This window comes from Chryseobacterium sp. MHB01, assembly GCF_034651565.1.
Lineage (GTDB): Bacteria > Bacteroidota > Bacteroidia > Flavobacteriales > Weeksellaceae > Chryseobacterium > Chryseobacterium nepalense.
Genome location: NZ_JAYEDA010000008.1, coordinates 1 through 224420 on the forward strand (window position 1 = coordinate 1; position 224420 = coordinate 224420).

General features: G+C 37.0%; 222 protein-coding genes and 5 tRNA genes. 112 read left to right on the forward strand and 115 right to left on the reverse strand.

What is annotated here, in order from left to right:
• Positions 1-177: 177 nt before the first annotated feature.
• From U9K52_RS13530 to U9K52_RS13540, 3 genes are all read right to left on the reverse strand, one after another.
• Positions 178-261: transfer RNA gene (locus U9K52_RS13530), tRNA-Leu, on the reverse strand.
• A gap of 5 nt (positions 262-266) precedes the next feature.
• Positions 267-342, reverse strand: a tRNA-Gly gene (locus U9K52_RS13535).
• A 6-nt stretch (positions 343-348) separates the two neighbouring features.
• Positions 349-430, reverse strand: a tRNA-Leu gene (locus tag U9K52_RS13540).
• Between the two features lie 179 nt (positions 431-609).
• On the opposite strand from U9K52_RS13540, the gene U9K52_RS13545 reads away from it, so the two are divergent.
• From U9K52_RS13545 to U9K52_RS13555, 3 genes are all read left to right on the forward strand, one after another.
• Positions 610-987: a DUF3127 domain-containing protein gene (locus U9K52_RS13545; RefSeq protein ID WP_066438267.1), complete on the forward strand. Its 378-nt coding sequence runs from the start codon at positions 610-612 to the stop codon at positions 985-987.
• Positions 988-1050: 63 nt separating this feature from the next.
• Complete coding sequence (gene aat / locus U9K52_RS13550; RefSeq protein WP_263601892.1) at positions 1051-1701, forward strand: leucyl/phenylalanyl-tRNA--protein transferase; 651 nt, start codon at positions 1051-1053, stop codon at positions 1699-1701.
• A complete protein-coding gene (locus U9K52_RS13555; protein ID WP_248389321.1) occupies positions 1691-2581 on the forward strand; it encodes a DMT family transporter in 891 nt (296 codons plus the stop codon). The genes aat and U9K52_RS13555 overlap by 11 nt, the downstream gene beginning before the upstream one ends.
• 46 nt (positions 2582-2627) lie before the next feature.
• Here U9K52_RS13555 and U9K52_RS13560 read toward each other — a convergent pair whose 3' ends face one another.
• From U9K52_RS13560 to U9K52_RS13580, 5 genes are all read right to left on the reverse strand, one after another.
• Positions 2628-4016: a tetratricopeptide repeat protein gene (locus U9K52_RS13560; protein ID WP_248389319.1), complete on the reverse strand. Its 1389-nt coding sequence runs from the start codon at positions 4014-4016 to the stop codon at positions 2628-2630.
• Positions 4017-4139: 123 nt separating this feature from the next.
• On the reverse strand, positions 4140-5522 hold the full coding sequence (gene glmM, locus U9K52_RS13565) for a phosphoglucosamine mutase (RefSeq protein WP_263601893.1): 1383 nt from the start codon (positions 5520-5522) through the stop codon (positions 4140-4142).
• A gap of 234 nt (positions 5523-5756) precedes the next feature.
• Positions 5757-7790: a ferrous iron transport protein B gene (feoB, locus tag U9K52_RS13570; protein ID WP_322927040.1), complete on the reverse strand. Its 2034-nt coding sequence runs from the start codon at positions 7788-7790 to the stop codon at positions 5757-5759.
• Positions 7790-8035 carry a FeoA family protein gene (locus tag U9K52_RS13575; protein ID WP_066438285.1) on the reverse strand — a complete coding sequence of 82 codons (246 nt, stop codon included), beginning with the start codon at positions 8033-8035 and terminating at the stop codon, positions 7790-7792. The genes feoB and U9K52_RS13575 overlap by 1 nt, the downstream gene beginning before the upstream one ends.
• Positions 8036-8173: 138 nt before the next feature.
• A complete protein-coding gene (locus U9K52_RS13580; RefSeq protein WP_248389311.1) occupies positions 8174-9082 on the reverse strand; it encodes a GLPGLI family protein in 909 nt (302 codons plus the stop codon).
• 204 nt (positions 9083-9286) lie between these two features.
• Here U9K52_RS13580 and U9K52_RS13585 point away from each other — a divergent pair, with 204 nt between their 5' ends.
• The 7 genes from U9K52_RS13585 (at position 9287) to U9K52_RS13615 (ending at position 15317) form a co-directional block, all read left to right on the forward strand.
• Positions 9287-9781 (forward strand): hypothetical protein, encoded by a 495-nt coding sequence (locus U9K52_RS13585; protein ID WP_322927041.1) that lies wholly within the window; start codon positions 9287-9289, stop codon positions 9779-9781.
• Positions 9782-9804: 23 nt separating this feature from the next.
• Positions 9805-10644, forward strand: coding sequence for a YoaK family protein (locus U9K52_RS13590; protein WP_248389308.1), 840 nt, complete (start codon positions 9805-9807; stop codon positions 10642-10644).
• Between the two features lie 260 nt (positions 10645-10904).
• A complete protein-coding gene (gene mutL / locus U9K52_RS13595) occupies positions 10905-12692 on the forward strand; it encodes a DNA mismatch repair endonuclease MutL (RefSeq protein WP_263601896.1) in 1788 nt (595 codons plus the stop codon).
• Between the two features lie 3 nt (positions 12693-12695).
• Positions 12696-13424, forward strand: a complete 729-nt coding sequence (locus U9K52_RS13600) for a rhomboid family intramembrane serine protease (RefSeq protein ID WP_263601897.1) — start codon at positions 12696-12698, stop codon at positions 13422-13424.
• 6 nt (positions 13425-13430) lie between these two features.
• Positions 13431-14426 (forward strand): endonuclease/exonuclease/phosphatase family protein, encoded by a 996-nt coding sequence (locus U9K52_RS13605; RefSeq protein WP_322927043.1) that lies wholly within the window; start codon positions 13431-13433, stop codon positions 14424-14426.
• A gap of 111 nt (positions 14427-14537) precedes the next feature.
• Complete coding sequence (locus tag U9K52_RS13610) at positions 14538-14876, forward strand: hypothetical protein (protein WP_322927044.1); 339 nt, start codon at positions 14538-14540, stop codon at positions 14874-14876.
• Between the two features lie 33 nt (positions 14877-14909).
• Positions 14910-15317: a hypothetical protein gene (locus U9K52_RS13615; RefSeq protein ID WP_322927045.1), complete on the forward strand. Its 408-nt coding sequence runs from the start codon at positions 14910-14912 to the stop codon at positions 15315-15317.
• 63 nt (positions 15318-15380) lie between these two features.
• Here U9K52_RS13615 and U9K52_RS13620 read toward each other — a convergent pair whose 3' ends face one another.
• From U9K52_RS13620 to U9K52_RS13630, 3 genes are all read right to left on the reverse strand, one after another.
• Entirely contained in the window at positions 15381-16898 is a 1518-nt protein-coding gene (locus U9K52_RS13620) for a GH3 auxin-responsive promoter family protein (protein WP_263601901.1), read from the reverse strand.
• Positions 16899-17003: 105 nt separating this feature from the next.
• The gene (locus tag U9K52_RS13625; protein WP_248389297.1) at positions 17004-17414 is read right to left on the reverse strand and encodes a BrxA/BrxB family bacilliredoxin; all 411 of its coding nucleotides are present in this window, start codon (positions 17412-17414) and stop codon (positions 17004-17006) included.
• A 125-nt stretch (positions 17415-17539) separates the two neighbouring features.
• Positions 17540-18235: an NUDIX hydrolase gene (locus tag U9K52_RS13630; protein WP_322927046.1), complete on the reverse strand. Its 696-nt coding sequence runs from the start codon at positions 18233-18235 to the stop codon at positions 17540-17542.
• 122 nt (positions 18236-18357) lie between these two features.
• Here U9K52_RS13630 and U9K52_RS13635 point away from each other — a divergent pair, with 122 nt between their 5' ends.
• Together U9K52_RS13635 and U9K52_RS13640 are read left to right on the forward strand one after the other, a co-directional pair.
• Positions 18358-18999: a DUF1579 domain-containing protein gene (locus U9K52_RS13635; RefSeq protein ID WP_322927047.1), complete on the forward strand. Its 642-nt coding sequence runs from the start codon at positions 18358-18360 to the stop codon at positions 18997-18999.
• Positions 19000-19139: 140 nt separating this feature from the next.
• Positions 19140-19349: a hypothetical protein gene (locus U9K52_RS13640; RefSeq protein WP_248389291.1), complete on the forward strand. Its 210-nt coding sequence runs from the start codon at positions 19140-19142 to the stop codon at positions 19347-19349.
• 41 nt (positions 19350-19390) lie between these two features.
• On the opposite strand, the gene lepA is transcribed toward U9K52_RS13640, so the two are convergent.
• The 4 genes from lepA to U9K52_RS13660 all read right to left on the reverse strand — a co-directional run bounded on the left by lepA (position 19391) and on the right by U9K52_RS13660 (position 23353).
• Entirely contained in the window at positions 19391-21187 is a 1797-nt protein-coding gene (gene lepA, locus U9K52_RS13645; protein ID WP_169231635.1) for a translation elongation factor 4, read from the reverse strand.
• 463 nt (positions 21188-21650) lie between these two features.
• Positions 21651-22148: a hypothetical protein gene (locus U9K52_RS13650; RefSeq protein ID WP_248389289.1), complete on the reverse strand. Its 498-nt coding sequence runs from the start codon at positions 22146-22148 to the stop codon at positions 21651-21653.
• A gap of 8 nt (positions 22149-22156) precedes the next feature.
• On the reverse strand, positions 22157-22783 hold the full coding sequence (locus U9K52_RS13655; RefSeq protein ID WP_322927049.1) for a hypothetical protein: 627 nt from the start codon (positions 22781-22783) through the stop codon (positions 22157-22159).
• A gap of 18 nt (positions 22784-22801) precedes the next feature.
• The gene (locus U9K52_RS13660) at positions 22802-23353 is read right to left on the reverse strand and encodes an RNA polymerase sigma factor (protein WP_248389282.1); all 552 of its coding nucleotides are present in this window, start codon (positions 23351-23353) and stop codon (positions 22802-22804) included.
• Between the two features lie 333 nt (positions 23354-23686).
• Between U9K52_RS13660 and U9K52_RS13665 the strand changes: the two genes are divergently transcribed.
• From U9K52_RS13665 to U9K52_RS13680, 4 genes are all read left to right on the forward strand, one after another.
• A complete protein-coding gene (locus tag U9K52_RS13665) occupies positions 23687-24436 on the forward strand; it encodes a Rossmann-like and DUF2520 domain-containing protein (RefSeq protein WP_322927050.1) in 750 nt (249 codons plus the stop codon).
• Positions 24426-24944: a KdsC family phosphatase gene (locus U9K52_RS13670; RefSeq protein ID WP_322927051.1), complete on the forward strand. Its 519-nt coding sequence runs from the start codon at positions 24426-24428 to the stop codon at positions 24942-24944. The genes U9K52_RS13665 and U9K52_RS13670 overlap by 11 nt, the downstream gene beginning before the upstream one ends.
• A 10-nt stretch (positions 24945-24954) precedes the next feature.
• Positions 24955-25509 (forward strand): Maf family protein, encoded by a 555-nt coding sequence (locus U9K52_RS13675; RefSeq protein WP_322927052.1) that lies wholly within the window; start codon positions 24955-24957, stop codon positions 25507-25509.
• A gap of 87 nt (positions 25510-25596) precedes the next feature.
• A complete protein-coding gene (locus tag U9K52_RS13680) occupies positions 25597-28206 on the forward strand; it encodes a tetratricopeptide repeat protein (protein ID WP_322927053.1) in 2610 nt (869 codons plus the stop codon).
• A gap of 13 nt (positions 28207-28219) precedes the next feature.
• On the opposite strand, the gene tsaB is transcribed toward U9K52_RS13680, so the two are convergent.
• The 8 genes from tsaB to rpiB form a co-directional block, all read right to left on the reverse strand.
• Complete coding sequence (gene tsaB / locus U9K52_RS13685) at positions 28220-28903, reverse strand: tRNA (adenosine(37)-N6)-threonylcarbamoyltransferase complex dimerization subunit type 1 TsaB (protein ID WP_263601906.1); 684 nt, start codon at positions 28901-28903, stop codon at positions 28220-28222.
• A 34-nt stretch (positions 28904-28937) separates the two neighbouring features.
• Complete coding sequence (locus U9K52_RS13690) at positions 28938-29375, reverse strand: nuclear transport factor 2 family protein (protein WP_322927054.1); 438 nt, start codon at positions 29373-29375, stop codon at positions 28938-28940.
• Positions 29375-30124 (reverse strand): SDR family NAD(P)-dependent oxidoreductase, encoded by a 750-nt coding sequence (locus tag U9K52_RS13695; RefSeq protein ID WP_322927055.1) that lies wholly within the window; start codon positions 30122-30124, stop codon positions 29375-29377. Before U9K52_RS13695 ends, U9K52_RS13690 begins: the two co-directional genes overlap by 1 nt.
• Before the next feature lie 72 nt (positions 30125-30196).
• The gene (locus U9K52_RS13700) at positions 30197-30568 is read right to left on the reverse strand and encodes a YraN family protein (RefSeq protein WP_248389266.1); all 372 of its coding nucleotides are present in this window, start codon (positions 30566-30568) and stop codon (positions 30197-30199) included.
• A gap of 78 nt (positions 30569-30646) precedes the next feature.
• Complete coding sequence (locus U9K52_RS13705) at positions 30647-31576, reverse strand: LD-carboxypeptidase (protein ID WP_322927056.1); 930 nt, start codon at positions 31574-31576, stop codon at positions 30647-30649.
• The gene (locus U9K52_RS13710) at positions 31573-32259 is read right to left on the reverse strand and encodes a LysE family translocator (RefSeq protein ID WP_248389262.1); all 687 of its coding nucleotides are present in this window, start codon (positions 32257-32259) and stop codon (positions 31573-31575) included. Before U9K52_RS13710 ends, U9K52_RS13705 begins: the two co-directional genes overlap by 4 nt.
• Before the next feature lie 207 nt (positions 32260-32466).
• Entirely contained in the window at positions 32467-34620 is a 2154-nt protein-coding gene (gene rnr / locus U9K52_RS13715) for a ribonuclease R (protein ID WP_322927057.1), read from the reverse strand.
• Positions 34621-34983: 363 nt separating this feature from the next.
• Positions 34984-35418, reverse strand: coding sequence for a ribose 5-phosphate isomerase B (gene rpiB, locus U9K52_RS13720; protein WP_322927058.1), 435 nt, complete (start codon positions 35416-35418; stop codon positions 34984-34986).
• Positions 35419-36056: 638 nt separating this feature from the next.
• On the opposite strand from rpiB, the gene U9K52_RS13725 reads away from it, so the two are divergent.
• Positions 36057-37247 carry a phosphoglycerate kinase gene (locus U9K52_RS13725; protein ID WP_322927059.1) on the forward strand — a complete coding sequence of 397 codons (1191 nt, stop codon included), beginning with the start codon at positions 36057-36059 and terminating at the stop codon, positions 37245-37247.
• Between the two features lie 218 nt (positions 37248-37465).
• Here the strand turns inward: U9K52_RS13725 and U9K52_RS13730 are convergent, their stop codons facing one another.
• From U9K52_RS13730 to U9K52_RS13755, 6 genes are all read right to left on the reverse strand, one after another.
• Positions 37466-38287, reverse strand: a complete 822-nt coding sequence (locus U9K52_RS13730; RefSeq protein ID WP_322927060.1) for a class I SAM-dependent methyltransferase — start codon at positions 38285-38287, stop codon at positions 37466-37468.
• A gap of 114 nt (positions 38288-38401) precedes the next feature.
• The gene (gene mnmG / locus U9K52_RS13735) at positions 38402-40264 is read right to left on the reverse strand and encodes a tRNA uridine-5-carboxymethylaminomethyl(34) synthesis enzyme MnmG (protein WP_322927061.1); all 1863 of its coding nucleotides are present in this window, start codon (positions 40262-40264) and stop codon (positions 38402-38404) included.
• A 239-nt stretch (positions 40265-40503) separates the two neighbouring features.
• Entirely contained in the window at positions 40504-40914 is a 411-nt protein-coding gene (gene ybeY, locus U9K52_RS13740; protein ID WP_322927062.1) for an rRNA maturation RNase YbeY, read from the reverse strand.
• A 4-nt stretch (positions 40915-40918) separates the two neighbouring features.
• The gene (locus U9K52_RS13745; RefSeq protein ID WP_322927063.1) at positions 40919-43078 is read right to left on the reverse strand and encodes a patatin-like phospholipase family protein; all 2160 of its coding nucleotides are present in this window, start codon (positions 43076-43078) and stop codon (positions 40919-40921) included.
• A 3-nt stretch (positions 43079-43081) separates the two neighbouring features.
• A complete protein-coding gene (locus U9K52_RS13750; protein WP_322927064.1) occupies positions 43082-45529 on the reverse strand; it encodes a bifunctional UDP-N-acetylmuramoyl-tripeptide:D-alanyl-D-alanine ligase/alanine racemase in 2448 nt (815 codons plus the stop codon).
• Between the two features lie 91 nt (positions 45530-45620).
• The gene (locus U9K52_RS13755) at positions 45621-46214 is read right to left on the reverse strand and encodes a thymidine kinase (protein WP_248389244.1); all 594 of its coding nucleotides are present in this window, start codon (positions 46212-46214) and stop codon (positions 45621-45623) included.
• 62 nt (positions 46215-46276) lie between these two features.
• On the opposite strand from U9K52_RS13755, the gene U9K52_RS13760 reads away from it, so the two are divergent.
• The 5 genes from U9K52_RS13760 (at position 46277) to U9K52_RS13780 (ending at position 52162) form a co-directional block, all read left to right on the forward strand.
• Positions 46277-47764, forward strand: a complete 1488-nt coding sequence (locus U9K52_RS13760; RefSeq protein WP_322927065.1) for a hypothetical protein — start codon at positions 46277-46279, stop codon at positions 47762-47764.
• Positions 47765-47772: 8 nt separating this feature from the next.
• Positions 47773-48447: a 16S rRNA (cytidine(1402)-2'-O)-methyltransferase gene (gene rsmI, locus U9K52_RS13765; RefSeq protein WP_263601918.1), complete on the forward strand. Its 675-nt coding sequence runs from the start codon at positions 47773-47775 to the stop codon at positions 48445-48447.
• Positions 48448-49923 carry a WG repeat-containing protein gene (locus U9K52_RS13770; protein WP_322927066.1) on the forward strand — a complete coding sequence of 492 codons (1476 nt, stop codon included), beginning with the start codon at positions 48448-48450 and terminating at the stop codon, positions 49921-49923.
• A gap of 171 nt (positions 49924-50094) precedes the next feature.
• Positions 50095-50838 carry a 3-oxoacyl-[acyl-carrier-protein] reductase gene (fabG, locus tag U9K52_RS13775; protein ID WP_248389241.1) on the forward strand — a complete coding sequence of 248 codons (744 nt, stop codon included), beginning with the start codon at positions 50095-50097 and terminating at the stop codon, positions 50836-50838.
• A 4-nt stretch (positions 50839-50842) separates the two neighbouring features.
• Positions 50843-52162 (forward strand): DUF6056 family protein, encoded by a 1320-nt coding sequence (locus tag U9K52_RS13780; protein ID WP_322927067.1) that lies wholly within the window; start codon positions 50843-50845, stop codon positions 52160-52162.
• Between the two features lie 3 nt (positions 52163-52165).
• Here the strand turns inward: U9K52_RS13780 and U9K52_RS13785 are convergent, their stop codons facing one another.
• Together U9K52_RS13785 and U9K52_RS13790 are read right to left on the reverse strand one after the other, a co-directional pair.
• On the reverse strand, positions 52166-52900 hold the full coding sequence (locus U9K52_RS13785; protein ID WP_322927068.1) for a DUF1835 domain-containing protein: 735 nt from the start codon (positions 52898-52900) through the stop codon (positions 52166-52168).
• Between the two features lie 3 nt (positions 52901-52903).
• Positions 52904-53944 carry a GMP reductase gene (locus U9K52_RS13790; protein WP_248389238.1) on the reverse strand — a complete coding sequence of 347 codons (1041 nt, stop codon included), beginning with the start codon at positions 53942-53944 and terminating at the stop codon, positions 52904-52906.
• Between the two features lie 399 nt (positions 53945-54343).
• Between U9K52_RS13790 and U9K52_RS13795 the strand changes: the two genes are divergently transcribed.
• The 3 genes from U9K52_RS13795 to U9K52_RS13805 are packed head-to-tail and all read left to right on the forward strand — an operon-like array spanning position 54344 to position 56746.
• Entirely contained in the window at positions 54344-55090 is a 747-nt protein-coding gene (locus U9K52_RS13795; RefSeq protein ID WP_248389234.1) for a prolipoprotein diacylglyceryl transferase, read from the forward strand.
• Between the two features lie 9 nt (positions 55091-55099).
• Positions 55100-55333, forward strand: a complete 234-nt coding sequence (locus tag U9K52_RS13800; protein ID WP_248389232.1) for a hypothetical protein — start codon at positions 55100-55102, stop codon at positions 55331-55333.
• 9 nt (positions 55334-55342) lie between these two features.
• The gene (locus U9K52_RS13805; RefSeq protein WP_322927069.1) at positions 55343-56746 is read left to right on the forward strand and encodes a radical SAM protein; all 1404 of its coding nucleotides are present in this window, start codon (positions 55343-55345) and stop codon (positions 56744-56746) included.
• A gap of 315 nt (positions 56747-57061) precedes the next feature.
• On the opposite strand, the gene surE is transcribed toward U9K52_RS13805, so the two are convergent.
• On the reverse strand, positions 57062-57832 hold the full coding sequence (gene surE, locus U9K52_RS13810; protein WP_263601923.1) for a 5'/3'-nucleotidase SurE: 771 nt from the start codon (positions 57830-57832) through the stop codon (positions 57062-57064).
• 146 nt (positions 57833-57978) lie between these two features.
• On the opposite strand from surE, the gene U9K52_RS13815 reads away from it, so the two are divergent.
• Positions 57979-60108, forward strand: a complete 2130-nt coding sequence (locus U9K52_RS13815) for a carboxy terminal-processing peptidase (RefSeq protein ID WP_323673803.1) — start codon at positions 57979-57981, stop codon at positions 60106-60108.
• A gap of 92 nt (positions 60109-60200) precedes the next feature.
• On the opposite strand, the gene U9K52_RS13820 is transcribed toward U9K52_RS13815, so the two are convergent.
• Positions 60201-60704 carry a superoxide dismutase family protein gene (locus U9K52_RS13820; protein ID WP_248389224.1) on the reverse strand — a complete coding sequence of 168 codons (504 nt, stop codon included), beginning with the start codon at positions 60702-60704 and terminating at the stop codon, positions 60201-60203.
• A 226-nt stretch (positions 60705-60930) separates the two neighbouring features.
• Between U9K52_RS13820 and U9K52_RS13825 the strand changes: the two genes are divergently transcribed.
• The 9 genes from U9K52_RS13825 (at position 60931) to U9K52_RS13865 (ending at position 68916) form a co-directional block, all read left to right on the forward strand.
• Positions 60931-63171: a TonB-dependent receptor gene (locus U9K52_RS13825; RefSeq protein ID WP_322927071.1), complete on the forward strand. Its 2241-nt coding sequence runs from the start codon at positions 60931-60933 to the stop codon at positions 63169-63171.
• A 48-nt stretch (positions 63172-63219) separates the two neighbouring features.
• Positions 63220-63870 carry a hypothetical protein gene (locus U9K52_RS13830; protein ID WP_263601926.1) on the forward strand — a complete coding sequence of 217 codons (651 nt, stop codon included), beginning with the start codon at positions 63220-63222 and terminating at the stop codon, positions 63868-63870.
• 115 nt (positions 63871-63985) lie between these two features.
• Positions 63986-65308 carry a 2TM domain-containing protein gene (locus U9K52_RS13835; RefSeq protein ID WP_322927072.1) on the forward strand — a complete coding sequence of 441 codons (1323 nt, stop codon included), beginning with the start codon at positions 63986-63988 and terminating at the stop codon, positions 65306-65308.
• 5 nt (positions 65309-65313) lie between these two features.
• On the forward strand, positions 65314-65637 hold the full coding sequence (locus U9K52_RS13840; RefSeq protein WP_263601928.1) for a 2TM domain-containing protein: 324 nt from the start codon (positions 65314-65316) through the stop codon (positions 65635-65637).
• 2 nt (positions 65638-65639) lie between these two features.
• A complete protein-coding gene (locus U9K52_RS13845) occupies positions 65640-66209 on the forward strand; it encodes an isoprenylcysteine carboxylmethyltransferase family protein (protein ID WP_322927073.1) in 570 nt (189 codons plus the stop codon).
• Between the two features lie 387 nt (positions 66210-66596).
• On the forward strand, positions 66597-66890 hold the full coding sequence (locus tag U9K52_RS13850; protein WP_248389212.1) for a 2TM domain-containing protein: 294 nt from the start codon (positions 66597-66599) through the stop codon (positions 66888-66890).
• A 128-nt stretch (positions 66891-67018) separates the two neighbouring features.
• Positions 67019-67228: a hypothetical protein gene (locus U9K52_RS13855; RefSeq protein WP_322927074.1), complete on the forward strand. Its 210-nt coding sequence runs from the start codon at positions 67019-67021 to the stop codon at positions 67226-67228.
• A gap of 66 nt (positions 67229-67294) precedes the next feature.
• Positions 67295-68059 carry a GLPGLI family protein gene (locus U9K52_RS13860; protein WP_263601931.1) on the forward strand — a complete coding sequence of 255 codons (765 nt, stop codon included), beginning with the start codon at positions 67295-67297 and terminating at the stop codon, positions 68057-68059.
• A 113-nt stretch (positions 68060-68172) separates the two neighbouring features.
• Complete coding sequence (locus U9K52_RS13865; RefSeq protein ID WP_322927075.1) at positions 68173-68916, forward strand: LytTR family DNA-binding domain-containing protein; 744 nt, start codon at positions 68173-68175, stop codon at positions 68914-68916.
• 90 nt (positions 68917-69006) lie between these two features.
• Here U9K52_RS13865 and U9K52_RS13870 read toward each other — a convergent pair whose 3' ends face one another.
• Positions 69007-69903, reverse strand: coding sequence for a hypothetical protein (locus tag U9K52_RS13870; RefSeq protein WP_322927076.1), 897 nt, complete (start codon positions 69901-69903; stop codon positions 69007-69009).
• Positions 69904-70014: 111 nt separating this feature from the next.
• Here U9K52_RS13870 and U9K52_RS13875 point away from each other — a divergent pair, with 111 nt between their 5' ends.
• Positions 70015-70779, forward strand: coding sequence for a hypothetical protein (locus U9K52_RS13875; protein WP_322927077.1), 765 nt, complete (start codon positions 70015-70017; stop codon positions 70777-70779).
• Between the two features lie 425 nt (positions 70780-71204).
• Here the strand turns inward: U9K52_RS13875 and U9K52_RS13880 are convergent, their stop codons facing one another.
• Together U9K52_RS13880 and mnmA are read right to left on the reverse strand one after the other, a co-directional pair.
• Complete coding sequence (locus tag U9K52_RS13880; protein ID WP_248389206.1) at positions 71205-71399, reverse strand: hypothetical protein; 195 nt, start codon at positions 71397-71399, stop codon at positions 71205-71207.
• Positions 71400-71468: 69 nt separating this feature from the next.
• A complete protein-coding gene (gene mnmA / locus U9K52_RS13885) occupies positions 71469-72656 on the reverse strand; it encodes a tRNA 2-thiouridine(34) synthase MnmA (protein WP_263601935.1) in 1188 nt (395 codons plus the stop codon).
• 115 nt (positions 72657-72771) lie between these two features.
• Here mnmA and U9K52_RS13890 point away from each other — a divergent pair, with 115 nt between their 5' ends.
• Positions 72772-73299: a hypothetical protein gene (locus tag U9K52_RS13890; protein ID WP_322927078.1), complete on the forward strand. Its 528-nt coding sequence runs from the start codon at positions 72772-72774 to the stop codon at positions 73297-73299.
• 522 nt (positions 73300-73821) lie between these two features.
• Here the strand turns inward: U9K52_RS13890 and U9K52_RS13895 are convergent.
• A complete protein-coding gene (locus U9K52_RS13895) occupies positions 73822-76356 on the reverse strand; it encodes an ATP-dependent Clp protease ATP-binding subunit (RefSeq protein WP_248389203.1) in 2535 nt (844 codons plus the stop codon).
• Between the two features lie 152 nt (positions 76357-76508).
• On the opposite strand from U9K52_RS13895, the gene U9K52_RS13900 reads away from it, so the two are divergent.
• The 5 genes from U9K52_RS13900 to U9K52_RS13920 all read left to right on the forward strand — a co-directional run bounded on the left by U9K52_RS13900 (position 76509) and on the right by U9K52_RS13920 (position 79682).
• Positions 76509-76736 (forward strand): uroporphyrinogen decarboxylase, encoded by a 228-nt coding sequence (locus U9K52_RS13900; protein WP_248389202.1) that lies wholly within the window; start codon positions 76509-76511, stop codon positions 76734-76736.
• Complete coding sequence (locus tag U9K52_RS13905; RefSeq protein WP_322927079.1) at positions 76733-77833, forward strand: glycosyltransferase; 1101 nt, start codon at positions 76733-76735, stop codon at positions 77831-77833. The genes U9K52_RS13900 and U9K52_RS13905 overlap by 4 nt, the downstream gene beginning before the upstream one ends.
• A 226-nt stretch (positions 77834-78059) precedes the next feature.
• Positions 78060-78479 (forward strand): SufE family protein, encoded by a 420-nt coding sequence (locus tag U9K52_RS13910; RefSeq protein ID WP_322927080.1) that lies wholly within the window; start codon positions 78060-78062, stop codon positions 78477-78479.
• A gap of 2 nt (positions 78480-78481) precedes the next feature.
• Positions 78482-79447 (forward strand): glycosyltransferase family 9 protein, encoded by a 966-nt coding sequence (locus U9K52_RS13915; protein WP_322927081.1) that lies wholly within the window; start codon positions 78482-78484, stop codon positions 79445-79447.
• A 70-nt stretch (positions 79448-79517) separates the two neighbouring features.
• Positions 79518-79682 (forward strand): hypothetical protein, encoded by a 165-nt coding sequence (locus tag U9K52_RS13920; protein WP_248389194.1) that lies wholly within the window; start codon positions 79518-79520, stop codon positions 79680-79682.
• Positions 79683-79776: 94 nt separating this feature from the next.
• Here the strand turns inward: U9K52_RS13920 and U9K52_RS13925 are convergent.
• From U9K52_RS13925 to U9K52_RS13935, 3 genes are all read right to left on the reverse strand, one after another.
• Positions 79777-79851: transfer RNA gene (locus U9K52_RS13925), tRNA-Val, on the reverse strand.
• 33 nt (positions 79852-79884) lie between these two features.
• Positions 79885-79959, reverse strand: a tRNA-Val gene (locus U9K52_RS13930).
• Between the two features lie 44 nt (positions 79960-80003).
• A complete protein-coding gene (locus tag U9K52_RS13935; RefSeq protein WP_322927082.1) occupies positions 80004-81248 on the reverse strand; it encodes a folylpolyglutamate synthase/dihydrofolate synthase family protein in 1245 nt (414 codons plus the stop codon).
• A gap of 99 nt (positions 81249-81347) precedes the next feature.
• Between U9K52_RS13935 and U9K52_RS13940 the strand changes: the two genes are divergently transcribed.
• Genes U9K52_RS13940 through U9K52_RS13960 form a run of 5 tightly spaced genes read left to right on the forward strand, consistent with a single transcriptional unit; the run spans position 81348 to position 85579 of the window.
• Positions 81348-82694 carry a TolC family protein gene (locus U9K52_RS13940; RefSeq protein WP_248389183.1) on the forward strand — a complete coding sequence of 449 codons (1347 nt, stop codon included), beginning with the start codon at positions 81348-81350 and terminating at the stop codon, positions 82692-82694.
• Between the two features lies 1 nt (position 82695).
• Positions 82696-83286, forward strand: a complete 591-nt coding sequence (locus tag U9K52_RS13945) for a SprT-like domain-containing protein (protein WP_248389180.1) — start codon at positions 82696-82698, stop codon at positions 83284-83286.
• 2 nt (positions 83287-83288) lie between these two features.
• Positions 83289-84371, forward strand: coding sequence for a mannose-1-phosphate guanylyltransferase (locus U9K52_RS13950; protein WP_248389178.1), 1083 nt, complete (start codon positions 83289-83291; stop codon positions 84369-84371).
• Between the two features lie 31 nt (positions 84372-84402).
• The gene (locus U9K52_RS13955; protein WP_322927083.1) at positions 84403-85077 is read left to right on the forward strand and encodes a hypothetical protein; all 675 of its coding nucleotides are present in this window, start codon (positions 84403-84405) and stop codon (positions 85075-85077) included.
• On the forward strand, positions 85037-85579 hold the full coding sequence (locus U9K52_RS13960) for a GNAT family N-acetyltransferase (RefSeq protein ID WP_322927084.1): 543 nt from the start codon (positions 85037-85039) through the stop codon (positions 85577-85579). The genes U9K52_RS13955 and U9K52_RS13960 overlap by 41 nt, the downstream gene beginning before the upstream one ends.
• Positions 85580-85702: 123 nt before the next feature.
• Here the strand turns inward: U9K52_RS13960 and bcp are convergent, their stop codons facing one another.
• Positions 85703-86152: a thioredoxin-dependent thiol peroxidase gene (bcp, locus tag U9K52_RS13965; RefSeq protein ID WP_248389173.1), complete on the reverse strand. Its 450-nt coding sequence runs from the start codon at positions 86150-86152 to the stop codon at positions 85703-85705.
• A 32-nt stretch (positions 86153-86184) separates the two neighbouring features.
• Between bcp and U9K52_RS13970 the strand changes: the two genes are divergently transcribed.
• Positions 86185-86805 (forward strand): endonuclease III domain-containing protein, encoded by a 621-nt coding sequence (locus U9K52_RS13970; protein WP_248389172.1) that lies wholly within the window; start codon positions 86185-86187, stop codon positions 86803-86805.
• Positions 86806-86878: 73 nt separating this feature from the next.
• Here U9K52_RS13970 and U9K52_RS13975 read toward each other — a convergent pair whose 3' ends face one another.
• The 3 genes from U9K52_RS13975 to U9K52_RS13985 form a co-directional block, all read right to left on the reverse strand.
• Positions 86879-87325 (reverse strand): DinB family protein, encoded by a 447-nt coding sequence (locus U9K52_RS13975; RefSeq protein ID WP_322927085.1) that lies wholly within the window; start codon positions 87323-87325, stop codon positions 86879-86881.
• Between the two features lie 67 nt (positions 87326-87392).
• Complete coding sequence (locus U9K52_RS13980) at positions 87393-87782, reverse strand: DUF1398 domain-containing protein (protein ID WP_322927086.1); 390 nt, start codon at positions 87780-87782, stop codon at positions 87393-87395.
• Positions 87783-87865: 83 nt separating this feature from the next.
• Positions 87866-89662: a DUF885 domain-containing protein gene (locus U9K52_RS13985; RefSeq protein ID WP_322927088.1), complete on the reverse strand. Its 1797-nt coding sequence runs from the start codon at positions 89660-89662 to the stop codon at positions 87866-87868.
• A 292-nt stretch (positions 89663-89954) separates the two neighbouring features.
• Here U9K52_RS13985 and U9K52_RS13990 point away from each other — a divergent pair, with 292 nt between their 5' ends.
• The 4 genes from U9K52_RS13990 (at position 89955) to U9K52_RS14005 (ending at position 92673) form a co-directional block, all read left to right on the forward strand.
• A complete protein-coding gene (locus U9K52_RS13990) occupies positions 89955-90416 on the forward strand; it encodes a hypothetical protein (protein WP_322927089.1) in 462 nt (153 codons plus the stop codon).
• Positions 90417-90594: 178 nt separating this feature from the next.
• Positions 90595-91299, forward strand: coding sequence for a MotA/TolQ/ExbB proton channel family protein (locus tag U9K52_RS13995; protein WP_248389167.1), 705 nt, complete (start codon positions 90595-90597; stop codon positions 91297-91299).
• Between the two features lie 59 nt (positions 91300-91358).
• The gene (locus tag U9K52_RS14000; protein ID WP_263601949.1) at positions 91359-91757 is read left to right on the forward strand and encodes an ExbD/TolR family protein; all 399 of its coding nucleotides are present in this window, start codon (positions 91359-91361) and stop codon (positions 91755-91757) included.
• A 34-nt stretch (positions 91758-91791) separates the two neighbouring features.
• Positions 91792-92673: a hypothetical protein gene (locus tag U9K52_RS14005; protein WP_322927090.1), complete on the forward strand. Its 882-nt coding sequence runs from the start codon at positions 91792-91794 to the stop codon at positions 92671-92673.
• Positions 92674-92687: 14 nt separating this feature from the next.
• Here the strand turns inward: U9K52_RS14005 and U9K52_RS14010 are convergent, their stop codons facing one another.
• The 9 genes from U9K52_RS14010 to U9K52_RS14050 all read right to left on the reverse strand — a co-directional run bounded on the left by U9K52_RS14010 (position 92688) and on the right by U9K52_RS14050 (position 100550).
• Entirely contained in the window at positions 92688-93080 is a 393-nt protein-coding gene (locus U9K52_RS14010) for a hypothetical protein (protein WP_322927091.1), read from the reverse strand.
• Between the two features lie 80 nt (positions 93081-93160).
• Positions 93161-94564 carry a nucleoside recognition domain-containing protein gene (locus tag U9K52_RS14015; protein WP_322927092.1) on the reverse strand — a complete coding sequence of 468 codons (1404 nt, stop codon included), beginning with the start codon at positions 94562-94564 and terminating at the stop codon, positions 93161-93163.
• A 157-nt stretch (positions 94565-94721) separates the two neighbouring features.
• Complete coding sequence (locus tag U9K52_RS14020) at positions 94722-95234, reverse strand: DUF6973 domain-containing protein (protein WP_263601953.1); 513 nt, start codon at positions 95232-95234, stop codon at positions 94722-94724.
• 53 nt (positions 95235-95287) lie between these two features.
• Complete coding sequence (gene accD / locus U9K52_RS14025; protein WP_072885032.1) at positions 95288-96142, reverse strand: acetyl-CoA carboxylase, carboxyltransferase subunit beta; 855 nt, start codon at positions 96140-96142, stop codon at positions 95288-95290.
• Between the two features lie 89 nt (positions 96143-96231).
• Positions 96232-97302 (reverse strand): class II fructose-bisphosphate aldolase, encoded by a 1071-nt coding sequence (gene fbaA / locus U9K52_RS14030; RefSeq protein ID WP_263601954.1) that lies wholly within the window; start codon positions 97300-97302, stop codon positions 96232-96234.
• A gap of 70 nt (positions 97303-97372) precedes the next feature.
• Complete coding sequence (locus U9K52_RS14035; RefSeq protein WP_248389154.1) at positions 97373-98239, reverse strand: NAD kinase; 867 nt, start codon at positions 98237-98239, stop codon at positions 97373-97375.
• Positions 98240-98246: 7 nt separating this feature from the next.
• Complete coding sequence (locus U9K52_RS14040) at positions 98247-98897, reverse strand: CBS domain-containing protein (protein WP_248389152.1); 651 nt, start codon at positions 98895-98897, stop codon at positions 98247-98249.
• A gap of 185 nt (positions 98898-99082) precedes the next feature.
• A complete protein-coding gene (locus U9K52_RS14045) occupies positions 99083-99613 on the reverse strand; it encodes an RNA methyltransferase (protein WP_322927094.1) in 531 nt (176 codons plus the stop codon).
• A 37-nt stretch (positions 99614-99650) separates the two neighbouring features.
• Positions 99651-100550: a bestrophin family protein gene (locus U9K52_RS14050; RefSeq protein WP_322927095.1), complete on the reverse strand. Its 900-nt coding sequence runs from the start codon at positions 100548-100550 to the stop codon at positions 99651-99653.
• Positions 100551-100658: 108 nt separating this feature from the next.
• Here U9K52_RS14050 and U9K52_RS14055 point away from each other — a divergent pair, with 108 nt between their 5' ends.
• The 3 genes from U9K52_RS14055 (at position 100659) to mutS (ending at position 104528) form a co-directional block, all read left to right on the forward strand.
• A complete protein-coding gene (locus U9K52_RS14055) occupies positions 100659-100823 on the forward strand; it encodes a hypothetical protein (RefSeq protein WP_263601957.1) in 165 nt (54 codons plus the stop codon).
• A 92-nt stretch (positions 100824-100915) separates the two neighbouring features.
• Positions 100916-101785 (forward strand): cupin-like domain-containing protein, encoded by an 870-nt coding sequence (locus U9K52_RS14060; protein WP_322927096.1) that lies wholly within the window; start codon positions 100916-100918, stop codon positions 101783-101785.
• 154 nt (positions 101786-101939) lie between these two features.
• Entirely contained in the window at positions 101940-104528 is a 2589-nt protein-coding gene (gene mutS / locus U9K52_RS14065; RefSeq protein WP_322927097.1) for a DNA mismatch repair protein MutS, read from the forward strand.
• Positions 104529-104533: 5 nt separating this feature from the next.
• Here the strand turns inward: mutS and U9K52_RS14070 are convergent, their stop codons facing one another.
• Genes U9K52_RS14070 through U9K52_RS14080 form a run of 3 tightly spaced genes read right to left on the reverse strand, consistent with a single transcriptional unit; the run spans position 104534 to position 105928 of the window.
• The gene (locus U9K52_RS14070; protein WP_248389146.1) at positions 104534-104962 is read right to left on the reverse strand and encodes an energy transducer TonB; all 429 of its coding nucleotides are present in this window, start codon (positions 104960-104962) and stop codon (positions 104534-104536) included.
• A 52-nt stretch (positions 104963-105014) separates the two neighbouring features.
• The gene (locus tag U9K52_RS14075; protein WP_322927098.1) at positions 105015-105461 is read right to left on the reverse strand and encodes an energy transducer TonB; all 447 of its coding nucleotides are present in this window, start codon (positions 105459-105461) and stop codon (positions 105015-105017) included.
• A gap of 38 nt (positions 105462-105499) precedes the next feature.
• A complete protein-coding gene (locus U9K52_RS14080; protein ID WP_248389144.1) occupies positions 105500-105928 on the reverse strand; it encodes an energy transducer TonB in 429 nt (142 codons plus the stop codon).
• Positions 105929-106186: 258 nt separating this feature from the next.
• Between U9K52_RS14080 and U9K52_RS14085 the strand changes: the two genes are divergently transcribed.
• Positions 106187-106561: a DUF2809 domain-containing protein gene (locus U9K52_RS14085; protein WP_248389143.1), complete on the forward strand. Its 375-nt coding sequence runs from the start codon at positions 106187-106189 to the stop codon at positions 106559-106561.
• Between the two features lie 6 nt (positions 106562-106567).
• On the opposite strand, the gene U9K52_RS14090 is transcribed toward U9K52_RS14085, so the two are convergent.
• Genes U9K52_RS14090 through U9K52_RS14105 form a run of 4 tightly spaced genes read right to left on the reverse strand, consistent with a single transcriptional unit; the run spans position 106568 to position 109784 of the window.
• Positions 106568-107485 carry a YARHG domain-containing protein gene (locus U9K52_RS14090; protein WP_322927099.1) on the reverse strand — a complete coding sequence of 306 codons (918 nt, stop codon included), beginning with the start codon at positions 107483-107485 and terminating at the stop codon, positions 106568-106570.
• Positions 107486-107518: 33 nt separating this feature from the next.
• Positions 107519-108157 carry a DUF2306 domain-containing protein gene (locus U9K52_RS14095; RefSeq protein WP_322927100.1) on the reverse strand — a complete coding sequence of 213 codons (639 nt, stop codon included), beginning with the start codon at positions 108155-108157 and terminating at the stop codon, positions 107519-107521.
• 6 nt (positions 108158-108163) lie between these two features.
• Positions 108164-108571 (reverse strand): energy transducer TonB, encoded by a 408-nt coding sequence (locus U9K52_RS14100; protein WP_248389137.1) that lies wholly within the window; start codon positions 108569-108571, stop codon positions 108164-108166.
• Positions 108572-108581: 10 nt separating this feature from the next.
• A complete protein-coding gene (locus tag U9K52_RS14105) occupies positions 108582-109784 on the reverse strand; it encodes an NAD(P)/FAD-dependent oxidoreductase (RefSeq protein ID WP_322927101.1) in 1203 nt (400 codons plus the stop codon).
• A 294-nt stretch (positions 109785-110078) separates the two neighbouring features.
• On the opposite strand from U9K52_RS14105, the gene U9K52_RS14110 reads away from it, so the two are divergent.
• Both U9K52_RS14110 and thiL read left to right on the forward strand, forming a co-directional pair.
• A complete protein-coding gene (locus tag U9K52_RS14110; RefSeq protein WP_263601966.1) occupies positions 110079-110573 on the forward strand; it encodes an acyl-CoA thioesterase in 495 nt (164 codons plus the stop codon).
• A gap of 61 nt (positions 110574-110634) precedes the next feature.
• Positions 110635-111690 (forward strand): thiamine-phosphate kinase, encoded by a 1056-nt coding sequence (gene thiL / locus U9K52_RS14115; protein ID WP_322927102.1) that lies wholly within the window; start codon positions 110635-110637, stop codon positions 111688-111690.
• Positions 111691-111954: 264 nt separating this feature from the next.
• Here thiL and pepT read toward each other — a convergent pair whose 3' ends face one another.
• Positions 111955-113202, reverse strand: a complete 1248-nt coding sequence (gene pepT, locus U9K52_RS14120; RefSeq protein ID WP_322927103.1) for a peptidase T — start codon at positions 113200-113202, stop codon at positions 111955-111957.
• A gap of 188 nt (positions 113203-113390) precedes the next feature.
• Here pepT and U9K52_RS14125 point away from each other — a divergent pair, with 188 nt between their 5' ends.
• Both U9K52_RS14125 and U9K52_RS14130 read left to right on the forward strand, forming a co-directional pair.
• Positions 113391-114239, forward strand: coding sequence for a hydroxymethylglutaryl-CoA lyase (locus tag U9K52_RS14125; RefSeq protein ID WP_263601969.1), 849 nt, complete (start codon positions 113391-113393; stop codon positions 114237-114239).
• 145 nt (positions 114240-114384) lie between these two features.
• Positions 114385-115221: a sulfurtransferase gene (locus U9K52_RS14130; RefSeq protein WP_263601970.1), complete on the forward strand. Its 837-nt coding sequence runs from the start codon at positions 114385-114387 to the stop codon at positions 115219-115221.
• A gap of 56 nt (positions 115222-115277) precedes the next feature.
• Here U9K52_RS14130 and U9K52_RS14135 read toward each other — a convergent pair whose 3' ends face one another.
• From U9K52_RS14135 to U9K52_RS14155, 5 genes are all read right to left on the reverse strand, one after another.
• On the reverse strand, positions 115278-116579 hold the full coding sequence (locus U9K52_RS14135) for a C2 family cysteine protease (RefSeq protein ID WP_322927104.1): 1302 nt from the start codon (positions 116577-116579) through the stop codon (positions 115278-115280).
• Positions 116563-116979 carry a hypothetical protein gene (locus tag U9K52_RS14140; protein WP_322927105.1) on the reverse strand — a complete coding sequence of 139 codons (417 nt, stop codon included), beginning with the start codon at positions 116977-116979 and terminating at the stop codon, positions 116563-116565. The genes U9K52_RS14135 and U9K52_RS14140 overlap by 17 nt, the downstream gene beginning before the upstream one ends.
• Before the next feature lie 165 nt (positions 116980-117144).
• Complete coding sequence (locus tag U9K52_RS14145; RefSeq protein ID WP_029296148.1) at positions 117145-117471, reverse strand: SUF system Fe-S cluster assembly protein; 327 nt, start codon at positions 117469-117471, stop codon at positions 117145-117147.
• A 3-nt stretch (positions 117472-117474) separates the two neighbouring features.
• Entirely contained in the window at positions 117475-118179 is a 705-nt protein-coding gene (locus tag U9K52_RS14150; protein WP_248389120.1) for a ribonuclease H-like domain-containing protein, read from the reverse strand.
• A 12-nt stretch (positions 118180-118191) separates the two neighbouring features.
• Positions 118192-118539: a tRNA-binding protein gene (locus tag U9K52_RS14155; protein ID WP_322927106.1), complete on the reverse strand. Its 348-nt coding sequence runs from the start codon at positions 118537-118539 to the stop codon at positions 118192-118194.
• A 219-nt stretch (positions 118540-118758) separates the two neighbouring features.
• On the opposite strand from U9K52_RS14155, the gene U9K52_RS14160 reads away from it, so the two are divergent.
• The 12 genes from U9K52_RS14160 (at position 118759) to gwsS (ending at position 127967) form a co-directional block, all read left to right on the forward strand.
• A complete protein-coding gene (locus U9K52_RS14160) occupies positions 118759-119334 on the forward strand; it encodes a DUF4840 domain-containing protein (protein ID WP_248389116.1) in 576 nt (191 codons plus the stop codon).
• A gap of 98 nt (positions 119335-119432) precedes the next feature.
• Entirely contained in the window at positions 119433-119999 is a 567-nt protein-coding gene (locus tag U9K52_RS14165) for an RNA polymerase sigma factor (RefSeq protein ID WP_263601974.1), read from the forward strand.
• On the forward strand, positions 119992-121344 hold the full coding sequence (locus tag U9K52_RS14170) for an outer membrane beta-barrel protein (RefSeq protein WP_322927107.1): 1353 nt from the start codon (positions 119992-119994) through the stop codon (positions 121342-121344). Before U9K52_RS14165 ends, U9K52_RS14170 begins: the two co-directional genes overlap by 8 nt.
• A gap of 29 nt (positions 121345-121373) precedes the next feature.
• On the forward strand, positions 121374-122345 hold the full coding sequence (locus U9K52_RS14175) for a T9SS type A sorting domain-containing protein (protein WP_322927108.1): 972 nt from the start codon (positions 121374-121376) through the stop codon (positions 122343-122345).
• Positions 122346-122470: 125 nt separating this feature from the next.
• On the forward strand, positions 122471-124015 hold the full coding sequence (locus tag U9K52_RS14180; RefSeq protein ID WP_263601977.1) for a YifB family Mg chelatase-like AAA ATPase: 1545 nt from the start codon (positions 122471-122473) through the stop codon (positions 124013-124015).
• A 253-nt stretch (positions 124016-124268) separates the two neighbouring features.
• Positions 124269-124448 carry a hypothetical protein gene (locus U9K52_RS14185; RefSeq protein WP_263601978.1) on the forward strand — a complete coding sequence of 60 codons (180 nt, stop codon included), beginning with the start codon at positions 124269-124271 and terminating at the stop codon, positions 124446-124448.
• A gap of 51 nt (positions 124449-124499) precedes the next feature.
• Complete coding sequence (locus U9K52_RS14190) at positions 124500-124664, forward strand: hypothetical protein (protein WP_263601979.1); 165 nt, start codon at positions 124500-124502, stop codon at positions 124662-124664.
• A 71-nt stretch (positions 124665-124735) separates the two neighbouring features.
• Positions 124736-125782: a hypothetical protein gene (locus U9K52_RS14195; protein ID WP_263601980.1), complete on the forward strand. Its 1047-nt coding sequence runs from the start codon at positions 124736-124738 to the stop codon at positions 125780-125782.
• On the forward strand, positions 125779-126327 hold the full coding sequence (locus tag U9K52_RS14200; protein ID WP_322927109.1) for a hypothetical protein: 549 nt from the start codon (positions 125779-125781) through the stop codon (positions 126325-126327). The genes U9K52_RS14195 and U9K52_RS14200 overlap by 4 nt, the downstream gene beginning before the upstream one ends.
• Before the next feature lie 84 nt (positions 126328-126411).
• Positions 126412-126708, forward strand: coding sequence for a hypothetical protein (locus U9K52_RS14205; protein ID WP_322927110.1), 297 nt, complete (start codon positions 126412-126414; stop codon positions 126706-126708).
• Positions 126692-126877, forward strand: coding sequence for a hypothetical protein (locus tag U9K52_RS14210; RefSeq protein WP_263601982.1), 186 nt, complete (start codon positions 126692-126694; stop codon positions 126875-126877). The genes U9K52_RS14205 and U9K52_RS14210 overlap by 17 nt, the downstream gene beginning before the upstream one ends.
• Complete coding sequence (gwsS, locus tag U9K52_RS14215; protein ID WP_263601983.1) at positions 126864-127967, forward strand: grasp-with-spasm system SPASM domain peptide maturase; 1104 nt, start codon at positions 126864-126866, stop codon at positions 127965-127967. Before U9K52_RS14210 ends, gwsS begins: the two co-directional genes overlap by 14 nt.
• Positions 127968-128007: 40 nt before the next feature.
• Here gwsS and U9K52_RS14220 read toward each other — a convergent pair whose 3' ends face one another.
• Complete coding sequence (locus U9K52_RS14220) at positions 128008-128484, reverse strand: YdeI/OmpD-associated family protein (protein ID WP_322927111.1); 477 nt, start codon at positions 128482-128484, stop codon at positions 128008-128010.
• Between the two features lie 90 nt (positions 128485-128574).
• A complete protein-coding gene (locus U9K52_RS14225; RefSeq protein ID WP_322927112.1) occupies positions 128575-130776 on the reverse strand; it encodes a S46 family peptidase in 2202 nt (733 codons plus the stop codon).
• An 87-nt stretch (positions 130777-130863) separates the two neighbouring features.
• On the opposite strand from U9K52_RS14225, the gene U9K52_RS14230 reads away from it, so the two are divergent.
• Positions 130864-131319, forward strand: coding sequence for an META domain-containing protein (locus U9K52_RS14230; RefSeq protein WP_322927113.1), 456 nt, complete (start codon positions 130864-130866; stop codon positions 131317-131319).
• Between the two features lie 353 nt (positions 131320-131672).
• Here U9K52_RS14230 and U9K52_RS14235 read toward each other — a convergent pair whose 3' ends face one another.
• The 13 genes from U9K52_RS14235 to U9K52_RS14295 all read right to left on the reverse strand — a co-directional run bounded on the left by U9K52_RS14235 (position 131673) and on the right by U9K52_RS14295 (position 140540).
• Positions 131673-132566, reverse strand: a complete 894-nt coding sequence (locus U9K52_RS14235) for a hypothetical protein (RefSeq protein ID WP_263601987.1) — start codon at positions 132564-132566, stop codon at positions 131673-131675.
• A gap of 10 nt (positions 132567-132576) precedes the next feature.
• Complete coding sequence (locus tag U9K52_RS14240) at positions 132577-133917, reverse strand: transmembrane and coiled-coil domain protein (RefSeq protein WP_263601988.1); 1341 nt, start codon at positions 133915-133917, stop codon at positions 132577-132579.
• Between the two features lie 6 nt (positions 133918-133923).
• A complete protein-coding gene (locus U9K52_RS14245) occupies positions 133924-134274 on the reverse strand; it encodes a hypothetical protein (protein WP_263601989.1) in 351 nt (116 codons plus the stop codon).
• A 25-nt stretch (positions 134275-134299) separates the two neighbouring features.
• Positions 134300-134731, reverse strand: a complete 432-nt coding sequence (locus tag U9K52_RS14250; protein WP_263601990.1) for a DUF6804 family protein — start codon at positions 134729-134731, stop codon at positions 134300-134302.
• Between the two features lie 5 nt (positions 134732-134736).
• Complete coding sequence (locus U9K52_RS14255; RefSeq protein WP_263601991.1) at positions 134737-134952, reverse strand: TM2 domain-containing protein; 216 nt, start codon at positions 134950-134952, stop codon at positions 134737-134739.
• A gap of 2 nt (positions 134953-134954) precedes the next feature.
• Positions 134955-135581, reverse strand: coding sequence for a PH domain-containing protein (locus U9K52_RS14260; protein WP_322927114.1), 627 nt, complete (start codon positions 135579-135581; stop codon positions 134955-134957).
• Between the two features lies 1 nt (position 135582).
• Positions 135583-136113 carry an SH3 domain-containing protein gene (locus U9K52_RS14265; protein WP_322927115.1) on the reverse strand — a complete coding sequence of 177 codons (531 nt, stop codon included), beginning with the start codon at positions 136111-136113 and terminating at the stop codon, positions 135583-135585.
• Between the two features lie 7 nt (positions 136114-136120).
• The gene (locus U9K52_RS14270) at positions 136121-137191 is read right to left on the reverse strand and encodes a type I restriction endonuclease (RefSeq protein WP_248389091.1); all 1071 of its coding nucleotides are present in this window, start codon (positions 137189-137191) and stop codon (positions 136121-136123) included.
• A gap of 10 nt (positions 137192-137201) precedes the next feature.
• On the reverse strand, positions 137202-137534 hold the full coding sequence (locus U9K52_RS14275) for a YegP family protein (protein WP_263601995.1): 333 nt from the start codon (positions 137532-137534) through the stop codon (positions 137202-137204).
• A 9-nt stretch (positions 137535-137543) separates the two neighbouring features.
• Positions 137544-137750 (reverse strand): hypothetical protein, encoded by a 207-nt coding sequence (locus U9K52_RS14280; protein ID WP_248389085.1) that lies wholly within the window; start codon positions 137748-137750, stop codon positions 137544-137546.
• Positions 137751-137897: 147 nt separating this feature from the next.
• Entirely contained in the window at positions 137898-138563 is a 666-nt protein-coding gene (locus tag U9K52_RS14285; RefSeq protein WP_248389082.1) for a response regulator, read from the reverse strand.
• A 15-nt stretch (positions 138564-138578) separates the two neighbouring features.
• A complete protein-coding gene (locus U9K52_RS14290) occupies positions 138579-140228 on the reverse strand; it encodes a hypothetical protein (RefSeq protein ID WP_322927116.1) in 1650 nt (549 codons plus the stop codon).
• 75 nt (positions 140229-140303) lie between these two features.
• On the reverse strand, positions 140304-140540 hold the full coding sequence (locus tag U9K52_RS14295) for a hypothetical protein (RefSeq protein WP_322927117.1): 237 nt from the start codon (positions 140538-140540) through the stop codon (positions 140304-140306).
• Between the two features lie 405 nt (positions 140541-140945).
• On the opposite strand from U9K52_RS14295, the gene U9K52_RS14300 reads away from it, so the two are divergent.
• The 14 genes from U9K52_RS14300 to U9K52_RS14365 all read left to right on the forward strand — a co-directional run bounded on the left by U9K52_RS14300 (position 140946) and on the right by U9K52_RS14365 (position 156485).
• The gene (locus U9K52_RS14300; protein WP_322927118.1) at positions 140946-141707 is read left to right on the forward strand and encodes a hypothetical protein; all 762 of its coding nucleotides are present in this window, start codon (positions 140946-140948) and stop codon (positions 141705-141707) included.
• A gap of 112 nt (positions 141708-141819) precedes the next feature.
• Positions 141820-143568, forward strand: a complete 1749-nt coding sequence (locus U9K52_RS14305; protein ID WP_322927119.1) for a metallophosphoesterase — start codon at positions 141820-141822, stop codon at positions 143566-143568.
• 387 nt (positions 143569-143955) lie between these two features.
• On the forward strand, positions 143956-144588 hold the full coding sequence (locus U9K52_RS14310) for a hypothetical protein (protein WP_322927121.1): 633 nt from the start codon (positions 143956-143958) through the stop codon (positions 144586-144588).
• Between the two features lie 31 nt (positions 144589-144619).
• The gene (locus U9K52_RS14315; RefSeq protein ID WP_322927122.1) at positions 144620-146122 is read left to right on the forward strand and encodes a hypothetical protein; all 1503 of its coding nucleotides are present in this window, start codon (positions 144620-144622) and stop codon (positions 146120-146122) included.
• A 321-nt stretch (positions 146123-146443) separates the two neighbouring features.
• Positions 146444-147670, forward strand: coding sequence for a GTPase HflX (gene hflX, locus U9K52_RS14320; protein WP_248389069.1), 1227 nt, complete (start codon positions 146444-146446; stop codon positions 147668-147670).
• A complete protein-coding gene (locus U9K52_RS14325; protein WP_322927123.1) occupies positions 147670-148302 on the forward strand; it encodes a DUF4919 domain-containing protein in 633 nt (210 codons plus the stop codon). Before hflX ends, U9K52_RS14325 begins: the two co-directional genes overlap by 1 nt.
• A 29-nt stretch (positions 148303-148331) precedes the next feature.
• Positions 148332-149597: a sodium:proton antiporter gene (locus tag U9K52_RS14330; protein ID WP_322927124.1), complete on the forward strand. Its 1266-nt coding sequence runs from the start codon at positions 148332-148334 to the stop codon at positions 149595-149597.
• Positions 149598-149634: 37 nt separating this feature from the next.
• On the forward strand, positions 149635-150282 hold the full coding sequence (locus U9K52_RS14335; protein ID WP_322927125.1) for a DUF4919 domain-containing protein: 648 nt from the start codon (positions 149635-149637) through the stop codon (positions 150280-150282).
• Between the two features lie 2 nt (positions 150283-150284).
• On the forward strand, positions 150285-151001 hold the full coding sequence (locus U9K52_RS14340) for a DNA alkylation repair protein (RefSeq protein WP_263602006.1): 717 nt from the start codon (positions 150285-150287) through the stop codon (positions 150999-151001).
• 16 nt (positions 151002-151017) lie between these two features.
• On the forward strand, positions 151018-151686 hold the full coding sequence (locus tag U9K52_RS14345) for a hypothetical protein (RefSeq protein ID WP_322927126.1): 669 nt from the start codon (positions 151018-151020) through the stop codon (positions 151684-151686).
• A gap of 15 nt (positions 151687-151701) precedes the next feature.
• Positions 151702-153762: a hypothetical protein gene (locus tag U9K52_RS14350; protein ID WP_322927127.1), complete on the forward strand. Its 2061-nt coding sequence runs from the start codon at positions 151702-151704 to the stop codon at positions 153760-153762.
• Positions 153762-155003 carry a hypothetical protein gene (locus tag U9K52_RS14355; protein ID WP_322927128.1) on the forward strand — a complete coding sequence of 414 codons (1242 nt, stop codon included), beginning with the start codon at positions 153762-153764 and terminating at the stop codon, positions 155001-155003. Before U9K52_RS14350 ends, U9K52_RS14355 begins: the two co-directional genes overlap by 1 nt.
• A gap of 9 nt (positions 155004-155012) precedes the next feature.
• The gene (locus tag U9K52_RS14360; protein WP_322927129.1) at positions 155013-155351 is read left to right on the forward strand and encodes a DUF6122 family protein; all 339 of its coding nucleotides are present in this window, start codon (positions 155013-155015) and stop codon (positions 155349-155351) included.
• A 63-nt stretch (positions 155352-155414) separates the two neighbouring features.
• Complete coding sequence (locus tag U9K52_RS14365; RefSeq protein WP_263602011.1) at positions 155415-156485, forward strand: calcium:proton antiporter; 1071 nt, start codon at positions 155415-155417, stop codon at positions 156483-156485.
• A 12-nt stretch (positions 156486-156497) separates the two neighbouring features.
• Here the strand turns inward: U9K52_RS14365 and U9K52_RS14370 are convergent, their stop codons facing one another.
• Positions 156498-156878, reverse strand: coding sequence for a group III truncated hemoglobin (locus U9K52_RS14370; protein ID WP_322927131.1), 381 nt, complete (start codon positions 156876-156878; stop codon positions 156498-156500).
• A 152-nt stretch (positions 156879-157030) separates the two neighbouring features.
• On the opposite strand from U9K52_RS14370, the gene U9K52_RS14375 reads away from it, so the two are divergent.
• From U9K52_RS14375 to U9K52_RS14390, 4 genes are all read left to right on the forward strand, one after another.
• Complete coding sequence (locus U9K52_RS14375; RefSeq protein WP_263602013.1) at positions 157031-158005, forward strand: ion channel; 975 nt, start codon at positions 157031-157033, stop codon at positions 158003-158005.
• Positions 158002-158490: a YkgJ family cysteine cluster protein gene (locus U9K52_RS14380; RefSeq protein WP_248389052.1), complete on the forward strand. Its 489-nt coding sequence runs from the start codon at positions 158002-158004 to the stop codon at positions 158488-158490. Before U9K52_RS14375 ends, U9K52_RS14380 begins: the two co-directional genes overlap by 4 nt.
• 125 nt (positions 158491-158615) lie before the next feature.
• Positions 158616-158963 carry a hypothetical protein gene (locus tag U9K52_RS14385; RefSeq protein WP_263602014.1) on the forward strand — a complete coding sequence of 116 codons (348 nt, stop codon included), beginning with the start codon at positions 158616-158618 and terminating at the stop codon, positions 158961-158963.
• Between the two features lie 182 nt (positions 158964-159145).
• Entirely contained in the window at positions 159146-159412 is a 267-nt protein-coding gene (locus tag U9K52_RS14390) for a hypothetical protein (RefSeq protein ID WP_312174274.1), read from the forward strand.
• A gap of 29 nt (positions 159413-159441) precedes the next feature.
• Here U9K52_RS14390 and U9K52_RS14395 read toward each other — a convergent pair whose 3' ends face one another.
• From U9K52_RS14395 to U9K52_RS14410, 4 genes are all read right to left on the reverse strand, one after another.
• Positions 159442-159807: an iron chaperone gene (locus U9K52_RS14395; RefSeq protein ID WP_322927132.1), complete on the reverse strand. Its 366-nt coding sequence runs from the start codon at positions 159805-159807 to the stop codon at positions 159442-159444.
• 160 nt (positions 159808-159967) lie between these two features.
• Positions 159968-161326, reverse strand: a complete 1359-nt coding sequence (gdhA, locus tag U9K52_RS14400; RefSeq protein ID WP_248389044.1) for an NADP-specific glutamate dehydrogenase — start codon at positions 161324-161326, stop codon at positions 159968-159970.
• 190 nt (positions 161327-161516) lie between these two features.
• Positions 161517-162626 carry a DNA-processing protein DprA gene (dprA, locus tag U9K52_RS14405; protein ID WP_322927134.1) on the reverse strand — a complete coding sequence of 370 codons (1110 nt, stop codon included), beginning with the start codon at positions 162624-162626 and terminating at the stop codon, positions 161517-161519.
• A 67-nt stretch (positions 162627-162693) separates the two neighbouring features.
• A complete protein-coding gene (locus U9K52_RS14410) occupies positions 162694-163464 on the reverse strand; it encodes a rhomboid family intramembrane serine protease (RefSeq protein ID WP_322927135.1) in 771 nt (256 codons plus the stop codon).
• Between the two features lie 245 nt (positions 163465-163709).
• On the opposite strand from U9K52_RS14410, the gene U9K52_RS14415 reads away from it, so the two are divergent.
• The gene (locus U9K52_RS14415; RefSeq protein WP_248389039.1) at positions 163710-164636 is read left to right on the forward strand and encodes a DUF3078 domain-containing protein; all 927 of its coding nucleotides are present in this window, start codon (positions 163710-163712) and stop codon (positions 164634-164636) included.
• 139 nt (positions 164637-164775) lie between these two features.
• Here the strand turns inward: U9K52_RS14415 and sufD are convergent, their stop codons facing one another.
• From sufD to U9K52_RS14435, 4 genes are all read right to left on the reverse strand, one after another.
• Positions 164776-166083, reverse strand: a complete 1308-nt coding sequence (sufD, locus tag U9K52_RS14420) for a Fe-S cluster assembly protein SufD (protein WP_312174296.1) — start codon at positions 166081-166083, stop codon at positions 164776-164778.
• A 92-nt stretch (positions 166084-166175) separates the two neighbouring features.
• On the reverse strand, positions 166176-166919 hold the full coding sequence (gene sufC, locus U9K52_RS14425) for a Fe-S cluster assembly ATPase SufC (RefSeq protein WP_248389038.1): 744 nt from the start codon (positions 166917-166919) through the stop codon (positions 166176-166178).
• A gap of 231 nt (positions 166920-167150) precedes the next feature.
• Positions 167151-168599 carry a Fe-S cluster assembly protein SufB gene (gene sufB / locus U9K52_RS14430; RefSeq protein ID WP_263602018.1) on the reverse strand — a complete coding sequence of 483 codons (1449 nt, stop codon included), beginning with the start codon at positions 168597-168599 and terminating at the stop codon, positions 167151-167153.
• An 83-nt stretch (positions 168600-168682) separates the two neighbouring features.
• Positions 168683-169012 carry a HesB/IscA family protein gene (locus U9K52_RS14435; RefSeq protein WP_169231783.1) on the reverse strand — a complete coding sequence of 110 codons (330 nt, stop codon included), beginning with the start codon at positions 169010-169012 and terminating at the stop codon, positions 168683-168685.
• A gap of 144 nt (positions 169013-169156) precedes the next feature.
• On the opposite strand from U9K52_RS14435, the gene U9K52_RS14440 reads away from it, so the two are divergent.
• Entirely contained in the window at positions 169157-169993 is an 837-nt protein-coding gene (locus tag U9K52_RS14440; protein WP_248389036.1) for a GLPGLI family protein, read from the forward strand.
• A gap of 53 nt (positions 169994-170046) precedes the next feature.
• Here the strand turns inward: U9K52_RS14440 and U9K52_RS14445 are convergent, their stop codons facing one another.
• From U9K52_RS14445 to U9K52_RS14505, 13 genes are all read right to left on the reverse strand, one after another.
• A complete protein-coding gene (locus tag U9K52_RS14445) occupies positions 170047-170898 on the reverse strand; it encodes a neutral zinc metallopeptidase (RefSeq protein ID WP_248389035.1) in 852 nt (283 codons plus the stop codon).
• 76 nt (positions 170899-170974) lie between these two features.
• Positions 170975-173059 (reverse strand): LTA synthase family protein, encoded by a 2085-nt coding sequence (locus tag U9K52_RS14450; protein ID WP_322927138.1) that lies wholly within the window; start codon positions 173057-173059, stop codon positions 170975-170977.
• A gap of 223 nt (positions 173060-173282) precedes the next feature.
• The gene (ribH, locus tag U9K52_RS14455) at positions 173283-173801 is read right to left on the reverse strand and encodes a 6,7-dimethyl-8-ribityllumazine synthase (protein WP_322927139.1); all 519 of its coding nucleotides are present in this window, start codon (positions 173799-173801) and stop codon (positions 173283-173285) included.
• Positions 173802-173804: 3 nt separating this feature from the next.
• Entirely contained in the window at positions 173805-174512 is a 708-nt protein-coding gene (locus U9K52_RS14460) for a tetratricopeptide repeat protein (protein ID WP_248389030.1), read from the reverse strand.
• A gap of 227 nt (positions 174513-174739) precedes the next feature.
• Complete coding sequence (locus U9K52_RS14465; RefSeq protein ID WP_322927140.1) at positions 174740-175276, reverse strand: adenine phosphoribosyltransferase; 537 nt, start codon at positions 175274-175276, stop codon at positions 174740-174742.
• A 2-nt stretch (positions 175277-175278) separates the two neighbouring features.
• Positions 175279-176472, reverse strand: a complete 1194-nt coding sequence (locus U9K52_RS14470) for a hypothetical protein (protein ID WP_322927141.1) — start codon at positions 176470-176472, stop codon at positions 175279-175281.
• Between the two features lie 50 nt (positions 176473-176522).
• Positions 176523-177536, reverse strand: coding sequence for a hypothetical protein (locus U9K52_RS14475; protein ID WP_322927142.1), 1014 nt, complete (start codon positions 177534-177536; stop codon positions 176523-176525).
• A gap of 146 nt (positions 177537-177682) precedes the next feature.
• Complete coding sequence (locus U9K52_RS14480; protein WP_248389022.1) at positions 177683-179014, reverse strand: quinol:cytochrome C oxidoreductase; 1332 nt, start codon at positions 179012-179014, stop codon at positions 177683-177685.
• Between the two features lie 8 nt (positions 179015-179022).
• Complete coding sequence (locus U9K52_RS14485; protein WP_248389020.1) at positions 179023-179760, reverse strand: c-type cytochrome; 738 nt, start codon at positions 179758-179760, stop codon at positions 179023-179025.
• A complete protein-coding gene (locus tag U9K52_RS14490) occupies positions 179753-180274 on the reverse strand; it encodes a DUF3341 domain-containing protein (protein WP_066435200.1) in 522 nt (173 codons plus the stop codon). The genes U9K52_RS14485 and U9K52_RS14490 overlap by 8 nt, the downstream gene beginning before the upstream one ends.
• Entirely contained in the window at positions 180261-181658 is a 1398-nt protein-coding gene (gene nrfD, locus U9K52_RS14495) for an NrfD/PsrC family molybdoenzyme membrane anchor subunit (protein WP_090000552.1), read from the reverse strand. Before nrfD ends, U9K52_RS14490 begins: the two co-directional genes overlap by 14 nt.
• A gap of 25 nt (positions 181659-181683) precedes the next feature.
• Complete coding sequence (locus U9K52_RS14500; RefSeq protein ID WP_248389018.1) at positions 181684-184743, reverse strand: TAT-variant-translocated molybdopterin oxidoreductase; 3060 nt, start codon at positions 184741-184743, stop codon at positions 181684-181686.
• A 22-nt stretch (positions 184744-184765) separates the two neighbouring features.
• Positions 184766-186133: a c-type cytochrome gene (locus U9K52_RS14505; protein WP_263602025.1), complete on the reverse strand. Its 1368-nt coding sequence runs from the start codon at positions 186131-186133 to the stop codon at positions 184766-184768.
• A 184-nt stretch (positions 186134-186317) separates the two neighbouring features.
• Here U9K52_RS14505 and U9K52_RS14510 point away from each other — a divergent pair, with 184 nt between their 5' ends.
• The gene (locus U9K52_RS14510; RefSeq protein WP_248389014.1) at positions 186318-186857 is read left to right on the forward strand and encodes an SPOR domain-containing protein; all 540 of its coding nucleotides are present in this window, start codon (positions 186318-186320) and stop codon (positions 186855-186857) included.
• A 96-nt stretch (positions 186858-186953) separates the two neighbouring features.
• Here U9K52_RS14510 and U9K52_RS14515 read toward each other — a convergent pair whose 3' ends face one another.
• From U9K52_RS14515 to U9K52_RS14540, 6 genes are all read right to left on the reverse strand, one after another.
• Complete coding sequence (locus U9K52_RS14515; RefSeq protein WP_322927146.1) at positions 186954-188228, reverse strand: DUF6080 domain-containing protein; 1275 nt, start codon at positions 188226-188228, stop codon at positions 186954-186956.
• Positions 188229-188303: 75 nt separating this feature from the next.
• Entirely contained in the window at positions 188304-189656 is a 1353-nt protein-coding gene (locus tag U9K52_RS14520) for a T9SS type A sorting domain-containing protein (protein ID WP_322927147.1), read from the reverse strand.
• 86 nt (positions 189657-189742) lie between these two features.
• Positions 189743-191284 (reverse strand): protein adenylyltransferase SelO, encoded by a 1542-nt coding sequence (locus U9K52_RS14525; protein ID WP_322927148.1) that lies wholly within the window; start codon positions 191282-191284, stop codon positions 189743-189745.
• Positions 191285-191359: 75 nt separating this feature from the next.
• Positions 191360-193738 carry a penicillin-binding protein 1A gene (locus U9K52_RS14530; RefSeq protein ID WP_263602030.1) on the reverse strand — a complete coding sequence of 793 codons (2379 nt, stop codon included), beginning with the start codon at positions 193736-193738 and terminating at the stop codon, positions 191360-191362.
• 6 nt (positions 193739-193744) lie between these two features.
• The gene (locus U9K52_RS14535; protein WP_248389008.1) at positions 193745-194209 is read right to left on the reverse strand and encodes a gliding motility lipoprotein GldH; all 465 of its coding nucleotides are present in this window, start codon (positions 194207-194209) and stop codon (positions 193745-193747) included.
• Complete coding sequence (locus tag U9K52_RS14540) at positions 194202-195608, reverse strand: regulatory iron-sulfur-containing complex subunit RicT (RefSeq protein ID WP_322927149.1); 1407 nt, start codon at positions 195606-195608, stop codon at positions 194202-194204. Before U9K52_RS14540 ends, U9K52_RS14535 begins: the two co-directional genes overlap by 8 nt.
• Before the next feature lie 274 nt (positions 195609-195882).
• Between U9K52_RS14540 and U9K52_RS14545 the strand changes: the two genes are divergently transcribed.
• The 5 genes from U9K52_RS14545 to U9K52_RS14565 all read left to right on the forward strand — a co-directional run bounded on the left by U9K52_RS14545 (position 195883) and on the right by U9K52_RS14565 (position 201800).
• Positions 195883-197118 carry an OmpP1/FadL family transporter gene (locus tag U9K52_RS14545; RefSeq protein WP_248389006.1) on the forward strand — a complete coding sequence of 412 codons (1236 nt, stop codon included), beginning with the start codon at positions 195883-195885 and terminating at the stop codon, positions 197116-197118.
• 9 nt (positions 197119-197127) lie between these two features.
• On the forward strand, positions 197128-198693 hold the full coding sequence (locus tag U9K52_RS14550) for a G-D-S-L family lipolytic protein (RefSeq protein WP_263602031.1): 1566 nt from the start codon (positions 197128-197130) through the stop codon (positions 198691-198693).
• A gap of 85 nt (positions 198694-198778) precedes the next feature.
• Complete coding sequence (locus U9K52_RS14555) at positions 198779-199717, forward strand: ribose-phosphate pyrophosphokinase (RefSeq protein WP_248389003.1); 939 nt, start codon at positions 198779-198781, stop codon at positions 199715-199717.
• A 55-nt stretch (positions 199718-199772) separates the two neighbouring features.
• Positions 199773-200420 carry a 50S ribosomal protein L25/general stress protein Ctc gene (locus U9K52_RS14560; protein WP_090000564.1) on the forward strand — a complete coding sequence of 216 codons (648 nt, stop codon included), beginning with the start codon at positions 199773-199775 and terminating at the stop codon, positions 200418-200420.
• A 159-nt stretch (positions 200421-200579) separates the two neighbouring features.
• Positions 200580-201800 (forward strand): aminotransferase class V-fold PLP-dependent enzyme, encoded by a 1221-nt coding sequence (locus U9K52_RS14565; protein ID WP_263602032.1) that lies wholly within the window; start codon positions 200580-200582, stop codon positions 201798-201800.
• A gap of 75 nt (positions 201801-201875) precedes the next feature.
• Here U9K52_RS14565 and U9K52_RS14570 read toward each other — a convergent pair whose 3' ends face one another.
• Entirely contained in the window at positions 201876-202067 is a 192-nt protein-coding gene (locus U9K52_RS14570; protein WP_248388999.1) for a bacteriocin-like protein, read from the reverse strand.
• Positions 202068-202244: 177 nt separating this feature from the next.
• Here U9K52_RS14570 and U9K52_RS14575 point away from each other — a divergent pair, with 177 nt between their 5' ends.
• From U9K52_RS14575 to U9K52_RS14585, 3 genes are read left to right on the forward strand one after another with little or no spacing between them, the layout of a single operon-like run.
• Complete coding sequence (locus U9K52_RS14575) at positions 202245-202805, forward strand: RNA polymerase sigma factor (protein WP_263602033.1); 561 nt, start codon at positions 202245-202247, stop codon at positions 202803-202805.
• Positions 202792-203409: a hypothetical protein gene (locus tag U9K52_RS14580; protein WP_322927150.1), complete on the forward strand. Its 618-nt coding sequence runs from the start codon at positions 202792-202794 to the stop codon at positions 203407-203409. Before U9K52_RS14575 ends, U9K52_RS14580 begins: the two co-directional genes overlap by 14 nt.
• Positions 203410-203437: 28 nt before the next feature.
• A complete protein-coding gene (locus U9K52_RS14585; protein ID WP_312177034.1) occupies positions 203438-204475 on the forward strand; it encodes an outer membrane beta-barrel protein in 1038 nt (345 codons plus the stop codon).
• A gap of 81 nt (positions 204476-204556) precedes the next feature.
• On the opposite strand, the gene fumC is transcribed toward U9K52_RS14585, so the two are convergent.
• Complete coding sequence (gene fumC, locus U9K52_RS14590) at positions 204557-205951, reverse strand: class II fumarate hydratase (protein WP_263602036.1); 1395 nt, start codon at positions 205949-205951, stop codon at positions 204557-204559.
• Between the two features lie 196 nt (positions 205952-206147).
• Between fumC and U9K52_RS14595 the strand changes: the two genes are divergently transcribed.
• The 7 genes from U9K52_RS14595 to U9K52_RS14625 all read left to right on the forward strand — a co-directional run bounded on the left by U9K52_RS14595 (position 206148) and on the right by U9K52_RS14625 (position 218096).
• Positions 206148-207755, forward strand: coding sequence for a fumarate hydratase (locus U9K52_RS14595; protein WP_248388989.1), 1608 nt, complete (start codon positions 206148-206150; stop codon positions 207753-207755).
• Between the two features lie 192 nt (positions 207756-207947).
• A complete protein-coding gene (locus tag U9K52_RS14600) occupies positions 207948-208244 on the forward strand; it encodes a hypothetical protein (protein ID WP_177175296.1) in 297 nt (98 codons plus the stop codon).
• Positions 208245-208686: 442 nt separating this feature from the next.
• Positions 208687-211527: an alpha-amylase family glycosyl hydrolase gene (locus tag U9K52_RS14605; RefSeq protein ID WP_322927151.1), complete on the forward strand. Its 2841-nt coding sequence runs from the start codon at positions 208687-208689 to the stop codon at positions 211525-211527.
• A 137-nt stretch (positions 211528-211664) separates the two neighbouring features.
• Entirely contained in the window at positions 211665-212750 is a 1086-nt protein-coding gene (prfA, locus tag U9K52_RS14610) for a peptide chain release factor 1 (protein WP_089858019.1), read from the forward strand.
• Between the two features lie 124 nt (positions 212751-212874).
• Positions 212875-214986 carry a prolyl oligopeptidase family serine peptidase gene (locus U9K52_RS14615; protein ID WP_322927152.1) on the forward strand — a complete coding sequence of 704 codons (2112 nt, stop codon included), beginning with the start codon at positions 212875-212877 and terminating at the stop codon, positions 214984-214986.
• A 431-nt stretch (positions 214987-215417) separates the two neighbouring features.
• Positions 215418-217535, forward strand: coding sequence for a methylmalonyl-CoA mutase (gene scpA, locus U9K52_RS14620; RefSeq protein ID WP_322927153.1), 2118 nt, complete (start codon positions 215418-215420; stop codon positions 217533-217535).
• Between the two features lie 60 nt (positions 217536-217595).
• Positions 217596-218096, forward strand: a complete 501-nt coding sequence (locus U9K52_RS14625; protein ID WP_322927154.1) for a hypothetical protein — start codon at positions 217596-217598, stop codon at positions 218094-218096.
• 66 nt (positions 218097-218162) lie between these two features.
• Here U9K52_RS14625 and U9K52_RS14630 read toward each other — a convergent pair whose 3' ends face one another.
• Entirely contained in the window at positions 218163-219116 is a 954-nt protein-coding gene (locus U9K52_RS14630) for a fasciclin domain-containing protein (protein ID WP_312176759.1), read from the reverse strand.
• Between the two features lie 212 nt (positions 219117-219328).
• Positions 219329-220282 carry a fasciclin domain-containing protein gene (locus U9K52_RS14635; RefSeq protein ID WP_322927155.1) on the reverse strand — a complete coding sequence of 318 codons (954 nt, stop codon included), beginning with the start codon at positions 220280-220282 and terminating at the stop codon, positions 219329-219331.
• A 674-nt stretch (positions 220283-220956) separates the two neighbouring features.
• Here U9K52_RS14635 and U9K52_RS14640 point away from each other — a divergent pair.
• The 3 genes from U9K52_RS14640 to U9K52_RS14650 all read left to right on the forward strand — a co-directional run bounded on the left by U9K52_RS14640 (position 220957) and on the right by U9K52_RS14650 (position 223631).
• Complete coding sequence (locus tag U9K52_RS14640; RefSeq protein ID WP_322927156.1) at positions 220957-222348, forward strand: RtcB family protein; 1392 nt, start codon at positions 220957-220959, stop codon at positions 222346-222348.
• 88 nt (positions 222349-222436) lie between these two features.
• Entirely contained in the window at positions 222437-223135 is a 699-nt protein-coding gene (prfH, locus tag U9K52_RS14645; protein WP_322927157.1) for a peptide chain release factor H, read from the forward strand.
• Positions 223122-223631 (forward strand): tetratricopeptide repeat protein, encoded by a 510-nt coding sequence (locus U9K52_RS14650; protein ID WP_248388971.1) that lies wholly within the window; start codon positions 223122-223124, stop codon positions 223629-223631. The genes prfH and U9K52_RS14650 overlap by 14 nt, the downstream gene beginning before the upstream one ends.
• Before the next feature lie 45 nt (positions 223632-223676).
• Here the strand turns inward: U9K52_RS14650 and U9K52_RS14655 are convergent, their stop codons facing one another.
• Together U9K52_RS14655 and U9K52_RS14660 are read right to left on the reverse strand one after the other, a co-directional pair.
• Entirely contained in the window at positions 223677-223964 is a 288-nt protein-coding gene (locus U9K52_RS14655; protein ID WP_322927158.1) for a hypothetical protein, read from the reverse strand.
• A gap of 19 nt (positions 223965-223983) precedes the next feature.
• Positions 223984-224274: a c-type cytochrome gene (locus U9K52_RS14660; protein WP_263602046.1), complete on the reverse strand. Its 291-nt coding sequence runs from the start codon at positions 224272-224274 to the stop codon at positions 223984-223986.
• Between the last annotated feature and the right edge of the window lie 146 nt (positions 224275-224420).

Consider the following 224420-nt stretch of genomic DNA (forward strand, 5'->3'; position numbering starts at 1 on the left):
GCTCATCGAAAGGTTCTTCTACCAAATCAGAAAATTATTGGGGTATCAAAGGTAAAGAGGATGTTTGTTTGTAAAGGTTAAGATGACCGGAATATTATTCCTTTAGATAAGCTTCACTTTCGGGTATAAAAAAAGCTCTCTTAAAAAAGAGAGCTGTATGCTGAATCTTTCAGCTAGTACCCCAGGCGGGACTTGAACCCGCACGCCAAAAGAGGCACAGGATTTTAAGTCCTGCGTGTCTACCAGTTCCACCACCAGGGCAGGCGTGGAGCGAAAAACGGGATTCGAACCCGCGACCCCAACCTTGGCAAGGTTGTGCTCTACCAGCTGAGCTATTTTCGCAAACTGTGCGGATGAAGGGACTCGAACCCCCACGCCTCTCGGCACCAGATCCTAAGTCTGGCGTGGCTACCAATTACACCACATCCGCGTGTTTTTTGTTTTACTGATTTTTAATGATCTTCTCTCGTTTTCAGTGGTGCAAAGATAGGATAAATTTTTTTACCTCCAAACTTTTCAGAAGAAAAAATTAAAATTTTTACATTTTTTATTCCCGACCCCCTTTATTACATTTCATTTTATTACTTTTACATCGTTAATTAATATGATATGGAATTACAAGGAACGGTAAAGAAACTTTTTGATGCTCAGACTTTTGCGAGCGGTTTCCAAAAAAGAGAAATGGTTATTTTAACCCAGGAGCAATATCCACAGCCGATAAACATAGAATTTTTGTCTGATAAGATCAGTTTATTGGATAACCTGAAAGAAGGTGAAAATGTAAAAGTAGGAATCAACATCAGAGGAAGAGAATGGGTTTCTCCGCAGGGCGAAACAAAATACTTCAATTCCATTACAGGGTGGAGAGTGGAGAAAGTTTCTGATAATGCTTCAGAACCTACACAGGCAGCTCCTTCACAATCTGCATCTTCAGTTTCCAACGAAAATCCTTTCGCCGGAGACGATGATGATGATTTGCCTTTCTAATAATTAAAAAATACGATTGAAATACAAATCCTGCTTTCTTAAGTGGGATTTTTTTTCCCAAAAATGATTCGACTAGACGAAAACGAGATTTCTTTTCCTGATCCGGAGCTGTACGACGGCCACGAAGGGATCATTGCTTTTGGCGGAGACCTCTCGGTAGAAAGGATATGGTTTGCTTATCAATTGGGCATATTTCCCTGGTTTAATCCGGGGGAAGAGATTCTCTGGTGGTGTCCGGACCCAAGATTTGTACTTTTTCCCGAGGAAATAAAGGTTTCAAAATCCATGAAAAAAATACTGGATCGAAACGTCTTTACCTTCACAGAAAATACAAACTTCCGAGAAGTCATCAAAAACTGCAGGGATATCAGCCGTAAAGGACAATCCGGAACCTGGCTTTCGGATGAACTGATGGAGTCTTTCATCAAGCTTCATGATTATGGATTGGCAAAAAGTCTGGAAGTCTGGCAAAATGAAGAGCTGGTGGGAGGATTTTACGGTCTTCAGATCGGAAATATTTTCTGTGGAGAAAGTATGTTTTCCAAAGTAAGCAATGCATCGAAAGCGGGATTTATCCATTTTGCTCAAAAATATAGAAACAAGCTGGAGCTCATCGACTGCCAATCCCATACCGATCACCTGGAAAGTCTTGGCGCAAAAATGATTCCCAAGCGGGAATTCCTGAAAATTTTACATAAAAACAATGAATACTGATAGAGAAAAATGGGTTCTTCTGATTCTCCTGAGCATGATCTGGGGATCGTCTTTTATTTTGATTAAAAAATCCCTGGAACATTTCAGTCCTTATCAGGTGGGTGCTTTAAGGGTATTGATTGCCGGAATCATTCTGATGCCGATTGCGATCTCAAAATACAAACTTTTCCCCAAAAAACATCTGAAGTGGCTTTTGCTGGCAGCTTTTACAGGAAATTTTATTCCGATGTTTCTGTTTCCTATCGCCGAAACAGAAGTCAGCAGCAGTATTGCCGGAATTGTGAATTCTATGATGCCGATTTTTGTAATAATAGTGGGTGCGCTGGTATGGAACTTTGGTACTACGAGGCGACAGATTACGGGAACATTCATAAGTTTTACCGGCGTTTGTATCCTTGCTTTCGGAGGGGATGCGGAAAGCGGAACTTTTAAGCTTATTCCTATTTTATTGCTCTTACTGGCTACTTTGTGCTATGCAGTAAGCACAACTACCGTAAAGTCAAAATTAATGGAAATTTCTTCGACAGTATTATCTGCCTTCGTTTTTACGTTTGTGTTGTTTTTACCTTCTGTGATCGCTCTTACCTTTACCGGATTTTTTTCAACCTTTAGCTTAGATAAAGATCATCTTACAGGATTGATGTTTGTAAGCTTACTGTCGATTTTCGGAACCGGACTGGCGATGATGATGAATTACCGCCTCCTGAAAGTTTCCTCTCCCTTGTTTGCTTCAACAGTCACTTTGCTGATGCCTATTGTCGCGATCATCTGGGGCATTCTGGACGGCGAAAAGCTTACTTCGCTACAGTTTGCAGGAGCTGGAGTTATTATTGCCGGACTTATCTTTCTGAGAAGTAAACCTAATGTTATAAACAAATAAATCCCGCGAAATTGCGGGATTTATTTTTATCGTAAGTGAGTTTTAATTAACCTTCGGAATTTTTCTTTTTCACTCTGGCTTTTGCTTTTTTCACCTCATCTTTAATGAAAGGATATTTTTTCTGCATATCCGAAACCAGAGACGGATCAAGATCCAAAGCCTGAAGCAGTACTTCTTTGCCTTTTTCCTGGTCTTTCAGGTTGAAATAACAATTGCTAAGCTGGTAATATAATTCTGCTCTGTGATGTGTTTTTACGGCATTATTTAAAACCAAGATGGCTTCTTCATATTCGCCTAACAGCATCAGCACTTCAGAATAAGCGTACCAATTATAAAACCTTGACGGCTCTGTATCTACCAGCTTTTTCAGGCAGGTAAGACTTTCCTCAAATTTCCCTGCATCAATAAATAAAAATGCCAGTCTTTTTTGATAATCAAGATTGTTTTCATTTAAGTGCGTCGCCTCTCTTGCAAAATGTAAGGCTTCGCTCATCCCGCCCATTTCTTCGTAGATATAGGATTGTTCCATCATCGCAAGATAAAATTGCGGATCTTCCCGTAATGACTTCTGGAAAGCGTTTAAAGCCACAATCGGTTGTTTTAAGGCTTTATAACAAAGTCCGATTTTATAAAAGGTAAATGCTTTTGTGTACTCCAGTTCAAGCATTTCTTCGTAAACGGATATCGCCTTTTTATAATCTCCTAAAGCTTCATAACAGGCTGCCTTGTTGGCATACACTCCTACCGAGCTTGAGTTGATGGCCAGTAAATAATCGTAGCCTTTAATGGCTTCGTCGTAATTTTTCCGGTTAAAGTAAAATTGTCCATATTCAAACCAGGCAATTTCCGAATAGGCATATTCATCAAGATATTCATTCAGGAATGCAATTGCCTCATCACTCTTATTCAGATCGGAAAAGCAGACCATACAGTTTTCCAGTGCATAATCGTCTGTAGGATCTTCTTTAAGTGCTTTTCTGTAATGTTTAAGGGCGTTAAAAGGATCTCCAAGATTTACATATTCATCAGCAATAAAATTGTGAAGGAAGTTTTCTTCTTCTTTCAGTTCTAATGCTTTTTTACAGATATCAATGGATTTTCTTGGGTTTCCTAAATTCGAATAATACTTTGCATAACAGACCAAAAAGTCTGTGTTTTCCATAGAAGAACCTTTCAGCTCATCGATCAGCTCTTTAGCCGTATTATAATCTTCCCATTCCAAAAGAATTTCAAGCTTTTTGATCTTGATGTCTAAGGAATTTGGGTGAAGCTTGAGTCCATAATTTACTGCAGTATCTGCATAATTAAAGTCTCCCAGCTCCAGGTAATAAACAATAATGTCTTCCAGCTCTTCTGTATCAAAGTAGAATTCATCATTATTTTCCATCATTTCCTCGAACTTTTTTACAAGTTCATTTCCAAAATATTCTTCCAATATAAAACAGTTTTAAGATTTAAGACCAGAGATATGAGATATACTAATACTCGCTTCTGAAAATCTTAGTTTTAAATTTAATAATAAATACGATTAAAATGATGAAAAGGTTGTTAACTTTTATTAAATCAAGCTATTGATTTTAGCTATCATTTCATCACCTAACCGGTCGGCTTCTTCCTGCGATTTAGCCTCGGTATAGATTCTGATAATAGGTTCCGTATTTGATTTTCTCAGGTGAACCCAGTTATTTTCAAAATCTATTTTTACTCCATCGATGGTGGAGACCTCTTCATTTTGATATTCTTTTTCCATTTTGGTTAAAATATCATCTACATTTATTTCCGGGGTAAGCTCTATTTTCTTTTTACCCATGAAATAGCTCGGGTACCCTGCTCTTAGTTCAGAAACCGTTTTGTTTTCTTTGGCAAGATGCGTTAAAAACAAAGCAACTCCTACTAGAGAATCTCTACCGTAATGAAGATCCGGATAGATAATTCCTCCGTTTCCTTCACCGCCGATAACAGCATTTTTCTCCTTCATTAATGTAACTACATTCACTTCTCCAACTGCACTTGCAAAATAGTCTGAGTTGTGACTTTTTGCAACATCTCTTAATGCACGGCTTGATGAAAGGTTTGAAATAGCTACACCGTTTTTGTTTTTCAGCAGATAATCTGCAACGGCAACCAACGTGTATTCTTCCCCGAACATTTCACCTTTTTCGTCGATTAAAGCTAATCTGTCCACATCAGGATCTACTACAATTCCGAAATCTGCTCCTTCTTTTTTTACCAGTTCACAGATGTCTCCTAAATGCTCTTTCAATGGTTCCGGATTGTGCGGGAAATGGCCGGTTGGTTCACAGTATAATTTTACTGTTTCGCAACCAAGTTTATCCAACAGCATTGGAATGGCAATTCCTCCAGTTGAATTTACAGCATCCAATACTACCTTGAACTTTTTAGCTTTAATAGCTTCTACATCAACCATCGGAAGATCTAAAATTTGCTGAATATGAATATCAAAAGCATCATCTCTTGTTTCATATTTTCCAAGATCATCAACTTCCGCATAGTTGAAATCTTCACTTTCTGCAAGGGCTAAAACTTCGGCTCCGTTTTCTCCGCTGATGAATTCACCTTTATTATTGAGTAATTTCAGGGCATTCCATTGTTTTGGGTTATGAGAAGCCGTTAGAATAATTCCTCCGTCGGCTTTCAGTTCAGGGACCATAATTTCCACGGTTGGCGTAGTGGAAAGCCCCAGATCGATTACGTTAATTCCCAACCCTTGTAATGTAGCGGTAACGAGAGAGGACACCATCTGCCCGGAAATCCTTGCATCTCTACCAATAACGAGGGTAAGGTCTTTTTTATTGTTGTTATTCTGAAGCCAGGTTCCGAATGCGGAAGCAAATTTCACCACATCAAGCGGTGTAAGGTTATCATTTACTTTTCCTCCGATCGTTCCACGGATTCCTGAAATACTTTTTATTAGTGACATTATGGGTGTTTTATAGTTTTAATTTTTAAATAATTTAATTATAAGCAAAATTAAATATTATTTGTCACACCCCATCAGAAAGTTATGAACAACCGCAATCCTTATCACAGTTTGTTCGCTTGGAGCTGAACTTTTTCGGCGCAAAATTCTTTCTAAGTATTCTGAACAAAGAGTAGCAGGCAAATGCTACCACAAGAAGAACAACAATATATTGTAAAAGCAAGGAAGAATCCATTATTTTAAGATTTGATATGCAAACATGGACACAAAATATGCCAATCCTGTCATCATGATCACCTGTAAAGCTGTCCATTTCCAGCTTTTGGTTTCTCTGTAGACTACTGCGAGTGTAGAAATACACTGCATTGCAAATGCGTAAAAGAGAAGTACTGAAACCCCTGTTGCAAAGCTAAACACTTTTTCGCCGTTCGGTTTTACATCTCTTCTCATTTTATCAATTACTTTTACTTCCGGCGCATCATCTTCAAGGCTGTATAGTGTAGACATTGTTCCTACAAAAACTTCCCTTGCGACAAAACTTGTCAGGATTCCGACACCCATTTTCCAGTCGTATCCGAGAGGTGCAATTACCGGCTCTATACCTTTACCCATTTTGGCTAAGTAAGAATGATCAAGCTCAACGTTGGTCGCCACAAATTGATCCGGTTTTTGTTTGGGTCCGAAATAGCTTAAAAACCAAATGATAATGCTTACGATGAAAATAATTTTCCCAGCTCCTGTAATAAAGTCCCACACTTTCCCCAGAACCATTTTAAAATCATATCCGAAAAGCGGTTTCTTGTATGTTGGCAAATCCATTACCAGATACGTTTTACCTTTATTTTTAATAAACCTGTTAAGAACGGCGGCTGAAAACAAAGCAACCACAAAACCCAGAAGGTACATTCCCATCAATACCAGCGCTTTATATTTTATTCCTAAAAACGTTCCGTCCGAGATAATAAGCCCGATAATGATGCTGTAAACAGGAAGCCTTGCAGAACAAGTCATGAAAGGCGTTACCAGAATTGTTAATAACCTTTCTTTAAGGTTTTCTATATTTCTTGTTGAAATTACCGCAGGAATTGCACAGGCTGTACCGGAAACCAGCGGAACAATACTTTTCCCGTTCAGTCCGAAAGGACGAAGAAGCCTGTCCATAAGGAAGACCACTCTTGCCATATATCCTGAATCTTCAAGGAGGTAAAGAAAGTATAACAAAATTCCGATCTGCGGCGCGAAGATGACAATCCCCCCGATTCCAGGAACAATTCCATTAGAAATAAGTGAATTTAAAGGTCCTTCCGGAAGGTGCTCTCCCGTAAAAGCGGAAAGCCATGCAAAAAATTCATCGATCCAGTTCATCGGATATTCCGCAAGGAAAAATACGCTTTGGAAAATGACCAGCAGAATCATCATGAAAACAACATATCCCCAGAATTTATGAACCAGTACCTTATCTAATTTCTCGGTTAATAATTCTTTAAACTGAGGTTTTTTAGAAATAACGTTTGATAAAATACCGTCAATATTCTGGTAACGTCTGACCGTTTCCTGTACCTGTAATCTTTTAGGAACAAGACTTTTCGAATCGGGCTCATTTATTTGCTCAACAACAGAATTAATTTTTCCCAAATCCGTTCCGAGTGATAATGTAAGCCAGGTTTTATATTCGTTATCTATACTTTTGTGTGAAGCAACTTTATGGATAAAATCTCTATGTTCTGACGGTATTTCAAATGATTGAGCAGAAGTTTTCAGAAAATTATTCTGGAAAACAGCTTCTTTCAGTTCTTCAATACCAATCTGTTCTTTTGCATTGGTACGAATAATTGTAATACCTATCGATTCTGAAAATGCGTCAATATCAATAGAAATTCCTCTTCTTTCAGCCTGATCGATCTGGTTTACCACCAGAATCATCGGAATTCCGAGGTCCTGGATCTGCTGAAACAGAAGCAGTCCTCTTTTTAGGCTTAATGCCTCAAGAATATAGATTACCCCCGCATAATCTTTTTGATTTTCCATCACAAACTTCGAGAAGATTGCTTCATCTTCCGAGCTTGGATAAATACTGTAGGATCCCGGCAGATCCACCACTTCCACCACTTCATTTTTATAGGTATAAAATCCGGAATGGCTGGCTACCGTAACTCCTGCATAGTTCCCTGTTTTCTGCTTTTTGTTGCAAAGCGCATTGAAAACCGTGGATTTTCCTACATTAGGATTTCCGACTAACAGTATTTGTTTTGTATGATTTCCCTGCATCAATTCAATTCTTCAACAATAATATATCTGCCCTCTTCTTCACGAAGCGCAATCCGGCTTTTTTCTTCCCCGAATTCTACATACATCGGTCCTTTGAAAGGGGCCTGATACAGAATCCTGAACGAGGTTTCCGGAAGAAGCCCCATTTCGATAATTTTGTTAGGCATTTTAAGGCTGTCGTTATCATACCCTAAAATCTTTCCCATTCTGTTTTTGGGAAATCCACTTAATTTATGTAAACCCATCTCTTTCAAAGCCAAAATTTTGTATGCAAATATACGCTATTTAAATTTAATCTAAATAACAAATTGATATGAAAGAAATCAACCCAAATGCAAAAATGCACTTGGGTTGATTCAATATAATTAGTTAAATATGAATGCTTATTTTTTCTTTTTATCTGCTGAGGAATAAGTAAGTTCTATTGGGTTATCGTTGGAATTGAAGAAATCTTTGTACATTTTCTCCTGTTTTTTCATCATATCTCCAATCGTTCCATCCATTCCCGGTATTGTTTTAGACATAATTTCCTGAGTCATCATTGGTCTTGCAGTAGCAAAAGGATCTTTCTTGAAATCACTGAATGTCTTTTCAAATTTCTCTCTCGGCATATCTGTTACTTTCAGAGACATATTGGAAATTTTTTCTGAATAAGAAAGTTCTTCCCAATTCTGAACTTTTTTATTTCCCTGCAGGATCCAAGAATAATTTTTACCTTCGTCTTCGATCTTTACAATGAGACCAGGTAATCCTGAAAATTTAAAAGGTCCATCCTGAAAAGGAAGTTCCGTACTGAACCATGCTGTCCACTTTCTTCCTCCGAAATCTACTGTTGCCTTTTGAGCATTATAGGGTCCTATTTTCTCTTTTTCATTAGAAATTTTCCAGTCAAACTTGATGGTTTCGTTGTATGCAATAGCCATTGGTGAAAACCCGCTTGCTATTCTTTCAACATACTGCACTTTCATATCCGGATAATATTTTACAATCTTCTCTGAAAATTTTGGCATCCTGATCGTTTTTGACAGGTCTTTGAATACTCCTGACTTTTGCATGGCCTCCACTTGAACTTTGATAATAGAATCCTGTCCTATTACGGTATAATCTCTGTAAACAGAACGGTCTTTAGCAATATCAAGTACAGTAAGTACTTTATCCAGTTTTGCAGAATCCTTCTTCGGTTTAAAGGTAAGCTCATAAAAAAAACGGTTCGCCGTTTCTTTAGAATCTTTGTCCTGAGCACTTACAAAAGCAAAAAGCGCGATAAAAAATATTGAAAATAGCTTTTTCATTGTTTTTCTGATGTTTTATATGGTATTAGTTGACAACCTCCTCTTTTTGTTACACTTTTTTTGTATTTCTTTTTTTTAAACGCATATTCTAATCTGATTTTAATCTCTTTAATGACATTTTAATTCCATTCCAAAGAACTTCTAATCTGGTCATTTTAGTTTTGTAACATCAAAAAAGATAAACACGACCTAAATCTTAAAAATATGATCAGAACGATTTTAATAGCTACAGATTATTCTCTTGAATCTTTGAACATCCTTAAGAAAGTGATGCGGGAGAAAGATGCTGCTGAAGACCAAAATCAGTATACTATTCTTTTGGTTTCAGGATACGATACGGGAGATTCTATCAGAGATCTTCTTTTTAATACAAAAAGTACGATTTTCAATAAATTAAGGCCTCAGGAATTCTGTGAAGCGTATACCATTATCAAAAATAAATATCCTCACCTCATTAATAAAATTGTGTGTGATATTTTCACGGGAAGCTTCCAGAGAACCTTTAACAATTATGTAAAAGCTGAAAATATCGAGGAGGCTTATTACGCTCCATCTATTAAAAGTAAAGGAAACGGAAAATTTGATGTAATTCCTTATATCAAAAAATGCAAAGACCTTAAAAGCTACGAAATTTCATTAGAAGTTAAAAAACACATGCCTGAAAAAGGAAGACTGGCAGAAATCTTTGTGGAAGTTTAAATCAGACTTATAAAATTTTAAAAATGTTAAGGAATTATAGTAACAGCAGGACGTTGGGAGACAACATAAGACTGGGAACGCTGACTGCCTTTACGGCGGGTACTATAAATATTGCTTCCCTGTTGATATTTCTCTCGTTTACGTCAAACGTAACAGGGCACTATGCTATCCTCGCAGCAGAAATCAGTAAGGCCAACTGGTCGCAGGTTGCCGTAGTGGGAGGCTGGATTTTTCTTTTCTTCTTCGGAGGGTTTGTATCCAATTTTATGGTCATCAACTTCAACAGGAAGAGTAAATATTTCGCGCATGCCATGCCGTTGGTGCTTGAAATAGCATGCCTCCTTTTTGTAGGAATCTATGGACAGTTTTATTATCGTAAAACCCTTGAGGAAACAGAATACTTGGTCGCATTAATGCTTTTTGCTACAGGACTACAGAATGGTTTAACGGCAAGTATTTCCAACTTCTCCGTGAAAACAACCCACCTTACCGGTACTACCACCGACCTTGGAATTCTGTTTTCTATGTTTACCCAGAAAAAATTCAGGAAAAACGGAGAGCTGGTAGCAAGAGCCAAATTGTTAATGAGTATTATGCTTGCGTATGTTTTGGGAGCGGTATTTTCCGGACTTACCTATTATTATCTTGAGTTCAGGGTTTTTTATGTGATCAGTCTTTGCTTGCTGGTTGTAATTGGATATGATGCCTATAAAATTCATCTGAGACATTATAACACGCAATATAGATACAGCAAAATATATAGAAAACCTAACTTTTTAGCTTTTCTGTATGATAAGATCCATGGAGGTTCCGGAATCAAACAAAAAGGAGAGAAAAAGAGAAAACTTATTTTCGAAGAATAAATGTTCTTATAAAGATTTCTTATTTAAAGACAATACATATCAGTATTAATTTTGTGTAAACTAGCTGTGAATCAATCCTCTAATTGTGTAATACAATTGGGGGATTGTGTTTTTTAGAAAATGCTTACGGAAGATCGTTTTAGCTGAAATAAAAACGTCGCAGGAATGTTGATATGTTGATAATTAATTTTTAATTCAGGGGGTTATTGTTTTAATTCTTATTCTGAATGCCTATTTTTGTAAGTTGATTTACTTTTTTTATGTCAGATATTATTCAGCTTTTACCGGATCATGTAGCCAACCAAATTGCGGCAGGAGAGGTGGTGCAGAGACCCGCATCCATTGTAAAAGAACTTTTGGAAAATGCAATTGATGCCGAAGCCACGAAGATTGAACTGATTGTAAGAGATGCCGGAAAAAATCTGATTCAGGTGGTAGATGACGGAAAAGGAATGTCTGAGACGGATGCAAGGATGGCTTTTGAGAGACACGCCACTTCCAAAATCAGAGGAACGGAAGATATTTTTAAAATTGCCACAAAAGGATTCCGTGGCGAAGCACTTGCTTCTATTGCAGCGGTCTCCCAGGTAGAACTGAGAACCAAGCAGAAAGATGCAACCATAGGAACCAATATCTATATAGAAGGCGGAGTGTTTCAGTTTCAGGATCCTGTTCAGACGGCAGACGGCTCCAATTTTTTAGTAAAAAATCTTTTCTATAACGTTCCGGCCAGAAGAAAGTTCCTTAAAAATAATAATATCGAATTCAGACATGTTATTGATGAATTTCAACGTGTTGCCCTGGCGCATGAAAATCTTGAGTTTTCCCTTTTTCATGACGATGAAGCGGTTTTCAGATTAAGAAAAGGAAGCCAGATGCAGCGTATTGTGGATATTTTCGGAAGAAAACTGCAGCCCCAGCTTATTCCTATTAAAGAAGATATCATCTGGTGTAAACTTCACGGGTTTGTAGCTAAACCTGATGGAGCCAAGAAAACGAGAGGAGAACAGTTTCTTTTTGTAAACGGAAGATATTTTAAAAGTCCGTATTTCAATAAAGCGGTGCAGGAAGCTTTTGAAGGATTGCTGCTGCCGGGATATATTCCTACGTTTTTTCTTTTTTTAGAATTAGATCCTGAAAAGATTGATGTCAATATACATCCTCAGAAAACGGAAGTAAAATTTGAAGATGAGCATCTGATCTTTGCATTGTTGCGCTCTACCATTAAAAGATCATTGGGAATTTACAATGTTGCACCAAGCCTTGATTTCGAAAAAGATCCGCACCTGGATGAAATCATGCAGAAAACATTTCCAAGCAAAAGCAACGGAGGTGGAAGCGGGTTTATCAAAATGCCTGAAATTATTGTAGACAAAGATTATAATCCGTTTCTGGAAGAAAGAGGAGTAAAACAGGCAGAAATTCAGAATCTTGCCGAGATGTACCACCAGAATATTTCAGCCGAACCTTCAAAAATAAACCTTTTTGAAGATGAAGATTTTGATGAAGATCTGATGCGACTCCCAAATGGCTACTGGCTCTTCAATAAAGGAGATAAAACCCTGATGCTGGATCTTGGAAGAATGCACAGGCTTGTGGTTTCCGAAAACACAAAACCTGTAAAAAAAGGAACTACGAACAGCCACTCCCTGCTCTTTTCTCTCGAGTATCACATGAATGAGATTGAAAAGAACAAATATAAATCAATCAAAAAATTTCTTCCTGAATTAGGATTTGAAATGAGCATCGCCCATGAAAGCGTTCTAAGGATTGATGCTGTACCGGAAGGTTTGAAAGAAACCCAGGTCATGAAATTCCTGGAGAATCTTTTTGACATTCTGGAATATAAGACAGAAGAAGAATTCCTGCAGTTTTACCAGAATCAGTGGAACAAAATGCAGTCGAAGTCAAGATTTGATTATATCTACAAGAAAGATGCGGAACAGCTGATCAGAGATTTTACGGCATTAGGTTTCCCGGAATTTTTACCCAATGGAAAAAGATGCTTTTTTGAAGTTCCGTTCAATGATTTTAAAAATAAATTTTAAAGTATGTTTAATAGTATCCCTCCTATCACGAGAAATATCATCATCATCAATGTAATTGTATTTATTTTGGTTGGTTTTATATTCCCTCAATTTTACGTTTCCCTATCTGCATTTTATCCTTTTTCACCCAATTTCAGATCATGGCAGATTATTACGCATATGTTTATGCATGGAGGATATGCTCATATTATTTTCAACATGCTTACATTATGGAGTTTCGGACCTGTGCTGGAACAAGTTTTAGGAGAGAAAAAATATTTGATTTTATACTTTTTGAGTGGTTTAGGTGCTTTTTTCCTTTTTAATTTATGGAACTTTTATGAGGTTCAGCAACTTACTTCTGCTCTTACAGATGCCAATATCAATGTTTCGGAGATTTTTATTAAAGCAGACCTCAGTAAATTTAATTTTAATCCCACACCTTATACAAATAATGAAGATGCTTATAATCTTTATATTGCATTAACGTCACCAATGGTAGGAGCTTCCGGAGCGATTTTCGGGGTTGTGGCAGCGTTTGCAACACTTTACCCTGATGCAAAAATCGGGATCATGTTTATTCCGATTCCTATGAAAGTTAAATATTTACTGCCAATTATTGTTATAGGCTCTGTATGGCTCGGAATTTCAGGTAATGTAGGAGGAATAGCTCATTTCGCCCACGTAGGCGGAGCATTAGTAGGATGGATTCTTGCAAAAATCTGGAGAAAACATCTATATCGATTCAATTAAAATTTTGTGAAAATCATTCGTCTTATATTTTTCATCGTACATGTAGGAATATCTTTCCTGCTTGTCGGAACACTTCTGAATGCATACGTACCACCAAAAACATTTCCGTGGTTCAATCTGCTTTCTTTAGGTTTTCCTGTATTCATGATGGTATATCTTTTGCTCACTCTTTTTTGGATTATAAGCTGGAAAAAGAGAGCATTCGTTTTTTTACTTTTCGGACTGCTGTTTTTCAAACCGGTAATCCGGTGGATCAATTACATGCCTCAGAAAAATGAGATTCCGGACCTGAAAATTATTTCGTTGAATGCCAAAGGCGGTTTCTACGGAAAAGGGAATATAGAGTCCTATATTAACAGTCAGAAACCGGATATTGTTCTGCTTCAGGAATATGGTATTAATAAAAAATATCAATTTAATGGAATGAAAGAAGGTTCACAAGGTCACATCATTACTGTTTTTTCAAAACACAGATTTATAGAGCAGAAGCAGCTTATTGAAAGTGATTATGAATATAATAATGCGTATGCGTCCCAAACCGACATTGAAATAAAAGGAAAAATATACCGTTTCATCAATGTGTACCTGCAGCCATTTAAATTTCAAAAAAGTATGGTAAAGCTTAATGGCAATAGCGAAGAAGATGAACAGAAACTAAAAGATGTCGTGAAAAGACTTATTCCTACCTTCAAAATGCATCAGGAACAGATCAGCGCAGTCAGAAAAAGCATTGATGAATCTCCCTACCCTGTAATTTTAGCAGGAGATTTCAACTCGGTTCCCAATTCTTACGAATATTATCATTTACTTGAAGGCTTACAAGATGCCTTTGTAGAAGCAGGAAGGGGAAGCGCTACAAGTTTCCACGATTACAAATTCCCGATAAGAATTGACTATATTTTCTCTTCGTCATCGGTAAAACCGCTGAGTTATAAAGTAGACCGTTCCGTAAAGCTTTCCGACCATTTTCCTGTTATTGCAACATTTAAATCCGAAAAATAAAACATAATCAGTTATTTAATTATTAAATCATTGTCAGTTGAACTGAAACTTATGATAAATTGTCCTGCAAGCTGTGCTTTTAATTGCAGAAATTCTGTTAAATTAGTTCTTATGAAAAATTTGTTTTGTATACTTTTCTTTTTATTAATTTCAGCCGTTTCATGCTCAAAAAAAGAACCTCAGGATCTTTATCCTGCAGACAGCCCGAAGGCAGACTATGATACAGTTGCTGTTGATTCTTTTTCAACCGGAGCCATATCGGTTGATGTTGCAGAACAGATCAGAATGTCTTCCAGGAAATACCAGGACTCTTTGAAAGAAGCTCTTAAACTTCAGGAACAGGAGAAAAAAATTAAAGAAGAACTGGAAAAAGAAAATAAGAAAAAAGCAGAAGAAGAGAAAAAACAAAAAGCCTCAGAAACGTCCGGAAGCGATGTAAAAAAGGAATAACATTTGAATTTTAACTAAAATTTATCAATACATATGAAAAAAAACTTTTTATCAGGATTAATGATTGCAGCATTGATGATATCATGCACCAAATCAACATCAAAAACCGAAACGGTAGAAAATCCGGACGGAAGTGTTACTACAACCACCACTGTTTCTGAAAGCGGATTGGGCGTTGATACAGCAAAGATTAATGGCGTAAAGGAAAAAACGGAATCCAGAATCAATGCTGCAGGAGAAAAGATAGACTATGCTGCAGAAGATGCCAAAAATAAAATTGATGCTACAGCGGATAAAGCCAAAGCGAACCTTCAGAAAGCAGGACAGGATATCAAAACCGAAACTGATAAAGTAGGTAAGGATGTAAAAGATGCTGCTGCAAAAGGTGCCGGAAAAGTAGAAGACGGTGCAAAAAAGATTAAGGAAGATTTAAGAAGATAAATAACAACTGTTATACATTTAGATAATAAAACCCGCAGTCTAGACTGCGGGTTTATGTTAATTTTATTTATTATTAAGTTCAAGCAAAGGATCAATATATTCTCTGTCATTGCTTAATCTCGGCACTTTATTCTGCCCTCCCAGCTTACCCTTTGATTCCAGCCAGCAATAAAAAAGATTAGGTTTTGCGATGTGTACGATAGGTCTTTTAAGAGTCATATTGTTATAACGTTTCGCCTCATAATCAGAATTAATCGCTTTTAAATGATTATCAAAGACATCAATAAAACGTTCCAGATCGTCCGGCACCCGGCAAAATTCAAAAATCCATTCGTGCGCACCACCTTCATTTTCTTTCATGAACACAGGAGCACCTGTAAAATCTGAAATGGAAGCATTGGTCTCCTCACACGCTTTGGTAAGGGCAGATTCTACGTTTGTGATCATCAGTTCTTCACCAAAAGCATTGATGTAATGCTTCGTTCTTCCCGTAATTTTTATCCTGAACGGACTGATGGAAGTAAATACCACCGTATCGCCGATAAGGTATCTCCAAAGGCCACCATTCGTGGTGATAACCATCGCATAATTCTTACCTATTTCAACGTCTTCCAGGCTTACTACTTTAGGATTGGAAAGATGAAACTGCTCCATCGGAATAAACTCATAGAAAATCCCATAATCCAGCATCAGCAGCATCTCATCACTGTTTGACCGGTCCTGAATTCCAAAAAAACCTTCAGAAGCATTATAAATTTCGTAATAATTGATATTTTTCCCGATAATCTGTGTGTATTGCTCCCGGTATGGTTTAAAGCTGATCCCGCCATGAAAGAAAACTTCCAGATTCGGCCACAATTCAGAAATATTGTTGATTCCGGCTTCATTTATAACACGTTGAAGAAGCACCATCATCCAACTAGGAACCCCAAGAATGCTGCCTACATCTTCATTTTTAACTTCAGAGATTATTGCTTTCAGTTTGCTTTCCCACTCTCCCATCAGCGAAACCTTTTTGCTGGGTGTCGTTGTTATTTCTACCCAGAATGGCAAATTATCAATAAGGATCGCGGAAAGGTCGCCGAATTTGGTATTAAAATCCGCATACAGTTCCGAGCTTCCCCCGAGACGCAGGTTTTTATAATTGAACAGCTGATTTTCAGGATGATTATTGGCATAAATGGAAACCATATCCTTTCCTGCTTTCATGTGACAATATTCCAGGCTTTCTGCGGAAATAGGAATAAATTTACTTTTGGCATTGGTAGTCCCGGAAGATTTGGCAAAATGCTTAATATATCCGGGCCAGGTAACATCTTTCTGTCCCTGTCTTGCTTTTTCAATATAGGGTTCAATCTCCTCATAAGTTACGATCGGGACCTTGTTTTTAAAATCCTGATAGCTGGAAACAGAATTAAAGCCATACTTTTTGCCATACTCCGTATCTTCTGCGTGAAACAGTTGGGAAAATAACACCCCTTTTTGTGTTTCAATAGGATGATCTATAAAATTCTGAATCTGGTCTATTCTCTGACGAATAAACCAATTGACCACAGTATTGAAAAGTGCTTTTGTTGCCATTCCAACAAATATAACAATATTTGTATTTTCAGGGAATATTTTATTATGTTAAAATAAAAAACCGTTACTTCATCAGTAACGGTTTCTATTAAATATAATTTTTTATTAGCAGTATTCATCGTAGGCTGCCTGAAGGTTGGCTGCAATTGCTCCTGCAGGGTTTCCTTCAATATGGTGTCTTTCCAGCATGTGAACCAGTTCACCATCCTTGAAAAGAGCTACACAAGGCGAACTCGGCGGAAAAGGGGCAAGGTGTTTTCTTGCTTCCACCACTGCTTCTGTATCGAAACCGGCAAAAACGGTTGTAAGATGATCCGGTTTTTTATCTCCTGTTAAAGAATAAACGACTCCGGGTCTTGCCGCTCCTGCTGCACATCCACAAACGGAATTGATTACCAAAAGGGTTGTTCCGCTTTGTTTTAATGCTTCTTCTACTTGTGACGGAGTGGTCAGGTCTTCGAAACCTTTATCTGTAAGTTCAGCCTTCATAGGCATTACTAAATCTGTTGGATACATATTTTTGTTTTTAATTCAGGTACAAATTTAAGCAATTCTTTAGTTTTGTTCAATATATAAAAACTATCAGTCTCTTTAGTAAATGAAATGGTTTTAATAAAATTTTACATTCTAAGCCATTAGTATTATTTAATTTCAAAATAAAATCCCTGTTTTTCCAGCTCTTTGTATTTTTTTTGATTAAAAGTAAAAAGTCTTCCGGGTCTGCCGCTGCCTTGCTTTTTAACGTTTTCGGTTTCATTTAAAAGTCCGTAGCTCATGATTTTTTTCCGGAAATTCCGGCGGTCAATTTCCTGCCCTACAATAGTTTTATATAAATTTTCAAGGTCTGAAAATGGAAATTCTTCATTCAATAAATTAAATCCTATCGGCTGATACTGGATTTTGGTATGAAGTCTTTTTAATGCCGTATCAATAATGATCTGATGATCAAAAGCGAGCTCGGGAAGTTCATTGACACTGAACCACTGGGCATCATCTGCATCGGAATCAGCAGAAAGGTTGTGATAAGAAGGATTTACCAACCCCAGATATGTTACGGAAACCACTCTGTTTCTCGGATCGCGTCCCACGTTTCCGAAAGTATAGAGCTGCTCCAGAAAATCCGGCTTTATACCGGCTTCCTCATACAATTCTCTTTTCACGGCATCATCCAGGCTTTCATCATCAAGAACCAGTCCTCCGGGAAGCGCCCAACTTCCTTTAAAAGGTTCAATATTTCTTTTAATAAGGAGAATCTGAAGATCCTTTTTATCAAAGTATCCGAAAACAACAGCATCTACTGCTACTTTTATATCCTGTAACTTTTTTGGAGTATTCATTATGCTGATTTGTGTTGTGAATACACAAAATTACAATTTAGAGAAATAGTATCACATTAAAATAAAATTTATTTGATCCTTATTTTTTATTACATTTATAAACAACTTAAAACGAATTAATTATGAAAAAATTATTACTTGCTGCTTTTGCAGCTTCCGTATTTATCGGATGCGATAAAGTGAAAATGGATGTAAAAACTTCATCCGATGCAACGGATTCTACAGCAAATGAAGAATGGAAACCTGTAGATTCTGCAACGGCTACAAAAGCCTGGATGGATTACGCAACTCCGGGAGAAATGCAAAAAATGCTTGCCAAATCAGACGGAAACTGGGTAGGTGAAACTAAAATGTGGATGGAAAACGGAAGCCAGCCTATGATGAGCAAATCTGAAGCAACCAATAAAATGGTTTTTGACGGACGTTACCAGATGAGCACGCATAAAGGTGATATGATGGGAATGCCTTTTGAAGGAATCAGTATTGTAGGCTATGACAATTCAAAGAAAAAATTTGTAAGCTCATGGATCGACAATATGGGAACCGGAATTATGAATATGGAAGGCATATGGAATGACTCTACAAAATCTATAGAATTTAAAGGAAAAATGACGGACCCATCAAGACCTGGTAAAGACTGTAATGTAAGGGAAATTTACACATTTGTAGACGATAACACCCAAAAAATGGAAATGTATGGTCCTGATGCTAAAACAGGAAAAGAGTTCAAGACCATGGAAATAAACTACACCCGAAAAAAATAATAAAATTATCAGTAGATTTCCGGTAACAAAATAGTGATTTTACGTATTGATTTCCTGAATATTATATTCAATTTTGGTATATACAAAAGGTAACGCCGAAATCCTGAAAAAGTAGGCATTAGAAACTAATTTACACCATTATGAAATCAGTATTAAGAGTATTTATTGTACTCATCATTATTATTGGCGGCGTTCTCATCATTGTTGCAGGAAAAAAACCTTTTCCCGAACCGGAATGTCTCGTTTGCGGTCCTAATCTTGTGAGAATTTTGGGGATTGCTGAAATAATCCTGGGATTGGGAGCTTTGGTGATTCAGGGGAATCTTATAGAAAAGCAGAGAAATCTCTGAAAATAAAAAGACCGATAGTTGGAGTATCGGTCTTTTTTATATTAATCATTTAGTTTAAGAACGGCCATGAACGCTGATTGCGGTACTTCTACTCTACCAATCTGTTTCATTTTCTTTTTCCCTTCTTTCTGCTTCTCCAAAAGTTTTCTCTTTCTGGAAATATCTCCTCCGTAACATTTTGCGGTAACGTCTTTTCTTAACGCTTTAATGGTTTCCCTTGCAATAACTTTTGTTCCCAGTGCGGCCTGAACGGCAATATCGAATTGCTGTCTAGGAATCAACTCACGAAGCTTTTCACACATTTTTTTACCAATGTGATAGGCATTAGAATCATGAATCAAGGAAGATAAAGCATCTACCATGTCTCCATTGATCAGGATGTCCATTTTCACAAGCTTGGAAGCCCTGAATCCGATCGGATGGTAGTCGAATGAAGCATAGCCCTTAGAAATTGATTTTAAGCGATCATAAAAGTCGAAAACCACTTCTGCCAAAGGCATATTGAAAACCAATTCTACTCTTTCTGAAGTCAGGTAGCTCTGGTTAACGATTTCACCTCTTTTTTCGATACACAGAGTCATTACCGCACCTACAAAATCTGATTTTGTAATGATGGACGCTTTAATGAAAGGCTCTTCTACCCTGTCCATAATCGTAGGATCCATCATTTCTGATGGGTTGTTGATCAAAATCGGAACTTCCGGTTCTCTTTTGGAATATCCAAAATAAGATACGTTGGGAACCGTTGTAATCACGTTCATATTAAACTCACGGTCAAGCCTTTCCTGAACAATTTCCATGTGAAGCATTCCTAAAAATCCGCATCGGAAACCAAATCCTAATGCTGCTGAACTTTCCGGTTCAAAAACAAGGGAAGCATCATTCAGTCTCAACTTTTCAAGAGAGAATCTGAGTTCTTCAAAATCTTCAGAATCAATAGGATAAATTCCGGCGAAAACCATTGGTTTTACTTCCTCAAACCCTTCAATCGGTCCATCTGCAGGATTTTCAAATGAAGTGATGGTATCTCCTACTTTTACTTCTCGGGCATCTTTTATCCCCGAAATCAAATAGCCTACATCTCCACACTGGATTGTTTTCTTCGGAACCTGCTTCAGTTTCAAAGTACCCACTTCATCCGCTCCGTATTCTTTTCCTGTTGCGAAAAATTTAACTTTTTCATTTTTGGAAATGCTTCCGTTCACCACTTTAAAATAAGCCTCAATCCCTCTGAAAGGGTTGTAAACCGAGTCAAAAATCAGCGCCTGAAGCGGGCCGTCGGGATTTCCTACCGGAGCCGGAATTCTTTCAACAATTTGCTCAAGCAAATGATGAACTCCTTCTCCTGTTTTACCTGAAACTCTTAATACATCTTCATATTCACAGCCGATAAGGTTCATGATTTCATCGGTTACTTCTTCCGGATTTGCCGAAGGAAGATCGATTTTATTCAGAATCGGGATGATGGTTAAATCATTTTCCAAAGCTAAATATAAGTTACTAATAGTTTGTGCCTGAATACTTTGTGCTGCATCTACAATCAAAAGCGCCCCTTCACAGGCAGCAATGGAACGGGAAACCTCATAAGAGAAATCTACGTGTCCCGGTGTATCAATAAGGTTTAAAATATATTTTTCTCCTTTGTATTCATAATCCATCTGGATTGCGTGAGATTTGATGGTGATCCCACGTTCTTTCTCCAAATCCATATCATCCAGGGTCTGAGACTGCAATTCTCTTTGGGTCACCGTGTTGGTATACTCCAAAAGACGGTCTGCCAAGGTACTTTTACCGTGATCAATATGAGCGATTATGCAAAAATTTCGTATGTTTTTCATTTAAGAATCTTGTAATTTGCAAAGATAATAAAATGCAGGATAATTCCTTGCTCTAATTTTTAGTGTGTATTATTTACTTTAACTAATATAACCTGTTTAACTTATTTAAGACTGAATTAAATAAACATTCTTATGTTATTTGGCTTTACCAAAGTCTTCAGGTAAGAGGTAATGTCCTGTAAGAGGATCCAATGCCTTCTCAGTTTCTGCCATTGCCTATATGCATGTCTGGCCTTTGGTCAATTACTGTAAATGTTTTAACAGAATTATTTTTATCACTGATTGATTTGGAAGCTCTATTATTTCGATTTTCTGTGCAGATAAGATTGTACAGAAGAATAGAAAGAAAAGTATATGTTTCATGGTATAAATTTCCGCAAAACTAAGAATAACTTTAAATTAAACGACTCCCACAATAAATTGCAAGAGTCGTCCAACATTAAAAAAATAAACTATTATGGTTTTATCTTTGTCTTGTAGCGTTATTTCCGCGAGGTTTTCTTTCATTTACCTTTTCCCTCATCATACCCTCTGTCTGAAAAAGCTTCAAGACTTTTTGGCAAGGAATTACCTGCTGCATTTTATCAGCGTATTTTTTCCTGTTATCCAAAAGCTTCTGCCCTACTTCAAAACTTTGCTGAAGCTTGGCTTTAGCCTCTTCATCAGATAAATTATCAGGATTAAAATCAGAATTAAACTGGTTTTTGATCTGTTTCTGGCTTTCGAGATATTCGTTGTAAATATCTGTAAATTCATCTTTATCACCGGGATCTATATCCAGATTATCCATCACCATATTATTTCTGAATTTAGTCAGAAGTGCTTTTCTTTCTTCCGGAGAAAGACTGTTAATGACCTCTTTCCTCTGTTTGGGGTCCATTTTTTTCCAGTCATAATCCGTTCTTTGGGCATTAAGACCAAATCCACAGATTATTAAAAGCGTAAATAATATCTTTTTCATCTTTCTTTTTAATTATACAAATCCAAATAAACGTCCTGCGTTGAATTACTTGCCAGTTCCGAAATTTCAGAACTTGTGAATGAATCAAGATATTCGTTCATCTGAGTTTCCTGCTTCTTGGAAGCTGATTTTACAGGCTGAGCTTCGGTTTTTTGCTGTTTCCCGGTTTCTTTCTTTGCAATAGATTTATTATCATTCTGGGCTACTACTTTTTGATCATTGTTTTCAACAGAAGTTAAATCAGATTGCAGGGTTTCATAAGCGATTTCGCTTTCCGTTTTGGGCTCATTAACAGCATAAGTGACATTTTCATCTCCGTTTGCTTTTGTAGCTTCATTATCAGAAGTGAAAACAAAAGTCGCTCCAAAAATCAATGCCAAAGATGCAGCAACGGCATAGGCCCAGTTAAGTCTGAAAACAGGTGCCTGTTTGCGGGAGATCACTTTATTTATTACATGATTCTGAACATCATCATACATATTTTCAGAAACGGTATAAATATTTTTACGTTCCAGCTTTTCCAGATCAAAATCATTCAGCCCGCTTAATACTTTCCCCTGAATATTTTCAAATAAATTTTCAGGTACTGTGTAAATATTTTTACGTTCTAATTTTTCTATGTCGAACTCTTTCATTGTCAGTTGTCTCAAAAATTATCTCTCGTAATTTTCTTTAATATATTCTTCAATTTTTTGTTTGGCATAATGATAATTTGTTTTCAGAGTTCCTACGGACATATCTACGATTTTAGATATTTCTTCGTAAGGCAAATCATCATAATACCGCATCATAAATACCAGTTTCTGCTTTTCAGGCAGGCTTTGTATGGCTTTCTGTAACAAAATCTGTATTTCTTCAGCGTCTTCGCCTGCATTATCTGCAACAAGATTCTGCATGTGATATTCCGGATCTTCATCAGTTTTCTGCATTTTTTTCAGTTTATTGATCTGCTGCAACGCCTCATTGGTTGCAATTCTGTACAACCATGTATACAATTGGCTGTCATTTTTAAACTGATGAAAATTCTGATAAGCTTTAATAAAAGTCTCCTGCAAAGTGTCCTGAGCAAGATCTCCGTCCACAATAATTCTTCTTATGTGCCAATACAATCTGCTTTGATAAGCATCCATCAAAGCGCGAACTCCTTTTTCCTGAGTTCGTGGATGTTGCATCAACGAAATAATTTCCGCGTCCTTAATCTTCATAAGATGCTTTCATTGTTTTGGATTACAAAAATAACTGAAAGTTAAATTAAGTATTCAATTTTTAGTCCAATATACTCATTATTTATAAATATTTATTTGCATGAATCTCATGAATATTGTATTTGTGCTGATGCATTTTCCTTTTTAATGTTATGTTAAATTGTATATCAATAAATTGTTTCAGTCTAAACAGTCAGAATAAATTAAAACTTAATCATTTTAATTTCAATTGATATTACACCGTTGAAAATATCTTGAAAGAATTTTAAAACAGCAATCAAAAAACTTCTGTCTTCTCTCTCCCATCTTCCATCTAAATCATATCTTTGTTAGATGCAAATTGTAATTATCGGTTCCGGAAATGTGGCCTATCACCTGGCGAAAGCTTTTGTCCTCAACAACATTCCTTTAGCCCAGATTTTCGGCAGGAACGAAGAAGAGCTGCGTAAAATCTCCGGAGAGCTCAACATACATTTCTCTACGGAACACCTTCAGGAAGCAGATCTTTATATCATCTGCGTAAGTGACCGGTCTGTAGAAGATGTTTCGAAAATGATTGTGCGGAAAGACTGTCTTGTGGCACATACTTCAGGATCGTTGCCTAAAGAAATTCTGGCAGGAGATTACCGTAAAGCAAGCTTTTATCCTTTACAGACCTTTTCAAAATCCAAGGCACTGGATTATTCAAAAATCCCATTTTTTGTTGAGGCTGAAAACGAAAATGACCTCCAGACACTTTTCACGATGGCTTCTAAGATTTCAGAAAATGTTATGGAAAGTACCCATGAAAAAAGAAAATATATTCATCTGACCGCTGTCTTTGCCTGTAATTTTGTGAATCACCTTTTTGCAAGAGCTAAAGAAATTTCAGACTTGCAGGAAATTCCGTTCGATTATTTTCTGCCGCTGATTGATGAAACCGTGCAGAAAATTCATGAAATCGATCCTAAATCTGCACAAACGGGTCCGGCGGTAAGAAATGACAGAAGAATTCTTGAGCTCCACCAGCAGCTGTTGCAGGGAGAAAGCCTTGAGATCTACAAAACCATGAATCATTCTATCAAGAAAATGTATGAGCTATAAAGAAAAATTAAAAAATATTAAAGCATTTGTATTCGATGTAGATGGTGTTTTCACGGACGGAAGCGTGTATCTGCTTCCCGGCGGAAATATGTCCCGGGTAATGAATGTTTTGGACGGTTACGCTGTCGTTAAAGCATTAAAAAACAACTATGTAATCGGAGTTATTACTGGAGGGAATGACGAAATGGTAAAACACAGAATCAACTATCTCGGCATTGAAGATTACTATGCTAAATCCCATAATAAGATGGCTGATTTTGAAGATTTTAAAAAGAAAAATCATCTTAAAAATGAAGAAATTCTGACGATGGGAGACGATATCCCGGATCTTCATATCATGAAAAATTCTGCCATTGCAGCATGCCCCGAAAATGCCGTTCCTGAGATAAAAGGAATTGCAGGCTATATTTCACCGGTAAAAGGAGGAAGCGGCGCCGTACGCGATGTTATCGAACAGGTGATGAAAGCCCAGGGAAAATGGCATGATGATAATACACAATCTGTCTAAAATATATTAAATGAAATTATTACTGGCGTCACAATCTCCAAGAAGAAAAGAATTACTGTCCAATCTCGGTTTTACTTTTGAGGTGGTGAAAATTGACTGTGAAGAGATTGTTCCGGAAGATATCCTGGTTGAAGATTCTGCAGCTTATCTTTCTGAACTTAAAGCCAATGCATTTCGTTCTCTGGAAGAAGGAGAAGTTCTCCTGACCGCTGATACTGTGGTTGCCATGGACAATCAGTTTCTGGGAAAACCACGAGATGAGGAAGATGCCACGAAAATGCTAAAACTCCTTTCCGGCAAGATCCATCAGGTTTATACCGGAATTACCATTAAAACCCCTGAAAAAACCGTTACAAAAACTGATGTGGCGGAGGTAGAATTTGATGATCTTACGGACAATGAAATAGAATATTATATCCGCCAGTATCAGCCTTTCGACAAAGCAGGAAGCTATGGAATCCAAGAATGGCTCGGGATGGCAAAAATAAAAAGGTTAAACGGCAGTTTTTATACCATCATGGGACTTCCTACCCATTTGGTTTACAAAATTTTGAAAGAAATATAGCAAGTTCCCACATAAAATTTTATTATTTTTACAGAATTATCAAACCGCTTTATAATAAAAAGCGGATTAGCGAGTTATATTGAAATAATGAAAAAAAATATTTTATTCCTTTTAACACTTTGTATTGTTGCTTCCTGCGCTACAAAAACCAAGAAGCCAGAGCAGCGTTCAAAGTTCATGAAAGGATTTTCAACATACTACAATACGTTATTTAACGCTAAAGACGCCTTAAATAATGAGTTTGAAACCAGAGATAAGGCCCATAAAGACAATTTCTATGCGCCTTATATTCCTATTCTTACCTATGAAGATCAGCCTTTGGGAAGTGACCTTGGACAGTCTTCTGCATTTGCAGAAAATTCCATGAAAATGGCTGAAGTAAACCGACCTTCTGGAAATAACGGCAAAAGAGGAGGGGGCCCTCCGGGAATGCCACCAGGAATGCCGGGAAATAATTCAGCAGGTACCATGGGAAATAGTTCCGGTGACCCTAACCAACCCGAACAAAAAGGTGCAACGACACTCGAAATTGCAGAAGCCAAAGCCTTAAAGGCAATCAACAAATATTCTGTAATTAAACATGGTGAAGAACAGAATAAGCAGATTTTTGATGCATACATGATTCTGGCACAGGCAAGAATTTACAGAGGGAAATCGCTGGATGCTCTTGATGCCTTAAATTATGTTTTCACCCACATGAAGGACGATAAGAGAATTCCTCTGGCAAGAATTTACCAGGGTCTCGCTTACGACCAGATTAAAAATTACCATAAAGCCCACGAAACTTTCGCCAAGCTGAAAAGTGAAAAAATCAGTAGAGAATACGAAAAATTATTAAGTATCTATTATTCTGAATCACTATTGGATGCCGGAAAAAAACAGGAAGCAGTAAAAGAGCTTGATGATGCCTTCGAACTGAACGGCAACCGGAAACTTAAGAGTAGGATCGCTTACCTGAGAGGACAGGTGTTGGAAAGTCTTAACCAGAACGAAAAAGCCAGAGAAAGCTTTATGGCTGCCTATAAATATGCCAATGATTTTGAATTTGAAGTAAAATCCCAAATCGAGATCGCTAAAACCTTTAATGGAAACGGGGATTACAGCGGGGCAAGAAAATACCTGGAGGACATCAGTAAGAAAGGAACGTACGGATCAAGAAAAAATGAATTTTATTACGCACTGGGATTAATGGCCAACAAAGCCGGAAAAAAAGAAGAAGCCCAGGAATATTTCAGAAAATCACTGAGAGAAAAGGTTTCCGACGGACAGATCCGTGGTCTTGCGTATTACGAAATAGGGAAGGGGTACCTTGACAAAAATGATTATATTGGTGCTGGCGCATATTATGATTCAGCTTTAGCGGTCATGACTTATGAGCCTTCTAAAATTCTTCTTGCAGACCAGTCTGTTTATATTAAAAAGATTTCCAAAAATTATTACCTGATCAAGAAAAACGACAGTATTCTGAACCTTGCTAAAATGTCACCGGAACAGAAAACGGACTTTTTTACCAAATACATCGCAAAAATCAAGGTAAAGGAAGAAAAAGAAGAACTGGAAAGAAGACGTGCGGAGAGAAGTAAAGGCTTTGATACAGGAGATTATAATTCAACGTCGATTTTCGCTAACAGTTCAAACTCTTTTGAGGATTTCGGAGTCGCTTCAAAAGGCTTTTATTTCGGCAATACAGGAACGGTTTCCAAGGGAACGCAAACCTTTAAACAAACCTGGGGAGAGCGTGCACTGATAGACAACTGGCGTTTTTCAAAGAAAATGGCAACCATTGAGGATATGAAAAACGATGCATTGGGAACAACTGCTGCACCGAACCCGAGACGTTTTGAACCTGCCTTTTATATCGAGCAGATTCCTACCGATATAGCCAAGCTGGACCAGCTGAAGAAGGACAGGGATACGGCTTCGTTAGGTTTGGGTGTCATGTATCAGAATTACTTCACCAATACCCCTTTAGCAACAAAAACCTTGTATGATCTTGTTGATGTAAAACCAGAGGAAAAAGTAATGCTGCAGGCTTTGTATGAAATTTTTGCAATGAATTATGAGAAAAATCCACAGGCAGCCGAAAAAGCAAGACAAATATTATTAAGAGATTATCCTTATACTTCATACGCTGAATTTGCGAGAAATCCGAAGAACAGTACATTTGTGAAATCTTCAGCAGATGTTGAAGGACAGTATAAACAGGCCTATGCATTATATGAATCTGAAAAGTTTGCTGAAAGTAAAGATCTTATTGAGAAGACTATCCAGGAATATCCAAAGGATGCGCTGGTTCCAAAACTTTATCTGCTGAATGCCTTTAATTCCGGAAAATCGAGTGGGAAAGAGGTTATGATTCTTCAACTGGAGCAGATTGCTTTAAATTACGGTAAGACGCCTGAAGGTGAGAAAGCCAAAGAAATGCTTACGTATCTTAAAAGTGATCTCAGTTTTCAGGCAACGGATAATAAAGGAAATATGATCTCTCAGAACCCCGGGAATATCGCTAATGGCAATCCACAGCAGCCCAGTCAGCAGAATAATGCAACAGGAGTTCCCCAACAGCCGGGAAATAATTTACTGAACAATTCCCAGCAGAGCCAGCCAATGAACAACAACAGCAATAAATCATCTAAAATACAGAACAACAATCAGCAGCTGCAGCCTACAAATACTGTTCCTGCGAGACCTCAATAAAAAAAAGCGAAGATTACTCTTCGCTTTTATTTTTTTTCTTAACGCCATGAAAATCTTTCAGATAAAAAGGTTCGAAATAGGCTACATCCTCAAACTCTTTCTTTTCTATTTTTTCGATGGTTTTCCTAATAAGATACTGAGCAGAAGGGTAGACCTCTTCATTAAAATCAGCATTCTGAAGCTGTAAAATTCCTTTTGCTTTTTTTGCTCCGTCTCCTACGAATAATATTTTTTTATCTTTCAATTCCTGAAAAGAAGTTTCATCCAAAATTTTAGCTTCGGTTACAGAGGTTTCCTGTCCTGTTTTCCCGTCATAAACGGCCGTATAAACCTCCATTCTTCTTGCATCGACCAATGGAATGATAAAATCATAATTTTTGTCTAAAAAAGGCTCTATCATACTTTCCATTGAATTGACGGCGATAAGAGGAATTTTCAATCCATAGCAAAATCCCTTTGCCGATGATGCACCGATTCTTAGTCCCGTATAAGATCCCGGGCCTCTTCCCAGGGAAACCGCTTCAATGTCTTTAAGTGAAATTTCTGCACCTTCCAAAGCCCATTCTACGAAGGTATGGAGGCTTTCAGACTGTTTATAGTTTTCAGAAACTTCTTCGGTAAGGCAAAGTAGTTTTTCATTATCTGAAATAGCTACTGAACAGTTTTTTGAGGAAGTTTCGAGATATAGGATTTTCATTTTTATAATTTAAATACACTTTGCTGGTGCAAATTTATGGCTTTATTTCTATACTTTGTCGGCTCCACAGTTTCCAGAATGATTTCTCTTTTTTCCAGATTTCCAGTAAACCGAGCATCATTTCAAAATCCTGGTTTTTATACATTCCGGAAACTTTTATTTTCCTTCTTACAGAATAAACGTCGTTGTACTTTTTAGCCTCGTATATTTCAATCTGTTCAATATTGCTGTACATTACTTTTTTCGAATTAAAATCCTTTTTAAAATCTTCAAAATTCTGCACCCACCCGTTTGAATGGCCAAAAGAAACATCCGGACAGAGAAGAGTCAAAACTTTTTCGTCATTATTTTCCATCAGTTGATCCAACCGGTGAATATTTTCCGCCAATTTTGGTTCTAATGAAATTTGTACTGTTTGAGCATTCCAAAAACAGCTAAAAACAATCAGAAATAAAGAGAAAGCTATCTTCATTATTTTCTGTAAATCGTTCTCGGCTCTGCCTGAGCAGTAGGGTAGATGGTCATATCCGAAATACAGACATGTTTCGGAGCATTGATACAATAAGCTATAGAATCTGCGATATCTTCGGCTTTCAGTGGCTCATAACCTGCATAAACAGTAGCTGCCCTTTCCTCATCTCCTTTGAATCTTACCACTGAAAAATCTGTTTCTACAGCTCCCGGCTGGATGTTTGTAATTTTAATTCCGAATTCCGTAAGCTCAATTCTCATTCCTTCCGAAATAACATCAACGGCTTTTTTGGTGGCACAATATACAACGCCATTGGCATACGTTTGTCTCGCTGCAACTGAACTGATATTCACAATATGTCCCGAATTTCTTTCTTTCATTCCCGGAATAATCATTTTGGAAACATATAAAAGTCCTTTCACATTTCCATCAATCATAGAGTCCCAGTCATCGGTTTTTCCTGCTGAAAGCGGATCCAGTCCATGTGCATTTCCGGCATTGTTGATTAGAACATCAATATCTTTCCATTCTTCAGGAAGGGAATTAATGGCTGTTTCCACTTCTTCCAAATTTCGTACATCAAACCTTAAACTAAAAATTTCGGTGAATTGTGAAAGTTCCTTTTTCATCGATTCAAGAACTTCAGATCTTCTGCCACAGATGATGACCCTGTTGCCTTGTTTTGCGAGAAGTTCTGCTGTAGATTTTCCTATTCCGGAGGTTGCTCCGGTGATTAATATTGTTTTCATAAAAAATAAATTTCAAATATACCAATGTAACAATTTACCAATATAACAATCATTGATACGTTTTTAAATTAGTTAGTTGGCATCGAATGCTTCAAATGCATCCTGAATATGTTCAATGGTCAGGTTTTGTTTTTCATCGGGAAGAACAGAAATTATATCAAAGCGTACTTCATTCAACACGTTAAATTCCTGTAAATAATAATCCGCAGCAGAAACCAGCAGCTTAATTTTTTTCTTATTCACCGATTCCTGAGGGAGATTAAAAACATCGGTAGACCGCGCTTTGACTTCGCAAATAATAATCAGGTTATCTTTTGCTGCAATAATATCGATTTCTGCTTTCTGATACCGGAAGTTTCTCGCAAGGATTTTATAGCCGTTTTTTAATAAAAAGTCAGCAGCGAGATCTTCTGCTTTTTTTCCAAAATCATTGTGTTGTGCCATTTTGTGTGGAAGGTTTGAGAGTTTTAGTGTCTTGCGTTTTAGAGTAAATATTAAAATATATTATAAATTATTCTATTTTTAAAACTCAATCTTAACATGATCCTCAACCTTTAAGTTCACATTTCCTCCAATAATTAAAGGTCTGTTGTCTTTAATATGACCATTTGGAAATGCGAAAACTACAGGAAAATCATACTTTGAAACTCTTTCAGAAATGAGCTGATAAGCAAATTCATCAAAACTGTCATTGTACGCTGTATTTTCTTTTTCATTTCCCATATTGGTCATCCCACCAATAATCAATCCTTTGATTTTTTTGAATACGCCGCCCAGTTCCAGACTCATCATCATTCTGTCTAAAGCATAAAAGTTTTCACCAATATCTTCAATAAAAAGGATTCTGTTTTTAAACTTAAATGAATAATCGGTTCCCAAAAGCGCGTAAACCAGTGCTAAATTACCTCCAATCAATTGACCCTCACAGGAACCCATTTTATTAAAATGATGAGATTCTAAGACATAATGAGGCGTTTTCCCCTCTAAAATATCAAAAATCAATCTGTAGCTTTCATCTGTTACCCCAAAGCTTGAGGTTTTTACCGTCTGTCCATGAATAGATGCAAATCCTTTTTTCAATAAATAGCTTTGAATAACAGTATTATCGGAATATCCAATATACCATTTCGGATTTTCGGAAAAGTTTTTAAGGTGAATGCTCCTGAGCAGATGCTGACAGCCATAACCTCCTCTTGATGCCCAAATAGCTGCTATTTCACTGTCATTAAAAGCCCAGTTGATATCATTAATTCTTTGTTTTTCCGTTCCTGCATAATTGTAACCTTTCGAAAAGCTGTTGTAGAGATGTTCTCCAAAAACAAGTTCATAACCTTTATTCCGGATCATTTCTATGCCCTTTTCAAGCTGGGACGGTTCTACTGCGCCTGCGGGCGATATTATGGCTATTTTATCGCCTTTTTTTAATGGTTTCGGGAAACTTATTTTTTTCATTTTTCTCTGTGATATTTTACTTCGGTTTTTTCGGCTTCTTCCAGCCTTTTATCGAACTGATTGAATTTTTTAAAGCTTTGTAAAAAAATAAAGAAACTGAAGATAATGAGAATTCCGCCGACAATTCTTCTTATTCTGTTGGCAAGTTTCTGTGTAAGCTTATCATGAAACTGTTTGGCGAGAAAAATTTTAGCCAGATCAATACATAAATAGGTAGCAATCACGACACCGATGTATAGAATGAAATTGCCGGTATCGGGATACTGATTTCTTACTGAGATTACCGTTACCAGCCAGAAAAGAATGACCCCCACATTAAGGAGATTAAAGAAAAAACCATTCATAAAGGTTTTAAAATAATTCTGACTAATGAATTTCTCTTCTCCCGGAATATGCATTTTGGTCCTCGTCACCATCATTACTACACCATAGACAAAGATGAGAATGGCTGTGATTCTGTAAAAACCCGGATGCTTGTCAATTAAAGTTACAATATCGGCACTTGCATAGTAGGCTGCGAGAATACAGAGAAGATCTGCAGAGATTACTCCGATATCCAAAGCTAATGCGTGTTTTGGTCCTCTGGAAAAGCTGGTTTCTATTAGAAGGAAAAAAATAGGTCCTATAAAAACCAGGCTCAGCATGAATCCTAATACGATGGCAGATAATATAAGTTCAAACATCAAGTAATTTTTTAAATGAAAATCTGAATTTCCATTCCATTTATACAAATGTAAACTTTATGATTTAATTATTCAATAACTATGGATTTAAGAAAAGTATTATTTAAAATAATTTCATTCAAATTATTACTATTTTTAACTATAAAAACAAAAATCCGTTTCACTTTAATGTAAAACGGAAATTATTATTAAAATTTTTAATATTTATTACTCTACAATCTTAAAATCAAGCTGTTTCTGGATAAGGTTTGCCTTCACTACTTTGATTTGTACCTGATCTCCCAGCTGATAACGCTTTCCGTGTCTCATACCATACACGGCGTGCGTTTTGGCATCATATGAGTAGGAATCATCCACAAGATCTCTCAGTTTAATTAAGCCTTCCGCACCGTTTTCAGGAATTTCCACCCAAAAACCAAATTCCGCTACTCCTGAAATTACGCCTGTAAAAGTTTCTCCCAGATGTTTTTCCATAAATTTCACCTGCATGAATTTAATGGAATCCCTTTCCGCATCTGCCGCAAGGCGCTCCATGGAACTACAGTGTTTTGCTTTTTCTTCGAGTTCGGCTTTGTTTGGGGATTTTCCTCCGTCCAGATAATGCTGAAGTAAACGATGGGCAATAAGATCCGGATAACGACGGATAGGCGAGGTAAAGTGTGTGTAAAAATCGAAACCAAGTCCGTAGTGACCAATAGGTTCTGTAGAATAGACCGCTTTGCTCATGCTTCTCATGGCAAGGGTTTCAATCATATTTTCTTCGCCTTTACCTTTTACATCATGCAATAATCTATTCAAAGATTCGGCTACTTTCTTACTGTTGGCCAGATCCATTTTATATCCGAAGGTCGAAACAAAATCTCTCAATGATTCCAGTTTTGCAGGATCCGGATCATCGTGAACCCTGTATATAAAAGTATTTTGGGTAATATCTCCTTTTTTGTTCAGGGAAATAAATTCCGAAACTTTTTTATTGGCAAGCAGCATAAACTCTTCAATCAGGTGATTTGAATCTTTACTGATTTTAAAATATACACCAACCGGTTCGTTATTTTCATCAAGATTGAACCGTACTTCGCTTCTGTCGAAGGTAATTGCTCCTTTCCTGATTCGTTCTGCACGCATGATTTTTGCCAGCTTATCCAGCACATTAATTTCTTCCTGCAGATCACCTTGCTTTGTTTCGATTCTTTCCTGAGCTTCCTCATACGTGAATCTTCTGTCAGAATGGATCACCGTTCTTCCGAACCATTGCTTTTTGATATTTGCATCATCATCTAATTCGAAAACCGCTGAAAAAGTAAATTTGTCTTCATTCGGACGAAGAGAACAAACATCATTACTCAGCACTTCCGGAAGCATGGGTACAACGCGGTCTACCAGGTAAACGGAGGTTGCTCTCTGATACGCTTCATCATCCAGAATTGTTCCGGGAACCACATAATGTGATACATCAGCAATATGAACCCCGATTTCCCAATTTCCGTTTTCCAGTTTTCTGATGGAAAGCGCATCATCAAAATCTTTGGCATCTTTAGGGTCGATGGTAAAAGTTGTAATCCCACGCATATCCCAGCGTTTTGCCACTTCAGCTTCATTAATACTTCTGTCTATTTTGTCGGCATCTCTTTCTACTTCTTCAGGAAACTGGTATGGCAGCCCGTATTCAGCAAGAATAGAGTGAATTTCTGTTTCATGCTCACCCGGAGCTCCCAGTACCTGGATAATTTCTCCTTCCGGATTTTTATCGCCGGGTTTCCACTCAGTCATTTTTACGACAACCTTATCGCCATCATTAGCACCTCCAAATTTTCCTTTCGGAATAAAAATATCAGTATTGATGGTCTTTTTATCACAAACCACAAATCCGAAATCTTTATGAGCAACTATCTGAAGCGTTCCTACAAATTCTGTTCTACCTCTCTCAAGAACTTCCAGAACGGAACCTTCCAGCTTTTTACCTTTATAAGTGTAGGTTACAATTAAAACTTTGTCGCCTTGCAGGGCATCTTTCACATTTTTGGAATGAATGAAGATGTCATCTTCCAGACCTTCAACATTAACATAGGCATTTCCGGACTGGTTAAAGTCGATAACTCCCGTCAGTGTTCCCTTGATATTAAGATTAACGATATATTTTCCTTTTTCGGCTTCTTTAATTCTTTCCGTAGCCTGCAGTTTATGCAACGCCTGGATGACTAGCTCGCGCTGTCTCGGATTTTTATAGTCTATTCCTTCTGCAATCTGCTTGTAATTATAGACTTTCGTTGAATTTTCATTCATAAAACGCAGAATCAGTCTCCCGATTTCCTGCAGTTTATGATCATTTTTCTGACTTATATATTTTCTTTTTTTTGGCATTCTAAAATTATTTTTTAATATGTTCTAATGAATATCATATTTCATTCTGTAAGCATTCCTTTATTATGAATAGTTAGAACTGTCACGGAATATTCATTAAATAATAAACTGTATCATGAGACATGTCTGAACTCATCTACAGCAACATCAATTTTCTTTCCATTTCTATCATTGATGGAACTTTTAGTTTTGCATAAATTTAATACAAAAATGGAGAAGAGTAGGGAAAACCTTTTATTAAATATCTTTAAATATAATACAGGTTCAATGGAAATGACAGGATGGTAAATCCTGCCGGACGCTGCAAATATACAAAATTAAAAATAAATAAGGCTTGTAATTTGATTTACAAGCCTTTATATTTTAGCAGTATGCGATTTTATCAACTCTGTTTTGATGTCTTCCGCCTTCGAAGTCCGTTGAGAGAAATTTATCTACGATTTCTATTGTTAATTCTTTAGAAATGAATCTTGCAGGAATGGAAATCATATTCGCATCATTATGCTGTCTTGCCAATGAAGCGATCTCCGGCATCCAGCAAAGAGCGCAACGGATTTTCTGATGTTTGTTGGCTGTGATCTGAACTCCGTTTCCGCTTCCGCAGAATAAAATTCCAAGGTCATTTTCTCCATTTTCAACCGAAGTTGCTGCGGGGTGCACAAAGTCCGGATAATCCACACTGTCTGTGGAAAACGTTCCAAAATCCTGAACTTCAAAGTTTTCTGATAAATAGTTTTTAACAATTTCTTTATATTCGAAGCCCGCATGGTCTGCGGCAATGGCAATTTTTCTTTTCATAACTGTTTATTTAGCCTTTTTAGATTTTATTTCATAGCAAAGGTAAGAATTATAACAATCTTTGTTAGTCTTTCGGGAGTAAATTGTGAAAAGCATTGTGAATAACTGTGGATAACTCCGGCAAAATAAATGTTTTGTAACATTGAAAAAATTTGTAATGGAAAGTATGACCAAAAAAAATGTTAAAATTTTCAAAAAACTTTCTGGCAGGAATTGTTGACTTTTTCCATAAATCATTTATCCATAAATCAAATTGGGGAAAAGTTATCAATAATTGTTAGTAACGAAGTGAAAAATCAGATTTACAACCTTTTATAATGTAAATAAAATGTGAATTGAATATAAAATTACCTGTTATGAAATTTATCGTGAAAACTTATCCCCTAAATTCACATCACTCAACAACAATAGCGTATTCTTTTTTTAAAGAGAAAAAAATTGTTGATAGCTGAATGTTGGGTTTGCGAAAAACTTTTCTGAAAACTTTTCAAAGGTTGCCGCGATTCAAAAATTTTAAAATCTTACATTTGTGAAAAGAAAAACTCAACGATATTGATGGAGCCGTCTGGCCGTAGGTTTATACAATGCTGCAGGGACAGTCGGCTGCCTAAGACCGAAGAAATAATATACATGTACATATGAAAACAATCAATGATTTCAATTTTAACGGTAAGAAAGCACTGGTAAGGGTAGATTTCAACGTTCCTCAGGATGACCAGCTGAAAGTTACAGATAATACCCGTATAGTAGCCGTAAAACCTACAGTGGATAAGATCCTGCAGGACGGTGGAGCTGTGATTCTTATGGCACACCTTGGAAGACCAAAAGGAGAGGTGAAAGATGAATTTTCACTAAAGCATATTGTAGAAGAAGTATCTCATGTTTTAGGCCATAAGGTAAAATTTGTTGATGAATGTGTAGGAGAGAAAGCTGAACAGGCAGCACAAAATCTTAATGCCGGTGAAATTCTTTTACTGGAAAATTTACGTTTTCATAAAGAGGAAGAAAAAGGAGATGAGGCTTTTGCGAAAAGTCTTTCAAAACTGGGTGATGCGTACGTGAATGATGCTTTTGGAACCGCACACAGGGCACACGCTTCTACAGCTGTAATTGCTAAATTTTTCCCTTCAACTAAATTTTTCGGTTTATTGATGGCTAAAGAACTTCAGGCGATTGATAAAGTCCTAAAATCCGGCGAACGTCCTGTAACTGCGATACTTGGAGGATCTAAAGTTTCTACTAAAATTACAATTATTGAAAACATGTTGCCGGCGGTAGATAATCTGATTATTGGTGGCGGTATGGCATTTACATTTATTAAAGCACTTGGTGGTAAGATAGGGAATTCTCTTGTAGAGGAAGATAAACTACCATTGGCGTTGGAAATTTTAGGTAAAGCCAAAGAACATAAAGTGAAAGTTTATCTGCCATCTGATACCATTATTGCAGAAAGTTTCAGCAATGATGCCGAAAGAAAAGAAGCAGATATATATTCTATCCCTGAAGGATGGATGGGTCTTGATGCGGGACCAAAATCGAGAGATCAGTTTAATGATGTACTGCTGAATTCAAGAACAATTTTATGGAACGGACCGATCGGTGTTTTTGAAATGTCGAATTTTGCTGCAGGAACTGTTGCTTTAGGAGACAGTATTGCTGAAGCGACAAGACAGGGAGCTTTCTCATTAGTTGGGGGAGGAGACAGTGTTGCATTTGTAAAGCAATTCGGATATGGTGAGAAAGTAAGCTATGTTTCTACCGGTGGTGGTGCAATGCTTGAAAGTCTTGAAGGTTTGGAGCTTCCCGGAGTGGCTGCAATTAATCAATAAGAAATTTTTCTTCATAAATAAAAAACCCAGCAAACCTGCTGGGTTTTTTATTTTGTATATTCTTAAATAAAGGCTGAGTAAAAATTTTTAAGCAACTCTCAGAGACTTTTACTGAAAATTAAAAAAGTCTAAATATTTTCTAAATTTCATATTTACTAACAAATTTTCAGCAATATGTTGAAAAAATGACCTTCAGAAATAGGCTAAATTTCCATTTTCTACTTTTTTTCGATTATGTATATCAAACTCGAAAATTCATTTGAAAAAAGGGCTTTTATGTTCGAAATCGTTCCGTAGATCGCTGCTTTTAGCCAAAAAATAGAAGATTTTTGATATCTTTCGCTTAACATGGAGATATAATATGAATCAAGAACCAAAGGTTTAATCTTCCTCAATTTCCAGTTCGGTTTTTTTGAGATGAGATTTTCCATCCCCTTTTTTGTAAAATGATAAATGTGACGTGGTACATCATAGGCGGCCCAATATTCTTTATAATGTTTTGCATCATAGGAAGTAGGGTTGGGAACGGCAATAATTAGGATTCCTTTTTCCTTCAATTTTCTGTTAAATATTTCCAGCATTTCATCCTGATTTTCGATGTGCTCGAAAACATGCCAAAGGGTAATGGCATCCAGACTGTGATCATCAATAAAATTAATATCATCTAAAATTACAGCTTTAGATAATTTTCCTGCTGCTGCTTTTCTTGCATCGGAATCAGGTTCAAATCCGAACGCCTCAAAATCATTTTCTATATATTTTACAAATTCGCCGGCACCGCATCCGTAATCCAAAACTTTTGAATTTTTAGGAATTCTGTCAAGCAATATTGTTTTTTTATATTGTAAGTTGAATGATTGTAAAAATTTGTATATCTTTTCTTTCAGACTGCCGGAATCCTGATGATGGGAAATATAATCTTCACTTTCATAATATTTTGAAATGTTAGATGGAATAGGGGAGGTCTTATAAACACCCTTAGTTTCTGTTTCCTTGATTTCAAATATTTCCTGAGAAAGAAAATGATCTTTAATTTTCATTGTAATGCGATCTTTATAAATAAAATTAAGGTGTTTAAATCTTGTTAGAAGGTTTTTAAAACACCTTAATTTATGCTGTAAAATTATTTATGTTTCACGTGAAACATTTATCAATTAACGTCCTAAATAGACCAGTAAAACGTTTATATCAGCCGGTGAAACACCACTGATTCTTCCTGCCTGAGCAATCGTTTTTGGTCGTACATTAGACATTTTTTGTTTGGCTTCAGCAGAAAGACTTGATATTTTAGTGTAATCAAAATCTTCTGGAATTTTAATGTTTTCCAGTCTGTTTAGTTTGGCTACATTTTCTTTTTCCTTTTCAATATAGCCTTTATACTTAATGTTAATTTCAGCTTGTTCTCTTACTTCATCATCATATTTCGATGCATTTTCTCTGATGGCTTCAATATTTTCAAGCTTTTCCAGAGTCATATTGGGTCTTGTAAGAATTTGGGCTGCTCTGTATGCCTGATCTACCGGGCTGCTTTCAATAGTTTCCAGGATAGGATTAATCATTCCCGGTTTTAAAGAAGTTTCTCTAAGGAAGTTTTCAAGTTCTTGGCTTTGAGCAACTTTCTCTTCAACTCTTTTTAAACGTTCTTCTTTCGCTAATCCTAATTCAAATGCTTTTTGTGTTAATCTGATGTCTGCATTATCCTGTCTCAGCAATAGTCTGTATTCAGCCCTTGAAGTAAACATTCTGTATGGTTCTTCCGTACCTTTTGTAATTAAATCATCAATTAAAACACCAATATATGCTTCATCTCTGTTAAGAACGAATTCTTCTTTTTCGTGTACTTTATTGTGGGCATTGATCCCTGCAATTAGCCCTTGTCCTGCAGCTTCTTCATAGCCGGTTGTTCCGTTGATCTGACCTGCAAAATACAGATTGTCGATCAACTTTGTTTCTAAGGTATGCTTTAATTGGGTAGGAGGGAAGTAGTCATACTCAATAGCATAGCCGGGACGGAAAACTTTTACATTTTCAAAGCCCGGAATATGTTTCATTGCTTTAATTTGTACATCTTCCGGAAGGGAAGAACTAAATCCGTTAACATAAATTTCTACTGTTTTCCAACCTTCCGGTTCTACGAACAGCTGGTGTCTGTTTCTTTCTGCAAAACGGTTGATTTTATCTTCGATACTCGGACAGTATCTTGGTCCCAAACTCTGAATGGTACCGTTGAACATTGGACTTCTGTCGAATCCTTCACGTAAAATATTATGTACTGTTTCGTTGGTATAAACAATATGACAGCTTAATTGTTTGGTTAATTTAGGAGTATCTAAATAGCTGAATTTTTGAGGGTTTTCGTCTCCTTTCTGTTCTTCCATTTTAGAATAATCCAAGCTTCTTCCATCTACACGGGGTGGAGTACCGGTTTTCATTCTTCCGGCTTCAAAACCTAAAGAAACAAGCTGTTCCGTAATACCGAAAGCTCTTGGTTCGCCCATTCTTCCTCCTCCCAGTTGTTTGTCTCCAACATGTATCAATCCATTGAGAAAAGTACCATTGGTAAGAACAACAGAATGAGCTTTGATTTCAATTCCCAATGAAGTAACTACACCTGTTACTTTATTATTCTCCACGATAAGCTGTTTCACCATATCCTGAAAGAAATCCAGATTCGGTGTATTCTCTAAGGCCAAACGCCATTCCTCTGCGAATAGCATTCTGTCGTTTTGTGTTCTTGGAGACCACATAGCAGGACCTTTCGAAAGATTAAGCATTTTAAACTGTATGGCAGATTTATCCGCTACAATTCCGGAGTAACCTCCCATTGCGTCAATCTCACGAACGATTTGTCCTTTGGCGATACCGCCCATTGCGGGGTTGCAGCTCATTTGTCCGATCGTCTGCATATTCATTGTAATAAGCAATGTTTTCGATCCGAGATTAGCTGCTGCAGCGGCGGCTTCGCATCCTGCATGACCTGCACCAACTACAATTACATCATATATTTCTGAAATCATCTTTTTCGCTTGTTTTAAGCTTCAAATTTTAATTTTTTTTATAAATGTTTCACGTGAAACATTAAGTGTAATTACGGCTTAAAATCGCCTGTAATACGTCTTTTTAGCCCCGATCGCAGCATTTGTCTGAGCTCATTTTCTTTTTAAAAAAAAAAGAAAATAGCGAGTGCGGAGAGCGGGATTAGGCTCCTGAAAAAATAGCATCCAAATATGTTGTTTATCTGATTGCTTTTCAGTTTTCAATTGCTGTATTTTGCTAAATAAAAATCTTCTTTGCTTCGCATCAGCTGTTCTTCTTCTTCCGATTTATCTTTATATCCTGAAAGGTGAAGAATACCATGTGCTAAAACCCTTCTCAGTTCTTCTTCGTAATCTTTTGACAGAGTAGAAGCATTATCTGAAATGCGCTGCAAAGATACGAAAATCTCCCCGCTTATCGTTCTTCCTTTTACATAGTCGAAAGTAATGATGTCGGTATAGTAATCATGTTGCAGATAATCCTGGTTTACCTTGAGTAGATATTCGTCGTTACAGAATATATAATTGATTTCGCCAAGTTTCTTATTTTCTGAAAGAATGATTTCTTCCAGCCATTTCTTATAGTTGGTATCAACTGTTTCGGGTAAGTTTTCGTAAAAGAATTGTATCATCGTATTAAAACCAGTGTCCTAAAATTACACTGAATATGCCTTTTTGATTATTTTTGAGAGAGTGACTGAAGTTTATTTTAATCTGTCCGAATGGAGATTTGTAACCAGCGGTAATTCCTAAAGAGCTGTAATTTAGTTTTACTGCATCTTCAAAGCTTATATCATCCGAGAGATTCGCAAAGGAGAAGTTTCCGCTGATGAAGTAGTTCTTATTGAATTTAAATTGAAGATCATTACAAATCAAAATCACATTATTGCTATTAAGCTGCCCGAAATAAAATCCAGGAAAGCTTCTGAAATTAACGATATTCTGCTCAAAGATTCCACCAAGTCTGTATTGATAAAATTGAGGCAGATTTTCCCCTAATGTAATTCCGCCATAAAGATTAAGGCGATAAGCAAATTGTTTGGAAAGCGGGATATTGATTCTGATGTCGGCTTTTATCTGGACCAGTCTTTTTTCAACTTCCGATTTCATCAGATCGATTACTTTACCTTCTGCATTAATGTAAATACCGCGGGTAGGGAAGTCTTTATCATTCTGGGTATCACTTTTCAGAAATACATAAGGATTCAGGAAACGGTTATAACGTTTATTGGTTCCATTGGCTTCCGCTTCAAAATAATCATGGCTGATTCCTGCGCCCACTGCAAATTTATCTCTCCAGATAGATTGAATATACGCTTCATTACGCAACCACATCCATTGATCTACTTCATAATTGTTGATGTCCTTCAGATCAAAACTCATTCCTGACGAATAGATCCCGAATCCCGGAATATATCCGTTGTCAATAAAATAATTCAGATAATATCTTGGTTTATCGCCTACAATAACATCCAGCGAGAGGTTTGAATTTCTGAATAAAAGACGTTTCGCAGAATAGTTAACAAGAAGCCCGGTTTTGAAAATTTCGTCGTAATGCAGTCCGAATTTAAGAAAGTGGCGTGAATTGTCCTCAGTGACATATAATTTCAGGTAGTTGACATCATTTTCAGAGATGATATCGTAATTAATAAATTTATAATTATTCGTAGCGACCAGCTTATCTATTTTTTTATTAATGCTTCCGTAAGTCTGAAGGGACGGAAGGCGAAGTCCCATCTTCCCGAGAACATAGTTTTTCCCGTAAATTCGACCTCCTTCTATGGCAACGCTATCTATTTTATAGACATTGGAATATATGGGATTTATGTGCTGTCTGAGACGGTCAAACGGACGTTTTGGCAATTCATCCAGAATTTTGGAATATTTCAGTCCTTCCGCGTAACCGCTGTCAAGAATTTTTTTCTTTTCATCATAACTGGTAGCAGTCATTCCGGTAAGGTTTGGTTTAATATTGATATCTGTGAATTTATATTGTCTTCTGGTATCTTTTTTAATTCCGAAATCAATGACCTGATTCAGTATGGAAATGATATTCCCAAGATCTTCTCTTTTGGATAAATCCTGGTTGAGATCTACTCCGATTACTATATCAATGCCTTTATCTTTTAGCGGTTTTGAAGGATAATTTACCGTCATCGCGCCGTCGATGTAAATGCTGTCTCCAATTTTTACGGGATCCATCAACGAAGGAAATGCTGAGCTGGCCATGATAGACTGTACCAGATCTCCTTTTTCAAAAATCTGCATGTTTCCACTTTCAAGATTAGTAGCTACACACATAAAAGGAATTGGCAACTTTGAAAAATCATCAATATTGGAAACATTTTTAAAAAGCTCTTTTAAAAGATAAACATTTTTCTGGCCGGTACTAATGGAGGAGGGAAGGGTAATTTTCCCGTTTTTCAGAGGAATGGTGAGCAGATATTTATCAACTGATTTATTGAAAAAAGTAGTTTCCTGTCTTGTGGCTTTAGGATCCATGATTAATGAATAGAAATCCGTATCCATCACAATTTTTTCTATTTCTTTCCCGGAATATCCTGAAGCATATAAACCGCCTACAATTGCTCCCATACTGGTTCCGGCAATGTAATCAACCTTTACGCCTAACGAATCCAGGACTTTAAGTACTCCCACATGAGAAAATCCTTTAGCTCCTCCTCCTGCAAGTGATAATCCTATTCTTGGATTTTTAGGAATCACCAGATCTTTTCTCACCTGAGACCGGATCAAAAATAATTGGAATACTAATAAAAGAATCAGGAGCTTTCTCATAAGTTAATCTTTTACATAAATCCTTTTCACACGTGGCGAAATGGAGGTTAATACTTCATAGGTTATTGTTTTGCAGTAATCTGCGAATTCTTTCAGGGTTGGTTTTGCATTGAATACCGTTACTGTGTCGCCTTCTTTTACATCAGGAATATGATCTACATTAATCATCATCATATCCATGCAGATATTTCCGACAATAGGAGCCAATATTTTATGGATTCCCACATTCCCCACCTGATTTCCTATCAGTCTTGGAATACCGTCGGCATAACCAACTGGTATTGTGGCTATTTTTGTGGGATGATCTGTTTTAAATTTTCTGCTGTAACCCACGGATTCTCCGTTTCCTACATACGATATTTGTGAGATTACGGTTTTAAAACTTACCACAGACCGAAGCTGTTTATTTATTTCACTATTTGGTGATTCTCCTAACATTCCGATGCCAATTCTTACCATATCATATTGATAATCTGTATAATTGGTTATTCCTGAAGAATTCAGGATGTGACGGGTAGGAGTGTAGCCTAGGTGTTTTATCAGATAACTTGAGTTTTTTTCAAATGTATCAAGCTGATGCAAAGTAAATTCTTTTTCTGAAGAAAGATCAGATGATGATAAATGGCTGAATATGCTTTTTACTTTTACATTCTTTCGAGCTAAAGTGCTGCTTAATTCATCCAGCTCAAAATCCTTAAAACCAAGACGATGCATTCCTGTTTCAAGTTTAATATGGATTGGATATTTTTTATCGTATCCTGATTTCTGTACCGATTCATAAAACTGTTCCAGTACCCTGAAGCTGTATATTTCCGGCTCCAGGTTGTAGGCAATCACAGTTTCGTAACTGTGTTGTTCAGGATTCATGACAACAATCGGTACAGTAATTCCTTTTTTACGAAGCTCAACGCCCTCATCTACAAAAGCCACTCCTAAGTAATCGATATGATGATGCTGCAGGAATTCTGAAATTTCATAGCTTCCGAGGCCGTAGGCATTGGCTTTCACCATTGCCATCATTTTAGTGGAAGGCTTCAGTAAAGATTTATGATAATTGATGTTATGAAGAATTGCATTCAGATTAATTTCAAGAACGGTATCATGTTTTCTGAGTTCAAGAATATCTTTAAGCTTTTCAATCTCAAATTTTCTCGCACCTTTTAGAAGAATAATCTGATTTTCTATTTCCGTAAGGTGTTTACTATCAATTAATTCCTGAGTGTTAATGTAAGTAGAAGTTTTAGATTTAAATAATTCACTGTATTTAGATATTTCATGACCAATAAGGAAAACAGAATCGAATTTCTGCTCATTTACCAGTTCGGATACTTCTTCGTACAGTTCTTTTGAATTTGAATTCACTCCAACGATTTCCGTTAAGACCAGGGATTTTTTTGGTTTATTATATTCATTTAAAAATTGCAGGGCTGTTTTTAAGGAATCCAGATCCAGATTAAAAGAATCATTGATAACAATATTGTTTTTAATTCCTTCAATAGCTTCAAGCCTCATTTCTACAGCTTTCAGCGCATTGATTTTTTCTATGATCTTATCGTTGCTGATCCCTAATTCTTTTAAAACAGTTAAGAGTGCCAGAGCATTGATTAACGTTGCCTCGTCCAGTTGATTAACAGGAAAGCTTATTTGTTCACTAAAATAATGAACAACGACATCCTTTCCTCTTGAAAAATTATTTTTGAAATGTACATTATTGCTTTCCTTAAAGCCGTAAGTAATTAATTTTTTTGTTGAATAAAGTTCTTTTATTTTACTGTCAACCAATAAATTATCACCATTGTAAATAATAACTTCCGAATTTTTGAACAATTTGATTTTTTCATCAATCAGTTGTTCCTCAGATTTGAAGTTGGCGAGGTGCGCAGTACCGATATGCGTCAGCAACCCGATCTGAGGATGGAATATACTTTCCTGCTTTTCCATTTCATCAGGTTTCGAGATCCCTACCTCAAAAATTCCCAGCGCATGGGACTCATTAATCTGAAGCAAAGATAAAGGAAGGCCAATCTGAGAATTAAAACTTTTAGGACTTTTTACCGTTTTGAATTCATTCCACAGGCATTGATACAGCCATTCTTTTAAAATAGTTTTACCATTGCTTCCCGTAATTCCAACAGATTTTATATGAGCATTTTCAAAATGATATTGTGCAAGTTTTTGGAGAAAGGAAACAGAATCACCGGTAATAATCCAGGTAACATTTTCATACTGCGGATCATGGTGTTCTGAAATAATTACGTCTATACCCCTGTCAATGGCAGCCTCAATAAACTTTTCTCCCGAATTCTTCTTCGTATTGATCGCAATAAAAGCTGTATTTTTGGTGGAATAAATAATCCTGCTGTCGAAAGCTATATTTTTTATCAAAAGTTTTTCGTCACCAATAACCTGTGCATTGGTGATTTCTGCAATCTGATGTACTGTATAATTCATTGGTGCCTGTTCTGCTGATTGTAAGCAGGAAACAAATAAGCAAAGGCCTTATTAAATAATTGCTATGCTTCCGGCTTCTTTTTGGCCTAATTTACTGTTTTTTCTTCTTCAAAAGCACTTCGTCAATAAAAACCCGGCGGCTTACCGCTTCATAGCTTTCCGTTTCACCAAGTTCAACAAGGTTATTGCCACTGGATATTCTCATAGAATAATTGGCAAGATTTCCGGTCCTTTTACAGATCGCGTGTACTTTGGTCACATATTCGGCAGTGGCCATAAGATTTGGCATCGGCCCGAATGGCCTTCCTAAAAAGTCCATATCAAGACCGGCAATTACTACCCGGATTCCACTGTCTGCCAGTTGATTGGCTACATCTACAATGCCTTCATCAAAAAACTGTGCTTCATCAATTCCCACTACATCACAGTTGGAGGCCAGCAAAATAATTTCATTGGGATTTTCTACCGGTGTACTTCGTATTTTATTTTGATTATGAGAAATAACGTCTTCTTCAGAATACCTTGTATCCAGTTTCGGTTTAAAAATCTCCACATTCTGCCCCGCCATTTCTGCCCTTCTCAGCCTCCTGATCAACTCTTCGGTTTTTCCGGAAAACATTGAGCCACAAATAACTTCCATCCAACCACTTTGTTTGGAATGATTAATTGTATTTTCTAAAAACATTTGTTAAATTAGCCGTATATTTTTAACATCAAAAGTAAGCAATTTTTTAACAAGATTCTTATATGCAAAACATCCAAGATTTAAAGGAAAAGATTTTTTTTGAATCCAAGAATATGATCGCTATTCTGGATAAAATAAGCAATGTAGACGAATTAATTTCCCGGCAGGATCTTGTAGATGAACTTGCTAACCGGATTTCGTTTCTCAAGTTGCTTGAAAAAAATCTGGAGTATTTTGAAAAAGAAAATTTTTCTTCAACAGAAAAAAACAGTGAAAACTTTTCATCTCAACCTTTCATTGAAAGCAATTATGAAGTGGAAGAGGAAGAAGCTATTTTTAATAACCAACTGAATGAAATCGGCGAAAATAAAGAATTTCCTGTTATGGAAGAAGAAGCCATTTTCAATAATCAGCTGAATGAAATTGTTGAAGAAGAGCTTCATGAGACACTGGTTAACTTTGTTGAAGAAAATACTGATTCTGAAAATGTTATATCAGCAGATGTACAAGAAGATAAAGATATTTTCAATAAGCAACTGGAAGAAACCGATGAACACGAAATTCCTGACAATACAGACAGGACATTGAATTTTATCGATGAAGAAAGAATTTTGGCAAATGCTGAACCTGAAAATGATGATGATATTGATGAAGACATGTTCAGCAGAGAACATACAAAAGAAGAAGCCATTTTTAATAATCAGCTGAATGAAATTGATGAATTTGAAAATGAAATTTCGGATGATCAGGGAAATTTTAATGATTTTGATGAAGAAGAAAATATCCGGAATAATTTTGATAAGGATGTTAAAAATGAAGAAAAGCAGGAAATTACAGAAACCATTCCAAGTATTTTTGATACGGAACCTATTGAGGAAGACCTGCTGATCGAAGAAAATGAGGAACATTTTACGGTTTCTGAAGCCATGATCGAACACGGAGAAATGGCTGCTGATACTTCAAATGTAGAAAGTATTGTAACGGAAATCAGGCACGAAGCGGCTCTAGAAGAAAAACAGGAGACTATTTTGGCAGAAATTAATGACCGCCGAAAAATTGTTGAGATTGACAGGCCTGTTCCTGAAAAAGAAAACGATAAACCGGCCTCCGATGAAAGTTTTGAAAATTTAGAAGCATATCAGCAGGAGAAAAAAATAAAGCTGGCTCATATTAAAGGCTTAAAAGCTGTACAGACGCTTTTTGATGATGATCATCTGGAAAGAACAATGCCTTTGGAACAGACAGCACCTATTGAGAAAAAAGAAGATACGGGAAGTATTTTAAAAACAAATATTCCAACGGATTTTATGGAGGCGGAAAAGAAAAAACCGGAATTCAAACTGGATTTAAATGATCGTATTGCTTTTACAAAAACACTTTTCGGGGGAAGCCAGTCTGAATTGAATGAGGTAGTAAATAATCTGAACAGTTTCAGAACATTAGAAGATGCAAAGGAATACCTGAGCGACCTTTATTATGCCAAAAAATGGAGCAAGGTAGATGAGTATGCACAAAGACTCTGGATCTTGGTAGAAAACAAATTTTTATAACGTAAATTTTGAGCGGAATTCTATATTTTGTTCCCACACCGATCGGGAACCTTGAGGATATGACTTACAGAGCAGTAAGTGTTTTAAAAGAAGTAGATTATATACTATGTGAAGACACCAGAACTTCCGGAATTCTTCTGAAGCATTTCGAGATTTCCAAACCTTTAAAATCGTATCATCTTCATAATGAACATCAGGCAACGGATAAAGTGATCGCTGATCTGAAAAGCGGTCAGAATATTGCCATTATCACCGATGCAGGAACTCCCGGAATTTCGGATCCCGGTTATTTACTGGCAAAAGCAGGCGCAGATCATCATATTGATATGATCTGTCTTCCGGGAGCCACAGCCTTTGTTCCGGCTTTAGTAGTTTCCGGACTTCCCAATAACGAATTTCTTTTCGCAGGATTTCTCCCGCAGAAAAAAGGCAGGCAGACCAAACTGAAGCAGCTGGCAGAAGAAAAAAAGACGATTGTTCTCTATGAAAGTCCCCATAAAATCAATACTACGCTGGAACAGATCAAAGAATTTTTCGGAGAAAACACGAAAGTAAGCCTGAGCAGGGAAATCTCAAAAAAATTTGAAGAAACCAAACGCGGAACAATTATTGAACTTATTGAATTTTCTAAAAGCAAAACCTTAAAAGGTGAGATTGTTCTCATCGTAAATAATTCCATTTAATTGAAAAAACTAATTTTCGTGCTGTTTTCGTCGGTTTGCCTCGGACAGACGGATCAGTATAAACAGATACTCTTAACAAAAAAGCTGGGCAAAGAAGTGCGTTCCTACACGAAAGGTTACGGAATGATCGGCGATGCCAAAACCGGAACATCCGGAATCGTAGATTCTTTAGGAAATATTATTTTTAGTTATCCTTTTAAAAGCGAAATATCAAGGCTTTGGAAAGACAGGTTTATCCTTAAGGTTAAATCAGGGAATTCCACAGGAAAAACAGCTCTTATTGATGAAAAAGGAAGTGAACTTATTCCTCTTGAAAACTTCAGGTTCAGGACATGGGAAAATAAAGACCGCCTGATCTGTACAAAACAAGGAAAAGAATGTGTTTATGACTTCAACGGAAAACAGATTATCCCTTTTTCGGAGAAAATAGAATTCGGCAGCGAAAACAGATTTTTTGTTAAGATAAACGGAAGTTGGTTTATTTACGATTTTGACGGCAAACAGGTTTCAGACAGAGCATTTACTACCGATCTTAGATTTTATAAAGGACGTACTTATATTTCTACAGGTGAAAAATCCGGTGAAATTATTGATAATAACGGGAAAACGCTAACTAAAATTTCAGATCATAACGTAGACAATATCAATGCATTTCCGTTCCTTGTAACGCTTGATGCCGCAAAAAACCGGTACGGAATTATTAATGACACGGAAAAAGTTATTGCGGATGAAATATATGATCAGGCTTTCGTAGGAAGAGAATATATCTATCTTACCAAAGATGATAAAGTAAGTATTTTTTCAAAGAAGGAAGGGAAGGTTTACGATCTTGATTATCAATACGTAAACCCTCTTTTTAACGGTTTGTTTAAAACATCTCAGGATCAGAACAATCCTAAAGCTGCAGTGGTTCGCTTATCCGGAGAAGTTGTTTTTCCTAAAGAATATGACCGGGTGGAAGGACTTACCATCGCCGGAGAAAAATATATTTATCTAAGAAAAAACGATGAAGAAACAATTGTAGATAAAAATTTAAAAAATATCCTCAAGGAAAATTATGAAATTGAAAAAATATTTCCGAATACCATTATTTTAAATAAAGATAATAACTACTACAAATTTTCACCAAAAGACGGAGAATACATAGAATTGAAAGGTTTGAAAGAGATTAAACCTTTGGAAATGTATCCCATGATCATAGGGAAAAATGCCGATAATTTCTACGGAGTTCTCAATGAAAACGGCAAAGAAATTATTCCTTTTGTATATGATGATATCATTACCTTTTCGGGAGCCAATGAATTTGTGATAAGAAAAGGCAATAAATTCGGAATTTCCAACCATAAAAATGAACCTTTGGCAGAAGTGGTTTTTGATAAATACGTTCAGGATAAAAAAGGGATAAAATTGATGAAAGGAAAGGATTTTCAATTTATTTATTTTACAGAACAGAATGAAAAGAATTTTATTGAATAATCATATTATGATAAAAAACAGAGAATAAATTTCATTAAAATCGCGATTTAAAATGCAATGAATAACATTTTGTAATATCTTTGCGCACTGTTTTATTCGGATAAAATTAAATAATGTATATATTAGCCAACCTTCAAAAGGCTAATTGGTTAAAGAAAATAATTGTCATATATGAAACTATTAGAAGGAAAAGTAGCGCTAATAACGGGAGCTACAAGAGGAATCGGAAAAGGAATCGCTGAAATGTATGCCCAGCAGGGAGCAAAGATCGCTTTTACTTATGCCGGATCTGTAGACAAAGCTAAGGAATTAGAAGCCACTTTAAGTTCTGTAACTCAAATTAAGGGATATCAGTCTGATGCATCGGATTTTGATGCTGCTCAAACATTGGTAGACGAAGTTCTGAAAGAATTCGGGAAAATTGATATCCTGATCAACAATGCCGGTATCACAAAAGATAATCTGTTGTTGAGAATGTCAAAAGAAGACTGGGATAAAGTAATCAATGTAAATCTTGATTCTGTATTTAATCTTACAAAAGCCGTAATCAAGCCTATGATGAAGGCAAAAGAAGGTTCTATTATCAATATGACTTCCGTAGTTGGAATTAGCGGGAACGCGGGACAGGCGAATTATGCGGCCTCAAAAGCCGGTGTTATCGGGTTTACAAAATCTGTAGCGCTTGAATTAGGTTCCAGAAATATCCGTTGCAATGCTATTGCTCCGGGCTTTATCCAGACTGAAATGACAGATGCGCTTGATGATAAGGCAAAAGACAAATGGAACGAAGCTATTCCTATGAAAAAATTAGGTCAGACAAAAGATATTGCCAATGCCTGCGTGTTTTTAGGAAGTGAAATGGCATCGTACATCACGGGTCAGACTCTGAACGTAGACGGCGGTTTATTAACGTAAAAAAATGAAGTCAGTATATTCTGTTACTGCATTTTTTTCCATTATATTGATCATCGGTCTGGTATATATTTCTTATTTTAATGTATATCAGACCGATGATTATATTTATGCATATACTACCGGAAAATTAGGATTTATTGGAAATATGCAGGAATTCTATCTGAATTGGGGAGGGCGCTATTTCGGATATGGTTACAATATGCTGATCCCACTTTCCAAAGATCCGGAAAATATTTTGCCTAAAATTTATCCTGTTTTTCTCATCTTTTCTTTCATAGCTGTTTCAGCACTTAATTTTAAAGAGTTTTTTAAGTATTCCTGGCTGCAGGCACTTGGTAAAGGGGTCGCCTTATTTTTATTTTATACTGTTATTTTAACGAACATTTCAGAGCATTTCTTTTGGTTTACCGGATCCAATGTATATTTTTTGCCGGTTATTATATCGGGACTTTTGGTGTTTTCCTGCAAGAAATATAACGATACAAATAAAAAAATGTGGTACGGCCTGGTTCTGTTACTCATTTTCATTTTAATGGGCTCCAATGAAATTCTTGCACTGATTGTATTCGGGATGATAATATATTGGAACACTCAAAATAAGTCAGCCAGAGCAAGAATAATGTTAATGGTTGGTTTATCAGGCATTTTAATTTCATTTCTTGCCCCGGGAAATTTTCAGAGAATGACTGAATCTCAGGATGTTTTTTACGTGAAATGGTTTAAGAGAATCATATATTTCGGAGCGGATACAACTTATATTGTTATCAAAACAGCTATTGTAATTCCATTATTTATTAAAATTTTTGAAAAAGAACTGGCCGAAATAACAGACCGGTATGATTTCAAAAAACTTATAATCATTTGGATGATCTCTTTTTTACCATTACTGTTCTTAGGATTTATCATGAACAGTATCGGAAGACAGTTCGAAAATATTATCTTTTTCTGGCTGCTAAGTTCATCGGTGATACTATATATGAGGTTTGGGAAGATCAAAAAATTCTGGATTTTTAGTATGATTATTATGTTACTGCCGCAAACCAACTTTTTTCCTGAGAAATATAAGAATTTTAATATCAGTTTTAATATCAATACCATCGCTAAAGAGATATTGTACACAGATTTAAAAGCCTATGACAGGGAAATAAGCGAAAGAGTTCATATTTTAAAAACAACACCATCAGATTCTGTTGTTGTAGATAAAATAAAAACAGTGCCTGTTGTATTATATTTTGATGAAATGTCTTCTGTAAGCGAAACCAGAGATTATGTAAGCATGCAGCTGGAGAGATATTTTAACAAAAAATACATCAGGACGAAATAATATTTACTTTTCTCCGAGAATTTTATCATAAAACTGTTTTACCTGAAGATCTCCATACCCAAAAATTCCCAGTTCATTTCGAAATTTTTCAAAAACAGCATTGAAATTCATCGTTTCGTTTTCCATTAAATCTCTGACAAAAGTTTCAGGATTAACATTCTGATAAACACGGATCAACTCTTTCAAAAAACGAAAACAGTCTGATGGATGAAGAGAAAGTTGCTTTAATGTATTGCGATCGTTACTTTGATATGCTTTCCACAAATCGCATCCCAGATCAATGTCTTTCTGATCAAATAAAATTTTCGATTTCCAGGCCTCCTGCAAATCCATATCATTTGAATCCGAAAATCCTTCCCACTTGTTTTCTAATAAATTTTTTGGAAAAACTCTGTAAATTTTTATATTTCTGTCTTTGGGAAGTAAGGTCAGGCAAAACCACAGATTCACCTGGCAAAAAAGATCATCTTCAAACCAGAGATTCACTTCAGAATGGTCCGGAATATTTTTCATCTTTTCAAATTCGGAGACGACTTTATGATAATAATTCTCTTTTTTATCAGAATAATTTTCGGAAATAAATTCTGCCCGCATTTTCCAGAATTCATCCGGATGATCAGCCTGTAAAGGTCCTGTAACCAAGGCTTCTCTACAGATAATTATCTCGCCCGAAATTATTGTTTGATTCAATCTTCCGGCGAGATAATCTCCGTTGGTAATATTAAATGTAGCTCTCAAGATCTAATCTTTGAATACCTGGTTTTCCTGCTCCTGAACTCTGATAAAAGTAGTTCTTTTAGACAGCTCTTTCAATGTGGATGCTCCTACATAAGTACAGGTAGAACGGACGCCGCCCAGAATATCTTTTACGGTCTCTGAAACCGGACCTTTGTAAGGAACTTTAACCGTTTTTCCTTCCGATGCTCTGTATTCCGCAACACCTCCGGAATGTTTATCCATCGCTGTTTTCGAACTCATCCCATAAAAGAGACGGAATTTTTTCCCATTTTCTTCAACGATTTCACCGCCACTTTCATCATGTCCTGCAAACATTCCGCCCAACATCACAAAATCGGCTCCTCCACCAAAAGCTTTAGCCACATCTCCGGGAACTTTACAGCCGCCGTCTGCAATAATGTGTCCCTTTAATCCATGCGCTGCATCGGCACATTCAATTATCGCTGAAAGCTGGGGATATCCCACGCCGGTCTTTACTCTGGTTGTACATACAGATCCGGGGCCTATTCCCACTTTAATGATGTCGGCACCTACCAGAAGAAGTTCTTCCACCATTTCTCCGGTAACCACATTACCGGCAATGATGATTTTATCGGGAAAATTGGCCCTTGCATTCTTCACAAATTCAACAAAATGCTCCGAATAACCATTGGCCACATCAATACAGAGAAACTCGATTTTTGGATGCTTTTCAAGGATCGTGCGAATTTTTTCTTCATCAGATTTACCGGTTCCGGTGCTTAATGCAATATATTGATGAATACTGTCCGGCTGCGAATCCAGAAAAGAAGTCCATTCTTCGGGTGTATAATGTTTGTGAATTGCGGTAATGATTTTATCCTTGGCAAGCTCCACGGCCATCTCAAATGTTCCTACTGTATCCATGTTGGCGGCAATTACAGGAACACCGCTCCATTTTTTTCGGGTGTGTCTGAAGATAAATTCTCTTTCCAGGTCAACTTCCGAACGGGATTTTAACGTGGAACGTTTCGGGCGAAACATCACATCCTTAAAACCCAGTTTTATATCATATTCTATTCTCATAATTTGGAAAATTATATTTAAATAAAAATAAGGAAAAAGATTGATTTTAAATTTTAAATTAGCTCAGATTAATAGAAATTCCTTATAAATCCACATTCTGAAATAACATTTGCAAGCAGAAATAGGATTAATCACCTAAAAAGGATCGTGAACGAAGCAAAAAGCTTGAATATCAATGTAAGTTGGGTCATTGATGAGCCTAAAAGGGTGGTTAACCATGCAAAAAGGGTGGATGACGAAGCAAAAAGGTTCACTGACGAACCTAATAGGCTCAATTTCCATGCAAAAAGGCTCGTTTACCATGCCGAAAGGATGAATTATCAGCATCAGGAAATGAATTTGGTATGAAAATTAAGAAGAATTCCTGTATATATTTTAAAAAGCAATACATTTGAAGCCATGGATTTTCCTGTAACCTTCAACATTTTTGATAAAGCAATCCTTGCACATCCGCTTTTTGAAGCGGCAGGAATTTTCATCGGTATGCGCTATTATTTTTATTTAAAAAGAAAGTCCGCTGAAAAGATGTCTTTCAATACTTCTGCAGCTGTTTTAATAGGAGCTACAGCGGGAGCCTTAATAGGTTCCAAACTAATTGGAAATTTAGAAAATCCATACACTCTTTTTGAAAATTTTAGCTTCAAAAGATTTTGGACAAATAATACGATTGTTGGCGGACTGGCTTTTGGATTAATTGGAGTAGAATGGGCAAAAAAAATTATCGGCCATAAAGAAAGCACAGGAGATCTGATTGTCTTTCCATTAATTCTAGCAATGATTATCGGAAGAATAGGCTGCTTTCTTACAGGAATTCATGAAGAAACATATGGTATTCCTACAGATTCTTTTTTTGGAATGCATCTGGGAGATCAGTATCTGAGACATCCTGTTGCTCTATATGAAATTGTTTTCCTTATTGTTTTGTGGATTGTTTTAAAAATAATTAAGAAAAAAAATAAATTTCCGTCAGGATTTATCTTTCAGTTATTTATGATTTGTTACTTCAGCTTCAGATTTATGCTGGATTTTATCAAGCCTAAAGTAGATATCATTGCAGGACTTGGAACAATACAGTTGGTGTGTATTGCTATAATTTTTTATTATTTCTTTAAGCTTAAATCAGCGAAAATTGTAAATTCACGTTAAATATTACTCATGAAATTATTAACATTACTTGAAGTTGGAGATCTCACTGGCTTAGTTATATTCATAATAGCAATCATTTTAGTTGTACTTTTGGTTGTTTCAGTCTTTGTAGCAGCTTTTGTACAGATCATTTACGAATGGGATAATAAAAGAAAATTTACGAGTAAACAGTTCTGGAAAACAGTTTTAATATCAATGCTTGTTGGCGGGCTGATCAGTGGCTTCGTCTGTGGAGGAATGTAAAAATAAATTATGCCAGTAAGAAACTATACCTATTACGACTATACCATCAGTCTTTGCCCGGAATGCCTGAAAAGAGTAGGCGCAAAGATCATTATTGAAGATGAAGCGGTTTTCATGACCAAAAGATGCCCTGATCACGGATTTTTCAAAACAAAAATTGCTTCTGATGTTCAGTATTATAAAAATATCAGAAATTACAATAAAGCTTCGGAAACGCCGGTTCATTTTGGAACCGATGTGGAATTTGGCTGTCCTTATGATTGTGGTTTATGTGTTGATCATGAGCAACATAGCTGCCTGTCTATTGTGGAAGTCACCGACCGTTGCAATCTCACCTGTCCGACCTGTTATGCGATGTCTTCGCCCCATTACGGAAGCCACAGAAGTCTGGAAGAAATTGAAGCGATGTTCGATATCATTGTTAAAAATGAAGGAGAGCCGGATGTTGTCCAGATCAGCGGAGGCGAGCCAACCATTCATCCTGAGTTTTTTAAAATCATGGATATTGCCAAATCAAAACCGATTAAGCACTTAATGCTGAATACCAATGGTGTACGAATTGCCAATGATCCGGGATTTGCAGAAAAACTGGCTACCTACGCTCCGGAATTTGAAATTTATCTTCAGTTTGATTCTTTTAAACCGGAAGTTCTGGAAGATTTCAGGGGAAAAGATCTTACCAATGTCCGGATGAAAGCTTTGGAAAAATTAAATGCCTTAAATCTTTCCACAACACTTGTTATTGTACTTCAGAAAGGGAAGAATATTGATGAGATCGGAAAAATTATTGATTTTGCCTTAAAACAAAAATGCGTTCGCGGAATTACCTTTCAGCCCGTAGAAATTGCCGGAAGAAACCGTGATGATTCGGCACATGAAAAAATTACCTTGACCGAAGTAAGGCAGGAAATTTTAAACCAGTTTCCACTTCTGAATTCTGATGATATTATTCCTGTTCCGTGTAATCCGGATGCTTTGGCAATGGGCTATATTCTGAAACTGGAAGGCGAAATTATTCCTTTAACACGATACATCAATCCTGCTGATCTCCTGAACAATGAAACGAAAAACACAATCGTCTACGAGCAGGATACCGGCCTTCAGATGCAGTTGCTGGATATTTTCAGCACCGGAATTTCTGTGGATAAAGTAAAACCTAAAGTGAATCAGTTATTATGCTGTCTTCCCGATGTTTCTGCTCCTAATCTCGATTATGATAATCTTTTCAGAATTATCATCATGAATTTTATGGATGCTCACGATTTTGATGTCCGGGCTGTAAAGAAATCCTGCGTGCATATTGTCAACAAAGACCTGAAATTAATTCCTTTTGAAACCATGAATCTATTTTATCGCGATGATAAGGTTAAGTATCTGGAAGAATTGAGGAGGGAGGATAGAGTTTTATTTTAATTTTTCTTCACAGATTTGTACAAATTTTCACAGCTATTTATGAATTAATATGACATAGGGAAATGGAGCGTTAAGAAAATTAATTCTGTGAACGTCAAAAATTCTAATGTTTGACGCGAGATAACTATTTGAACCGAAGAACAAATCTTAAATTCGCGCGAGTTTTAGAATTTTTAGAGAATAGAATTAATTTTTAGCAAAAGTTCCCAAGTCTTAAACTTTTCGTTCTTTTGTTTGACGACGTCGAATCTTCGATTTCAAGACAAAAGGACAAAAAATAAGGCGTAAAATAAATTTACGCCTCAATATTTAGATTTAATCAAACTTCATTACTTCACTCAGTGTATTCATATACTCATACGCCGTAAGGTCGAATTTTACGGGAACAATGGAAATGTAGCCGTTAGCCAGAGCTGTTTCGTCCGCATCTTCAGATTCATCCATATTATTGAAATATCCGGTAAGCCAGTAGTATTTTTTTCCGTGGGGATTTACCCTTTCGTCAAAGCTTTCTTCCCATTTGGCATGAGCCTGTTTGCAGACTTTAACGCCTTTTATTTCTTCTTTTAAAAGCTTCGGAATATTTACATTTAAAACAACACCTTTAGGCATTGGGTTTTCCAGGGTTCTTTTAACAATATTCTGAATGTATTCTTTTGCTTGTGTAAAATCTGCTTCCCAGCTGAAATCAAGTAGTGAAAAACCGATCGCCGGAAGATTTTCTACACCTGCTTCTACCGCCGCAGACATCGTCCCGGAGTAAATAACATTAATAGAAGAATTGGCACCGTGATTGATCCCGGAAACTACAATATCCGGTCTTCTCGGCAATATCTTATCAAGTGCCATCTTGACACAGTCTACAGGAGTTCCGCTGCAGGAAAAATCTTTTTGCGGCCCTTCCAGGTGAACTTCTTCGTAGCTGAGGGTAGAATTGATGGTAATGGCGTGACCTTTACCACTTTGTGGAGAGTTCGGTGCTACAACAACTACTTCTCCGATTTCGTTCATAAAACTTACAAGATTTCTGATACCAGGTGCTGTAATCCCGTCGTCATTAGTAACCAGAATAAGTGGTTTTTCCATATTAAAATTAAATTTTAACAAAAATACTTAAAACTATCTGATATTTGTAAAGAAGGTATTAAATTTGATAATTTGTAACAGTTAATTAAAAATTACTACTTATTAAAATACTTTTTTAAAAAATTAATAAAATACATTACAGATTTATGTGGAAAAATTTTAAGCTAAATAAATTTTTACTCCTAATTCCATTAACAAGTCTAATGTTTTGTTTCAACTCGCCTAAAAATGATGATGAAAAGATGCAGACGATAATGGTGAGCGTAAAAAATACACTTTCTTATTTGCATTACAGCCCAAAACCAATTAACGATGCGTATTCCAAAGATGTTTATAAGCATTACTTCGAATTGGTAGATCCGGGCAAAAGATATTTCCTGCAATCGGATATGGATGAATTCTCAAAGCACGAAACCAAACTTGATGATTATATTAATCTGGGAGATCTTACGTTTTACAAACTTACGGTCGACAGATTATACCAGCGTGCTGATGAAATCGATAAAATGACACAGGATATTTTCAGTAAACCGATCAACCTTCATGAAGACGAATCACTGATCCTTGAACCGAAAATTAAAAAAGCTCCTGCAAACAAAGAGGAAATGTATAATGAGTGGAAAAAATTCATTAAATACAATATTCTTCAGGAAATTGAATCCATGAACAGCAAAGAGGAAGCGCAGAAGGAAAAGAAAGATTCTGTTCAGAAATATAAGCTGAAAGATACGATCAAGTACGAGCCTATTGCACCGGATCAGAAAATTAAAAAAGCAACGGATGAGGTGAAAGATCTTGTAAAAGAAACCTTTACGAGATTTAAAAAGAGAAAGAAAATGGATTGGTTTACCGTTTATATGAATGCTTATACCGAGGTTTTCGATCCTCATACCAATTACTACTCACCGAAAGATAAAGAAGACTTCGATACCAATTTTACAGGAAAAGTAATCGGAATCGGGGCAATCATCCAGGAGAAAAAAGGGAATCTGTATCTGGGTGCTTTAACTATAGGAGCACCGGCCTGGAAGTCCAAACAGCTTTCAGAAGGGGATAAAATTTTAAAGGTAAAGTCTAAACCTAAGGAAGATGCGGTAAACGTTGTCGGAATGCTTTCCGATGAAGCGGTACGATTGATCAGAGGGGAAAAAGGAACACCGGTAACGTTAACTGTTCAGAAAAAAGACGGAACGATTAAAGATGTAACGATGATCCGGGAAGAAGTTGCAATAGAAGATACCTTCGCAAGAAGTATTGTCATCAATTCTCCGAACGGAAAAAAATATGGGTTCATTAATTTACCAAGCTTCAACGCAGATTTTGAAAATCCAAACGGAAGAAATGCTTCTGATGATATTAAAAATGAGATCATTAAGCTAAAACAGCAGAATATTGAAGGGATTGTTCTCGACCTTAGAAATAATGGAGGAGGATCTCTTACCGAAGTAGGGGATATTATGGGACTTTTCATGGATGCAGGACCTTATGTTCAGGTAAAAGACGGAAACGGAAAAATCCAGACCCTTAAAAACAAACAGGAAGCACCAATCTGGACGGGTCCGTTGGTGATCATGCAGAATGAGCTTTCCGCTTCGGCTTCGGAAATTCTTGCCGGAGTAATGCAGGATTACGGAAGAGCAATGATTATCGGATCTCCACAGTCATTCGGAAAGGGAACGGTACAGACTTTTGTGGATCTTAACAGATTCTTAAATACAGAAGATGATTTCGGATCTTTAAAGCTTACTATTCAGAAATTCTATAGAATTACCGGCGAATCTACCCAGAGAAAAGGGATTGTTTCCGATATACAAATGAAAGATTTCTTTACCTATGCTGAAATAGGAGAGCGATATGATGATTATGCTTTAGCTTGGGATAAAATACCTTCCACCAACTTCCAGAAACTTAATTATTTCAATATTCAGGCTTTGGAAAAAGCAAGTGCAGACAGAATGGCGAAAAATGCCAAATACCAATTACTGCTTGAATCCGCACAATGGAGAGAACAACTGGACAAGGAAGAATCTATTACTTTGAATATTGATAAGTTCAATGAGGTTACGAAACAAAGAAAAGCTCAGATTGAAAAATTCAAGTCTCTAACTAAATTTGAAAACGGACTTCAGTTTTTGATGTATCCTAATGAAATAGAAAGAGAGAAAAAGGATGAAGCTTTCAAAAAGAAATCTGAAATCTGGATCAAAAATCTTAAAAAAGACCTTTATCTTCAGGAAGCGATGAACATCATCGCAGATATGAATGTAAAATCTTAAAATTTGAATCGGCGAAGCCGGTAACAAAATAGCACAAAAAAACCGTTGCCTGAGGTTCTCGAAGGCAACGGTTTTTTTATTGAATTAAGGCTTTATTTAATCTCTATACATCCCACTCTTCCGCCTGCATTTCCCGTAGGCTGCGTATGAAAATCGTCTGCGGAAGCATGAATAATCATTCCTTTTCCGATTATATTTTTAGATTCATCTGTACATCCCAGACACCATTTGTCGGTTTTGAAAGTCAGCATGGCGTTTCCGTTCTGATCGGCAGTAAGGTTTCCGATATCTCCCATATGGAAATGTTCGGCTCCCCATTTTCCGTGATCGTCCTTGGCCGGATTCCAGTGCCCTCCTGTAGAAGTTCCGTCTGCTGCAGAGCAGTCACCTTTTTCGTGAATGTGTACCGCATGAATTCCCGGAGTAAGATTGGTTACATCCAGCTTCATAACAACTTCATCGCCCTTTTGGGTAAATTTTGCCGTTCCGCCGGTTTGTGTGTTGCTTTTAGACATGATTTGGTACGTGTTTGTCGTTCCGCACGAAACTACAAACAGAGCACCCGCTGCCAATAATGATAATGTTTTAGCTTTCATTTTTAAATGATTTAAAGTGATTTTAGGTTAAATTTAAAAAACATTTACGGATACACCTTACGAATTCAGGATCTTTTTGAAAATAGCAGTAAAAGATTCTTTTTTCTAAAGTCTTTTCCGGCCTTTAAACCAAAACCAACGGTTCAGAATTCAAATTCTACCATTCGGTAAGAAAAATTTATATCAGGTGAAAATTCATCTTACTTTTGAATCGAAAATAAAAGCTATGAAAACAAAACTATTATTTCTTGTTACTCTTTTGTCTTTTGCCGTAAGCATGGCTCAGACAAAAATTTCCGGAAGGATAACCTACAAAAATAAAGGAGTGGCTGAGGTAAATGTAAGCTTAAAAAACACCTATGACGGAGCAACAAGTGATTCCAGCGGAAACTTTTCTTTTGAAACTTCAGAAAAAGGAAATCAGATATTAGTGTTTTCGCATCCCAAATACATTGAAGTTGAAAAGTCAATTGTCATTGAAAATAAGGAAGTTTCCGTGAATGCTGAGCTGAAGGAACAGATCAATGAAATTGATGCCGTTGTTGTATCCGCGGGTTCTATTGAGGCCAGCGACAAAAAAAGAGCAACAGCGCTTTTGACGCCCATCGATATATACACAACGGCCGGAGCAGACGGACAGATTTCTTCAGCATTAAACTATCTGCCTGGAGTTCAGAAAGTGGGTGAAACAGAAGGTCTTTTTATCCGTGGAGGCACGGGAACAGAATCCAGAATTTTTATGGACGGAAGTCTTATCAACAATTATTTTTCGAATTCAGTTCCGGGAATTGCAGGTAGAGACCGTTTTAATACTTCGCTTTTTAAAGGAAATGTGTTCTCAAGCGGTGGATATTCTGCTTTGTACGGACAGGCGCTTTCCGGTGCGCTCATGCTGGAAAGTGTTGATCTTCCGGATCAGAGCTCTTATGATTTCGGATTTTCACCCATATTTTTAAATGCAGGATTCCAAAGACTTACCGATAATAAAAACTCATCTTTCGGAGCAAGCGTAGGATATTCCAACTTAAAGCTGATGCAGGATGTTTTTAATTTTAATACTGATTTTTCAGAAGCTCCGGAAAGTTTCAACGGTGATTTTAATTTCAGAATTAAAACAAAATCAGGAGGTTTCTTCAAATATTACGGAATGTACGATTCCAACAGGATGGGAGTAAAAACCCAAAGCCTGGAGCCGGAAGATTATGATTGGTCTCTGGTAAAACTGAAAGGAAAAAATACCTATCATAATTTATCATTCAAACAGAAATTCGGGAAATATTTGCTGAATGCGGGAACTTCTTATTCCTTCAACCAGTCTGATCTTGATTTTTCAACCGAAAAAAATAATGTTGAAAACGGGAATACAAAACTTTTGACTGACGGAAATTATATTAATTTTAAAACCGTTTTAGAAAGAAAAGTAAATAAAATAAGTGCGTTGCGCGGAGGTTTTGAGCTCAATGCAACCAGTGAAAAACTCAGCTTTAACGATTTTGTTCAGAAAAATTACAAAGACCTGATTTCTTCCGCATTTGTGGAAACAGATCTTGGATTCAGCAATCACTTATCAGCTAAAATAGGAGTTAGGGCAGAATACTCTTCGTATCTTGAACAAAGCAATATTGCGCCTCGTGTGGCTTTAGCCTACCGCTTTGCAAAAGACTGGACTACTTCTTTCGCTTATGGTATTTTTTATCAGAATCCGGAAAGCAGATACATCAACGGACCAGCTAATCTGGATTTTCAGAAAGCGCAGCATTATATTTTTCAGGTGCAGAGAACAACAGAAGGAAGAAGTCTTAGGCTGGAAGCTTTTTATAAAAAGTATGATGACCTGATCAAAGTAAAAAACCTGAATTATATTGACGGACAGAATCAGTATATTCAGACGGCTGACAACAACAATGGTTATGGTTTTGCAAAAGGGCTTGAACTATTCTGGAGAGATAAAAAGACTTTTGAAAACATCGATTACTGGATCAGCTATTCTTATCTGGATTCAAAAAGAGATTTTATGAATTATCCGGTAAGTCTGAAACCTAATTTTGCTTCTGAACACACCCTTTCAGCGGTGGCCAAAAGATTTGTACCAAAATGGAAAACAGGGTTTAATCTTTCTTACACCTATGCCAAAGGCCGTCCGTATTATGATATTGCGACACAAAATGTAAATGGCGAACAGGAATATTTTGTAAGGCATGAAGGTCGGCTTAAAGATTACAGTGCATTGAATTTCAGTGTTAATTATCTGCCGAATTTAGGGAAGAAAGATGCTAAAGCATTTACGGTGCTTGTCTTAAGTGTATCAAATATATTAGGCTCAAAAAATGTTTACGGTTATAATTTCTCAATGGACGGAAACAGAAGTTCTGCGGTAGTCCCACCAGTAAATACTTTCGTTTTTATAGGAGCTTTCATCAGTTTCGGGGTTGATAAGACACAGGATGCCATCAACAATAATTTATAATAAAAATTACATTAAATACATTACTATTAACTTTAAAAAAATTTAAAAATGAGAAAATATTTTTTAACTTTCGCTTTAAGTATGATGAGTTTAACAGCTTTTGCTCAGTCAGATTATGAAAAAATAATGTCTGAAAAAATTGCAAAACTGCAAACCACCAGATCAACCGATGAATTCCAGGCTCTGGCTAATGATTTCGACAGGATCGGGAAAAAGGAAACAAACCAGTGGCTGCCTTCCTATTATGCTGCATTGGCTTATCTTCAGAAAGGCAGAATGCAGATGCAGTCCGGTAAAATGTCCGAGCTTTCCATCAATGCGGACATTGCCGATAAATATCTGGATCAGGCAGAAGCAATTGCCGGTAAAGACAATTCTGAAATACATCTGCTGAGAAAAATGGCTTATTCCCTGAAAATGATGGAAAATCCCGCAGAACGATACATGACAGACGGAATGAAAGCCATGGAAGAGCTTAAGAAAGCAGAAACTCTGGACCCAAATAACCCGAGAGTAGCCCTCATTAAAGCCGAAGACACCTATTTTACTCCTGAACAATACGGAGGAAGCAAAGAAAAAGGTATTGAGCAGTTTAAAACAGCGCTGGAAAAATTCAATGCTTTTAAACCTAAAACAGCTTTGGACCCGAACTGGGGAAAAGCCGAAGCAGAATATTTTCTAAGCGGAGCGGCGAAATAATTTCCATAGCCTTCTCTCCGGAGGAGGCTTTATAATGTTCGCAGTGTAAAAGATGCTTAACGAAAATAAATTTTAATATTTTTAAGACACTAATTTTGATGCAGGGAAACTGATTATGAAACGCAAGAACTTTATCACTTTATGCTGGGTATCACTGGCAACATCCATGTTTTTCTTTTTCGTTTTTACGGATGAGAAAAATCTGGAGAATTTTATGCTGACCATTGCCATATCATCTATGTACTCTTTTGTTCTGGGCGCAGGAAACTGGCTGATTAATGATTTTCTTAACAAAAAATTTCCCTGGTCTGAAGCAACTACCAAAAGGGCGGTCATCAGTATTATTTCCATCTTATTGGCAAATATCATTTTGGTGTATTTCTGCAATTACATGAATTTTGTGGTCTTCCAGAAAAGTGCGACCACAGAAGAATATTTTACAGGTAAATACAATTATATCAATTGGTTTACCATTAATATTGCCTTGCTGATTTCAGCTTTCCTTCACGCAAAAGGCTTCATGGAAGAACTGAAAAAAAATTCCAAAAAAGAAGTGGTGGAGCAAAAACTCATTGCAAAATCTGCCAATGCTCAGTTTGAAAGTCTTAAAAATCAGCTGGACCCGCATTTTTTATTTAATTCGCTCAATGTTTTAAGTTCGCTTATTGATGAAAATCCCAGGCAGGCACAGAAGTTTACAGTTTCAATGTCAAAGATTTATAGGTATGTACTTGAACAGAAAGATAAAGAATTGGTAACTGTGGAAGATGAGCTGGAATTTGCTAAAACCTATTGTGAACTACTGAAAACAAGATTTGAAGACAGTGTGGATTTCGTTTTTGATGTTAAAAAAGAAGATTACAGAAGGTTTGTCGTTCCGTTGTCGCTTCAGCTGTTGCTGGAAAACTGTATCAAGCACAATTTTGCAACATCATCAAAGCCGCTTATTATCAAAATTTACTCTGAAAATGATACGTTGTGTATCGAAAATAACCTTCAGGTAAGAGAACAGATCAAGGAAAGTTCCGGAATAGGGCTTTCAAACATTGTACAGCGGTATTCTCTTCTTACGAAGAAAAACGTTTTTATCGAAAAATCCGAAGATTATTTTAAAGTGAAACTTCCGGTGCTGTCTGCAAAACCAAACGTTGTCAGTGAAAAAATAAATGATGAAGACAAAGCTTACGAAAGAGCTCAAAAAAGAGTAAAAGAGCTTAAAAGCTTTTATGGAAACCTGATCTCTTATTGTATTGTCATTCCTTTTTTAATCATTCTTAACCTGATTACCTCGCCTCACGAGCTCTGGTTCTACTGGCCAATGCTGGGATGGGGAATCGGTCTTGTTGCCCACGGAGCAAGTGTATTTGCGATCGGGAAAGGCTGGGAAGAGAAAAAAATCAGGGAAATTTTAGAAAAACAAAATAATCATAAATATTAAATAGTATGAATCCTATCAGCAAAGATGACATAAGATACAAAGAGGCGGAAAGACGTGTTAAAAAAATTAAAAACTTTTATGTTTTTGCATTCGTTTATTTCGCGGTAAATATTTTTATCCTGGTAATGAATTACAAAGAATTAAAACCCGGAGAAACCATCTGGCACCTGAAATACTTTTCGCTTCCGATCTTCTGGGGAATCGGGCTTATCGGCTATGCGATCAATGTTTTTGTTCCGGGAGCTATTTTAGGCAGAAACTGGGAAGAAAAGAAAATTAAAAAACTGATGGAAGAAGAAAAAGCTGCACAGAATAAATACAATAAATAATCATGAAAATACTACAGATCTTTTTTGCTGTTTCCATGGGAGTATGGTTTTTAAGTGAAATTCTATACAAGAATATTCTAAAATCCGGAGACAATGACAAAAAAGATAAAGACCGCTCAACGCTGAATATTCTGTGGCTGGCTATTCCGTTATCCATTGCATCATCCGTCAGTGTTTCATATCTTACAAAACTACCGATTTCTGATGAAGACCGGATTTATTACATCGGAGTTGCTCTTGTATGGGTGGGAATTATTCTTAGATTTATCATCATCAGATCATTGGGTAAATATTTTACCGTTGATGTAACGATACGTGAAGATCACAAAATTAAGAAGGAAGGTTTCTACAAATATATAAGGCATCCGTCATACGCTTTTTCGCTGCTGACTTCACTCGGCCTGGGATTGTATCTTAACAATTGGTTCTCGTTGATTTTAGCTTTTTTAATTCCGTTTGTTGCTTTCAGTTACAGAATTACGGTTGAAGAAAGAACTTTGATTGAGCAGTTCGGGGAAGAATATCTGGAATACCGAAGAAAAACAAAAAAACTGATTCCGTTTATTTATTAAATTTAATTATTGTTTTGCAATTTTTAGATTTGATAAAAACCGCAAAGTTATCCAAAGAATGATAAAAAAATACTGATAATAAAGCTAAACAAAAGCCGTTTCACTATTTTCGAAAAGCAATAATTCAAAATGCAACGGTGTATTATTTAAACTCCTATTTAGAATAGTCAAACATCTTTATCTGCAAAATCAGCGAGAGAAATATATTAAAATCTCAAAGCTTTAGATCCGAAGAAAACTACACATCCCGATTCACCGTTGAGTCGGGATTTTTACAATTCAGAATACATATTCTACGGTTCGGTCATATAAAATTGATTCAAGGATTGTTTCCGTCATACATTTGTCTCAACATAAAGAAACAATTAATCTTAAAAAATAAAAATTATGGAAACTTTCATCAACAAAGAAGAGCTTGCGTACCAAAAAGCATCAAGAAGAGTAAAAGAACTAAAAGGATTTTACGGAAATCTTACTTCATACTGCCTTGTCATTTCTTTTTTAGCCGTATTAAACCTTATCACTTCACCGGAATATTTATGGTTTTTATGGCCAATGTTAGGCTGGGGAATCGGAATTGCAGCGCATGCAGCCAATACCTTCGGGATAAGCAAAGACTGGGAAGAAAAAAAGATCAGAGAATTGATGGAAGAGGAAAGAAAAAATACCAAAACACTTTAATATAGATTTTATCATTAAGAAATTAATATAAATAAAGAAAAATAGTCATTTTTTAACATAATATAATTCTTTTTGTAGGGAATTAAAATTATTTTATATTTACATCCTAAATTTTAAAAACAACAAATATGAAAAAGAAATTTCTTGTAACTGGAATGCTATTTTGTTCCATTGCTGCATTTGCTACAACTTATTGGACTGTAACTACAACTTGTGGTAAAAAAACAACTCTTCAAACTTCGGATAATGTATCAGATGCTCAGATGCAGCAATATGTAGCCGCAATTAATTACGATCTTTGCAGTACTATACCACAACATATTACAATCACTCGTTAGTTTAAAATTAATATTAATTTAAGAGCAGAATGATTTATCTTTCTGCTTTTTTAGCACCATTCATCAATGAGAAAGTTATTTTCGTTTTTGTTATTGTTTGCACTTTTTGAAGTATTAAACGCACAGAATATTAAAACAGACCTATTTATTACTTATGATGTAGAATATCCAATTTATAAGAAAAAGAATACTGAACAGTTTTTACTCTTTATAAATACAAAACAAAATACAAGCTATTATAAAAGTACTAATCAGTACGTTTTAGATTCGTTAAAGGCTAACGGAAAAGTAAAAAGCGGAGATTTTATGACAGGAATTTCTTATCAGACTGCCTTAGGAGAAGAAGTGTTGAGAAAAAATAACTCTTTTACAGTATATGAAAAGGTTGTTGATGCGAAAATTAAATATATGGAGCCAATTAACATTAAATGGACTATTTTAAAAGAAACTAAAATTTATTCAGGATATAAGACAAGAAAGGCTTTCACATATGCTTATGGGAGAAAATGGATTGCTTGGTATACAGAAGATATTCCGTTAAATTTTGGGCCATATAAATTTGGTGGTCTTCCTGGAATGATTGTAAATATGTACGACGAAAAAGCAGAATATCTTTTCACTCTCAGTCAATTTAAGAAGAAAATAAAATATGTTCAACTTCCAAAAGATAATAGTTATAAGGAATTTCCTAAGAATAAAACTAAAGAGATAAAATATAATGCTCTTTCAGATCTTAGTGGGATGATTTTCGATGATCCAAATGAGAAAAGGAGAATGGAAAAATCTAATCAGAAAAGAATAAAAGAGTCACCCCAGCTGGATATTGAATAAATTATTATTAAAGACATCAGTTCTAAATAAAAAAACAAAAGAACCGATTCAGTTTTAAAAACTGATAACTTTTGATTATTTTTAAATGCTAAAACTAAATCAGGAACTCAAAAATGATAAGAACAGTCATTATCGAAGACGAAAAACCGGCTTCAAGGAAATTGGAAAGAATGCTTGGCGAATTTCCTGAAATTGAACTGGTTGCCAAAATAGAATCCGTAGAAGAAGGAGTTTCATGGTTTACTGAAAATGAGCATCCACAGCTGATCTTTTCGGATATTGTTCTGGGAGACGGTTTGTCATTCGATATTTTTGAAAAAATTCCCACCAAAGGTTTTATTATTTATACCACCGCCTTCGATCAGTACACACTGAAAGCATTTAAACTCAACAGCATCGACTATCTTTTAAAACCAGTTCTGGACAAGGACCTCGGAGCTGCCATTGATAAATTCAAATCGTTTATTCCTTCGGATCATTTGGTTAATTCTCAGGAAATAAAGCAATTAATTAAAAAAGATAAAACTACGCTGTCCAGAATTCTGGTGAAGATCGGGTATAATCTTAAAATCGTACAGACACATGAAGTCAGCTGCTTTTACAGCGAAAATAAAATTGTGTATCTGCAGACTCAGGAGCGTGCTTTTCCTTCGGATTTTACATTGGATGAGCTGGAAGATATTCTGGATGATAGGAAGTTTTTCAGGGCAAACCGCCAGTTTATCATCAATTCGGATTACATAAAAAATATCCATACTTCGCCCAATTATAAAGTTGAACTGGAGTTTCAGCCTAAAGAAGAAATTACGGTAAGCCGCGACCGCGTTAAAGATTTTAAAGACTGGCTGGTAAGTTGATTCATAAAGATAATAGAGAAAAGATGATAGACTTTCTCTTATATATATCCCAAAACTTTAAACCTTGAACTTTAAACTAAAAACCCACAACTATTTGTAATCAATCCGGTTAGCTTCCGTATCTTCAAGTTGTTTTACAATGGTTGGCGGTATTTCTTCACTGTCTATGGGAAAGCTGATGGAATCTGTGATAAACGTTTTCCGGTCTGCTTTCTGGAAAATCTCAAACAGGGCAATCGGCTCCTGGTTAAAACTAATACATGTACTTATAAAATGCAATTCATGGAGCTTGTATTCTGGATTTTTAAGCTTTTCCTTGATATCTTTTATCCTTGAGATAAAATGACGCTGGCGAATAAACGTATTGCTGTTCATGATGATAAAAACATAATCGGAATAAGCCGTCACTTTGCCAAAATACTTATGACGGTCGCCGCCGCTTCTTTCAATGAAATATTCACCCGAAGTTTCGGATTTATAGATCTGTGTTGCCGATCTCCAGATGCGCTCTTCACGGGCCTGTAAAGGATTATCCGGAAGATTCCTGTTGTAGGAGTACCAGCAGCCGATAAGCTTATCGAGCAAATCTGTATTCGGTTTTACATTATTCATATCAATCCGAAGATCATTGAAATTAAATGATTCTGTATTCGAATTAATAAAATCAATATAATTGGAATATCCCAATACTTTTACAATCTGGCTTAACTTGGCAAGATTGGGTTTGCTGATGACAGCATTTTTATCCTGATAAAATTTTTTTAATTTGTTAATGATCACATGTTCATACAGATAATTAGAGCCCAGAAGATCAGGCTGTTTCTTTATGCCTTTTCCCTGATTTTCAGTATTGATCAGGTCATTCAATTCGGCAACAATATAAGACCATTCTGTTTTGGAAACATCTTCCCAACTGCTTTTTTTGAGAAATTGCATCGCCAAAAAGTTCATCAGTTTTTCTAAATGCAGCAAATCTTCTTTTTTCATTTGTTTAAAATATAAGACTAATATAAGATTATTTTAAAACCTAATAATACCATCATAAGACTTTTATATTTATTTTTCCTTCGATATTTGAGTAGAAACAAAATATAAACAATGGAAACAAAACTCATCTTACAGAATGATCCGCTTTGGAAAAGACTTCAGAATTTTTCATTAGACCATCCTAATGCTGCTTTTCCCTTTTCAAAAAAACTGGCGAAAGAAGAAAACTGGACAAGTTCTTTTACCGAAAAAGCTATCGAAGAATACAAGAAGTTCGTTTATCTCTGCTGTACATTGCCTGATGGTGCTTCACCCAGTGAAATTATTGATAAAGTATGGCACATGCACTTGATTTATACCCAAAATTACTGGGAAGAATTCTGTCCCGATATTCTTCAAAAGAAATTGCATCATCATCCGTCACAAGGAGGGCCAGCGGAAAATGAAAAGCACAAAAGCTGGTTTGAAGAAACATTAAAAAGCTATCGTGAAATCTTTGAGCAGGAACCGCCGGAAGAGATCTGGAAACAGGATTTAAAACCTTCAAACAAACAAAATAAATCATACTTGGGTAAAATTGCTCTTTTATTGGGCAGTATGTTTATAATTTTCTCATGCACAGAAAATAGCAGTGGAGGATTGGGAATATTTTTTACATTGATTTTCTTTTTCGTAATTATGGTTTTGATTATAAAAGCGTTCAGTAATAACAGCGGATCAGATAAAAACAATACAGACGCGGGAGGTGACGGAACATTCTTCTATACCTGCGGAAGCGACAGTTCTCACGGAGACGGAGGAAGTTCTTCCGGTTGCAGCAGTTCCTGTGGGAGCAGTTGTGGGGGAGGTTGCGGAGGCTGTGGCGGCGGAGATTAATTATTTAATTCCACAATAATGAAAAGATTATTCATTCATACCATTCCTTTCGCGATAAGCTTTTTTTGGTTGCTGATAGTAAACCATACCTCAAATCCATTGGCTTTGAAAGGTCCGGATTTTTTAAAATTTTATCTCATCCTTATCTTCCTGTTTTATACGGCGGTATTTATTTTAAATAGGAGTATCTCACAAACAACGTTTTATAGTTCAGGCTTGATTATTTTATTGGGAATCATTAAACTCTTTATTGGAATGATATTGGGAAAACCTGTCGGATTTTTAATCATCATTTTAATTCTTGAATTAATTGTATTAATGATTATTAGAAGATCTTATCTAAACATGTAAATTAAATTCTGGTATTAATCCAAAAAAACAAACCCGAAACAACACGCTCCGGGTTTTATCATATTTTATTAATTCTATTTATTTTGACTTTTCCGTCCGTATTGGTCTATCACGAAACAGGTAACGGCAACAAGCATAATGCTCAATGTAAGTTGTGACTTTTCCGGATTAACAATCTCCTGATAAAGGTGATATCCAAAAAAAGAAGATACTAAAGCAATAATTAATTGTTGAGCGTAAGAATAATTGTTTTCTAAAATGGTTTTCATAATGATATTTTTTATTGTTATTTACAGAGTAAGTATAACAACTCAAAATATGTTACAGAAATTTATTTCTTATGAAATTACACCGCTTCCCAGCAATTCTTCTCCGTCATACCAAGCAGCAAACTGTCCTTCGGCAATTGCGGATTGTAATTCTTCAAATTCAATATAAAAAGCATTGTCAAACTGATACAAGGTTGCTTTTTGCAAAGGCTGTCTGTACCGAAATCGGGCCATCACTTCCATCGATTCTCCGCTTTTCAGCTTCAGGTCTTCACGAACCCAGTGCAATTCGGAATTATCGATTTTCAAAGCTTTTTTAAGCAATCCGGGAAATTGATGCCCCTCTCCTACAAAAAGAATATTGTTTTCCATATCTCTGGAGATGATAAAACAGCTTTCCTTATGACCGCCGATTCCCAGGCCTTTGCTTTGTCCAATCGTGAAAAACTGGGCGCCCTGATGTTTTCCGATTACCTTTCCATCAGATCTTTTATAATTGATTTTTTGGCTTAAAAATTCAAGCTCTTCCTGTTTTGAAGAAAATTTCGGCGTTTCCTGGGTAAAAAGTGGAGAATCTTTGAAAATTTCCACGATTTCTCCTTCTTTAGGAACCAGTTGCTGCTGCAGAAATTGCGGAAGGCTTACCTTTCCGATAAAACATAATCCCTGAGAATCTTTCTTATCAGCAGTTACCAATCCGATTTCTTTTGCAATTTCCCTCACCTGCGGTTTTGTAAGTTCCCCAATTGGGAATAACGCTTTAGAAAGCTGATCCTGGCTAAGCTGGCATAAAAAATAAGACTGATCTTTATTGTTGTCTTTTCCGGCTAAAAGATGGAAAATTTCTTTTCCATTTTCATCAATGGTAGAATCTACTCTGGCGTAATGCCCCGTTGCTACTTTATCCGCTCCCAGCGACATTGCCGTTTTCAGGAATACATCGAATTTTACTTCGCGGTTGCACAATACATCAGGATTCGGGGTTCTTCCTTTCTGATATTCATCGAACATGTAATCTACAATTCTTTCCTTGTACAGCTCACTCATATCAATTACCTGAAAAGGAATTCCAAGCTTTTGGGCAACCATCAATGCATCATTACTGTCCTCAATCCACGGACATTCATCTTCCAGCGTTACCGAAGCATCATTCCAGTTTCTCATAAATAAGGCTACCACTTCATGGCCCTGTTGTTGCAGCAAATAGGCTGTAACACTCGAATCTACACCTCCGGAGAGGCCTACTACTACTTTCATTATATTCAATTTTACGAAACTCTTAACGGGAGCTCTTAGTTTGACGCTGCAAAAATACAATTAAAAAGATTCGTAAAAAAGTTATAATTTTAAACATCGACAAAAACAATATACTATGAAAAAGTTCATTATTCCTTTCTTTATGTTTATTTCAGGATCTGTATTCTGTCAGATAGCCGTTGGGGCCTCACCGGAAAATAATAACCGCTGGACGTTCGGAGGCGGTATCGGTTTTGGTTTCGGAAGCAATAATTATTTTAACCTTTCAGCAGCTCCGAGAGTAGGATACAGGCTTACTGATGATTTGGAAGGTGGGATTTTAGGAAGTATATCGTGGCAGAAATCCAACGCGTACAGCTCTACGATGTTTGGAATCGGTCCGTTCATGAATTATTATATTGCAAGAACTTTTTTTATAAGTGCTAATTATCAACACTATTTTATCAATTATAAAGATAAATTTTACGATTTTAAAGCCAATGCAGATGAAGATGCACTGTATCTGGGAGGTGGTTATATGCAAAGAATCGGTAATAATTCTTATTTGCAGCTTGGGCTGATGTATAATGTTTTGTGGAAAGAAAATTCCAGCATTTTCTCAAGCGGTTTGGTTCCGAATATTGGTTTCGTAGTCGGGCTTTAATATGTATTCTGAAAGATGCGGTATAATATCATTGCATTCAGATCAGCAAAATCTGCGTTAGAAAATATTTGTTCTCCCGCAAATTGCACAGATTCGCAGATTAAATTATTAAAGCTTTTTAATTTAAACGCAAAGATGTAATTTATAATTATTAATCTTTAGTTAGTAAAGGCAAATAAATTTTGCTTCGCGAAGGTGAATATCATTTCGTCAAAATCATCTTGTTGATTTAAACTTTGTTCCTTTGTAAAGTATCAATTAAGCAGTCTTTGCGTTAAAAAATAATGCAGTAAAACAAAGCATCAAAAAATTCAGACGGCAATCAGCGACGTTTCCAAAATCTGAATGAGATTATATTTCATCTCACGCTGATAGCACAGATCTCTCTGATTAAATTTTCAGGATTAAATTTTCAATTCTTATAAATTTAAATATGTGGGAAATAATAATTAGCGGCTATTAAAAATAAAAAAAGCATCAGAAAAAATTTCCGATGCTTTTCATTATAATTAAATTATTTATTTAAGATTGAGAAGACTTTTCCGCCGATTTTTTTGGTTTTGAAGTCTTTCCCGTTAATCCGTCTTTTGCCTCATTGACGTCAAGAACAACCGTTTCTCCTTCGTTCAATTGCTTGTTTACCAACATTTCAGCTAATAAATCTTCAATATATTTCTGGATTGCACGTTTCAATGGTCTTGCGCCGAAGTCTTTATCCCAACCTTTTTCAGAAATAAAATCTTTCGCTTCCTCAGTTAATTCTACTTTATATCCTAATTTCTCAAGACGGCTGTATAATTTACCAAGTTCAAGATCAATGATTTTCTTAATATCGGTCTGTTCAAGAGAATTAAAGATAATAATGTCATCAATTCTATTCAGGAATTCAGGAGCAAATGCTTTTTTAAGGGCATTTTCGATAGTGCTTCTTGCTCTTGTATCCGAACTTGATTTTTTGGCAGAAGTACCGAATCCTACACCGTCACCGAAATCTTTAAGATCTCTTGTCCCAATGTTTGAAGTCAGGATGATAATGGTATTTCTAAAATCTATTTTTCTACCTAAACTGTCGGTAACGTGACCTTCATCTAAAATCTGCAGCAAGATATTGAATACATCCGGGTGAGCTTTTTCGATCTCATCCAAAAGTACCACAGCATAAGGTTTTCTTCTTACAGCTTCTGTTAATTGTCCACCTTCTTCGTATCCTACGTATCCCGGAGGCGCACCAACTAATCTTGAAACCGCGAATTTTTCCATGTATTCACTCATGTCAATTCTGATCAAAGCTTCATCAGAATCGAAGAGTTCTCTTGCCATTACTTTAGCGAGCTCGGTTTTACCGACACCTGTTGTTCCTAAGAAAATAAAGGTACCAATCGGACGGTTAGGATCTTTAAGACCCGCTCTGTTTCTCTGGATTGCTTTAACAACCTTTTTCACAGCGTCTTCCTGACCGATTACTTTTCCGTTCAGGTTTCCATCCATTCCGGCAAGCTTATCAAGCTCGTTTTTGCCTACTTTCGTTACAGGAACACCACTCATCATGGAAACAACTTCTGCTACATTTTCTTCCGTTACGGTTTCTTTTTTCTCCTTCACATCTTTGTCCCACTTATCCTGGGCGGAGTTAAGTTCCATCTGAAGTCTTTCTTCTTCATCTTTCAGTTTTCTCGCTTCAAGATAATCCTGTGCTTTTACTGCTTTCTGTTTTAGTTCCTTAATATCTTCGATTTTCTTTTCGAAATCAATGATTTCGGTAGGAACCTTCATATTTTTAATATAAACACGGGAACCAGCTTCATCCATAGCATCAATTGCCTTATCCGGTAAGAAACGGTCTGTAATATATCTTGAAGTTAAATTAACGCATGCTAAAATAGCTTCATCTGTATAAACAACATTGTGATGCTCTTCATACTTATCTTTAATCTGATTAAGAATCTGTACCGTCTCATCAATAGAAGTAGGTTCTACCATTACTTTCTGAAATCTTCTCTCCAAAGCACCGTCTTTTTCAATATACTGACGGTATTCATCCAGAGTAGTAGCCCCGATGCATTGAATCTCACCTCTCGCCAAAGCCGGTTTAAACATATTGGACGCATCTAAACTTCCTGTTGAACTTCCCGCACCAACGATGGTGTGAAGCTCATCAATAAATAAAATGACATCTCTGTTTTTTTCCAGCTCGGTCATGATTGCTTTCATCCTTTCCTCAAACTGACCACGATACTTCGTTCCGGCAACCAAACTTGCCAGATCCAGTGTAATCACTCTTTTATTGAAAAGAACTCTGGAAACCTTTTTCTGTTGAATTCTTAATGCCAAACCTTCCGCAATCGCAGATTTACCAACTCCCGGCTCTCCGATAAGGAGCGGATTGTTTTTCTTTCTACGGGATAAAATCTGGGAAACTCTTTCGATCTCTTTTTCACGGCCGATAACGGGGTCCAGTTTCCCGTCCCTTGCCAAAGAGGTGAGGTCTCTGCCGAAATTATCCAGAGTAGGGGTTTTGCTTTTTGCAGAGCCTAAATTTCCTGTAGGCTTTCTCATCTGTTCAAAATCCTCTCTTTCATCATCATCATCATATGCACTCATTTGCGGCGCCTGTCCGGAATTTTTCAGCATGGTCTGATATTCCTTTGAAACTCCTTCATAATCAATGTCGTAAGCTCCTAAAATATTTGAAGTAGGGTCCTCATATTTGTAAAGAATGCCCAAAAGCAAATGAACGGTATTAATCTCATTGCTTTTATACTGTCTGCATTCAAGTTCTGCACGTTTAACGGCATGGTCTGCCATTTTAGTGAAAGAAATATTAGTAACTTCCTCAGATATAGGATTAAGACTTGCTGTATTTAAAGTTTCAATTTTTCTTCTGATCTGTGTTAAATCCGCATTAAGGTTTTGAAGGATTTCTTTTGCAGAGTTTTCCGTTTTTATAATACCTAAAAGTAGATGTTCTGTATTAAGAAATTCACTTTTCAGCCTTTTAGCTTCGCTTTTGCTTTGTTTGAACACCTGGCTCAAACCTTGTGAAAACTTATAATCCATAATATATCTCATTAGAATAAAAGCAGCATTGCCATTTATTCATTATCTAAATTACAAATATTTTACCAAAAACCAATAAATGACTTTATGGCAGAAAAAATTTTATTATCTTCCTGAAAATGATTAAGTTTGTGATCCTCTAAAATTCTCCTATGAATCCCGAAACCGCTGCCTATATCGGCTATTCTGCATCCCTGTTTATTGTACTGAGCTTTATTCTGAAAGATGTAAGAAAAATCAGGATTGTCAATATGATAGGGTGTATCTGTTTTGTGATTTATGGTATTTTCAACGGGATGCTCTGGCCGGTAATTATTCCCAACGGACTAATTTGTTTTATACAGATTTATTATCTTCTGTCTGATAAAAACAAAAGATGAACAGAAAAAAAATTATTATTTCTGCCTTTAGTAATCTTAATACAGACCAGCGTATCGAGAAGGTTTGTAAAACCATGCACAATAACAGCTATGCTATTGAATTGATTGGCAATACATGGGGCGGAAGTGAAAAATTGTCACGTCCTTATCCTGTTTCGCGAATACAGCTGATTTCGAAAAGTTTAAAAACGGCTTATTTTGAATTCAACTGGAAATTGTATAATGAACTAAAGAAAAGAGCAGATAAGGAAACGATTCTTTATGCCAATGATCTTGATGCTTTGCTGCCCAATTATTTAATTGCTAAAAAAAAACAGATTCCGCTTATTTTTGACAGTCATGAAATTTTTTCCGAAATGCCGGCAATTCAAGGCAAAATGTCACAAAAATTGTGGCGATATGTAGAGAAGAGCATACTTCCAAACCTTCGTTTTATGATTACAGCAAGCTCCGGCTATGCAGAATGGTTTAAGGAACGATACGGAATTCAGGCAGCTGTTGTACAGAATGCACCCCGAAAGCTTAATTTCAGTATTGAAATCCCTGAAAACAATCCTAAAATAATTTTATATCAGGGGGTGATCAATCCGTTTCGCGGAATAGATAAAGCTATTTTGGCCATGCATCATCTCGATCATGTAATTTTTAAGATTGCAGGCGACGGTCCCAGAAAGAAAGAATATCAACAACTGGTCATAAACGAAAGTCTTCAGGATAAAGTTCTGTTCCTGGGAAAACTTTCACCGGAAAAGCTACGGAATGTTACACTTACAGCAGATTGCGGAATGAGCATTGAAGAAAATGGCGGCCAAAGCTATTATTATTCGCTTCCGAATAAGGTTTTGGACTGTATCCAGGCACGTGTTCCTTTAATATTGTCTGATCTTCCTGAAATGCAGAATATCAGGAATCAATACGATATTGGTGAAATTATAAAAGATCATAACCCTGAAAATATTGCTCATGCAATTCAGACCGTATTGAATAAAGGACGCAGAAATTATTTGCCGCAACTTGAAAAAGCAGCTCATGTTTTGTGCTGGGAAAATGAAGAAGTAAAATTGCTGGAGGTAGTAAAAAAAGCGTCTTTGTATTAATCTGATTTTTTAATATTTAAAGGAGTGTCTGCGATCCTAGCCCCGATTGTCGCGACATCCTTTTAATTTTCGGGCTCCGCGAAGCGGAGCCCGAAAATTAAAAGATACAGCAGAAAGCGGGAAAAAGCTTAATAAAATAAACTTAGAATTCCATTCAGTTCTTATGAGGAGGGTAATAAAATAATCTTTTTAAATTGGTTATCTTTGCAGAAAGAAATCAATCAAAATGACCATTAAGGAAAAACAGCAGGAAATAATCGATGAATTTGCTTTTCTTGACGACTGGGAGCAGAAATATGAATACATCATAGATCTGGGTAAAGAATTGAAGGGGCTTTCTGAGGATAAGAAAACAGATGAAAACCTGATCAAGGGCTGCCAGAGTAAAGTCTGGATTGATGCAGAGTTCAGAGACGGCAAATTGTTTTTCAATGCGGATTCCGACGGGATTTTGCCAAAAGGGATCGTATCTCTTCTGGTAAGTATATATAGCGGACATTCTACACAAGAAATTTTAGATTCCGACTTTGATTTCATTTCAGAAATAGGATTACAGGAATTTTTATCACCTTCCAGAGCCAACGGATTAATGGCGATGACCAAACAGATTAAGTTTTACGCTGTTGCCTACCAATTGAAATCGTAATTGTGACAAGGATTTTAGCATATCGTTTTTCTGCTTTTGGTGACGTTGCGATGGCAGCACCGGTATTCCGGGAATTCCTGGAACAAAATCCGGAAGTGGAAATTGTCATGGTTTCACGAAGTAATTTTGAAGCCTTATTCGAAGAGATCCCGAATGTTATATTTAAAGGGGTCAATCTTGATGACTACAAGGGTTTTTTTGGACTCAACAGGCTCGCTAATGAGCTTATCAAAGAATTTCATCCCGACCTTATTGCCAATCTTCATGATGTAATCCGAACGAAAATTCTGGATAAAATTTATAGTACGAAAGGATTTAGGGTTTTTAAAATCAATAAAGGAAAAGAAGAAAAAGAACATTTGACGGACATCTGGAACCTGAATAAAGTTCAGCTTAAGAAAACAGTGGAACGGTATGCCGATGTTTTTCGTGAAATGGGCTTTCAGGTGACACTTTCTCATCAGCTAAGACCTACGAGTTTCAATAAATCGGGGATTGGTTTCGCGCCTTTTGCTCAGCATAAAGGAAAAATGCTTCCTCTTGAAAAGTCATATGAGCTCGCGAGAATCTTATCTCTAAAAAATACCGTTTATTTTTTCGGTGGTGGAAAAGCTGAAACCGAAATACTCGAAAAATGGGAAAAAGAAATTCCCAATACCCGAAACCTTGCAGGTAAACTGAGTCTCACAGAAGAACTGGATACAATCTCACAATTACAAATGATGATCTCTATGGACTCCGCAAATATGCATCTTGCCAGCCTTGTGGGAACACGATGTGTTTCTGTTTGGGGCCAAACGCATCCTTACGCCGGATTTTTAGGCTTTGGACAAAGTGAGGAGGATGTGGTACAGGTAAAGGATCTTACGTGCAGGCCATGCTCTGTTTTTGGTGATAAAGAATGCTTCCGTGGTGACTGGGCTTGCCTGGGAGAACTTAATATACAGAAGATTGTTGATAAAATTTAATAATCTTTTTAAATAATTATTCTAAATTTCATTGGCACAGTATTTTAATATTTGTTTAAAAAGAAGAGTTATGAAAGTACTAAAAAAGACGGCTTTAGCTTTTACTGTCGCGATGTTCGTTACTTCATGTGTTGCTGTTAGGTCTAATGGAAATAATGGATTGCCACCGGGACAAGTGAAAAAAGTAACCGGTGCAAAATCTGCAAGAAATTATGCTCCTGGGCACAATAAGTAAATTACAAACAAGCGTTCAGAGTTTCTGAGCGTTTTTTTAGCTGATTTTAAAAGATACAAACAAAAAAATCTCCCTTGAAAAAGAGAGATTTCTGTGGGTCCTGAGGGATTCGAACCCCCGACCCTCTGGGTGTAAACCAGATGCTCTGAACCAACTGAGCTAAGAACCCGAATTTTTTTGAAAGGTTTCGTTTCCTTTTCTGTGGGTCCTGAGGGATTCGAACCCCCGACCCTCTGGGTGTAAACCAGATGCTCTGAACCAACTGAGCTAAGAACCCTCTTTATCGTTGTTTCCTCGATTAGAGTGGTGCAAATATACGACTTATTCGGAAATCTCCAAATTTTTTTCTAAAAATTCTCCCACAACAAAATTACTTCCGCCAATAAAAATCATTTCCTCTTTTCTACAGTTCTCTTTTGCAGACAGATAAGCCTCCTGTACGGAATTGAAAATTTTATAGGAAATTTTTGCCTCCACCAATAAATTCTCATATTCCTGAGGTGCTCTGCCTCTTTGAATAGAAGGCTTCGCAAAATAAAATGCCGCATTTTCGGGCAAGATCCTCATGACATCATCTATCTTTTTGTCATTGACAAATCCTAAAACAATATGCTTATGCTTATTAATAGAATTCAGCTGGGAAAAAACGTATTCCAGGCCAGCTTGATTATGTGCCGTATCACAAATAGTAAGCGGATTTTGTGAGAACTCGAACCACCGGCCGATAAAGCCTGTATTCTGATGAACACGCAAAAGTCCTTCTTCAATATTCTGCCCGGAAATAATGAATCCAAGTTTTCGTAATTCTTCAATTAATGCCAAAACAACCCGGATATTTTTTTCCTGATAATTTCCCTTTAAGTCAGACTTCAAAGCTGTTTTTATCAAAGTAGCATCAATAAAAGATGCGTTTTCTTTATCAGCCTTGTTTTTAATGATGTTTTTCACCGTTTCATTTTCATCACCGAAAATGATCGGGATATGTGGTTTTACAATTCCTGCTTTCTCTTCCGCAATTTCTTCGATAGTCTCTCCTAAAATATTCTGATGATCCAGCTGAACATTGGTAATGGCCGAAACCAGCGGCAGGATAATATTGGTAGAATCAAGCCTTCCGCCTAAGCCTACCTCAATAATGGCTACGTCAACCTGCTGCTGATAAAAATATTCAAAAGCCATAATGGTGGTGAACTCAAAAAAAGAAGGCTGTATATTTTCCGGAAGATTTTTCAGTTTTTGAATAAAGTGATAGACAAATTCTTTATCGCAATTCTTGCCATTTACTTTAATACGTTCGGTAAAATCAATAAGATGCGGTGAATTATATAAACCAGTTTTATAACCCGATTCCTGAAGAACGGAAGCCAGCATATTACTTGTAGATCCTTTGCCGTTGGTTCCTCCGATGTGAACACATTTGATTTTTTCCTGAGGATTTCCGAAGAAATCACATAGCTTCCTGATATTGTCTAATCCGGGTTTATATGCCTTCTGTCCATCAATCTGATAATTCGGAGCCTGTACGAACAGCCATTCTACGGCTTCCTGGTATTGTGCGGTTGTCATGATGCAAAATTCTCAAAAGTTTGATTAAAATAAAACAATAATTTTGCGAAACTGTAACTTTTTTATTTTTGAGTCGTCTAATAAGGAAAAATCGGAATTATGAAAAAAGTTTTGACTATTATTTTGGGATTATCTTGCCTGGCTGTCAGCGCCCAGAAAAAGTGGTCTTTGCGGGAATGTGTTGATTATGCAACCAAACACAATCTTCAGGTAATCCAAAATGAATATTCGAAACAAATGCAGGATCTCAACCTGAAAATTGCCAGAAAAAATTATCTTCCTTCGGTGTCCGCCAACGTGGGAAACAGTGTGAGTTTCGGGCAGGCTTCTTTGGGAACGGGAAGTATCCGGAATGACAGGTTCAGCAATAATGCCAATCTTGGAGCAGATATCCTTGTCTATAACAACGGAAGGCTTGAAAAAACCATCAGAAAAACCGAATTTGACGTAGAGGCAAGTCAATATGACATTGAGACCATCAAAAATGATATTTCATTACAGATTGCACAGCAATATCTCACAACTCTGCTGAATAAGGAAATCGTTAAAATTTCCCAGGCTGCGGTTGAAAACGCCCAAAAGCAGTACGACAGATCAAAAATTACTACGGAAGTCGGAACGACAGCTCAAACGGTTCTGGCGGAGGCGGAAGCAGGACTTGCCAGAGAAAAGCAGAATCTGAAAACGGCTGAAATAAATGTGGGAAGAAGTCTTTTTGCATTGGCCCAGCTCCTGCAGCTTCAGGATTATAAAGATTTTGATGTGGAAGACGTGAATGTGCCGGATCAGCTGGCGCCGCAACTAATAGCTGTAGATGAGGTTTTAACAACAGCGTATGAAACTCAGCCCCAGGTGAAAGCTGCAGAAAGCAGGATCAGGTCGGCAGAAGCACAGACTGAAGTTACCAGAACCGCTTTCTGGCCTACTGTAACGGCAAGTGCGGGTATCGGAAGTTTTTATAATAATCTTTTAAATACAAGGGTCACAGGCTACGATCTGTTTGGAAATCCTGTTGTAGAGCCTACTTTTTTCAATCAGTATAAAGATAATTTCGGACAGAATATCGGGGTTTCGGTAAACATCCCGATTTTTAACAAAGGAATTACAAAACTTCAGGTTGAACAGTCGAAGCTCCAGGAAAGTATTGCAAAGACTACTTTACAGCAACAAAAGCAGATTGTTCGTGAAAATGTTCAAAAAGCTCAGTTTGACGTGGATGCGAATTATGAAATTTATTTATCAGCAGTTCAGGCCGAGAAAAGCACGAAACTGGCCCTTGATTTTGCGGATAAAAGCTATGCGGCAGGAAGATCTACGATCTACGATGTCAATATCGCCAGAAACAATTATGCCAATGCGCAGGGATCTGTGGCTCAGGCTAAATATAATTATCTTTTCAGTCTTAAATTGTTGAATTTCTATGCAGGAATTCCACTAAGTTTGTAAAATGTCTATTCAATCTTTAGAAAAATATTTACCCCAAAATACATTACAATATTTAAAAATCTGGTTTGCAGATTACTATATTCATATAAAAATTACAAGAAACAGGAATTCCAAGCTGGGAGATTACCGCAAACTTCCAGACAATTCCCATGAAATTACGATTAATTCGACTCTGGTTCCGGAGCTTTTTTTCTTCGTGCTTACTCATGAGCTTGCCCACCTTATTGCTTTCGAAAAATATGGCAGGAGAATTTCTCCACATGGTAATGAATGGAAGGAAACCTTCAGACAAATGCTGTTGCAGAGTATTAATGTCTATGATGAGAATCTGAAACCGATCATTATGAAATTTTCCCAATCTCCAAAAGCGAACTTCATGGCGAGCCCGGACCTCGTTAAGTATTTCCATATTGAAAAACAGGATGATGCGCTTGTATTTATTGAAAATCTCCAAAAAGGCGATTTCTTTATTTACCGAAATGAGAAGTATTTGTTGGAAGGTCTTATTAAAAAAAACTATCTTTGTAAGAACCTGGCTACGGGAAGGAAGTATTCCTTCAAGCCTTTGGCAAGGGTAGAAAAATGCACTTAATAATGTCAAAATCAAATAGATATTGCGTGATTATGGCGGGAGGAATCGGCAGTAGATTCTGGCCGTTAAGTACGCAGAAGTTTCCGAAACAGTTTCAGGATATTTTAGGCGTGGGACGCACAATGATCCAACAGACGTATGACAGGATCAGCAAGATTATTCCTGATGAAAATATATTTGTGATCACCAATAAAGAATATGTGGAGCTTTCCCATCAGCAGCTGCCGGAAATTCCTCAGGAAAATATTGTTGGAGAGCCTTTACTGAAAAATACTGCGCCATGCAATCTTTATATGGCCAACAAAATTGCTGAAATTGATCCTGACGCTACCATGATTGTTCTGCCGGCAGATCACCTTATTTTAAAAGAAGAAACTTTTCTGCAGAAAGCGGAAGTTGCTCTGGATCTCGCTGCCAAAAATGATTACCTTGTTACGCTCGGGATTACCCCTACAAGACCGGATACCGGATACGGATACATCCAATTTGTGGATAAACAAGATTCTGATTATTACAAAGTAAAAACCTTTACGGAGAAACCAATTCTAGAAATCGCAAAAAGTTTTCTTGAAAGTGGAGATTTCCTCTGGAATGCCGGAATTTTTATATGGAATGTTAAAAGTATTCAACATGCTTTCGAAAAATATCTTCCTGAAATGACCCAGCACTTCATGGCATGCGAATATAATGCTGAAGGTGAACAAAGCTGTATCGAACTGATTTATCCTAAAGTACAGAAAATCTCAATTGATAACGGGATTCTGGAAAAAGCGAAAAATGTTTATGTAATTCCGGCAGACCTGGGATGGAGTGATCTGGGAACATGGACGTCCGTATTTGAAAATACGGAAAAAGACGAAAACCAAAATGCTACCAAGCAAAAACATATTTTAGCCTACAATTCGGAGGGAAATATTATCAATATAAAAAACAGTAACAAAGCGGTTATTGTTGATTCTCTGAAAGATTTTATTATCGTAGATACGGATAAAGTTCTGCTTATATGTCCTAAAGAACATGATCAGCTGATTAAAGATTATGTACTGGATCTGAAAAACCTTAAAAAGGGAGATAAATTCATGTAAAATAATTCGGATTGATCTTCGTTCTTTCAATATGATAAAGTTTACATACAGGCTTACTGCGTTCATTTGCTTTTTATTCGGAACAGCACTTTCTGCTCAGGAGAAAAAACAGTTTCCCGGAGTTTCATCAATTTTGCAGAGTATCATTCCTGATGCAAAAAATGATACGTGGATGCTGATTCATAAAAGCTATGGAAAAGACAATATCATAAAGCAGTCAGGAGTAAAAAAAGATTTTGAATCTCAATCTTCAGGATTCAATATAGGAATTGCTGATGAAGACGCATTTTACTATATCGTGGATTTATCAAAGGGTACCCCGGAATATATTACCGATCTTACAGCACTCAGAAAATTTGTCGGTAAGGTAGATAATATTCAGGATGCAGCAGTTTTTGCCGCAACGGAAGGATATATTATTGATGAAGAATTCAGAGATCTGGCGGCCAATTATTACCAGGATTCAGCCAACTATTATCTGGATTTAGGAAAACTGACATCAAAGGAATGTCCTTATCAGAAAAAGTATTTTACCTTAACGATTCCGAAATCCGGAGTTGGGATTTTAAACGTAAAAGACAACGGATCTTATATTGAGCTGTATAATAAAAAATGCACCAATAATCCCAGGTTGCTGAAAATTGAAAAAAAAGAAGAGCCGAAAGATGAGCCTAAAAAATCAAACAAATCTACAAAACGGAGATAAGTTTTACGAAACCGAACGGCTGATCCTGCGTCCTATGGCTGCGGAAGATGCCGAATTTATCCTTACACTTTATAACAGTCCCAAGTTTATCAAGTATATCGGTGACCGCTATATCAGGACGGTTGCTGATGCGGAAAATTATATTGAACGGAGATTCCTTCCTCAATTTGAAAAACTGGGTTTTGGGAATTATTTAATTTTAACCAAAGAAGGAAATCAAAAAATCGGAGGCGTGGGAATATTTGAAAGAGACGGGCTGGATGTTATGGATATCGGTTTTTCCCTCCTCGAAGAATTTGAAGGAAAAGGATATGCTTACGAAGCAGCTTTAAAAATAAAATCAGTTGGTATGAATGATTTTGGCTTAAAGAAACTTTCAGCAATTACTACAAAAGATAATGCTTCTTCCCAAAAATTAATTGAAAAGCTGGGATTGAAATTTCAGAAATTTGTTACCATTCCGGGAGATCCGGAGGAGTTGATGTACTACGAAACAGAGTAATTTATAGTTCTTTCTCCTGAATCATCACGATTGTCATGCTGAAAGCATCCAAGTATAGTATTAAAAATAGGATGAATTTGAAAGATCGGGATCAGATGCTTTCAGCATAAATTTATAGATTAATTATCCTTCCAGAATCTGCTCCGCAGCAGTCTTTGATGTTACTTTTTCAATAACTCTTTCACAGATTCCTTTTTCATCAAAAATAAAGGTCGTTCTCACAATTCCCATATACGTTTTCCCGAAAGTTGTTTTTTCCTGCCAAACTCCGAATTTCTCAAGAATTTCGTGGCTCTCATCAGCAATGAGATCATAAGGAAAAGCAAACTTACTGTGAAAGTTTTTCTGTTTTTTTACCGAGTCTCCGCTGATTCCCAACAGTTGAAAACCAGCCTTTTCCAGTTTTGAGTAATTATCACTCAGGTTACAGGCTTCTACCGTGCAGGTTGGCGTATTGGCCTGGGGATAAAAGAAAATAACCAGTTTCTTTCCGATTAATTGTTCAGAACGTACGGTTTCTCCATCCTGATTTATTCCTTCAAATTGAGGTAATTTTTCGCCGACTTTAAGCATAATGTTTATTTTTGTTCAAATTTAATGGTTACATGACAAAAAAGCAAAGAGCGGAGCTTGTTCAGAGAGAATTGGAAAAATTGTATCCTCAAGTACCGATTCCGTTGGATCATACCGACCCTTACACGTTGATGGTTGCGGTGGCACTTTCGGCACAGACTACCGATAAAAAAGTAAACCAGGTTACTCCGGAACTGTTCAGGATTGCAGGAACTCCCCAAAAAATGGCAAAGCTGGAGGTGGAAGAAATTAAGGAACTGATCAAAGAAATCGGGTTATCCAATACGAAGGCAAAGAATCTTAAAAGAATGGCAGAACTGCTTTTGGAAAGACATCATGGAGTAGTACCGCAAACTTATGAAGAACTCGAAGCACTTCCGGGAGTAGGCCACAAAACGGCTTCAGTAGTGATGAGCCAGGGTTTCGGGTTTCCTGCTTTTCCGGTAGATACCCATATTCATCGTTTAATGACGCAATGGAAACTGACCTCCGGAAAAAACGTTGTAGAAACAGAAAAAGATGCAAAAGCCATATGGCCGGAAAGCGTGTGGAATAAACTTCATCTCCAGATTATTTTCTATGGAAGAGAATATTCTCCGGCAAGAGGAAAAGGAGAGAAAGATTTTATTACGAAAATGCTATTTGAAAAATAATGGCATGCAATAATGAGGCAATGGTAGTTAAATTTTCACGAAAAATTTAGCCGGATGGTTTAAAAAGATTAAATTACTTCACATCAAGCAATCTTCGATGATAATTTATCTGCCCAAGATGATAACTTAAATGCCCGAACAGGTGAATCAGGAAATATTCTGTTGTCATGGTATAGCCCAAAGGTTCGGAAGGATATGCTTTCTGAAGTTCTTCCGCAGATAAATTTTCAAGCGTAAGGTCTACAGTTTTAATAGTTCTTTCAATCTGCTGAATCAATTCTGTCCTTGGTATATTTTTTAATGAAAATTCAAGGTCCCTGTTTCTTATATAGCCAGAATTTCCAAGTGTGGCTCCAATATAGTGATTAAGGTTTCCTACCAGATGGAGACTAAGGTTCCCGGCTGAATTAGAAATGTTATTATCGGTTTTCCAGATGTTTTCTTGGTTTTGATAAGATTCGATTTCTGTTTTTAATTTATTTAAATCTCTTGCGAAAAGGGATTGTAGACTTTGTATCATTTTATTTGATTTTTGTTCTGAAATATCCTTGGAAAAACTTAGTAACCGGGGAATCAATTTTAGTTTTTTAATGAGGAATTTCTTCCGTAAGAATTGTATTACCTGCTTTATCATAATAGATGCAGGTAAATTGATTAAGATCCACAATCCACTTCTCAATTCCTGTCCAGGCACAGTCTTCGCAGAATTTCATATAATCTGTTTCACCACGCTGATGACTTTTTAATTGGTTGATAAATAATTCTTTATCAACTTTGTTTTCAATGGCTAGTTCATCATATTGAGGCCGGGATTTTGTGGTGTAGCCGTTCTCTCCAAAATATTCCGTATGACTGTCTTTTACCCAGGTTTCGAAAGACTGTACACCGAATTCTTTTATTTCTTTGATGTAATTCGGAAAATCGGCACCCGACTGTACTTTGCTGTGCGCATGTTCAATTTGTTCTACAGTAAACATTTATTTGTATTTTTATTAAGCTTGATTTTACCGCAAAAGGGATAAAAGAATCTAAATATTTGTTCTTTTGTGATAAAAATTAATTATTTCTGCTTTTTCGCCCACAATTCCATCTTCCTGTTCAGGACATCCAAAGGAAGACAGCCCTGATTCAGAATTTCATCATGAAACTTGGCCAGGCTGAATTTGCTGCCCAGTTCTTTCTGATATTTTTCCCTTAACTCACGAATCCTCAAAGAACCAATTTTATAACCTAAAGCCTGTCCGGGCATTGCCATGTATCGTTCTACTTCAGCCGTTGCGCCGGCTTCATCATAAGAAATATTGCTCAGAAAATATTTGATGGCTTCTTCTCTTGTCATTCTTCCGGTATGAAGGCCTGTATCAACCACAAGCCTTACAGCTCTCAGCATTTGATCACTCAGATAGCCCATTTTCTGATAAGGATCCGTATACAATCCGAATTCCGGACCTAACGTTTCACAGTAATGCGCCCATCCTTCACCATACGCACCGAACCACCCGAATCTCATGAATTTCGGAAGCTTGGTGTTTTCCTGCTGTAAAGAAACCTGGTAATGATGTCCTGGTATCGCCTCATGCAAAAACAGAGATTCCATTCCTGAAGTCACATTGAATTTGGCCGGGTCCGGAAGCGGGACATAGAAAATCCCCGGTTTTTTTCCATCCGGGGTTCCCTGGATATATTCCGCACTCGCACTGGCTTCCCTGAATTTTTCCGTCTGCCTGATCTCAAACTTCGTCTTTGGAGTTACGGAAAACATCGTTTTCAGTTTAGGCGTGATTTTCGTTAAAATTCCATTAAAAGCATCCAGCACTTCTTTTGATGTTTTGTAAGGCATCGCTTTTGGGTCTGTTTTTACATAGCTGATGAATTCCTCAAGCGTTCCGCTAAAGCCCACCTGCTGCTTTACTTTTTCCATTTCGGCACGAAGCATGGCCACCTGCTGAAGTCCTATTTTATTGATTTCTTCAGGGGTTTTATCTGTTGTAGTCCAGCTTTTTGCGTAATACTGATAAATTTCTTTTCCGTTAGGAAGACTGTTATAACCGTCTGTATCTCTTGCTTTTGGTAAATATTCTTTTTCTAAGAAGTCTCCCATTTTTGTATAAGCCGGAATGATCTTTTGTGTAATGGCATCTTTATACAGTTTTGAAAATTTCTCTTTCTGTTCTTTGGTAAAATCTTTTGGGAAATTTCTTACCGGCCCATAGAAAATATTCTTTTCCCAATCCGCGGTTATGATTTCTTCGGCTCTCATCTGCGGAATCATTTTGATTACCAGTTTCTTAGGTAAAACCATCTTATTGCTGATCCCTTCCCGGAAATTATCCGTTGCAGCGTTCATCCAGTCCGGAAATTTTTCCATTCTTTTGAGCCAGTCGCTGTAGTCTTTTTCTGTTTTAAAAGGTTGGCTTCCTTCTCCGCTTCCATAAAGCGGAAAGTTAAGCGGCAGTCCGCCAAACTGGGTAAAAGGAATATATTCCGGATGATAATCGTACGCCTGGATTTTATCTTTCAGTGTGAAGTTCAATACATCATAAACCACTTTATCTTCATCGGAAAGGTTTTTGTAGTCTACGTTTTCGAGCTGTTTCTGTACGGAGCGATAAAAAGCCACTTCCCCGGAAATAAAATCTTTATCAATGGTGATCGGAAGCTGGTCGTTATATCGTAAGTCACCCTGCGCAGTGGCGTCAAGCGGATAAAGTTTCAGGTACTGCTCATAATAATTGGAAGCAATAGAATCGATATTAGAGGGCGTGACTTTGGTTAAAGGGGAATCAGATTTTTTGCAGGAAGCAAGGCTCAGCACCAGGCTCAAACCTACAATGCTTTTCGATATGATATGTTTCATTCTTCGGAATTCTTTATAAAAAACAAATGTAAATATTTAAAGTAGAAAAGCAGTAAAAGATTTTCTGCATGAATGGAGAGCTCGTTTAAAACAGACTTTAATTGGTGAAGCATAATTATCCGGATGATTTAAGATTAGTGTTTGCATAACGCATTCATGACATTATTCAACAGTATTCATAAATAATGATTTTAAAAAATAATTTTCAAAAAATTTTTCACGTTCAATCTATTTTTTATCTTTGTTGAAAACGTTTAACAATCATATTATTACAGCTCTTTTTTAAGAAAAAATGAAAGGGATTTTAAAAATTTACCATCCGGACGAAACGCTAAAGTACAATATCAGAAACACTTATTGTAAAGCGATTTACAGCAACCAGCAGCATTTTTTAGAGGTTGAGATCATCACGGATGACGGTCTGGATCATGTGGAGGATGATTCTCTGCAGTACAACTTTCCTCAGCTTTCACTTGAGGTTTTTGATTTCCCTATTGAATCTGCGGAGATAGAAGGGAAAACAATTATGATTAATGATTCTGATGAAGACACTTTTACAGAAGTAGATCTTTTTGATGATGAGGAAGCTTTTATCTACGATAATGAGCTGCTGTTTGATAAAAATGAAAAAGGCGAGCTTCAGGTTGTGTGGAAAGGAACCATTGATGATTTTTACACAGGTTCCAATGCTCCGATTCCTTTCAGGCTGAAATGCGAATTTAGTCAGGATGATATTGAAGTAGACGAAGATTAACATTTAACGTTCTCTTCTTCTCCGAAATTTTATACAGTTTTCTTTTCAGATTTTTTTGAAAAGAAACTTGCTATTGCTGAAAATAACAAATTTTAATGTGTTTTAAGCATTTTTTAAGATACCATTTCATAATATTCCAGTACATTTGTCGTTACAACTCTTATAAAAATACAGATTAATGCTGATAACGGAACTTACTCAGATTTTGTTTGCACAGGTTGCTACACCTACGGTAGCGGCAGAAGATTTAGAATTTTCATTTTGGAAAATCATGTTTCACGGAGGTGCCTTCGCCAAAATAGTAATGGTGACCGTACTCCTGCTCGGTGTATTTTCCGTATATCTGTTCTTTGAACGTTTTTTCTTTATTAAAAGGCTTACCTCTAAAACGGATGCCAACTTCATGGATAATATTGAAGACTTTATCAAAGAAGGAAAAATGGAATCTGCCCTGGATTATTGTAAAAGACAAAACTCTCCTGAAGGCCGTATTCTGGAAAAAGGAATTTCAAGATTGGGAAGACCGGTTTCCGATATCGTAAGTGCGATGGAATCCCAGGCACAGGTTGAGGTTGCCAATATGGAAAAAAACCTTAATCTTTTGGCGGTAGTACCAAGTATTGCTCCGATGCTGGGACTTTTGGGAACGGTAATCGGGATGATCATTGCTTTCTTTAACCTTTCGCATGCAAGCGGGTCTTTTTCACCTAAAACGTTGTCAGAAGGTATCTATACGGCACTAGGACAAACGGCTGTTGGTCTTGCCGTGGCAATTCCTGCGAACTTTTTCTACAATTTATTATTAACAAGAATTGATAAGTTTGTATTGAAAGCACAGAACATGTCCGGAGAATTTTTAGATCTTATCAACAAACCTTTATAAATCTTCATATGAAACCGTAAGGTTCCGTCTGATCTTTAAAAATTAGTAAAAATAAACAGATGAAAATTCAGAGAAGAAATAAAGCAAATCCTGAGTTCAGTCTCGCAGCGATGACCGATGTTATCCTGTTGATGCTGATCTTCTTTATGGTAACATCATCCGCGGCCAATCAAAGTGCCATTGATGTAAAGTTACCTAAAACGGGAGCTGTTGAAGATAATATACCAAATCCTTTAACCGTAAGCATCAAGCCGGACGGATCTTATTTTGTAGACGACAGCCCTGTAGAAAAAGCACAGCTTGAACAGACAATCGTGAATAAGCTGACTAATCAGACCAATAAATCTTTTACGATCCGGGCTGATGAAAATACTATGCACAAAGATGTTGTTTTTGCAATGGAAATTGCTGAGAAATACAAATTCAATATTGCCATTGCGACAGTTAAAGATAAATAACAATTCCGAAACTTTCGGAAATGATCTTTTTAAAATGAGAAGCCATATTATAGATAAAAATGAACAAAATAGAGACCGGGTAAAAAGTGCGTTGCTTTCTATCCTGATCTGGTCTGCGATCCTGCTGTTTGTTTTTTTATATAAGCTGAAACCAGAGCTGGATGAGCAGCCTGAAATTGTAACCACCATGCTGGTGAATTTCGGAGACAACCGAAATGGGAGCGGTGCAGAAGAACCTGCCGATCAGCCGGGAAGCCTGGCTGCAGCAACAGAAAATGTTACTGATCCTGCAGAAGCCGCTGTTCCGGAAACCAAAACCGTTTTAAAACCTGAGCCTCAGCCTGAAACCCAAAAATCTGAAGCAAAAGAAAAAATCATTACCGGAAATAATTCAAAAATAACGGTACCTAAAAAAGAAGAATCCAAAGCGGAAACTAAAAAATCTGCTGCAAGCACAAGTGCTGCTAAAAACACTAAAAAATCAGGAGCGGTAACTTCCAATTCAAAAACAGGAAACGGTGACGGAAAAGGAACTGCAGCCATCGGAAATCTCATCAGAGGAAGAGGAACTAAAGCCGGAAGCCAGGGAGATGGAGACGGCATCGGAAATGCAGGAGATCCTTTGGGCGGAGACGGAAACGGAGACAGTAGAGTGGGAATCGACAGAAAGCTGGTGGGCTTCATACCGGGAACAATGGGAAGAGGGGGAGCGCAACCTGCCAACAGCTGTACTGCAAGCGGAACAATCACCATATCTTATACGGTTGATAAAGCAGGAAATGTAGTGTCTGCAAGAAGATCAGGTGGAACATCCGATCCGTGCATTACCTCAAATGCTATTTCTTGGGTAAAGAAATACGTAAAGGCTGAGAGAGCCAGTGTTTCTTCCACCGGAACCTATAAAATCACTTTTTAACATACAAAAGCACTTTAGTCAAGTGCTTTTTTTATTTCTGAAATTCTGTTGATCACCGGAAGTGCAAAAATACCGCTGTTCTGAAGATAGCGCTCGTAGAACGTTCTGGCTTTATCCAGAAAATCATTATTGCTTTCTGTTTTTCCTTTAAAATAAAAAAGATTACCCAGCATTTCATAATAATCCTTGTGATCTCTTTCTTGTCTTTCGTTGATCATTTCGATCAGTTCTTCTTTCTTTTTTGAAGATACTTCAGAAAAGTTCATCTTAAAAATATCCTTCATTAACGAATCGAAATCCAGATCTTTCTGCATTAAACTTTCTTCCGGTTTATCCAGAATGAGTTTTTCCAATGCCTGGCTCAGCTGACGTATTAATCTTAATGTAAATTCTTTATCTGTAATCATAGTTGTGGTTTAAAGTTTAGTGTTTAAGGTTATCATATGATGCTTCATGTTTAAAACTTAAACATTGAACCTTGAGTTTTTTAAGCAAAAAATAAATATGCCAGTGCAATAGAAGTAATAATTCCCACCAGATCGGCCAAAAGCATTGCAATGACCGTGTATCTCGTGTTTTTCACAGCAACGGCCCCGAAATATACGGCAATCACATAAAACGTCGTATCTGAGCTTCCCTGAAGCACTGCGGCCAGTTTACCCTGGAAACTGTCGGCTCCGAAAGTTGCCATCGTGTCCACCATCATTCCTCTCGCTCCGGAACCTGAAAGCGGCTTGATCAATGCTGTCGGAAGTCCGTCAACAAATCTCGCATCAAGATTCGCATGGTAAGCTACCCACTTCATTCCATCAATAATGACATCAAAAACGCCTGAAGTTCTCAACAAAGAGATGGCGATCAGCATACCCACCAAATATGGGATAATTTTCACACAGGTGGTAAAACCTTCTTTTGCGCCTTCGATAAAAGCATCAAAAACATTAATTTTTTTATAGACTGCGCCAAGAACAATTCCAAGAAAGATAAAAAGAATTAAGCCATTGCTCAATACTTTACTGAAGTCATCCAGCTGATCCTTACTAAGCTGTACCAGATACAAAACCAATAATGCTATAATCGCTGAAATTCCTCCAACGTAAGCAATCACAACCGGTCTTAAGAGATTGATCTTCTGATACAAAGATACTATGATCATGGCGGCCAGCGTTGCTGCAAAAGTCGCAATCATACAGGGAAGGAAAATATCCGTCGGGGTTTTTGAGCCCATTGAAGCGCGGATTGCAATAATTGACACCGGAATTAAGGTCATCCCACCTGCGTGGAGGCACAAAAACATGATCTGTGAATTGCTCGCGGTATCCTTATTGGGGTTTAAGCTTTGTAAACTTTCCATGGCTTTTAAACCGAAAGGTGTTGCTGCATTATCAAGTCCGAGAAGATTGGCGCTAAAGTTCATGAGCATATGTCCGAAAGCAGGATGGTTTTTGGGAATTTCGGGGAAAAGCTTTGAAAAGAAGGGCTGTATCAAACGGCTCAGAAGATTGATGCCGCCGGCTTTTTCAGCAATACTCATAAAACCCATAAATAAGGTCATAATACCGATGAGTCCGAGACAAATTTTCACGGCGGTTTCGGAGGTTCCGATCACACCGTCTGCTTCCTGAATACGATATACTTTCACATCCTGTTGTAAAGAATCTGTCTTATAATGGATCCGGCTATCTGCAAAATCCGGTTTTTGGGTCAGACTGTCTTTTACCAACGGAGGAAGCGTGTTCATTTTCTGTGTTGCAATGTGTACCGTGTCGCCGCTTTTACCTACCACCATATCATTAAATATGGTTTTATAATGGCTTGATGAAATGTATTTTACACTGGCAATGGCAATGGCAATAATAATAAAAGCCGACCAAATTCTGCTGAGAACCATCCGATTGAATTAATATGGGTTAAACTTATCAAAAAAACTTCAGATGACAAAGGGATGTGTGTCAATAGTCAATTCCTTCCGGTCAATCCGCTTCGCTTGTCAATTTTTAATCTTATTTAAAATTCACTTGCATGGCTAATTTACCATTCACATTTACTTATTTTTCATCCAGATACACCAAGAACCCATCAAAATCATCATTCAGGTTCTTCAGGACTTTGGCTTCTTTCATTTTCTTTTCGAGGCCGTCTATAAAAAAGCTTTTTTCAAAAAACTGGCGGTGGATTCCGGGAAGAAGTTCCATGAAATAATCCATCCCGAATTTATTATTGTGAAGGTCCATTTTCGTTTCCAGAGGTTTATTGGGAAACAGTTCTTCATGAAGGTCTGTCATTCTTTTGCAGAAGGCTAGTGCTTTTTCAGGAGATGAAATTTTACAGCAGTACATCATAATAAAGCAGCACCATAAAGCATGTCTGAAAGCGTTTCCAATTCCATTGGTAGAAGCTGTTTTCGGAAATTTTTTCTGCGCAATGGAATAGGCCTGAAGTGTCGCATGAAAACTTAATAAGGAGAAAAGAGGATGAGGAAGAACAAGCGACAAAAGACGCATGATCTTTTTAAGGCTCATGCTCCTGATTGTATTGAAAAATATACTGAACGTTCTCATCAATAAAAAATCTCTCTCCGAATCAGAGAGAGATTGTTGTATTTCGTTAAAAATTAAGCTTTTACAGTTAACAGATTTACGGTTTTAGAAACGGTATCCTTAATTTCGGTCCTTTTCACGATGAAATCAACGAATCCTTTTTCCTGAAGGAATTCCGAAGTCTGGAAGCCTTCCGGCAAGTCTCTTCCGATAGTTTCACGGATAACTCTTGGCCCTGCAAAACCGATCAGTGCGCCTGGTTCTGCCATGATGATATCTGCAGTCATTGCGAATGAAGCCGTAATTCCTCCAAAAGTAGGGTCACAAAGATAAGCGATGTATAAAAGTCCTGCTTCAGAAAGCTGAGCAAGCTTTGCCTGAACTTTCGCCAACTGCATCAGAGAGTACGTTGCCTCCTGCATCCTGGCTCCACCGGATTGGCAGATAATCATATACGGAAGTTTTTTCTGGATACAATAGTCTACGGCTCTTCTGATTTTTTCTCCCATAACTGATCCTAAAGAACCACCAATGAAAGCAAAATCCATACATGAAACCACCATTTCAGTTCCTTTTACGGTTCCTACAGCATTTCTGATGGAGTCGGTAAGCTTCGTTTTAGCTTTAACTTCTTTCAGTCGGTCTGCATATGGTTTTGTATCTTTAAAATTCAGAATATCAATGCTTTCTACATTGGCGTCCAGTTCCGTGAATTTACCTTCGTCAAAAAGAATGTCAAAGAATTCTGCACTTCCTATTCTTACATGAAATCCATCTTCAGGAGAAACGTAATTGTTTCTTCTCAACTCGTCATGTTCTACGATTTTTCCTGACGGTGTCTGATGCCAAAGACCTTTAGGAACGTCTTTTTTCTGATCAGTAGAGGTCGTAATATTTTGTGCTTTTCTCTTAAACCACTCGAATGCCATATTGTTTATATATTGATGAAAGATAAATGATAAATGATGAAAACGGTTAATTGAGATCAATTATTAATCATCACTTATCATTAATAATTTTATTTAAGCGTATTTACGTTATTTAAATCTTCAAATGCCTGAACAAGTCTCTTAGCGAATGTTTCTTCTCCTTTTCTTACCCAAACTCTTGGGTCATAGAATTTCTTGTTCGGTTTTTCTTCTCCTTCAGGATTTCCGATCTGAGCTTTCAGATAATCAATATTGTTAACCATGTAATCTCTGATGCCTTCTGTGTAAGCAAACTGCAGATCCGTATCAATATTCATTTTAATTACTCCATAGTCAATTGCTTCTCTGATTTCTTCCAAAGTAGATCCTGAACCTCCGTGGAATACGAAATTGATTGGTTTTTCAGCAGTTCCGAATTTTTCCTGAACATATTTCTGGGAGTTATCCAGAATTTTAGGAGTAAGAACTACGTTTCCTGGCTTGTAAACCCCGTGTACATTCCCGAAAGCCGCCGCAATCGTAAAGTTTTCTGAAATAGCTTTTAATTTTTCATAAGTATAAGCTACATCTTCAGGCTGCGTATATAATTTTGAATTGTCAACGTCAGAATTGTCAACACCATCTTCTTCGCCTCCTGTTACCCCGATTTCCACCTCAAGCGTCATTTGCATTTTCGCCATTCTTTCAAAATATTTAGCAGAAGTTTCAAGATTCTCTTCTAAAGATTCCTCGGAAAGATCCAGCATGTGAGAAGAATAAAGTGATTTTCCTGTCTGCTTGAAGAATTCTTCGTTAGCATCCATTAAACCGTCGATCCAAGGCAATAATTTTTTTGCACAATGGTCAGTATGAAGTATTACAGTCGCTCCGTAAGCTTCTGCTAGAGTATGAATATGTTTTGCTCCGGCGATCGCTCCTAAAACTGCCGCTTTCTGTCCGTCATTGCTTAATCCTTTTCCTGCATTGTAAGCAGCACCTCCGTTAGAGAACTGAATAATTACAGGGGAGTTTAGTTTCGCTGCAGTTTCCATAACCGCATTTACGTTGCTTGAACCAATTACGTTTACTGCCGGTAATGCAAATTTGTTTTCTTTAGCATGCTGAAAAATATCAGTAACTAATTGACCTGTGGCAACTCCTGCCGGGAAAATTCTGCTCATGTTTTACTTTTTAATATAAATTATTAGGGTTTGTAAAATTCCTGTAAAGGTAATCATTTTTGCTTAATTCTTAATTTCTTTTATCTCTTCCCCAAAGCAGCTTCTGGCGGATCGTTTCGTAGAAGCTGAGATTATTCGGCTGTACGAGAAGAATCTGGAAATCGGCTTTTTTAATGATGATTTCTTTATCCGTTTCGATATGTATCAGACGAGAGTCTAATGAAAGCGAATACTGTGGTACGCGGCTTTCCACTTTGAATTTAATTTCTACCTTATCATTCACCACCAGTGGTCTCACATTGAGATTATGCGGAGCGATGGGTGTGATGACAAAGTTTTCGTTATTCGGAGAAATGATGGGTCCGCCGCTGCTTAAAGAATATGCGGTAGAACCGGTAGGAGTGGAGACAATAACGCCGTCACCCCAAAATACATTAAGAAATTCATTGTTGATATAAGAGTCTACCGTAATCATGGAGGTAGTCTCTTTTCGGGAAACAGTAACATCGTTCAGCGCATATGGAAAAAAGTCTTCTATTTCCGGAGATGTCACTTCAATAACAGAGCGTCGGCTGGTTTTCACATCTCCTTTTAAAATGGAATCCAGTGCATTGAACGCTTCTTCCTTGGTAAAGCTCGCGAGAAATCCCAGTCTTCCGGTATTTACTCCCACAATCGGAATTTCCAGATCTTCAATAAAGGTTAGGGAATTAACGATAGTTCCGTCCCCGCCAAAAGTGAAGAAAAGATCCACTTCTTTATCCAGAAGATCCTGTTTGCAGTTAAAGGTTTCAAAAATTTTTGAGAACTGAAGAGCTTCAGCCATTTCATCATACAAAACAGATTTTACGCCTCTGTTTTCAAGCTCGGAAATAAATTTGCTTAAATATAAAAAGGTATCTAAATCTTTTTTCTGGGAATATATGGCTGCCTTCATTGGTTTTTTATATTTCTATAAATTTTTGGAAAAACCCGAATCTGTCCTGAAGCAGATCTGATTTTTCATCAGAATAATACTTTTGCACAATCCGGTAATCATACCGGTCGAATGTTTCATCAATGGAGCTCAGATTTTCATTGCTTATTTTGATGGTCACCTGGATTACATCTTCAGACATATTGCTGATAAAAGCTCCGTAAAATTTGGAATTGTTGCTTTCTACAATATTGGCAATCTCCGTCATTGAATATTTTCTGGAAGAAGTCTCAATGGTGAGAATGGCTCCCGATTCTGAAAACAGCGGATATTTCGATAAGTCCTGAAAGATATCTTCACAGCTTATATAACCCAGGTATTTCTCATTTTTGTTGATAACAGGAATGATGTTGGCATTGAAGGTATAAAATAACCTGATGCTGTCCATAATATTGTTATCTTCAAGAATGGCGAATCGCTCGATCTGATGTTCAAGATCTTTTAGGGTACCTTCTTCTTCATAAAGAAAGTCTTCTGCAAGAGCACCGTAAAAATGATGGGATTTTTTGATGAAAATATGAGAATATCCAAACGCTTCCAGCGTATCTCTTGCTGATTCTATGGAGTCAGTCAGGCTAAAGCATGGAAAGTCTTTTGAGATATATTCCTTGATAAACATTGTGCTAATTTATAAAAAATTAAACGAAACTTTTTCCGAATGTCAAACTTTTTTTCTCTAAAAAATAAAAAAATGATTTTAAAATTTGTTTGTGACAAAAAATTGGGTATCTTTGTCGCCTTTCATTTTTACTTTTTATTAGATTTATTTCAAACTGCACTGTCTTTTAGACATATGCAGTTTTTTCATTTCAGGGCTTTTGCAAACTCCCACATTACAATTCCGCCGCAAACACTCACATTGAGTGAATGCTTGGTTCCCAGCTGAGGAATTTCAATAAATAAATCAATATGAGCCAATGCTTCATCGCTGATTCCTTCCACCTCATTTCCCAGGATCACTGCGTATTTTTTAGACGAATCAATGGTAAAATCCGTAATCATTTTACTGTCTGTTGTCTGTTCAATCCCGATTACTTCAAATCCTTCTGATTTTAACTCATTAATAACGGTGATTATATCATTTTCATATTTCCAGTCAACACTTTCTGTTGCTCCCAATGCTGCTTTGTGAATTTCACGGTGCGGCGGCTGAGGAGTAATTCCGCAAAGGATGATCTTTTGAATCAGAAAAGCGTCTGCTGTCCTGAAAGTGGCCCCCACATTATGCATACTTCTGATATTGTCCAGAACAACAATTAACGGAATCTTTTCTGTCGTCTTAAAGGTTTCCACATCAATTCTGTTCAGCTCTTCCAGTTTTAATTTCTGTACCAATGTATTTTTTGTTAATGGTTATAAATATGTACGATTTTTAAATGCTTCCAGATTTGTTATTTCCAGAATACATGATCTGATGAACACTTCTTTCAATATTCTGCGCGATCGTTTCCATCGGAATATCATTTTCGTCATTATTGAACGGGTCTTCAATTTCTTCGGCAATCATCTCAAGGCTCATTAAAACATAATAGACAAAAACCGTAAGCGGAATCATGAAAAGACCGATAGAGATCACATACGCCACGGGCAAAGCTAATACATATAAAATGATAAATTTTTTAACGAAAGAGGAGTAAGAATAGGGAATCGGGGTGTTTTTAATACGTTCACAGCCACCACACACATCCAGGAAGCCTGAAAGTTGCGTGTCAAGATAGAGCATTTCCACATCAGTTATTTTGCCTTCTTTTTTAAGCTGATGAAGCTTGTGCGTCAGCAGGATCACAATTTCACTGGGACCGTGATGTTTGATATATTCTTCAATTTCGGAATAATCTTCGTCCAGCGCAAGTCTTGTAGATTCTTTTGAAAGATGCTTAGCCAAAAAGTGCGGGAAAAATTTCAGATACCGTGCAATCTGTTCGGCATTTTTCCTGTCGTCGGCAAGAATCGTGTTGATCTTAATCGCGAAATTTCTTGAATCATTTACCAGTTTTCCCCAGAGTTTTCTTCCTTCCCACCATCGGTCGTATGCCGTGTTGGTTCTGAAAACCAGCAATAAAGAAAGCACAAAACCCAAAAGGGAATGGATCATGCTCACATTGCTGATGGGCGATTTGGAAGAAAGGTGAAGGTATTCTACTTCAAGATATTCAATTCCCCAGGAATACAATCCTACCAGAATCATGGTCGGGAAAAGAATTTTCAGGGTATCGCTTTTATGCAGGCTGAAAAGGATTTTCAGGAAATGTTTGGTATTGTAAACTCTCATAAAATTGGTTAGTCCGTACAAATATAAAATTTCACTTTTACTTTTGTTTTACGGAAAACCATAAATTTTATCTTGTGATTCATTTTTTCTTTGTAAAAACAAATTACTATGGGATATTATCGAAAAGGGCATTTCAGAAGAGACGGAAAATGGGTAAGCGGACACTATGTAAGCACCTTTGGAAGAAAAAGAAGAAAAAACAGCTCGCCTCAGGGATGCGCCATTTTGTTTCTCGGAGGAATAATTTCCATTTTAATTTGGTTACTAAAATAAAACTGAGGAAAATAAGGTCTGATATCGGTTAAAATTTTTACAAAATTCAAAAAAACCTTACTTTTATTTCGAAATTAAAAACACCACACCAAATGATCCTCGGAAACGTAGATATTGTCACTGATATTAGCAAAGAAGATTTTCAGAACAACTATTTTAAAAAGCATAAACCATTGCTCATCAAGAATTTTGCAAGCCGATGGGAAGCTTTTGATAAATGGAATTTTGATTTTATCCGCGAAAAAGCCGGCGGGCAGGATGTTCCGCTTTATGATAACAAACCAGCCGATGCATCCAAAAGCTCCGACGCACCGGTTACCCATATGAAAATGGAGGATTATATTGATACGATCAGAACGAAGCCTTCTGATCTGCGTATTTTCTTTTATATCATTACCGACCGTCTTCCGGAACTGCTTAAAAATTTCACCTATCCTGATTTGGGGATAAAGTTTTTCAAAAGGCTTCCAACGCTGTTTTTCGGAGGCAGTGCAGCGCATGTACTGATGCATTATGATGTGGACCTGGGTGATTTTCTGCATATTCACTTTGAAGGAAAAAAAAGAATTCTTCTGTTTGATCAAAAACAATCGGCTTTTTTATACAAAGTTCCGATGTCGGTGCACACGGTATATGATTTAGATTACGAAAATCCTGATTATGAAAAGTTTCCGGCATTGAAACATGCACGGGGTTATGAGATTTTTATGGAACACGGCGATGCGCTTTTTATTCCCGGAGGTTTCTGGCATTTCAACAGGTATCTCGAACCCGGATTTTCCATGTCGCTTCGTGCATTGCCCAACAAGCCAGCTGTCTTTGCCAATATGCTGTATCATGTATTTATCATGAGGTATACAGACAAGCTTATGAGAAAACTTTTTAAAGCAAAATGGGTGAATTACAAGCAGAAATGGGCTTATGAGAAGAGCTCCAGGGCTTTGGCCAAGCATAACGTTTAATTTTTCCCGCGGATTTTCACAGAATTTTATATTCTTTAACGCAAAAAAATTAAATTATTTATGTGATCTGTGCGATCTGTGAGAAATCATAAAGCACTTTACTGCTAATATTTTATTTCCTATTTTTACCGACCAATTTTAAGACAGAATTTTAATGGCAAAGGCAGCGAAGAAAGAAACTCCGTTAATGACACAGTATAATACCATCAAGGCAAAATATCCTGATGCACTTTTACTATTCAGAGTAGGAGACTTTTATGAAACGTTTGGCCAGGATGCCATTAAAACATCTCAGATTTTAGGAATTGTTCTTACCAAAAGAGCCAATGGAGAAGGACATATCGAACTGGCTGGATTTCCGCATCATTCTGTAGATTCTTACCTTCCGAAACTGGTAAGAGCCGGGATGAGAGTCGCCATCTGTGATCAGCTGGAAGACCCGAAAATGGTGAAAGGAATTGTAAAAAGAGGGGTCACGGAATTGGTTACACCGGGGGTGACATTCAATGATCAGGTACTTAATTCAAAGAAGAATAACTTTTTGCTTTCCCTTCATAAAGAAAAAGAAAAATTCGGAATTGCGCTGGTGGATATTTCTACCGGCGAATTTCTGGTAAGTGAAGGAAATCTGGAAAAGCTGCTTCATATTGTTCATACATTCGATCCGAGTGAAATTATTTATCAGAGAAGTGTTCAGATTCCGGAGCAGCTTAAGAACAGGAGTGCTTTTAAGCTGGAAGACTGGGCTTATCAATATAATTTTGCCTATGAAAAACTTACGAATCACTTTAAAACCAATTCGTTAAAAGGATTCGGAATTGAAAACCAGCAGCTGGCCATTACCGCAGCAGGGGCTATTTTTGCTTATCTGGTTGAAGATACACACCACAATTTATTATCTCACATTACCAAGATTCAGATTATTCCACAGGAAGATTTTCTGATGATGGATAATTTCACACTGAGAAATCTCGAAATTGTTTATCCAAGCAATGCGCAGGGAAAATCTTTACTCGATATTATCGACAGAACTTCTACACCGATGGGTGGAAGGCTCTTGAGAAGAAGGATTATTTTACCGCTGAAGTCTGTTAACGAAATCAACAGAAGGCTTTCTTTAATTGACTTTTTAAATGAAAATGATCATTTGAAATATGAAATTTCCCAGCTTTTGAAATCCATATCGGATCTGGACCGGCTAATGGGAAAACTGGCAGCGGAAAAAATTTCACCAAAAGAACTGGGATATCTTCGCCAAAGCCTTATTAATATTCATAAGATTAAAGGTTTGCTTCATCCTCACGCCGATGTGTTGGCGTGGCTTGATCCGCTGTATGACCAGGAAGAACTAATCAAATGCCTTCAGAATCACCTGAATGACGAACTGCCCGTGAACCTGGCGAAAGGAAATGTGATTAAAGACGGAATCTCTGAAGAGCTGGACAGACTAAGAGGATTGCAGTCGAAAGGCCGCGGTTTCCTTGATGAAATGTGTCAGCGTGAAATTGAAAGAACCGGAATTTCCAGTCTTAAGATTGATTTTAATAATGTTTTCGGATATTATATTGAGGTAAGAAATACGCATAAAGATAAAGTTCCGGCAGACTGGCTAAGAAAGCAGACACTGGTGAATGCAGAAAGGTATATTACCGAAGAACTCAAAGAATACGAAAACCAGATTCTGGGTGCGGAAGAAAAAATAGGAGTTCTGGAAATTGAACTTTACAGAAAAGTGTGCGGAGACACGATCATTTATATGGATCAGATTCAGGAAAACTCACATATTATTGCGCAGCTTGATGTGGCGGTTGGATTGTCCGAACTTGCTGTTTCTGAAAGTTATACAAAGCCTGTTTTAAATGAAACTTTTGCGATTGATCTAAAAGAAGCACGGCACCCGATCATTGAAAATGCACTTCCTTTAGGAGAAAAATATATTCCGAATGATATTTATCTGGATAAAGATTCCCAACAGATTATCATGGTTACAGGGCCAAATATGGCCGGTAAATCGGCTATTCTCCGTCAGACGGCAATTGTTTGCCTGATGGCACAGATCGGAAGTTTTGTTCCTGCAAAATATGCTGAAATAGGGATTCTGGATAAAATTTTCACCAGAGTCGGCGCTACAGATAATATTTCTGCAGGGGAATCAACCTTTATGGTAGAGATGAATGAGGCGGCTAATATTTTGAATAATATTTCAGAACGCAGTCTGATTCTTTTAGATGAAATCGGGCGCGGAACTTCCACCTATGATGGCGTTTCCATCGCCTGGGCCATTGCCGAATATCTTCATCAACATCCTACGCAGGCAAAAACGTTGTTTGCAACGCATTATCATGAGCTGAATGAAATGACGGTGAACTTTGAGCGTGTGAAAAATTTCCATGTTTCCATTCAGGAAAATAAAGGCAATATCATTTTTTTAAGAAAACTGATTCCGGGTGGAAGCGAGCACAGCTTCGGGATTCATGTGGCTAAACTGGCGGGAATGCCTGCAAAAGTAGTCAACAGAGCCAATGAAATCCTGAAAACACTTGAAGCCAGCCGCACTCAGGGCAGCTCTTCGGAAAGCATCAAAAGGGTAACGGAAGAAAATATGCAGCTTTCTTTTTTTCAATTGGATGATCCTGTTCTGGAAAATATCCGTGAGGAACTTACAAAGATTGATATCAATACTTTAACACCAATAGAAGCTTTAATGAAACTGAATTCCATTAAAAAAATGATTGGAGGGTAATTTATTTAATTTTTATCGAAAGTGATTGTTAAAGGAATACGAAATTTATAGCGAGCTTTTTCACCATTCAATTCACCAGGAATCCATTTATCTTTAATTTTTAAAATGGCCCTCTCTGCTTCTCTGTTAAAACTTTCATTGGAGCCGGAAGCTTTTACATCGACCATCGAACCTTCTTTATCGATAATAAAACTAATTTGGCAGGTTTCTATTTCTGCATTACTGATTATTTTTCGCGTTCTGAAATTTTTAATAATCCTATTATTCAATGCAGTTGTTCCTGATGGGAAGACAGCAGGTTTTTCTATTTCGATTTTTGCTCTGCCATTTCTCTCCACCATCAAAAGTTCATTAAGTTCAGCCGTTGGCAGGGGTTCTTCCTGGGCAGAAATGAAAATACAGAAAAATAAAAAGAAAATTTGTATTATTTTCACGGGTAAAGTTTTGATAAAGTTTAGTACTATTGATTTAATGTAATTCTTCGTATTATTCAAACTGCATTTTTATTGGCAACTGAAAAATATACCGCACGGGAACATCATCTTTTTTCGCGGGAACCCAGGATTTCTTAAGACTTCTGACGGTCTTTTCTGCTTCTTGATTAAAATCAGCATTGTCACCCTGAGCTAAAATCTGTGAAATTGTTCCATCCGTTTCTATGGAAAAGTAAACGATTGTTGAAACCTGTCCTTTTATCTTTTCGAGAGCAGATGTATCAAAATTATTGGCAAATTCTTTTCGGAACTCATTGATTCCACCGGGAAATTCGGGAGCAATTACGGAGTTGTTGTCATTATTCCGCTTTTCATAATTAAATTTCTGTGCAATCTCTTCCGGAATAGAGAAAGATGTTGTAGGCTCACCGCCGGAAGCCACCTGTGAAAAATATACCTGGTAAAACAGTACAGACAGACAGATTAAAAGTCTTTTCATGATTAAATTTCACCAAATATAAATATTTAAATTTAGTTTTAAGATTTCTTCAATGTCAGCGGGAATGTATAAAGATACCGAACCGGTTCGCCATTCACTGTTGCGGGCTTCCATTTTATAAATAATCTTCTCACGGCCAATTCTGCCGCATCCGAATGTTTTTTATCACTTCCTGTTGCCGTTACAAATCGCACATATCCGTTTTTTTCAACAATGAAATACACTCTTGTGTCAATATTTTTGGATTTTACATTGATAATATCCATTTTTTCTGCAAACTGCCTTTTGAAATTTTCTATCCCTCCGGGAAATTCAGGTGCGGTATCTGCTTTGGTAACAACATCTTCAAGCTTCATTTTCTTTTTTAAAATTTCATAATCAGGAAGTTGTGAGACGGAGCCGTATTCCGACTGTGAAAATAGAAAAGTGCTGAAAAAAAATGCTGAAAATAATATGATCTTCTTCATTTTATAAAATATATTTGATTGTTTCAGGACAGCAAAAATAACACCGAAGAAATTGTTAGGCGGAATAAAGAAATGTTAATTTTTAGTTGATTCGGAAAAAGTTTCGGCGCCCGCAGGGCGCCGAAACTTTTTCCGAATCTTAAAGAAAATAGGTTCCATCAAGTTTTAGATAAATAAATAATGAATTTTAAAACGGCAATCGAAATAAGCCTATAAATAATGAAAAATTCAATATCATTGCATCAAATAAACATCCGGATGATCAGATTAACATTTAGTCTTACCTATTTCCTTATCAGCATAATCATTTTTGTTATTGAAATATTGATTGCCACAGTATTCAGTAATATATTTTTCGTAAGGGCTTATCTTGGGGATGTTATAGTCGTAATGCTGCTCTTTACGCTTGTTAAATCTTTCCTGATCATTAAAAACAATCACATCCTTATTCTGGGGATCTTCCTTTTTTCCTGTCTGGTAGAATGGGCGCAATATTTCCATATTGCCGAAAAAATGGGATTACCGCCCGGAAGTATTATGTATGTTATCGTTGGAAATTCTTTTTCGTGGATTGATATCGCATGTTATGCTGCGGGATGCCTGCTGTTGTTTCTTTTAGTTCCTAAAAAATAAGCGGAGTTACCTTCCGAAACTGTCGTACTTATCCTCCGCATATTTGATGAAACGGTTGAGTAAGGCTACATTTTCTTTTTCCAGGGATGAAAGATCGTTGTCTACGTTATCAGAGACCGGAATGTACCAGTCGGTCTGTTCAAAGAAATTACGGTATGTCGCTTTTTTGAAAGAATAACCGTGGCGTGCAAATACGGAATTTTTGATAATTTCCATATCCAGCTTACGAAGATTTTTAACGTCTTTTTCAGTCAATTTCTGTTTAGAAGCATTGATCTTAAAAACAGCATCGGAAGCAATTCTGTTTTTGGAGGCAGTGTAGGTTTCTGTTTTTCCTGTTTCCTCATCGGTATATTTTTCGACAAAACTTTTTGGGTTTTCCCAGTCGATGAGGTCGTTGTCCGGACTTAGCATAAAGTTCGGATTATAGACAAATTCTTTTTTTATCAGCTTTACCCTTTTCGACGGCGCTTTTACGGCGGTCTTATTAAATGCGTTCCATGTTCCGGTAAGGCTGTCATTGCTGAGTTTCACTTCAAACCTTCCGTCGGTCTTGTCATTTCCCGGTTCATCAAGGATGAAAGATGCTGCAGCTTCATTAAAGACACCACGGAAAGGGCGCTGGTTTCCGTCTACAATACTTTGTCCGTATACACTGTCTTTTGTGATTCTGTTGATTTTCAGGGCTATTCTTTTGTAAACATCCCCTTCGTAATCTTCCCCGATTTCAGTAGTAATGATTTCTTTTCCTGCAAAATCTCCCATGTAAATCCCATAATATTCTTTATGAATTTCAGGCACAGCAAGAGAGTCTTTCTTTACGGTTATGCTGTCTTTCTTTCCATTAGAGTTTTCTGTTTCTTTTTTACAGCCTGTTAAACCTATCATCAGGGAAACTGTCAAAAATAATTTTAAATTTTTCATATGCAGTTGTTGTTTATTTTGGTGTCGATTAATTCAGATATATTTTTTAGCAATTAAATATTCAATGAATAAAAGGTTCGGAATCCAGCCCAGCCATGCAATAATCTGATATACATCCATCGGATTCGGATGCAATAAATATACTATAATTACTTTCCACATTCTTAGGGTAACTGCAGAAAGTGTAAGGGCAAAGCTCCGCCACATCCATTGCTGATGTTTTTTAAAATTTTTCTGCCGGGCTAATTGATACGCTTTGAAAGTTGATAACCACCATAAACAGCCTAAAATAACAAATGAAATTTTAGAATAGATTCCGCCATTGGCAAATATTCCCATATAAATTCCTGACGGCGCTGCAAAGACGAGAATTAGGAAAATGTATGTTTTTCCGATATTTTTATGCAAGTTTTTTATTCCGAAATCTTTTCTGAGAATTGCTAAAAACCCGCTAAGCAATACAAAAATACTGGTGTACACATGGGCATAAAATAAATATAAATAGTCCGGACGTTCTGTTACTTCCGTTTGTTTAATCATCAAAAAACTAACCTCTTTTCTCACCGGAATATATTCCAGCGTGATTTTCAGCATCAGCCAAAAGAAATATCCGAATCCAATGATTAAAAGGATTTTAAGTGTGATGGAAAGGTTTTTTTTGACTGAAAGCATTACATATTAATTTTCCACAATCATATTTATAGGTAATCTAAACTTAGATTTTATAGGTTTTCCGTCAAACAGTGCAGGAGTCCATTTATTTTTGGACATAATTTTTATTACGCGTTCCATCTCTTTATTCATGGAAGGATTATCTCCTACAATCTTAATATCTGTAACATTACCCTCTTCAGAAATTGTAAGTAAGGCTTCAGATTGTACTTTTCCTTGTGCATGTATTTTCTCTCCTCTGAACAATTTCATAAACTCATTTCGAAACCCATTAACACTTCCTTGATATTCAGCAGGTTTATTGAATTCATTAATAACGATTTCTTTTCCAATAGGTTCTCTGGGATGAGAGATTTCTTGTGCATATATTGTCGTAAAAGTTAATAAGGCAACGCACGCAATTATTTTTTTCATAGTATATTAATTATAAATTATTCAAATCCTGCGCAATCAGCCAGGCTTCACTCCAGCATGCCTGAAAATTAAAACCTCCGGTTACGGCATCAATATTCAGAACCTCTCCGGCAATATAAAAATTAGGTAAAATTTTAGAAGACATATTTTTAAAGTTAATCTCTTTTAAATCAACACCTCCGGCCGTTACAAATTCATCTTTAAATGTTGATTTCCCGGTAACCTGAAATTTCTTTTTACAAAGATTTTCAATAATTCTGTCCATTTCTTTTTTAGAAATATTGGCCACCTGTTTATTAAGATCAATGTTTGATACTTCCAGAATTCTTTGCCAGAAACGATTCGTTATATCAAAAATTTTAGATTGTCCAATCGTCTTTTTAGGATTGGATTGTTTGAATTGCTGAAATATTTCCTCTGCACTATCAAGTGATTTTGAAATAAAATTCACTTCAACTTCAAAATTGTATTTCATTTTTGCAAGATTCACGGCCTCCCATGCAGAAATTTTAAGAATTGCCGGTCCTGAAAGCCCCCAATGGGTGATCAGCAATGGTCCGCTTTCTTCCGTTTTTAATTTCGGGATAGAGGTTTCTGCCATTTCAAAGCTTGTTCCTGCCAGATCTTTAAGCAAATTATCCTTTATATTAAACGTAAAAAGGGAAGGAACCAGATCAATAATGTTGTGTCCTAAACTTTCAATTATTTTTAAAGACTTTGGAGAACTTCCTGTTGAATAAATAATATAATCAGCCTCAAAATCACCCAGACTCGTTTGTATAAGATATTTCCCTTCCTGTTTTTCAATTTGTTTAACCGAGCATTTGGTCTTAACTTCAACATTTTTGCTACGAATTTCTTCCAGCATCGCATTAATGATCGTCTGCGAAGAATTGCTTTCCGGGAAAACACGATTATCGCCTTCAATCTTTAATGGAACTTTTCGGTTTTCAAACCATTCCATCGTATCTCCCGGCTGAAAACGAGTAAAAACGCTGAGGAGTTCTTTATTTCCGCGCGGATAAAACTGAACCAGCTCTCTGGGATCGAAACAGGCATGGGTAACATTACACCGGCCTCCTCCTGAAATTTTTACCTTTTGGAGAACATCTGAATTCTGTTCGAGAATAGTGATCTTATACTTCGTTGCGTCAAGGTTGGCAGCGCAGAAAAATCCTGCAGCACCACCGCCGATAATGATGATGTGTTTCATATTCTTTGTAATCCTATGCTCAGGATTATTTTTGCAAAACTACAATTTTTATAAACCATCTTATTTGAGTAATTTTGAAGAATATAATTTTTCATTTTTTAGAGTGAAAATTATCAACCACAAAAGTCACAAAAGTTTAAGTTGTCTTTTGATGATGGAAAAGTGCAAAGTAATTTGAAAATCTTGATTTTCCTTTCCATATCTAAATATACGCATACAGGAATTTAAAAATTTAATGTATCTGTAAAAAGGCTTTTGTGATAAAATTAAATTCATATTTAAAATAAAGTTTAAATGATATTTTACCATAAATTTGAAGTACGCTGGAGCGATCTTGATGCTAACAAACATTTAGCCAATTCATCTTATGTGCAATATTGCGCACAGGCGAGAATGGCATTCATGACAAAAGAGAAAATGGGTGTTACCCAATTGAGCAGATGGGGAATCGGGCCGGTGATCCTGCATGAGCGGTATTCGTTTTTTAAAGAAATTTATGCCGATCAGACGGTAATTGTAAGTGTTGAAATTGATGGATGTTCAGAAGACTCTTCTATCTACAGATTTCTTCATAAGTTTTATACGCCGGACGGTGTGCATTGTGCCACTTCCGAGGCTACAGGAGTCTGGATCGATATGATGCTCAGAAAAATGACCACTCCGCCGGATGATGTAGTGGAAGCGATGAACAAATATAAAACTCCCGAAACAGTGGTGCTTTCGAAAGAGGACTTTAAAAAATTCCCTTTCCATCCGCATAATATTGATCCGTCAGAATTTACGGGTTAAAGTTTTGAGTTTCAAGTGTAAAATTACTCATTACTAATTATTCATTACTTATATTAAAAATATGTTTGAAGATAAATCACAGGAATTGACCCCCATCTCCAAATTAGGAGAGTTTGGTCTGATAAAGCATTTGACAGAGCAATTTTCTTTATCTAACAGTTCTTCTGAACTTGGAGTAGGAGATGATGCTGCAGTCATTAATCCTGAAAATAAAAAAGTAGTTCTTACGACAGATGTGCTGGCTGAAGGAGTACATTTTAATTTGGGATACGTCCCGTTGAAACATCTGGGTTATAAAGCAGTTGTCGTAAACCTGAGTGATATTGCAGCAATGAATGCGACACCAACTCAGATTCTTGTTTCGCTTGCAGTTTCCAATCGGTTTCCGGTGGAAGCATTAGAGGAAATTTATTCCGGAATTCAGGCAGCCTGCTCAAGATACAAAATCGATTTAATTGGCGGAGATACAACGAGTTCCAACGCGGGTCTTGTCATGAGCATTACGGCAATCGGAATGGAAAATGATGAAAATATTGTTAAAAGAAACGGAGCCAAACCAAATGATCTGCTGGTGGTAACCGGTGATTTGGGAGGTGCTTATATGGGACTTCAGATCCTTGAAAGAGAACATGCGGTTTTCCTGGCTGATCCTAATATGCAGCCTGAAATGGAAGGCTACGATTATATTCTTGAAAGACAGCTGAAACCGGAAGCAAGAACCGATGTAAAAGGAATTTTGGAACAGCTGGATATTAAACCGACTTCGATGATCGATATTTCGGACGGACTGGCTTCGGAAGTACTTCACCTTTCGGATCAGTCCGGAGTAGGATTCAGATTGTATGAAGAGAAAATTCCGATGGACAGCCTGACGATTTCCACAGCAGATGAATTTAATCTAAATCCTGTGGTAACTGCATTAAGCGGAGGGGAAGATTATGAATTATTATTCACGATTTCACCGAATGATTTTGATAAGATTAAAAATCACCCGGATTTTACGATCATCGGGCATGCCGTTGAAAAAGAAGATGGAAATTTTATGGTCGCAAGAGGATCAAACCAACTGGTTGCTTTGACGGCGCAGGGTTGGGATGCTTTTTTAAATTCAAACTAGCATGCTAACTTTTACGGTTCTCCCGACTTTAATTATTATTACATTTTTAATAGTAACCCTATATAAACACTTTATTAAAAAACAGCCTCAGAATTTAAAGGATACCTTCAGGGTTACTTTATTTTTTGCTGTTGTGTGGGGCCTGATCTATTATTTGGCTTTTAGTTGAAACAGGTTAAATATCAGCTTTAAAGCCTTTATAAATCAACTTTGTCAAAGTTTCGAACTTTGACAAAGCTGATTCTAGTTAAGTATTCTGATATTTTACGCTTTCACGATATTCAGGATTACTTCCATTGCCTTCTGCATACTTTCCAGAGCCACATACTCATACGGTCCGTGGAAATTGATTCCTCCCGCAAAAATATTCGGACAAGGAAGTCCCATATAAGATAGCTGTGCACCGTCTGTGCCACCTCGGATGGCTTTGATTTTAGGCTCAATTCCGGCTTCTCTCATGGCTGCAGCTGCACGGTCGATGATGTACATTTTACCATTAAACTGCTGCTTCATATTTCTGTATTGCTCTTTAATTTCAATTTCGGCAGTGCCCTCACCGTGTTTTTGATTAAATTCTGCAACTTTTTCTTCCATGACTTTCTTTCTTGCCTCAAATTTATCGGCATCGTGATCACGGATGATGTACTGTAATTTAGCTTCAGAAATATCAGCATTCAGATCCATTAAATGATAAAAGCCGTCAAAACCTTTTGTGGTTGCAGGCGTTTCGTTTGCCGGAAGCATTTGGGCAAATTCGGCAGCCAGTAAAGCGGCATTCACCATTTTACCATAAGCATATCCAGGGTGAACGCTCAAACCGTGGATCTTTACCACCGCTCCCGCTGCATTGAAATTTTCATATTCCAGTTCGCCAACTTCTCCGCCATCCATCGTATAAGCAAATTCTGCCCCGAATTTCGCCACATCAAATTTATGCGCTCCTCTTCCAATTTCTTCATCAGGCGTAAATCCTACCGCAATTCTTCCATGCTTGATTTCAGGATGCGCAACCAGATATTCCGCAGCGGTTACAATTTCCGCACAGCCGGCTTTATCATCTGCTCCCAATAATGTATTACCGTCTGTTGTGATCAGGGTCTGACCAACATATTTTTTCAGGCTTTCAAATTTTGAAGGGGATAAGGTAAATCCTGTTGTCTGATTTAAAACAAGATCACTTCCGTCGTAATTTTCCCAAACCTGAGGCTTTACATTTTCTCCGCTGAAATCCGGAGAAGTGTCATAATGCGAAATAAATCCTATAGTGGGTTGGTTATTATTTTCAAGATTTGAAGTAATATAACCCATGATATAACCATTTTCATCGATAGATACTTCTTCAAGACCAATTGTTTTCAGCTCTTCAGCAATATAGTTGGCGATATCCCATTGTCTTTCCGTAGAAGGGGTAGTCTCACTTTCAGCATCGCTGGTTGAATATATTTTTACATAAGTAAGAAAACGGTTCAGTAACTTTTCTTTCCATAAAGGGTTGAATTCTATTGCGCTCATTATTAGTATAAATTTGTGGGCAAAGTTAACAAATTTGAGTTTCAGAATGGCTTAATTGTAAGCGGATATAAACAATCGAAATTATAAATGATATATAAATATTTGAGAATCAAAATAATGGTAGATTTGTTTGTAAAGAAACTAAATAGTTTAGTTTTATTATATTTGAGAAAATCTAAAAGTATAAAATGTTCCTTACTGAATGTCCGCGCGATGCAATGCAGGGTTGGGGAGAATTCATCCCCACAGATAAAAAAATAGATTATATCAACTCCTTGATGGATGTTGGTTTTGATGTGTTGGATTGCCTGAGCTTCGTTTCTCCTAAAGCAATTCCTCAAATGGCCGACTCTGCTGAGGTTGCCGAGAATATTGATAAATCCAGATCCAATACAAAAGTTTCTGCTATTATCGGGAATTATCGTGGTGCAGAAAAAGCTCTTAAACATCCATCCGTAGACATCATCGGATTCCCGTTTTCTATTTCTGAAACTTTTCAGCACAGGAATACCAATAAAAGCCAGGAAGAAGCTTTCAACGAAATTATCAGAATGCTGGAACTGGTAAAAAGTGAAAACCGGCAGCTGAACATTTATTTTTCAATGGCTTTCGGAAATCCTTATGGGGAAATGTGGAAATGGGAAGATGTGGATTTCTGGGCTCAGCGCTTTTCAGAAATAGGAATTAAAGATATCTTGCTTTCTGATACTACAGGTGTTGCAACACCGGAAACTATCACTCTTTTGTTTGAAAAGATTCCTGCAAAATATCCTGAGATCAATTTCGGCGGACATTTTCATAATCGTTATGAAGATTCTTATTCTAAATTAAAGGCGGCATATGATCAGGGTTGCAGAAGGTTCGATAGTGCTATTAAAGGAATCGGGGGTTGTCCGATGGCAAAAGATGATCTGGTGGGAAATATGCCGACTGAACAGGTAATCAACTTTATGAGCGTGGAAAAAGCAAAGCATAAGCTTAACCTTCTGAATTTTGAAAGTGCCTATAATAAGGCGAAGGATATTTTCCATTTTTAAATAACAAATATTCTATCATTTGCGGGATGATCATGCTTGTTGAAGGATTTCTAATAATCAAAATTAATAAGGGGCGGGCTTTGACCCGCTTTACTATTCACAACCAATTGGCTTAGCCTAAACTTAATTTAAATAACTTAATAAAATGTCACCCATCATCTTACCATCCGAATTAAAAAATCTTCCGACAGAAAATCTTGTTATTCTTGATGCACGAGTAGGAAAAGATGTATATCATAATTACCTTGAAAAACATCTTAAAGGAGCAAGATTTATTGATCTGGATAAGGATCTTGCAGAAATTGGTGAAAATGCCGCATTCGGAGGAAGACATCCGCTTCCTGGAATTGAAAAATTTGCAGAAACACTTTCAGAACTGGGGATTTCAGAAAAATCCCATATCATCATTTACGATGATAAAAATGGTGCTAATGCTGCCGCAAGAGCTTGGTGGATGTTGAAAGCTTTCGGGTTTGAAAATGTTCAGGTTTTAGATGGAGGTTTTCAAAATGCTGAAAAACAAAATGTTGAGTTTTCTTTCGGTGAAGAAACTTTTGAAAAAGCTGAAATTATCAAAAGAGAAAATTGGCTTCTTTCGATGTCCACTCTGGAAGAGGTTGAAAATGAATTGATAAACGGTAATTCAGCGGTGATAGATGTTCGTGATGCATATCGTTACAGAGGAGAGTCTGAGCCGATAGATCTTGTAGCCGGACATATTCCGGGAGCCATCAATATTCCGTTCTCTGAAAATCTTGATGAAAACGGCAATTTTCTTGCTCCTGAAATTTTAAAGGAAAAGTATTTAAAATTATTGGAGGGTAAACCTGAAAATCTAATCATTCACTGCGGTTCCGGGGTGACGGCTTGTCATACGATTTTGGCTTTGCATCATGCCGGTTTTGAAATCCCGTCTCTATACGTAGGTTCCTGGAGCGAGTGGAGCAGAAGGGAAGGAAAGAAAATAGCAAAAGAAATATAAAAACTTTCACAGATAGATCTGTGAAAGCTTAAGTTGGTTAATTAAAAGTATCAGTTTTATTTTGCAACTCCCAAGGCGGCAAAGTAATATTGAAAAGAGTTGATTTCCAATGCGAAAACACCGTCGTTTCCAATCATGTTGATGGGTCTCCAGAAACTTCCGTCAAAAAAGCTGATCAGACCTTGGTAAGAATTTAAACCGTTTGGTTCGGTAACTCCCCATGGATTTCTCAGGATAATATAATTTTTGTTATTGAATGTAGACCATCCCAAAACAGTATAGGCATGGTTTCCTACAATATTTGATCCTGTATAATCTTTCCCAGATCCGTATGTCCATGCAACCATGGGATTAAAGGTTTTATAGCTCATTGAGTTTTCTCTCACAATTCCGAAAAGATCAAGCCCTGTTCTTGATGAGGTGTAATAGTAATACGGCGTTTTATTGGTAAGCTGTGCAACAGCTTTTGCGGGATCTCCATAGGCGGTTTGGGAAATATCCGGTTTATCATCATTTGCATTCGTAATCCATTTTGCAAATGCTTTTTCATAAACGGCGGGCCAAATTTCTCCTGCATCATTGCTTCTGCAGTATACCAGATTGTTGGACGCGTTAATGATGGTATTATCAGTTACTTCTACGAGCCTCGTTGCGGCATCTTTTCCTCCGCCTTTTGTAAAAAACTGAATCGCATTGGTGCGGTCAGTTTCTCCTGTTCCGGTGGCTCTTACTTTGTGCTCAATAGTGTAAGGAGCTGCCCATGCGATCGCAGAAATTGCCGCAATGAAATAGCAGTTGCCTATTGCTCCCTGAATCGGGTCATTGTATTCCGTAACATCATTGAAGAAATTTCCTCTGTCACTCCAGGATGTTCCTGCAGGCGTCCATCCGTTTGCAATTACCTGTCCGTAAATAATGTTTTTTATGGAAGGCGTAATCAGCCTGTTGTTGATCGTACTGTTGAGCTTCGGGATATTCAGTACCATTTTTACATCGCCTTTGTCCAGTCTCGCATTTTTTACGGAAATGGTATTCAGATCTTTTATTCCTGTTGTGGAAAGATCATTCAGGGTTTTAATGTTTGAAAGGTTTACAGATTCCAGTTTATCGGTGGCTCTTACTTTAACTTCCTCAGATTTCAGAGCACGTACGGTGTTGTCTTTAGTAAGTTCCAGTCCGGCATACAAAGGTGAATTAAATTTGATGTCAAAAAGTTCTGAATAGTTGGTTTCCAGGGTCTCTTCAAGGATCTGATACGATTTTGCGTCCTTCCAGTCGAATTTTCTTCCTGTAATAGCTTCGGTTAATGCATAAGGATTAATTACTCCTACAAACATTTCTTTAGGTGCTTGGTCCATGATAATTGGTTTTAAAGATTAAGGTTAATATTAATTTGGTTTGAAAATCAGTACTGTACAGTTTTAGAAAGCGGTTGAATAAAGAAACTCCGAGATCATCATCGGGAGCGATTGTAATCTTTTTTGAATTAACATTAATTATTCTTTCACTTCCTCCCACCATGGCCGGGTTTTTTTGAGAATTCTCTAGATTATTTACTAAATAAAGAAGCTGAAGAAAAATTTCCGTATCAAATTTCTTTTGTTCAGATACAATCATTTTTTCATCCTTTTCATCGCCTTTAAAAAGTTTGAACTCTGCATTTCCATTCTCTTCAAAGAAAATAATCTGGTATCGGTATGCATACTGCGGAGGAACACTTCCGTTGTTAAATGATACGATGATTGTATTGGCTTTCATACTGTTGATTTCTGAAGCCAAAGTTATACGGGTTTGATATTGTGTATATTAGTGTTTTTACGAAATATGTATGGGGAAAAAACGGAAACAAAAAAAGCTGTCTCAAAAATGAAACAGCTGTTATTTAAAAATAATATTAAATTGAAAAATATTTTAGTAAAGCAATTAAAGCATTCCCAGCTCAAATTTGGCTTCCTCACTCATCATGTCCTTATTCCAGCTTGGTTCGAATGTAAGTTCTAGGTCAACACTTTTTACATTTTCCACTTCTGCTACTTTATCTTTTACTTCCTGAGGAAGTGTTTCTGCAACCGGGCAATTGGGAGTCGTAAGGGTCATGATGATCTTAACATCCGCATCATCGGAAATCTGAACATCATAAACCAGTCCTAATTCATAGATATCTACCGGAATTTCAGGGTCATATACGGTTTTTAAGACGTTGATGATCTCTTCACCAATGTCAGCAATCTGATCGTCTGTAAATTTCATTTTTTAATCTAAATTGATGTACCTTTTCAATAAATCTTCCTGACGCATGCGCCGAAAAATATTTGCCAAAGTTAAGACATCTTTTTCACAATAGTCTACTATTCTTTGCAAGTCTTTCTCTATGTAGTAGATTGATGAAACCATTGAGCCGTCGATATCATCTTTCGGAGTGGGAACTTTAAAAACATGAGCCAGTAATTCCAGGGAAACAAAACTCTTGTAGTCCCCGAATTTCCAAAGTTCCATGGTGTCAAGGTGAGGAATTTCCCAGGGTTTTTTTCCAAACATCTGAAATGGTATCGGAGGCATCATTCCATTAATCAGGAACCTTCTGGCAATCCAGGGAAAATCAAATTCTTTTCCATTGTGTGCACACAGAATTACTTCACGAAGCCGCTGACTATTAAAAATTTCCCCAAATTCCTGTAATATCTTTTTTTCGTCATGCCCGGCAAAACTTTTAATTTTTAAAGTATCATTCTTTTCAAGCATCCCGATCGTAATACAGATAATTTTTCCGAATTCAGCCATAATACCTGCTTTTTCCGAATAAAAATCCTGTGCGGAAATTTCATCTTTTCTCTGGAATTTTGTTTTTTTATCCCAAAGCATCTGCTCGGTTTCAGGAAGCTCCTCCCACGATCCGGAGCCCGGAACGGTTTCAATATCAATAAATAAAATTCTTTCTAAAGGAATGTGCTGTATCATTTGTTTTTTATTTTATCCTATCTGCATTCCGTTTTTCACGGGCAGGGAAGGAGTTAGTAAAGTGACCTCTTTTTTATCTTCACCATAAACCCCTAAAACCAGGCATTCGCTGAAGAAATTGGCAATCTGTTTTTTAGGAAAATTAACAACTGCCAGAACCTGCAGGCCAACCAATTCTTCTTTACTGTATAATGATGTAATCTGTGCAGATGATTTTTTAATTCCCAGATCTCCAAAGTCTATTTCCAGTTGATAGGAAGGATTTCTGGCTTTCTCAAAGTCATTGGCTGAAACTACGGTTCCGCATCTGATATCAATTTTTTCAAAATCTGTCCAGGAGATTTCAGGTTTTACTTTCATAATGTGATTTATTATTCTATTCTCTTTCCTTTTGCAGGTTTAACAAAAGTATTAAAATAATAAAACTTAAATAATCTTGATCAATAAATTTTACATCTAATAATCAATTGGTTACGAATTTTTAAGAAAAATTATATGATTTCCGTGCAAGATTTACCTGAAACCAGTATTTATAGAATGAGTACTCAATGATAATGTTTAATGCCAAAATTTAATATAATGAAGATAAAAAAAGTACTTCATTTCCTGATGCTTGCTGCTATTGCTGTATCCGGAATGTCATTGATATCGTGCCTTGAAGACCAGTACACGCCAATTCCTGTAAAGCTGAGTGATGTTGACGGAAATTATAAGGCCAGACTGGTAACCTTCCAGGGAGGAAAAATAAATGAAAAGATTACTGATTTCAATGCTAAAGACAGCCTGATCACTTTCAAAGATTTTCCTGCGAGGGAAGTGGTAAAAACGATCATAACAGATCCGGCAAAGGCGGACACTGTTTTAGCACACTTAGGAAAAGTGGAATATAAAATAAAATTCAAATCTAAGCTGAATACCGAGCAAAATGTGGTAGAACTTGCTTTAGAGCCTCAGGTTATGGCTTTTCAGATTCCTGTAGAAGGTGTCACAAAAAATATTTCAGTAAAGATGTCTGCAAAACAGAAAGGTTTTTATGTAGGATATGATACTTCCCTGAGATTTGCCTGGGAAGCGGAAAAAATAACTGTCGGAGAGACAGAGGTCACTCCTTATCAGATTATAAAATATGAAGTTCCAATCAGTATAAAGAATTAAATAGTAGTTTTTTGTAGATAGGCCGGCTTCAGTTTGAGGCCGCCTATCTTTGTATTATGTTAAATGACTGACAGCATCGGAGTGATATCATATAGTCAATGAAAGAAAACAACGAACAAATTTTGGTTAGCCGCCTTTTGCAAAAAGAAGAAGCGGCCTGGAAAGAGCTTTTTGAGGCTTATTCAGGTAGTCTTGCCTATGTGTGTTCGAGATATATTATTGACAGGGATCATGTGAATGATGTTTTACAGAACAGCTTTATCAGAATGTTTCGCTCAATAGATTCTTTTGAATACCGAGGAAATGGTTCTCTGAAAGCCTGGGCCAGCAGAATTACAGTCAATGAATCTTTACAGCACATTAAACAAAATTCAGATTTTAAAATCGTAGCTGATGAAACTGATATTCCGGATGTTGAAATAGAAGAAGAACCTGATCTGGACGAAATTTCACAGCAGGAAATTATGGAAATGATCCGGACGCTTCCTGATGGATACAGGACCGTGTTTAACCTTTTTGTTTTTGAAGAAAAAAGTCATAAAGAAATCGCAGAGATACTGGGGATTGCCGAAAATTCCTCAGCATCGCAGTTGCACAGGGCCAAATCAATGCTTGCCCGGAAAATAAAAGAATATAAAATGTCTAAAACAGCGCAATATGAGTAATGAATGGTTAAATGATCTGCGCAGGAAAATGGAAGATCACACAGAAGATGTTCCTGATGGATTGTGGAAAAATATCAGGGAAGAATTATTTGTGGAGGACGAGAACAACGGCATTCCCGGTTCCGTTCCGAATGATCTCAAAGCGCAGAAGGCTGTTATTGAATTTAACCGGCCGCTAATGTATCGTATTGTCGGTGTTGCTGCGACAGTTATTATATTCTTGATTCTGGGCGGGCTATTTGATTTTACCGGAAAAAAACATCAACCTGAAATTAAAAAACCATATACTGTAGAAGATAATTTTCAGGAAAAACCAATATCTAATCCAATAGCAAATTATTCCGAAAAAGACTTTGGAAACCAGTTTTTTAGCCCTGAACAAAAAGGAAAGCAAAAGAAGAATTCAGGACAGGAGTATATTAAAAATTCTTTAACGGAGATAAATTTTTCATCGGGAATTAATCTGGTTGACAAATCAGAAATTGATCTTCAAAATGAAATGTTTTCTGAAAATAAATTAACTCAGAAAGAAAATAAAGGAACTACTACGGAAAACCCGTTTGTTGAAGAGGCCTATCCTTTGATGACAAAAGAAGAAAGAAAAAAGAAGCAAGAATCTGAAGCGAAAAAGCTGGCATTCAACAAAGCAAAAAGAAACTGGATGCTGGGTTTGGGAACAGGAAACGCCTCTTCAAATTCTACCGATCAGTTCCCGGGTTATGCCTCACTCACCGGAGCCACACCTTCTCTTCCTGAAATGTGGAGTCTGGGATCTGGTGAAGATCCGCTGATGTCCATTCTTCTGGCTAATCAGGATAAAAAAGTTGATGCCACCATCAGGCATAAAACACCGCTTACTTTTGGTGTTTCTGTTTACAAAAATTTAGGAAGAAAGTGGAGCATCGGGACCGGTGTTAATTATACCAGGCTTTCCGCGGAGCTAACCTCCGGAAGTCAGTCGGATTTTATCAGCAGTGAGCAGAATATTCACTACGTGGGAATTCCGGTTCAGGTAAACTATAATGTTATTCAGAAAGGCGCTTTTACAGGCTATCTCACAGGAGGAGGTACTGTTGAAAAAGCAGTTTCCGGCGATATCAAGACGAAATATATTGTAGATGGCGCTGTAAAGCAGGAGATCAAAGAAGATATTCGTGAAAAACCGGTTCAGGTTTCTGTGAATTCGGCTGTAGGAGTTCAGTTTAAGGTGGTAAAATATATAGGTATTTATGCAGAGCCCGGAGTTGGTTATCATTTTAAAGATAACAGTTCATTAAAAACGATTTATAAAGAAAAACCGCTGAATTTTAATGTAAAATTCGGAGTAAGGATATTATTGGATTAACATAATTTAAATCACAAAAATAATTGTATATGAAAACAAAACTAATTTTTTTAAGTTTTTTATTTTTAAGTTTTTTACAGCTGAAAGCACAGCAATGTACCCCTGAAATTACCAGTCCAAGACTGGGCACTCTGTTTCCGGAAAAAATAGTTTTCTGCAATACGGAGACGGAAACCCTTTCTACCACGCAAACATATGGAACGTACCAATGGTACAGACAGCAGTGGGATTGGCAAACACCCAATAATAATCCCTGGGTAGCAATTCCCGGTGCCACATCCCAGACTTTAACCATCAACGGGAATGATGATATGCTGTACTACTTCAAGGTTGAGGTAACACAGAATGACTGTACTGCAGAAAGCGCTGCGGTTCTTGCAGACGGCTATGCGTACGGGCTTCCATTTATGATGGCAGATTTCCAGCCCGGAACTTTTGAAGAAACAGCTCCCGGTGTATATAATGTTTGTGATGGCGCATCAGTACAGCTTAATGACGGCTTTCCGCAGCTTTACGGAACACACACATGGTTTAAATGCCTTCCCGGAAGTAACCCTCCTTTACCAACGGACCCTTGTATTATTGCTGGGGAAACAGGAGATTCGTATACGGCAACCAATTCCGGAACTTTCGGTTTTTATGCCTGTACGGAATATTGTCCTGATCAGTGCGAAATGCTAAGCGATTTTGCTTTTATTACCTTAAATTTCGGAAACTTTAGCTTCTGCTCCAATCTCGGGACGGGAGAAACCAAACCTAAAGAAAATAACCTCAGCGTTTATCCGAATCCTGCATCACAGGTTATTTATATCGGAAAAGAATCTGATAAAAAATACCCTGAAGTTTCCATCATTGATATGTCCGGAAAACTTGTCCTGCAAAAGAAAAATCACCAGTTTTCTGAGGCTATTGATGTAAGTGCAATGGTTCCGGGAACGTATTTTATCGTATCTAAATCTGCGGAAGGTAAAATATACAAGAATAAATTCATCAAGAAATAAAAAGAGATATTTTGGATTGAATTGATTGAAAGGCCCGGAGTTGATCCCGGGCTTTTCTTTTATACTTAAAATATTGCGCTCACCGATTAGAAAAAATATTTTATTTTTGCATCAAAACACAGACGATGCTGATCAAAATTTATGGAAGTGCAATACACGGCGTCTCGGCGCAAACCATTACGATTGAAGTTAATGTTGATACCGGAGGAGTAGGCTATCACCTCGTAGGTCTTCCCGACAGTGCTATTAAAGAAAGCAGTTACAGAATTTCCGCTGCGTTGAAAAACGTAGGTTATAAAATTCCCGGAAAGAAAATAACCATTAATATGGCGCCCGCTGATCTTCGTAAAGAAGGTGCCGCATACGATCTTAGCATTGCCATCGGAATTCTTGCAGCCTCCGATCAGATTCTTGCCGAAAATATCCAGGACTATATCATTATGGGAGAGCTTTCTCTCGACGGAACTTTACAGCCGGTAAAGGGTGTTTTGCCGATTGCCATACAGGCGAGAGAAGAAGGATTTAAAGGAATCATTCTTCCGAAACAAAATACCCGAGAAGCTGCGATTGTGAACAATCTCAATGTTTTTGCCGCCGAAAATATAAAAGAGGTGATTGATTTCTTTAATGAAGGAAAACCGCTGGAGAAAATTGAAATCGATACCAGAAAAGAATTTCAGGAAAAAATTAATGATTTTCCTTTTGATTTTTCAGAAGTGAAAGGGCAGGAGACTGCGAAAAGAGCGATGGAAGTTGCAGCAGCGGGCGGACATAATATCATTTTGATCGGACCTCCCGGAAGCGGAAAAACAATGCTTGCGAAAAGGGTTCCCAGTATTTTGCCTCCGCTTAGTTTAAAGGAAGCATTGGAAACCACAAAGATCCATTCTGTCGCGGGTAAAATGGGCACGGAAACTTCGCTGATGACGGTTCGTCCGTTTCGTGCACCGCATCACACGATTTCAGATGTGGCACTTGTTGGCGGGGGAGGTTATCCGCAACCCGGAGAAATCTCGTTGGCACACAACGGCGTATTGTTTCTGGATGAAATGCCGGAATTTAAAAGAACCGTACTCGAAGTAATGCGGCAGCCTCTGGAAGACCGTGAAGTAACAATCTCAAGAGCCAGATTTACGGTGAATTATCCCGCAAGCTTTATGTTGGTCGCCTCCATGAATCCCAGCCCCAGCGGATTTTTTCCTGATGACCCTAATAATACTTCCACCGTCTACGAAATGCAGCGGTATATGAATAAGCTTTCCGGACCTCTTCTGGACAGGATTGATATTCATATTGAAGTGCAGAAAGTGGAGTTTGAACAATTAGCGGAACGAAGAAAAGGCGAGAAAAGCGAAGATATTAGAAAACGTGTTCTCATGGCTCGCGAAATTCAAAGAGAACGTTATAAAGACCTGAAAATAAGTTACAACGCGCAAATCGGACCGAAAGAGATTGAACAATACTGCGAATTGGATGAATCATCTTTCAGTCTCATCAAAACCGCTATGGAAAAGCTGAATCTTTCGGCAAGAGCCTATGACCGCATCCTTAAGGTAGCCCGAACCATAGCAGATCTGGAAGGCTCAGAAAATATTCTTTCATATCATATTTCGGAGGCGATACAGTATAGGAGTCTGGATCGGGAGTTTTGGAATGGGTATACTCACTAATTATTAAATATAGTTGTAATGTGATATGTTTATTAAATTGTTTTTTTTATTGATTTATTTTTGAAGTAAACACAAATTTATTTGTTTTATATTATATTAATTAGCTTTTTTTTAAAATATAGTGAAAGTTAAATTTTGTTAAAATTATTATATAACTTATTTATATTATTAATTTTGTGGACATCGATATCGACAAATATTTAAAAATTCAAATATGGAAAAATTGAAAAACAAAAAAGTTGAAAAGTCAAAAATGTCAAAACTAATTGGAGGCGGCTGGGTTCAGACTTCATCAAGTACGCGAAATATTCAAACTCCTGATGGGAATACTTGTGTACAGACTACAATTGATGGTTACAATGATACTAATGGAAATGGAAAATGGGATAAAGGTGAGGTTAAATCGTCTTGTAGTGAAATAAGCTGTGGTTAATTAAAAATATGCAAAATGAAAAAACAAATTAAAATTTTGAATAAAACAAAAATGTCATCTATCTGCGGGAATGGATATGTTCAGACATCAACAAAAAAAGAAACATCGAATGGATGTACAACAATCACAACAGATGGCTATTATGATAACAATAATAATGGAAAATTCGATAAAGATGATAAATTCGTCTCTTGTTCAAATACCATTTGCGAATAAATTAAATTAATCTATAAAATTAAGCGACTACATTTCTATAATGAAGTGTAGTTTTTATTTTACAGTAACAAATGATAAAAAAAATATTTTTTCTCTTTTTCCTTTTTATTAGTCTATGCTATTATCCTCAAAATAACAGAGATAAGAGGAATTATCTTGTGTATGCTGCGCAAGTTAGCCTGTATGACAAAGATTACAATCAATCATTAAAATACTTTACAAAAGCATTTAAATATGCTCCCGCACAAACTTCTTATGAATTGCTAGCTGCAGCTTCCGTAGCATTTAAACTCAATAAAGTAAAAATTGCAGAATCATACTTAAGAGAATCAATTACTAAATATAAAGTACCATTAGAACTGATAAATACTTATCCAAAATTAACTCCCTATAAAAATTCAAAATTAATTAAGAAAATTAACGCTTCATATGATAACCTATTAAAAGAATATTATTCTCAGCTAAAAAATATATCTGCTTATCTGGAAGTAGAGCAACTTGTCACAAAAGACCAATATGTTAGGTCGCTGGCTAATTATTATCTAGGAGTCAGTGATGAGGAGGGAGGGGAAATGTTATTTAATTATATTAATGCTGTTAATAAAAAAGATTCTTTAGGTATTGAGAATTATGGGAGATATGTAAACTTTAAAGATAAAAACCTTGAAAATCTGAAGTTTAAATTAATGGAAAATACAGATTCGTTAAATATTCAAAAATATATTGATATCACAAAAAGATACGGATATTTTGAAAATGGTTGGATACTGCTCTGGCATCATAGAGGAACATATAATGAAAGTAATTTTGTCTGGAATTTTTTTAAGCCATATATTAATTCTGAAATTGAAAAGGGAAATTTGGAAAGAGATTTTTTTGCATCATTTGAAGACGATTACAATATATCAAAAACAGGAAAACAAAAATATGGTACTGAAGCACAATACGATATTTATCCTATCGAAAATATTAAAAATGTAGATTTGATTAGGGAGAAAGTTGGACTTCCGCCGCTTTATTATGATAAAATAATATATGATATAGATATTCCCAAGGATTATCTGATAGATGAAAAGACGTTTCGTGAATGTATTCTTTCAAAAGTTAAATCTTTATGATAAAAATAATTACAGAAGAATTAGACATTACTTCGGATCTAATTATTGAATGGATTCTATCTTTAGATTATGAAGCAGAAAGAAAAAATGTAGAAACTTTCCATGATTTTACGTTTGAAATTAATAATTTATCTACTAGTGGTGTATTTGAAAATGCATTTCATAGAAGAGCTAAATTAAATATTTTACCTACTAATCTGAATACTTTTAACTATAAGGATGAACTAAAAACTGACGATAATCTGATATTGAAAGCTTACGAAAAGATAGCAAAAAATACTGGCAACTATGTAGGTGAATTTAATGATGAGGAACAACATAACAAGGTTTTAGATCTTTATTATGCTAAAGAAGTAGGTCTTAACATTCCAGATACTTTAATAACCAATAAGAAATCTAACCTACTTGATTTTATTTATAAGAATGGAGGAAAAGTTATAACAAAAAGGATTAAGAATCCTCTGTTGGTCAAAGAGAAAAATTACACAGTTTATGGCAGAGAAACCTTACTTATTGAATCTAAAGAAATTGATTTTTTAAATTAATATTTCAATGCAGGATTATTCCAACGATATATTGAAAAAGTCTACGAACTAAGAGTTTTTGTATATAAGGATAGATTATATTCAATGGCAATATTTCCACATGATATTAATGAGATTGATTTCAGAATAACAACAGATGACAAGCCTAAAAGATATGTTCCTTTCGATTTGCCTCAGCTTATTGAAGAGAAAATTAAAACATTTTTTAGAATTAAAAATATCAATACAGGTTCAGCTGACCTGATGGTTGATTCAAATAATACTTTTTATTTTTTAGAGAATAATAGTCAAGGTCAGTTTCACTGGGTATCATTTTATTGTAATTATAATATAGAAAAAGATATAGCATTAGATTTAATTAAAAATGAAAAACCAATTTAAAAATCTTTCTTTGTCACCTTACATACGCGAAACAAAAGTTTTGGAAAATAGTAAAGAAAATAGTAAAGAACAAACAATTCAAGTCGAAAAGCTTCAATCAAGAAGAGTTATACCAAATAATTTTTATAAGCCAATAACAAAAATTATTAACTTCAATGAATTTGAATAATACCTTCAAGCTTTTTGCCAATTGTATTCCTGTTAAAGGTTTTTCAGCTTGTTTGATTTGTGATCTCCAACAAAATGATTTTGTATTAATACCTTTAGAATTGTTTGAAATTTTAACTACTCACAAAAATAAGTCCTTAGATGATTTATTTAAAATCTACAACTCTGAAGATATTGTTCAATATTTCAATTTCTTGAAAGATCTTAATCTTGGCTTTCTTACATCAACACCAGACTTATTTCCTGAAATTGATCTTCGTTTTTATGAACCCTTTATATTATCAAATGCTGTGATAGAATATGATGATGAGAAAAAGTATGACGTTTTTGAGCTTTTTAAACAACTTGATGATTTAAATTGTAAAAACATAGAAATAAGATTCAATAATAAGAATATAGATACATTAATGTTACTACTGAACTATATCAGCAGTAATAAGTTAATAATTTCATCTATTGGAATAGTTATTGAGTATAGTGGAAAATTAAATGAAAAATTATTATTAAATCTTGCAGAACAAGAAAATCGGATTTCATATATTATAATATTTAATAGTCTTAAAAATGAGTTGATTTCCTCAAAAAAAACCAATGGTATGGGTTATATTATATTTACCAAGGAGAAAATAGACATTTATTCATGTGGAATCGTTAATAGAGACTATTTTGTTATTAATATAAAATCATTTACGGAATTTCTTAATCACAATTCCTGTCTCCATAAAAAAATAGCTATTGATAAAGATGGCAATATAAAAAATTGTCCTTCAATGATTGAAAATTTTGGTAATATTAATGATACAACATTACGACAGGCTCTTAATCGAGCTGGATTTAAAAAGTATTGGAATTTAACTAAGGATAGTATTGAAGTCTGTAAAGATTGTGAGTTCCGTTACATCTGTACTGATTGCAGAGCTTATACTGAGCGATCTAATGTTAATAGTGAAGGACTAGATATATCTAAACCTTTAAAATGTGGATATAATCCTTATATTGGAGAATGGGAAGAATGGAGTACAAATCCATTAAAACAGAAGGCTATTAAACATTATGGAATAAAAAATATCATAAAAGCAAATAAGAGTTGAATGTCTAAATCCAGAATTAGCAAAAAAGATTTTAATTAACCTAAACTCCCTTCTTCCCCTCCAAAATCATCTGTATCATTTTGACTTTTCTTTTTTCGCGGGTTTCAGGCTTTTTAGCTTCATTGATCCAGCGGATGTATTCTTTACGGTGCGTATAGCTCATCTTATCGAAAAGAGCTTTTGCTTCGGGGTTTTCATTAAAGATGGTAAGAATATCATCGGCTATTTCCACGGTTCTTTCTTCTTTATCTTCAGTGAGGCTGACAGAAATTTCATCACCGAAATTCTTTCCAAGTTGTTTCCTTATTTCCTGGGTGAGGCCCAGCATGTGGTTGTCGGATTTCATTTTGGCAAGGCTTCCGCGGTATTCTACTTTGTCATCGAAGAGGGCTTTGATTTTCACCTGCCCTTTTTTGTTAAACAGTTTCTCGGTGGAAAAAGGAAATTCCACAAAAGCGGCATTCATGGTGCCGTGTTGCTTAATAACAGCGTTGAATTGGATAGGCTGAGGTTTCATCAGGAATAAAATTTTAGAGCTAATTTATTCATTAAAAAACAAAAAACCGCAAAAGAAACTTTCGCGGTTTTAAAATTATATCAATAAAGATTATTTTCTTTTTCCTTTAGCAGGTGTTGCTTTAGGCATTTTTGTTTTGGTATCTGCAGGCGTGTTTTCGTCTCTTACCAATTGCAGTTCGTCGATTAATCTTCTTGCGCCGGCATATTTGTCAATCGTCCAAAGAACGAAACGAACGTCTACGTTGATAGTTTTCTGCCATTCCGGTTCAAAAACGATGTCTCCGCTTAATGCTTCACTGTTTCCGTCGAATGCGATACCGATAAGGTTTCCGTCACCGTCAATTACCGGTGAGCCTGAGTTACCTCCTGTAATATCGTTGTTGGAAAGGAAGTTAACCGGCATGTATCCTTTAGCATCGGCATACTGACCGAAATCTTTAAGGTTGTAAAGGTCGATCACTCTCTGTGGAAGGTCAAATTCTTCATCCCCTTTCTTGTATTTTCCTACAAGACCGGTCATGTCAGTATAATAGTTATCTGTAATACCGAAATAGTTTCTGTCAGTTCTGATAGGTAATGTATCTACTGTTCCGTATGTAAGTCTCATCGTAGAATTCGCATCCGGGTAGAATTTCTTTTCAGGCATAGCCTTCATCAATCCTGCTAAGAATAATCTGTTGTTTTTAGCAAAATTATCATCAATCTTCACGAATCTTTCTGCAGAAGCTCTCTGGTCTGCAACCAATCCGTTCGCAATTTTCCAAAGCGGATCTGCATCCAGTTTTAATTTATCCGGATTCAGCACGAAGTTGGTTGCGGATGTTTTGTTGGCGAAGATTGAAGAATAGGCAATATTGGAAAGGTTATTCGCATCAAGACCCATGATGGTTTCAGATGCTACATCTTTGTTTACTCTGGTCTGGTAAAGATTAACCATAGAGTTCAGCATTTCACCTTCAAGCTTGGTATTGATATTTTCATAAGCTGATTTTAAAGCAGCATCTACTTTTGGCTTCATCGCAAGCCTTCCTTTCATGTCCTGGTCTGCATACGCTTTAAGCACGCTTCCTACCTGTAATGCCAAAGAGAAATACTTGGCATTTCTTGAAAGCTGAGACATATACATTCTCTCAACGTTTCTGTCTGAAGTCTGCTTGTAATAAATACCGATATCTTCTAAAACGGTTTCGTACTCGGCAATATTTTCCGGTTGCAGCGCCCATGTTTTAAATCTTTCTTCTACCTTTTGCTTGTCGGTGATCGTTCCGTTTTTGATTACGGCATCGATAGTTCCCTGTCTGTTTTTCCAGTAGTTGGCTACAGAAGCATATTGAGAAGCATAATTCAGCTGAGTTCCTTTATCTTTATCCATGTATTTCTTCATCACGTCCATCGCTAGCTTAGACGCTTCTACCCATGCCGGATAATCTTTTCCTACCATTTGCTGGATCCCGTAAGAAGTCAGGTAACGGTTTGTTCTTCCCGGATATCCCAAGATCATGGAGAAGTCTCCCGGTTTTACTCCTTTAAGGGAAACAGGAAGGAAATGTTTAGGTTTTAAAGGAACGTTGCTTGGAGAATATTCTGCAGGGTTTCCGGCAGCATCTGCATACACTCTGAATACCGTGAAATCTGCAGTGTGTCTCGGCCATTCCCAGTTATCAGTATCGCCACCGAATTTTCCTAATGCGGAAGGCGGTGCACCTACCAATCTGATATCTTTATAATCCTGGTACACGAAATAGTAAAATTCGTTTCCGTTGAAGAAATCTCTTACGACTACTGTATATTTTCCGTTTTCAGAATTTTCAGACTGGATCGCTTTGGTTTCAGCATCGATCACTGCTTTTCTTTCTGCAGCGGACATGTTGTTGTTGAGTTTTGAATTGATTCTTTGCGTAGCATCATCCATTCTTACTAAAAATCTCACATAAAGATCTTTAGCATTGAATTCGTCTTTCTGTTTCATCGCCCAGAATCCGTTCTTTAAATAATCTTTTTCCGGAGTGGAAGCTGCTGCTACCGCGCCGTAACCACAATGGTGATTGGTGAAGATAAGGCCCTGTCCGGAAACAATTTCTCCCGTACAGAATCCTCCGAAGCTTACGATGGCATCTTTTAAGCTGGAATTATTCACGGAATAAATTTCTTCCGGTGTAAGATGCAGCCCTTCTTTCTGCATATCGACACCATTGAGTCTTTTAACAAGCATTAACAACCACATCCCTTCGTCTGCCCTCATTTGCGCAAAACTTAAAAGGAAAGTGAATAGTAGAAGTATTCTTTTCATTTTATAAAATAATTTTTGTGTCGCTAATTTACTAATTTTTACCGTATTCTGGACCCGGAATGGTATGAAATTGGATTTCAAACGCCTATGAAAACAATATTCATTTCGGTTTTGTGTGTTTTATTTTCAGGAATATTACTGAATTGTCATGCTGTAAACAACAATACATCACAAAATACCGACCTTCATTCGCAGGTTCACAGGGAATGGATGCTTATCACTTTCGGGGCCTATTCCAAATCTGATCTGATCGCAAAAAATGCAAAAATTAACCTCACGGAAAAGCAGGAGAAGGGAAAAATTAAAGGAACAGCATTCATGGGCTGCAACAGTATGTTCTTTACTTCTGAGTTTAAGAATGACGGCGGTGTAAAAATATCAGAGATCGGGTCTACTCTGAAAGCCTGCCAGGATATGAAACTAGAAACGGATTTCTCTAAAGCGTTCAGGAATATGACAAATTACTCTGTAAAAGGACATGTTCTTACACTTTCTGATGATGACGGAAATCAAATGGAATTTATTGCCGCCGACTGGGATTAAAATAAAAGCGGAGAAATATTTTCTTCGCTTTTTATTTAAGCTTTAAGTATTCAAATCATACGCTCAAAGGAATCTGATTTAATTTAATCTAGCAGATTAAGCTCTCACATGAATCTGTTTTAGTCTAATCTGTCAGTTTAAATTAAATCAGAAGTTTGTTTAAGTCTAAACTCCCGGTTTAAACTAAAACACAAATCTTTTTGAGTTTAATCTATCAGTTTAAATTAAATCAAAAGTCAGTTTAAGTCTAAACTGACATTTTAAAATAAAAACCATTTAAATGAAAACATCTTTACCACCAAGGTTGTCATTCTAATTCTTTAAATGGTTTAGGTGATATAGTAATTGTGTTTTTAGCTTTTCCCGGAAATTACCTTTAAGATAATCGGTTCCAGATTAGAAGGGAGATCGGCGGATTTAATCTGATAGTTTTTGATTTTCATTTCCTTGAACCAGTTTTCCCAGTATTCTTTGATAACGGCCTCTTCAAAAGGATTTCCTTTTTCCGGATTAATTCCTAAAACAATCACTTCAAGGTTATTTAGTTTATCGTTGGCTTTTACAAATCCGAACTTGTTTTTTTCTATAACAGTTTTAAAGTCGGTGGTTGTAAGATGATTAGATTTTATTAGTTTTGAAGTTAAGTAGGAGGTTTTCTTATCCTGTGAAAATTTAGAGTCTTCATGATACATATAACCGTCAGTCAGAATAAAAAGAATATTCCTCCTGTCATTTTTTATGCAGTAATCTTTGACTTTATTTCTGAAAAACTCCCAAATATCTGAGCCTACATAATTTCCGTCTTTTATAGCAGACTGATAAATATGTAATGGCAATTCCGAATATTTTTTATTAACCTCATCAAAATAGCTTTTTGGAGTATCCTTATCGAATGAAACTTTCAGTTCTTTCGTAAAGTCATTGATTTTCGGATCTGAAGGTTCCGGATTAAAAAACACCTGCATCTGATCGTCATACGTGATGATTTTCTTTGATTTGATATGATTTAAAAATCCTTTTTCAATGGTTTTTATGTATTCCACATCTCTTTGGAAATACGGCATTGTGGGATTTGGATTGGTGTCAGGATCAATCCGGTCTGATAAGTCGATCAGAATACTGACATTGATGTTGTTAGGATCCTGTATTAATTTTACTGAATCCTTTTTAGTTTCATCATCTTTATTACCGTCCTTGCAGCATGACATTAGGGAGATAATCATTAACAGATATAATATTTTTTTCATACGATTGATTTTATAAAGCTGATAAATACACTAAATTCTGAGTATCTGAATTGGCTCCGACCCTTTCGAGATTGGTTTCATACGTCGCAATACAGTTTTCGATCATGGTCTGTTTTTCTGTTTTGGAAACTGCAATTTTTTCTCCGATAAACGTGATCCAACCCTGAACGTATTCAGAAGCATACCGCTTGTAATCTTTAGTAGGAATAATAACACTGTCTATGATATTCTGAAGCTCCTCAATTCTGCCGCGTGTTTTGATAATGAGTTCTTTAATGCTTCCGATGTTTGCCGTAATCTCTTCGGTTTCCTTTTTTAAAGCATTGATTTTTTCTGAAAGAGAAAGAATTTTTTTCTGCCTGATTTCCTGTTCGCTTCTTATCCTGTCTTTTTCACGATGCTCTTTCATGACAAAGTCGAAAACCAGTCCCCAGATAATATAAACAATGAATCCCGCGAAAATAATTCCCCAAAATTGAATCTTTGTAAAAGCAATCTTAAGATCAAACGGAGGAGAATCGAAAGTTTTATTCAATTCATATAATTTTGATTCGATCTCATACGCTAAAATAGAATCGAAAACAAAAGTTACCAGGAATAGCAACCCTAATTTCACATAATTGACTTTCGTTTTATTTTCACCAAACATATGAATCAGAAAACCTAAACCGAGAAATACAAACGGGATCAGTGTGACGAAAGATACTTCGATAAATCCGTCATTCCAGGCCTTCATCCATGCATTGGCATCCAGAACACTCTGTATGACGGTGCTTCTTGCATCAAAGCTTTTAAAGAAAGCCGAATAAGAAGTTGAAATATAAAAGGTCGCTAAGTATAACGTAATGGGGATTAAAAGAATCAATCCGATCCAGAATTTTGCGGAAGCTCCCTTTGTAGCTTTTACATTATACTTTTCCGGATTTCTGGGGAGATCCAGAATCTCCGCTTTTAAATTGTCAATACTATTCTGATGATTTTCGATTTCTTTGTTTTTGGTTTTCAGCTGTTCTTCTTTAGTTTCCTGAGAAACCGTTAGAGCCTTGATTTCCGTTTCCCTGTTTTTCTGTTCGTTGATGTAAGATTCTTTCAGCTTCTGCTGTTTTTCAACCATTTCTTTCTCTTCGTTCTGGAATTTGGAATAAACGGCATCCAGGCAGATGGACAAGGTAGAGTGGTTTCCGCTGGTGCGCGAACTGTCTCTGTATCCTGATTCGTGATACGTTCTTTTTCGGCTTTCTTCAGAAGAATCTTCGGTTGTACTGATTTCGTTTTTAGGCAGCTGCTCCTCCTGTTTTTCGATCGGAACAGATTTTAGTTTAAATAAGTTTTTTATGCTGGCGGTATCCATGGCGGGTTAGTTTTTTAGTTCATATAAAATTTCACTTTTGTTCTTTCCTATTTTTACGGCTTCGATGAGATAATCTACAATAGCCGTTACATTTTCTTCCAGAAATCCGAACATCAGGACATATTTCTGCATCGCAGAATATTCATTGGGAGAAACGATTCCGTCTGCCCAGATCATTACCGTAAGGTCATACAGATAATCTACTTTTTCCTCGATTGTCTGAGGAACAATTGATTTTAAATTAATAGGATTTAAAAGAATTTCATCCAGGTTTTTGGAAGAGATACCTCTTTCTTCGGCACATCGGTACAGCATTTTCAGTTCCAGAGCACTGAAATCATCATCACATATTGCCATTTGATACAATCTTAAAAAATGGGCCTTAAGATTTTCCGTTATCTGACTGTTTTCCATGAGGTTGTTCTTCTTTTGGTTGTTTGGGATTAATAATTCGGTCCCGCGAAGGAACCCTGAAGTTGGTAGGGTGAGCGGTGGTTTCTTCGGTATTGGTGTCTTCAATTTTCAGTTTCAGTTTATCCACGAAAGTGATCAGCAGAAATAATATTCCCGTAACCGTATCGATAGGAATCCACAAGCTTTTCCGGAACAGATAAATGGGAAAAATGGGGTTGAAAACGATAAGGACAACAAGAAAAATGATGCTGAAATAATGTTGCTTAGCGTGTAAGGTTACGTATAGAACGAGTAACGCGGCAACAAAAACGAGAATTCTGAGGAAAGTATAATACTCTATGGGAAGCCTGAAAATACCGATGAAACAACATAACGCACAGAAAGTGAGAAATGGTTTCATAATTTTTAAAATCCTGTGTGCAGATTATATTTATAATTAAAACGATGTTCAGACATAAAAAGGAAAGAGAAGAAATCAATCAGTGAAATTACTGCAGGAATAAAAGTCCAGCAAAACACCAGATAAAGTATTCCCATACCATTCTGTCCCAGGTAAAATCTGTGAATGCCTAATCCTCCAAGGAAAAAAGCAAGTAATACGGTGGTAGATTTTGATTTCATACTTAAACTCTTGATAAGATTTCGTTCTTTTTTACTTCAAACTCTTCGGGAGAAATAATCCCGCTTTCCACTAATCCTTTCAGCTTTTGAAGAACCGCAAAAGGATCTTCATTCTCAATGAGTAATGGTTTTTGCTCGTGCTGGAACTGTTGAGGCTGTGCAATAATGGGCGTTGCATTGTTTACAGTAACTCCTCCGGCAGAGGCTCTCAGTGTTTCAAGATTTTTTTCTCTTCTTACACCACGCATTCTTTCCTCCACCTCCTGTGCAAACTGATACAACCTTCTTGCCTGATTTTTAGGAAGGTAATCCATCATATTGACATGGCTGCTTACCGTTTTCATAATAAATGTTGAGCCTATTATGCCTTCTTTGATATGGCAATCTGCAACATCTACCCAATTATAATCCTGGAAATCCATAGATAAGCCGAAGTTTTTTGGTCTGCAGAAAATAATTCTTCTGTTGGTAAGTGCAATACAGTCAGGTGATAAATTGATAACCGGCTTTTTCTGAACCGCAATATATTCTACGCTTTCCTGTGAGGTGAGCAGGCTTTTTATTCTTCCTAAAAGCTTTTCAACAGCTTGAGGATCCTGCTCTTCATTTAAAAAATTCTTTAAATTCATGTTATTTTGTTTGTGATAATTTTACATCTTTATAATAAACAAACCCTTTCTTTCCACTCGGTTTCACCTGAACTTTGTACCATTGTCCTTGTTTTGACAGCTGAATCAGTTTGGCATTTTTAGTAACGGTGGCTACTATTTTAGATTTTGATGACGCTTTTTCATAGATGTTTACAACTCCAGTTCCTGCGAGATATCTGTTGTTGGAATTGACATTGACATTCAGTTCAACTTTTGGAACCTTATCTGAATTATTTTTTGAGGAGGTATGGTAGCTTGAAGTTTTGTGTTTTTTAGGCTTACTTTTTTTGTGAGTTCCGGAAGATGTACTTCTGCCTGAAGAGCTTCCGCTGCAGATGCCGCAGGTCCCGCCGCTTCCGCAATGTCCACATCTTGAACAATTGGTGCATGCTGTACAATAGGCAGAGCCTGTACAACGTCCGTCGTGTCCTATGCTGTCATTCGCTTTTACACAGCAATGCAATAGAAATAAACTGAATGTGAGTATGATGAAGGGTATTAGTTTTTTCATGGTTCTATTAATTATAATTTTCCAAAGTTTGATGTAACTGATTTCTGTAGTTATAAATCTCATCAAGAGTATTCAGTAAAATCTTTTCCCCTGCTTCCTTTCCGTTATGGAATGTTTCCAGATATTTGTTTGTTGTGTTGAAATGCAGCCTGCACAGCGGCTTTCGGTTGTTGTCATCCAGTAAAATCCCGAAATAGGAGAGGGTATCTCTGTACGCAATGCGCGAAGAAGGAATTTTTTCTCTTAAGATTGCTTTTACAATCTGAAAGCCTTCCAGCTCTTCTTCTGTGGTTACAATTTTAGAATCGTTATTGCTGTCAATCGGCTGGGAAGTTTTTACCTCTTCTTCTTTTTTCTCAATCTGCTCATTAATGCTCAATGCCGATTTCAAACGGAAACTGATGGATTCATTAATTGATGTCGCCAGTGCTTTTTTTGCATATTCCTTAAAAGAAACCATTCTGTTGGCGGTTAATGGTTTTTCGAAAAAACGACCGACCAAGAGTTTTACCATTTCATCGGTAGGATTTTCAATTTCTTTTTCAAATTCTTTCCTGATGGCTTTGATGTATTTTAAAGCTTCAGCAGAATCCAGAATACTTTCCAGGTTATAATCTTTTTTGGTAAACTTCTCCAGGATTTTGATGGAGCTGTCTTTCAGATCTTCAATATTAATCGTGAAAAAAGGCTTTTCATCCATGATATTGGGTTTTTCAAGATCCGTATAGAAGTTGTAAACAATTCCGTTGGTCAATACACCAAATCTTGTTTTGGAAACGTGATAATACCTGTGCAGTTGAGAATTGTGAGCGTCGGCGCTTTCTTTCCAGTGTTTGCATTCTATAATGAAAATCGGCTCATCATTGTTGCGGATTACGTAATCAACTTTTTCTCCTTTTTTGGTTCCGATATCGCACACGTGTTCGGGCACAACTTCTGTCGGATTAAAAATATCATACCCTAATATCTGTATGAAAGGCATGACGAAAGCATTTTTTGTAGCTTCTTCAGTTCCGATCTGATCTTTCAGACCGATCACTTTCTGATGAAGCTGTTCAAGTTTAATTTTAAGATCCATAGAATTAGTATTAAAGGGTTTCATCTACAATAGCTGCGGTGGGAGCATTGAATTTTACAGAAGCAATTCCGTTTTCCATTCCTGATTTCGAGGAATACAGCTGGCTTTTTCCGATAATCTCGCCATTCCTTGCTTTCAGAACAAAATAATCTTTTCCGTTCACGGCCACTCTTCGGTCATATTTGGAATCATCCTGAGAATTTACTTTTACCGATTCAATTCCTTTCTGGCAGGACGCTTTCTGAACATAGCCTTCGCTAGTCAAAATAATTTCACCGTTTCCGGCTTTTAGGTTAAACTGATACTCTTTGTTGATTCTCTGAGTGATAATAAATTTTCCCATGGTTATATTTTAGCTTGTATGACAGGATGTTGAACAGTAATAACAACCGTTTGCTTTTGAATAATCTTTCTTTGCTTCTTTAACAGCATCATCACAAGATGAAAATAGGCCGAGATATTTTCTGTTTTCTAAAGAAGGAAGAAAGGTGCAATTTTCATGATGCACTTCATGATCACCATTACTTTGTGCTTTTTTGTTGACGTAATACTTTTTCATGATAATAATGTATTTATTTGTTTAACATTCCAAAAGTATAACCCTTTCAAAACCAAACCTTACGGGAATCCGTAAAACCGGAAAAAAAAGAAAAAGCCTTTCAAAAAAATTGAAAGACTTCATTAAAAATGGATACAAAAAAATGATTTAAATAATCCCGATATCCTTACAAAAGGCTACGAGCTGCTCATTGCTGGTGACTTCCAGGTCTTCCTTCAGACCGTTAAGTTTTTTCTCAACGCTGCTCAGGCTGTTGGGTTTAATATTTTTTTCCTGAAGGTGTGTCGGAATGTTTTTTTGGAGAATTCCTTTTGAAAGAAGCGAAACCAGTGCAATATCATATGCGGAAAACTCATAACTGTTCAACTTTTTAACATCCTGCTTCAGATCAAGCGACAAATAATTTTCATTGATATACACTGAAGCGATGGATTTTTTCAGCTCCTTGGAATCATTTCGTGCTTTACGGACATAACCGTTGATGTGATAATCTTTAAAAAGAGAATCAATAATTCCTGATTTGTGTTCGGCAGAAAATACGATGATCTTTAATGAAGGCTGAATTTCCCTGATTTTTTCGATTAGCTCTCTTCCGTCTTTGATCTGTTGGGGATGATGATCTTCTTCATAATAAAGATCCGTGATCAAAAGGTCGTAAGGCTGTTGTTCGCGTATGGATTTCTGAATTTTTGCCAACGCATCATCACAATAATATACGTAGTCTACATTCGGAATATTGAGATCCTCCAACGTTTTCTGTACGGAAATATTGATGCTTTCATGGTCTTCCGCAATTAAAATTTTTTTGAACATTGTTTTTAGTTTTTTTTAAGAAACAGGAAATGAGATATTGATCTTCAGTCCCTTTTCAGTTTTCGTGTCAAAAATAATTGCTCCATGAATACTTTCTATACGGGAAACCGTAGAAGAGAGGCCATTTTTATATAATACATCACCAGAAATTCCGATTCCGTTGTCCGAATAGCTTATGCTGATCACATCTTCTTTTTTTTCAAACCTGAAAGAAACGATGCTTGCGCCGCTGTGCTTTCTCATATTCACAAGAAGTTCACGGATGATCTGATATACCTCGCCCTCTGTATTCTTGCTTATATTTTCCCAAAGGCTTTTCTCGTTTCCGGCAATGTAGGTATTAACAGATTCATTTTTAAAAGAACCGATCAGCTCCGATATTTTCTCGCTGAAGTTTTTATCTTCAGTTGAATCATCACTTTTTTCGTAAGAAATATCTCTCGACTTTTCATACACGAATTCCAGCTCGTCCAGGGCTTTTACTTTATCGAAATGTTCCTGATTTTCAATTTTCGTCATCACCTGATAGATACCGTTCGCCACTACATCATGCACTTTTTTAGAGAGTTTGAGCTGCGTGTTTTTGATTTCGAGCTCTTTTTCTTGTTGGAGGCGTATTTTTCTTTTCCTATACCAAAAAATACCGACGATTAAAATAATTATGAGAATACTAATTGCGAAATTTCTTTTTATCCTATCAAATCTATTATCTTCTACAAGTTTTTGATACCTGTCATTTTGTTGCTTAACTTCATATCGTACAATAGCAAACTGATTTTTGGATTTTGTTTTTGAAATCTGTAAGCTGTCGTTTAGTATTTGAAATTGCTTAAAATATTTCAGATAGTTTTTACTATCCAGATTAATTATTTTCTGAAGAGCCTGCAGCTGATCTTCTTCACTCTGACTTTGAGTTGCTACAGCCAGCATTTTTTTAGCATATTCTAATGCTTTTTCTTTGTCTTTGTCTAAAAAGTAATTAGATAGGGTAGCATAACTTGAATTTTGTCCGGGCAAATCTTTATTCTCTTCTCTTATTTGTAAAGCTTTATAAAGTTCTGGTAGGGGATTATATTGTGAATTGTCAGTAAATCTTGCTCGTGCAAGATTATTTAATGCTCTTGCATAGCTTAGTTTGTCTGTCGTTTTAAGAGCTATAATAAAATTGTGTTCAGCTGCCTTATATTCATTTAATGATACCAATGCATCGCCTAAATTATTGTGATATAGAGTAACGTCAGCAGGAGTTTTCGCGTATTTTAATGCTTCGGTATAAAATTTTATAGCATTATCAAAGTCATAGAGATATGATGAGCTGATTCCCATATTATTATAGCTTGAACCTAACGTCGCTCTAACTATAGTGTCATTAACATTTTTGAGGTATCTGTTGCCCTCAAGGGATGTTTCAATACTTCCATAATAGTCACCATTTTCTTGTTGAATAATAGCCATATTGACCAATGATCTTCCGACGCCTGAAGAATCTTTGATATCTAAATAGGCATTCTTTGCTAAGTTATAATAGTAGTAAGCAGAATCTCCGCTTAACGATTTAGCTTTTTTATAATAACTAATGGCAATATCATCATTCTGAATATTTGATGTTTCTTTATTACAGGAAAACAGCAAGTTGAGAAGAATGAATAAAAAATAGTTTTTCATGGTCGTATGATTGTAGTTTTATTTTGCAAAGTAATAAAAAAGAGCAGATTAAACAATCTGCTCTATACCACATAATTATGGTTTTACAAGTGGAGGTGGATTTTGTCCTGTATTGCCTCCTGTACTTCCGCCGTTACCCGGTCCGTCCGGATCTACTCCCGTTCCCGGATCAGTTCCTGTACCTGGGTCTGTTCCATCAGTGGGAGAATATTGCGTGATTGGTTGTCCGTTATTATCGTCGTTGCATTTTGCTGTATGGGCATTATGGTGTCCGAATGCTAAACCTAATAGCATTAATATGAATTGTAACATGTGTCAAAAAATTTAATTGTTAAAGCATTCGTGTTCTTTTCTGCGAAACTGATCGCAGACAGTGTTACACGTAAAAATTTCGAAGCGCTTCTTAAATTTTTTGGGAAGTGAACCTTCTAAAACGGAAGAGAAACATCTGCTTCCCAACCCGGAGTTTTCTTCCGTTTTATCTGGTGATTTTGAAATCAGGTTTTGTATTTCTTATTTTATTTTTTTTATCCCTGATTTTCTTTTACAAATATCTGACGGAAATATCTAAATCAGTGGACAGGCGATGGACAATGAAAAGTGAGTAAATGTTTGATTATTACGGTAAACCGTAAACAATTTGTTCGGTTTTTTGTCTAATTTGGACAGCAAATAATTAAACCCTGAAACTTTATGTATGAGAAGAAAAGATTTTTAGTGAAAACTGTATTCGAAACAGCAAAAAAAGAACTTCCTAAAGGAAGCAAAAGTTCTATTTCGAGCTATTTAAGTTCACTTTTTGAAGAGCGTTACAGTTTCTCCAGAGACGAGCGATCCTATACACGGTACTATAAAAGTTTAGTAGAAGAAAACACAGATTATAATATTGATGATCTAACATTACTTTATTTAAGTAAATATGTTGGTTATGACAATTATGATGATTTTTGCAGTAGAGTTGACGTAGGAGATAGTAACGCGGAAACTTTCTCTTTAAGTTTATCTGAAAAGTTTCAGCAAATATTTATTACTGTAACTCCTACAATTGTACTGCCTGATTTCATCAAGAAAAACGGAATGGGAATTCTTGAAATGACCTTTGTTTTACTTCTTGCTACAGGTGGTGTCGTTTTTTCTAATCCCAAGAATCCAAACATTTTAGGAATTATTTCAAATTCAAATCCTCCCGCTACAAACAAACCATTTATGTACTGGGATAAAGACTGTTATATGGCAACAGACAGTAGTAGTTTAGGTCCACAGGTTGAAGTGATTCCAATGGATAAAGAAGATTTTTTATATCTCAAAAAAATTAACAGACCCGACACACTCACAGTAGATAATGCTTTACACAAAGTCTGGTACGATAAAAGCAACAATGAAGTAGAGTTTTTTACAAGCTTTGGGAGAAATCCGGAAAACGGTAAGACCTTAAAAGAAGCAACTGAATATATCATAGAAACGTATGGAGGCGAATAATTTCTTCACAATTATTTAAAACTCCATTAAACACCTTGCTGAAATATTCCTTTACCTTCGTCTTTTTAAGATGTGTAAAGGAATTTTCTCGTTTTTAATATTTGTTTTTTCAATGTTTTCGGCGCAGCAGAAGCCGGTGCAGATTGCCTTTCTCTCGGATATTCATTTTCAGGATCTGTACGGAAGCTTTTCCGATAATGATTTTAAAGGAATCGTCAATCCGAAAACCGGTAAGCCAACGATTCTCAGGACCATGGATGCTCAGCTGCATTCTACGCGGATTTTTAATGAAAACTATTTTGCATTCCTGAAAGCTTTAGATGATATTGCCAAAAAAGGAATTAAAATTGTAGCCATGCCCGGTGATTTTTCGGACGACGGACAGGCTTATAATCTACGCGGGCTGCATAAAATTCTGGACGAATATCATGAAAAATTCGGGATCGAGTTTTACCTTACAACAGGCAACCACGATCCGGTGGGTCCGTTCCGGCAGGAAGGAGGAAAAGATGATTTTCTGGGGGAGAATGGTAATCAACTTGGTATTTATAGCAAAGAAAATATCGGAAAAACAGATCATAAAATCATCACCCGGGATATTGCAGAATCAGGCTACCTGGAAATTCTGGATGAGCTCAAAGATTTCGGGTTTTACCCTAAAAAACAGGACTTGTTCTGGAGCACACCATTTACACCATATTCTTCCAAAGACTATTCCTACGAAAAAGCCTTGCAAAATGCAGCTTATACCAAAAGGATGTACAACGTAGCACAAAATTTTTCCGTTCCTGATCTCAGTTATGTTACAGAGCCGTTAAAAGGAGTCTGGCTGATGGCCATTGATGGAAATACATATATTCCCCGGAATTTAAACGGGAGTTCGAAAGATCCGGAAAATTACAAAGGCGCAAGTATCGGTTATAATAATGTACTCACTCACAAAAAGCATCTGATTGACTGGGTCAAAAGAACAATGGCCGAGGCGAAAAAAAATGGTAAAACCGTCATTGCATTTACCCATTATCCCATGATTGATTTCAATGATGGCGCAACTCAGGAAATAAAGAGCCTGTTAGGTGAAAAAAAATGGCAGATGGAAAGGGTGCCTGATGAAGAGGTGGCGAAAGTATTTGCAGAAGCAGGTCTGCAAATTCATTTTGCAGGTCATATGCATATCAATGACACGGGAATACGGACTATTAACGGCAAAATGCTGGTAAACATTCAGGTTCCGTCACTGGCGGCTTACATTCCTGCTTATAAAATACTTACCATACATTCTCCTGATTTAATGGAAATTCATACAGAAGTTTTAAATGATGTTCCGCGCTTTAATGAGCTATTTCCGCTGTATGAAAAAGAATACAATACTTTGCAGGAATCGGCAGATAGAACAATCTGGAATAAAGATATCCTGAAATCTGTGTCTTACCACGATTTTATGCTTTTTCATCTTAAGGAACTTGTGCGATTGAGAATGATTCCGGACGATTGGCCGAAAGACTTTATAGAAAGGACAAGAAATTTTAGCGGTAAGGATATTCTTCTGTTAATACAAAATAATGAAGACTTAAAAAAAAGTGAGATCGATACGGAAGCGTTCAGACAATGGAAAACGGAAGATCTTCTTCTGGATTTATATAAATTTCAATCAGCAGATGAACTTGCAAAAAAAGATATGTCCCGGGAGAGGCTTCAGCAATATAAGATTCTTGAAAAAATATTTTCAATATATAAAGGCCAAAATCCCCTGCTTATAAATTTTAAAAAAATTTTTAAAATTATGTCACTTCTTTCCAGCGGAGATCCTGCAGATCATTTTGAAATCAATCTTAAAAAGAATGCTGTAATCCGCTTGTAATAAGGGAATTTGAAAATAAAAAAATCACTTTGTGTTAGAATTATTGTATGCCGTTATAATTTTATTATATTTGCACAAAGTCTTAACAGGCAATTTTAAAAACAATTAAAACACTTATGATGAAAACGTTACAGCTTCCTGTTCGATTGCTAGTACGTGCATGTTTGCACTGTATGAAAATAAATTTCTCTTCACAATCGTTAAACTTCAGAGATCCATTATTGATAACATAATTTATACATCAGTATAAAAAGATAAGTTTCAAATAATTCTTAAGATATTGATCATGCTCGATCTATAAACATGGATTTGGTTCTTCCCTTTGTGTTAAAATTATCATTTATACTTTAATATTAATTAAAAACCTTTTTATAAACACAACAAGACATGAAAAAAATTATGATTTTGGCTGGTTTTTTATTCAGCCTTTCAATTTGTGCACAGGTAGGTATTAATAATACTTCTCCCCAGGCAACCTTGGATATTACGGCAAAAGCTACCGATGGGAGCAGCCCGCAGGGAATTATTGCCCCACGGTTAACGGGAGACCAGATCCAGGCGGGAGATGGCCAGTATAAAGCAGCACAGACAGGTGCTATTATTTATGCTACTGCGGCAGTTACCACACCAAGTGCCAAAACAGCAAATATCTCTTCGCAAGGATATTATTATTTTGATGGCAGCGTCTGGCAAAAAATAGGGGTAGATGCATCCAACATAGCAAGCAGTAGTCTTATAAAAAGAGTGGGCGCGTCTTACGGTAGCCTTGTGGCGTCAGATATCACAAAATCAATAAATACCCTTTCGATTATTACCTCGGCGCCGTCACCCAGATTTAATCTTACAGCTCTTACAGCAACAGATCTTGGAAAGGTTCTTTACATACAGAACAATAGCGGAAACAATTTTGATATAAGATATATCGATGATCTTTCTGTAACTGTTGACTACACGCTACAAAATACTCGCGGAGCGGTATTTATATGGGGAGGAAATGGCTGGTTGAGGGGGTCTTATTAAATTACTACATAACATATAAACAAAACAAGGAATGAAAAAAATATTTATACTTACAACTGCTTTTTTTGCAGTTGCAGCAAAATCACAGATACTTACCAACAGTGTACCGTCACCGTCCATTACTGAAACAAATGTAATTCTGGACGCAAGCACAAATTATAGTGCAGAGGCGGGGGAAACGAATAATAGGAGTAAAGGAATTGTAATTCCCAGTGTAGATCTTGTCAATTTTGAGTTTATTCTTTCGAAGGCAGACGGAGTAACCTTTCGTACGTACTTTGACGGGATGATCGTATACAACCGTTCTACCGGTAATACTCTGACCACGGGTAACCGTCCATCTACTTCCACCGCCGTTTCCCCGGGCTTTTATTATTTTTACAACCCTAATGGTGCTATAAATAAGAACATAAAAGGAGGACAATGGAGGCCTATGGGAAATGCAGGTACAGATACAACCAATGACGCATGGGTAAACGATACTGCTACCAACAGCGTAAAACTGGCATCCAATGCTGACGGAACGGCCAGAGCCGCGGGAACAGATTTTGTTGCCAAAGATAACGGATCGGTAGGAATAGGAACCGATACGCCCAACAACAGTGCGTTGCTGGATCTCACAGCTTCCAATAAAGGAATACTTGTTCCGAGAGTGGCCCTTACAAGCGTTAATGATCAGGTTACGATTCCTTCTCCGGCCATTGGATTAATGGTTTACAATACCGGTGCGGGTTTACTTACTTACAAAGGATTTGTATTCTGGAACGGTACAGAATGGAGATCCTTAAATAATGATACTACAGTAGCTCCTTCCGTTGCTGCACTAAACTGTAGCGGAGCAAGTATATTTCCATTAACTTTTGTTTCAGGTGTATCGTATAGCGGAACATTAACGGTGCCTTATTCAGGAGGGAATGGTGGGTCATATACTGCTGTGCCTTCTTTTACACAAAATGGACTTACTTTCACATTAAATCCCGGAAGCTTAAATTATGGAAACGGAACCATTTCATATTCTGTGTCCGGAGTTCCCAATTTTACTTCACCAACAAGCATTCCTGTTCCTATCTCTTTTCTCGGAACAAACTGTAGCGTTTCTATAGGGCAAAATAGTAACTTTTCGAATCTAATTTATGTACGTAAAACCGTACCGATTAATGCAAGTACACCTACCACTTCTATTACAACAATTGGGAATATTTCTGTAAGATATAATGGAACGGGCTCGGTAGCAACCCCACAATTCCGAATTAATGGTTTTAGTGACCGGGCTTCTGTCTGGATGCAAAAAGCAGGAACAGGAGACAATGATTCTGCTTCTTTTGCATTAAGAGATGCTAAAGCTGATGTCTGGACAAACTTTTCAGATAATTTCAATCCGGGAAACAGAGATTCTGCGGTCAATTACATAAGTCTTTTTGGCCGTAATGAAATCTACAGAGTTTCCTTTGTAGGATATCCTTCGTTTTCGGCTTCCGGAGATTTCCCTGCTGTCACTTCAAGCATTACCATATTTATTGAAAAATTAGAATAAGTGTAAAATGCCATAAAATTCATGGTTAAAGCTTTAAATTAAGCGGATTGTTAATTATTTAATCAATTTCTAAGAATATTTAAATTATTAACGTAACCTTGATAATTCTGATCACCTGGTTTGCAGAGATCTAAAACTCTAAGTATTTAACACTCTTCCAGGTGACAATTGAGCAGGCTGTTTTTGACAGCCTGCTCTTATATTAATGTAATTTAATTAAATTACATTACATTAATCAGCAATAAATACCACGAAAATTCATCTTGGTTTTTTTAACTAAAAATGGTATCTTGTAAATCTCACAAATACAGACAGAATTTAATGCTAGAAAAGAAAGAACACAATTACGAGAAAGCCGTATTGGTAGGTGTTGTTACGCAGCATCAGGATGAGGATAAACTTCAGGAATACATGGATGAGCTGGAGTTTTTGGCGTATACCGCAGGAGCTACTGTAGACAGACGCTTTACCCAAAAATTAACGCAGCCGGATTCCAAAACATTTATAGGAAGCGGCAAAGCTCAGGAAATCAGAGATTATGTAAAAGAACATGAAATAGGAACCGTCATCTTTGATGATGAACTTTCTCCATCACAGCTTAAAAACCTGGAAAGGGAAATGGAAGTAAAAATCTTGGACAGAACCAATCTGATTCTTGATATTTTTGCCCAACGCGCGACCACATCATACGCAAGAACTCAGGTAGAGTTAGCACAATATCAATACCTTTTGCCACGATTAACCAGAATGTGGACCCACCTTGAACGTCAGAAGGGAGGAATTGGGATGAGAGGTCCGGGAGAAACAGAGATTGAAACCGACAGACGGATTATCCGGGACAGAATTTCCTTGTTAAAAGATAAGCTGAAAACCATCGATAAGCAAATGGCAACCCAAAGAAACAACAGGGGAAAGGTAGTGCGCGTAGCATTGGTAGGATATACCAACGTAGGAAAATCAACTTTGATGAATGCGCTTTCAAAATCCGAGGTTTTTGCTGAAAATAAATTATTTGCCACACTAGATACTACCGTAAGGAAAGTTGTGATTGGGAATCTTCCGTTTTTGCTTACCGATACCGTAGGGTTTATCAGGAAACTTCCGACACAACTTGTTGAATCGTTCAAATCAACACTGGATGAAGTGCGTGAAGCAGATCTTCTGATTCATGTGGTAGATATTTCTCATGAAAGCTTTGAAGATCATATTGATTCCGTGAATCAGATTTTAATGGAAATCAATGCACATCAAAAACCGATGATCATGATTTTTAACAAGATCGATGATTTTAGCTATGAGAAAAAAGATGAGGACGACCTTACTCCTTCCACAAGAAAAAATATTTCCCTGGAAGAATGGAAAAACACATGGATGGCAAAATCAAAATATCCTACTGTATTTATTTCGGCGCTTACAAAAGAGAATTTCCCTGAAATGAAAAAGATGATCTATGATGAGGTCATGAAAATCCATATATCAAGGTTTCCATACAATGATTTCCTTTTCGAATATTTTGATAACGACGAGGAAGAAAATAATCCTGAATAATGATAAAACATCACCTTTTGCTATTATGCCTGCTGTTTTCGGTTTTCAGCTTTGGACAGAAAACAGCAATTGATCTGAAAACGATCGGGAAAGATCTTAAAAATGAAAAGTCTACATACAATTATGAGAAGCTGATTTTCAAGTATAAAGCCTATCCTAAATCTCTCGATACGATAGAATCGCAGCACCTGTATTACGGAAGAAATTTCGGAAGTAATCTTGTTTCCACCACAGAAGAAGATTTTAAAGCTCTTGCGGAAGCCTTTAAAAACGGAGATTTTGATGAATGTATAAAAAAGGGAAAAGTCCTTTATGAAAGAGATCCTACTAATCTTGATGTTCTCCTGATCTTATTGAGGGCGTATGATTCTAAAAAAGACGGAAACAATTTTATGCATCATCTCAGTCAGTTTCGTACGCTTACGGATGCAATCAGAAGTTCCGGTAACGGGAAATCTGAAAAAACGGCATATGTGGTCAATTCAGTGGGGGATGAATATATCCTGCTAAATATTCTGAATCTCGGTCAGGACTATACGAGGGTCTCAAAACCAGGAAAAGGTGGAATGTTCGACATCTGGAGTAAGGGCGACAATGCCGTTTACATAAAGGTCCTTTATATTGATTTCTAACAAAAAATTTAAATTAAAATAACAGCTTAGTGGAGTTATATTATTCATTTTCAGCTTTAATCGTTTTAGCATCTATTTTTGCATACCTTAATTACAGGTTCCTTAAACTTCCGAGTACTATCGGAATTATGGTAATCGCTATTGTAGTCTCCATATTTTTGGTTTCTTTCGGGGAAACTGTGCTGCCCAGAACTTTCGGGCATCTTCATAATCTGATGAGCAGCATCGATTTTACAGAAGTGCTCATGGGAGCCATGTTGAATTTCCTTCTTTTTGCAGGGGGAATCCATATCAACATAGACGATCTTAAAGAACAGCTGCGCCCTGTGCTTATATTTTCGACATTAGGCGTGGTTATATCTACATTTGTAGTAGGCTTCGGGATGTTCTATATTCTTCCGTTTCTGGGGATAGAGCTTCCGTTCATTTACTGCCTGCTTTTTGGAGCGCTTATTTCACCCACCGATCCTGTAGCGGTTTTGAGTATTCTGAAACAAGCCAATGTGTCAAAATCTCTCGAAACGAAAGTGGCAGGAGAATCTTTATTTAATGATGGTATGGCTGTTGTCGTTTTTACGGTCGTTCTGCAGCTGGCCATCGGGAATGAAGTAGATCTTGGTGTAGAAAGTATCGGGCTGCTTTTGCTTAAGGAAGCCGGAGGCGGATTATTGCTGGGTGTGATATTGGGATGGGTAACGTCCCGACTTATGCGTGAAGTGGATGATTATATTATTTCCGTACTGGTAACTCTTTCTGTCGTGATGGGTGGATATCTTATCGCCCGGCAGATGCATATTTCAGGACCTTTAACAATGGTTGCTGCGGGATTATTTATGGGTAATTTTAATGTTAAATTTAAAATGAAATCCATTACCCAGGATTATCTGATCAAATTTTGGGAATTAATTGATGAAATTCTGAACGCCGTGCTGTTCCTTTTTATAGGGTTTGAGCTATTGGTAATCAAGGATTTAAGTCATTTTGTGATTCCGGGAATTGCAGCTATTGTTGTTGTATTAATAGCAAGACTCGTTTCCATTTATGGCCCGACAAAATTTATGAAAAGAACTTTTAGTCCGCAAACCGTAAAAGTTTTGGTGTGGGGAGGAATCAGGGGTGGAGTTTCCATCGCTTTGGCACTTTCCATTCCGAAGAATGATTACAGTACTGCTGTTTTAAGTATTACATATTGTGTGGTCGTTTTTTCTATTGTTGTTCAGGGACTTACTATTGGTAAAGTTGCAAATCCGAACAAAATTGCCAAAGAAGAGGAAGAGCTTGAAAGTATTACTTAAATAACCAGAGCTAGATAATTGTTATTCAATAAAGAAGATGAAAAAAATTATTATAATATTAATTTTATTAACGTTCAAATTTAGCTTTGCTCAAATTAATGTTGAGGAAATTAAAAAAAATGCAGTTGAAAATCCACAGGAATATTTTTATAAATATTTAGAAATTTTTAAACAAGATCCTTCGAAACTGACTCAGGAAGAAAGGAATCAAATGTATTATGGAAGCCGTTTTGTAGAGGCAGAATACAGTATGGCAGATTATAATAAAGATTACGATGAGATCTGGAAAATTGCTTCGAGAAAAGGATTGTCAAATGGAAAAGCTCAAAAAGTACTTCCAGCTGCTGAAGCAGCCTACTATAAGAATCCATTGAATAGAGAAATCCTGGCTTCTATGGTAAATATTTATCATGCCGCCGGAGAAAAGGCAAAAGAAGAACTGTGTATACTGCAAAATAATACAATTATTAAAATAATTGATGAAAGCGGTACCGGGCAAAACGAAAATTCGCCAATCTGTGTTATTACATTAGGGGATATGATGACCTTTGCCAAACCCATTATTATGATGGGAAGAGATTTTAAACAAAAGGATCTGAAAACAGATAAAAGTTCAATGATGACAGAATATTCTAACAGAGGAGCCAGCTTAGTTGTTAAATGTGTGGGATGTCTTAATTTTTAATAATGGAAACTTATCATCAGATTCTGGAAGCCTTAAATGATCTTGCGATTCCTGAAAAAGCAGAATTTTTCCCGAAATTTTTTAAAACAGGGAAAGGGGAGTATGGTGAAGGAGATTTGTTTTTGGGAGTAACCGTTCCGGATCAGCGGTCCGTTGCTAAAGAATACTATACTCAGATCTCTTTCACGGATCTTAGCAAACTGCTTTCCTCCGGTTATCATGAACACCGTCTTACGGCCTTGCTGATACTGGTTTTAAAATTTGAAAAATCAAGAGATGAAAACACAAAAAATGAAATTATAGCATTTTATCTGAACCATCTGCAATACATTAATAACTGGGATCTTGTAGATTCAAGCTGTTATAAAATCCTGGGCAGATATTGTTTTGAATATCAGAAAGAAGACATTTTAAGAACGCTTTCCGGTTCTCAGGAAATGTGGCACAAAAGAATGGCAGTTGTAGGAACATTGTATTATATTAAAAAAGGTTTTTTCGACCTTACGAAAGAATTTGTCACACAGAATTTAAGCCATACACACGATCTGATGCATAAGGCAAACGGATGGATGCTTAGAGAAATGGGACAGAAAAATAAGCAGGAGCTGATCCTGTATTTAAATAAATATTATCAGCAGATGCCAAGAACCTGCCTTAGATATGCCATTGAGAAGTTGGATGAGCCACTTCGGCAAGATTATCTGAAAGGAAGAATTTAAATAAATAAACCAATCAATGAAAAATATTTTAAAGATACTCATTGTGACTTTGCCTTTGCTAATCCTCACAAGCTGCTTTGATATTTTAGACAAAGTAAATGTAAAAGCAGACGGAAGTGGCGAATATACATTGATCCTGAATGCAAGTAAAAGCAAAACAAGACTGGCTTCCATCTCAAAAATGGAAACGATTAACGGAAGAAAAGTTCCGAAGAGGCCTGAAATTGAAGCGAAAGTCAACGAAGCTGCTAAAATTTTTAAATCAACGCCTGGAATTTCCAATGTAAAAACGTCCATGGATTTTGATAATTACATCATAAAATTAAGCTGTAATTTCAGTGAGATTGAAAATATTAATGCAGGCCTGGAACAGCTGAAAGCCAGAAACATTATCGGTAAAATGATTCCTACACAGATCTATAATCAAAATCTTGCTAAGAAAATATTTGTCAGGAATAAAGTAAACACTTTCAAAAGTGATTATGATAAAATGAGCAAGGCAGACCGGGAGATTTTCAATGATGCACGCTACATTTCCGTACTGCAGTTTGAAAATGCCGTAAAATCTCAGTCGAATACAGCGTATTCACTTTCTCCTAACCGAAAGGCGGTGAAGATGGAAGCCAATATTACCGATCTTATTCTTCAGAAAAAACCATTGCAAAATACAATTCTCTTTCAATAACTATAATTAAACACCATGAATTCTATACTACAAAAAACACAGGTGACTCTTTTATTGTTTTGTTTTTCACTTGCTTTTGCACAGCAGCACATGAAATTGCCTGCAGACGTGCTTTTCTATATGGAAATCAATGGAAAACAATTGGATAAAAAAATCAACTGGGCAAAATTTAACCCCATCCTGCAGGAGGTAACCAAAAAAAATAAAGCAAAACTTTCATGGACCGATTATTCCAAAACAGGAATTAAATATGATGCTCCACAATATCATTATGCTTCTTTTAATGATTCTGTAAAAGCTTACACGGCACATTTTATCCTTGATAACAAAGAAAAGTTTCAGGAATTCGTCAATTCCATTAAGAAAAAAGGACTGGAAAATTCCCGTAAACAGAATTATTCTTATGTAAGCCTGGATGACGATATTTTTGTAGCCTGGAATGGCAGCCGTGCTGTTCTTAAGATGATAAGCTACGATAAGCCTTATAAAGATAAATGGGATGAAACAGCTGTTGCAGATAGTGCTGCAGCAGTTATAGATAGTGTAGCTGCTGCTGTTGTAGACAGTGTAGCTGTAGATAGTGTCTATGCAGATACACCGGAAAAGCCCTTCGATTATAAGGAAGAAATACAATATCTGAAAGATGATATTAAATATTTAAAAGAAAGCATCAAAGAAAATACGGCTGAAATAGAAAAGATACAGAAAGATGTCAAATACCTGGAAAAACATCACAAATACCCTGAAGAAAAGAAGGGTTCAACGGATAAAAAATATGAGGAGCCCATTGTAGAAGTAGAGCCTTTGCCTGGACCGGAAGAGGATATGGAAGATCTTCAAATTCCTGAATACGATGATTTTAAAAAAGAAAGGGACTCATTAAAAGCGGAAAAATTCAAAATGCACAGAAAGCTTGTGGAAGAATCTTTCGATCAGTATTTCAACTCTGATCTCGAGCTGGATGTCCCTTCTGAAATGACGGCTTCCAGGGATGCCGCATCGGATGTTTTTGTTTATACAGACTACGGAAGCCTCGTTAATAATGGCATTTATGGCAGAATGATGAAGATGTACGAATTCGGCAGTCTTATCAACTCTGCTTATAACTCCAATTCGTCGTATAATCTTTATTTTGATAAAGATCAGGTAAGGTTGGTTAATAATTATCAGCACAAAAATCCTGAGGTTCAGAAAAGTGTTTCAGAAATCTATAAAGGGAGTAAAAATAAGAAGCTTGCCCGCCTTATCAATGATAAAAGTATTGGTTATTATGCAATTAACGTAGATGGAAGCAAATATTTCGACATGATGTATGCGCTGATGAAAAATGCGGGGGATTCCAAATATCAGAAAGAAACCGAACTGATTATGGAAACAGTCAAAATCGTGCTGGATGAAGAGGCAATTTCCAAAATTGCACCCGGAAACGGAATTTTTGTACTTAATGAACTAAAATCCAAAACGGTAGAGTATACTGATTATGAATATGATAACGACTATAATGAAAAAGAAATAAAGAAAACGAAGGAAGTTGTGGTTCCGGATTTTATTTTCGCTTTTGCTACTGAAAATGAAGGATATTGGAATCGTATTTTCAATCTGCTTGCTGCCAATAAAAACACTTCAAAAAACTTTTCTAAAAAAGGGAACCTGTATTCTTTCAAAGAAGATAAAAATTCCGGATATATGGATGAACTTTTCTTTACTGTTAAAGACGGAATTGTATATGTTATGACCTCTGAAAACGGATTAAATATTGAAAATCAAGGGCAAAAATCCAAAAACTGGATGAAAGACTCCACAAAATATCCGGCTTCTGGGAGATTGGATGTTCAGAAGCTGTTGACCGGTCTGGAAAAGGAATTCAAGAGCGGCTCCGAAAGAAAAATGCTGGATACGGTGAGAAAGAATGTGGGCGATATTTATTTTAAATCGGAATCTAAAGGAAATACGATCCGGACGGAAATCGATTATTCAATTAAAGGATCTTCGGAAAACAGCCTGATGTACTTCTTCGATCTTTTTGATGAACTGTATAAACAGCATGAAGCTGATAAAAAACAGCCTGTTCTGTAATGAAAACAAAGTTAGCAGCTTTTGTATTGCTGATTCTGCTCGTTTGCGGATACTTTATCCTTTATCGTACCGATAAAGAATTAAAATATATTCCTCGTAATGCAGATGCTGTTGTTTTACTTGATGTTAAAAAGGCAACGAGGCAGTATCTGTTAAGTTTTCTGGGACATCCATCGGAGTGGTTCCAATCAAAAACAAAAGACAAAAAAGGAATGTCGGTAAAAGATTCGGGAGTGAAGATTCCCGATTTTTTACAGATCTTCCACCTGGAAAAAACAGGCTTTTCAGATTGGTATTGTATTCTGGAGCTTAAAGACAAATCAACATTTCTTACTTATTTAAAGCAAAATGATTTTTCACAAAAAGGAAATGATTTGTTTCGGAAAGGTTATTTTTTTATCAAAATAGAAGGCACTTATTGTATTGCCGGAACTTCCGATTCTGCTTTTGAAAATATAAAACCATTATTTCAGGAATTTTCACAAAGAACAAATTTCAGCTCAGATCAGTTTATTGATGGATCGCTGGGAAGTATTTCATTTATTTCTAACAATAAAATAAGGAATTTTCCTGTACATCTAAATTCGGATAATATTGAAATCAGTAACGGACAAAAAGAAGATTTTTCATCAGTTATTTCTAAAATTGAAGAAAATAACTACTTTATTGATGCAGAGTTAAATAAGGATAATATTGAAAGTATTACTTCAGTATTTAATAGAAGTATTTCAGATTCTGTGCAGATCAGTTCATTGAAAGCAACAGCTGTCCTGAAGCAGGTAAATGATACCATCATCACGTATACTTACGACGATGATTTTAATGAAACTGAAAAGAAAACCATTCAGAAAATCATACAGCCTGATTATGTTATTTCATTAAAAACTCCCATCCCTGAAAAAGCATTACAACATTTTCAGAATAAAAAGTGGGTTAATGCGCAGAATCAGTTTACAGCCATTCCGTTTCAGCCGAATATCATTGAGGAAAAGCCTGACGGTCTTGAAATATATTCAACAAAAAATAAGTTTAATACTGCTCGCAGGCTCAATGCAAATTATATTTTTATCAGAAATAATACATTACTGTTTTCGAAGCTGAAATCATTAAACCGAAAAGAAAGAAATATAATTTCGGATCTCAGCTCTATTTTTTACGGAAATAAAGGACAGGAATATTATGTAAGATTACAATTTAAAAAAGAAGATCTGCCCCTGATGCTGAGATGGCAGAACAATTAATGTTTACAAATGGGAAATTTAGATATTGCTTTGGTCAGGACTTTTGTGCATTACTTTCTGCATTTTGTGTTTCCGGTATTCATTGCTTTGATTTTTTACCGCAAAACATGGAAGAAGACCTATCTTATTCTTTTGGCCACCATGCTCGTCGATCTGGATCATCTTTTTGCAGATCCTGTTTTCGATCCGGATCGTGCAAGTGTTGGATTTCATTTTTTACATTCTTATTATGCCATTACGGTGTATTTTTTGATGCTGTTCTTCAAAGGAAATATCAGAATTGTTGCAATTGGTTTATTGTTTCATATGCTGACAGACCTTCAGGATTTTTATTGCTGGAGTCATTAAATAACATTAATATTTTCTTTTAATATTTCAAAAGCCATAGATTTTTTGTATTTTGTAGACGCTATGAAAATAAAAGAACTTTTACATTATACTTACATTTTTCCCATCCTTGCCGTTGGATATTATTTTTCCGGCCTTATGGGTACCGGAATTGTTTTTGATGTAATTGCCGGTATTCTATTAACGGGAAGCGTGATTTCTGCTGTTCACCATGCAGAAGTTGTGGCCCATAAAGTAGGAGAGCCTTTCGGAACGATTATACTCGCACTATGTATTACGATACTTGAAGTAGCACTTATTATTTCTCTTATGGTTGCCGGCGGTGATCAGGCCATTACCCTGGCCCGGGATACTGTATTTGCCGCTGTAATGCTTATTCTCAACGGGATTTTAGGTATCTGTATACTGGTGGGTGGAGTAAAATATTATGAACAGTTTTTTGCCAGGACATCAGCAACAACCTACCTGGTAAGCATTGTGTCAATTCTTATTCTCACGCTTGTTCTTCCGAATTTTACTTCAAGTGTTAACGGACCTTTTTATAATCAGGCACAGTTGATATTCGTTTCAATCGCCTGTCTTGTCATTTACGGGATTTTCCTGATGGTACAGACCGTAAGGCACCGAAATTACTTTATTGTTCCCGAAGAACATCCAGAGGAAAATTATATTCCTTCTTTTCAGAAAACACTATCCAGCTTTATTTTTCTGGTGATTTGTTTGGCTATAGTTGTATTAATGGCGAAAGGGCTTTCTTCTACTATTGAAAATATGGTTCAGAGTTTAGGGGCTCCAAAATCTCTTGTTGGGGTTATTATTGCTGCGGTTGTTTTGTTGCCGGAAGGTCTTGCTGCTATCCGTGCGGCAAGAAGCAATCAGATCCAGTCGAGTCTTAATTTGGCTTTAGGTTCTGCTCTGGCAAGTATAGGACTTACCATACCGGCAGTTTCCGTTGTTTGTATTATGTATGATATTCCTTTGGTTTTAGGACTGGACAAAAAAGATATTATTTTACTTTCATTATCAGTATTTATCGTTATGCTTTCGTTAAGCCGCGGCAAGACGAATATTCTTTACGGAACGGTACTGCTGGTAAACCTTGCGGCATATATTTTTACGGTAATTGTTCCTTAGGTCTGTAAGAGTTTACAATCTTCTCGCAAGATCCATTTTGAACGCCATTAATTTGGCGATATTTTCGGCTTTATACAGGGCCATATCTGCATTTTCTCCTGCAAAGTTTTCTTCAATGGTTGTTTGCCAAAGCTGAAGCCAGCGGTCAAAATGTTTTTGTTCCATTGCCCGTATTTCATTAATAGGAAAATGTGCTCCCATAGGATTTCCTTTGTACGTCATCTGCCCGAATAATATTGATTCCCAGAAAGAATACATTTTGGGCAAATGCTTGTTCCAGTCTACTTTAGCGATATCGGTGAAAAATAAACCTATCATATCATCCTTAGTGACTTTCGCATAAAAAGAATTGACAAGATGTTCTATATCTTCCCGTGATTCTAACTTTTTCATAATTCAAAAGTAAGGTAAAATTCATTCTGAAATTTAATAATAAGGTTGATAAATTTCATGAAAACAATATTCTATCTTTGCATGTTAGTTCAGATAAAGAAAGTGATAAGCATTCTGCTAACTGGATGAAATTAAAAACAAAATGATCATACATGGCAAGAGAATTCAGGCAAAAAATTCGTCAGAAAAACACGGATAACAGTGGTTTCGGGGATAATGCATCGGGAAGATTTATCAATAAAGACGGTCTTCCGAACGTCAGAAGGAAAGGCGTGAATATTTTCAACCGGTTCAGCTGGTACCACACCATGCTGGAGCTGTCAACCTTTAATTTCCTTTCTTACCTTGTTGTTGCGTATATTCTGGTGAATTTATTTTTTGCTTTAATTTATTATCTTATCGGGGTAGAACATCTTACCGGAATCGATAAAAGTGATGCGGTAAATGAATTTATCGACGTTTTTTTCTTTAGCTCCCAGACCTTTACCACTGTGGGATACGGAAGAATTGCACCGGTAGGCTTCATGGCGAGTCTTGTTGCAACCTTTGAAGCTTTCCTCGGATTGCTTACCTTTGCCATTGCAACGGGACTTTTTTACGGAAGATTTTCAAGGCCGAGAGCATATCTGAAGTTTTCAGATATAGCCCTGATTGCTCCTTTTATGGACAAAACAGCGCTGATGTTCAGGCTTGCTCCCTATAAAAATAATTCTTTAACGGATGCTGACGTTACGGTTTCAGCAGCTATTGAAGTAATAGAAAACAGTGTAAAGAAAAGTAATTTTTATACGCTGAAAACAAGGCTCAACAGGATTAATACGCTGGCGCTGAACTGGACAATCGTTCATGTGATTGATGAGGATTCTCCGTTCTTCGGGTTTTCTGACGAGGATTTTAAAAAAACAGATATTGAAATCATCGTTCATGTGCGTGCATTTGATGAAGTATTTTCCAATACGGTAGTACAGCGCACGTCTTATGTTTCGGAAGAAATTGTGTACGGAGCCAAATTTGTCCCAATGTATTATCCGGATCAGGAAAATCTCTCAACGGTACTGGATTTGGATAAAATCAGCCATTATCAACAAACGGATCTTCCGGATTTTAAGGAGGAAAAGAATAAATGAATTTAGACTTATACAAAAAGCAGGCTTTACAAAAGCAAAAAGAGCATAAAAAGTTTCTCGACGGAATCAAAAAGAAACCGCCAAAAAACCTTGATTATGTAGTCCAGGAAACACATGATGAAGTTTTTGAAAGTATAGATTGTCTTCAGTGCGCCAATTGCTGCAAAACCACAGGCCCTCTTTATACGGAAAAAGATATCGAAAGAATAGCAAAGCATCTTCGCATGAAACCTGCTGATTTTGAAGCTAAATATCTCCGCATAGATGAAGATAACGATAAAGTCCTGCAGCATCTTCCCTGCTTCTTTTTAAACAGTGATAATACCTGCTCTATTTATGAGGTGCGGCCAAAGGCCTGCAGGGAATATCCACATACAGACCGTAAAAAAATTTATCAGATCAATAATATTACCATGAAAAATACACTGATTTGCCCTGCTGCATACGAGTTTGTGGAACGAATTATGAAAAATTTGGCAAAATAGCATATAATCCAAAATCATTCTTAAATAATTATAAAGTACGTTAAATAAAGACTTCCGGGATAATATTAGGTAAAATGATGACGTTTAAGTTAAACAACCATTTAATAAATAAAATATTAATTATTATGAAGAAGTTAGTTTTAACAGCAGCGTTTACATTAGTCGGAGTAATCGCAGTATCAGCTCAGACGGACACCACACAACAGAACCCGTCTCAAACCCAAAATCCTAATAACCAAACGACAACTCAAACTCAACAGGGAACACAGGCTGCATCAGACTGGGGTGCCAACTCAGCAGCCAGCACTCAAACTCAGAATACCAACCCAGCTTCAACAACAGATGCAGCAGCAGCAACCACTGCGACTGATGCTTCAGCCAGTGTAAGTGCAGATCCGAATACGGATGCTACCAAGCCTAATGATGAAGCGACTAAAGAAGAAAAGAAATCTAAAAAGAAAAAGTCGAAGTAAGTATTTAAATTTAGTAAAGTAGAAATGGAATCCTGGAATTTATATTTCAGGATTTTTATTCAACCTGTTTATAATGTAATTTGTCTTAAATTATTATAAATCAAGTTAAAACTTTTTTTACGTCTACCACATTGTACGATTATTGTACTTAACATTATACACCACTTTAAATCATTTATATTATGAAAAATTTAATTTTAGCAACAGCTTTAGCAATGTTTGGAACGATCGCAGTATCTGCACAAACCACTCCACAGAAGACAGCAACTGATAGTATGAAAACAGATACTGCCAGACACAAGGACATGAATAACGGAACTACCGGTACAATGAATAACGGGACTAATAATTCCAACAACAATTGGGATAAATCTAAAACCGACACGGCCAACTGGAAAAACCGAGACGCGACTACTGGCGACAGAAAAATGAAAAAGAAAAATAAGTAGATAATGCAATAAAGAAATCCTGAAATTTTTCAGGATTTTTTATTTCTGATCTCCTGCATCCTGAATTGTACAATGCTGCAAATAAGATCTTCAGGAATTTTTTCACTTAGAGGAAACTGAACAGCACCTTTTGAAAATTTGTATTTTTTTATAGTAAATTCCGGCAGGAATTTTTTAATTCCTTCCGCTCCGGGATAAAAACCAATATGTTTTTTATAGCCTGCAAAATAAACCAAAGGCTTGTTTCTGTATCTGAATGCGGGCATCTGGTAACCAATATATTCTTTAATTTCAGAATCCTGATCACGAATAATTTTTCGTAATTCTTTTAATTTGTTCTCTATTTCAGGGAATAAGAGAATGTATTCGTCGATATTTTCAAAAGTGTTTTTCATACTTAAAGGTAATAATTTTACTTAATTTCCTGTCGAAACATAAATTAAAAAAGCGTTGAATGATCAACGCTTTCTCCTTTCACTTTTTACTTTTATCCCATTTATATTCCCGGGAACAGGTTGTATGAAAAAAGGTCGGGAAATTCCCAACCTTAGTATTTTATACGACTCCCTGAGCTAGCATTGCTTCTGCAACTTTCACGAAGCCGGCGATATTTGCACCTTTCACATAGTTTACATAGCCGTCTTCTTCTTTACCGTAGTCTCTGCAGGCTTTGTGGATTCCGATCATGATCTCTTTCAGTCTTGCATCAACTTCTTCAGAAGTCCAGTTGAGACGGATAGAGTTTTGTGTCATTTCTAATCCGGAAGTTGCTACACCACCGGCATTGGAAGCTTTCCCCGGAGAGAATAGCACTTTATTATCAAGGAAATAATTAATTGCATCTAAAGTTGACGGCATGTTGGCCGCTTCAGTTACACACACACATCCGTTTTCAACAAGAAGTTTAGCATCTTCAAGATCAAGCTCATTTTGGGTTGCAGAAGGAATAGCAACATCACATTTTACTTCCCAAGGACGCTTTCCTGCAAAAAATTGTGCAGAAGGATATTTTTTAGCATAATCTTCAGCTCTGTTGTTTCCTGAAGATCTTAATTCTAATAAATAATCGATTTTTTCTCCGTCGATTCCGTCTTTATCATAAACATAACCGTCCGGTCCGGAGATCGTTACTACTTTTCCTCCAAGTTCAGATACTTTTTTGATTACTCCCCATGCTACATTTCCAAAACCTGAAACCGTTACGATTTTGTCTTTAAATGTTTGCCCGATAGTCTTGAGCATCTGCTCTGCAAAATACACCACGCCATATCCCGTAGCTTCAGGACGGATCAAAGAACCTCCGTAGGCAAGACCTTTACCGGTAAGTACTCCTGTAAACTCATTTCTGATTTTTTTATACTGCCCGAACAAGTACCCGATTTCTCTTGCACCTACCCCGATGTCTCCCGCAGGAACGTCGGTTTCCGGTCCGACATGTTTACAAAGTTCTGTCATGAAAGCCTGGCAGAAACGCATTACTTCCATATCAGATTTTCCTTGAGGATCAAAGTCTGAACCTCCTTTCCCACCTCCCATCGGAAGCGTTGTAAGTGAGTTTTTGAACACCTGCTCGAAAGCTAAGAATTTCAGAACCGAAAGATTCACGGTAGGATGGAAACGGATTCCGCCTTTATATGGTCCGATAGCAGAGTTCATCTGAATTCTGAATCCTCTGTTTACCTGGATTTCACCTTTATCGTCAACCCACGGAACTCTGAAAATGATAATTCTTTCAGCCTCCGCCATTCTTTCAAGAAGTTTCATGCCCGTATATTCCTTTTTAGTCATAATAAACGGAATTACTGTAACAGCAACTTCTTTTACGGCTTGTAAAAATTCTGGCTCGTTAGGGTTTTTGGCCTCAATTTTTGCTATAAACTCTTGGATTTTCTGGTCAATATTATATTGTTCCATATATTAGGGTTGAATATTATTGCCAACAAATTTAATTTTTTTTTCAAGATTCACAACACCTTAATGAATGATTGCTGAAAGTTTAATAATATAAATAGTTAATATTATTAAGTTGATAATTTAACCGTTAATTTTATTAAAAATTAAATGTTATGTTTAAAATAATGCAATATTAAGAAATGGTTAAATCTCATATTGTAATAAATTGTCTCCCCGAAAGTGATTTTACTTTCCCCAAAAGCTCCAAATCCAGAATTACGGGTAAAATTTTATGAGATGCAAGATCTGTTTTCTCGATAATCTCATCTAAAGAGATCGATGGATGTTCTGATATAAGATTAAATATTAATTGTTGGTATTCAGTCAATTGAATACTGATTTCACTGCGTGAAAATAATTCATCCATTTTTACTTTAGGCTTTTTAAGACCTAAATCATCAATAAGATCTTTAATGGTAGAAATGCATGCTGCCTTATTCTGATAAATCAGCTGATTGCAACCCTGGCTTTGTTTATCTGTAATTTTTCCTGGTAAGGCGAAGACTTCGCGGTTGTATTGGTTGGCGAATGTCGCAGTACTTACTGATCCGCCACCAAAAGCAGTCTCAACAACAATTGTTGAAGGTGATAAACCGGCAACAATCCTATTCCGCTGGATAAAATTTTCGCGGTCCGGTTTCCGGGAAGAGTTGAATTCTGTGAATAGTGCACCTCCTTCTTCCAAAATTTTTTCGGACAGTTTTCTGTTTTTTGAAGGATAGATCATATGAAATCCATGTGCTAAAACTGCAGCGGTAGGAATTTCTTTTTGAAGAGACTGCTCATGAACTTCTTTGTCAATACCCAAAGCAAGTCCGCTCACGGAAATATAATTGCAGGAATGTGTTTCTTCAAAAAAATCGGTAAGAAATTGTTGTCCGTATGACGTCATATTTCGGGTTCCGACCATGCTGATTCGTTGGTTTGTGTCATCAAAGTTTCCTTTTTGGTAAAGAATGGCCGGAGCATCGTTGCACTCATTGAGCAATTCCGGAAGGTCACCAAAGTGCCTGAGATTAATAATAATATTGTTCTTTTCGCAAAATGCGAGTTCATTCTCTGCAAACTTCAGGTGTTCGGGATTTCCGATGTCAGCAACCATACGGTAGCCAAAGCCGTCAAGTTTTTTGTACTCTTTTTTGGCGTTCAGCCATGCTTTTTTTGCACTTCCGAAAGTGCGCACAAGTTTATGGAAATTAATATCACCAATTAAATTACATTCGCGGAGGGCAATAGAATAGAGATGTTCTTCAGAATACATTTGTGTTGTTTTGGCAAATGTATTGAATTTAGCTTAAATCTTGGAAGTGATAATTTCTTCGGCTGGTTTATTTTCTTCTCAACTCATCAAGATGTTTCCAGATGTCATCTTTTTCTTTATAGGGCAATTCCAGAAAATCCTCAGGATGATTTTCTTTATACTCCTGCCACAATTTATCATCTTTTTCACTGTAATAATTCGGGAATTCCCAAATATATTTTTTCTTTTTGTCACCTACTTTTTTAAACATGAAAGCAAGGATTACGCCCACAACAGCACCCGCAATGTGTGCCTGCCACGCAATTTTGCTTGGTTCCTGAAGGTTATAGAACAATTCTTCGGGCAACATACCCCATATCAGACTTCCATAATACAACACAACAAGCAAGGAGATGGTAAGCAGCTTCATATTCCATTTAAAAATACCGCTGAAAAAAAGAAAAAAAGCAAGAACATACACTACGCCGCTGGCTCCGATAGTACAGGTATAAAGATAATCGCCGGTTATAATATCGATAGGCGGCAACAGCCATACCAAAAGACCTGTAGCAAGCCAACCGATTATAAATACTTTATTGGCCACCATCGGATAAAACTGATACAGAAGAAACATCAGGATCGCAATAGGTATGGAATTGCCTACAATATGATCCAAGTTTCCGTGCAGCAGGGGAGAGGTTATGATTCCCAGCAGGCCTTCCGGCAATAAAGGAATAATGGCGCCGAAACAACTTTCAAAAAAGCCTTGAAGCTGAAGAAAATATCCCAGCCACATGGCTGAAAGCATCAGCAACGGGTTTATAATAGCTTTTTTAGAAATTACATTGTTTTTTAGCATGCAGTGATTATGTCAAATGAAAAGCCAATGATAAATTTCGGAAAATTTGGCGATGAATTTTTACGCTGATCTTTTATTTAAGCCAAAAAGTAATTTTTTGCTTCTATTTTATTTTATTTCAATCGTATTGTCACTAAATTTAGTTTTTAATATCTTGAAAATGAGATTTAATTGCGTGCTTTTACTTTATGAAATTTATATTTAATATTTTTGTTTAGCAATTTATACAATGAAATCCTGAACTCATGAAGAAGTTTTTATTAATTCTCTCCTTTTCTGTAGGCATTTTTATCAATGCGCAGGTCATCCTGGACACTGCTTCTGTTAAGACAGATACTATCAAACACTGGTCAGTCCTTGGCAAGCAATCTTTAATGATCAATCAGGCAGCATTCTCCAATTGGGTTGGAGGCGGGGCCAATAACGTAGGCTGGCTTCTGGGAGCAGATTATAATATTACCTATGAAAAAGATAACGATTTGTGGGAAAATATTATTCTCTTAAATTATGGGCAAAATGATACTCAGGGAATTGGGATAAGAAAAACCCAGGATGTGATTAATGTTTCTACTAATTACGGTAGAAAAGTTTCAAAAAGCTGGTATCTTTCGGTGGGAACAGGTGTCATCTCTCAGTTTACGGTAGGATATGAAGACGGAAACAATCCTGAAGCTAAGAAAATTTCCAATTTTATGGCTCCCGGCTATCTGAATGTCGGGATGGGGATTACGTACCGGCCCAATGACAATGTTAATGTAACGTTGCGGCCTTCTAACGCCAGATGGACATTTGTCTTTGATAAAGATCTTCAGACTGCCGGAACATACGGACTGAAAGCTGATGGTGATAATTCTTTACTACAGTACGGGTTTCTCGGAACAGCGTATTATAAATTTAAATTGATGGAAAATGTGAATATTACAAATAACGCTTCTGTTTTCTCCAATTATCTGGATCACCCTGAAAGACTCGTTCTTGCGTATGGAATGATCCTGAATTTAAAGGTTAATAAATTCATTTCCTCAAATATTACAGTAGATTTGATGTATGATCATAATCAGATCAAAAAAACACAGCTTAAACAAACGCTGGGGGTAGGTTTTGCCTATACGCTGGATAATGGAGTAAAACGTTCAGACAGAAAAGACAGCCGGTGGTGGATTAAAAAATAAATAATGTAAATTCAAACATAGGGAGCGGGCTTTAGTCCGCTTTTTTAATCGTCAGTCGGGACTTAGCCAATTAAATATAAGCAATAAAAAAGCACTTCAATGAAAATATGAAGTGCTTACTATTATCAATTATATATTACTAAAATTCTATATCAACTTCCAGTTTCTCGGCCAAAAGCTTAGAAATTTTTTCTTTTAACGGCTCAATATCTATATTCTGCATTGCATCGTTGGCGAAAGCATATAATAAAAGTGCCTGAGCTTCTTTTTTAGAAATACCTCTTGCTCTTAAGTAGAACAGAGCATCTTCATTTAGCTGTCCTACGGTACAACCGTGAGAACATTTTACATCATCTGCAAAAATCTCCAGCTGGGGTTTTGTATCAATAATTGCCCCTTCGCTCAGCAATACATTATTGTTCTGCTGATACGCATTTGTTTTCTGAGCAATTTTATCAACAAATACTTTTCCGTTGAAGACCCCGTGAGATTTTCCGTCAAAAATACCCTTGTAGTTCTGGTAACTTTCACAATTCGGGAAATTATGGTGAACTGCTGTGTGATGATCCACCAGTTGATCTTTACCGATAATGGTGATTCCGTTCATAAATGAATTGATATTGGATCCGTTATGAATAAAATCAAGGTTGTTTCTTACCAGTTTTCCTCCGAAAGAAAATGTATTTACGGTTGTTAAACTGTCTTTTTCCTGTCTTGCAAATGTATTGTCAATCAGATAAGAAGTGTCATTATCATTCTGCAGCTTATGCCAGTCTGCTTTTGCATTGGGGTATGTAAAAATTTCCGTCACAGAGTTAGTCAATACATAAGTATTGTCAAAATTGTGATGGCTTTCAATAATTTCCACTTTGGCACCTTCTTCTACAATAAGTAAATTTCTCGTGTTATAGAAGGTGTTTTCTTCCTGATTCTGAGAAATATAAAAAATATGAATCGGTTTTTCGATCACAACATTTTTAGGAACTTTCAGAAAAAAACCATACTTGCAATATGCCTCATTCAGATTGGTAAAAGCAGAATCTTTTGAAGCAATTGTATTAAAATAGGTGTCAAAAATCTCTCTGTGTTTCTCATCATTCAGGGCATAATTAAATGAAAGAAACTCGACATTTTCAATAGAAACTTTTGAAAGTTCTTTATGGAGTTTACCATTTACGAAAGTAATCCAGTCAAAATTTTCTTCACCCAGATGAAGACTATCCAGCTGCTCTTTGGTAATATTGTGGCCTTCTTTCGGGAAAAAATTATACGCTTTTTCCGTAATCTCCTTTAGATTGGTATATTTATATTCTTCGTCTTTTCTTGTAGGAAAACCCTGCATTTCGAATCTTTGAAGAGCTTCTTTCCTTTTTTCATCCAGAAATCTGTGACGAAGGCTTTCCAAAAATTGATGATGGTTTTCTGTAATCTGTTCTTTTAATGCCATTACTGGTATATCTGTGGTTTGCACCATTTTTTGTTTTTTTGTTTGGCTGATTTGTAAGCTAAGAGATGAATCTCTGAATTCTTATCCTTTAATTAATTTAAAAGCCAGTCGTACCCTCTTTCTTCCAGTTCCAGCGCAAGGGATTTATCACCGGTTTTGATGATTTTTCCGTTGGCTAATACATGAACGAAATCAGGCTGAATATAATTAAGCAATCTCTGATAGTGGGTAATCAGAAGAACTGCATTTCCTTCATTTTTGAAAGCATTTACACCGTCTGCAACAATTCTCAGTGCATCGATGTCTAATCCGGAATCTGTTTCGTCAAGGATCGCAAGTTTCGGATCCAGCATCATCATCTGAAAAATTTCATTTCTTTTCTTTTCACCTCCGGAAAATCCTTCGTTTAATGATCTTGAAAGAAAATCTTTTTTAATGCCTAATTTTTCGGATTTCTCACGAATCATCGAAAGCATTTCTTTGGCAGGCATTTCCCCTAATCCGTTGGCTTTTCTGTTTTCATTCATCGCAGCTTTAATAAAGTTGGTTACAGAAACTCCCGGAATTTCTACCGGATACTGAAAAGAAAGGAAAATCCCTTTGTGTGCTCTCTCTTCAGGAGCATCTTCAATGATGTTTTCACCCCCGAAAATAATTTCACCGTCCGTAACTTCATAATCTTCTTTCCCTGCGATTACGGAAGAAAGGGTGGATTTTCCGGCTCCGTTCGGTCCCATGATGGCGTGAACTTCACCCGGTTTTATCTCAAGATTAATTCCTTTTAAAATTTCTGCGCCGTCTTCAATTTTGGCGTGCAAGTTTTTTATCTCTAACATACGTTTAAATTTATCGCAAGGCTAGACTAAGATTTTTAATCTTCCTTTGCTTTTCTAAGATAAACAAAGGCGCTAACGCTTATCAATGAAATACTATTTCTTTTTATTTTAAACATTAAGAATTAAAGCTTATTAGTCTTAATGTATCATTTTTTTAAGCAAATCAATAAAATTGATTTTGATTAAGCTATTGCTGTAAACTTAACTTAATTTCTTAATGTTCAAAGGATACTATCCTACAGAACCTTCCAATGAAATTTCCAGTAATTTCTGAGCTTCAATGGCAAATTCCATAGGAAGTTTATTTAAAACTTCTTTACTGAAACCGTTCACAATTAAAGCAATAGCTCTTTCTGTGTCGATTCCTCTCTGGTTACAGTAGAAAATCTGGTCTTCCCCGATTTTTGAAGTCGTTGCTTCATGCTCCAGCTGTGCAGAAGGGTCTTTGATTTCAATATAAGGGAAAGTATGTGCTCCACATTCATTGCCCATCAATAAAGAATCACACTGAGAGAAATTTCTTGCTCCTTTTGCGGAAGGCATTACTTTTACAAGACCTCTGTATGAATTTTGTGACTTCCCTGCAGAAATACCTTTAGAGATAATTGTGGACTTCGTATTCTTCCCGATATGGATCATTTTTGTTCCCGTATCTGCATATTGGTGATTATTGGTTACGGCAATAGAGTAGAACTCACCGATGGATCCGTCACCTTTTAAAATACATGAAGGATATTTCCATGTTACGGCAGAACCTGTTTCCACCTGAGTCCAGGAGATTTTTGCATTTCTTTCGCAAAGCCCTCTTTTGGTTACGAAATTGAAAACTCCGCCTTTTCCTTCTTCATTTCCCGGATACCAGTTTTGTACCGTTGAATATTTTATTTCGGCATTATCTAAAGCGATTAATTCAACCACAGCTGCGTGAAGCTGGTTTTCATCTCTTGATGGCGCGGTACATCCTTCCAGGTAGGAAACATAACTGCCTTCATCGGCAATTACCAATGTTCTTTCAAACTGTCCTGTTCCCGCCTGGTTGATACGGAAATAGGTGGAAAGCTCCATTGGGCATCTTACACCTTTCGGAATATAGCAGAAACTTCCGTCAGAGAATACGGCAGAATTCAGGGCGGCATAAAAATTATCACCTCTCGGAACTACTTTTCCAAGGTATTTTCTTACCAGGTCCGGATGGTTTTTAATAGCCTCCGAGATGGAACAGAAAATAATTCCTTTCTCCATCAGTGTATCCTGAAAAGTGGTTTTCACAGAAATGGAGTCCATTACGATATCTACCGCAACACCGGAAAGTCTTTTCTGTTCTTCTATATTAATTCCCAGCTTCTCAAAGGTTTTGATCAGTTCAGGATCTACCTCATCAAGACTTGCCAGTTCGGGTTTTACCTTTGGAGCGGCGTAATATTTAATAGCCTGGAAATCCGGTTTTTCATATTTAATATTAGCCCATTCCGGCTCAACCATTTTAAGCCAGATTCTGAAAGACTCCAAACGCCATTCCGTCATCCATTCCGGTTCTTCCTTCTTTGCAGAAATAGAACGGATGATATCTTCATTCAAACCGGTAGGGAAATCTTCATAGTCGATTTTAGTTTCCCATCCGAATTCGTATTTCTTATTTTCTAAATCGACGCGTAAATCGTCTTCAGTATATTTATTCATTATATTTTTAGATTTCAGAAGTTAGACTTAGATTTCAGACTCTGTATGTGGTCTGAGATCCGGCATCTAATGTCTTCTCTTTTCTACAAAGAAAAACTTTCTCCGCATCCGCATGTTCTGGATGCATTAGGATTGTTAAAAACAAACCCTTTTCCATTCAAACCTCCTGAATATTCAAGAGTAGTTCCTGCAAGGTAAAGTATTGATTTTTTGTCGACTACAATTTTAATATTATTATCTTCAAAAATTTGATCAGTGTCTGTTTTTTGGTTGTCAAACCTCAAAACATATTCTAAACCAGAACACCCTCCGCTTTTTACCCCCACTCTTATATAATCTTCAACAGGGTTAAAGCCTTCCTCTGTCATCAGTTGGACTGCTTTTGCCTTTGCTTGATCTGATACTTTTATCATTGTATTTATTTAGAATGATTTAATAGTGCAAAAATACGAACAATAATTAGTATATAAAAATTAGCGATTTTATTTTATCAATTTTTATTATTGATGGCTTTAACTTTGCAAAGATTTTAAAATCCAAACTATAAATTTACCTTAATGAAAAAATTAGGAATCATCGTTTTGTCATTGTTTATGCAGACTATTATAGCGCAGACTAACAGATTTGTGTATCAGGTAACCATGAAGCCGGACGCATCTGACAAAAATGATATTAAAACAGAAAATGCATATCTTGATATTTCTCCGGAAAAATCAGTGTTTTATTCTGAAAACAGGATCAAAAGAGATTCTGTTATACAGGCTGCCATGCAAAGTGGTGGAGCAAGAGGATTCAACAGGGATCAGATGCAGAGTCTGAGATCCATTATCAATTATTCTATAGAAAAAGATAAAAAAAGTCAGAAGATGATTTTCAAGGACAGAATAGGAAGAGATGTTTACACCTATGAGGAAGACAGACCTATCAGCTGGAAAATATTTCCCGAAACCACAAAAATAGGCGAGTATAAAGTACAGAAAGCGGAAACTGATTTCGGAGGAAGAAAATGGACGGCCTGGTTTACTACGGATCTGCCTTATCAGGACGGACCATATAAATTCGGAGGACTTCCCGGGCTTATTGTAAAGGTAGAAGATGATAAAGACGAATATTCTTTCGACCTGATGAAAAATTATAAAATTGCTGATTTTCCTACATTAAATCAATTCGGGAATACTATTAAAGTAAAAAGATCCGATTATGTAAAGCAGCAGAAAAAATTCATGGAAGATCCTATGTCTTTTATGAGTCAGGGCGGAGGAATTAGTGCACCAATGAGAGTTGGTGGTGGTAACCGTGGCGGCGGCGGAAATCCTGCGGAAATGAGAAAAAGAATGGAAGAACGGGTAAAAGAAGAAGCCAAGAAAAACAGTAATCCAATCGAATTGCAATAAACAAAGCCCCGAAGATTTTCTTCGGGGCTTTTTAATTTTTAGGTTAATTTTATTTATCTCAACAGCTGGTTGAAAGTATCCCCCTGTCTGATATCTCCGGTATTGTATCCTTTCATGAACCATTCTTTACGCTGAGCGGAAGAACCGTGTGTAAAGCTTTCCTGGTTTACATATCCCTGAGATTTTTTCTGGATGTTGTCATCTCCTACAGCTTCTGCGGCATCAATTGCAGACTGAATGTCTCCCGGTTCCAGAATGTGTTTTTCAGCATCAGTTCTTTTGGCCCAGAGTCCGGCGTAAAAATCCGCCTGCAATTCCGTGGCAACGGAAACCCTGTTCATTTCTGCTTCGCTGTATTGCCCGCTTCTTCGCATCTGATCTACTTTTTGGGTTGTTCCCAAAAGCGTCTGAACATGATGGCCAACTTCATGGGCAAGTACATATGCAACTGTAAATTCGGTTACTTTGGCGCCGAATCGTCGCTCAAGTTCATTAAAAAAGCTCATGTCCATATATACAGACTGGTCTGCCGGACAATAAAAAGGACCCATTGCAGCCTGAGCGGTTCCGCATCCGGATTGTGTTGTGCTTTCGAAAAGTACGATTTTCGGAGGTTCGTAGGTCATTCCGTTTTCACTGAACACCTGCTCCCAGGTAGTGGTGTTCCATTTTCCCATCATATCTACCATTTCCCCGATTTTTCTTTCTTCTGCCGAAAGTTCCCGCTGTTCGGTTGTTGCTTGCCCGGAACCGCTTCCGGAAGAAAGTATGGAAGAAGGATCTCCTCCCAGGAAAAAAATGATGGCAGCAATGATCAAAGTTCCCAATCCGCCTCCCACAACGGCTCCGCCGCCTAGTCCACGCCTGTCTTCCACGTTGCCGCCTCTGTCGTCAGTCCATCTCATAGTTGTATTATTTTGTGATATATAAATTTAAAGATTTAAAATGTATTTTTTATAGATGGAGCAATATTTTTACCAATTACCGGTTGAGCTGGTTTTTTTTAAGCCAGTAAGAAGTTGACTGATATGCAGAAATGGTCTGTTCAATAAGTTTTTTATTCTGAAGGTTTCCTTTCACATATTTTTCATCATAATACAGGTTGAATTCCGGAGTAAGGTTGTTTTTTTGCTGCGTCAAAACATATTGTTTAATTTTCTTAACCGGAGCAATAAGGGTTAAGTAATTATCTTTAATAAGTCCTAAATCTTCATAAGTAGCGACATACGCTTTCGGCTGAAACTCTTTTGAAAATACATCCTGCCCTAAAAATTTTGTCTGATAACTAAAATTAAGCATTCCTAAAAGCGTAGGCATTACATCAATCTGCGACATGGTCTGTGTAAACTTTTGCGGCTGAATAAATCCTTCAGAAAAAATCATTGCAGGAATTTTGTATTTATCCATCGGAAGTTCTGTATCTCCTGCGCTTGAAGCACAATGGTCGGCAATGATTACAAAAACCGTATTGGCATACCAGTCTTGTTTTTTAGCCATTTCAAAGAATTTTCTGAGAGAATAATCGGTATATTTTACGCCGCCTTCCCGTGATTTCGCATCACCAGGAATGTCTATTTTACCGTTAGGATAAGTAAAAGGACGGTGGTTGGAAACCGTCATCCAGTGATTAAAAAACGGTCTTCCGGATTTCGCTTCAGCATTCATGGTCTGAATTGCTTTTTTGGCCATATCTTCATCTGCAACGCCCCAGACATTGGCAAAGGAAATCTCATCCGGTTTAAAATTATTTCTGTCAACAATGGTGTAGCCATTTCCTTCATAAAAATCTTTCATATTATCAAAGTAGCTATAGCCGCCATATAGGAATTTAACATCATAACCTTTTGATTTGAAAACACTTCCTGTTGTAAATTTATTTTTATTGTTTTCTCTTTTAATGATGCTTTCACCGGCAGTAGGCGGGATACAGAGTGTAAGCGCTTCAAGTCCGCGAACGGTTCTGTTTCCTGTAGCGTAAAGATTAGTAAACATCAAAGATTTATCTGCAAGACTATCCAGGAAAGCGGTTATTTTCTGTGTGTTACCATAATGTGCCATAAAATCTGCCGATAAACTTTCAATAGAAATCAAAACGACGTTTTTCTTCAATTCCGGTTTTCCGGGTTGAATATTTCTTTTTAAAACAGGCTGTGCGTACTGGCTCAGAAAAGTGTTTTCTGCAATCTGCTGGTTAATCTGAGGATAAAACTGAAAATAATCCAGTTCATTATGGGTAAAAGCCCAATAAAATTTTGGCAATCCGTTGGCCTGGATTTCTTCCTCAAAAACATTATCAGATTTCAATTTTGTGGTAAAACTTAATCCTAAAATACTTATTGCTACCAAAATGCAAAAAGAACCTAATAAGATGATCTTCTGTTTAATATTCGGAAGGTTTAGAAGTTCAGTTTTAGTTTTTTTATAAATATAAACCGTAAATACAACTGCCAGTGCAAATATGGCCAGAAATAAAGGAACAACGGGATAGCTTTCCATGATATTTCCGATTACTTCGTTTGTATAGATAAGATAGTCTACAGCAATAAAATTATACCGTAATCCAAACTCATTATAAAAAAAATATTCGCTCACGGCATTAAAAATAATAAGGAGAACGTATAGGAAAATAGTAAGGAAATACATTGAATTTCTGATCTTTACCCGCTTTTCGGGAAGGAAGAGCATTAGGCTGAAGACAATGATTTTAAGTCCGATAAAAGCCATCGCGATTTCAGCAACCGATCCTCCGTATTGCTTAAAAATATTATCCGGAATGAGAAGTATATATAAAAATAGCAAACACAACAGGCCGAGGATGATATAACCGTAAGGTTTCTGATATTTCGAGTCTGATAAAAACAGAAAATAAAGGGCCAAAAAAGGACATGTTATGATGAACACCAATATATCATTCAGGATTCCGACCATCATAATTTGCAATAGGTCTAAAAAACCGAAATCTGCTGTGGTAATAGGGTGAAATACAAAAACAATTCTCAGTATGAATGAGATTGCAAGATAGAATATGCCTAAATAAAGAAACGGCTTAATTTTTTGAAACAACATCTGTATTTATTAAATGTTAATTCCTGCAAATTTAGCAATTGGGAGTAATTCTTTATTATGAAATCTTAAAATTTAAAAATAATTGTGAAATTTATAATTATTTAAAATAAAATTAAAAATGTAATATCTGCCAAAATCATAATATAAATGAGCTTTTTGATATTTTACATAAAAGAAAAGGACCGCTGTCACGATCCTTACATATTAAAAGAAGTTAAATTAATTATGAATGGCCGAAACCGATATTTCCTTTTTTACCGGATAAGTTCTTTTTAAAATCAATCATCCTTAATGCAGTAACTGCTGCTTCAACCCCTTTATTTCCAAGATCTCCGCCACTTCTCGCGATAGATTGCTCGTTCGTATCATCAGTAAGAACGCAGAAAATGGTAGGGGTATCGGTAAGTATATTACAGTCTTTGATTCCCTGGGCAACTGCTGAACAGACATACTCAAAGTGAGGAGTTTCCCCGCGGATTACACAGCCAATGGCAATCACTGCATCATATTTACGTTCTTTACAAAGCTGCATGCTTGCGTAATTCAGTTCGAAAGCACCGGGAACGGGAAAAAGCTTAATATTTTCAGGCCGTACTCCTTCTTTCTGAAGGATTTCCAATGCCGCATCGCGAAGATTGTAAGTTACAAAATCATTCCACTCAGAAAAAACAATGCCGATTGAAAATTCATCGGCATTGGTTATATGAAGTGGCTTATAATCAGAAAGATTAACTGTTGCCATTATTTAGTAATATTTAGTCATTTCAATATAAGAGTCAGACATTCCGTTGTCGTAGTCCTGATATTTTTCATCAATTGTAGCAAAATATTTTTTAGCTTCAGCTTTTTTATTAAGACCTAAAGCCAGAATACCTGCCTTTCTTGTGAAGTAATACATTGTGTACGGATCGTCTGAAGCAGAAGCTGCTTTATCCAGCAATTGCAAAGCATCGTCATTTTTGTTGAGGCCAGACTGTGCATCAGCCATTGCTCCGTATTTCATCGCCATCAAAGTTTTGTTGTCTGATGAAAACTTGTCCAGAAGATCATATGCTTCCTGGAATTTCCCTTCTTTGAATTTCAAAAGTCCCGCGTTATACGCAGAAAGCTTACCAATATCAGTTGCGGAATATTCATTATAGGTTCCCAGGAAACCAGGGTTTGCAGCAGATTTACCACCTAGTGCCTCCTTATCTTTTCCTTCAGTAAGATTTTTCTGAGCGGCAAGGAAACTTTTTACAGCTTCAGCGTTTTTAGGAGTCACCACAAATTGTTTGTAAGCGAAGAATCCCAGAACGCCTAAAACAAGCACCCCGAAAGCAATACCCAATGGTTTTGAATATCTCTCAATAAATCTTTCGGTGTTTAAAGCTTCTCTGTCAAGATCTTTAAAAAACTCCACTGTTTCTTTACCTTCTTGCTCGTTTTGAGCATTCTTTGTAATTTTTGCCATAAATTGTTAAAAATTGAAATGCAAATTTAATTGTTTCTGAATGATTTACAAAATACTTTGTGTGTATTGTTGATTTTTATTTAAACAAATAAGCTGAATGATGAATTGTTGAGCATGAATTTAATAAAAAATGCTTCGGAAAGCTCAGTGTGACAACGCATAATTTAACGTTAAGTGAATATACATAGTATTCATACTGAGCCTGCCGAAGCAACGATTTTTTAAGTCTAATATTTTAAAATATGATAAACTTCTGCATTAAATTTCTCTAATTTTTCTTCTCCCTTAAGGTCTTTCAGTCCAATCAGAAAGCTGAATTGTGATACGGTTGCTCCTTGCTTTTCTACCAGCTTTGCTGCCGCTTCCGTAGTTCCTCCTGTTGCAAGAAGATCATCATGAATAAGAACTTTTTGTCCCGGCTTTATTTGTCCTTCACGTGTTTCGATGACAGCGCTTCCGTATTCAAGGTCGTATTTTTCCGAAATAACCGGCGGAGGAAGCTTTCCGGATTTTCTTATCAAAATAAAAGGAACTTCCAGGGCAACAGCAATGGCAATCCCGAAAAGATAACCGCGGCTTTCGATTCCGCAAACAGCATCCACTTTCCCTTTGCTGAACGCTACGAGATCTGCAATGACATCTTCATACAATTTAGGATCTAAAAAAATTGGTGAAATGTCTTTAAACTGAATTCCCGGAATCGGAAAATCTGGTACATTTTCTATCGTTTCTTCCAGTTTCCTGATGAGTTCTTGTGATGCCATTTTTAAGGATTGATTTTATAACTGGAAATTTTCCATTCACCATTTACATTTTTTAATCCGAAAGTTGCTTTCAACGAAGTTGTTCTTCCGTTTTTATCTGTAACGTCGTAGGTTGCATTTACACTTGCCACATTGGTATTAGAAAGATTCGTGGTGATATTTTTCACACTCACGGTTTTCACTGATCCGAAACCTGAAGTAGGGTTGGAAAACGATTCATAGCTTCCCCAGCTTGGATTGCTTGAAGCGCCGTATGCCGCCTTTAAGTTTTGCGAACTTACATTATTCAGGAAACCGGATACTACGTTTTTAGGATCTGCAGCGGGCTGTTTTGGAGTAGCCGGCGTTGTTGCCGTTGCATTCGGATCCGTTGACGGAACTGTTGAGCCCGGATTGTTCGGATCAATTACTGCAGGATCCTGGTTTACAGCCATCGAATCTACAACCACCGGAGCAGGAACTTTCAGTAATAAAGGATTTACATCTAATCCTATTTTTGTCATTTTGAATGTTTTGGCCGTCGTCTTAACCGATACGGTAATATCAATTTTATTATCAACGACTTTCGCTGCCGGAATGGAAGAAAATTTTAAATTAAATCCTTTAAAATTATTATCCTGCATTAGGTTTTTTGCCGTTGAAAGTTTCACCCCATTACTGAAAACTTCAAGAGTTACTTCCAATCCTGCACCTGTGAAGGAAACCGGATTTCCGGCATTGTCCACAAGTCTGGGAACGATCTGGATGGCAGTTGATGCCCCAGTTCCGTCGTCGCCTGTAGGTCTTGTGATGATGCTCAAAGCATTTGCTTTTACATCATTAGGATCACTTTCTTTTGCTTTATCGTCACCGAAAATATTCATTTCTCCTAAAGAAGGAGGGGCATTGCTGGCCCATTCGATGCCGTTTTTCTGTGCTACCTGATCAGCCATTGCCATGATTTCCGGAACTTTTTTGCCGTTAATCAGCTGGCCTAATGCTTTTAGTTCTGCAACATCGCCATCGGCTTCCACTCCGAAGGTCTTTAAAATATAAAGTGCTTCATTAAACTTAATCTGTTTAATGGTTGGAAGACTTGCCGTCATATCATTGATACTCGACTGTAAAGTTTTCGTGTTGGTGGCATCTACTGAATCTTTTTTGCATGCTGTAAAAAGCAACAAACTGAAAATTAGCAGAAAAGACAACTTTTTCATTTTTTTCCGTTTGTCACAAATTTACTAAAACGTTTATTAATAGAGGATTTTTATTTTATATTTTGTTTTTCCTTTAATTTATCTCCGAAATATGAACTAAAAACGGACTGCATATTCGGGAAATCCGGGCTTTCCCAATAAGTTGTGGTATAGCTGCTGTTTTTTAAATCAAACTTATTTTTTTCGGATACATTTTCATCTCTGAAGTCTAATTCCGTTGGATAGAAATTTTTGTAAACAATAAGTTGATTATAGTCTGGTTCACTTTTGTGTTTAAGTTTAAGGAAACCAATTTCATTGAATTCCAACAAATCCCTAAGCGTTTTCTGAGTGTCTTTTTCATATGCAGCATTGATGATATTTTTAACATCATAGAAGCGGTATCCAAAAAATGCAAATTCTTTTTCCTGTAATGCTTCGCCTGTGATTTCAATCTCGTCCTTCTGCTGGCCTTTAAGTTCTTTAATCACGGAATTTCTCTTTTTGTACTCCAGTATATTTCCTACTTCTTTCATTTCGGGAAGTCTTAGCAAAGCCTGATAATCCCACATGCCGGTTTGCTTTTTCTCAAAGACCGCATCTTCCAGTCTGTAGATTCGGTATTGCTCCACGGTGGCGCCTTTCATTTTTTTTGTTTTGTTGTCGAAAATATAGGTAACAATTCCGTCTGCGTAACAATTGAGTTTGTTATTTACGGTGACATAGGCATTAAAATTACCTTTTACAAAAATATATTTTGCAGGTTTGTTATTTTTTATGACAACCGGTTCAATATTTCGGATTTTGTCATCAACCTTAATCACTTCTTTTTCAAAATCAGCATATGATAATGTGGCTATGGAGAAATTGTCATAGACCAGCTGAAATTTTTCCTGGTCCAGCTTTATCAGATTTTTGTCGATCTTTCCATCAATATCAGAATAAGCAACAATACTTCCGTCTTTTCCGAATACCGAAACTTTAGGCAGTGGCTTATTGGTTTTTTCAGAAATAAAAGTAATGGTTTGTGAACTGAAAAAATTGAATGCTAATGTTAAAAATAATAATAGAAAGCTTTTCTTCATGGTTTTAAAATTTAATTTGAATACTGTTTATATTTAAAAGACAATAAAAAATTAAAAAAGGTTGCATGGAAATGTAATTTTTTTAAAAATAAAAAAAAGACTGATCATTACGATCAGTCTTTCAATTTTATCTTGTAATAAATTCCTTAGAAAGGATATTCATAAATTTCAGATTCATGTAAATAAGGGTTTCCTGTAGGGATTAATTTAAGTTTAGATAATGCAGAAAGCACAGTAAACATAAATAATCCAACTACGAACAGGATTGCTCCTAAGATCAGGATGAATACTTCAGGAGTTTTCCAGTATGGTCCTACTGTTCCTGGCATTACCATGTTGAAGTAATCTAAAATGTGTCCGCAGATAACCACTATTGCCATTATTGTAACTACTTTATAGTTTCTTTTGATGCTGCTGCTTACTAATACCAATAGCGGTAATAAGAAGTTTACGATCAGCATTGGTAAGAAAGTAGGAGAGTAGTGCTGGAATCTTCCGAAGAAATAATTAACCTCTTCCGGAATGTTCGCATACCAATATAACATAAACTGTGCAAACCAGGTATACGTCCAAAGCATACTTGTTGCGAAAAGGAATACTCCTAAATCGTGTAAGTGATTGTCATTGAATTGTGGCAGGAACCCGTTTTTCTTTAAATAAACACTTAAAAGAATGATTACCGCAATACCACTTGAAAGGCAGCTCACCATTGAATACCAGATATACATCGTAGAGTACCAGTGAGGGTCAATAGACATCAACCAATCCCAAGCCCAAGCAGCAGAAGCAAATCCGAAGAATGCAATATATCCTACCGCCCATCTGTACAACATCTGGTAATCTACTTTTGATTTGGTTTCGTCTACTTTTTTAGACTGAGCTTTCAGTTTCCAAGCGAAGAACGAAGCACCTAAAACATAGATAAATGTTCTTACGGCATAGAAAGGAATATTTAGGAAGATTCTTTTTTCAAATAAGATCACATCAAAATGAGCAGAGTTCGGGTCTGTCAATTCAGGATCCATCCAATGAAAAAGGTGTCCTTGGTGTGTAATGTTTAAAAGCATTAAAATGATCAGAATAGCACCACCGTAAGGAATATAAGAAGCAATAGCTTCCATTACTCTTGTAATGATAATTGGCCATCCTGCGTGTGCAGCATGCTGGATAGAATAAAAGAATAATACGCAGCAGCTCACTCCGAAGAAAAATACAGCTACAAAATGTATTGCCGCTAAAGGCTGGTTATGTACCTGAAGAGTAGCATGCTCCAAATGAGCAGCGTGATCCTGAGGACCAACCATTTCACTAGAATGTGTAGGAGCAGTATGACCAGAAGCGTTAACAGCTTCCATCATGTGTTCTATTTTCTCGGCAGAGATTCCTTTGTTTAAAAAGAAACCAATACCAAAAAGAACTAAACCTACAACAAGAAGGATTATAGAAGTTGATTTTAATTTTGGTGAAAAACTATACATTTCTTTTCTTATTTTTTAGTTTCGGTAGTCTTTGTTTCAGTAGTTGCCGGTGCTGCTGCTGTAGTCGACGCCGGTGTAGCCGTTCCCGCTGCAGGTGTTGCAGTGGCAGGTGCTGCAGCTCCTTTTTTAAAGGCATTCATTACATACATGGCCACTCTCCATCTGTCTCCAGCGTTTAATTGCCCTGCATAAGATCCCATTGCGTTTCTACCGTTTGTGATCACATAATGAACAGATCCTACAGTAATTTCCCTGTCGGCGTAGTTTGGTACACCGGAGAAAGCTCCGGACTGTACGATAGGTCCCTGTCCGTCTCCACCTACACCATGACAAGCTGCACAGGTATGTTCAAATAATATTTTCCCTCTCTCCAGATCCTTTGCAGAGTTTGCAGGATTTAAAGGAGAATTGGTCATTGTTTTTGAAGCATCATAACCGGCATTGTATTCATCAACGGTTTTCGGAAGCAATCCTTCTTCAAAAACACCATCTTTATTTTGAGGAACAGATCCTTCTACAGGAGAAAGGCCTGTTGCCCCGTTATTTTTTACGAAAGCAGGAATTTCATTTTCATGATCTGAATAAGCATCCTGGGCTTTCATCAATGGATCATAAGCTACCGGGAAATACATGTCCGGGAAATATACTAACGGTGTATTTTCTTTTGGCCCGCAAGAGTTAAGTAAAACTGTTGTTAAACCTAAAACTGCTGTAATTTTTAATACATTCTTTTTCATTTTAAGCATCTTTAACAGTTATTTCTTCAACTCCGGTTTCAATAAGCAACTGTTTTACAGATTCTACATCATCAGTTACAAATTCCATCATAAATTTATCATCCGTTGTTCTCGGGTCCGGGTTTTGTGCAGGCGCTCCGGGATACATTTTGTTTCTTACCAGGAAAGTTAATGACATCATGTGAGCGGCACAAAATACCATAAGCTCAAACATTGGTACAACGAATGCCGGCATATTGTGTCCCCAGTCAAAAGCTGGTTTACCACCGATATTCTGAGGCCAGTCGTGGTTCATCACATACCAGGTTAAAGTAGCTCCAATCGTTACTCCATAAAGAGCGTAAAGAAAAGCGGCATCAGAAATTCTTGTTTTCTTTAACCCTAAAGCTTTGTCAAGCCCGTGAACCGGGAACGGAGTATAAACTTCGTTGATTGCGATTCCTTTATCGTTGAATGCCTTAACGCCGTTCATTAAATCGTCGTCGTCAGCATAAAGTCCGTATACAATTTTAGTGGTGCTCATCTCCTTCTTTTGCTTTATAAGTTTCACCTGAGATTTTCAAAATCGATTTTAATTCGGCCTGTGCAATTACAGGGAATGTTCTTGCATATAATAAGAATAATACAGAGAAGAATCCGATTGTTCCTAAATATACACCCACATCAATGATCGTTGGCTTAAACATGGTCCAAGATCCTGGTAAGTAGTCTCTTGAAAGGTTGATTACGATGATGTCAAAACGCTCAAACCACATCCCGATGTTGATGATTAATGCAACAATGAATGTCCAGATAATATTCGTTCTCAATTTCTTGAACCAGAATGAAGCAGGAACAACAAGGTTACAGATAATCAATGACCAGAATGCCCACCAGTAAGGTCCAACAGCAGCACCCGGAGAAAGATAAGTGAAATCTTCAAATCTTGATCCTGAATACCATCCGATGAAATATTCTGTAGCATAGGCCACGGTTACCATACCACCTGTTAAAATAATTACGATGTTCATAATTTCGATATGATACATAGTGATATAATCTTCAAGGTGACAAACTTTTCTTGCAACCAATAATAACGTCTGTACCATCGCGAATCCTGAGAAGATCGCACCTGCAACGAAGTAAGGAGGATAGATCGTAGAGTGCCATCCTTTAATTACTGACGTGGCGAAGTCAAAAGATACGGTAGTGTGTACTGAGAATACAAGCGGTGTTGCCAAACCTGCTAGAACCAAAGAAAGTTCTTCGAATCTTTGCCAGTGTTTTGCTTTACCTCCCCATCCGAATGCAAGGAATGTATAAATCTTTTTAGTCCAAGGTGTTTTTGCTCTGTCTCTGATCATTGCAAAGTCAGGAATCAATCCCATAAACCAGAATACTGTTGATACTGAGAAATAGGTAGAGATTGCAAATACGTCCCAAAGTAGAGGAGAGTTGAAGTTCCCCCAAAGAGAACCGAACTGGTTTGGTAATGGGAATACCCAATATCCTACCCAAACTCTACCCATGTGAATTACCGGGAAGATTGCTGCCTGTACTACTGCGAAGATCGTCATCGCTTCCGCAGATCTGTTTACAGACATTCTCCAACGCTGTCTAAATAATAATAATACCGCTGAGATTAGGGTTCCGGCGTGACCGATACCAACCCACCATACGAAGTTAGTAATATCCCAACCCCAGTTAATAGTTCTGTTAAGTCCCCATGCTCCAATACCTGTTCCGATAGTATAGGCGATACACCCAAATCCATAGATGAATAGAACTAAGGCTGCATATAATGAGATCCACCATAATTTACCTGCTCTTTCTTCGATAGGTCGTGCAATATCTTCCGTGATATCGTGATAAGTTTTGTGACCAATAATCAGAGGTTCCCTTATCGGAGCTTCGTAATGTCCTGACATTTTTTACCTATTTATTATTTAAACTTTATTTTTCTACTCTGTTTCTTACTTTAGTATGATAGAACACGTTTGGCTTGGTTCCGATCTCTTCAAGTAAATAATATCTTCTGTTGTCAGCATATAATTTTCTGACTTCAGATCCTTTGTCATTCATGTCTCCGAACTGGATAGATCCTGTTGTACATGCTTTTGAACAAGCTGTCTGGAATTCTCCGTCTTTCACGATTCTGTTCTCTTTTTTAGCTTCAAGAATAGTCGTTTGAGTCATTTGGATACACATTGAACATTTCTCCATAACCCCTCTTGTTCTTACAACAACATCAGGGTTCAGTACCATTCTTCCAAGATCGTTGTTCATGTTGAAATCGAACTTGTCATTCAGGTTGTAGGTAAACCAGTTGAAACGTCTTACTTTGTACGGACAGTTATTTGCACAATATCTTGTACCAATACATCTGTTGTAAGCCATGTGGTTTTGTCCCTGAGAACCGTGAGATGTAGCCGCTACCGGACAAACCGTTTCACAAGGTGCGTGGTTACAATGCTGACACATTACCGGTTGGAAGATCACATCAGGATTATCAGCAGGGTGGTTCAATGCCCCTCCGTCGCCGAATGCAGTACCATATAATTCAGGAACTGCCATTCCTTCTTTTAATCCCTCATATACTTCTACTTTCTGTCTTGAAGAATAATAACGGTCAATTCTTAACCAGTACATATCTCTGGACATTCTGATCTCTTCTTTTCCTACTACAGGAACGTTGTTCTCTGCCTGGCAGGCAATGATACAAGATCCGCAACCTGTACAGGAGTTAAGGTCGATCGACATGTTGAAGTGAGGCCCGTCCGTATCATCGAAAGCATCCCAAAGGTCAATCTTTCTTGCAGGAAGCGCTCCGCTGATGGTGTGATATTCCAAAGGCTTATTCCATCCTTTGTGCTCATCATCAAATGCTACGTTTAAGAAATCTGCCAAAGGAACTTCTTTAGCAATTTCGTAACGTCCCATTAATGTATTTTGAAGCTGGATCCCTGCGAATTCATGATCTTCACCTGTTTTTTCTAATTTAACATTAGATACCACCAGGTTAGATCCATCGAATAAAGGATATGCATTTACTCCCGTATCAGCTGTTGCTCCTGAATTTTTCTTACCATATCCAAGCGCAAGACCTACTGATCCTTCTGCCTGTCCCGGCTGAATGAATACAGGAACATCTTTTATAGTAACTCCGTTTACCGTAAGATTTACAATAGAACCGTCCAGCTGCATTCTTGCATTAAGATCGTTTTCTATACCTAATCTTTCAGCATCTTTAGGAGAAATTGTCAGGTAGTTATCCCAAGACATTCTTGTAATTGGGTCCGGTAATTCCTGAAGCCAAGGGTTGTTGGCCTGAGTTCCGTCTCCCATTGCTGTTTTAGTATATAATACCAATTCCAAATCAGATGCTTTGAAGCCTCCTAATTCAGCTACAGCCTGAGCAGCATTTCCTCCTGCATACGACAATGTTGTTGCATTTGCAGAAGTATTAAATCCGTTATATAAAGCTTTGTTGAATGAAGTTCCTCCTAGTACGGAAGAAGCATTTGCTTTTAAATAATCGTAGTAGTTGTTAGCCGCGTTGTTCTTTCCGTTTTTCCAAACCAATAAAGATTCTTCTATCTGTCTTGATTTGTAGATTTTCTGGATGGTTGGCTGCATTAATGAATATACTCCCGTCTGCGGTTCGATATCTCCCCAAGACTCAAGCCAGTTGGCTACAGGAATTACAGCTTTCGCTGCTTTGTACATTTCATTTTTCTTATCAGCAATAGCAATGACGTAAGGAACCTTTGTTAAAGATTTTTTGAAATCTTCTCCTTTGTGGTATGAGTAAATAGGATCTACATTATTGGCGATCAATACACCAACCTGACCTGCATTTACCCATCCAAGGAATTCCTCGAATCTTGCTTTGTCAAATTCTTTTAATAGGTTTGCTTTACCTGTGAAAGCTGTAGAACCAAGTTTCTGGTTAATAAGGTGTGCTAAAACCTGAGCACCTTTGGAACCGTCGGCAAAAACTACTGCTTTGCTTCCTTTTGTCTGTAATTCTTTAGCAATTTCAGAAGCTGTTTTATCTGAAGTTCCTCCACCAACGATGGCATTGTAAACTTCAACTAAAGTTTTATTTACCTGGCTAGGCTTTAATCTGAATCTTTCGTCAGCGTTAGCACCAGTCAGTGACATGTTTGATTCCACCTGAATGTGTCTCAACATGTTTGGTCCCGGCTTTCTAGCAGCAGCGTAAGAAGATTCTAATCCTCCGCCATTGTAATCTCCTAAGAAATCTGCCTGGAAAGAAACTACCAATTCTGTTCCTCGAAGGTCGTAAACCGGTAATGCTCTTGTTCCGAAAACTTCCTGGGCTGCGTCTAATGCACCAGCATAAGGATAAGCATCATATGTTACTAACTCTGCTGTAGGATATTTAGCCTTAAATTCAGAGAATAATTTTTTGAAAGTAGGGGAAGCAAAAGAATGCGATAATAAAACAATTCTTTTTCCTGCAGCGTTAGCTTCTTCCAGTCCTTTGATAATGTAGCTGTCTACCTTATCGAAAGTTTCATCTTTACCTTCAAATTTAGGTTGCTTTACTTTATCATTGTCATAAAGAGAAAGTACGCTTGCCTGTGCTCTTGCGCTTGTTTTTCCAAGATCTCCTGCAACAGGATTCGGTTCAATTTTAATAGGTCTTCCTTCTCTTGTTTTTACTAAAACACTCGCAAAGTCAAAACCATCGAAATATGTTGAAGCGTAATAGTTTGGAATTCCCGGGATGATTTCATGTGGCTTTACCACATAAGGAATTGTTTTGATAACCGGAGCTTCACATGCAGCCAGTGTAACCGCTGCAGTAGAGAATCCTAATAGTTTTAAGAAATCTCTTCTTGAAGTACTGGATCCGTTTTTTTCAGCATCTCCAAGGAAATCTTCTACCGGAATTTCTTCCTGGAACTCTTTTTGAGCCAGCTTGTTGTTTAGAGCCGGATCTTTAAGTTCGTGAATACTTCTAAATTGTATTTTGTTTGAAGCCATTTATACTTCTAATTTTTAGTTATTAATAATGACATTTACCACACTCAAGACCTCCAATTGCATCTACAGTAATCTTACCACCATCTTTAGGGTATTGTTTTTTCAACTTGTCATGTAGATTCTTGAAGTATTCTTTATTATAACCGTTGTTCATATCAACCTCAGTAGTTCTGTGGCACTCAATACACCATCCCATTGTGAAGTCATTGGCCATCTGAACAACATTCATTGTATCAATTTTACCGTGGCAGGCTTTACATACAACATCAATTTTGTTGTTTGGATTCTTTTTGTTGAAAGAATTAATAATTGCCTGTTCACCTGCTACAACGTGCTGAGCGTGGTTGAAGTAAACGAAGTCCGGCATGTTGTGGATTCTTGTCCATTCAACTGGCTGCGTTTTTCCTGTATACTGTTGTTTTTCAGAATCCCAACCTGTAGCAGCATAAATTTTCTGGATTTCTCCGTCGTAGAATGCCTTGTCTTTTCCTGGTTCCATGTAGTGTTCTGCATTGTACTCGGAAATTGTTCTGTGACAGTTCATACAAACGTTCATAGAAGGGATTTCAGATACTTTACCATACTTGGCACTGGAGTGACATAGCTGACAGTCAATCTTCTGTTCTCCTGCGTGGATTTTGTGAGAGAAATAGATAGGCTGTTCAGGTTTATACCCTTTGTAAACACCGATCCACATGATCCAGTTCCATACTCCGTATGCTGCCAGTAAAGCCAGAATAGCAATAAGTCCTTTACCGATATAGTGGTATTTCTCGTAAATTTCACGGAAAGATTTTACTCTTGTTTCGTTAAGTCCTGCTAAGTCTTCAGATTGTCCCAGTTTCACTAATTGTCTTAGTTTCAGTAGGATCCAAACCAATAAACCTGCAATCGCTAAAAGTGAAATGATCACCACGTTGGTAGTGGTAGAGCTCTGTGGTGCCGCATTGGCAGATCCTGCATTTGCTGTATTCTTAGCATCATCAGTTTTTGCAGGTTCCGGAGCCGGAGGATTAGTTGTGTATGCTAAGATGTCGTCAATATCCTTATCGGTAAGATTTGGAAAGACCTGCATCTCAGTCTTATTGAATTTTTCGAAAACTTCATTGGCGTATTTGTCACCAGAGGCTCTTAGCTCTTTGTTGTTCTTGATCCATTTGTGAAGCCAGTCTTTTCCAAGCCCCTGTTCGGTATCAAGTCTTGCAACCACACCTTTCAATGCAGGTCCTACGACCTGTTTGTCTAACGCGTGACATGCAGTACAATTCGCTTTGAAAAGTTTTTCTCCGTTTTTAGGATCGCCGTCTTGCCCGTAAATTGAAGCACTGGTTGATAACAATAAGCCTATTGCGATCAACGTTTGTCTATAATGCTTTCTCCAACTAATCATTTAAATTATCTTATGTTAGTAAATATTGAACATTCAATCAATTCGGCAAAAATAATATATTTAACAGGAATTTAACGGTATATAGAAAGGGGAAAATATCATTTACGTTTAATTTGTATTGATTCTAAATAACTCCATTTGGTATAATTTTTTAATTTACCTAAATTTGCGGAAACAAGTTTAAATGAAAAATTTTATTAAAATATTTTCGATAGTATTGTTTGGAGGATTTTATACTCTTGAAGCACAACAAATTGTAAAAAAAGATACCTTAGCCGGGACGGAATTGGTGATGACAATGGATTCTAAGGTAAATGCCGCGCTGGAAAGTATTGAAGACAAGTGTTCAAGAACTACCAGTACGGTTGTTTCGAGTGATGCTGATGATGATTCCGGATCTTCGAGACCGACAAAAATCTATGTTCCGAATAGGGAACTTACCAATGCGGAAATATGCAGAAGAAATCCGAGGATTTTAGGGTATAAGATCCAGATAACCACCGTAAAAAGCAATGATGAAGCTAATGAAGTGAAAGCGTATTTCAGAAAAAGATTTCCCAATCTGAAAGTTGAAACCGACGCATCACTCAGACCGAATTATAAAATTCTTGCGGGAAGTTATTTTACGAAACAAAGTGCTGCCTCTGACCTGTCTAAAGTAAGAGAGTATTTTAAATCGGCAATTGCCGTACAATATAGAATTTTCTGTGCGGAAGCAAAATAATTTAATTTTTGAAATATCGTAAAAAGCTGAGATTATTCTCAGCTTTTATTTTTTTATGCAGTTTTCAAGAATATCATGGGATATAATAATGAATTTTTAGTAATATTTATTTAAAAACCAGAAGAATTCTGTCATTCTCAGATAATTATTTGTTAAGGCATAAACAAATAAAATACTAACAACAACGGTTAAGAAAGACAGCATTTTTGGTGATTCTTTGTAGGAGTAAAAGAGCCATCCCAGCAATAACGGATAAACAAAAACAAAATGTCCTCCGTAAATGTATGAGGTATGAAGTCCAAATCTCATAACGCAATGAATCACAATGTCAAACAAAAATGAAATCATGAGTACCTGAACCAGCTTATTTTTAAAATTTTTACAATAACTCCAGGAGATAAGAGTCAATAAAACGGCAATGAAAATGTAAGGGATCCATGACGAGTATACGGTCATTATCAGGCCTTTATAATGATATCCCATCATATTATGTTTATCCCGGATAATAAAATCCGAAAATAAAATATTTCCGCCAAAAAAATAAGAAAGAATCATATCCCAGGTCGGAGTTGAATTTACATTCGAGAACTTTTCATACTGTTCATTGGTCTTGCTGAATATGTTCTGGTATTTGAAATCAATCCGGTTCAGGTACAATAAAATAAAGCAGATAACAGTAAAAGCTCCTCTTAAAATAGCATTTCCAAACTTTCTCCAGCTGTGAAAGAGTCCTTTTTCAAAAGCAACGGGAATGAATACCTTGGCAATATTGGTTACGGTTAATCCTCCGATTGTAATTCCGGAAAATGCCAGCGCCAATGCGGGTATTTTTTTCTCTTTTTTAAGTTTTATTGCAGAATAGTGATTAAATAAAGTCAGTAGAAATAGGGTGTAAGTAAAATTTTCCGGGGTGAAAGACAGCAGGATTGTCGTTGAAAACGCACCGAAAAATAAAATGAGCAATAGACTTAGGATTAGAGGTAGCCTAATGATATTTTTCAGGTACTTGAAGACCTGAAGTACACTTAAACTAACTGCAATATTGCTGAACCACGCGAGGATAAAGCGAAAATCTCCATTCATTTTGCCATCAGAAAAAAGCAACGCCAGCTCGCGGATCCAGTTGAAGAAATAATACGATAAAGGATGTCTTTCGAAGCTTCCTCCGGTCATTACAATGGATTTATTATCGAAGCTGAAATAGGCATCCCAGGGAATTCTGGAGTCAAAAATAATTTTGTAATGTATGGCGATGAAGGATCCTAAATATCCGTAAACAACCAGGAAAAACAACAGAACAAGGAGTTCAGTTCCTGAAGATGGAAATAATAATTTCAGAAATTGGATGAATTTTGTTTTGAATTGAGCCACCGGTTTATTTTTTTCTACAAAAATAAATAAAAAACTCACCCATAAGGTGAGTTTAAATCTATTGAAATAGTTTGATTATTCTTTAATTATTTTTTCAGAAATAGAAGTTCCGTCTGTGAATTCTACCTGCATAATATAATTTCCTTTAGGCAATGAAGAAATGTCTGCCTTAGCTGATGAAGATTTTAATACTGATTTTCCAGTGAAATCTAAAATTTCAGATGATTTTATTTTCTTATCAGATTTGATATTGATTTCTCCTTTTGTTGGGTTAGGGTAAACAGATACTTTACTGATTGTATTATTTAAATCCTTGGTTCCCAATGATTGAGAGGATTTAAAGATTCCTCCTACCGAGGATGAAGTATTAAATCCACCGGAATAGCATGTATTAGCATCAGAGCATCTCACACTTAAATGTTGTACTGCAGAGTCTATTACAGTCCATGTTGAGCCATTATCTATACTTTTCCAAGATCCACCTGCAGAACTTGTTGCTACTAATATATTTGTACCAGGTACATATGTAATGTCATTAATTTTATTAGCGGCAGTAATACCTGAAAATGTTACACTTGACCATGTTGCTCCTCCATCAGTTGTTCTGTAAAGGGCAAGTGCTGTAGGGGTGGTTCCCAGATACGTTTTTTTCATCACCAGACCCTTGCTGGCATCGCTCCATGCCATATCTCCGCTTATAGAAGCTCCCCCGAAGTCTGAAAGACTATAAGTAGCGCCATTAAATGCAATACTCCATGTTACACCTTTGTCTGTAGATTTAAAAATACGACCTTTATTGGTGTAGAAGAAGATATTATTACCAACGGCATAATATCCTGCGTTATAACCATACTCACCACTACTAGGATTAGGAAGATTTGCAGCTGCAACTCTAGTCCACGTACCACCTCCGTTTGAAGAGGTGTAAAGCTCGAATTCTCCGCCTTCCGGATCTCCACCAGCAATAACATTATTGGCATCAAAAGCATGAACAAAATTTAAATAAGATTCTCCGGCGGTTGAAAAAGCTTTTTGAGGTGTCCATGTTACACCACCATCCACTGTTTTGTAAACTGATCCTAAGCCATCTGTTGACGTGGATAATAAAGCTCCAACCCAAGCCGTAGTGCCACTGACTCCTGATATATTAGTAATAGTTAATGTAGGATCTCCTACATTGATTGTCCCTGATGTCCAAGTGGTACCTCCATTAGAAGTTTTGGTAAATTCCTGAACATTAGAAGGATTAGCCGGGTCTACAGGATCACCGTCATAAGCAAATGCCCAAACAGTTGTCGCATTATAAACTTCAAGTCCGGCAATACCCCTTGATGGGGTTGCAAAAGCACTGTTTTGTGTCGACCAATACTGTGAAAAAGCTGATGAGCTAATTACAAGCGCAAAAGCAGATAGTAAAATTCTTTTCATAAGATTTTTTTGTAAAGCTAATAAAAAAACAAATAATCTTTACAAAAATATTTATTAAAAACCTTTATTGTTATATATTATTTAATTTACGAACTGCAGGAAAGTGTTGAACATCCGGAAACATCATCATATTCCGATGGCCTTTTCGCTGAAAATTCCGGGTAGATGGTATGATAAGGATTTTCCAGGGCGTGGGTCAATTTACCGAGCATTTCCGCTTTTCCATCATTAATTTCTTCAATACATTGATATAAAAGGTAATTCCTTAAAATAAATTTAGGATTTGTTTTGTGCATAATTTCTAAAGATTTTTCTCTTGAAATAATATTTTTTTCTAATCTGGACTTATAGTCTTTCATAAAATCATCCAATCTTGAAATTTTTTCATCATTAAGAAATATATAGGAAACACTTTCAAACTGAAGCCTTAAATCTTTTTGGTCATCATATTTTTCAAGTTCATTAAAAAACAGCGTATAATCTAACTGAAGATCCTGCATAAGGCTCTGCCAACTGTTAAAAAACTTTTCATCATTGGTTAACAGCTGATCAAACCCGAATTTTCTGCAAAGCATCCGGTCATGAGATTCCCAGAAATAGCTTCCGTAATCATTCAGGATATCTTCAAGGAATTTTTCATCTTTAATTAAAGGATGAAGTGCATTTGCCAGCTGCCAGAGATTCCATTGGGAGATCTGTGCCTGTTTTCCGAATGCATATCTTCTTCCGGGCAGGTCGGTTGTATTCGGAGTAAAATTCAAGTTATATTCATCCATCATTGAATAAGGGCCATAATCTATGGTAAGTCCCAGAACCGACATGTTATCTGTATTCATTACCCCATGTACAAATCCTACACGGTACCATTCAACCATAAGATCAGCGGTTCTTCTGCAGATGTTTTCAAAAAAATCTTTGTATTTCTGCTGGCCTTCCGATTGTATTTCTGTGAAATAATTTTCAATGGTGAAATCAGCCAGTTCCTTCAATATTGTATATTCCTGCTGGGCAGACATCAGTTCGAAATGCCCGAAACGTAAGAAACTTTCGGCTGTTCTTATGATTACAGCGCCTTTTTCGTTTTGCGGATTTCCGTTATACATAATATCTCTTACTACTTCTTCCCCTGTAAGAGCAAGACTTAATGCTCTTGTTGTGGGAACACCGAGATGATGCATGGCTTCACTCATCAGATATTCACGCACTGAAGACCTCAGGACCGCTCTTCCGTCCGCATGTCTGGAGTACGGTGTTGCTCCGGCGCCTTTCCACTGGATCTCATGTTTTTGCCCGAGATTGTTGGTAATCTCTCCGGCAAGTATTGCTCTTCCATCTCCCAGCTGTCCTGCCCAATTGCCAAACTGATGTCCGGCGTAAGCAGTAGAATAAGTCTGCATTTCTTGTGGAAGACTATTCCCAACTAAAAAATCCAAATCTTTTTCTTCGAATTTTCCCAAACCGATTTCTTCGGAAAGGTTTTCATTAAAAGCAATAAGTGAAGGATGATCAAAACCTGCCGGATTTACGGTTGAGAATAAAACCTTCGGAGTATTTCTCTGCATCGTGTTACCGGAAAAATCTCCCGGAAACTTTTTTATAAAGGGTTGTTGTATGTTTTCAATCTTCATATCTCAAAGGTATTAATTAAAAAAGAAAAGACCTTCCAAAATATTGAAAGGTCTTGTGTATTTCTAAAAGAGAATTTATTTATTATTAAAGTCTATATCTTCACTGCTGTTAAGATTGTCATTAACATTTTCTTCTTTTTTGCCCGGTGTTTTTGGTCCGGATGGCTCTACCGGTTTCGGGTTTTTGATTTCGTCCAGCGTCTGCAGTCCGCCATCGTCTCCATAACCTGAGCTTAATCCTTTAAGATTTGAACAGCCGTCTTTCCATTCCGATGGTTTTACAAACTTATCACTCGGAGAAACTCCAAGGCTTTTATCTGCCCATACTTTCTTCATGAAAATGGCCCAGATCGGAAGTGCCATTTTGGCTCCCTGGCCTTCACCTGTTCCATAGAAATGCGTAGCTCTGTCTTCCCAGCCAACCCACGCACCTGTTGCCAGCTTTGGAACGATACCCATAAACCAACCGTCTGAATTATTCTGGGTAGTACCGGTTTTACCTGCAATTTCTATATCTTTTGAAATTCCTTTTCTTCCCAATTCTCCTGAAGCTGTACCATACTGTGCTACTCCTTTCATCAGTTCGATCATAGTATAAGCGTACAGCGGATTCATTACTTCTTTTGGCTCAACATTCACTTCCTTAATTACTCTTCCGTTGGCATCTTCAATTCTCCAGATCATTTCCGGTTTATTGTAATTACCATAGTTAGCAAAAGTACTATAGGCTCCCACCATTTCGTAGATGGTGATGTCGGATGAACCTAATGCCATCGGAAGACTTGTTGAAATCTCTTCTGTTACACCAAGATCTCTCGCCGTCTGAATTACACTTTGTGTCGTTGTCATTTCAGCCAGACGCAGTGCTACAGGGTTTTGAGAGTGTGCTAAAGCATCTTTCAAAGTAAGCATTCCGCCTCTTCCCGGTACGTGGTAAGTTCCTTTGTTAAAACTTGCATTAGACACCACGGAACAAGGAGTCATTCCCAATTTCATAATGGCGGTTGCATAAACAAAAGGTTTGAAAGTAGATCCTACCTGTCTTTTCCCCTGTTTGATGTGGTCGTACTGGAAGTGCTGCCAGTCGATTCCTCCTACCCAGGCTTTTATTTCCCCGGTTCCGGGAACCATAGACATTAATCCTGCCTGAGCTACTTTCTTATGCCATCTGATAGAATCCCAAGGGGACATTTCCACCTCTTCTTCTCCGGCCCATGTGAAACGTGATGTTTTGATCGGCTTTTTGAATTCCATCATGATAGAATCTTCGGAAACTCCGGCTGCTTTCAGCTGCTTGTAACGTCCGGTTCTTTTCATAGCCTGAACCATCAGGTCGTTGATCTGCTTGCTGTTAAGATAATAAAACGGCCAGTCTTTTCTGCCTCTCTGTTCAGCATCAAATCTTTTCTGAAGATCTGTTAAATGCTCTCTGATAGACTCTTCGGCATACTTCTGCATCTTGGAATCGAGGGTGACGTAAATTTTTAATCCGTCTTTATAAAGATTCAGCTTTTTGCCGTTTTCTTTTTCGTAATCCTTTAAATAAGCATCAATTTCCTTTTTTAAATAAAACTTATAATAAGCGGAATAATCATCATTGATGTTTTTGATTGGATGATAATCTAAAACAATTGGAGTTGCAATGGCTTTATTATAGGTGTCCTGATCTATATATCCCGTCTTCAGCATCTGTTCCAGTACGACATCCCTTCTTGCTTTCGCTCTTTCAGGATTTCTCATCGGGTTATTTTTTACAGGATTTTCCAGCATTGCTACAAACATGGCGGCTTCCGGTAAAGTCAGTTCTGATGTTTTTTTATTGAAATAGATTTTGGATGCCATTTCAATACCGTTAGCATTATATAAGAAATCAAACTTATTAAAATATAAAGTAACGATTTCTTCTTTTGTATATCGCTTTTCAAGACTTACGGCAACTACCCATTCTTTAAGCTTCTGAAACGCTCTTTCAATTTTATTCTGAGAAGCCCCATTGGTAAAAAGCAGTTTGGCAAGCTGTTGTGTGATAGTAGAACCACCTCCGCGTTTTCCACCATAAGCTACAGCTCTGGCGACAGATTGTAAATCGATCCCCGAATGTTCTTTAAAACGTTCATCCTCTTTGGCCTGAAGAGCATATACCAGGTAAGGAGGAAGATCTTTATAAATGATAGGCTGGGTTTTTTCTTTTTCAAATTTTCCCAATAGAACACCATCCGAAGAATAGATCTCGGAGGCGACATAAATATCCGGATTTTCAAGTTCTTTTACATCCGGCATTTCCCCGAGAAAACCTTGGGAAACGGCGAAAAAAATACCTGATATTCCTAATACTACAGCAATAAGTCCGACCCAGATAAATTTCACCCACTTTTTCCAGCCGGTATTTTTTTTCTTAGGAGGAAGAGGGAATGTTTTCCCTTTATTTCCTGTAATTTGTTTGTTTACTTCCATTGATGATTACGGTTTAGCCGTTTCTATTTTTACTCCAATATCTTCGATTCCCGGAAGGATGTCATTTCGCATAGCCTGAGTGAGACCAATCTGATATTTTCCTTTTGTCGGAAATCTGTAATTCAGTTTATACTGAAATAAAGTTTCCTTTGTATCACCGAAGCCGGTTCCCAACCATTCTCCATTAGGTTTTGCCAAAACATAATTCAGCGTATCAGTCTGCTTTTTTTTGGTCTGCATATCGGTGAAGTTTACAATAAACCTGATATTACTGTAAGGATATTCATTATTGTTTCTTACAACAAATATAATATTTTTAGGATTTTGCGGATCCGAAACTTCAAGATTAAATTTCTGTTCGCTTTTCTTATTCCACTTGTTATCAACAGAATTCATAATCACTTCTTCTTTTGAAGAAGAATTACAGCTGAAGAGAAGGATAAGCGAGAATAATCCTAAGATTTTACGCATTATTGTCTTTTTTTGGAGGAAACTTCTTTTTAAATTTTTTCTTGTTCGGGTTTGGTTTTTTGTCAACCTGAGAATCTGCTGCAGCTTCTACTTTTTCCAACTGGGGCTTTTGCTGTGGGTTGTTTTTTTGTTGTTTCTGCTGATTGTTCGGATTCTGATTTTGTGGCCTTTCCTGCTTCTGAGGCCTGTCGGATCTTTCAGGACGTTCCTGTCTTTCAGGTCTGTTGTTGTTTTTTTTCTGTCCCTGATTCTGGTTGTTCTGATTATTATTCGGTCTGTTCTGATTTCTGTTTTTATTGTTTCCTCTTCCTTTCTTCTCGAAACGGTCAACATTATTTTCCTGAATCAGATCTATGCTTGCAAACGAAGTTTCAGGCTGTTTCAGTTCTTCCAGAGGAAGTGTTTTTTCGCCACGTTTATTTTTTGCAATCAGTTTTTTAACGAGATCAATATCAAAATCGTACCAGGCAATAGAATTCTCAACGTATGCAAACCACATTTTCTTTTTGAAAACGTCGATCTTTATGCAGAATGCTCTTCCTTTTTCTGTATCAAGTGTTGTTGAAGAAGACGGGAAATTGCTCAATGCGTCAAGATAGCTGTCCAGCTCGTAATTCAGACAGCATTTAAGTTTGCCACACTGTCCTGCAAGCTTTTGAGGGTTGATGCTCAGCTGCTGATATCGGGCAACATTAGTGTTTACAGATCTGAAATCCGTAAGCCATGTCGAGCAGCAAAGTTCTCTTCCGCAGGATCCTATTCCTCCCACTTTTGCAGCTTCCTGTCTGAAGCCGATCTGCTTCATATCGATCTTTGTACGGAACGCTCCTGCATAATCTTTAATTAACTGTCTGAAATCTACACGATTATCAGCAGTATAATAGAACGTAACCTTTGAAGCGTCACCCTGATATTCCACATCGGTGATCTTCATTTCAAGACCAAGCCTGTGGGCGATTTTTCGCGCTTCTATTTTTACGGTTTCTTCTTTTTTTCGTGCTTCCTGCCATACTTCCAGATCTTTCTGGTTGGCCAGCCTGTATATTTTCTGTACAGATTCTTCAGAAAATTTCTTCTTTTTCATCTGAATCTTTACCAGTTCGCCGGTGAGACTTATCACACCTACATCATGTCCGGGACTTGATTCTACTGTTACAACACTACCTATGTGTAATGGAATATTATTTACATTTTTATAAAACGATTTTCTGTCATTTTTAAATCTAACTTCAACAAAATCACATCTGTTCGGTGCGGGATTGTTGATGTTGGAAAGCCAGTCAAAAACACTTAATTTATAACTATTACCACAGGTATCTACATTTTCACAGCCATTCGCGGTCTTCTTGGGTCCGCAAGAATGTGCAGAATCGCCGGATGTTTTACATCCACAACTCATATATAATATGTTTAATTTGCAAATTTATGATTTTTATCTTTATGAGGTCTAAAATAATCAAATATTCAGAAACTTACCTGTTTAGTTTTAAACAAAGCTCTAAAAGTAGTGATTTAGTTTAGTTTAAGTTTCTTATAATCTTAGATTTAGAATAAAACCGCAGCAAAGTATTATTTTAAACATAGTTTTATTTGATTTTATTGTTTAAAATTTTATGATTTATTAACAGACCTAAGTAAAATAATTTTATATTTGGGTTATATAATAATAGTCTATGAAAAAAATATTAGTATCAACTGCATTATTGGCAGGTGTTCTATCTTATGCAGGAGGTTTCAGGGTTTCTCTGCAAGGGGTAAAACAATTGGCAATGGCACATACCAGTGCTCATGCTGAAGATGCGAGTGTGGCATTCTTCAATCCTGCAGGTATGTCATTCATTCCCTCGAAATTAAGTATTGTAGCCGGTGGATTTGGCGCAAGCAACAGAGTTACTTTTCAAAACCTGAATACGTTACAGACTACAGAGACTGATAATCCTTTAGGAACGCCTATTTACGCTGCCGTAACATACAGGCCTCTTGAGAAACTAACTGTTGGTTTCAGCTTTACAACTCCTTTTGGAAGTACTATAGAATGGCCGAATGATTGGGAAGGAAAAGAAATGGTTCAGAAACTTGAACTGAAAAGTTACTATTTCCAACCTATGGTTTCTTATAAATTTAATGACTGGCTGGCTTTCGGAGCAAGCTATATTTATGCTAGAGGTACTGTAAACTGGGATAGAGCGGTTACTCAATTTGGAGGGCAGCTTAATCTTGATAGTAAAGCAAGCGGACACGGATATAGTTTCGGCTTTTATTTCAGACCGGATCCTAAAGTGGATGTAAGTATTGCTTACCGTTCTCCTGTTGATATGAAAGCTAAGGATGGTACGGCGACATTTAAATTCCCATCTACATCAATCTATCCTTTGTTAGGCTTAAATTCTTCAGGAACAGACGGATTTACCGCAACATTACCTTTGGTTGAGGAATACACCATCGGTTTAACGTATAAAGTAACTCCGAAATGGTTGATCTCTGCAGATTTTAATTATCACGGATGGTCCAGATATACTCAGCTTACCCTCGATTTTGCAAGCGCTCCTCTGGCTACAGGAAATGCAGATCCAACAGTTGTGGTTGCTCCTAAAAATTTCAGAAATGCAAAAACATTCCGTTTGGGAACTCAGTACGCATTCAGCAATATGATTTACGGGCGTCTTGGTGCTTATTATGATGAATCGCCTTACTCTGATGACCACTTTATTCCGGAGACCCCATCTTTCAACACGTATGTTGTGACCGGTGGTGTAGGATTTAAACTAAAGCAGTTCGGGGTTGATATTGCCGGAGGTTATGCAATGCCTCAGTCACGAAATGTAAATAATAAAACCCTTGGTTTCTACGGACAGGCTAAAGCGACGGCTTACTATTTCGGTTTAGGTTTATCTTACAATCCTTTTTAATTGAAGACTATGAAAAAAATTATAATTTCTACATTAGCGATTTCCGCACTTTTATTTACAACGAGCTGCGAGGATGATTTTGATCAAGATGTAAATGATGTTGTAGTAACCAGTGGTGAAGCCAATTTTTCCAGATATGTTGCATTGGGAAATTCATTAACATCAGGATACAGAGATGGTGCACTCTATTCGGAAGGACAAAATGAGTCTTACCCTTCCATTATTGCACAGCAAATGAAGCTTGCAGGAGGCGGTGATTTTAAACAGCCACTGATGCCTAATAATACAGGGGGCTTCAACAACCTGCCGGGTTTCCCTGGAAAACTTACTCTTAAAGTCGTTAATGGATCATTAACTCCCGTTGCCGGTACTCCCGGAGGAGCGTTGGACAATGTCGCTTCGGGAAGACCTTACCAGAACATGGGTGTGCCGGGAGCAAAATCTTTCCATCTCGTAGCGCCTGGATACGGAAGTCTTGCAGGTCTTGCAACCGGAACGGCAAATCCTTATTTTGTGAGATTTGCTTCATCCGCCACAACTTCAGTTTTAGTTGATGCAATATCCCAGGCTCCTACTTTCTTCTCTCTGTGGATAGGAAACAATGATGTCCTTTCATATGCAACAAACGGAGGTACAAACTCTCAGACAGTGGGAGGGGTTACCACATACACGGCTGCAACGGTTCAGCCTGACACTGCAAGCCCTGCAACATACAGATCGAATGATATTTCGAATCCTAATATTGTTGCGGGTTCTATCAAAGCGGTTTTGGACGGTCTTAAAGGAGGAGGTGTTACAAAAGGAGTAATCGCCAATATTCCTGACGTTACCAATATTCCTTTTTTTACAAGAGTTCCTTATAATGCAATTCCTTTAGATGCAGCAAAAGCCCAGGCTTTAAACACACAGCTTTATGGGCCTTTAAAGGCTGTTCTTACTGCATATGGGCAAGGAAGCAGAATTAACCCTGTCGTAGCGGGAAATAATCCTGTGCTTATTATCGATAATAAATTAGCTGATCTTTCGGCTCAGCTTACGGCTGCTTTAGCAGCAAATGGCTATACTCCTACTCAGGCGGCATTTATAGGTAATGCTTTCGGAAGAGCACGTCAGGCAAAGCAAGGAGAATTAATGCTTCTTACATCCAGCAGCTTATTAGGTTTAGATGCAACGACCAATCAGCCAGCTACTCCGAGTTCTTTATTCATCTATGGGGCAAGTTTCCCAATTGGTGATCAATATTCGTTAACAGCTGATGAAGTAAACAATATTTCTACAGCGGTAACTGCTTATAATACATCCATCAGATCAATGGCAGATTCCTATGGTTTAGCTTTTGTTGATATGAATAAGAAAATGGTAGAACTGAATTCAAAATCAGGGATCACTTATAATGGGGTGAAATACACCGCAACATTTGTTAGCGGAGGTACCTTCTCTCTCGATGGGGTACACCTTACCGGAAGAGGATATGCTATCGTAGCGAATGAATTTATCAAATCGATCAACGCGAAATACAAATCCAATCTGCCGCAGGTTGATGCCAATAAATATTCGGGGGTTACCTTTCCGTAATTCTCAATTAAATAAAAACTTAGAAACCACAGGATAGATTCTTGTGGTTTTTTTTTAAATTTGCAAAATCTTTTAAAAAGTAAAAATGGCCCATCAGTTAAGTTATCTATTTTGTACAAGGACGAGCAAGGACTTGGCAGAGAAAATTGCCCAGTATTATGGGAAAGAATTAGGAAAAATAAACTTTCAGGAGTTCAGCGACGGAGAATTTGAACCGGTTCTGGACGAGTCTGTAAGAGGAGGAAGAGTTTTCCTGATCGGATCCACATTCCCTCCGGCGGATAATCTTTTAGAACTTCTTCTAATGATTGACGCAGCAAAAAGAGCCTCTGCAAAAAGCATTACGGTAGTGCTTCCTTATTTCGGACTTGCCAGACAAGACAGAAAAGACAAGCCGAGAGCGCCAATCGGTGCAAAGCTTGTAGCCAACCTTTTAACGGCTGCAGGAGCAACCAGAGTAATGACGATGGATCTTCACGCAGATCAGATCCAGGGATTCTTTGAAATACCGGTGGATCATTTATATGCATCTACAATTTTCGTAGATTATATCAGAGACCTTAATCTTGAAAACCTTACGATTGCTTCTCCGGATATGGGTGGAGCTAAAAGAGCGAAAAATTATGCAGGGCACCTTGGTGCAGATGTAGTTATTGCTTATAAGGAAAGAAAAAAAGCAAACGTTGTAGAAGAGATGTTTCTTATCGGGGATGTAGTAGGTAAAAATGTGATTCTTATCGATGATATGATTGATACGGCAGGGACACTTTGCAAAGCTGCAGATATCCTGATGGAAAAAGGAGCGAAAACCGTAAGAGCCATGGCAACTCACGGCGTGCTTTCAGGAAAGGCTTATGAGAATATTGAGAACTCTAAACTATTGGAAGTTATTGTAACTGACTCGATTCCTGTAAAAAATAATTTGTCATCTAAAATAAAAGTGCTATCTTGCGCCCCATTATTTGCAGACGTTATGAAGATGGTTCATGAGCATCAATCAATTAGCAGTAAGTTTGTTATTTAATTGACAGTTAGAGTTTTGCGAATTTAATTTTAAACAATTTTTTAAATTTTTATAAATGAAATCTATTACAATTCAAGGTACAAAAAGAGAAAGCGTGGGCAAAAAGTCTACAAAAGCTTTACGTGATGCTGAATTAGTTCCTTGTGTTGTTTACGGAGGTGGTGAGCCATTGAACTTCTCTGCAGAAGAGAAAGCATTCAAAGGTTTAGTATATACTCCTGAAGCACACACGGTATCTATTGAGGTTGATGGTCAAACAATTCCGGCTGTTCTTCAGGATATTCAGTTTCACCCGATTACTGACAAAATTCTTCACGCAGATTTCTATCAGTTAGCTGACGATAAGCCAGTTATCATGGAGGTTCCTGTAAGAATCACTGGTCGTTCTAAAGGTGTTGTAGCTGGTGGTGTTCTTCGTCAGTCTTTCAGAAAACTGAAAGTGAAAGCGATTCCTGCTAACTTACCAGATGAGATCGTTGTAGATGTTACTCCATTAAGAATTGGTAACAAGCTTTACATCGGTGGAATCAAAACTGAAGGGTTTTCTTTCATGCACCCGGACAATGCAGTTGTTGTAGCTGTTAAGATGTCTAGAAATGCAATGAAAGGTGGTGCTGCAGCAATGGATGATGAAGATGAAGAAGAAGTTGCAACTGAAGAAGGAGCAGCTCCGGCAGCAGAAGAAACAACTGCAGCAGAATAAGAATTTCTTATCTGAACAATATAGAACCTGTCAATTTATTGGCAGGTTTTTTCTTTTTAGATTACATCTATAATCATATTTCTACACAATACCTTTAGAAAAAAAGCCGTAAATTTGAAGTGTTCTAAATAAGAACGTTTTAATTTAAAAATTTAATAAATGTTTGACATTCAGGAAATCAGAAGTCAGTTTTCTATATTAGATCAGAAGGTGAACGGTAAACCATTGGTTTATCTCGATAATGCAGCAACATCACAGAAACCAGATTCCGTTTTAACAACATGGGAGCGGTATTATAAAGAGATTAATGCCAATGTACACAGAGGGATTCATACGCTGAGCCAGCTAGCAACCGAAGAAATGGAACGTTCCAGAAGAAAAATTCAGAATTTTATTAATGCAAAACATGATTTTGAGGTAATTTTTACCAAAGGAACAACGGAAGGCCTTAACCTTATCTCATATATTTTAACACAAAAGCTTAAAAAGGATGATGAGATCATTATCTCTTATTTGGAACACCATTCCAATATTGTTCCTTGGCAACTGCTTTGTGAAAGAACAGGTGCAAAACTGAGAGTTATTCCTATTGACGAACAAGGTATTCTCCAGCTTGATGTATTTGACACTTTTTTAAGTGAAAAAACCAAAGTGGTTTCTGTAAATCATGTTTCCAATGCTTTGGGAATTGTAAACCCTATCGAGGAAATCATTGCAAAAACAAGAAAAAATACCGATGCTTATATTGTAATTGACGGTGCTCAGTCTGCACCGCACTTTACCATCGATGTTCAGAAAATGGACTGTGATTTCTATGTTTTTTCTGGACATAAAATGTACGCCCCGATGGGTACAGGAATTCTGTATGGGAAGCAAAATATTCTTGAAGAACTTCCGCCATTTCATGGAGGAGGAGAGATGATTGCGACTTGTTCATTTGATGGAACTACCTATGCGCCACTGCCTTTCAAATATGAAGCAGGAACCCCGAATGTTGGTGGAAATATAGCATTGGGAGCAGCGGTGGACTTTATCCTGAAAGTGGGGCAGGAAAATATTCAGAAGCATGAAAATGCCTTGCTGGAATATGCTCAAAGAAGATTGCTGGAATTGGAAGGCATAAAGATCTATGGTGAAAAAGCCAATAGAACAGGTGTGGTTTCTTTTAATCTTGAAGGCGTTGGTATTTCTTCCGATGTAGGAATGATTCTGGATAAATTAGGAATTGCCGTAAGAACGGGACACCACTGTACGCAGCCTATCATGGATTTTTTCAATATTGCAGGTACGGTAAGAGCCAGTTTTGCCGTGTACAACGAATTTCATGAAATCGATCTTCTGGTGGAGGGAGTAAAAAAAGCGCAGAGAATGCTTAGCTAGTTTTCGCATTTTCCTGTACAATAAAAACCCGGGCGGAAATTTTTCCGCCCGGGTCTGTTTTAATTATCAGCAATTTTAATTAAGACCGGAATCGCACATTTCAATAGGAACCAGACAGCTTGTTGAGGTACATGGGTTTCCGGTAGGAATCTGCAGACAGCAAGCGTGGTAGCCGTTGTATATAATGTGATAAGTATTTCCAGGACAGGTATGACCGCCCATTACTTGTTTTAAGTTTTCTCTCTGGAGTTTTCTTAGATTTTTCATAGTATTTTTATTTAGTGATTTTGTAATTATTTCACTAAGTTATGAAAAATAATAATAGAATGAAAGTAAACAGAAAAATTCTTGTTTCTGTAAGGAATTATATATTTATTAAAAAAAATTTTTTAAGGCTGTAACCTTTTTGGTTTTTTCTTGTCTTACTAATAGAAACAAATAATTATGAGGATTTCGTTCGGAAATAAAAAAGATGATTTTCTTGTCCGGCTTAAAAAGCAGGATCCGGCTGCGCAGAAAATTTTTTATGATCAGAATGTAAAAAAATACCTGAGTATAAGCCGAAGTTATATTAATGATCTTTACCAAGCCGAAGACTGCGTAATTAAAGCATTCTGCAAAATTTTTAAAAGTATTGAAAGTTTTCGCGCCGAGGGAAGCTTTGATGGATGGGCAAGAAGAATTGTCGTGAATGAATGTCTGAATTTCATTAAAAGCAATAAAACGGTTTTTTATCTTGATGATATCAGCGAATCTTATCTGGAGGAAATGTATGATGAGGAAATAATATTTGATTTTAATGCCCAGGAACTTCTTGATCAGCTTCCGGATGCATACAGGATGGTTTTTAACCTGTACGTCTTTGAAGATTATTCGCACCAGGAAATTGCCGATCTCCTGCAGATTTCAACAGCCGTAAGCAAAACACAATTATTCAGAGCAAAAGAGAAAATGAGGAAAATTTACTTTCAACAACAAAAAGCCTTGAGAAATGAAAATGTCTGAAAATAGTATAGAATATCAGGTTAAAAAACAGATCAGCGAAAGGGAAGTTGCGCCTTCCAGAGATTTATGGTCTGAAATTCAGGCTCATAAACCTGTTGAATCTGCAAGAACTAAAATCAACTGGTTTTTAGTGGCAGCTTGTGTGGTTTTAACATTCAGTTTGGGAATAGTACTCTTTTTTAATCAGGATAATCATGTGACTGAAAGGTATGAAAATATTGCTAAGGTCGGTAAGACTGAAGTTCAGCTTCCTGCGCAGAATAAGCTTCAGAAGAAATCAGCGAAATTAATCGTTAAAAATACTGAACAAAAAATTGCAGCAGAAAAAATTTCAGCAGATAATCAAAAAGTTCTGAAGGAATCACCGGCTGTTATACATGATGAACTGCCTTCAATACAACAAAATTCGCCGCATGTTATAGCAGAAATCACACCTGTTGAATCGGCTAAAATGATTGCACAATCAGATTCGGCTAAAATACATGTGAAAAAGAAACGGTATGTTGATCCTTCAACGCTGCTCTTTTCAGTCGAACACAAAGATGTTATTGAAAAAACAAAAGGAAAAAGCAATGTGGCAAGCATTGATCTGAACGAAAAATAATCAATTTAAACAATAAAACTATTATAATATGATCAGGAAATTTATCATGATGGGAGGGCTATGCCTATTGTCTACAGCGATATTCGCTCAAAAAAAGCCGGTATTCAGTCTTCAGCCAAAAGATGACACCGAAGTAAGTCCAATTGTAAAAGAAAAGGTGGACGAATATGCAAAAAAGATTGACACGATCATTAAGGAGGAAAAAAAACTGATGGAAGTCGAGTTAACTGAGCTTCAGTCTAAAAATCTTCCTAAAGCAGAATTCAATGAACAAAAATCATTGATTGCCAGTAAGTATTCTGAGAAGATAGATCAGAGAATTGAAGAATTGGGCTTTGATATGGATGCCGTTATTCAAAAACAGGTACGGTATTCTCTCCTTAATTCTGATGTGACTTCTAATGAGGAGTTAAAGGAAAAGTTGTTGAAAAAATTCAGACCAACAAAAGAACTTTCTCCTTATATCTCTTATTCTATTATGAATCTTACAAACGATAAGGCAGATAATATTTTGGATAACAATCTGCGCTATGCCGGAAATTTTGAATTTGGGCTTAAATTCAATTACCAGTTCAGCAGAACAAGTCCATGGGGATTAATTTCCGGAATCGGATTTTCCTGGAGAACATTGAGTATTGATAACAATATGTTTGTGGCAAAAGATGCCAATTCCAATGTATATCTGGCAAATTATGAAAAAGGATTGAGTAAAAGTAAGCTCAGAACAGGTTATATTGTCGTTCCGCTGGGATTGCAGTACAATTTTTCAAAGCTGAAAAATGCAGGTCTGGATGTCCAGTACAGAGATTATTCACATGGATTTAAAGTGGGAGCCAATATCTACGGAGGAGTAAAAATGTCTACCAATAATATTATCAAAGGTGACGGAATAAGCGACAGAGACAGAAGCGACTATCGGGTAAGTCCTTTTATTTACGGAGGGCAGTTTACAGTTTCTTATGATGATTTCAGCATCTTTGTTAAAAAAGATTTCGGAAATTTCTTTAAAAATGGAACTTTTGAAAACGATAAGGCTTTAACTTTCGGAGTTGCACTTTGGTGGTGATGCACACCTTCATATATAACAAAACGCCTGGAAATTTCCGGGCGTTTTTCTTACAATATTAACTGTTTAAATTTAATTTTTTTATTTTAAACTTCCCACCATATCTTCAGGTTTCACCCATTCATCAAACTGTTCGGACGTTAAAAGTCCGAGCTTCACAGCTTCTTCTTTAAGAGTTGTTCCGTTTTTATGGGCTGTTTTTGCGATTTTTGCTGCGTTTTCATAACCGATATGCGTGTTCAAAGCGGTAACAAGCATCAACGACTTGTCTACCAGCTCTTTAATTCTTTCATGATTCGGCTCTATTCCTACCGCACAATGATCGTTAAAGGAAATACATGCATCAGCAATTAGCTGGGCCGACTGTAAAAAGTTGAAAGCCATTACCGGTTTGAAAACATTCAGCTCATAATTTCCCTGTGTTCCGGCAAAAGAAATAGTCGTGTCATTTCCTAACACCTGTGCACAAACCATTGTCATCGCTTCATTTTGCGTAGGATTTACTTTTCCCGGCATAATGGATGATCCCGGCTCATTTTCCGGAATGTGGATTTCCCCAATTCCAGAGCGTGGTCCGGAAGCCAATAATCTGATATCCTGTGCAATTTTAAATAATGAAACGGCGAGTTGTTTTAAAGCGCCGTGAGACTCCACAATTGCATCGTGAGCTGCTAAAGCTTCAAACTTATTTTCTGCAGTTACAAAAGGATGATTGGTAAATTTCGCGATATATTCAGCCACTTTTACATCGTAGCCTTTCGGAGTATTCAGTCCGGTTCCTACTGCCGTTCCTCCCAAAGCCAATTCTGAAAGATGCGGAAGGGTGTTTTTTAAAGCTTTTAAACCGTAATTCAACTGGGCAACATAGCCGGAAAATTCCTGTCCCAAAGTTAATGGTGTTGCATCCATTAAATGTGTTCTGCCGATTTTAACGATATCTTTGAAAGCTTCTGATTTTTCAGCTAAAGTATCTCGTAATTTTTCAACAGCAGGAATAGTAGTTTCTACCACTTTACGGTAGGCTGCAATATGCATTGCCGTAGGATAGGTGTCGTTGGAGGACTGGGATTTGTTGACGTCATCATTCGGGTGAATTTCCGATTTTTCGCCTAAAGTTCCGCCATTGTTTACATGAGCCTTGTTCGAGATCACTTCATTCACATTCATATTAGACTGTGTTCCGGATCCGGTTTGCCAGATAACCAAAGGAAATTGGTCATTCAGTTTTCCATCAAGAATTTCATCACATACTTTTGCAATCATATCTCTTTTCTCTACAGGAAGAACGCCCAGATCAGCGTTGGTATAAGCGGCTGCTTTTTTAAGGTAAGCAAATGCTTCAATGATTTCGTGCGGCATCGAGCCTTCCGGGCCGATTTTGAAATTGTTTCTGGATCTTTCGGTTTGTGCACCCCAAAACTTGTCTGCAGGTACCTGCACTTCACCCATGGTGTCTTTTTCTATTCTGTAATTCATTGTGATTGAAGTTTTATTATATTCAGGTTAAGGCTTAAGAAATTTCAGTCTCTATTTAATCTTGGCCTGATTCTATAAAATTACATATAAATAAAAACACTCACAATTTATAATCATTATAAATATCAATCTAAGCCTCTGATTTTACTCATGTTTTTTTGCGAAGTTTTATTTTTGCATCCAAAGAAAAAGAAGAATGGAATTTAGATATCAGGATCCGTATCCGATTCAGAAAGATGATACGGTGTACAAGAAGCTTACCTCAGACTATGTAAAAGTTGAAAAATTAGGAGACCGGGAAATTTTAACCATCGATCCGAAGGGCCTCGAATTGCTGGCCGAAGAAGCAATGGCAGATGTCTCTTTCATGCTCCGTTCTTCCCATTTGGAAAGCTTGAGAAGAATCATTGACGATCCCGAAGCTACTGATAATGACAGATTTGTTGCTTATAATCTATTGCAAAATGCAGCAGTGGCAGCGGAAGGCGCCTTACCTTCATGCCAGGATACAGGAACAGCAATTGTGATGGGTAAAAAAGGAGAAAATGTATACACGGGTGTTGATGACGGAGAATATTTAAGCAAAGGAATTTACAATACCTATCAGAAAAGAAACTTAAGATATTCTCAGGTAGTACCTTTAACCATGTTTGATGAGAAAAATTCGGGATCCAATCTTCCGGCGCAGATCGATATTTATGCTAAAAAAGGAGATTATTACGAATTTTTATTCTTAACAAAAGGAGGAGGTTCTGCCAATAAAACGTTCCTTTACCAAAAAACAAAATCTTTACTGAACGAAAAATCCCTGGAAGAATTTATCAAAGAAAAAATTTCTGATCTGGGAACGGCTGCATGTCCGCCTTATCATCTGGCGTTGGTAATCGGGGGAACTTCTGCGGAAGCGAATTTGGCGGCTGTGAAAAAAGCTTCTGCAAAATATTATGATCATCTACCTACTGAAGGTAACGAAGCAGGACAGGCTTTCAGAGATCTGGAATGGGAAGCGAAAGTTCAGAAAATATGCCAGGAAAGTGCGATTGGAGCTCAGTTTGGCGGAAAATATCTTACTCATGATGTGAGAGTGATCAGACTTCCCCGTCACGCTGCTTCATGTCCTGTCGGGATGGGAGTTTCCTGTTCAGCAGACAGAAATATTAAAGGTAGAATTACAAAAGAAGGTATTTTCCTGGAACAGCTGGAAGAAAATCCGAAAAGATTCTTACCTGATACGCCGCCGCATCTTGAGGAAGCCATTGAGATTAATCTGAACAAACCAATGCCGGAAATTCTGGCAGAGCTTTCAAAATATCCGATTAAAACAAGATTAAAATTAAACGGAACTTTAATCGTTGCGAGAGATATCGCCCACGCTAAAATCAAAGAAATTATCGACAGCGGAAAACCGATGCCTGATTATTTTAAAAATCATCCCATTTATTACGCAGGTCCCGCAAAAACTCCGGAAGGAATGGCTTCGGGAAGTTTCGGCCCTACCACAGCAGGAAGAATGGATGTGTATGTGGATGAATTCCAGAGCCATGGCGGAAGCATGATTATGCTGGCCAAAGGAAACAGAAGTAAAGACGTTACCAATGCCTGCGGAAAGTACGGAGGTTTTTATCTTGGCTCTATCGGAGGCCCTGCTGCTATTTTGGCAAAAGACAATATTCTTTCCGTTGAGGTAGTGGATTTCCCGGAATTAGGAATGGAAGCGGTAAGAAAAATTGAAGTGAAAGATTTCCCGGCCTTCATCATTACTGATGATAAAGGAAACGACTTCTTTGCAGATCTGGCACATTAGAAAATATAAGCACAGATAGATAAAAGACGGATAGAGAACAGATAAATAAAACTAAAGACCATAATCCATCATCTATTTGTCCATCATCTTTTGGTCTTTTTAATTAAAATCAAAATAAATAACAAAATAGGGCGGCTATCTTTTGTGTAAAAAAATAAAATGTCCTATTTTTGCCTAAAATCTTTAAGAAAAATGATAACGATTTTATCAGCATTTTGGCCGTTTTACCAGTTCCTCTGGACTGTATTTTTCATAATCATGTTCCTTGTGGGATTCTGGTGTATCTTTATGTTCTTCGGATTTGTAATTCCTTTATGGTTAACTGAAGGTCTGAAAGAATACTTCGGGAAAGTGAAGCCTTTTGATCCTGAAGATATCAGAAGCAAAATGGTTTACGAGCAGGAAGGAGTAGAGGTAATCTACAATGAGCCAAAAGGTCATGGTCCTTTTATTCATGACCACAGCCACGACAGCCACGGGCATCATTAATTGATTGTCATTGTTTTCCCACATGAATTCCGGGAAAGCAATATCAAAGCAAAACAACATATACTAAAACCACTTATTTCGGTAAGTGGTTTTTCTTTTATTCCAATTTTCGAAATCATCGGATAAGATTTTTGTGGCCTTTTATAATTAGAATTCTATTTAAAATTAAGTTATTTTAAGGAAAATCAATTCCTGAAGTTGCTTTAAATCAGATCAGATTAAATATATCTTCATAAAAAATAAAATTAAAATAACTATTATCGGATTATAATAAACATTTATGATAATATAAAAGATTGAATTTTTTGGCAATTGTATTTAATTATAAAATTATTTTGCTGGAAAACATAAATAGTAATATGTTAAAATTTATCATTTTTTTCATAATAAATAATTAGTTTTCAAAAAAAGAAATTACTTTCGTGTAACTAAAGAAACGATTATGAAGAAATTTTATTCTGGTATTTTATTGCTTATGGTGGCCCTGGTCTTCGGGCAGATAAGCTATACCATCACCCCGAACCCCTTTAACGAGACAGATGCTATTACCTTGACGGTTCCTGGAAATCAGATAGATGAATCCGCTTGGGGAGTTGCCAACAACGCCGTTTATATCTGGTCCTGGTCTCTGGACACAAACTATCAGAACAGCCAGGATTGCCCTACGAATGGTAGCTGGACAAACTCTAATGAATTGAACAGGCTGAATTACAATTCAGCAACAGACACGTATTCTCTAACGTTTACACCCACTGCTTTTTATGGAAGAACGGGAATCGGAAGATTCGGGTTTTTATTGAAAAATAAAACAGGTACAAGCCAGACTTCTCCGGATATCTTTGTGAATGTTGGAATTCTAAATTTAAGCATGACCAATCCGGCTGCCAACAGTCTTACGTCTGTTCCTTCAGGAAATTCTATAAATGTTACAGCCACAACCAATGTTAATGCAACATTCCAACTAAAAGCCAATGGAAGTGTAGTTCATTCTACTTCAACACCTTCAACTTCTTATTCGTACAGCTATACGGTAACAGGAGATGCCAATATGGAATTGATCGCAACGGATGCCAATTCAAATACGAAAAATGCTACATTTATTCTTCAGGTTCCGCGAAACGTTGTTTCGGAGGCTATTCCGAGCTGGATTAAGCAGGGAATAAACTATCATCCTACCGATCAGACAAAAGTAGGACTGGCGTTATATGCTCCTTTTAAAAATTTTGTACACGTTATCGGAAGTTTTAATAACTGGACGGTAAACGATACCTACTTAATGAAGAGAGACACAACAAACCCGGACTTGTACTGGATTGAACTGAGTGGCCTTACTCCACAACAGCTCTATACATTCCAATACAGAACAAACGACCTTAGAAAGGTGGCAGATCCATATTCTCCACAGATTTTATCTTCTTATGATGATCAGTGGATTACCTCTTCCACTTACCCGAATTTACCGGCATTCCCTACAGGTCAGGGCTTTGAAGTTTCCATGTTTAAAACTGGCCAGTCTCCTTATAACTGGCAGGTTACCAACTTCCAGCGACCGGCTAAAGATAATCTTGTAATTTATGAATTATTATTAAGGGATTTCACGCAGGAAAAAACATGGCAGTCATTAATTAACAAGATTACTTATTTAAAAAATTTAAAGATTAATGCGATTGAATTAATGCCTATCATGGAATTTGAAGGGAATCTCTCCTGGGGATATAATACCTCTTTCCATTATGCATTAGATAAAGCGTACGGAACCCCTGAAAAGTTCAAAGAATTTGTTGATATCTGTCATCAGAACGGTATTGCCGTAATTTTGGATGTCGCTTTTAATCATGCTACCGGCCGTTCGCCATTGGTTAGGCTTTGGAATGTAGATCCGGATGGTGACGGATATGGTGATGTTGCCACTAATAATCCTTACTTCAATACGGTTCCGAAACATTCTTATAATGTTTTTAATGATTTTAACCATTCAAGTTCTTCAACTAAATATTACGTTGAAAGATGCCTTCAACAATGGCTTACCGAATATAAAATTGATGGTTTCCGATGGGATCTTACCAAAGGATTTACCCAAAACTGCTCTGAAAATGATGAAACCTGCACCAATGCCTACCAGCAGGACAGAGTAGATATTTTAAAATATTATGCAGACAGACAATGGACAATAGATCCGAATTCTTACATGATTTTTGAGCACTTAGGAACGGATGCCGAAGAGCAGCAATGGGCCAATTACAGAGTTGCGGAAGGAAAAGGTGTGATGCTTTGGAATAAACAAACTGATCCTTACAACCAAAATACAATGGGCTATAAGGAAAACAGCAGTTACGATAGAATGAATCATGCTCTTCATGGCTTTACAAATATGCATGCGGTAGGTTTTGGTGAAAGTCATGATGAAGAAAGATTAATGTTTAAGAACCTGGCTTATGGAGCTGTAAACGGAAGCTATGATGTGAAAAATCTTAATACCGCTTTAGAAAGAATGAAAACGTTCGGAGCTACTTTCTTCACTATTCCGGGGCCTAAAATGATATGGCAGTTTGGCGAGCTGGGCTACGAATTCAGTATCAACAGATGTGGCGACGGCTCTATTAACCCTGGATGCAGAACGGATGAAAAACCAATTGCGTTTACACTTGGATATGATACCAACGTTAATAGAAAAGCTGTATATGATACCTGGGCTAAAATTATTGATATCAGAAATGCATATCCTGTTTTCAGATCGAAGACATATACTGTAGAATCTAATAATCTTACCAACGATCCGAACGGATTGATTACAAGAATCTATGTTTACGATAATACCCTTACCAACGGTGTGAAAAATATTGTCGTACTGGCAAACTATAATACAACAGCACAGAATGTAGTTCCATACTTCCCTTATACAGGGCAGTGGCAGAATCTTATGGATAATTCAATCTCAAACATCACCTCTACAACGGCAGCCATCACTTTGCAGCCGGGAGAGTTCAGAATTTTCGGAAACTATGTAGGAAATCTGTCAACAATTGATGAAACCGCAGCCTATAAACTGTCATTGCAGATCGCAGATAATCCGGTGAAAAACGGTTTGTCAAAATTAATGTATCACAAAGCCAAAAACGGAGAAATTTTAATCTACGATATGAGTGGTAAGAGAGTTGACAGCTTTAAACTTAAAAATGAAGACGGAACATATGAATTAAAATCGAATTATGCGCCGGGTACCTATCTGGTTCATTTAAAATCAGATTCTGGAGTTGCTATTCAGAAAATGATTATACAATAAACTTAGGCCGCTTCAAGCGGTCTTTTTTTATGTTGAAAAGAAGTTTATGGATAAGACTTTAAATAAGAACGGTCATTTCTTTCCGAAATTAGCACATCTACAAATCAATCCGTATCTTTGCCAACTAAATTTTTACTATGTCTAAGAGTTTAATTCCAAAATTAGAAGCTATAAAACAAAGATATAATGAGGTGGCAGACCTTATTATTCAGCCTGATGTTATTTCAGATCAGAAAAGATATTCTTCTCTGAACAAAGAATATAGTGATTTGGGGAAAATTGTAAGAGTTTACGATCAATATAAAGGTGCTTTGGATACGATTGAAGAATCTGACGAGATTATTGCAGACGGATCCGACAAAGATTTTGTAGAACTGGCAAAAATCGAGAAGAACGAGGCTTTAGAAAAAATTCCCGGCCTGGAAGAAGAATTAAAAGTATTGTTAATTCCTAAAGATCCTGCAGATGACAAAAACGTAATCGTGGAACTTCGTGCAGGAACAGGAGGAGATGAAGCAGCGATTTTTGTGGAAGATATCTACAGAATGTATTCCATGTACTTCAAGACAAAAGGATGGAGGCATGAAGTGACAGATTCGAACGAAGCGGCAAAAGGCTACAAGGAACTCATCATGAAAGTGGAAGGAGAAGGCGTGTACGGAATCATGAAATTTGAATCCGGCGTTCACCGTGTACAGCGTGTTCCCGAAACGGAATCTCAGGGAAGGGTTCATACTTCTGCCATTACGGTTGCGGTTCTTCCGGAAGCCGAAGAAGTAGATTTTGAACTGAATCCGGCGGACATCGAAATGCAGACTTCCAGATCCGGAGGAGCAGGAGGCCAGAACGTAAACAAAGTTGAAACCAAAGTGCAGCTTACCCACAAACCTTCGGGATTGGTAGTAGTTTGTCAGCAGGCACGTTCCCAGTTGGCCAACCGTGAGCTTGCGATGGAAATGCTGAGAACTAAACTATACGATATAGAGCTTCAGAAAGTACAGGGTGATATTGCTGCCCAGCGTAAATCGATGGTTTCCACAGGAGACCGTTCGGCGAAGATCAAAACCTACAATTATCCGCAGGGAAGGGTGACGGATCACAGAATCAACAAATCCATGTACAACCTGGATGCCTACATGAACGGAGATATCTCTGAAATGATTGACGCCGTAATCATGGCAGAAAATGCCGAAAAAATGAAAGGCGAAGAAGAAAATTTATAAAATCTTTATCATAAAATCTTTGTTAAATCTCCGGTTTTCCGGAGATTTTTATTTTAGATCATCGATAACTTTTTTGCTGTGAAGAATTTCAGATAGATTCCTTACTTTTGGGAAAATAGCTAATATGAAATTCAGACCACTATTACTAACCGCCGGAGTCTTGTTTTCGGCAACATTGTATTCACAAAAAATGATGTATCCTAAAGCATTAAAAGGAAACCAAACCGATAATTATTTCGGAACTGCCGTTGCAGACCCTTTCAGAGATCTTGAAAACGATTCCGAAGCCACCAGAAAATGGGTTGATGAAGAAGTAAAACACAGCCAGGATTATCTTTCAAAAATTCCGTTCAGGGAAGAAATCAGAAAACAACTGACGGATATCTGGAACTATGAGAAAATTTCGGCCCCATTCAAGGAAGGGGAGTATACTTATTATTACAAAAATAACGGCTTACAGGCACAATCTGTTTTGTATAGAACAAATAACAAAACGAAGGCTACAGAAGTATTTTTAGACCCGAATAAATTTTCGGATAAAGGGACAACGTCACTTTCCCAGTTATCATTTAACAAAAAAGGAAATCTTGCCGCCTATTCTATTTCAGAAGGAGGAAGCGACTGGAATAAAATCATTATCATCGATGCTGTTTCGAAAAAACAAATCGACGAAACGCTCGTGGATGTAAAGTTCAGCGGGATTTCATGGCAGGGTGATGAAGGCTTTTATTATTCAAGCTACGATAAACCGAAAGAGGGAACAGTACTTTCCGGTATGACGGATAAGCATAAAGTGTATTTTCATAAATTAGGAACAAAACAATCTGAAGACCAATTAATTTTCGGAGGAGATAAAACTCCGAGAAGATATATTGGAGGTGGTGTTTCCGAAGATCAGCGGTATTTGATTATTTCAGCAGCCAATGCAACTAATGGAAATGAATTGTACATAAAAGATCTTAAAAACGGAGGCGATTTTGTGCAGATTAATAAAGGCTTTGATATTAACGCAAGCATTGTTGATACCCAGGGAGACAATCTGTATATCTTTACCGATAAAGATGCACCGAATATGCGTCTGGTAAAAACCACCATTAAAAATCCGGCTCCGGAAACATGGAAAGATGTTATTCCTGAAACGGAAAATGTGCTGGGAATTACAACCGGTGGAGGGTATTTCTTTGCAATCTACATGATCGACGCTATTGATAAGGTTACACAATATGACAGAAACGGTAAGGTAATCCGTGAAATTACACTTCCCGGAAAAGGAAATGTTTCAGGTTTCGGAGGAAAAGAAAAAGAGAAGGAACTTTATTACTCATTCACCAATTATATCACTCCGGGAACAACCTATAAATTTAATGCTGATACCGGAAAATCGGAAGTATATCAAAAGCCAAAAGTGAAATTTAACCCGGAAGATTATGTTTCGGAACAGGTATTTTACACCTCAAAAGACGGCACAAAAGTTCCAATGATGATCAACTACAAAAAAGGAACAAAACTGGATGGTAAAAATCCTACGATTTTGTATTCTTACGGAGGTTTTAACATCAGCTTGCAGCCTGCCTTCTCTGTTGTGAATGCCATCTGGATGGAAAATGGCGGGATTTATGCCGTTCCGAACATTCGGGGAGGTGGTGAATACGGAAAAAAATGGCATGACGCCGGAACAAAAATGAATAAGAAAAATGTGTTTGATGATTTCATTGCGGCAGGAGAATACTTACAGCAAAAAGGGTACACTTCAAAACAATTCATGGCACTTTCCGGCAGATCAAACGGAGGACTTCTCGTAGGAGCTACGATGACGATGCGTCCTGATCTGGCAAGAGTAGCATTCCCGGGAGTTGGCGTACTTGATATGTTGAGATATAATAAATTTACAGCTGGTGCAGGTTGGTCTTACGATTACGGAACAGCCGAGGACAACAAAGAAATGTTTGAATATTTAAAATCGTATTCTCCGGTTCATAATGTAAAAGCAGAAACCTGCTATCCTTCTACCATGATTATCACCAGTGATCATGATGACAGGGTAGTTCCGGCACATTCTTTTAAATTCGGGGCAGAGCTTCAGGAAAAGCAGGCCTGTGATCATCCTATCTTATTGAGAATTGAAAAAAATGCAGGACACGGTGCCGGAAGATCTACGGATCAGGTGATTGGTGAAAATGCAGACCTGATTTCCTTTGCGTTATATGAAATGGGAATTCGTAAATTAGGAAAATAAATAGTTAATTAAATGTAATGAGGCCGGGATTTAGCCCGGCTTTTTCAATGTCAGGATTAATAAAATCTTTTATCCGGTATAGAATATTTTTTGTCTGATATAGACCATTCTTTGTTCAGTATAGAGTCTCTTTTTCCTGGTATAAAAGGTTGTTTGTCTGCTATAGAACATTTTTTGTGCAGTATAGAAGATTCTTTGTTCAGTATAGTAGATCTTTTACTCAGTATAAAAGATTGTTTGGGCGGTATAGTATATTTTGAATGCCATAACGAAGACTTTTTCTCTAGTGACGAAGATCTTTTCTGATTTATGATTCAATGTTTTTGATGTACTCTCGAGAGTCTGCATTTCCTAAATCGGGAACAGAAAACTAAAGACGGATGTATTATCTCAAAAATGCTTAATTTTAGCGCTATAATAAATCTGAAATTATGAGACGGGAAGTTCGGAATAAAACTCCTCAATTTACGATTGCTGAAAGGCAGACTGAAATTTATCCATTTGAAAAAGATGGTCTACAGCTAAAGTCTTCCTACAAGGCAGAAGATGTTAACGATAAAGAATTAACTCACACGACTCCTGGAATTGCACCTTATTTAAGGGGGCCTTACTCCACCATGTACGTCCAGAAGCCGTGGACGATCCGTCAGTATGCAGGTTTTTCAACGGCAGAAGAATCCAATGCTTTTTATAGAAGAAATTTAGCAGCAGGACAAAAGGGACTTTCCGTTGCATTTGATTTGGCAACTCACAGAGGATACGATTCGGATCATGCAAGAGTGGTTGGTGATGTAGGAAAAGCCGGAGTGGCAATCGATTCTGTTGAGGATATGAAAATTTTATTCAACGAAATTCCATTAGATCAGATTTCTGTTTCCATGACGATGAACGGGGCCGTTTTGCCGATCCTTTCTTTTTATATTGTTGCCGCAGAAGAGCAGGGTGTTTCACAGGAACTGCTGTCGGGAACCATTCAGAATGATATTTTGAAAGAATTCATGGTAAGAAATACCTACATCTATCCACCTGCACCATCCATGAAAATTATTGCCGATATTTTTGAATATACTTCGAAATATATTCCAAAATTCAATTCCATTTCAATTTCCGGATATCACATGCAGGAAGCGGGGGCAACACCGGTTCTGGAAATGGCTTACACCCTTGCTGACGGATTGGAATATGTAAGAACAGGGATAAAAGCAGGAATGAATGTTGATGATTTTGCTCCGAGGTTATCCTTTTTCTGGGCTATCGGAATGAATCACTTCATGGAAATCGCAAAAATGCGCGCCGCAAGATATATTTGGGCTACTCTTTTAAAACAGTTCAATCCACAAAATCCTAAATCTTTAGCCTTAAGAACACACTCGCAAACTTCAGGTTGGTCATTGACCGAGCAGGAGCCTTTCAATAATATTACCAGAACAGCAATTGAAGCGTTATCTTCAGCATTGGGAGGTACACAGTCTCTTCATACGAACGCTTTGGACGAAGCTATTGCTCTTCCGACGGACTACTCCGCGAAAATTGCAAGAAACACCCAGATTATTCTTCAGCAGGAAAGTGGAATCTGCGACGTGGTAGATCCTATGGGAGGGAGTAATTTGGTGGAAAGCCTTACCCAGCAGATGATCGAAGAAGCCATGAAATATATCGATGAGGTAGAGCAGGAAGGTGGAATGACGAAAGCCATCGAAGCCGGAATCCCGAAAATGAGAATTGAAGAAGCGGCTGCAAAGAAACAGGCAAAAATTGACAGTGGAGAAGAATTCATTATTGGTGTTAATTCATTTAAATCTGCTTTAAAACAAGATCAGATAGAAATATTAGATATCGACAATACGGAAGTTCGCAGAAAGCAGATCGAAAGATTAAATAAAATAAAAGAAGAAAGAAATGCAGAAGCTGTTGATCAGATTTTAAATGAAATCCGGGAATCAGCCAAAACGGGAGAAGGAAATCTTCTCGCATCGTGTATTGAAGCGGCACGCAGAAGAGTAACGCTTGGCGAAATGAGTGATGCGATGGAAGAAAGTTTCGGAAGATACAAAGCCAATATCAGAACAATATCAGGAGTTTACGCCATGAATGCAGGAAAAAATGAATACTTTGAAAAAGCACTTCAGCTGACTCAGAAATTTGAGGAGGAAGAAGGTAGACGTCCCCGATTGATGGTGGCAAAAATGGGTCAGGACGGACACGACAGGGGTGCGAAGGTAGTCGCTACCGCTTTTGCGGATATGGGATTTGATGTGGATGTTGCGCCATTGTTTCAAACACCTGAAGAAGTTGCGAAACAGGCTGTGGAAAATGATATTCACATTCTTGGTGTTTCTTCTCTGGCAGCCGGACACAAAACACTGGTTCCACAGGTGGTTGAAGAATTGAAAAAACTAGGTGCCGATGATATCACGATCGTTGTTGGTGGTGTAATTCCCCAACAGGATTATGAATTCTTATATGCCAATGGAGCCGATTTTATCTTTGGTCCCGGAACCAATCTTCCAAAGTGCGCGGTGGATATTTTGAAGAAATTTTTAAATTAAATTAACGATTGTAAAGTATAAGTTGCACAGCTTTTGTATAGTTTAATGAAAATTTTCATTATGGCTTATACAGTAGTTTCAGTATTTCCGGTGACTGTGGATACAGAGGAAATTAAAAGAGATTTAAAAGAAAACGGTTTCAGTGAAGCAAATATTGTTGTTTCAAAATCAAGCGTAGAAAGCGGATTATCAACCGACCATTATCAGGAGGACGAACAGACGAAAGGCTTTTTTGAGTATACTTTTGCACACGATGCAGAGATGCTGGATGCTTATCGTAAACATAGCATTGGACGAAACAATATTGTTGTTTATGCAGATAATGCCGAAGAAGCGGCCTCAGCAAAATCCATTTTAAAGAGAAATGGAGCCCTTGAAGTGTTTAAAAAGCCTTCAGACAATCAAAAAGATATTCCTGAAGGGATGACTGAGCAGGAGTATGACGGAATTATTGCGAAGGCAAGACATAATATTTATTTCCTGGGATCGGAAAGAGTATATCACTCGAATGAAGTAAGAGGAATGGATGATGATATGGACAGTCTGGGTTCAAAAGACTGATTATAAAGTTTAAAATATAAAGCCTGCCGAAATCCGGCAGGCTTTACTGTAATTAATAGTTATGGTTTAGGGTAATAAAACTTTGTCTATAGCATGAATAATTCCATTGCTGCATTGAACATCAGTGGCGATTATATTAGATACCCTGTTGTTGTTATCTGTAATTTTCGCCCCACTTGTTGTGTTGATTTTGAATGTCCCTCCTTGGAAAGTAGTCACTGTCATATTATTGGTCAGGTTTGTTGATGCTACGTTAGCTCCTGTTACGACGTGGTACTTTAATGTGTTTTCAAGTATAGTTTGTGGAATTGCTGCCAGATTTGCAAGATTCAGCTCCGTTAATAATGATGAAAAAGCAGTATTGGTAGGAGCAAATACCGTGAAAGGCGAATTCGCTGTACCACTTAGAATACCTACAAAATTTGGCATATCGTTTCTTGTAAGTGCAGAAACAAGGGAACTGAATTGTGGATTTGCAGTGGCATGTGTCACGACTGTCGGTAACCCGATAACTGCATTTACTTTATGGATCACGCCATTATTTACATCAATATCCGTAGCAACAACTGAAGAAACACCATTGATTCTAACGCCGCTGCTTGTATTAATAAACATGCTTAGCGGGCGTGTTGAGGAAGCCGGACCAATGGCAAGCGTCGAAACATATCCGGTTGATATTCCTGAACTTTTTACTTCAGTACCCAATACGTGATTCATCAGTAAAGTTTTCAGCGCTGCTGTGGGTACGTCATTTAAACTTGCATATCCGTTGGCCTGCAAAAATGTTGCAAAAGCGGCATTGGTAGGTGCAAATAATGTAAATGTTCCGGATTGGTCAAGGGTTGATGATAGACCTGCCTTATCTACGGCAGCTTTCAGATTACTGAGATCTGTGTCTGAAGAAATTCTTTGATAGACAGTCATTTCAGAGTCCATCATTACATCATCATTGTCATCGCACGAGTATATTGAAAATACAGCGATTCCCGAAAAGAGTAGAGGTTTTAAAAAATTTTTCATAATACTTTAGGTTAATGTGTAAAAACAGACAGGCAAAAATTATACCTATTTTTTATTTTTAATAAAATATTTTATTAAAAATATTAATTTAGAATAGCTATAAAGGGCTTCTTTCCTTTACAAAAAGATGTTTCCCATCTGAAATAGATATTTAAAGCACGATCATAAAAAAGCATACCGGATTTTCCGGCATGCTTACTTAATAATAGTCTCTATGGTAAAAGAACTTTGTTTATGACATGAATTATTCCATTGTTGCATTGTACATCAGTGGCAACAATATTAGATACTCTGTTGTTTTTATCTGTAATTTTTGCACCTCCTGTAGTGGTGATTTTAAATGTACTTCCCTGGAAAGTAGGTACAATCATATTATTGAAGAGATTATTTGATGCAACATTCACTCCCGTTACGACATGATACTTTAACGTATTTTCAAGGAGCGGCTGTGGGATTGCTGCAAGATTAGGAAGGTTCACTTCAGTCAATAACGATGAGAATGCCTGATTGGTTGGCGCAAATACTGTGAACGGAGAATTTGCCGTTCCGCTAAGTATTCCCACAAAGTTCGGCATGTCATTTCTTGTCAGTGCAACAACAAGAGAACTAAACTGCGGATTTGCCGTGGCATGGGTTACAATAGTTGGCAAACCTATTACAGCGTTCACTTTATGTATAACACCGTTACTGGCATCAATATCTGCTGCCACTACAGAAGATCCTCCGTTAATTTTTACACCACTACTGGTATTAATAAACATGCTGATAGGGCGTGAAGCCGAAGCCGCACCAATTGCTAAAGTAGAAACATAGCCTGTAGAAACTTGAGACGCTTTCAGTTCCGAACCCAGAACATGATTCATCAGTAAAGTTTTTAAAGCTGCCGGAGGAACGTCATTTAGACTTGCATATCCATTTGCTTGTAAAAACGCATTAAATGCAGTGTTACCAGGTGCAAACAAAGTCAGGGGGCCAGTCTGATTAAGTGTAGCAGATAATCCTGCTTTGTCTACCGCGGATTTAAGAGTACGCAAATCGTTATCCGCTGAAATTAACTGATAGACAGTCATTTGAGGGTTGTTGTCGTTGTCATTGTCATGCTGACATGAGATCAGGCCAAAGGCCGCCAAGCCTAAAAATAAGGCTGTTTTAATAATTTTTTTCATAATGTAATTTTTTTGAATCGTTCAAATATATACTTTTTTGCACAAGTTGGTATAGAAATAAACTTTTTTTTAAAATATTTTTTTCCCTCTTAAATTATACTTTTACATAAGTAGTTTTTTCCAGCTTAAAATTTTTTATATATTTGCATCTGTAAATCAAGTTTAATCCTTAAAAATCGAAGCAATGTTCAGATCTAATCAGAATTCTACAGTTGGATTACCGCTTATGGTGGTAAGGCTTCGTGGCTTGGTGCATTCTTAGAACAACAGTACAATGATATACCAAAACCCGAAGTCGAACAGATTTCGGGTTTTTTGTGCCAATATTCAAACTTAAACAGTTTCCCGAAATCAATTTATAAAATTCAGCAACTTCCCAAATAGCAGAGAATTTTTATTTGAAGCTATTTCCGGCTTTCCGCTATTACTCCTCACTCACCTTTCAGGTTCGCTGTGGGGTAGCCGCTGCAATCCGGGCTAGGAATATCCGTTTTGTCATTCTGAAAATAGAAAAGTGAATTGAATGATCTCAATATTAAGATAGATTATTTAAACCTTGGTCACATACTTTTCAGTTTGTGCCAGGAATGGCTGATATTTAGTCGGGAAGAATATATGTGATGTATTATAATCTAATTTCTAATATCTCACATCTAAAGTCTAAAACAAAAACAATGGGAAATTTAAAACTTAAAGGAAAAGACATATTAAAAATAGGCTATCCGAACAATCAAAGTATCAACATTGCTTTGGAAGTCATGAAAAGAAATTTTGCGACGAAGAATATACATCATGTGAAATCTCTTTTAAAAGAAATTCTGCAAAACCCGGAGCACTTCGAAAAAGATTTAACCTTCGGACAAATAGCGGAAGCCCTGCTTTCATCAAAAAAAACAGAAAAAAGAATGCTCAATGCAAACCGGGCTTCTTTTCAGATTTTCGGAGACAATATCTCAGATGAAGCAAAAAATCAGCTGTATACAGCTCTGAAACTTCCGGTCTCAGTAAGTGGAGCTTTAATGCCTGATGCGCACAGCGGTTACGGTCTACCGATCGGAGGAGTGCTTGCTGTTGAAAACGCAGTGATTCCCTACGGAGTCGGGATGGATATTGGCTGTAGAATGAGCCTGAGTATTTTGGATACTCCGGTTTCCTATCTGGATGGAGCAAGAGATAAGTATGAGAAAGTACTAATGGAGCATACAAAATTCGGGATGTATGAAACTCATAAATCTCATGTCGATCATGAAATTTTCGACAGCGATACATTTGATATGATTCCGATTTTAAAAAGACTGAAAGGAAAAGCCATTAAACAAATGGGAACTTCCGGTGGTGGGAATCATTTCGTAGAATTCGGAGAGGTGGAAATTACAGAAGAAGACGGTCAGATCGGGCTTCCGAAGGGAAAGTATCTGGGAATTCTTTCACACAGCGGTTCCCGCGGATTAGGGGCAGAAATTGCTCAATACTATTCCAGGGTTGCAACAGAGCAGTGCCCGCTACCCAAAGAAGCACAGCAATTTGCCTGGCTGGATCTGAATACCCATCTAGGATTAGAATACTGGACGGCAATGAATCTTGCAGGAGACTATGCTTCAGCATGTCACGATGATATTCACAGAAGACTTGTGAAAGCTGTCGGAGGAAGGGTAAAAGCAAAAATTGAAAATCACCATAATTTCGCATGGAAAGAAATTCATAACGGAAAAGAAGTGATTGTCCACAGAAAGGGAGCAACTCCGGCCAATGAAAATGAATTGGGAATGATTCCCGGTTCTATGACGGCAAAAGGATTTATCGTGCGCGGAAAAGGAAATCCGGATTCGCTGAACTCCGCTTCTCATGGAGCGGGAAGAGCATATTCAAGAGGAGAATGCAGAAATCTTTTTACCCAGAATGATATCAGAAAAGAATTAAAACTTAAAAATGTCACTTTAATGGGTGGTAATGCTGAGGAAGCACCAATGGCATATAAAGACATCAACGATGTGATGAATGCACAACAGGAACTCGTCGATATTCTTGGAACTTTTCAGCCTCGGATTGTGAGGATGGATAAATAATTTGGTTGTTTGTGGATGGCTGTTAGTTGATAGATATCTATTTCCTAATAACCATCAACCAACAACAACGGTTAACAAAAAAATAACAATGGACAAAATAATACAAATAACCTCCGGAAAAGGACCTTTGGAATGCCAGTGGGTAGTGGCAAAAGTGCTGAAGGTTTTCCTTGAGGACGCAAAAAATAACCATATAGACTATGAAATCATTCATCGTGAAAACGGTGACGAAAACCTTACCCTCAAATCCGTAACCATTCTTTTAAAATCAAAAATGGTAAACGAATTTTTAAAAAACTGGTTGGGAAGTATTTGCTGGACCGGGAAAAGCACTTTTAGGAAGCTACATAAAAGAACCAACTGGTTCATCGGAATCTTTGAACTGGAAGAAGAAAGGAAAGTAAGTTTTAACGAAAAGGATATTCGTTTTCAGACGGCCAGAAGCCAGGGAAGCGGTGGACAAAATGTGAATAAGGTGAATACGGCGGTACGGGCCACATACCTTCCGACCGGTCACAGTGTTTTCGTGCAGGATTCTCGTTCTCAGCTGGAAAATAAGAAGATTTCCATTTCAAGACTGAAAGAGAAAGTATTGGAACAGAATATTATCATGATTCAGAAAAGATTACAGGATACATGGAATAATCATCTGCAGGTACAGAGAGGAAATCCCATCCGGACATTTTCCGGAACGGATTTTAAAAAGAACCATCAGGAAAAATCTTTCAAAAAGCAAAGAGGCCAACTGAAAAAAGAATTAAAAAATTACAACAATGACCTTAACTAAAAATAAATACTACTTCGAAGCGCTGGATAATTATCCTTACAATCTTCCGGAATGTCTGGAAGCGTTGAATTATGCTTTATCTTATGATCCTGAAGATGCAGACAGTCTTTGTCTTATGGGAAGAATCTACAGTGAGATGTTATCCGATTATGAAAAGGCAAAGCTGTACTTTGAAGAAGCTATGCAGTGTGATGTTACGAATCTGAATGTTCCTCAATATTACATCAGCTGCCTTATTGATAACGAAGACTATCACGAAGCCGAAAAACTGATTGATTATTCTTTGAAAATCAAGGGGATTGATAAAGCAACCTTATGGTTTTACAGGTCTTTACTTTCCGAAAAACGCGGCAGTTGTGTAAATGCGCTGAAATTTTTAGATGAAACCGCAAAGTACTGCTTTACAAAATACAGTCTGGATGTGGTGAAAGACCGTAAGAAATTCATTAAATCCAAAATGCCGAAGAAAAAGAAAACAAAAAAGGAGACAAAATAAGTCTCCTTTTGTATTGTAATAGTCTTGGTAGAACTTTCCGTCTGGTTATTTCTTGTTTACGGAAATCAGATAATCATATACCATTTGATGCTGTTCGTCGTTCAGTTTAGCTTTCGGTGCCATTCTGCTCAGTGTCTTTAGCCATCCCTGGTCGTCGTGCTTTTCCGGATTGGGAAGAGCGTGGCATTTGTTACAGGAATTTTCAAAAATCGTCTTTCCCTGCTCCAGTTGTTCGGATGAAGTGTACTTAGGCCCTGTTACCGCAGTGCTTTTGGGTCCGCACGATACAAGCAATGCAGAAAATCCTATCGCGCTTACTATCAATTTTTTCATAATAATATTTTTGAAGTGATTATTTTTTTGCAGAAACGATGTAATCGTACACCCACTGGTGTTGTTCATCGTTCAGTTTTGCTTTCGGCGCCATAGAATTCATGATTCCCACCCACTGCACAGAAGTGTGAGATGCAGGATCCGGGAGTTTATGGCATCTTCCGCAGGAGTTTTCGAAAATGGTTTTTCCCTGTGCAATTTGTTCGGCTGTAGATACAGCGGCTGCCGGAGTGGCTGCTGTTGTTGCTTTTGGTGTACAAGAAGCCAATAAAACGGCTGTAAAAGATGCTACAGCAATGATTTTTTTCATGTTGTCAATTATTTGAATAAAACAAATGTAGGAATTTCCTTTTTTCATCAGTTAAACGGGGATTTAATTTAGAAGAATTACAAATAAAGCATTTTTTAGGAGCTTTTTCCAGCTCTCACTACTCGCTTTTTGTTATTTCGGGGTTG

Excerpts from the sequence above, each read along its gene's own strand:
- U9K52_RS13940 (WP_248389183.1), top strand. The coding sequence starts at position 81,348 with ATGAAAAAAGTTTTGACTATTATTTTGGGATTATCTTGCCTGGCTGTC.
- mnmG (WP_322927061.1), bottom strand. The coding sequence starts at position 40,264 with ATGATTTCAGAAATATATGATGTAATTGTAGTTGGTGCAGGTCATGCA.
- U9K52_RS14210 (WP_263601982.1), top strand. The coding sequence starts at position 126,692 with ATGAAAAACCAATTTAAAAATCTTTCTTTGTCACCTTACATACGCGAA.
- U9K52_RS14615 (WP_322927152.1), top strand. The coding sequence starts at position 212,875 with ATGAAATTCAGACCACTATTACTAACCGCCGGAGTCTTGTTTTCGGCA.
- U9K52_RS14035 (WP_248389154.1), bottom strand. The coding sequence starts at position 98,239 with ATGAAGGCAGCCATATATTCCCAGAAAAAAGATTTAGATACCTTTTTA.
- U9K52_RS14345 (WP_322927126.1), top strand. The coding sequence starts at position 151,018 with ATGAAAAATATTTTAAAGATACTCATTGTGACTTTGCCTTTGCTAATC.
- U9K52_RS13900 (WP_248389202.1), top strand. The coding sequence starts at position 76,509 with ATGAATCCCGAAACCGCTGCCTATATCGGCTATTCTGCATCCCTGTTT.
- U9K52_RS13620 (WP_263601901.1), bottom strand. The coding sequence starts at position 16,898 with ATGGCAACAAAAGCACTTTTCAATACTGTGGTCAATTGGTTTATTCGT.
- U9K52_RS14480 (WP_248389022.1), bottom strand. The coding sequence starts at position 179,014 with ATGTATAGTTTTTCACCAAAATTAAAATCAACTTCTATAATCCTTCTT.
- fbaA (WP_263601954.1), bottom strand. The coding sequence starts at position 97,302 with ATGAGCAGAATTTTCCCGGCAGGAGTTGCCACAGGTCAATTAGTTACT.
- U9K52_RS14285 (WP_248389082.1), bottom strand. The coding sequence starts at position 138,563 with ATGTTCAAAAAAATTTTAATTGCGGAAGACCATGAAAGCATCAATATT.
- U9K52_RS13835 (WP_322927072.1), top strand. The coding sequence starts at position 63,986 with ATGAAACGCAAGAACTTTATCACTTTATGCTGGGTATCACTGGCAACA.
- U9K52_RS14475 (WP_322927142.1), bottom strand. The coding sequence starts at position 177,536 with ATGAAGAAAAGCTTTCTATTATTATTTTTAACATTAGCATTCAATTTT.
- U9K52_RS13895 (WP_248389203.1), bottom strand. The coding sequence starts at position 76,356 with ATGGATTATAAGTTTTCACAAGGTTTGAGCCAGGTGTTCAAACAAAGC.
- ribH (WP_322927139.1), bottom strand. The coding sequence starts at position 173,801 with ATGGCAACAGTTAATCTTTCTGATTATAAGCCACTTCATATAACCAAT.
- gwsS (WP_263601983.1), top strand. The coding sequence starts at position 126,864 with ATGAATTTGAATAATACCTTCAAGCTTTTTGCCAATTGTATTCCTGTT.
- rnr (WP_322927057.1), bottom strand. The coding sequence starts at position 34,620 with ATGCCAAAAAAAAGAAAATATATAAGTCAGAAAAATGATCATAAACTG.
- U9K52_RS14365 (WP_263602011.1), top strand. The coding sequence starts at position 155,415 with ATGAAAATAAAAGAACTTTTACATTATACTTACATTTTTCCCATCCTT.
- U9K52_RS13545 (WP_066438267.1), top strand. The coding sequence starts at position 610 with ATGGAATTACAAGGAACGGTAAAGAAACTTTTTGATGCTCAGACTTTT.
- dprA (WP_322927134.1), bottom strand. The coding sequence starts at position 162,626 with ATGTATTCTGAAGAACATCTCTATTCTATTGCCCTCCGCGAATGTAAT.
- U9K52_RS13830 (WP_263601926.1), top strand. The coding sequence starts at position 63,220 with ATGAGAAAATATTTTTTAACTTTCGCTTTAAGTATGATGAGTTTAACA.
- mnmA (WP_263601935.1), bottom strand. The coding sequence starts at position 72,656 with ATGAAAGTAGTAGTAGGCCTCTCCGGAGGTGTAGATTCGAGTGTTACA.
- U9K52_RS14350 (WP_322927127.1), top strand. The coding sequence starts at position 151,702 with ATGAATTCTATACTACAAAAAACACAGGTGACTCTTTTATTGTTTTGT.
- U9K52_RS14195 (WP_263601980.1), top strand. The coding sequence starts at position 124,736 with ATGATAAAAAAAATATTTTTTCTCTTTTTCCTTTTTATTAGTCTATGC.
- U9K52_RS14005 (WP_322927090.1), top strand. The coding sequence starts at position 91,792 with ATGAGAAGCCATATTATAGATAAAAATGAACAAAATAGAGACCGGGTA.
- pepT (WP_322927103.1), bottom strand. The coding sequence starts at position 113,202 with ATGAGCGCAATAGAATTCAACCCTTTATGGAAAGAAAAGTTACTGAAC.
- U9K52_RS13760 (WP_322927065.1), top strand. The coding sequence starts at position 46,277 with ATGCAAAACATCCAAGATTTAAAGGAAAAGATTTTTTTTGAATCCAAG.
- U9K52_RS14415 (WP_248389039.1), top strand. The coding sequence starts at position 163,710 with ATGAAGAAGTTTTTATTAATTCTCTCCTTTTCTGTAGGCATTTTTATC.
- U9K52_RS14525 (WP_322927148.1), bottom strand. The coding sequence starts at position 191,284 with ATGAAGATTGAAAACATACAACAACCCTTTATAAAAAAGTTTCCGGGA.
- U9K52_RS13820 (WP_248389224.1), bottom strand. The coding sequence starts at position 60,704 with ATGAAAGCTAAAACATTATCATTATTGGCAGCGGGTGCTCTGTTTGTA.
- U9K52_RS14275 (WP_263601995.1), bottom strand. The coding sequence starts at position 137,534 with ATGGGAAAATTTATTATCACTCAGAGAATCAACAAAGAGTATCAGTTT.
- U9K52_RS13955 (WP_322927083.1), top strand. The coding sequence starts at position 84,403 with ATGATAAAGTTTACATACAGGCTTACTGCGTTCATTTGCTTTTTATTC.
- U9K52_RS13950 (WP_248389178.1), top strand. The coding sequence starts at position 83,289 with ATGTCAAAATCAAATAGATATTGCGTGATTATGGCGGGAGGAATCGGC.
- sufC (WP_248389038.1), bottom strand. The coding sequence starts at position 166,919 with ATGTTAGAGATAAAAAACTTGCACGCCAAAATTGAAGACGGCGCAGAA.
- U9K52_RS14145 (WP_029296148.1), bottom strand. The coding sequence starts at position 117,471 with ATGAAATTTACAGACGATCAGATTGCTGACATTGGTGAAGAGATCATC.
- U9K52_RS14520 (WP_322927147.1), bottom strand. The coding sequence starts at position 189,656 with ATGAAAAGAATTTTACTATCTGCTTTTGCGCTTGTAATTAGCTCATCA.
- U9K52_RS14370 (WP_322927131.1), bottom strand. The coding sequence starts at position 156,878 with ATGAAAAAGTTAGAATCACGGGAAGATATAGAACATCTTGTCAATTCT.
- U9K52_RS13690 (WP_322927054.1), bottom strand. The coding sequence starts at position 29,375 with ATGAAGATAGCTTTCTCTTTATTTCTGATTGTTTTTAGCTGTTTTTGG.
- prfA (WP_089858019.1), top strand. The coding sequence starts at position 211,665 with ATGTCTAAGAGTTTAATTCCAAAATTAGAAGCTATAAAACAAAGATAT.
- U9K52_RS14490 (WP_066435200.1), bottom strand. The coding sequence starts at position 180,274 with ATGAGCACCACTAAAATTGTATACGGACTTTATGCTGACGACGACGAT.
- U9K52_RS14130 (WP_263601970.1), top strand. The coding sequence starts at position 114,385 with ATGTCACCCATCATCTTACCATCCGAATTAAAAAATCTTCCGACAGAA.
- U9K52_RS14255 (WP_263601991.1), bottom strand. The coding sequence starts at position 134,952 with ATGAAATCAAAATCTACCACCGTATTACTTGCTTTTTTCCTTGGAGGA.
- U9K52_RS14200 (WP_322927109.1), top strand. The coding sequence starts at position 125,779 with ATGATAAAAATAATTACAGAAGAATTAGACATTACTTCGGATCTAATT.
- U9K52_RS14125 (WP_263601969.1), top strand. The coding sequence starts at position 113,391 with ATGTTCCTTACTGAATGTCCGCGCGATGCAATGCAGGGTTGGGGAGAA.
- U9K52_RS14090 (WP_322927099.1), bottom strand. The coding sequence starts at position 107,485 with ATGAAAAATTTAAAATTATTTTTGACAGTTTCCCTGATGATAGGTTTA.
- U9K52_RS14530 (WP_263602030.1), bottom strand. The coding sequence starts at position 193,738 with ATGGAAGTAAACAAACAAATTACAGGAAATAAAGGGAAAACATTCCCT.
- U9K52_RS14640 (WP_322927156.1), top strand. The coding sequence starts at position 220,957 with ATGGGAAATTTAAAACTTAAAGGAAAAGACATATTAAAAATAGGCTAT.
- U9K52_RS14355 (WP_322927128.1), top strand. The coding sequence starts at position 153,762 with ATGAAAACAAAGTTAGCAGCTTTTGTATTGCTGATTCTGCTCGTTTGC.
- U9K52_RS14625 (WP_322927154.1), top strand. The coding sequence starts at position 217,596 with ATGGCTTATACAGTAGTTTCAGTATTTCCGGTGACTGTGGATACAGAG.
- U9K52_RS13975 (WP_322927085.1), bottom strand. The coding sequence starts at position 87,325 with ATGATACAAAGTCTACAATCCCTTTTCGCAAGAGATTTAAATAAATTA.
- U9K52_RS14055 (WP_263601957.1), top strand. The coding sequence starts at position 100,659 with ATGGGATATTATCGAAAAGGGCATTTCAGAAGAGACGGAAAATGGGTA.
- U9K52_RS13640 (WP_248389291.1), top strand. The coding sequence starts at position 19,140 with ATGAAATCAGTATTAAGAGTATTTATTGTACTCATCATTATTATTGGC.
- U9K52_RS13815 (WP_323673803.1), top strand. The coding sequence starts at position 57,979 with ATGTGGAAAAATTTTAAGCTAAATAAATTTTTACTCCTAATTCCATTA.
- aat (WP_263601892.1), top strand. The coding sequence starts at position 1,051 with ATGATTCGACTAGACGAAAACGAGATTTCTTTTCCTGATCCGGAGCTG.
- U9K52_RS14135 (WP_322927104.1), bottom strand. The coding sequence starts at position 116,579 with ATGGACCAAGCACCTAAAGAAATGTTTGTAGGAGTAATTAATCCTTAT.
- U9K52_RS14155 (WP_322927106.1), bottom strand. The coding sequence starts at position 118,539 with ATGAAAGTAAAACCTGAAATCTCCTGGACAGATTTTGAAAAAATTGAT.
- U9K52_RS14230 (WP_322927113.1), top strand. The coding sequence starts at position 130,864 with ATGAAAACAATATTCATTTCGGTTTTGTGTGTTTTATTTTCAGGAATA.
- U9K52_RS14575 (WP_263602033.1), top strand. The coding sequence starts at position 202,245 with ATGAGGATTTCGTTCGGAAATAAAAAAGATGATTTTCTTGTCCGGCTT.
- U9K52_RS14335 (WP_322927125.1), top strand. The coding sequence starts at position 149,635 with ATGAAAAAAATTATTATAATATTAATTTTATTAACGTTCAAATTTAGC.
- U9K52_RS14205 (WP_322927110.1), top strand. The coding sequence starts at position 126,412 with ATGGCAATATTTCCACATGATATTAATGAGATTGATTTCAGAATAACA.
- U9K52_RS13700 (WP_248389266.1), bottom strand. The coding sequence starts at position 30,568 with ATGGCACAACACAATGATTTTGGAAAAAAAGCAGAAGATCTCGCTGCT.
- U9K52_RS14435 (WP_169231783.1), bottom strand. The coding sequence starts at position 169,012 with ATGATAAAAGTATCAGATCAAGCAAAGGCAAAAGCAGTCCAACTGATG.
- U9K52_RS13750 (WP_322927064.1), bottom strand. The coding sequence starts at position 45,529 with ATGAATTATACAGTACATCAGATTGCAGAAATCACCAATGCACAGGTT.
- lepA (WP_169231635.1), bottom strand. The coding sequence starts at position 21,187 with ATGAAAAACATACGAAATTTTTGCATAATCGCTCATATTGATCACGGT.
- U9K52_RS14450 (WP_322927138.1), bottom strand. The coding sequence starts at position 173,059 with ATGTTGTTTCAAAAAATTAAGCCGTTTCTTTATTTAGGCATATTCTAT.
- U9K52_RS14190 (WP_263601979.1), top strand. The coding sequence starts at position 124,500 with ATGTCATCTATCTGCGGGAATGGATATGTTCAGACATCAACAAAAAAA.
- U9K52_RS14565 (WP_263602032.1), top strand. The coding sequence starts at position 200,580 with ATGTTTGACATTCAGGAAATCAGAAGTCAGTTTTCTATATTAGATCAG.
- U9K52_RS14010 (WP_322927091.1), bottom strand. The coding sequence starts at position 93,080 with ATGATTACAGATAAAGAATTTACATTAAGATTAATACGTCAGCTGAGC.
- U9K52_RS13875 (WP_322927077.1), top strand. The coding sequence starts at position 70,015 with ATGGAAACAAAACTCATCTTACAGAATGATCCGCTTTGGAAAAGACTT.
- U9K52_RS14250 (WP_263601990.1), bottom strand. The coding sequence starts at position 134,731 with ATGAAACCATTTCTCACTTTCTGTGCGTTATGTTGTTTCATCGGTATT.
- U9K52_RS14105 (WP_322927101.1), bottom strand. The coding sequence starts at position 109,784 with ATGAAACACATCATCATTATCGGCGGTGGTGCTGCAGGATTTTTCTGC.
- U9K52_RS13960 (WP_322927084.1), top strand. The coding sequence starts at position 85,037 with ATGAGCCTAAAAAATCAAACAAATCTACAAAACGGAGATAAGTTTTAC.
- U9K52_RS14605 (WP_322927151.1), top strand. The coding sequence starts at position 208,687 with ATGAAGAAATTTTATTCTGGTATTTTATTGCTTATGGTGGCCCTGGTC.
- glmM (WP_263601893.1), bottom strand. The coding sequence starts at position 5,522 with ATGTCACTAATAAAAAGTATTTCAGGAATCCGTGGAACGATCGGAGGA.
- U9K52_RS13825 (WP_322927071.1), top strand. The coding sequence starts at position 60,931 with ATGAAAACAAAACTATTATTTCTTGTTACTCTTTTGTCTTTTGCCGTA.
- U9K52_RS14580 (WP_322927150.1), top strand. The coding sequence starts at position 202,792 with ATGAAAATGTCTGAAAATAGTATAGAATATCAGGTTAAAAAACAGATC.
- U9K52_RS14570 (WP_248388999.1), bottom strand. The coding sequence starts at position 202,067 with ATGAAAAATCTAAGAAAACTCCAGAGAGAAAACTTAAAACAAGTAATG.
- U9K52_RS14140 (WP_322927105.1), bottom strand. The coding sequence starts at position 116,979 with ATGAAAGCCAATACAATCATCGTATCATTTAACAACGGAAGTGTTCCT.
- U9K52_RS13935 (WP_322927082.1), bottom strand. The coding sequence starts at position 81,248 with ATGACAACCGCACAATACCAGGAAGCCGTAGAATGGCTGTTCGTACAG.
- U9K52_RS14240 (WP_263601988.1), bottom strand. The coding sequence starts at position 133,917 with ATGGATACCGCCAGCATAAAAAACTTATTTAAACTAAAATCTGTTCCG.
- U9K52_RS14440 (WP_248389036.1), top strand. The coding sequence starts at position 169,157 with ATGAAAAAATTAGGAATCATCGTTTTGTCATTGTTTATGCAGACTATT.
- U9K52_RS14165 (WP_263601974.1), top strand. The coding sequence starts at position 119,433 with ATGAAAGAAAACAACGAACAAATTTTGGTTAGCCGCCTTTTGCAAAAA.
- U9K52_RS13670 (WP_322927051.1), top strand. The coding sequence starts at position 24,426 with ATGAGCTATAAAGAAAAATTAAAAAATATTAAAGCATTTGTATTCGAT.
- U9K52_RS14220 (WP_322927111.1), bottom strand. The coding sequence starts at position 128,484 with ATGAAACCTCAGCCTATCCAATTCAACGCTGTTATTAAGCAACACGGC.
- feoB (WP_322927040.1), bottom strand. The coding sequence starts at position 7,790 with ATGCAGGGAAATCATACAAAACAAATACTGTTAGTCGGAAATCCTAAT.
- U9K52_RS13905 (WP_322927079.1), top strand. The coding sequence starts at position 76,733 with ATGAACAGAAAAAAAATTATTATTTCTGCCTTTAGTAATCTTAATACA.
- U9K52_RS14595 (WP_248388989.1), top strand. The coding sequence starts at position 206,148 with ATGGAATTTAGATATCAGGATCCGTATCCGATTCAGAAAGATGATACG.
- tsaB (WP_263601906.1), bottom strand. The coding sequence starts at position 28,903 with ATGAAAATCCTATATCTCGAAACTTCCTCAAAAAACTGTTCAGTAGCT.
- U9K52_RS13630 (WP_322927046.1), bottom strand. The coding sequence starts at position 18,235 with ATGAATACTCCAAAAAAGTTACAGGATATAAAAGTAGCAGTAGATGCT.
- U9K52_RS14100 (WP_248389137.1), bottom strand. The coding sequence starts at position 108,571 with ATGAAAAAAATAATTGCGTGCGTTGCCTTATTAACTTTTACGACAATA.
- U9K52_RS14260 (WP_322927114.1), bottom strand. The coding sequence starts at position 135,581 with ATGAATTTAAAGAATTTTTTAAATGAAGAGCAGGATCCTCAAGCTGTT.
- U9K52_RS14630 (WP_312176759.1), bottom strand. The coding sequence starts at position 219,116 with ATGAAAAATTTTTTAAAACCTCTACTCTTTTCGGGAATCGCTGTATTT.
- U9K52_RS14465 (WP_322927140.1), bottom strand. The coding sequence starts at position 175,276 with ATGGCATCACAAGAACTCATCAGGAAACTGGAAGAAACGATAGAAAAT.
- U9K52_RS14310 (WP_322927121.1), top strand. The coding sequence starts at position 143,956 with ATGAAAAAAATTATGATTTTGGCTGGTTTTTTATTCAGCCTTTCAATT.
- U9K52_RS14160 (WP_248389116.1), top strand. The coding sequence starts at position 118,759 with ATGAAGATAAAAAAAGTACTTCATTTCCTGATGCTTGCTGCTATTGCT.
- U9K52_RS14180 (WP_263601977.1), top strand. The coding sequence starts at position 122,471 with ATGCTGATCAAAATTTATGGAAGTGCAATACACGGCGTCTCGGCGCAA.
- prfH (WP_322927157.1), top strand. The coding sequence starts at position 222,437 with ATGGACAAAATAATACAAATAACCTCCGGAAAAGGACCTTTGGAATGC.
- U9K52_RS14015 (WP_322927092.1), bottom strand. The coding sequence starts at position 94,564 with ATGGTTCTCAGCAGAATTTGGTCGGCTTTTATTATTATTGCCATTGCC.
- U9K52_RS13880 (WP_248389206.1), bottom strand. The coding sequence starts at position 71,399 with ATGAAAACCATTTTAGAAAACAATTATTCTTACGCTCAACAATTAATT.
- U9K52_RS13990 (WP_322927089.1), top strand. The coding sequence starts at position 89,955 with ATGAAAGGGATTTTAAAAATTTACCATCCGGACGAAACGCTAAAGTAC.
- U9K52_RS14505 (WP_263602025.1), bottom strand. The coding sequence starts at position 186,133 with ATGATTAGTTGGAGAAAGCATTATAGACAAACGTTGATCGCAATAGGC.
- U9K52_RS14550 (WP_263602031.1), top strand. The coding sequence starts at position 197,128 with ATGAAAAAAATTATAATTTCTACATTAGCGATTTCCGCACTTTTATTT.
- U9K52_RS14280 (WP_248389085.1), bottom strand. The coding sequence starts at position 137,750 with ATGAAAAAGTATTACGTCAACAAAAAAGCACAAAGTAATGGTGATCAT.
- U9K52_RS14390 (WP_312174274.1), top strand. The coding sequence starts at position 159,146 with ATGAAAAATTTAATTTTAGCAACAGCTTTAGCAATGTTTGGAACGATC.
- U9K52_RS14510 (WP_248389014.1), top strand. The coding sequence starts at position 186,318 with ATGAAAAATTTTATTAAAATATTTTCGATAGTATTGTTTGGAGGATTT.
- U9K52_RS13600 (WP_263601897.1), top strand. The coding sequence starts at position 12,696 with ATGTTTAATAGTATCCCTCCTATCACGAGAAATATCATCATCATCAAT.
- sufB (WP_263602018.1), bottom strand. The coding sequence starts at position 168,599 with ATGAATAAATATACTGAAGACGATTTACGCGTCGATTTAGAAAATAAG.
- U9K52_RS14545 (WP_248389006.1), top strand. The coding sequence starts at position 195,883 with ATGAAAAAAATATTAGTATCAACTGCATTATTGGCAGGTGTTCTATCT.
- U9K52_RS13705 (WP_322927056.1), bottom strand. The coding sequence starts at position 31,576 with ATGAAAAAAATAAGTTTCCCGAAACCATTAAAAAAAGGCGATAAAATA.
- mutL (WP_263601896.1), top strand. The coding sequence starts at position 10,905 with ATGTCAGATATTATTCAGCTTTTACCGGATCATGTAGCCAACCAAATT.
- surE (WP_263601923.1), bottom strand. The coding sequence starts at position 57,832 with ATGGAAAAACCACTTATTCTGGTTACTAATGACGACGGGATTACAGCA.
- U9K52_RS13655 (WP_322927049.1), bottom strand. The coding sequence starts at position 22,783 with ATGAAAGAGTTCGACATAGAAAAATTAGAACGTAAAAATATTTACACA.
- U9K52_RS13795 (WP_248389234.1), top strand. The coding sequence starts at position 54,344 with ATGGATTTTCCTGTAACCTTCAACATTTTTGATAAAGCAATCCTTGCA.
- U9K52_RS14660 (WP_263602046.1), bottom strand. The coding sequence starts at position 224,274 with ATGAAAAAAATCATTGCTGTAGCATCTTTTACAGCCGTTTTATTGGCT.
- U9K52_RS14235 (WP_263601987.1), bottom strand. The coding sequence starts at position 132,566 with ATGAAAAAAATATTATATCTGTTAATGATTATCTCCCTAATGTCATGC.
- U9K52_RS13985 (WP_322927088.1), bottom strand. The coding sequence starts at position 89,662 with ATGAAACATATCATATCGAAAAGCATTGTAGGTTTGAGCCTGGTGCTG.
- U9K52_RS14050 (WP_322927095.1), bottom strand. The coding sequence starts at position 100,550 with ATGAGAGTTTACAATACCAAACATTTCCTGAAAATCCTTTTCAGCCTG.
- fumC (WP_263602036.1), bottom strand. The coding sequence starts at position 205,951 with ATGAATTACAGAATAGAAAAAGACACCATGGGTGAAGTGCAGGTACCT.
- gdhA (WP_248389044.1), bottom strand. The coding sequence starts at position 161,326 with ATGGAACAATATAATATTGACCAGAAAATCCAAGAGTTTATAGCAAAA.
- accD (WP_072885032.1), bottom strand. The coding sequence starts at position 96,142 with ATGGCATTCGAGTGGTTTAAGAGAAAAGCACAAAATATTACGACCTCT.
- U9K52_RS13860 (WP_263601931.1), top strand. The coding sequence starts at position 67,295 with ATGAGAAAGTTATTTTCGTTTTTGTTATTGTTTGCACTTTTTGAAGTA.
- hflX (WP_248389069.1), top strand. The coding sequence starts at position 146,444 with ATGCTAGAAAAGAAAGAACACAATTACGAGAAAGCCGTATTGGTAGGT.
- U9K52_RS13625 (WP_248389297.1), bottom strand. The coding sequence starts at position 17,414 with ATGTATCCAACAGATTTAGTAATGCCTATGAAGGCTGAACTTACAGAT.
- U9K52_RS14555 (WP_248389003.1), top strand. The coding sequence starts at position 198,779 with ATGGCCCATCAGTTAAGTTATCTATTTTGTACAAGGACGAGCAAGGAC.
- U9K52_RS13590 (WP_248389308.1), top strand. The coding sequence starts at position 9,805 with ATGTTAAGGAATTATAGTAACAGCAGGACGTTGGGAGACAACATAAGA.
- U9K52_RS14470 (WP_322927141.1), bottom strand. The coding sequence starts at position 176,472 with ATGAAAAAGTTGTCTTTTCTGCTAATTTTCAGTTTGTTGCTTTTTACA.
- U9K52_RS14110 (WP_263601966.1), top strand. The coding sequence starts at position 110,079 with ATGATATTTTACCATAAATTTGAAGTACGCTGGAGCGATCTTGATGCT.
- U9K52_RS13845 (WP_322927073.1), top strand. The coding sequence starts at position 65,640 with ATGAAAATACTACAGATCTTTTTTGCTGTTTCCATGGGAGTATGGTTT.
- U9K52_RS14170 (WP_322927107.1), top strand. The coding sequence starts at position 119,992 with ATGAGTAATGAATGGTTAAATGATCTGCGCAGGAAAATGGAAGATCAC.
- U9K52_RS13780 (WP_322927067.1), top strand. The coding sequence starts at position 50,843 with ATGAAGTCAGTATATTCTGTTACTGCATTTTTTTCCATTATATTGATC.
- U9K52_RS13865 (WP_322927075.1), top strand. The coding sequence starts at position 68,173 with ATGATAAGAACAGTCATTATCGAAGACGAAAAACCGGCTTCAAGGAAA.
- nrfD (WP_090000552.1), bottom strand. The coding sequence starts at position 181,658 with ATGTCAGGACATTACGAAGCTCCGATAAGGGAACCTCTGATTATTGGT.
- U9K52_RS14380 (WP_248389052.1), top strand. The coding sequence starts at position 158,002 with ATGAATTTAGACTTATACAAAAAGCAGGCTTTACAAAAGCAAAAAGAG.
- U9K52_RS14585 (WP_312177034.1), top strand. The coding sequence starts at position 203,438 with ATGATCAGGAAATTTATCATGATGGGAGGGCTATGCCTATTGTCTACA.
- U9K52_RS13650 (WP_248389289.1), bottom strand. The coding sequence starts at position 22,148 with ATGAAAAAGATATTATTTACGCTTTTAATAATCTGTGGATTTGGTCTT.
- U9K52_RS14265 (WP_322927115.1), bottom strand. The coding sequence starts at position 136,113 with ATGAAAAAACTAATACCCTTCATCATACTCACATTCAGTTTATTTCTA.
- bcp (WP_248389173.1), bottom strand. The coding sequence starts at position 86,152 with ATGCTTAAAGTCGGCGAAAAATTACCTCAATTTGAAGGAATAAATCAG.
- U9K52_RS13680 (WP_322927053.1), top strand. The coding sequence starts at position 25,597 with ATGAAAAAAAATATTTTATTCCTTTTAACACTTTGTATTGTTGCTTCC.
- U9K52_RS13745 (WP_322927063.1), bottom strand. The coding sequence starts at position 43,078 with ATGAGAAAGCTCCTGATTCTTTTATTAGTATTCCAATTATTTTTGATC.
- U9K52_RS13665 (WP_322927050.1), top strand. The coding sequence starts at position 23,687 with ATGCAAATTGTAATTATCGGTTCCGGAAATGTGGCCTATCACCTGGCG.
- U9K52_RS14445 (WP_248389035.1), bottom strand. The coding sequence starts at position 170,898 with ATGAGATGGACTGACGACAGAGGCGGCAACGTGGAAGACAGGCGTGGA.
- U9K52_RS13920 (WP_248389194.1), top strand. The coding sequence starts at position 79,518 with ATGAAAGTACTAAAAAAGACGGCTTTAGCTTTTACTGTCGCGATGTTC.
- U9K52_RS13970 (WP_248389172.1), top strand. The coding sequence starts at position 86,185 with ATGACAAAAAAGCAAAGAGCGGAGCTTGTTCAGAGAGAATTGGAAAAA.
- U9K52_RS14540 (WP_322927149.1), bottom strand. The coding sequence starts at position 195,608 with ATGAGTTGTGGATGTAAAACATCCGGCGATTCTGCACATTCTTGCGGA.
- U9K52_RS14315 (WP_322927122.1), top strand. The coding sequence starts at position 144,620 with ATGAAAAAAATATTTATACTTACAACTGCTTTTTTTGCAGTTGCAGCA.
- U9K52_RS14535 (WP_248389008.1), bottom strand. The coding sequence starts at position 194,209 with ATGCGTAAAATCTTAGGATTATTCTCGCTTATCCTTCTCTTCAGCTGT.
- U9K52_RS14485 (WP_248389020.1), bottom strand. The coding sequence starts at position 179,760 with ATGCTTAAAATGAAAAAGAATGTATTAAAAATTACAGCAGTTTTAGGT.
- U9K52_RS14360 (WP_322927129.1), top strand. The coding sequence starts at position 155,013 with ATGGGAAATTTAGATATTGCTTTGGTCAGGACTTTTGTGCATTACTTT.
- U9K52_RS14270 (WP_248389091.1), bottom strand. The coding sequence starts at position 137,191 with ATGGATCTTAAAATTAAACTTGAACAGCTTCATCAGAAAGTGATCGGT.
- U9K52_RS13805 (WP_322927069.1), top strand. The coding sequence starts at position 55,343 with ATGCCAGTAAGAAACTATACCTATTACGACTATACCATCAGTCTTTGC.
- U9K52_RS14375 (WP_263602013.1), top strand. The coding sequence starts at position 157,031 with ATGGCAAGAGAATTCAGGCAAAAAATTCGTCAGAAAAACACGGATAAC.
- U9K52_RS14095 (WP_322927100.1), bottom strand. The coding sequence starts at position 108,157 with ATGCTTTCAGTCAAAAAAAACCTTTCCATCACACTTAAAATCCTTTTA.
- U9K52_RS13580 (WP_248389311.1), bottom strand. The coding sequence starts at position 9,082 with ATGAAAAAGCTATTTTCAATATTTTTTATCGCGCTTTTTGCTTTTGTA.
- U9K52_RS13695 (WP_322927055.1), bottom strand. The coding sequence starts at position 30,124 with ATGAAAACAATATTAATCACCGGAGCAACCTCCGGAATAGGAAAATCT.
- U9K52_RS14340 (WP_263602006.1), top strand. The coding sequence starts at position 150,285 with ATGGAAACTTATCATCAGATTCTGGAAGCCTTAAATGATCTTGCGATT.
- U9K52_RS13635 (WP_322927047.1), top strand. The coding sequence starts at position 18,358 with ATGAAAAAATTATTACTTGCTGCTTTTGCAGCTTCCGTATTTATCGGA.
- scpA (WP_322927153.1), top strand. The coding sequence starts at position 215,418 with ATGAGACGGGAAGTTCGGAATAAAACTCCTCAATTTACGATTGCTGAA.
- U9K52_RS14085 (WP_248389143.1), top strand. The coding sequence starts at position 106,187 with ATGATCAGATTAACATTTAGTCTTACCTATTTCCTTATCAGCATAATC.
- U9K52_RS13660 (WP_248389282.1), bottom strand. The coding sequence starts at position 23,353 with ATGAAGATTAAGGACGCGGAAATTATTTCGTTGATGCAACATCCACGA.
- U9K52_RS14600 (WP_177175296.1), top strand. The coding sequence starts at position 207,948 with ATGATAACGATTTTATCAGCATTTTGGCCGTTTTACCAGTTCCTCTGG.
- U9K52_RS14290 (WP_322927116.1), bottom strand. The coding sequence starts at position 140,228 with ATGAAAAACTATTTTTTATTCATTCTTCTCAACTTGCTGTTTTCCTGT.
- U9K52_RS14500 (WP_248389018.1), bottom strand. The coding sequence starts at position 184,743 with ATGGCTTCAAACAAAATACAATTTAGAAGTATTCACGAACTTAAAGAT.
- U9K52_RS13890 (WP_322927078.1), top strand. The coding sequence starts at position 72,772 with ATGAAAAAGTTCATTATTCCTTTCTTTATGTTTATTTCAGGATCTGTA.
- U9K52_RS14560 (WP_090000564.1), top strand. The coding sequence starts at position 199,773 with ATGAAATCTATTACAATTCAAGGTACAAAAAGAGAAAGCGTGGGCAAA.
- U9K52_RS13585 (WP_322927041.1), top strand. The coding sequence starts at position 9,287 with ATGATCAGAACGATTTTAATAGCTACAGATTATTCTCTTGAATCTTTG.
- U9K52_RS13725 (WP_322927059.1), top strand. The coding sequence starts at position 36,057 with ATGAAAACAATCAATGATTTCAATTTTAACGGTAAGAAAGCACTGGTA.
- U9K52_RS13945 (WP_248389180.1), top strand. The coding sequence starts at position 82,696 with ATGTCTATTCAATCTTTAGAAAAATATTTACCCCAAAATACATTACAA.
- U9K52_RS14385 (WP_263602014.1), top strand. The coding sequence starts at position 158,616 with ATGAAGAAGTTAGTTTTAACAGCAGCGTTTACATTAGTCGGAGTAATC.
- U9K52_RS14395 (WP_322927132.1), bottom strand. The coding sequence starts at position 159,807 with ATGAAAAACACTTTTGAAAATATCGACGAATACATTCTCTTATTCCCT.
- U9K52_RS14080 (WP_248389144.1), bottom strand. The coding sequence starts at position 105,928 with ATGAAGAAGATCATATTATTTTCAGCATTTTTTTTCAGCACTTTTCTA.
- U9K52_RS13615 (WP_322927045.1), top strand. The coding sequence starts at position 14,910 with ATGAAAAAAAACTTTTTATCAGGATTAATGATTGCAGCATTGATGATA.
- ybeY (WP_322927062.1), bottom strand. The coding sequence starts at position 40,914 with ATGATACAATTCTTTTACGAAAACTTACCCGAAACAGTTGATACCAAC.
- U9K52_RS13730 (WP_322927060.1), bottom strand. The coding sequence starts at position 38,287 with ATGAAAATTAAAGATCATTTTCTTTCTCAGGAAATATTTGAAATCAAG.
- U9K52_RS14175 (WP_322927108.1), top strand. The coding sequence starts at position 121,374 with ATGAAAACAAAACTAATTTTTTTAAGTTTTTTATTTTTAAGTTTTTTA.
- U9K52_RS13555 (WP_248389321.1), top strand. The coding sequence starts at position 1,691 with ATGAATACTGATAGAGAAAAATGGGTTCTTCTGATTCTCCTGAGCATG.
- U9K52_RS13870 (WP_322927076.1), bottom strand. The coding sequence starts at position 69,903 with ATGAAAAAAGAAGATTTGCTGCATTTAGAAAAACTGATGAACTTTTTG.
- U9K52_RS13790 (WP_248389238.1), bottom strand. The coding sequence starts at position 53,944 with ATGAGAATAGAATATGATATAAAACTGGGTTTTAAGGATGTGATGTTT.
- U9K52_RS13610 (WP_322927044.1), top strand. The coding sequence starts at position 14,538 with ATGAAAAATTTGTTTTGTATACTTTTCTTTTTATTAATTTCAGCCGTT.
- U9K52_RS14635 (WP_322927155.1), bottom strand. The coding sequence starts at position 220,282 with ATGAAAAAAATTATTAAAACAGCCTTATTTTTAGGCTTGGCGGCCTTT.
- U9K52_RS13800 (WP_248389232.1), top strand. The coding sequence starts at position 55,100 with ATGAAATTATTAACATTACTTGAAGTTGGAGATCTCACTGGCTTAGTT.
- U9K52_RS13710 (WP_248389262.1), bottom strand. The coding sequence starts at position 32,259 with ATGTTTGAACTTATATTATCTGCCATCGTATTAGGATTCATGCTGAGC.
- U9K52_RS13755 (WP_248389244.1), bottom strand. The coding sequence starts at position 46,214 with ATGTTTTTAGAAAATACAATTAATCATTCCAAACAAAGTGGTTGGATG.
- fabG (WP_248389241.1), top strand. The coding sequence starts at position 50,095 with ATGAAACTATTAGAAGGAAAAGTAGCGCTAATAACGGGAGCTACAAGA.
- thiL (WP_322927102.1), top strand. The coding sequence starts at position 110,635 with ATGTTTGAAGATAAATCACAGGAATTGACCCCCATCTCCAAATTAGGA.
- U9K52_RS14295 (WP_322927117.1), bottom strand. The coding sequence starts at position 140,540 with ATGTTACAATTCATATTAATGCTATTAGGTTTAGCATTCGGACACCAT.
- U9K52_RS14150 (WP_248389120.1), bottom strand. The coding sequence starts at position 118,179 with ATGATACAGCACATTCCTTTAGAAAGAATTTTATTTATTGATATTGAA.
- U9K52_RS14185 (WP_263601978.1), top strand. The coding sequence starts at position 124,269 with ATGTCAAAACTAATTGGAGGCGGCTGGGTTCAGACTTCATCAAGTACG.
- U9K52_RS13850 (WP_248389212.1), top strand. The coding sequence starts at position 66,597 with ATGGAAACTTTCATCAACAAAGAAGAGCTTGCGTACCAAAAAGCATCA.
- U9K52_RS14020 (WP_263601953.1), bottom strand. The coding sequence starts at position 95,234 with ATGAGAACGTTCAGTATATTTTTCAATACAATCAGGAGCATGAGCCTT.
- U9K52_RS14305 (WP_322927119.1), top strand. The coding sequence starts at position 141,820 with ATGTTTTCGGCGCAGCAGAAGCCGGTGCAGATTGCCTTTCTCTCGGAT.
- sufD (WP_312174296.1), bottom strand. The coding sequence starts at position 166,083 with ATGGCATTAAAAGAACAGATTACAGAAAACCATCATCAATTTTTGGAA.
- U9K52_RS14000 (WP_263601949.1), top strand. The coding sequence starts at position 91,359 with ATGAAAATTCAGAGAAGAAATAAAGCAAATCCTGAGTTCAGTCTCGCA.
- U9K52_RS14655 (WP_322927158.1), bottom strand. The coding sequence starts at position 223,964 with ATGAAAAAATTGATAGTAAGCGCGATAGGATTTTCTGCATTGCTTGTA.
- U9K52_RS13840 (WP_263601928.1), top strand. The coding sequence starts at position 65,314 with ATGAATCCTATCAGCAAAGATGACATAAGATACAAAGAGGCGGAAAGA.
- U9K52_RS13675 (WP_322927052.1), top strand. The coding sequence starts at position 24,955 with ATGAAATTATTACTGGCGTCACAATCTCCAAGAAGAAAAGAATTACTG.
- U9K52_RS14650 (WP_248388971.1), top strand. The coding sequence starts at position 223,122 with ATGACCTTAACTAAAAATAAATACTACTTCGAAGCGCTGGATAATTAT.
- U9K52_RS14325 (WP_322927123.1), top strand. The coding sequence starts at position 147,670 with ATGATAAAACATCACCTTTTGCTATTATGCCTGCTGTTTTCGGTTTTC.
- rpiB (WP_322927058.1), bottom strand. The coding sequence starts at position 35,418 with ATGAAAAGAAAAATTGCCATTGCCGCAGACCATGCGGGCTTCGAATAT.
- U9K52_RS14410 (WP_322927135.1), bottom strand. The coding sequence starts at position 163,464 with ATGCTAAAAAACAATGTAATTTCTAAAAAAGCTATTATAAACCCGTTG.
- U9K52_RS14040 (WP_248389152.1), bottom strand. The coding sequence starts at position 98,897 with ATGTTTATCAAGGAATATATCTCAAAAGACTTTCCATGCTTTAGCCTG.
- U9K52_RS13995 (WP_248389167.1), top strand. The coding sequence starts at position 90,595 with ATGCTGATAACGGAACTTACTCAGATTTTGTTTGCACAGGTTGCTACA.
- U9K52_RS14225 (WP_322927112.1), bottom strand. The coding sequence starts at position 130,776 with ATGAAAAGAATACTTCTACTATTCACTTTCCTTTTAAGTTTTGCGCAA.
- mutS (WP_322927097.1), top strand. The coding sequence starts at position 101,940 with ATGGCAAAGGCAGCGAAGAAAGAAACTCCGTTAATGACACAGTATAAT.
- U9K52_RS13910 (WP_322927080.1), top strand. The coding sequence starts at position 78,060 with ATGACCATTAAGGAAAAACAGCAGGAAATAATCGATGAATTTGCTTTT.
- U9K52_RS14060 (WP_322927096.1), top strand. The coding sequence starts at position 100,916 with ATGATCCTCGGAAACGTAGATATTGTCACTGATATTAGCAAAGAAGAT.
- U9K52_RS14460 (WP_248389030.1), bottom strand. The coding sequence starts at position 174,512 with ATGGCAAAAATTACAAAGAATGCTCAAAACGAGCAAGAAGGTAAAGAA.
- U9K52_RS14075 (WP_322927098.1), bottom strand. The coding sequence starts at position 105,461 with ATGAAAAGACTTTTAATCTGTCTGTCTGTACTGTTTTACCAGGTATAT.
- U9K52_RS13855 (WP_322927074.1), top strand. The coding sequence starts at position 67,019 with ATGAAAAAGAAATTTCTTGTAACTGGAATGCTATTTTGTTCCATTGCT.
- U9K52_RS13980 (WP_322927086.1), bottom strand. The coding sequence starts at position 87,782 with ATGTTTACTGTAGAACAAATTGAACATGCGCACAGCAAAGTACAGTCG.
- U9K52_RS13575 (WP_066438285.1), bottom strand. The coding sequence starts at position 8,035 with ATGGGTTTACATAAATTAAGTGGATTTCCCAAAAACAGAATGGGAAAG.
- U9K52_RS14245 (WP_263601989.1), bottom strand. The coding sequence starts at position 134,274 with ATGGCAATATGTGATGATGATTTCAGTGCTCTGGAACTGAAAATGCTG.